Source organism: Marinobacter sp. MIT930201, from assembly GCF_047122665.1.
GTDB lineage: Bacteria > Pseudomonadota > Gammaproteobacteria > Pseudomonadales > Oleiphilaceae > Marinobacter > Marinobacter salarius.
Window position 1 is genome coordinate 1033547 of sequence record NZ_CP138916.1, and the last position, 230686, is coordinate 1264232.

Sequence of the window (230686 nt, forward strand, 5' to 3'; positions counted from 1 at the left end):
GCTCGCTGGTCAGAGCCAGTGCGATGGCACCCGTGCCGGTACCAAGATCCAGCACATTGGCATTTCTCGGTAGATCCAGCGCCAGCGCTGCCTCCACCAGGCATTCAGTATCCGGGCGGGGAATCAGTGTGGATGGATTGACCTTCAGCGGGAGTGACCAGAATTCCTGTTCACCCAGCAGGTGTGCAATCGGGTGGCCTTCACAGCGTCGTTCCACAAGGGTTCTGAAGCGGTCGACCAGGGCCACGTCCACCTCACGCTCGGGCCAGGCCCGGAAAGTGGTTCGGGACCAACCCGTCACATAACCCAGTAGTAGCTCAGCATCGAGGCGCGGAGAATCACCGCCAATAAGCCCGGCAGCTTCTGTCAGCAACGCCTCACAGGCCAGGGGTTTGTCAATCATCAGCCAGGGAGGCCAACAGATCGGCCTGGTGTTCCTGCTGCAAAGGCATGATGACGGCATCAAGATCACCGGAGATAACCTCATCCAGCTTGTACAGCGTCAGGTTGATGCGGTGGTCGGTCACCCGCCCCTGGGGGAAGTTATAGGTGCGGATTCGCTCTGAGCGATCGCCACTGCCCACCAGGCTCTTGCGGGTGGCCGCCATGGTTTTCTGCTGGCGTTCAATTTCCTCATTCTGGAGGCGCGATGCCAGGAAACTCATCGCTTTGGCCCGATTCTTGTGCTGGGAACGTTCTTCCTGACACTCCACAACAATGCCCGTGGGAATATGGGTAATACGAATCGCCGAATCAGTCTTGTTGACGTGCTGACCGCCGGCGCCAGAAGCTCGGAAGGTATCCACCCGCAGGTCGGACTTGTTGATTTCAACGGCCTCGGTTTCATCCGCCTCCGGCATCACCGCTACCGTGCAGGCGGAGGTGTGAATTCGGCCCTGGGATTCGGTCTCCGGCACCCGCTGTACCCGGTGGGCACCGGATTCAAACTTCAGTGCCCCATAGACCGCACTACCAGCAATGCGGGCAATGATTTCCTTGTAACCGCCGTGCTCACCATCGTTGGCGCTGATAACCTCAACCTGCCAGCGCTGGCGTTCGGCATAACGCATGTACATCTTGAACAGGTCACCGGCGAAAATCGCCGCCTCATCGCCCCCGGTGCCGGCACGAACCTCCAGGAATACGTTCTTGCCATCGTTGGGGTCCTTGGGCAGCATCAGGCGCTGGAGCTCTTCGTCCAGTTCCTCGCTCTTCTGTTCCGCCAGGCCCAACTCCTCTTCCGCCATGGCTCGCATGTCGGCGTCACCGTCGCGGGCCAGTTCAGTGGCTTCCTTAACATCGTCACGGGATTTCTGCCATGCCTGGAAGCAGTAAACGATGGGTTCAATCTCGGCAAATTCCCGGGACAGGTCGCGGAATTTATCCTGGTTGGCAATAGTACCCTGATCGCTCAGCAACGCGCTGACTTCCTCGAAGCGGTCAACAAGCTGCTCGAGGCGGGACTGAATCGATGACTTCATAGTTTTTCCGGGGTGATGGGCGCGTCGGCATCCAGCACATCAAGCTGATGCAGCTCTCTGAGCCATTGAGTGACTTCGGTTCTGCCCTCCGTGGTGGCCTTGCGGACCTGGATGGACGGCTCGTGCAGTAATTTGTTGGTCAACCCCCGGGCCATGCTTCGCATCACGGTTTCGGGGTCTGCGCCATTACGCAGGGCGCGAATGGCCTTTTCGGTCTCCCCGTCTCTCAGGGCTTCGGCCCGCTGACGGAACTGCTTGAGGGTGGAGACAGCATCCAGGGCCCGTAGCTGGCTCAAGAACTGCTGTACGCCATCAGCAACCATGTTCTCGGCTTCCCGCGCGGCGCCCTCTCGGGAACGAACGTTCTCCTCGATAACCTGCCGCAAGTCGTCAACGGTGTAGAGATAGACATCAGCCAGGGAACCCACCTCGGGTTCGATATCCCTGGGAACGGCGATATCCACCATGAAATAGGGGCGATGCTTGCGCTTTTTAAGCGCACGCTCCACGGCGCCCTTGCCAAGGATAGGCAACGGGCTGGCAGTGGAGGAAATGATGATGTCCACGTTTGCCAGGTGTTCTGGAATGTCGGAGAGCATAATGCCCTGCCCGCCACGGGAGTCCGCCAGCGCCTGGGCACGTTCCAGGGTACGATTGGCGACCAGGAAGTTTTTCACGCCAGCGTCGGCCAGATGCCTCGCGACCAGCTCAATGGTTTTGCCGGCGCCAATCAGCAAGGCTCGATTGCGGGACATATCCGCGAAGATGTGGTGCGCCATGCTGACCGCAGCGTAGGCCACCGACACCGGGTTTTCGCCAATAGCAGTCTGCGTGCGCACCCGCTTGGCGACGGAGAACGTATGTTCGAACAGACGGGACAGGAACGCACCGCTCGCCTCATGCTCGCGAGCGAGGGCATAGGCGTCCTTGAGCTGGCCGAGAATTTGCGGCTCTCCAAGCACCATGGAGTCCAGCCCCGACGCAACCCGCATGATGTGGCGCACGGCGTCTGAGTCCCGATGTACGTAGAGCACGTCTTCCAGGTCTGCCGCCTCCATGTCATGAAACCCCGCCAACCACCGCAATACCGCCGGGGCACAGTCGTCATCTCCGGCCAGATACAGTTCGGTGCGGTTGCAGGTAGACAGGATCGCCGCCTCGCTGGCGCCGGAAGTGGCACGCAGTTCGGCAAACGCCTCGGCCATACGCTCGGGCGTGAACGCGACGCGCTCACGCAACTCTACCGGTGCGGTGCGATGATTGATTCCGAGGGTGACCAGTGCCATATCGGGGTTAGACTGCCTTATCTTTGACGACGGTTCGATACCGCCATTTTAACGATCGGGAGCCAGTGTCGCCACCCATAACCATCGTGATATCGGCAACTGCTGACAGGTTGGGCAATATCAAGCGCTTGTGCCATCATAGAGCCTTGTCGCACTACGCCACATCTGAGACCGCCGCCAGACCCTTCTCCGGCCGATCAGGTGCATCGTACACAGATCATGGGATGTTGCATGCATAAGTCTGCATTACTGCTTGGTACCTGCCTGCTTGGGCTTTCCCTGTCCGGCTGCGCTTTTCTCCAGGACAACCAGGAATCGCAATCCACCTCGTCGCCTGATGACGCCACTGCATCATCCGCGGAACCGTCAGCGGACATCCGTTACGCCGATTTCGAACCGGAAGAACTGTACCTGCTGCTTTCCGGCGAGATAGCCGCCCAACGGGGCCGATTCGACGTCACCCTTGTCAATTACATGAAGGCGGCACAGCAATCCCGCGATCTGGGCGTGATTGAGCGGACCATGCGCATTGCCCAGTCACTGAACGCCGATAACGCGCAGCAGAAACTGGCGGCGCTGTGGCTGGAGGTAGCCCCGGACAACATGCAGGCACATCGCATCTCCGCCATCCAGGCCGTGAAGAAGAACGAACTGGAGACCGCCCTGGGCCACATGGAAAAGATCATGGATCTGGGCGGCGACGCGGATTTTGACAGCCTTGCCGCGATGGCCGGAAACCTGCCGCCGGAACAACAGCAGGAACTGCTCGACTTATACCAGCAACTGGAGCAGCGCCACCCTGACAACCCGGAACTGCAATACAGCATTGCCCTTCTACTGAAGGTGACGGGCGAGCCCCAGCAAGCCCTCGCCAAACTGGAACCCCTTCTGGACAGCAAGCCGGATTTCCAGCCAGCACTGATACTCAAGGGCGACCTGCTCTACCAGACCAACCAGAAACAGCAGGCCCTGGATCACCTGAGGGCGAATACACGACAATTCCCCGACAATCGCCAGATGGGAACCCTCTACGGCCGCATGCTGATCGGCGAAGGTGAGCTGCAAACCGCCCAGAACGAATTCCGCCGGCTGGTTAACCGCTTCCCCGACGTTCCCGGCCTGCGGCTCTCCTACGCCCTGGTCGCGCTTGAAAACGATCAGATCGCGCTGGCCGAGGAGGAACTGACACGCCTGATCGAACAAGGCCACCACAGTGATGAGGCTCACTACTACCTGGGCCGGATTGCCGACGAGGAAAACGAAAACGAGCAGGCCATCGGCTACTACAGGAATGTCGAGAAAGGTAATTACTTTTTCCCGGCCCTGGCCCGTGCCAGCGAACTGATGGCGGAACAGGGAGAGCTGGATGAGGCCCTGGCCGACATTCGCGAGATCCGCAAGAACAACCCCGACCAGGACGAGAATTTCCGCCTGCTGGAAATCAATCTCCTGCTGGATCGGGATCATGACGAGCGAGCCCTTCAGGCGGCCAATGAAGCCCTGGAATCCTTCCCTGGCAATGTCCGCATTCGCTACGCCCGTGCCATGCTGCTCGACTCCATGGATAAGCCAGAGCAGGCCGAAGCCGATCTGAGAACAATCATCGAGGAACAGCCCGACAACGCCGTGGCACTCAACGCGCTGGGTTATATCCTTACCACCCGCACGGACCGACTCGATGAAGCCAGGGACTATATTGAGAGAGCCCTGGCCATCGATCCGGAGAACCCTGCCATACTCGATAGCATGGGCTGGGTACTGTATCTGCAGGGCAACACCGACGAGTCACTGAGCTATCTGTCACGTGCCTGGGAGGCCTACGCTGACCCGGAAGTAGCCGCTCATTACGGCGAAGCGCTCTGGCAAACCGGCAATCAGGAACAGGCCCGCTCGATCTGGAGAGAAGGCTTCGAGCAGGACCCGGACCACCCGATACTGACTGAAACTGTTGAAAGGCTGACCGGGGAGCCGTCCCTGTGAAATTATCGGTTATCGCGCTGACGTTCGCCGCCCTGGTTCTGAGCGGCTGTAGCTCACTGACAGTTGAACCACTTCCTGAAGGCCTGACTGAACAGCCACCGGCCGACTGGAGCAAGACCAGTGCCCGACTTGACCAGCTTCAGCACTGGGAACTGACCGGCAAACTCGCCGTTCGCCAGCCCTCGGACAGCGGCACCGCCGTCATCAACTACTGGAAACAGGACCGGGAAACGTACGAACTGGCGCTGTCATCATCGTTCCTCGGTATGGGCCGCACTACCCTTGAAGGCGTTCCCGGGTTCATCGAACTCACACTTCCCAACGGCGAGCGCTACCAGTCCGGCGACCCGGAGTCCCTGGTCAACGCCGCCACCGGCTGGCTGCTCCCCGTTGACAGCCTGGCCTGGTGGATACGGGGCCTGCCCGGCCCTGACGGGGACTTCCGGCTGTTCTTCGACGACAAGGGTCAACTGGCCGTCATACGCCAACTGGGCTGGGAGATCCGCTACGACCGCTGGCAAGCATTCATAGAGGGCTACCCTCATCTGCCCGCCCGTATCACGGCGGTCAAGGGCGAGAAGCGCGTGAGGGTGGTGGTTACCAGCTGGAACCAGACCGATGGAGACAGCCAGTGAACAGCCTGGTTCTGCCCTCCCCGGCAAAACTGAACCTCTTCCTGCATATTCTCGGGCGTCGACCGGATGGCTACCATGAACTGCAAACCCTGTTTCAGTTTCTGAATTATGGCGACACCCTGACCCTGACCGCACGCACCGATGGCAGAATCGTCCTTGAGCAACCCCTGCCCGGGGTGCCCGACGAGGAAAACCTGATTGTCCGTGCTGCGCGACAACTGGCGGCAACCGCAGGTCATACGACTCCCGGTGTCAGTATTGCAGTCGACAAGCAGTTGCCCATGGGCGGTGGCCTGGGTGGTGGCAGCTCCAATGCCGCCACCACACTGGTGGGGCTGAACCGCCTGTGGGGCCTGAACCGCTCCCTGGACGAGTTGGCTGAACTGGGCCTGTCCCTGGGTGCCGATGTGCCCGTATTCGTTCGCGGACATGCAGCCTGGGGCGAAGGCGTGGGCGAACGACTCACCGACGCCAACCCACCAGAAGACTGGTTTCTGGTTATAAAACCACCTTGCGATATAAGCACCAAAGAGATTTTTTCCGAGCAAGGGTTGACAAGGGATACCCCCGGAATCAAAATAGCGCCCGCTTTTGAGGGAGACGCCTCGAGGTACCGAAACGACTGTGAGGATGTAGTTCGAAGACTGTATCCTGAGGTTCATCAAAGCCTGGAGTGGCTTGCACAATTCGGACCTGCAAGATTAACCGGAACCGGGGCTTGCATATTTGGACGTTTCCCGACAGAATCCGCAGCCCGGATTATCTGGGAAAGCAAACCCTCCGGCATCACGGGGTTCGTAGCTCAAGGGGTGAACATTTCACCACTTCACAAAAAGCTGACAGAGCTGAAATGATGCCAAAAAAGCACGATACTGGGGTGTCGCCAAGTGGTAAGGCAACGGGTTTTGATCCCGTCATGCGCAGGTTCGAATCCTGCCACCCCAGCCACCTTTCTCCCGCTTCTTCTGAATCAAACGCCGATACCGAGAAGGATGCCGTCGTGTCCAAACTGATGATTTTTACTGGCAACGCCAACCCGGAGCTTGCCAAGGCCATCGCCCAGAAACTTCACATTCCCATGGGCCAGGCCACCGTTGGAACCTTCAGCGATGGTGAAACCACCGTTGAAATCAACGAAAATGTTCGCGGGCATGATGTCTTCATCATTCAGCCCACCTGCAACCCCACCAACGATAACCTGATGGAACTGATCGTGATGGCCGACGCACTGCGCCGTGCATCCGCCACCCGGGTTACCGCGGTTATCCCCTACTATGGCTATGCCCGCCAGGATCGCCGTGTTCGCTCCACCCGTGTTGCCATTAGTGCCAAAGTGGTTGCAGATATGATTTCCAGCATCGGCGTTGACAGGGTCCTGACCGTTGACCTCCACGCCGACCAGATCCAGGGCTTCTTCGACATTCCGGTGGACAATATCTACGCCACCCCGGTCATGCTTGAGGATATCGAGAAGCAGCGCTTTGAGAACTTCGTAGTGGTATCTCCTGACGTTGGCGGCGTTGTTCGTGCCCGCGCCGTTGCCAAGCGACTGGACGATGCCGACCTCGCCATCATCGACAAGCGCCGTCCCAAGGCCAACGTGTCGCAGGTCATGCACATCATCGGTGATGTAAAGGACAAAACCTGTATCCTGGTGGACGACATCATCGACACCGCCGGCACGCTTTGCAAAGCCGCCAACGCTCTTAAGGAGCATGGTGCCGCCAGCGTGGTCGCCTACATCACCCACCCCGTCCTTTCAGGCCCGGCTGTTGACAACCTCAACGCCTCCGAATTGGACGAACTGGTTGTCTGCGACACCATCCCACTGGGTGACAAAGCGCGTAATTGTGATAAGATCCGCATCCTCACTATGGCTGGGCTGCTTGCGGAATCCATTCGTCGCGTCAGCAACGAAGAGTCCATCAGCGCGATGTTTGAGAACGCCTGATCAGCTAACCACCTGATTTAGTGAAAAGAATCCAGACCGGGAGCCCAGTGGGCTCCCGGTCTGTTTAGTCCGCCGGAAAACAGCCGGCATATCGAAAATATCACCGGTTCAGGACCTGGTCGCGGGCCGCTCTGGTGAAAATTGAGGTTATAACCATGTCTCAGGAATTTCTTATCGAAGCATTTCCTCGTGGCGATCAGGGGAGAGGTGCGAGCCGCCGCCTGCGTCGTGAGGAGCGTAAAATTCCGGCCATCATTTATGGCGGGAAGAAAGAAGCCGTTTCGATTTCCATCTGGCACAACGAGCTGAAAAAAGCTCTGGAAAACGAAGCCTTCTTCTCACACATTCTGACCATCGAACTGGAAGGCAAGAAAGAAAGCGTGATCCTGAAGGATCTGCAGCGTCACCCGTACAAGCCGCTGCTGACCCACGCTGACTTCCTGCGCGTTGACAAGGATCACGAAATCCACGTTAACGTACCGCTGCACTTCCTGAACGAAGAAACTGCACCGGCCATCAAGCTCCAGGGCGGCGTTGCCAACCACCAGATCAACGAAGTAGAAGTGATCTGTCTGCCGCAGAACCTGCCTGAGTTCCTCGAAGTCGACATGACTGCCGTGGAGATGGACCAGGTTGTTCACCTGAGCGACCTCAAACTGCCGAAAGGCGTTCGTATTGCGGCTCTGCTGCAGGGTGAAGACCACGACCTGCCAGTCGTTGCAATCCACAAGCCGCGCGCTGCCAAGACAGAAGATACTGACGAAGGCGAAGACGGCGAAGCGGGTGAAGAAGGCGAAGACAAGGAGTAATCGCTCCTGTACGAATGAGGGCAACGGCAGATGGCACAGGATATCCTCATGGTGGTGGGACTGGGTAACCCCGGCCCCGACTATGCGAATACCCGCCACAACGCCGGTGCCCTGTTCGTGGAAGCACTGGCCCGTGAAACGGGCCAGTCGCTCCGCCCCGAAAAGAAATACCACGGGCTCTACGCCCGAATTCAGCTTCAGGGTCTCGACCTGCACCTGCTGAACCCTTCCACGTATATGAACCGCAGTGGCCTCTCCATCAAGGCACTGGCGGACTTCTTCAAGATTCAGCCCCAACAGATTCTGGTTGCCCACGACGAGCTCGATCTGCCCCCGGGTACCGCCAAGCTAAAAAAAGGCGGCGGCCATGGCGGACACAACGGCCTGCGGGACACCATTGCTCACCTCGGCACCAACGACTTCCAGCGCCTGCGCATCGGCATCGGCCACCCCGGCGACAGCCGCCAGGTCACAGGCTATGTTCTCGGCCGCCTGGGCAAACGGGAAACCGAAGAACTCAACGCCCTGATCGACGAAATCATTCGCGTACTGCCGGACGCTGCCAGCGGCAAACTTCCCGCTGCGATGAATCGCTTGCACAGCTTCAAACCGGTATAATCCGCCCAAATTTTCCAGCACCAGCAGAGGCATTCCATGGGATTTAACTGCGGCATCGTCGGCCTTCCCAACGTCGGCAAATCCACCCTGTTCAACGCACTGACCAAATCCGGTATTGGCGCGGAAAACTTCCCCTTCTGCACCATTGAGCCTAACGCCGGCGTCGTGGCCATGCCCGACCCCCGCCTCAACAAGCTCGCTGACATCGTAAAGCCGGAAAAGGTGGTGGCAACCACAATGGAATTCGTGGATATCGCCGGCCTGGTAGAAGGTGCCTCGAAAGGCGAAGGCTTGGGCAACCAGTTCCTGGCCAACATCCGCCAGACCGACGCCATTGCCCATGTGGTGCGTTGCTTCGAGGACGACAACGTCATTCACGTCGCCAACAAGATTGACCCGGCGTCGGATATCGAAATCATCAACACAGAACTGGCCCTGGCCGATCTGGAAACCGTCGAGAAAGCCATCAAACGGGTTCAGCGAGTCGCAAAGAGCGGCGACAAAGAGGCCAAAGCTCAGCTTGAAGTCTTCGACACCCTGCTTCCCGTGCTGAACGAAGGCAAACCGGTTCGCAGCATGAATCTCGACAAAGAGAAGATGGCACTGATCCGCGAACTCTGCCTGCTCACCGTAAAGCCAACCATGTACATCGCCAACGTCAGCGAAGACGGGTTCGAGAATAACCCTCACCTGGACACCGTGAAAAAGATTGCGGAATCCGAGAACGCAGTTGTGGTGCCTATCTGCAACAAGATAGAAGCCGAAATCTCCGAACTGGAAGACGACGAAAAATCCATGTTCCTGGAAGAAATGGGCATGGACGAGCCTGGCCTGGACCGGGTCATTCGCGGCGGCTATGGCCTGCTGAACCTTCAGACCTACTTTACCGCCGGGGTGAAGGAAGTCCGCGCCTGGACGGTGAAAGTGGGCGCTACCGCACCACAGGCGGCAGGCGTGATCCATACCGACTTCGAACGCGGCTTCATCCGCGCCGAAGTGGTGAGCTACGATGACTTCGTCAAGTACAACGGCGAAGCCGGAGCCAAGGAAGCCGGCAAGTGGCGCCTTGAGGGCAAGGAATACATCGTCCAGGACGGTGACGTTGTCCACTTTCGGTTCAATGTCTGACCGCGCTGGAGCGTTCTGACGGTGAGCCTCGTGCCCGCATGCTGCAGTACCCCGGATGACCGGTGGCCCTGGCCGCAATCGTTGCCAGGGCTTGAGCTGATCAGCCTGGACTTTGACCCCGATAACCTCAAACCGGACGACTTTACGATCAGTGACATCGTCCCACCACCGTCGGTGGAAAGGGCTGTTGCCAAACGCCAGGCGGAATACCTGGCTGGCCGTTTCTGCGCCCGCGAAGGCTTACTGCGCGCCACGGGGCAACCGGTGGTGCCAGCCCTCGGCGATGACCGGGCGCCGGTATGGCCAACTGGGTGCGTGGGCTCGATCACCCACACCCAGGGTTGGGCTGCGGCGGTTATCGGCCAGCAACAGGACTACGCCGGAATTGGCCTGGACGCGGAAGTCATCATGCCCGATGAACGCGCCCTGCCGCTTTGCCGGCAAATCCTGATCCCTTCAGAGCAGACACGGTTTCGTTCGGAACTGGCCAATCATGCAGGGCATTTCATCACTCTGGTGTTCTGCCTCAAGGAAACGCTCTTCAAGGCGCTGTATCCGCTGGTTCAGAAGCGCTTCTACTTCGAGCACGCGGAAGTGCTGTCATGGGACCCGGATGGCACAGCACGATTGCGCCTGCTCACCCACCTTTCCGAACAGTGGCCTACGAATACGGAACTGGAAGCCCGGTTCGTGCAGGAGCACGACCGCCTGATCAGCCTGATCGTGGTTCCCGCCAACCACCACAATTGATAACCATTACCATTTGAGATAGGATCACGGTTTCTCTCAATCTCCCGCCAGAGGCACTATGTTTAAACTGGACGCCGTCAGTTGGCAGATCAATGGAAAGACCCTGCTCCATCCGATCGACCTGACCATTAAGCATGGTCAGGTGGTTGGGCTGATCGGGCACAACGGCTCCGGAAAATCCACGCTGGTAAAACTGCTCGCCCGCCAACTGACGCCGACATCAGGCCAGGTTTCCCTTGAGGGTAAACCGTTGGAATCGTGGGGCGACAAACCCCTGGCGAGGCAGATCGCTTACCTGCCGCAACAGCTGCCACCGACAGAAGGCCTGCGTGTTATCGATCTGATACGTTTCGGCCGCTACCCCTGGCATGGCGCACTCGGACGCTTTTCCGCCGAAGACCGGGCCCAGGTGAACCGAGCCATGGCACTGACGGATACGGAACAGTTTGCCCACCGCAACGTCGATGAACTGTCTGGGGGCGAGCGCCAGCGGGTCTGGCTGGCCATGCTGATCGCCCAGAACGCCCGGTATCTGCTGCTGGACGAACCCACTTCCGCACTTGATATTGCCCACCAGGTGGAAGTCCTGTCTCTGGTTCGCAACCTGGGCAGGGAGCTGGACATGGGTGTCGTTGTGGTTCTGCACGACATCAATATGGCCGCCACCTACTGTGACCACCTGGTCGCACTCCACAGCGGAAAGTTACTGACGCAGGGTGCGCCCAAAGAGCTGATGAACACCAGCACACTGGAATCCATCTACGGTATTTCCATGTCTGTCATGCCTCACCCTCATAATGATGGGGCACACATTGCCATCGCCTGAACCCCGCCGTTTGGTACCCTGACGCTTTTAAACCGATTGGTTGTTCTGCTCAGGCCTGCTCGACCAGGCTTTCCGGAAGCTGGGCCCCTTTAGGCGGTTTATCAATATGGGGACAATTCTCACACAGCGCCAGCTCCGGCAGCCGGTAACGGATACAACACTGACGCCGCTGACGCAGGGGCGAAGGCCCGGATGAGCGTTCCACATAGCGTACCGGGCTGAACATCGGGTTTTTGCCACCATCCGGGCGGCGCTCTGATTCAATCAGCCGTTTGCCGTCAGCAAGCATCTCCGCCGGCAATCCAAGGCCAGCCATGGCATGAACCAACCACTCAACATAATTGGCGGCATTGTTCCACAACACCTTCCTGGACAGCTTTACCTGCTGGTTCCAGCCCTCGATAAGTGGTTCGAAGTTGCCGTCCAGCAGCTCCTTAAAGCGTTCGAAAGGCCCTTCGGGCTTGCTCGCAAAGGGCTGTCCCTCATGGGGTAGCCGGAAGGCTTCCGGCAAGCCGTCATCCCCCAGAATCACCTCAAGCTTGTCGAGTGCCACTGGCAGCTCATGCCCCAGCACCATGTTCGCCGCCACAGTCGGCACGATCAGCTTCACGAAGTATGTGCGGGACCACTGGGAAACCAATGCCCGCCTGTCATCACCTGGCTGAAAGCGGCGATAATGTTCCAACAGCCACGCCAGGCCATCGGTGGTTATCAGTTCCCGGACAGGAATTGCTGGCCGCGGATCATCCGGCAGAACCAGTATGTCCCGGTAATGTTCGAAATCCCCGACGAACAGGGGGGCAAGCGCACGAATAGTCATGAATCAGGCTGCGTAAAGCTGTTTGAGAGGAAGGAACCTAACACATCGAAGACCGTTCAAAGAAGCGCTCCCGCGAAAGTGACATGAGCGCGGCTCGTTTGTGGGGGAAATCAAAATCCCGGACCCGATCAAAGCCGGTATTCTGAAGGTGGTGAATCATACGGTCGTTGTCGGACCGAGGTTCGGAGACGATACGCTGTGTCCGGGGTTCATCCAGAAACAGGTAGTGCACCAGGGACGGCAGCCAGCACGCCACTTTGTGGGGGCCACGGTGGTGATCCTCCCCGACCAGCATGTGGATGCCACGATCATGCAATCCGGCCTCACAATGGGGCCCGATACGATCTTCCTGGGCCCAATAGACATCGAAAAAACCAAACGGTTCGTCATCAAAACAGCCGATCAGTTGCAGGCAATGGGGGTCCTTCGCGAGGACCTCCAGATGCCTGCGATGCTCTTCCAGCGACCCGCTCTCCTCCCAGAAATACTCGACCCTGGGGGAGTTCTGCCAACGATTGAAGCGCGCCAGGTCTTCCCGGATATCCAACGTACGAAAAGAAATCCAACTGCACAACTGGGTATCATGGCGGCGGTACACCTCGCCAACGGGTTTTTGCGGTCGTATCGGAACACCCGGGTTTTCCAAAGTATCTGCTGTACTCACGTTACCTCCTCCCGAAGCGCCGGGTTCTGTGGATTGCTGGAAAGCCCATGCCCCTCGGCCATTGCAACGACGACTTTCCTGGGGCCGGCGAAGGGTTCCCGCGCATGGGCCATCAACATATTGTCCAGCATCAGGATGTCGCCACTGCGCCACGGGAAGACCACGCGACATTCATCCAGAACACCCCGGACTTCCTCCAGGGCGGAGGACTCAATGGCGCCGCCATCGCCGTAGTAAACGTTTCTGGGCAGATTGTCCTCGCCCACGGTTTCCAGCAGGATCGCCTGCATTTCCTCATCCAGCGCCGACAAGTGGAACAGGTGCGCCTGATTGAACCACACCTTGTCGCCGGTACGGGGATGACGGGCAACTGCCTGACAGCGCTGAGCCGTGCGCAGACAACCATCGTCTTTCCAGGTTACGTCAATACCCTGCCGTCGGCAGAAAACCTCAACCGCTTCGGCACTGTCGGTGTTGAACACCTGTTGCCAATCCACATCAAGGCCGTTGCCATAGTTGCGAACGTAAGTCAGCCCCCGCTCACTGAAACGCCGGCGCAGGGCCGGATCGATCCGGCGATAGACCTCTCGGCTGTCCGCGATGGGGGTCTCCCCGCCCTGCTCGGCCGCCCGAGCACAATAGAACCAGATCCGCATTGGCCACTCGGTGGTATAGGCCTGCTCGTTATGCAGTGGAATGCTTCTGTGAGCCGGATACTCCGTTGAGGTATAAACACCTTTTCCGGTCACCTGGCTGCGGGGCGTTGAACCAAACTCGTAACTGAGCAGCGGATGACCAAAAGAACCGGAAAACGACTGGAAGCCCTCAACGCCGGGCGCTGAAAAGCCGCGAAACAGGATGGCACCGTCTTTTTCCAGTCGGTGCTCGACCAGCTCCCGAATTGCTCCAGCAACCTGCTCCAGGCCGGTATCCGGCGTGAGCGGGCTGACCTTGAGCGGAACACCGTCCTCGATGGCCAACGCCTCAGGCGCTGTTCTGGCCGTGATGGAATTCATCGGCTTCAACCTCCGGCCATCGCATCCTGCAGGCTTTTGGGACGCATATCCGTCCACGCTTCACGGATGTGCGCGAGACACGAGGCCTTATCCCCCTCCACGCCTATCGCTTTCCAGCCTTCGGGAATGGGTTTGTAGCTCGGCCAGATGGAGTATTGCTCTTCGTGGTTAATGACAACCTGAAAAATGGTGCTCTCGCTATCGAAACTCATGACGTACCTCGCCTGACCTGTAACTCTAGGGGCAGACCGCCCCTCCCATACTCTCCAAGACGAACGGGACACCCGGAAATTTAGGGCGACGGCCTGTCTGAGCCCATCCCGTTCATCACATCAATCATCTGCTTCATGATGACGGTGGCGGTCAGCGGCCCACCAAACGACCAGTAGTTGGTTGCCAGGAAGCCGTAGCGATGCTTCCGCGCCGCCGGCAGAGCTCGCCAGAGCGGAGATTCAAACATCGGTGCTCCACTGAAATTGCCGATCATGAAGATATGGGCATCGGGTGCCTGGGCAAGCGCGTGGATTTCAATCCGCTGGTGGATGGTGTGGCTTTCCCGCAATGGCCAGGGATTGGTGCCGCCCAGCCGGTTCGCCAGGCTGACGACCAACGTCTGTTCATTCGAAACAATAAACAGCCCCTGCTCTGCCAATGGGTAAAGCACTGCGATGGGCTCTCCGGCCATCCCCCTTTTACGAGCCACCCGCCTTCCCTTATCCAGGACCTGTTCCAGCCGGGCAACAACCACCTCCGCCTCAGCCTCTCTCCCTGTCAGGGCCGCCAGGTGCCCCAGAATCGCCTTTCCAACGTCTACGGCATCCCGGGGTGACGTTTCCAGGGAGACCCGATACATCACTGTGGGCGCCAGCCGGTCAAGGCGGTCAAATAGGCTGACATGGAGGCTGGACACACCCAGAATCAGGTCCGGCTGCAGGCTGACCAAACGTTCCAGGTTGGGTTGTTGCGGCGTTCCCAGGGATTCCACGCCATCCAGACTGTCAGCCAGAGGCTTGCCCTGCCAGCGATAGCTGTCCGGGTTGGCAACACCCACCGGCTGTATACCCAGCGCCAGCAGAATCTCCGTGGTGAGATCATCCAGACTGACGATCCGCAGAGGCTCGTCGGGAATCGTCTCTGACTGCGCGGCCACGATAGGCTTCGGTGGTTCGGCGTTGGCGACCAGAGATACGAGGCAGAGTGCAATGGCTGCAATTAACGTCATTCCGGCTCTCATGCTTTACGAAAGTAGGTTCGGGTCAGGAGCACCAGGAAAATCGGCGCCCCTATGGTGGCGGTCATCACACCAAGTGGCACGTCCAGCGGTGACAACAATCGCTGCCCCCCCACATCCGCCAGGATCAGCAAAACCGCGCCCATCAATGGCGTCACGATCAGCCGATCCCGATAGCCATAGAAGCCCAGCAACCGCACAGCATGAGGCACCAGCAGCCCAACAAAAGCCACCGGCCCAAGCACACTGACAGCCGCAGCAATCATGAAACTGGCCAGCACAAGCAGTAGCAGGCGTTTACGGGCGGCGCCCACACCCAGACTGTCCGCGACCCCATCTCCCAGGGCCAGCAGGGCCAGCCACCGACGCGCCAACATCGCCAGCACCAGGCCGATGCACAACCAGGGCAACAACACCCATACATCACCCCAGGTAGTGGCGTAGCTGCTTCCAGCCATCCAGATCAGCGCGAGCGTTATGTTCAGGGAGTGAAAGCCAATCAACAGGCTGGTGAGCCCCGCAGCAACACCGGTCAGAGCGAAGCCTGCCAGAATCAGCCGCAAGGGCTCGAGACCATGACGAACGTTGAGCAGAATGACGACGGTCAGTGCCACGGTCGCCCCAAGCCAGGCGAAGGGCAGGCGCCAGCCCGGTGCGAGTTCGGGCAGTAGCATGATCCCGGCCAACACCGCCAGTGCGGACATCTGGCTGACCCCCAACACACTGGGACTCGCCAGTGGGTTGCGGGTTACTCCCTGTAGAATCAGACCACTGGAGGCAAACAAGGCGCCCCCGGCGGCATCCACCATCAGCCGGGGCAACCGCAGGTCCAGCAACTGCCAGGCCACTCCATCCCCCGCCAATAGCATGGTCAGGCTGATGGCGTCGCCACCTAGCACGCCATAACCCAGCCCACCGCCCAGCATCATCGTCAATATCACCACGATCGCGACGGCGGAGAGCTTTTTCCCGGTAGGCTCCCCTGACCCCAGGGCTGCCTGAACCGGAAACTGGCGGCTGCGGGTCAATCGCAACAACAGCATGACCGCGACGCCGCCAAGAACCGCCGACAAGGTCGCCAAAGGCAGTTCCATCACCTCCGCCACAGCAGCCACCACAACATCCGCGGACAACGTCAGGACCCCGCCCCAAAGCGCAGCCAGCGGCAGCAACCGTGATGGCCAGTGTACGCCAAATCCGTAGCGCACCAGGTTCGGCGCAACCAGACCAATGAACCCCAGCGGCCCGGCGATATGAATTGCCAGTGCGGTCAGCAGAGTGCCTATCAGGATAACCACCGTTTTAAGCATGCGGGGTGACAGCCCCAGCACCCGCATCTGGGCATCTCCCAACAGAGCCATGTTCAGCGGTCGCCGCAGCAACGCAAGAGCGAGCAGCAATGGCGGCACCATCGACAGTGCCAGTTGCACCCGGGCCCAACCGAACTGGCTGAGTGACCCGGTGTCCCAGATCGCCACCACAAAGGCCGCCCGTTCATTGAGGGTGAGCAACAGCGTCAACAGGGCGTAAAGGATCTGTGCCATGGCCATGCCGGCCAACACCAGGCGCAGCGGCGTCGTACGACTGCCGCCGGCGAAAAAGAACGTCAGCATCGCGGCCACAAGACCACCCAGGAAGACCAGCGGCAGGGCAAACGCCGCTGGCAGCATCATCCCCAGGATGACCCCAAACTGGGCGCCCGCCGTGATACCAAGTAGATCCGGCGACACCAGCGGATTGCGGGTAATCAACTGCATCAGGGCGCCGGCAATACCCAATCCCGCACCGACGATCAGGCCTGCAATAACTCGGGGTAACTGTGCCCACCAGAGCAGCAGGCCATCGAGGGACGGTGACGACTGCCATGGGGTCAACCAGGCACCGGCCTCCGGCATCGGATAACGGAAAAAGCCCTGCCATAACAGCAGGGCTATCAAGGCCAGGGTTCCCGCCCCGGTCGCCAGCCACAGTCGGCGGTTCGTCGCCTTGACCTGGCCACCTTCAATTTGCTGATTCACCGCAGTCACACCAACATCCATTCATCAGGGTGCAGAGAATCCGGCGATGGCATCGGCAGCCGCAGGAAGGCACGGCCGCCGTCAGCACATCGCCGGCTCAGGCACTACCAGTTATAGGAAACCGTGCCCTGAACGGTGCGCTCAGCGCCATAGTAGCAACGCGAAGCATTGTTACATTCGCCGACGTATTCCTCGTCAAACAGGTTGTGGACGTTCACGCGGGTCTCCCAACCGTTAAGGAATTGGTAGGCCAGAGCCAGGTCCACCAGAGTGACATCGTCGGTCTCCAGTCGTGACGGGTAGGCGAGATTATCTTGATCTGGGTAAGCATAGGACTCACCCACATAACGCACACCGACGCCAGCTTCCACGCCACGCAACAGGTCCTCGAAGAATTTGTAGTTGGCCCAGAGCGAAGCCTGGTTGCGCGGGACGCCCACGACCTGCCTACCCTCATAGCGAGGGAAGGGTTCATCTTCGACGATCTTTGCGTCGGTGTAGGTGTAGGTGGCCAGCAGGCTCAGGTTCTCGTTGATGTCGCTGTTGAGTTCAAACTCGACACCCTCGGACTCCGTACGGCCGACGTTCCGATAGGCACCAATGGAACCGTCATAATTGACGTCGTCCTTCTTGACAATATCAAACGCCGAAACGGTCACCAGCGTATCCAAGCCCGGCGGCTGGTACTTGAAGCCGGCTTCATACTGCCGACCTGTGATCGGTTCCAGGGCTTCATTATCCGTCGTAGTCTGGCGAGCTGGCACAAACGAAGTGGAATAGCTGAGGTAAGGCGAAAGGCCAAAATCAAACTCGTACATCAGGCCGGCCTGCCATGTGAACTCCTTGTCGTTGAAGTCGAAGTCCTCGCCTCCCGGCAGACGATTATCAAATTCAGTTTCGGCGTAATCAAAACGCCCTCCCAGTAGCCCGATCAGGTTACCGACCCGACTCTGCACCTGTGCATAAACACCAGCCAGGTTCTGAATTTCCTCACCGTCGCTGGAGGTGGTCGGGGTACCCGGGATCCGGGCCCAAACCGGGTCATAGATGTTGATAAATTGAATATCGCTGAAACCGACATCCTGGGTCTGATCAAAACTGGTGCGATCAAAGCTCACACCGGCAAGCCAGGTGTTTTCGGTAGCGCCGATCTGCAGATCTCCAACCAGTTGGTTGTCGATGGAATAGGTACGCGACTCATTAAACCGGTCACGGCCATACGCACCCACGAAATCATCAAACCCATCCCCAGGGAACCCCCACCAGACTTCCTTGCGCTCAACACGGGAACGCAGGTAACGGGCGTTCTGCCGGAAGGTCAGGTCAGAATTGAACTGGTGCTCGTATTCATAGCCCAGTGACCAGACCTCACGATCAAAGGTATCCCACTCCGGATGACCAAGATTGGTGGACGGGTCGATTTGACCGGCGGGGTGATCCAACACGGTTCCGCCTGCCGGTAGCCCCAACTGAATTTCGGTATCGTCTTTCTGATAGGAGACCAGCAGTGTCAGGGTGTCCTGATCGGTCAGTTTCAGGGTCATGGACGGTGCAAAGTAAAGCCGGTCGTCCGGCACGCTGTCGGTCTGGGTATCGGATCGCCGGCTCAGGAACACCATGCGCCCCAGCACCTTGCCATCATCGGTCATCGCACCGGAAATATCAGCGGATACCTGTTTGCGGTCATGGGTGCCGTAGCTCAGGTTTACCTGGCCCTGATCGGTCTCAGTGGGACGCTTGCTCACCAGGTTCACCAGTCCGCCCGGCACGTTCTCACCGTACAGTACGGAAGTGGGGCCCTTGAACACCTCAACCCGCTCAAGCCCGAAGGGCTCTGCCGAGGTGGAGTAGGCGTTGGGCTGAACCCTGAGGCCATCGCGGTAGGTACCGTAGCCGTAGTCGCGCTGGTTCATACCGCGAATATAGAAAATGTCACCGGCAAGACCATCACCGACCGGGAACTTGGTCGAGGAAACACCCGGCATGTAGTAGAGAATATCGGACAACGTCTGGGCATTCTGGTCTTCGATGCGCTCCCTGGTAGCAACGGAAACCGACCGCGGTGTTTCAGCCAGCGGCGTGTTCGTCTTGGTCGCCGTCAGGCTTCGTTCCGCCTCGTAGCCATAGTCAGGTCCCTGCGGCCCTTCCCTCTCAGCGGTGACCTGAATTTCCTCGAGTTCCGTTGCGTTATTCTCGTCCTGGGCAAAGGCGTGGCCAGAGGTGCCTACTGCAGCCGCAAGCAGACTGATTCGGAAGGCGGATAAGCCGTTTTCCTTAAACGTCATAACTGATTCCCTACTGAATGTGACAAAAGCGCCAAAACCCGGCGCCTTACCTGAAGCTGAAGCTATCTTAAGTATATTTAATTTTAAACTCAACGATAACAATTCCTATTTACATTAGAAAATGCGTTATATTCAATGCCTGTTAAGGCCTAACCCACTGGTTCGCCTGAACGCCCCACTTTCATACCATCGGCTCCGACCGTGGAATTGGAGTTCGCTTCCAACGAACGGGGCATCGATTCAAGAAATTCCGGATGGCGTACAATTCCCAGATGGTGAGTATCGATCCACACCGAGCTGGCAGGTTTGCAGCCGATAAAGGCGGTCAGTAGCGCTTCTGCATTGTCATTGCTCTCTGGTGACTGCTTTGCCCACCACGCATGCACTGGCGCCCGAAGTGGTTTGACCCGTTCATGGGCCCTTGCCAGCCGGCGCATATGCCTTTCCACATCCAGCAATTGCTGCCACTCATCCTGGGCGACGCCCTCAGGGGATGATTCGGGATTGTTTTCGACGGACCGGTGGCCAGCCCCGGGGATATAACCATCGATCAGGCCGACCCAGGCCACTTCCCTGCCCAGGCGCTCCAGCAGGCTCGCCATTTCCAGCACTAGCGCACCACCCATGGACCAACCAAGGAGGTAGTATGGCCCCTGGGGTTGTAGCGCCAGCATCTCCTTCACGTAGTCCCTTGCCATCGCGGCCAGTGACCGGTCGCGCCAGCTTGAATCAAGAATCTGTCGATTCTGAAAACCCCAGACCGACCAGTCGCCCGCCAATCGTGAGGCAAGCGGATAGTAGCCAACCACCGTGCCGCTGACCGGGTGCGGACAGAATAGTTGCGGTGCTGTCCCACGCGACTCTGAAAGACGAATCAGAGGATTCAGCTTACCCGCCGACGGCCGCTCGGCCTCCGCCGGTAATGCCTCCGATGTGCCGGCCACCAGGGTTTCCAGAGCCAGGCCAATCGCTCTCATCAGCCGCTGGACGTTGGAAGCCTGATATCGCTGACCACTGTAGCGACAACTGAGCGTCAACTGCCCCTGATAGACCTGGCCGTTTATTTCCACCTCCCGCCCGAGGGGCGCATCGGGGTCCACCAACTCACCCGCCGACTCCGGCGCCAATCTAAAACGACCGCTCGCAAGGGTGTCGTCAAACTGACCCAGGTAATTGAATGCCAGGTCCGGTTCCGGCAGGCGTTTCAGACGCGAACGGGTTTTAGGGTCGCCCAGGTATCGAAGGGCACCGTATCCGAGTCCCTTGCCCGGAATCCCGGCACGCAGATGGCGGGTCGCGTCTAGGGTTAATAACGGATTGCCTGTGGGTTCGAGCTGAACCGGATACAGGCTGGTAAACCAACCCAGTGTGCGGCTCAGATCGAGGGCTGCATCGTCGGTTTCCCGGCCATGACCCTCTACGGCGACGATGGGTCGCTGCAGACCACCCCATGCCCGCAGCCCCTCCGCCAGGGCAGCCAGCATGACATCGTCCATGCCCGCCTCAAACGCCGCCAGGGTTTGACGGAGCAACGTTCGGGTTTGACCGGCGGACAGGCTCCACTCGCAGAGTTCCTCATACCGTGTCGCCCGGCTGCCCGCCGGATTGTCCACCGGCCAGGGCTCAGGGGCAGTGGAAAAACGTTCCCAATACGCCAGTTCCTGCTGCCATGCTCCCTGATCGGCACGCTCGCGGAGGTGATTGGCCCAGGACTGGAAAGTAGCGCGCGGTAGCCGAGCATCAGTTGCCCTTCCCTCGGCAACCTGCCGGTAGGCTTCGCCGAGATCGTCCAGGAGAATCCGCCAGGAGACACCGTCAACAATCAAGTGATGGGCGCTGACCAACAGTCGCTGCCCACCGTCCGGAAGTGTCATCAGCACAATGGCTGCAAGGGGGCCGTTCTCGAGATCGAAACTGCGCTGTATTCGGTCACAAGTCGTCGTCACCAAACCCTCGTCTGGCAGCACCACGACACTGAAAAGCCGGTCCACGGACTCTGTAGCCCGGTAGTTTCCATACCAGACATCCCGTTCACGGTGGAAGCCCAGGCGGAGGACATCGTGGTGTTCGATCAGCGCCGCAACCGCTCGCCGCAGCAGTTCCTCGTCAAGCGGGTGAATGACCTCAAGCAATACCGACTGGTTCCAATGGGAATAATCAGGCAGAGGCTGCTCGAAAAAATGGGCCTGAATCGGTGTCAGTGGCACAAGGCCTTCGGCCCTTGCAGTTTCGGAGGCTGACGTCGTTATCGGCTCCAAAGCAGCGGCCAACTCCGAGAGTCGCGGTTTCAGGAACACGGTTTTCGGTGTCACTTGCCAGCGCAACTGACGCAAACGGGTGATCAGCTCCAGGGACTGGATGGAATCACCACCCAGCTCGAAGAAACTGTCATTCCTGCCGACCTCAGCCGCTCCCAGCATTGCGGCCCACAGTTCGGCCAGCAGGACCTCGCGCGCGCCTTCTGGCCTCTGATGCTGTTTCGTTCGCGAGACAGGCTCTGGCAACGCATTACGATCCAGCTTGCCATTGGGCAGCTTGGGCAGTTCCGCCAGGGTGACCACGTGCGACGGCACCATGTACTCCGGCAATTGCTCCCGTAGCTGTGTCTTGATGGCACGCTCATCCAACCCCTCACCAGACACATAACCTACCAGCCGCTGACCGGCCGCAGTATCTTTCACAACCGCCAGGGTGTCTTTCACCCCCTCGCAGCCCTTCAACGCCGACTCCACTTCCCCGATCTCGATCCGGAAGCCCCGCAGTTTCACCTGCTGGTCCATCCGCCCCAGGTATTCCAACTGACCCTCCTGGTTCAGTTTCACCCGGTCACCGGTACGGTAAAGACGCTCGCCGGCCCGGAAGGGGTTGGGTACAAAGCGTTCCGCGGTGATGTCCGGGCGGTCCAGGTAGCCCCGTGCCAGGGCGCCACCCAGGTAGAGTTCCCCGGCCACGCCCGGGGGCAGCAGGTTGAGGTCTGCGTCCAGCACATAGCCCTGACGGTCGCCCACCAGGTCCCCGATCGGAGCGTAGGCGCTGTCGAAGTCAGCCGTGTCAGCGGCAATGCGCCATAGCGTGGGCGTAACCACGGTTTCTGTGGGGCCGTAGCCGTTGATCACCCAGTCCGGCTGCAGGTGCTCGATGGCGTGGTGCATCATCTGTCGGCTGAAGGCTTCGCCGGCGAAGCAGTAAATACGCACGCCTGGCGGCTGCCCTTTCAGTTCCGCCCACTCCGCCAACTGGCGCAAATAGCTGGGCGGGAAGGCGGCCACGGTGATGCCTTCGTGGATCAGGCAGTCGTAGGTTTCCTGCACGCTCCACAGGGCCTGGTCCCGCAGGACAATGCGGGCGCCATGGCTGAGCGCGGTCAGCCAGCGCTCGTGGGCGCCGTCGAAGCTGATGGACAGGAAGTGAAGTTCCCGGTCCTCCGGGGTCAAGCCATAGCGGGCGCCGATGGTCTGGCAGTGCATGGACAGGCCGCCGTGGGGGATGGCCACGCCCTTGGGCTTACCGGTGGAGCCGGAGGTGTAGATCAGGTACGCGAGTTGTTCCGGATGAATCGATACCTCCGGTACTGACTCGGGCTGGCTGCTGACATCCAGGTGATCCAGGTTGACCGTCTCGACGCCCTCGGCCGAGGGCAGTCGGTCCAGAGCGGCGTCGTGAGTTAGCAACAACGCGGCGCCGGAGTCTTCCAGCATGTAACGCACCCGTTCGGCCGGATAGTCCGGATCCAGGGGCAGGTAGACGCCGCCGGCCTTGTGCACGGCGTACAGCGCCACCAGCATGTCGGTGCCCCGCTCCAGGGCCACACCCACGCGGCTTTCGGCACCGATGCCCTGCCCCATCAACCAATGGGCCAGGCGGTTGGCGCGGGTGTTAAACTCGGCGAAGGTCAGGCGGTCGTCGCCGTGGACAACGGCTATGGAGTCCGGGCGCTGGCGCGCCTGTTCGGCGATCAGGGTCGGGATCGGACGCGGGTCCACTGCCGGGTGCTCCACGCTGTTCCACTCGGACCAGACCTGTTGTTCGCGGTCCGTCAGCAGAGGCAGGTCCGACAAGTGGGCCATGGGCTCACAACTGATCACCTCCAGCAAGGCTTGCAGCTGTTCGGCCATTCGCGCCACCGACGCCGCGTCGAAGATATCCGTCGCGAAGTCCAGGTAACCGTCGATTCGACCGTCCGCGTGTTCGTGGGTGCCCAGTACCAGATCGAAATGCGCGTTCTCCGCCGGACAGGCGAGCGGCTCGCAGCTCAGCTCATGCAAGTCCGACAAGGGCTTCTGGTCAAAGACCTGATGGTTGTAGCTGGCCTGGAACAGCGGATTGTGGCTCAGACTTCGCTCCGGCTGCAGTGCTTCCACCAGTTGCTCAAATGGCAGATCCGCATGCGCCTGGGCTCCGTGCATTCGCTCTCGTACCTGGGCCAGAAGATCACTGACCCGGTCACCGGGATCAATCTCGGCACGCACCACCAGCGTATTGACGAAGAAGCCAATCAGTCCCTCGGTGCCCGGCTGATGCCGTCCCGAAACCGGAATACCCACGCGCAGATCCCGTTGACCACTGAGTCGGTACAGCAGCGCTTCAAAGCCGGCCAGAACGACCATAAACAGCGAAACTTCCTGATCACGGGCCGTGCGACGCAACCGCTCCGCCAGCGACGATGGCAAAGTGAAGGCGTGTCGGGCACCACGGCCATCCCGCTGCCCCGGACGCGGGCGGTCCGTGGGCAGCTCAAGAACCGGATGTTCATCACCCAACTGCCCTCGCCACCATTGCAATTGCCGATCCAGCTCAGCACCCGTCAGTTGCTCTCGTTGCCAAAGTGCGTAGTCCGCATACTGAACGTCCAGCGGTGCCAACCTATCGGGCTCACCTCTTGATGCACAGCGATAGAGCTCAACCAGTTCCTCCAACAGCAACTGCATTGACCAGCCGTCGGAAATGATATGGTGCATGCACAACAGCAGGCGCCAGCCCGATGTATCCATCTGCACCAGGGCAACGCGCCAGGGCGGTGCGGTCTCCAGGTCGAAGGGGCGGCGGCTGAACTCCCGGAATAGCTCTCCGAATACAGTCTCGGCATCGTCCTGGCCGCGAAGATCATAACGCTCCATGGGTACCGCCATGGCTTCCATCACCCACTGTTGGGGGCGACCATGTTCCCCATGTCGAAACGCCGTGCGCAGCGACTCATGCCGCTGAATGAGTCCGACGAAGGCCGCCGTCAACGCCTCTTCATTCAGTCGACCCTGCAAATCCAGGCCGCCCGGAAGATGGTAGGCACTGCTCTCAGGCTCCAGTTGGGCCAGGAACCAGAGCCGCTGCTGGGCAAAGGACTGCGGTGCCAACTGGCCCCGATCATGAACGCGTAACGGAGGCGCTTCATCGGCCGGTATGCTCTGAAGTACATCGGCCAGCCCAGCCAAAGAACCTGACTCGAACAACACGCTCAGCGGCAGCGTCCGGTGCAGGGCTTTGCGGATACGATGAACCAGGGTGACACCCAGCAGCGAGTGCCCTCCCAGGGCAAAGAAATTATCCTGTCGTCCAACCCGCTCAACACCCAGCACTTCCTGCCATAGGCGTGAGAGTGTTTGTTCGATGTCGGTTTGTGGCGCCTCGTAGCCAACCGTGTCCATCTCCGGAGCCGGCAATGCCTTGCGGTTCAGTTTGCCGTTGGCCGATAGCGGAAAGCGTTCCAGTACCATCAGGTGTGCCGGCACCATGTAATCCGGCAGGTGGTTTTTCAGCGACGCTTTCAGGGCGTCCGTTTCGATGCCGGTGCCCTGCACGTAACCGATCAACTGGTCATTGCGGGCGATGACCACGGCGTCCATGACGCCGGCAGATTCCCGCAGCACGGCCTCGATCTCACCCAACTCGATCCGCAAGCCCCGCAGCTTGATCTGGTGATCCAGCCGGCCCAGGTATTCCAGGGTGCCATCCCGACACCAGCGGGCCAGGTCGCCACTGCGGTAGAGCCGCTCACCCCGCTCAAAGGGACTGGGCACGAAGCGCTCCGCCGTCAAGTCCGGCTGGCCGTGGTAGCCCTGGGCCAGACCGGCGCCGCCGATATAAAGTTCGCCCGGCACGCCCACAGGCTGCGGGTTCAGGCGGTCATCCAGGACATGGATCTGCAGGTTGGCGATCGGCCGGCCGATGGGCACGGTTGTGCGAGTGCTGCGATCGTCCTGGCCACAGGTCCAGTGCGTGACATCGATGGCCGCCTCGGTGGGGCCATAGAGGTTATAAAGCGTTGCCCTGGGCAGGCGACGAAGGGTCTCATCCTGCAGGTCTTTGGGCAGGGCTTCGCCGCTGCAGATCACCCGGCGCAGAGTGTCACAGCCGGTCAGGTCGTCCTGGGTCATAAAGGCCGGCAGCATGGAGGGCACAAAGTGAACGGTGGTGACCGATTCGCGCTGAATTTGATCCACCAGCCTGGCTGGGTCCCGGTGGTCCCCCGGTTGGGCGACCACGAGGCGTGCGCCCACCATCAGCGGCCAGAAGAACTCCCATACGGACACATCAAAGCTGTAAGGGGTTTTCTGCAGGACGGTGTCGTCCTCGCCCAGTTCGTAGGCCGCCTGCATCCACTTCAGGCGGTTGAACAGCGCTGCGTGGGTGTTGGCCACGCCCTTGGGTTTGCCGGTGGAGCCGGAGGTATAGATCACATAGGCCCGCTGCTCCGGGTGGATCCCGACATCGGGGATCGATGCCGGCTGATCCGCCAGATCAAGCTGGTCGAGGTTGATCACCGACAGCCCGGCCGGGGCCGGTAGTGACTCAATCACCGCGTCGTGGGTCAGCAGCAGGTCCATACCGGCGTCGGTCAGCACCTGACTCTGACGCGCTTGTGGGTGTTCGGGGTCCACCGGCACATAGGCGGCGCCGGCTTTCTGGATGGCGTAGAGGGCGACCACCAAGGCCACCGAGCGCTCGGTGGCAACGCCTACGAGACTGTTGCGATCCACGCCCTGGCCGATCAGGTAATGGGCCAGGCGATTGGCTCGGGCATCCAGGTTGGTGTAGCTCAGGCGTTCAGCGCCGAACACCAGGGCTTCCCGATCCGGGTGCGCAGCCACCTGGCGCTCGAACAGACGATGCACCGGCTCGGGCCGGCCATAGTCCACGCCCGTCCGATTCCAGCTCGCCAGTTGCTCGTGGTCGGTGTCGTCCAGCAGGTCATAGTCGCCGATTGGCTGCTGCGGGCCTGCCACAATCTCATTGAGCAGCCATTCGAAACGGGCCCCAAAGCGCTCAACCGTTGCCGCGTCAAACAGGTCCGTGGCGTAGTTCCAGTTGCCGGAGAACGTACCATCGGCTTCTTCGATCAGGTTCAGTGCCATATCGAACTGGGTGCTGCCGCCTTCCAGTTCCATTACCTTCGCGGTCAATCCAGGCAACTCGCCCAAACCGCGCTGATCACGGTGCTGGTAGTCGAATGCCACCTGGAACAGCGGGTTATGGCTGAGGCTGCGTTCCGGTTGCAGGGCTTCCACCAACTGTTCGAACGGCAGGTCCTGATGGCTCTGGGCCTCAATCGATGCCTGGCGGACGGTCGCCAATACCTGTTCGAAAGTCTGGGATGAGGCCAATTCACAGCGTAGGACCTGGGTGTTCACAAAGAAGCCGACAAGACCCTCGGTTTCCCGGCGATTGCGGCCTGCCACCGGCACGCCAACCCGCAGATCATCCTGACCACTGAGCCGATGGAGCAGTAGGTTGTAAGCCGCCAACAACATCATGAAAGGTGTGACATCGCGGCTCGCCGCCGATCCGCGAAGACGGTTGCTCAGGGACTCGCCCAGTCGGAAGTGATGACGTGCACCCTGGAAACTCTGCCGGGCAGGTCGTGGTCGATCCGTCGGCAACTCCAGAACTGGCTGCCCGTCACCGAGCTGGGCACGCCAATAATTCAGTTGCCGCTCGCCTTCGCCGCTGGCCAGCCATTCCCGCTGCCACACCGAGAAATCCGCATACTGGATCGACAATTTCTCCAGTACCGCCGCTCTTTCACCGCAGGCAGCACGATACAGAGACGCGAAATCCCGCATCAGCACCGACACCGACCAGCCGTCGGAGATGGCATGGTGCAGGCAAATCAGCAGACGCGATTCCTTTGCGGCCATGGTGACCAACCCAACTCGCCAGAGCGGCTGCGTGCCCATGGAGAATGGTCGGCGCATAAAGGCTTCCGCATGATCGCGGAATGCACCCTCCGGATCATCCGAGTGGCTGACGTCTACCCGTTCCAACGGGACACCAATCGCCGGGTCAATCACCTGTCGAGGGATTGCCTCGCCATCCGGGGCAGCCACCAGTCGCGTGCGCAGCGTCTCATGACGTTGCGCCAACGCGTCGAGTGCCTGCTGCAAAGCACCTTCGTCAACGGTGCCTTTCAGGTCCAGAACGCCAGGCAAGTTGTAGGCGGTAGCTCCCGGTTCAAGCTGGTCCAGGAACCAAAGCCGCTGCTGGGCGAAAGACTGCGGCGCACCCTCCAGCCCCAGTGCGGGAATGGTCTCTTGCGCTGGGGTGCCTTCCAGTGCCTCCAGCAAAGCCGCCATATCCGTCAGCCTGGGCGCCTCGAAAACCATCCTTAACGGGAGTTCCACACGCCATTCGTGACGAAGGCGAGAAACCAGCTGCGTCGCCAGCAGGGAGTGACCGCCCAGTTCGAAGAAATGATCCTGCCGACCGACACGGGACTGTTGCAAAAGATCCTGCCAGATCCGGGCCAGACTCTGTTCGCAGTCCGTTACGGGAGGTTCGTAATCACTCTGACCCACCACGGGCTCAGGCAACGCATTGCGGTCCAGCTTGCCATTGGGCAGCTTGGGCAGTTCCGCCAGGGTGACCACGTGCGACGGCACCATGTACTCCGGCAACTGCTCCCGTAGCTGTGTCTTGATGGCACGCTCGTCCAACCCCTCACCAGACACATAACCTACCAGCCGCTGACCGGCGGCAGTGTCTTTCACAACCGCTAGGGTGTCCTTCACCCCCTCGCAGCCTTTCAGCGCCGACTCCACTTCCCCGATCTCGATTCGGAAGCCCCGCAGTTTTACCTGCTGGTCCATCCGACCCAGGTATTCCAACTGGCCGTCCCGGTTCAGTTTCACCCGATCACCGGTACGGTAAAGACGCTCGCCTGCGCGGAACGGGTTGGGGACAAAGCGTTCCGCCGTGGTGTCCGGGCGGTCCAGGTAGCCCCGCGCCAGGGCGCCACCCAGGTAGAGTTCCCCGGCCACGCCCGGGGGCAGCAGGTTGAGGTCTGCGTCCAGCACATAGCCCTGACGGTCGCCCACCAGGTCCCCGATCGGAGCGTAGGCGCTGTCGAAGTCAGCCGTGTCAGCGGCAATGCGCCATAGCGTGGGCGTAACCACGGTTTCTGTGGGGCCGTAGCCGTTGATCACCCAGTCCGGCTGCAGGTGCTCGATGGCGTGGTGCATCATCTGTCGGCTGAAGGCTTCGCCGGCGAAGCAGTAAATACGCACGCCTGGCGGCTGCCCTTTCAGTTCCGCCCACTCCGCCAACTGGCGCAAATAGCTGGGCGGGAAGGCGGCCACGGTGATGCCTTCGTGGATCAGGCAGTCGTAGGTTTCCTGCACGCTCCACAGGGCCTGGTCCCGCAGGACAATGCGGGCGCCATGGCTGAGCGCGGTCAGCCAGCGCTCGTGGGCGCCGTCGAAGCTGATGGACAGGAAGTGAAGTTCCCGGTCCTCCGGGGTCAAGCCATAGCGGGCGCCGATGGTCTGGCAGTGCATGGACAGGCCGCCGTGGGGGATGGCCACGCCCTTGGGCTTACCGGTGGAGCCGGAGGTGTAGATCAGGTACGCGAGTTGTTCCGGATGAATCGATACCTCCGGTACTGACTCGGGCTGGCTGCTGACATCCAGGTGATCCAGGTTGACCGTCTCGACGCCCTCGGCCGAGGGCAGTCGGTCCAGAGCGGCGTCGTGAGTTAGCAACAACGCGGCGCCGGAGTCTTCCAGCATGTAACGCACCCGTTCGGCCGGATAGTCCGGATCCAGGGGCAGGTAGACGCCGCCGGCCTTGTGCACGGCGTACAGCGCCACCAGCATGTCGGTGCCCCGCTCCAGGGCCACACCCACGCGGCTTTCGGCACCGATGCCCTGCCCCATCAACCAATGGGCCAGGCGGTTGGCGCGGGTATCGAACTCGGCGAAGGTCAGGCGGTCGTCGCCGTGGACAACGGCTATGGAGTCCGGGCGCTGGCGCGCCTGTTCGGCGATCAGGGTCGGGATCGGACGCGGGTCCACTGCCGGGTGAGCCACGGTGTTCCAGTCATTCCAGACCTGTTGTTCGAGGTCCGTCAGCAGGGGCAGATCCGACAGTCGCTGTTCGCCGCTCCGCGCCATGGCGTACAGGAGGTGTTCCAACTGGCCTGCAAGCGCTTCCGCGCGGGCCGGTGACACCTGATCGTTACGGTAATGCAGGTGCAGGACCAGCCCCTGCCCGGCCTCGACCGCCAGGCTCAGGGGGTAATGGGTCTGTTCGCTCACCTGAAGGTTGCTGGCTCGCACGCCGGAGGCATCGCTGCGCAGGGCATCGTCCACCGGGAAGTTCTCAAACACCAGCAGGGAATCAAACAGCTCTCGCCCCGATTGCCCGGCATACTGCTGAATCTGGTACAGCGGGGTATGCTCGTGCTCCCGCAACGCCAGGTTGTGAGCCTGTAGCTCTGCCAACCAGTCTCCCAGGCGCTGCTCTGGTGCCGGGGCCTCAACGACTGGCAGCGTGTTGATGAACAACCCGATCTGGCGATCCATACCGGACACCGCCGCCGGCCGACCAGACACCGTGGCGCCGAAGGCCACTTCGCGCTGGCCGGTGTAACGCTGAAGGATCAGGGTCCAGGCGGCTTGAATGAGGGTATTGAGGGTCACCTGTTGTTGCCGGGCAAATCCCGCCAGGGAGTCGTAATCCGGATGCATCACAATATCGGCGAGTGAAGCCTCGTCCCGGTCCAGGCAACGGCTGTCGGCCAGCAGTGGGGCCAGACGCGTGGGCTCGGGAAGCTGGCACAGTTGGTCGCGCCAGAAAGTCTCGGCGCTTTCAAGATCCCGCCCAACCAGCCAATTGAAATAGTCATGGTAACGGGCCGGGGTCTCCAGGCGCCCGCCCAGAGTCTCCAGCATGACTTCGCTGAGCAGCGCCGCACTGCTCCAGCCGTCCAGGAGGATGTGGTGAAGCGTCAGGACCATCTGCCAGCGCCGCTCCCCCAGCCGGATCAGCACCATCCGCATCAGCGGCGGCCGGGCCAGGTCGAAAGCGGCCGATTTTTCCTGTTGGCAGAGAGCATCCAGAGTCATGGAAGCATCAGTGCGCCAATCCAGTTCGCGGATCGACAGCACGGCTTTGTGGTGAATCAGCTGCACCGGCAACTGGGAACCGGGCGCATGAATAAACCCGGCCCTCAGAACTGGGTGACGGGCAACCGCCGACTGCCAGGCCGCCTTGAAGGGCTCCACAGGCAGATCGTTCAGGGTCACGGACACCTGATTGACGTAGGTATCGGAGACACCCCCCAGCTCACTATGGAACAGCAACCCCTGTTGCATCGGCGTCAGTGGCAGCAGATCGTCGATGTCGCCCTGCCCGACCGGCAAGGCATCCAGCGCGGTCTGGTCCAGGGCCACCAGCGGGAAATCTGAGGGTGTTACGCCACCGGTTTCCCGGCACGTCGCGACTACGTTTTCGAGGGCGCGACGGAAATTCTTCATCAGCTCGTCAATTGCTTCACGCTGATAACGCGCCGCACTGTAACTGCAGGAAAACGACAGCACGCCGTCACGCACCTGACCGTCCAGCGACAGTTCAAACCCCAGAGGAGCATCCATAGCCCGCATGGCACCCGGCGATTCTTCCGCCAGTACCAGGCCATCCTGGCTGCCTGCGTCCACCTGCCCCAGGTAATTGAAAAGCACCGCGCCAGAGAGATCCGGCAGGCCGTGCTCGCCTTTCAGGTAGCGCAGCACACCGTACCCCAGACCGCCCCGGGGCACCTGACGCAGGGCTTCTTTGGTGGCCTTCAGGTTCTCGACAAGGTTGCCACCACCGGACACACACACCGGGTACAGGCTGGTGAACCAGCCGACGGTCCGGCTCAGGTCCACCCCTTCCATCAACGGCTCACGACCGTGGCCCTCGAGGGCAATCGTTGACTGCGAACGACCACTCCAGTGAAACAGCGCTTCGCCCAGGGCGGTCAGCAGCAGGTCATTCACCTGTGCGCGCCAGGCCTTCGGAGCCTCGGTCAGCAACTCCCCGGTGACCTCGGCGGACAAGGCCATGGTCGACCGGGCCAGTTGATCCACGGTATTGGGCCCGCCCGCGTTCACGATCGGCAGCGGTGCCGGGGCGGGGATGGCCGACCAGTAGTCGATTTCCTCCGCCAACACGGCGTCATTCCAGGGTGTTGGCAGTTGCTCGGCCCAGGCCTGGAAAGGAGTGGCCTTCGCCCCCAGGTCAATGGTTTCTCCCCGAAGGATCTGCTGGTAGGCCTGCATCAGGTCGTCTAGCAGAATGCGCCAGGACACGCCGTCGATTCCCAGGTGATGCACCGCCAACAGCAACCTTTCGGAACCGTCGTCCAGCCGTGCATGCAGTGCTCGCATCAGGGGCCCTTCCGACAGATCCAGGCTGGCCTGGGCCCGGTCGCATTCGTTCACCAACTGTTCAGGGGTTGTGGTCACCGACCACAGCAGATCCGCCGGTTTGTCTGGTATACCGTAGGCTTGCAGCCATTCATCGTTTTTCCGGGCAAAGCGCAGCCGCAAGGCGTCGTGGTGTCGGTAAATCGCGTTGAGTGCCTCGGCCAGAGCTTCGCTATTCAATGCCGTGGCGGGTTTGAGCAACAGTGCCTGGTTCCAATGCTCCGGCCGGGGCATGGCCTGATCAAAGAACCACTGCTGGATCGGTGTCAGCGGGAAGTCCCGTTCCATATCGACGACGTAGTTTTGTACCGTCGCATGGGTTGCTACCAGAGCCAGAGCAGCAATGGTCTGGTGCTCGAACATCTGCCGGGGCGTCAGCTCAAGACCGACGCGTTTCGCCTTGGCGATGATCCGCAAGCTCTGGATGGAGTCGCCCCCCAGGGCAAAGAAATTATCCTGTCGTCCAACCCGCTCAACACCCAGCACTTCCTGCCATAGGCGTGAGAGTGTTTGCTCGATGTCGGTTTGTGGCGCCTTGTAGCCAACCGTGTCCATCTCCGGAGCCGGCAATGCCTTGCGGTTCAGTTTGCCGTTGGCCGATAGCGGAAAGCGTTCCAGTACCATCAGGTGTGCCGGCACCATGTAATCCGGCAGGTGGTTTTTCAGCGACGCTTTCAGGGCGTCCGTTTCGATGCCGGTGCCCTGCACGTAACCGATCAACTGGTCATTGCGGGCGATGACCACGGCGTCCATGACGCCGGCAGATTCCCGCAGCACGGCCTCGATCTCACCCAACTCGATCCGCAAGCCACGCAGCTTGATCTGGTGGTCCAGCCGCCCCAGGTATTCCAGGGTGCCATCCCGGCACCAGCGGGCCAGGTCGCCACTGCGGTAGAGCCGTTCGCCGTTAGCAAAGGGACTGGGCACGAAGCGCTCCGCCGTCAAGTCCGGCTGGCCGTGGTAGCCCTGGGCCAGACCGGCACCGCCGATATAAAGTTCGCCCGGCACGCCCACAGGCTGCGGATTGAGGCGATGGTCGAGGATATGGATCTGCAGGTTGGCGATCGGCCGGCCGATGGGCACGGTTGTGCGAGTGCTGCGATCGTCCTGGCCACAGGTCCAGTGCGTGACATCGATGGCCGCTTCGGTGGGGCCGTAGAGATTGTAGAGTTGCGCCTTGGGCAGGCGACTCAGGCTCTCATCCTGCAGGTCTTTGGCCAGGGCTTCGCCGCTGCAGATCACCCGGCGCAGGGTGTCACAGCCGGTCAGGTCGTCCTGGGTCATAAAGGCCGACAGCATGGAGGGCACAAAGTGAACGGTGGTGACCGATTCGCGCTGAATTTGATCCACCAGCCTGGCCGGGTCCCGGTGGTCCCCCGGTTGGGCGACCACGAGGCGCGCGCCCACCATCAGCGGCCAGAAGAACTCCCATACGGACACATCAAAGCTGTAGGGGGTTTTCTGCAGGACGGTGTCGTCCTCGCCCAGTTCGTAGGCCGCCTGCATCCACTTCAGGCGGTTGAACAGCGCTGCGTGGGTGTTGGCCACGCCCTTGGGTTTGCCGGTGGAGCCCGAAGTATAGATCACATAGGCCCGCTGCTCCGGGTGGATCCCGACATCGGGGATCGATGCCGGCTGATCCGCCAGATCAAGCTGGTCGAGGTTGATCACCGACAGCCCGGCCGGGGCCGGTAGTGACTCAATCACCGCGTCGTGGGTCAGCAGCAGATCCATACCGGCGTCGGTCAGCACCTGTTGCTGACGGGCTTGTGGGTGTTCGGGGTCCACCGGCACATAGGCTGCGCCAGCTTTCTGGATGGCGTAGAGGGCGACCACCAAGGCCACCGAGCGCTCGGTGGCAACGCCTACGAGACTGTTGCGATCCACGCCCTGGCCGATCAGGTAATGGGCCAGACGATTGGCTCGGGCATCCAGGTCGGCGTAGCTCAGGCGTTCAGCGCCGAACACCAGGGCTTCCCGATCCGGGTGCGCAGCCACCTGGCGCTCGAACAGACGATGCACCGGCTCGGGCCGGCCATAGTCCACGCCCGTCCGGTTCCAGCTCGCCAGTTGCTCGTGGTCGGTGTCGTCCAGCAGATCATAGTCGCCGACTGACTGCTGGGGGTCTGCCGCGATCTGCCGGAGCAGGCATTCAAATCGACGGTGTATCCGCTCAACCGTTTCCCCATCGAACAGATCCGCCGCGTAATTCCAGTTACCGCCCACGCGACCGTCCGGGAAGGCCCAGGTGTGCAGCGCCAGGTCAAACTGGGCGGCGCCGGCGTCCTGCGCCAGCAATTCAGCAGTCACACCGGGAGTCAGTTCAAAGCGCTCGCCATCGCGCTGCTGATGGTTATAGAGCACCTGGAACAACGGATTTTGGCTCAGGCTGCGTTCCGGCTGCAGCTGGTCGACAAGATGTTCGAATGGCAATGCCTGATGCGTCTGAGCCTGCCGGGCAATCTCATGCTCCCGGGACAGTATGGCTGTGAATCCATCGCCGCCGGCCACATCGCTGCGCAGCACCTGGGTATTCACGAAAAAGCCGATCAGGCCCTCCAGTTCCGCCTGTTCTCGTCCGGCAATGGGAACGCCCACGCTCAGGTCGGTCTGCCCGCTCAGCCGGTACAGCAGCACCTTGTAGGCCGCCAGCATGACCGTGAAGAAGGTTGTTCCCCGGGACCGCGCCAAGGCATTCAGCGCATTGGCCACGGTGTCGTCGAACGTGAAGTGATAACGCCCGCCCCGGAAAGACTGCTGCGCAGGCCTCGGCCGATCGGTCGGCAATTCCAGCACTGGCGGCTCATCGCCCAACTGCCGCGTCCAGTAGTCGAGGCCCACTTCCCCGGCGCCTGCCTCAAGGCCACGGCGTTGCCACAGGGCCACGTCCGCGTATTGCAGGGGCAACGAAGGCAAGTCGGCCACCTCACCGGCCAGAGCGGCGCGATAGCATTGGGCAAATTCGGTCAGCAGCACCTGGATCGACCAGCCATCGGCAATGATGTGATGCAGGCACAGCACCAGGCGATGGTCGTGTTCCGCCATCCGCACCAACGCCACCCGCCAGAGCGGGCCAGCGGCCAGATCGAAGGGTTGCTGCGCGATCTCCCTGGCCCAGGCCTGGAATGCCATTTCGCTGTCTGCACTCAGTTGCGGGATGTTGACCGGCGCCACCGGTCCCACCACCTGCAGCGGCTCCCCATTTTCGTCGGCACGGAAGGTAGTGCGCAGGCTGTGATGGCGAAGTGCCAGGGTGTCGAAAGCCGCCTGCACCGCCCCGACATCCAGCGGGCCGTTGAGACGAATGGCGCCAGGCAGATGATAGGCACTGTTACCCGGCTCCAACTGATCGATAAACCACAACCGCTGCTGGGCGAAAGAGGCAGGGCTGGCATCACCGGCCATACCCGAAGGGATCGGCAGGGACGACAGGTCCAGCCCCTGCTCCTGCAGTCTGCGAAGGAACACCTGGCGCTTGTCGGCGCTCAGCCCCAGGAAGCGGCGTGACAGGGCCATCGCATTGTCCTGCATTATTCAATCTCCTCCAGTTCATTCATCAATGCATCAAGGTTGTCCAGGCGGTCCTGATCCAGGGCCTGTCCCTTCAGGCGTTCAATCACGGCAGCCATGGCCGCCACCGTGGTGGCCTCAAAGGCTTCCGCCAGCGGCACGCTCACGCCCAGGCGCTCGCGAATCCGAGACAGCAGGCGAGTTGCCAGCAGCGAGTGGCCGCCCAGTTCAAAGAAGTGGTCGTGGCGCCCCACCTGCTCGACCTTCAGCAGGTCTCTCCAGAGTTCCACCAGGATTTCTTCCAGTTCGCCTTCCGGGGCGATGTAGCGGCGTACCTCAAGCTCCGGCTGCGGCAGGGACTTGCGGTCCAGCTTGCCGTTGGCGTTCAGCGGCAACCGGTCAAGCACGACCAGATGGGTAGGCACCATCACCGCCGGCAGCTCATGGGACAATCGATCCCGCAGGCTTTCGGTTTCCAGGTGTAGACCGTCGTCGGGCACCAGGTAGGCCACCAGTTGGGCCCCGTGAGGTGTTTGCTGGGCCGCCACCACCGCCTGACGAATGCCGTTGCAGGCCAGCAGGCAGGATTCGATCTCGCCCGGTTCAATGCGCTGGCCACGGATCTTCACCTGAAAGTCCGCGCGGCCGGCGTACTCGAGCAGGCCGTCGTCATTCCAGCGTGCCAGGTCACCGGTGCGGTAAAGGCGGCCACCGGGTTGACCGAAGGGGTCCGGGACGTAGCGCTCCGCGGTCAGCTCCGGACGGCCGGCATAACCACGGCCGACTCCAGTGCCACCGACATAGAGCTCACCAACCACACCGCTCGGTGCCAGCTCCAACTGAGTGTCGAGCACATAAAGCCGGTTGTTGTCGGTGGGTTTGCCGATGGGAATGCCCGCGCGTGTCTCCTCCAGGCCTGTCAGGGTATGAAGCGCCACATCGTCGGCACACTCCGCCGGCCCATAGGCGTTGACCAGTGGAATGCGCGGGTAACGCTCGAACCAGCGCCTGGCCAGCTCCCGGCCCAAGGCTTCGCCCGTGGGCAAAAGCCAGCGCAATCCCAGACGCCGCTCCGGCACCGCGAGAATGCCTTCAATCACCGCCGGCACGCTTTCCAGCACGGTAACGCCGCTGTCGGCCACGGCCTCAAGCAGCCGCTGGGGATCGTGGGTGATCTCATCGGGAATGATGTCCAGGCGGCCGCCAAACAGCGGCGCGGTCAGGAACTGCCACACGGAAATGTCGAAGCCGGTGGCCGCCGTCTGGGCGATCACGTCCCCGTCCCCCAGCTCCAGATAAGGCACCTTGGACAACTGGTTGTTGAGCATGCCCTGCTGGTTGACCATCACGCCCTTGGGCTCACCGGTGGAGCCGGAGGTGTAGATGACGTAGGCCAGTTGATCCATGGCCGGATACCGGCGTGGATTACCATCCCGATCCGTAGCCAACAGGGATTCCAGGGTGACCACCCGTGGACGTGCTTCGGTTTCTGCCAGGATGGCGCCGACCTGCTCCAGGCAGGCTTCCGGCGTGACCAGCACGGGCGCCTGACTGCTATGCAACATGCGGCCACTGCGCGCCGGCGGATGGCGTTCATCCAGTGCCAGGTAGGCGCCACCGGCCTTGAAGGCGCCCACGATCATAGTCATCAGGTCCAGGTTGCGGGGCGAATACAGCGCCACCACTTGATCCGGCTGCGTGCCTGCCTCAATCAGACCGTGACCGATGCGGTTGGCCCGTTGGTTAAGTTCGGCGTAGCTCATGCTGCTGCCCTGGCAGCGGGCGACTTCCCGGCCGGGATCCGCCAGCGCCCAGGCTTCGAACCGTTCGAGCCAGCTCAGACTCATCCAGTCTGGTTCCATCTGGCCCTGGCCAAGTCCGAGCAGCTCGCCCCGTTCCCCGGCGGAAACCAGCTGGATAGCGGCAAGCGGCTGCTCCGGCGCCTGCATCAACTGGCGCAGAACCTGGTGGTACTGGTCCAGCAACGCCTGCATATCCCGATCCCGGAAAACCCGCTGGTCGTAGCTGAACTGAAGTTGGTAGGTCTCGCCCGGCAGAATGACCACGGTCAACGGATAGTTGGTGTGGGTGCGGTTCGCCAGAGGCGTGATGCCGTAAGCTTCGGCGGCCTGCCGCACGTCCGTCCCCATGGGCACGTTCTCGAACACGAACAGGCTGTCGAACAGGGCGTCGCCACGCGGGGTGTCTGCCAGGTTCTGTACCTCTGCCAGGGACAGGTGTTCGTACTGGCGCAGGGCCGCATTGGCAGACTGCAGTGAACACAGGAACTCGAGCCCGGTCTGGGTGGTGCTTTCAGCGCCTATGCGCAGCGGCAGGGTGTTGATGAACAGGCCAAGGGTGTCTTCGATGCCATCCAGCTCTGCCGGGCGACCGGCGACGGTCACCCCGAACAGGGCTTCGTCCAGACCACCGTGGCGCATCAGCACCAGTGCCCAGGCTGCCTGCATGAAGGTGTTCACGGTCAGCTTTTCGTCACGTGCCCGTTCAACCAGTTGAGCCGTTTCCTCGGCTGTGAGCGCATGCGTCACATCCTGAATGGATGGCTCACCATTGGCGGTGCGCCGGTAGGGCAATGGCGTGACCTCGGTGAAACCGACCAGATTATCGCGCCAGAAGCGGTGCGCCTGTGTGGCATCCTGGCGTTGCAGCCAGGCGATGAAGTCGCGATAGGGGCGCGCCGGGGTTACCACCGGCTGCTTGCCATCCACCAAGGTACGGTAATGGTCGAAGAACTCCGCGAGCATCAGGCCACGACACCAGGCGTCAATCAACGCATGATGATGGCTCTGTACAATGCGGCAATCATCCTGACCGAAACGCACCAGGCGCAGACGCAGCAGCGGAGGTTTGGTGAAGTCGAAGCCCTGGCGGCGTTCTGCCGCCAGCAACGCCTCCAGCTCCGCTTCCGCATCGGCACGCTCCAGATGGCTCAGGTCGATCAGCTGCGCCGGCGACGGCACATCGCGATAGACAATCTGGTGTTGGGTGCCACCGTCCAGGCCGTGGAAAGCGGTCCGGAGCATGGGATGGCGCTGGACCACCGCGTGCCAGGCCGCCCTGAAGGCCTCGAAATCCACCTCGCTGCGCACTTCATACTGGTCCTGCATAAGGTAGATGCCGCTGCCCTGTTCCAGCAGACTGTGTAGCAGGATGCCTTCCTGCATCGGCGCCAGGGGCAGGATGTCCTCGATATTCGCGGGGTTTTCCAGAGCATCCAGTTGCGGCTGGTCCAGATCAGCCAGCGGTACATCCGACGGTGTCAGGCCACCGGCCCGGGACGCACAGTCTTCAATCAGCGTCATCAACGCTTCGCGGTACAGGTCGATCAGGCGGGTCACCCGCGACTTCTCGAACCTCGCACGACTGTAGGTCCAGTCCAACTGTAACTGACCATTGCGTACCTGCCCGTCCACCACCAGCGCGTTCGCCAGCAGGCCGGAGCCGTGGCGCGAATCGCCGACGGGCTTGCCCTCGAGGACAAACTGCGAACCTGGCTCTTCGTCGAAACGGCCGAGGTAGTTGAACGTCAGGCCGGCACCGGTCATTTCCGGCAGTTCCGCGCCCTGCAGTTCCTTCAGCACACCATACCCAAGCCCGTCGCCCGGAACCTGACGCAGCATTTCCTTGGTGCGTTTGAGTGTGCCAAGTGCCTCTTCGCCGGCTTCCAGCGCCACCGGATACAGCGTTGTGAACCAGCCCACCGTGCGACTTACGTCCGGCGCCCCATCCGGGGCATTGCGGCCATGACCTTCCAGCGTGATCACATGGCGGCTGCGGCCGGACCACTCTCCCAGTGCCTGGGCCAATGCCGCCAGCAGAAGATCGTTGATCCGGGTGCGGAAGGCCGTCGGCGCGTCGTTGAGCAGTCGCTGGGTCTGCCCTTCATCGAGCGTCATTCGCAAGTGATCGCCGTCGGCAACCCGCGCTGTGCCATCCGGGTTGTCGCAAGGCAGAGCCGCGTCTTCGGCAGAAAATGCCTGCCAATACGCCAGTTCCTCATCGAGGCGACCATGGGCCAGATCCCGGTGCAGGTAATGCACCCAGTCATGCAGGCCGTCAATGTCCCCTTCGAGCTCAATGGCCCTGCCGCCTGCGGCCTGCTCATAGGCAAGCTGCAGATCCTCAAGCAACACCCGCCAGGAAACACCGTCCACCGCCAGGTGATGGGCGGCGATCAGTAATTCCTGACGCTCGCCCGGCTGAGAGACCAATACACAGCGCAGCAGTGGTCCGTTCGACAGGTCGAGACTGCCCTGCGCGTCGTTGAAGGTCGCCAGTAGGGTCTGTTCATCGTCGGTTTCCAGGGTCCAGAGCAAATCAGCCTTTTCCTCGCGGCTGTAGGCCTGCGTGCGCTGGTCTGCGTCAAAACGTAACCGCAAGGCCGGATGGATATTGACCACGGCGGCCAGGGCCTTGCTCAGGGGCTCCGCCTCCAGCGGTGAACGGATACCCAGGCGCAGCGCCTGGTTCCATTGGTTGCGATCATCAACGGGCTGATTGAAAAAACGTTGCTGGATCGGGGTCAGCGGGAAGGCCTGCGGAACCGACTCCCGGGCCGCCGATTTCGGCGCGGCAGCGGCCTCCTGGAATTCGGCCACGTGAGCCAGTTCAGCAATGGTCTGCTTCTCGAACAACTGCTTTGGGGTGAGCTTCACGCCCTGCTTTCGCGCTCGGGCAATCACCTGGAGGCTGATGATGGAATCTCCGCCCAGGCTGAAGAAGTTGTCGTTACGGCCGACTCTCTCGACATGCAACAGCGACTGCCAGAGTTCTGCAAGCATGGTTTCCACACCCGCCAGCGGCGCAGCGAAATCCTCACCCTGACGCTCCGGTTGCGGCAACGCCTTGCGGTCGAGCTTGCCGTTCGGGGTCAGCGGAAATTCAGCCAGCGGCAGGATATGCGCCGGTAACATGTAGTCCGGCATTTGCAACGCCAACGCGGAAAGCATGGCTTCAGTGTCCAGTTCGGCCGCCAACGGATACGCCACGATCAGGCCATTATCGTCGACCTGGACATGGGCATCGCTGACGCCGTCGAACGCGCGGATGCGCTGAGCAATCTCTCCCAGTGAGACCCGGTAGCCGCGAACCTTCACCTGGTCGTCGTTGCGGCCGTGAAAGCTCAGCCGCCCATCTTCCAGCAGCCGTACCCGGTCACCGGTGGCATAAAGCCTTTCCCGCGACGACTGGGGATCATCCACAAATGCGGCGGCCGTCTGTTCCGGCTGACCAAGGTATCCCCGCGCCAGGCCGGCGCCGCTCAGATAGAGCTCGCCGATGGCACCCAGGGGCAAAGGTAAACGCTCTTCGCTCAGCACCTGCGCACGGATGTTCGGCAGTGGCGTGCCCAACGGAACGATTGAATCCTGCTCGTCGCCCGGTTCCGTGGTCAGCACGCCCACGGTGGACTCGGACGGCCCGTAATGGTTAAACACACGGCAGTCTGGGTTCAGTTCCCGAACCTGGCTCAGCAACGCTGATGGCAACGCTTCACCGCCCAGCACCAAAGCCTCACGGGGCAGCACCCGGGCCGGCTCGGCAGCCTGCAGTAATCCGGAAAGGTGGGGGGGCACGATCTTCAGGATGTCGACCTGATGCTCCGCCATGTAGCTGGCAAAGGCGTCCGCGTCCATAACCCGGTCGGCACTCAACAGGTGCAGCGTGCGACCACTGCATAGGGCCCCGAACAGCGTGGTATGGCCCAGGTCCGCCGCGACGGTGGATACCATCGCCATGGTGGCCTTCGGCGAGGGATCGATGACCTCCAGAACACCCTGTACATAGTTCGCAATGGCACCGTGGCTGACCACCACGCCCTTGGGAGTACCACTGGTGCCGGAGGTGTAAATCAAATAGGCTGCCTGGGCCGGCTCAATCAGCGTCCCCAACGGTTCAACGGGTTCGCTCCGCCAATCGGCCGCCGCGTTGAAACCTATCAAGGCGCCTTCGAAGCCGGGCACGGCTTCATGACCCAGCAGCCACCCGGCACCGCAATCCTTCAGTACAAATGCCTGGCGGTCGGAGGGCCATTTCGGGTCCAGGGGAACAAAAGCCCCGCCCGCCTTGAGCACCGCCAGAACGCCAACCACGAATTCCGGTGAACGGTCGAGGCAAAGCCCCACCGACGACTCCGCTGCCACGCCCTGCCTTTGCAGGTGCTGTGCCAGCCGGTTGGATTCCGCCTCCAGCCAGCCGTAGTCGAAAGACTGGTCCTCGTATTGCAGAGCCTGTTGCCCGATGGTGGACTGAATATGTCCATTCCAGAGCGACACCAAGTCCCCTACGGGAAAGTCCGCCTTCGGTCCTTCCAGCGCCGACGGTGTCGCCAGCAACTCCAGCTCGCCCAGCGGCCGCGAGGGATTCGCGGTGACCTGCTCCGCCAGGTTGACCAGTTCCTCGGCAAACTCCCGAATACGCGGCTCGTCGAACAGGTCACACGCGTAGGTGAGCACACCCTTAATACCTTCAATTCCCTCAGTGCCCTCAATACCCCCCGGCTGATCGGTGATATCGAAGCCCAGATCGAAGTGCGCGCTGTCGTCGTCCCGCTGGCGCATGGTGAGTGTCGCCCCGGGTAACCCGACATTCTCGGGCAACGGGAACTGCTGGGTGAACTTCACCTGGCACAGGGGGTTGTGGCGCAGGTTACGCTCCGGCTGCAGCGCGTCCACCAGTTGTTCGAACGGCAGATCCGCATGAGCCTGCGCCCCGAGGGTAGCGTCGCGGACCGAGGCCAGAAAATCAGTGAAGCCCTGCGTCGCGACGGGCTGGCTGCGCAACACCAGGGTGTTGACAAACAGACCGACGAGACCTTCGGTTTCCGGCCGTGACCGACCGGACACAGGCACACCTATCCGCAGGTCCCGCTGGCCGGAATAGCGATACAGCTGGGTTTTATAGAGCGCCAGCATGACCATAAAGAGCGTAACGCCCTGATCCCTGGCCAATTGCCGAAGCTTCTCACTGAGCGGTTCCGGGAAGGCAAAGGCCACCCTGGCGCCACGATGGCTCTGGGACTCGGGGCGCGGCCGGTCAGTTGGAAGTTCAAGCACCGGGTGCTCGTCGCCCAACTGCTGCTTCCACCAGCTCAACTGGCGTTCGGCTTCGCCAGCCTCCATGGTCTCCCGGTGCCAGTGGGCGTAGTCGGCATAACGGATGGGCAGGACCGGCAGATCCGGGTCATGTCCCTGTGCAAAGGCGGTGTAAAGCTGCCCGAACTCCTTCACCAGCACCTGCGCCGACCAGCCGTCGGCGATAATGTGATGAATCACCATCAACAGGCGATGGTCGCTGTCCCCGAGGCGTACCCGGTGCACCTGCCATAACGGACCCTGCTCGAGATCCATGGGCTGGCTGACCAGGGCTCGACTGAGGTTGTCCAGCGCGCTTGCGGGAGAATCCTCGCCGCTGAGGTCATGACTTTGCACAGTTACCGGTGCCGCTGGCTGTATCCGCTGCAGGCCACGGTTTTCATCCGTTTCGGCAAACACCGTGCGCAGGCTTTCATGACGCTCCGCCAGGGCGTCCAAACTGCGCTGGAGCGCGTCTTCATCAAGACTGCCCATGAACTGCCATTCGCCGCACAAGTGATAGGCGCTGGAGCCGCCTTCCAGTTGGCCCAGAAACCAGAGCCGCTGCTGGGCGAAGGATTGCAGGGGCTCCGCGTCGTCCGGAAGAAGTGTGATTGGGTGGACTTCCTGGCCATTGGCACTCTGCTTGGATACCCAGCGGGAGAAGTCACCAAGGCGGGGATGCTCGAACAGGACCGCCGGTTCAATGGTCAACCCCAGGTCACGCTCCACCCGGGACAACATCTGCATGGCGCCGACCGAATCGCCGCCCCAGGTGAAGAAGTGGGCGTTGCTGTCCAGGTCGTCGCGCTCAAGCGCCGCCTGCCAGGCCGCCACAACTTCCGGGAGCAGTGTCGGCCCTACTTGAGCCGATGTTTCAGCCGGGGCCGAGGCGCCCTCTTCCAGCATGCGACCGTCCTGCCAGCCGGCAAACACGGACAGCTCGCCGCGCTCCCATCCCTGGCGACAGGCCGCACGTTGCAGCTTGCCACTGGTAGTGCGCGGCAGGGTTTTGGGCTCCAGCAGCAGGATCACCTGGGGCGCAATGCCGAGGGTGTCGCTCATGGTTTCCGCGATGGTGGCGCAGATCATGGCCGGCTTGATCATTCTGCGGGTGGTCCGGCCCACTTCAAGGGCCAGCCCTATACCTTCCGCCTGCCGGGCTTCCGTGGTGGCAAAGGCGGCCAACCGACCGGGCATCAGGAGTTCTATCTCCCGCTCCAGGGTGCTCTCGATATCCTGGGGATACAGGTTCTGGCCATTTACGATGATGACGTCCTTCTGACGCCCCGCCACGTATAGGTGGCCGTCCTCGACGATGCCGAGGTCGCCGCTGCGCAACCATCGGCTATCCCGCCACTGCACAAAGGTTTCCGCCGTAGCCGTGGGTTTTTCCCAATAGCCCTGAGCAACACTGGGGCCGGATATCCAGATTTCGCCCACTCGACCGTCCTCGACGGGCTCCCTCGTCTGGGAATCAACGATGCAAAACGTGTCTTCCCCATATGCATCCCCACACCCCACCAGCCTGCTGGGCTGATGGGCACTGCTAAGGCCTGCCGTGGAAAGCTGCTCCGGCTCAAAGGTACGGGTCTGGACATCGCCGTTGAACCCATGGGTGGTTACGAACAGGGTGGCTTCTGCAAGACCATAGCTGGGCGCAAAGACATCACTGCGAAAACCATGGGGCGCCATACGATCGGCAAAGCGCTCCAGGGTTTCCGGGCGAATGGGTTCCGACCCGGTGAAGGCCAGGCGCCAACTGGACAGATCCAGGCCTTCCAGTTGTTCATCGGTCACCCGCCAGCCACAGAGCATATAGGCGAAATCCGGGCCGCCGGAGTATGTCACCCGGTACTGGCTGATAGCCTCCAACCAGCGTGCCGGGCGGGCCAGGAAGAACTGCGGTGCCATCATGTTGGCGCAGTGGCCATGCAGGATCGGCAACAGCAAACCCGACATCAGTCCCATGTCGTGAAACAGCGGCAACCAGGTCATCCAGACATCGTCATCAGTGGCCTGGAAGGCTTTGGCCATGGTGTATTCGTTGGCCATCAGGTTGGCGTGGGACACCATGACCCCCTTGGGTGCAGAGGTCGACCCTGAGGTGTACTGCAGGAACGCCAGATCCTGGCTTTGGGGTGGCACCACCTGCAACGCATTCTGCCAGTGCAGCCCGATGCGGTCCGCCGCCACCACTCGCCCACCGTCCGGCAACAGCGGCGCCAATCGAGACTGATAACGCCGGATGTCCTGCTCCAGGGCAAGGACGGCCATCGGTTTCGAGTCCCCGATCATACCGCCGAGGCGATCAATATAGGCCTGACGGTCGTGCTCCGGTGGGTACGCGGGTATGGCGATAATGCCGGCATAGAAACAGCCGAAGAAAGCGGCCGCGAAATCCGCGCCTCCTGGCAGCATCAACAAGCAACGTTCACCCGGTGCTAACGCCAGTTCGTTCTGTAGATATCCCGCTAGCGCCTGTGCCTTCTGGTAAAGCTCACTGTAGCTGGTTACCAGGGGTGGCGCGTCATCCGAGACCAGTTGCCGGATGGCAAGTGATTGGGGTTGCTGCTCTGCGTAAAAACGAAGGACATCGGCGAAATTCGGAAACCGTTCCGCGTGTAGGCTCATCTTGTCACCTGCATGATTTCAGAACACATTACCGCGAGGACTTGCTCCCCGCGGTTTCCCTCAGGCCATCACACCATGGGGGCGGCGTGGGCTTTGCGATCAGCAACGGCGGAGTGCCCGCGGTCCCGACCTTCGAGAATCGACTCGAGCACTTCCCGTGACCGAACAGCGAGCACGGACAACAGCGTGTCGCTCAGGCCGTGCGTGGTCTCGCAGCAGCCCTGGAGATAAATCCGGGCATCGCTGTCCCGCAGGTTGAGACAGTACTGACGGTCAGGCGTGAGGTTTTCCAGGTGGCCACCCAGCCCCGCCAGCAGTTCGTGGTGCTGATTCCGGCGGTAACCGGTGGCCAGGATGACAGCATCAAATCCCAGTTCCTGCTGGCTATCGGTAGCCAGGTCGTGCAGGGTCAGGCGCAGCTCACCGTCACCCACGTCAACCCGGGCAACATCCCGGCGGGTCAACATTTGGTGTCGCTCCTCTCCCCGCAGCTTCTGGAGATAGAACATCTGGAAGATGCGCTCGATCAGCTCAAGGTCGACCACCGCGTAGTTGGTGTTGCGGAACTCTTCAAGCAGTTGCAAGCGTCGCGACTCGGGTTGCTGATAGATCTGGTCGATAAACGACGGGTTAAAGATTTCATTGACGAACGGGCTATCATCCGAGGGCTTCAGAGCGGTTCCACGCAGAATCATGGACGCATCCACCTGGGGGAATCGCTGGGTAAGGTCTTCGAAGATCTCCGCCGCACTCTGGCCGCCCCCGACCACGGCAATCCGCGCCTTGCGACCCTGGTCGGCAAGCAGGGTGTCAATGCGCCCCCGATACTGCGACGAGTGCACGATGCGCGGGTCGGTTATTCCTTCAAACGCAGCAGGAACCTGAGGCGCACCGCCCATACCAAGTACCAGGTTACGGGCCCTGCGGCTTTCAAGCTCGCCCCCTGCGGTTCGGGAGAGCACGTCAAACCCGATCAACCGGCCGTCTTTCAGGAAAGGCTCAACACCCTCTACCTCGCGACCGTAGTGCACCTGATCGTCAAAGTGACTGGCAGCCCACTGCAGGTAATCGTTGTATTCCTCCCGCGCGGGGAAGAACGTCTGAATGTTGATGAAATCTTCGAGCCGCCCCTGCTCCTTCAGGTAGTTGATGAAGGTAAAGCGGCTTTGCGGGTTCCGCAGGGTGGCCAGATCCTTGAGAAACGAAATCTGCATGGTGGAGCCGTCAATCAGCATACCTTCATGCCAGTTGAATTCTGGCTTGCGCTCCAGAAAACAGGCATCGGGCGAAGACCCGCCCTCAGCGTACTCCTGTGTCGCTATTGCCAGCGCCAGATTCGACGGGCCAAAACCGACGCCAAGAAAATCATGCATGTGGCTCATCACCGTTCTCCCGTAATAATGGATTGCGAAAACATTGCCTGAAGGCCTGTCGATACCCGGCCAACAAAGCAAATAATTCTCATTTACATACAGACGAACTGGAACGCCGGATGTTTAGGCCTGGCCGGAAAAAGTCACTCTCCGATCATCTGCAAGGCGTCATGGCGTGACTGCTGGCGATCCTCGGCTGACAACTCGACCAGTCGGCCACTGTCCATCTTCAGCAGCCGGTCCGCGTGGTGGAAATAACGGTCGTCGTGGGTAATGGCGAAAATGGTTTTGCCCTGCGCTTTCATCTCCGGTAGCAGCTCCTGGTAAAACAACCGGCGGAAAACCGGGTCCTGGTCGGCGGCCCATTCATCCAGCAGCAGGATGTCCCGCTTTTCCAGCAAAGCCAGCAACAGCGCCAGCCGCTTTCGCTGCCCCTGTGAAAGCCGGGTATCCTGAAGACGGCTGCCGGCCACCTTCACCTTGTCCTCCATGCGGAGGCGTCCAAGCCAGTAATTCACGTCCGCCGGGTCTGCGTTCTGACCCTGCTGGGCGATGAGCTGGTCAAACAGAAAGAAGTCGGTAAACACGGAACCAAACAGGCGGCGATAGCTGCTCCAATCCTCCGGTCGCAGGGGCTGGCCGTCGATCTGGATCTCGCCCTGGTGCGGCAGATAAAGACCAGACAGCAAACGGGCCAGAGTGGACTTACCGCTGCCATTACCACCGACCAGGAAGAGGGTTTCGCCACGACGGATCGTCAGGGTGACCGGCCCCACGTCGAACCCCTGCTCACCATGCTGGGCCGGATAGCGATACCGCACCGCATGCAACTGCAGTTCCTGCCATTCACCCGTCGGATCACGGCTCATATCCTGGAAGCCGGGCTGATACTCCGCCAGCGCCAGGGTATCGAGCTTGTCGAGCGAGACCCGAGCCGACAGCAACGCGGGCAACGCCGCCACGGCAGAAACCAGAGGGGTACGCATGAAAAGAATGGTCAGGGCATAGGTAGGCGCCACGGAGGCCGCTGCCCACCCCAGGCCATTGACCAGATAGAACACCAGGCCAATGGTGCCGAGCACCATGATGTTGGCCCAGTTGCTGGCGATGCTGTGATAGCGGTCCGCCAGCGTGACATGGCTGCGATAGGTTTCTGCGCTCAGATCAAACTCGTCGTCGTAGTAACGGCGAGCACGGTCACGGTTGAGGCTCAGCTCTTTCCGCCCTTCAATAGCCGCCTCGTAGTCCTGATAAATGCGATCTTCAGATTCGCGAAGCTGCTGGAGATGGTGACTCAGGGCCCTGATCAGCACCCACCCCACACCAATGGTGAACGTCATCCAGAGCAACGTCATGACAAATAGCGGCAGTGACAGGTAGGCCAGGTACGCGAACGCTGCGACACTCAGGCCAAGGCCGTATATCAGCTGAGGCAGATTGACAAATGCCAGGGTGATATTACGGATATCGCTGGACAGACTGGCCAGAATATTCGCCCCGCCAATCTCTTCCAGGCGCTCAATTCCGGTATCAAGAACCCGCTTGACCATCGACCGCCGCAATCCGTAGACAAACCGATGACCAAGCGCCGTCAACAATATCTGGGCGTAGGAGGCGATGATCAGCAGTACCACCAGCAGGCCGGTAAACTGCCAAAGCAGACCTGCCCCGCCTTCTGTCGCAGACACCAGGCGCTCGTTAATAAACGCCACCACCCCGACACTCAAAAGCGCACTCACAACGCTCAGCAAAAGCGCAACGGTCAGCGCCCCCGGGTTGTGACTAAATACCAGACGGATCAGTCTCATGAACAACAGTCCCCAATTCGCGAATGAGAAAGGCTTGGATTAAAACGGATAGGATTGGTCCAGGCTGCCACGGCAATGAGCCAGCGCATCCTTCAGCATGAAGTTGATCAATGTGGGAGAGACCCCAATAGCGAGAGCCACCTCCCTCTGGGTCAGACCTTCAACCCGGGTAAGCATTAACACCTTCTGTACACGAGCAGGCAGCTCTGCGAGAGAAGACAGCGCATGGTGCAGTGCCCGGGTTCCAGCCAACTGCCGTTCTGGTGAAGCCGAAAGCACACCGGCTTCCTCCTCCACATCGACATCGCAGGCTGCGAAGCGGTTTTCCAGGGCCAACCGGCGAAGACGATCGATGGCGAGGTTACGCACCACCCGGTGAAGAAAGCGGCCCTCGTCCCTGACATTGTCGGCGAATCCCTGGTCCCACACTTTCAGGAACGCATCCTGTACCACATCCTCAGCCTTTGCCCTGCACCCAAGGAGATATTGAGCGGTGTCCACCAGGGGTTTTCGATGCTGCTGGTAGGCCGCTACAAGGCGCCTCTCCCAATTCGGCGCTCCGGTAACGTCAACGGATCTTAGGTCGGACAGGTTGCGAGCCTGTTGATCCAATTCGTGCCTGAAAGAACTCATAGCAAGCCGTCCCTGGGTAGTTTATAAATGACAATCATTTGCATTTAACCATCATTAACATTTGGGATTCAAGGCCTGAAAATGAACAACCGGCAACAATCACGGAATGAGTCGAAAACCCATGCTTTACAGCCGGCTCGTTTAGATCATTGTTTATATGGGTGTTTTCAGGCGAGAAATGCCAAAGACAGATAAAAAAAGAGTCGCGGCGCAGGCTAGGCTCTTGACAGCCCACACCCCCAACCATAAGATACGCGCCGCTTCCATTGGTGAAGTGACGGCAAGGTAGCTCAGTTGGTTAGAGCACGGCACTCATAATGCCGGGGTCGGCGGTTCGACTCCGCCCCTTGCTACCAGAATTTAAAAGGTCGCGACTCACGTCGTGACCTTTTTTCGTTTCGGGGACGCCCCCGCCCTTCCCGGGAATTGAACGCGGGACGACCCGCCTCCATTGTTCCTGAATTTCCATGAGAACCACTAAAGACAGAATCCGTCAGGCCGTCTCGTTCGAGATCATCGGCCTGCTTATCGCCATCCCATTAGCCGCACTTGTGTTTGGCTTCGAGCTCGACAAAACCAGCGTCCTGGCTGCCATAGGTGCAACCATGGCAACCGGCTGGAACTACCTCTTCAATCTCATGTTCGATCACGGCCTGAAACGGCTTACCGGCTCTACTCGTAAGTCACTGAAGATGCGGTTATTTCATGCGCTCAGCTTTGAACTTGGCCTGATGATAACCTTCCTTCCGGTCATCGCCTGGTGGATGGGCATTGGGCTGGTTGAGGCACTGATCGTCGACATCGCCTTCGTGGTCTTTTATCTGGTGTATGCGTTCGTTTTCACCTGGTGTTACGACACGGTGTTTCCTGATGACGACGCCAGCCTCAGTTGAGATCGTTTCGATACCGGCACCATCGAATGGCATTGCGCAGCTCTTCCGTCAACTGGCCATTCCCATGCTCATGGGAAACGTATAGGGAAAGGTCTACCCAGGCCGCCCTACGCACAAAATAATCGCCCTCATAATTGTCCATAAACTTGTCCACGAGCACCCAGGGAATGACCACAACATCTGCCCGGCCCAACTTGAGCAGGTAGACTGCCTGGCGCCATTCGGAGACGTGTAGAATCTTTGCGTTTTCGCCTTGAACCAGTTGATCCCCGACGAACTTCCTGACGAACGCGTAGGTGAGGCCAGCCGTCTGGTTGAGGGGAGGCATCTCTTCCAGAAACAGGTAAACGTACTCTGTCTGGAAGAGTCGCCCACCGAAATCAGCGTAGCGGTCCCGTTCAGAGGTCTGGACCAGGGGAAGGCCTACCGCAACACCGCCCTTTCGCAGTTGGTAAAGCAGCTGGGCCAAAGGCATTTCAACGAACTGAAAATCCCCGGGAACCCGTTCGAACACGCACCGATAGAAACCGGAAAAGCGCCCCTCCAACGCTCCCTCCGAAACCGTTATTTCCCGCTCTATCCCAGCAGCAATTCCGACGCGCACTGGTTCCTGCGCGTGCGAAAGATTCAAGGGCATAGCGATCGCGAGGAGGGCGATTAGTAGAGGCTGATAGCGCGCAGACTTCCTGTCCATAAGAGTGACTCGTCAACGGAGATCCATTCACACCGCAAGCTTAGTTCAATTTTTCATCGCGCTCCACGTAATGACAGGCCACCCAGTGCCCGGCCTGGTCTTGCCGTCAAGCACCGGCACTTCCCTGGCCTTCGTCATTGGCTCCGGGAATCGCTGTCGGGTCCATCCACATGGCTTCCCATACGTGCCCGTCCGGGTCGGCGAGATTTCTGTTATACATGAACCCCAGGTCCTGTAACGGGTTGATGTCTGCAACGCCGCCGTTGTCAGCGGCAGCGTTATTCATCGCGTCGACGGCTTCGCGGTTGCTGCAGGAGATGGCCAGCATCACCTCGCTGGAGGTGGTCGGCGGAATTGGGCGGTCAGTAAACGTGCGCCATTTGTCGTGGGTGAGCAACATGACGTGAATGGCCTCGCTCCAGACCATGCATGCGGCAGTATCGTCGGTGAACTGGGGGTTGTTCCTGAAACCAAGCGCCTCGTAGAAGGCCATGGAAGCATTGAGGTCTTTTACCGGCAGGTTTACAAAAATCATTGATGTCATGGTTCACGCTCTCCAGATTGTAGGTGGTAGAAACAGGTTGTTAGTGCCCTGTTACCTTCTTGTCGGTTCACCATTGCGAATTTCGACATCGTTTCCACACTTTATTACGACTCCTGTCGTTCTACGTAGTGACAGGCCACCCAATGCCCTGCCCCGGTTTTGTCTTCCAGTGCCGGCACTTCCCTACTGCAATAGTCCGTCGCCAGCGGGCATCGTGTACGAAACACGCAGCCGCTGGGGGGATTCATCGGCGACGGCAGGTCGCCTTCCAGTTCCGCCGGGGGCTTGGCCCGTTCCCTCTCCGGGTCAGGGATCGGCACCGCGGCCATCAGAGCCTGAGTGTAAGGGTGCCGGGGGTTGGCAAACAGTTCAGCACGGGGGGCGTTTTCGGCCACATTGCCCAGGTACAGCACCATCACCCGGTCACTGATGTGTTTGACCACGCTCAGGTCGTGAGCAATGAAGATCAATGACAGGCCCATGTCCCGCTGCAGGTTTTTGAGCAGATTAATCACCTGAGCCTGTACCGACACATCGAGGGCGGAGACGGGCTCGTCGCAGATGATCAGTTTCGGCTCCAGTATCAACGCCCGGGCAATGCCCACCCGCTGGCACTGGCCACCGGAGAATTCGTGGGGGTAACGGTTTTTCTGGTGAGGGTGCAGGCCAACGCGATCCATGATGGCATCCACTTTCTCCCTCAGCTCGGCGCCCTTGATATCCGGGTAGTGGGTACGCAGGGGCTCAGCAATGATGTCGCCGACGGTCATTCGTGGCGACAGAGAGGCAAGCGGATCCTGGAACACCATCTGCAGGCGTTGGCGACGCTTGCGCAGTTGTTTCAGGTTGAGCCCCCGCAGGTCCTCGCCCAACCACACCACCTTTCCCGCCTGGCTGGGCACCATGCCCATGATGGCCCTTGCCAGGGTGGACTTGCCGCAGCCGGACTCTCCCACGATGCCGAGGGTTTCGCCCTCGTTGAGGGTGAAGCTGACGTTGTTCACCGCTTTTAGTGGCTGCGGCCGGGTCCAGGGCCAGGCGTTGCGAGGCATGATGTCGAAGGTAACCCGCAGGTTTTCCACCGTCAGCAGGCGCTGTTGTTCGCTCATCGAATCGCCTCCCTTGGCAGATTGCATACACGAATCCGCTCTGCCCCGAATCGCTCCGGTGGGTCGAGTTCGTGATAGCAGCGCGGCTCCGCCACGGGGCAACGGTCGCAGAATGGACAGCCCGGCGGCAGGTTCATCAGGTTGGGCGGGTTGCCGGGGATGGTGACCAGTTCATCCATCTGCTCATCAATACGCGGAATGGCGCCCATCAGGCCTTTGGTATAGGGATGGGAGGGATCCCGGAACAGGTCCCGGGTGGCAGCGAATTCCATCATCTGGCCACCGTACATCACCAATGTCTGGTCGCAGCTTCCGGCCACTACGCCCAGGTCGTGGGTGATCAGGATAATCGCGGTATTGAATTCCTGTTGCAGCTCCTGCAACAAGTCCATCACCTGAGCCTGTACCGTAACATCCAGGGCGGTGGTGGGTTCGTCCGCAATCAGCAGGCGCGGCCGGCACAACAGGGACATGGCGATCATGACCCGTTGACGCATACCCCCGGAGAATTCATGGGGGTAACAATGAATTCGGTTGCGGGCCTCGGGGATACGAACCGCTTCCAGCATCTGCAGGGATTCCTGAAGAGCCTGTTTGCGGCTGATGCCTTTGTGTTGCACCAGCACTTCGATGAGCTGGTCGCTGACTTTCATGAACGGGTTCAGGGACGTCATCGGGTCCTGGAAAATCATACCGATGCGGGCCGCACGGATCTGATTCATCCGCTTTTCCGGCAAGTTAAGCAGTGGCTCGCCTTCAAAGATCACCTCGCCATTGACCCGGGCGTTGTCCGGGAGCAGGCCCATCAGCGCAAATACCCCCTGGCTTTTACCCGCGCCGGACTCACCCACGATGCCCAGAGTCTGCCCAGCCTCCAACTGGTAGCTGAGCCCCCTCACTGCCTGCAAGGTGCCATCCGGTGTATCGAAGGCCACTTCGAGATTATTGACTTCCAGCATTGCCATAGATCGAGTTCCTGCCGGCTCAGCGGTCTTTAGGGTCAAGGGCATCCCGCAGCCCGTCGCCGAGAAAATTGAAACAGAACAGGGTGAGCACCAGCATCAGCATCGGGAAAATCAGGGTCCATGGCGCGGTCCACATGGCATCCGCGCCTTCGGAAATCAGCGCACCCCATGACGTGTAGGGTTCCGACACCCCAAGCCCCAGGAACGAGATAAAGGATTCGAACAGGATCATCTCCGGCACCAGCAGGGTTGCATAAACAATCACCACGCCCAGCACATTGGGCACGATGTGGCGGAGCACGATCAGGAAGGGATGCACACCGACGGACATGGCGGCCTCAATGTACTCCTTGCGCTTCAGGCTCAGGGTCTGGCCCCGCACAATCCGGGCCATATTCAGCCAGCTCACCGCGCCGATGGCTACGAAAATGAGCAGTACATTGCGTCCGAACACCGCCATCAGAACGATCACCAGGAACATGAAGGGAAAGGCGCTGAGCACTTCGAGCGTCCGCATCATGATGGCGTCGGTACGGCCACCCACGTAACCGGAAATGGCCCCATAAAGCGTGCCGATGACCACCGCCGTCAGCGCTCCGAGAACGCCGACCATGAGGGAAATACGGCTGCCCTGCACAGTGCGTTGGTAGAGGTCCCGGCCGATGGGATCAAGACCGAAATAGTGCTGGCTCGCCAGGCTGGGCAAGCCATCTTCATCCAGGTTTGGCAAACTGGCCCAGTCGATGGACTCGTTATCCCAGGGTGACAGGTACTGGCCGAAGGCCGCGAACAACAGCAACAGTGCCAGCACGACCAGGCTAGCCACCGCCGCACGGTGGTTCATAAAACGCCGTCGCGCGTCACGCCACAGGCTGCGGCCTTCGGTGTAGGCGTCTTCCGCAAGGGTGTCCGCCAGTTCGCCCATGCCCGCATGTTTGTCGGAGAAAAACATCAGTAACGCACCCTCGGGTCCAGCCAGGTATAGAGAATATCCACCGCCGCGTTAAAGACGATGGTCAGTACGCCCACCAGAATGGTGACCCCGAGAATCAGTGAGTAGTCCCGGTTGATGGCACCGTTGACGAAGTGCTGGCCAATGCCGCCCGTGGAAAATACCTGATCAATGATCACCGAACCGGTGATGATGCCCACGAAAGCCGGCCCAAGGTACGACACCACCGGAATCAACGCGGGCTTGAGGGCATGACGCAATACGATCTTGTGGCGGGGAATGCCCTTGGCTCGGGCGGTGCGGATGAACGGACTGCGCAGGGTCTCTATCATGCTGCTACGGGTAATCCGCGCCACCTGCGCAATGTAGGACGTCGCCATGGCGATGATCGGCAGCACGATGTATTCCACCTGACCGCCTTCCCAGCCGCCGGCAGGCAACCAGCGCAACGTGACGGCAAACAGCAGCACCAGCAACGGCGCCATCACGAAATTGGGGAACACCACCCCGGTCATGGCGGCGGTCATCACCGTATAGTCCGGCCAACGGTTTTGTTTCAGGGCCGCAACCACACCCAGCCCCACCCCGAACACAACCACGAACAGGAAGGACCAGGCACCGATGTAGGCGGACCGGGGAAAGCTGGATTCGATCAGCTCATTGACCGTGAAGTCCTTATAACGAAACGAGGGCCCCAGGTCGCCCTGGGCGACGTTGCCCACGTAAATGAGGTACTGCTGCCACAGGGGCTTATCCAGGTTGTATTTGGCCTCGATGTTTTCCATCACCGCTTCCGGCACATTACGCTCGTTGGTAAACGGGCCGCCAGGTGCCGCGTGCATCAGCACGAACGAGACAGTGATCAACGCCAGAATGGTTGGTACCGCTACCGCCAGACGCCTGATGATAAAACTGAACATGGCTTCCCTCAGTCCGCAGTGATGTACATATCCTTGCTGTAAACAATGTTACGGGGATTCTTCTCCGGATAGCCCTTCAGGGACGGGCTCACCAGCGCCACCGTGGTGTTGAAGTACACCGGCACCACCGGAAACGCCTGCCACAGGATCTCCTCGGCCCTGACATAGTAGGGATTAGGGTCGTCGCTGGAACGGGCATCCAGCAGCAACTGGTCGTATGTTTCATTGCTCCAGCCGCCGTCGTTATTACCGCTGTCGCTGGTTAGCAGGGTCAGGAAGGTGGAGGCTTCGTTGTAATCCCCTTTCCAGCCAAACCGGGCGATACCATAGTTGCCAGCCTGCTTCTCGGAGAGGAAGGTTTTCCACTCCAGATTGCTGATGGTGACCTTTGCCCCCAGCTTCTCTTTCCACATCTGGCTGACCACGATGGCCAGCGCCTTGTGGCTCTCGTCGGTGTTGTAGAGCAGTTCGAATTCCAGTGGGTTGTCTTCATTGTAGCCGGCTTCCTCAAGGGCTTCGCGCGCCTCTTCGTCGCGGCGGGTCTGGGACCAGGTAGCGTACTCCGGCTGCCGGAAGTCGAAACCGCTGACGTAGGGCGGTGTCAGTGTGAATGCCGGCATCTGGTTGCCCCGGGTGATGTAGCTGACGATGATATTGCGGTCAATGGCGTAGGTCAGCGCCCGACGCACTCTCACGTCGTCAAAGGGCGGCCTGTTGACGTTGAACGCATACATGTACGTGGCCATGCTGGGTACCATCACCAACTCTTTGGGCCGCTCTTTTTTCAACCGGGCCATCTGGGACACCGGCACCGTGGAGGTCATGTGCAGCTCGCCACTGGCGTAGCGCTGAAGCTCGGCGGACGAAGATTCGATCGGCAGGTAAACCACCCGGTCGATGATGGTGCTGTCATCCCCCCAGTAGCGGGGATTGCGAGCCGCCACCAGCTTCTCGCCAATATGCCAGGCGTTCAACGTATAGGCTCCGTTGGAAACCATCTTGCCAGGCCTGGTCCAGTCCTCGCCGTGGGCCTCGATGGCCTGGCGGGGGGCAGGAAACATCGTGTAGTGGACGGTCATATCCGGCAGGTAGGTGATCGGCTCGTCCAGGGTCACCTCGAAGGTGAAGTCGTCGACAGCGCGCACACCCAGCGTATCCGGTGTCTTTTCCCCTGCGATGATCTCGCCGGCATTGGCCACCCCGGCAGACTCGATGTAATACGCATAGTTTGAGCCTACCTCCGGGTCGACCGCCCGGCGCCACCCATACACGAAATCCTGGGCGGTAACGCGACTGCCATCGCTCCAGCGGCCGTCTTCACGGAGCTGGAATGTCCAGGTCAGGTTATTGTTCGATGAGGCCCAGGACGTCGCCATCGCCGGTTCGGTATCCCCTCTAGGGCCGCTGCGGGTCAACCCTTCGAACAGGTCAACCACGATGGCGCCACCCACGCTGTCCTGGACCAGCTGGGGGTCCAGGGAAGCAGGTTCACTGGCATTGCCACGAACAAGCACCTGCCTTTCGGCCAGTCTCTCACCGGTTTCCGGATGTTCCAGCAGACGGCTTTTCGGAGCGTTTACATCAGCGCCGGCTGGGGCCCGCCCACCATCATCTTCCGGATAATCATCACTGCAAGCGATCAGAAACAGGGAAAGCAGGACGGCCCAAGCGGCCCTCGTCTTGGAGCCAAGGGGGGGCGTTGTTGTCTGGCGGATGATGCCTGTTGTTATTTGCAGGTTTGTGGCTGTCATATCTGTTCGAACCTAGCGCGGAAACACGGAAGTCACAAGCCGATGAGGGTCAACATGAAACAATGCTCACGTTCCTGTGCCTGTGGCATACTCAATCGGGATGTTCGACCTCAACAACAACGCTTGATAAAAGGGATGCTCAACCATGAAACCGGAAACTCTCGCCCTTCACGCTGGCTTCAACGGCGATCCGACAACCAACGCCGCGACCACGCCCATCTACCAGACCACCTCCTACACGTTCGACGACACCCAACACGGTGCGGACCTGTTTGACCTGAAGGTACAGGGCAACATCTACACGCGCATCATGAACCCCACCAACGCCGTACTGGAGGAACGTATGGCGCAGCTTGAAGGTGGTGTGGGTGCGCTCGCAGTAGCCTCGGGCATGGCGGCCATCCTTTACTCGCTCCAGACCATCTGCAAAGTGGGGAATAACATTGTCAGCACCGGCCAGCTCTATGGCGGCACCTACAATCTGTTCGCCCACTCGCTGCCGAACCAGGGCATCAACTGCCGCATGGTACGACACGATGATTTTGACGCGGTGGAGAAAGCCATTGATGACAATACCCGCGCCCTGTTCTGCGAATCCATTGGCAACCCGGCCGGTAATGTGGTTGATATCCAGCGCTGGGCGGACATTGCCCACAAACACGGCATTCCGCTGATCGTCGACAACACCGTGGCAACGCCTTTCCTGTGCCGGCCCTTCGAACACGGTGCAGACATCGTGGTGCACTCGCTGACCAAATACATCGGCGGCCACGGCACCACCGTAGCGGGTGTGGTGGTCGACTCCGGGAAGTTCGACTGGGCCGCCAACAAGGCGAAGTTCCCCATGCTCAACGAGCCGGACCCGTCCTACCACGGCGTGGTCTATACCGAAGCCCTTGGCGCAGCGGCTTTCATCGGGCGCTGCCGCGTGGTTCCCCTGCGCAATACCGGCGCCGCTCTGGCTCCGTTCAATGCCTTTTTGATCATGCAGGGCCTTGAAACACTCGGCCTGCGCATGGAAAGACACTGTGAAAACGCCGAAAAAGTGGCCAATTTCCTGCAAAACCATCCGTCGGTGGAATGGGTAAACTATGCCACCCTGGACGACAGCCCCTACAAAGCCACCTGCGACAAAATCTGCGGCGGCCGTGCGTCAGGCATTCTCAGTTTCGGCATCACCGGCGGGCTTGAGAATGGCGCGAAATTCATCGATGCCCTGCAACTGATCTACCGCCTGGTCAACATTGGTGATGCCAAATCCCTGGCCTGTCACCCCGCCACAACGACACACCGGCAGCTCAATCCGGAGGAACTGGCAAGTGCGGGTGTCAGTGAGGATCTGGTGCGCCTGTCCATTGGCATCGAACACGTGGATGACATCATTGCCGATATCAGCCAGGCGCTGGACAAAGCAACCGCCTGATGTGATTGCCGGGTACGACGAAAGTCGTGCCCGGAACCCCCGTGATTGTCCGTACCTGCCTTGTATCCTCCGCCGGCGCAGATTACCCTTTAGGGTCAGCCAAGCCCTTTATCCGCCGCCGAGAAGAGAGTCCCCCAGTAATGAGCGACAGTGCCAAATCACGCGTCACCAGTGGTTCAAAGTTCCGCAACGAACATGGATTCTCAGCGATCAAGGATGGCATCAAGCGCTCGGGCTCGGGCATCATCGACACCAAAACCCAGCGTAAACCGTCCTGGCTGCGTGCACGCATGCCCGGCGGCGAGCGCTATGAAGCGGTGCGCAAGAACGTCAGCGAACACCGGCTGAGCACGGTCTGCCAGGAATCCCATTGCCCGAACATCGGCGAATGCTGGGCCAACGGTACCGCCACCATTATGGTGATGGGCTCCGTGTGCACCCGCGCCTGCCGCTTCTGCGCCGTTGATACCGGCAACCCCAAAGGCTGGCTGGACCATGAGGAACCGGAAAATACCGCGAAATCCGTTGAACTCATGGGCCTGCGCTATATCGTACTAACCTCCGTAGACCGGGACGATCTGGACGACGGCGGCGCCGCTCACTACGCAGCCTGCGTGTCCGCCATCAAGCAGCGCACTCCCCATGTCGCAGTGGAAGCCCTGACACCTGACTTTGACGCCGTCATGGCGCACGTTGAGAAGGTCGTGGACTCGGGCCTGGACGTTTTCGCACAGAACGTGGAAACCGTGAAGCGCCTGACCACTCGCGTGCGGGACCCCCGCGCCGGCTACGAGAAAACCCTCAGCGTACTGGCGCACGCCAAGCAATACCGTCCGGACGTGCTCACCAAGACCAGCCTGATGCTGGGCCTCGGTGAAACCGAAGAGGAAATCCTCGAAACCATGGACGACCTGCGGGCTATCGGCGTCGACATACTGACCCTGGGCCAGTATCTGCGCCCCACTCAGAACCACTTGCCGGTGGAAAAGTACGTAACCCCGGACGACTTCAATCGCTACCGCGAGATTGGCCTGGAAAAAGGTTTCATGGAAGTGCCGTCGGGCCCCATGGTGCGCTCCAGCTACCGTGCCGATCGCGTGTTCGAAAAGAACAACCTGGGCCTTGCGGTGCCAGACGTACCTGCTTCCTCCAACGCCCAGCAGATTCCGGTCAAAGCGGTAGACTGAACCACTGATCAATTCCCTGGAATAGACCTCAAACAGGGGCACCGTCGACGGACAGTTTGTGGCACACTCTGCACTCGCTTTCACTGTGTAGGGTAATTCTTACGATGTCCTGGCTTCGATCTTTCTATGACCGGCTGATTTTCCCCCGTCCTGTTCTGGTACTTCTGCTGTTTGGCGCCCTGCTGTTGATCGCCAGCCTGCGGCTGGACCAGTTCCGCCTGGATGCCTCGGCCGAGTCGCTGGTTCTTGAGGATGATCGCTCCCTGGAGCAGTACCGGGAAGTGAATCGCCGCTTCACCACCTCTGACGATTTTCTCGTTGTCACCTACACGCCGGACCAGGAATTGTTCAGCAACGAGGGCCTGGCGTTGCTGGCGTCGTTGCGAGATGAGCTCGCAGCCCTGGAGAATGTCAGCTCCACCAACAGCATCCTCAACGTCCCCCTGCTCCACAGCCCGGACCTGACCCTGGACACCGTCGACTCAGAAATCCAGACCATTGACGAGGATGACGTTGCGCCGGACACCGCCAAAAAAGCGCTACTCAACAATCCGCTCTACCCGAACCTGCTGATCAGCGAAGACGCGCGCACCACTGCGATACAGGTGAACCTGCCCACTCCCGAGCGCTATTTTGAACTGCTCCGGGAGCGCAACGAGCTGCGGGATAAAGTGCAGAGCGGCCAAGCCTCGGCAGAAGAACAGCAAAGACTGGAAACCGTCAGCCAGGCATTCATCGAGTTCACCGAGGCCCAGGGCGAGGAAAGGGACCGCACCATCAAACGGGTCAGGGACATCCTCGACAGCTACCGTGACCGCGCCGAGATCTACCTGGGCGGCGTACCCATGATCGTTGCCGACATGATCCGTTTCATCCAGAACGACCTGTCCACCTTCGGTGTTGGTGTGCTGATCTTCCTGCTGTTGACCCTGGCAATCATTTTCCGCCAGTGGCGCTGGGTGCTGGTACCACTGTTGTGCTGCAGCTTTACGGTGTGGCTGGTGATCGGCTATCTGAGCTGGGCGCAATGGCCAGTCACGGTGATCTCATCCAATTTCGTGTCGTTGCTGCTGATCATGACCCTCTCGCTGACCATCCACCTGATCGTTCGCTATCGGGAGTTCCAGCACGACGACCCTGAAGCCGAATCACGGGATACGCTGCGGCACACCTTGCTGGCGATGATCAAACCCTGCTTCTACATGGCCATCACCACCATTGTTGCTTTCGGCTCGCTTACGTTCAGCGGTATCCGCCCGGTGATCGATTTTGGCTGGATGATGACCATCGGCCTGACCGTGGCCTTCCTCATCACATTTATCATCTTCCCGGCCCTGCTGGCACTGCTGCCACCGCCGGTGGACGACCGGGTTCGCTCCAACCGAATTCCCTTTACCGATTGGTTTGCGCGGTTTACCGAGCACTACGGCAAAACCGTACTAGTCGGCTCCGCCATCCTCGCGGTGCTCTGCGTCATCGGCCTAAACCGCCTGACGGTGGAAAACAGCTTCATCGACTACTTCAAGTCCAGCACCGAAATCCACCAGGGCATGATCACCATTGATGACCGTCTGGGAGGCACGACCCCACTGGATGTGGTAATCACAGACGAGAAACCACCCGAAAGCGAAGCCGGCGGCGACCCCTTTGCCAGTGATTGCGATCCGTTTGTGGAGGACTGCGAGGGTGCCGAGGAATACCGGGACACCTGGTTCACCTATCAGAAGATGGACCGCCTGGGTAAGGTTCACGACTACCTGGACAGCCTGCCAGAGACCGGCAAGGTCATGTCCATCGACACCACCCTGGACATCCTTGCCCAGGTTAACGGTGGCGAGGCCCTGAATGCCCTGGAACTGGCGTTCGTCCCCTCGGCGGTGCCGGACGGTCTGAAGGACATTCTTCTGACCCCCTACATCAGCGAAGAGCATGACCAGGCCCGCTTCAGTATCCGCATTCTGGAGACTTCCCCTGACCTGCGCCGGCAGGCATTGCTGGACCGCATACGCACTCACCTCACCGAAGAAATGGGCTTTGAGGACGATCAGGTGAAGCTTACGGGCATGACGGTGATGTACAACAACATGCTGCAAAGCCTGTTCGATTCGCAGATCAAGACCATCGGCATTGTCTTCCTGGCCATCATGGTGATGTTCCTGATCCTGTTCCGGTCGATAAAGCTGGCGCTGATCGGCATGGCCCCGAACCTGATCGCGGCGGGTTCGGTGCTGGGCCTGATGGGCTGGCTGGGGATTCCGCTGGATATGATGACGATCACGGTGGCGGCCATCACGGTGGGGATCGCAGTGGACGATACCATTCACTACATCCACCGTTTCAAGACGGAATTCGAGAAAGACGGCGACTACCTCGCCACCATGCACCGCTGCCACCGCAGTATCGGACAGGCGATGTTCTTTACCTCGCTGACGATTATTACCGGCTTTTCGATCCTGGTGCTGTCGAACTTTATTCCGACCATCTACTTCGGGTTGTTTACCGGCTTTGCCATGTTCATGGCACTGGTGGGGGCGCTTACGTTGTTGCCTCGGCTTATTGTGCTGGTTAAGCCGTTCGGGGCTGAATTGTGAGTAACACTCTCCTAGCCTTCACAATTTGGTGATTGTCGCACCGATGTAGGCCCTTCCCGCCGCGACCTGACTCCCAACCAGCAGGCTACAGTCACAAAAAAACCGCCCAAGCCAGAGGCAAAGGCGGTTCTTTCAGGCCCCGGGCGTTAACCCGGAAGGCAGCAGTACGAGCTATTGGTGCTTACTGCATGCCCTGCTGCATCTGACGCTGCTGTTGCATCTGCTGCTGCATTTGCTGCATACGCTTGTTCAGTTCATCACGCTGCTCCTGGGTGAACACCGCATCAACCTTCGCCTGCATCAGGGTAGACATGGCCGTCATCTCGCCAGTTACATCACCCAGCTTCTCGGCGTTGTCACGAATCGCGTCTTCGTCGTAATCCGGCTTGATCTGAGCCTGGATCTGCTGCTGCAGTTGCTGGGCTTCGCCCTGAAGCTCCTGAATCTCAGCCTGCATCTCTTCAATGATGCCGCGAATTTCTTTCTGCTGGTCTTCACTCAAGCCAACCATCTGAGCCAGCTGATCAACCTGGTCCGGCTGCCCGCCAGATTGCTGCGCCATCGCCGGAGAAGACAGCCCGATAGCAATCAGGGCAATTCCGAACAGTTTCACGAGCTTCATAGAAATCTCCACTAATCGATTATTTAAGTCGCTTTGGGTTTTCGAGCCCTACACCCTAAATCAAAACAACCGGGTATTTCACCCCGAACCCCCTTCTTTTTGTACATACTTCACACCCTCACATGCCTCAGCTCCCACCATGGGCGGGTTGAGAGAAATGTGAAAATTTAGTCATTCCCGTCCATAATGGCGCCGTTCAGCCACTTCAGGAGTATCAACCATGGCCATTAACTGGTTTCCAGGGCACATGCACAAGGCCCGCAAGGAAATCAAAAAGGTAATGCCCCAGATGGATCTCATTATCGAGGTCGTGGACGCGCGCCTGCCGTTCAGCAGCGAAAATCCGCTGGTCCCTGCCCTGCGCGGCGATACGCCCGTCATCAAGGTGCTTAACAAGCGAGACCTGGCTGACCCGGCCATTACCGAACAATGGCTCGGCTGGCTGGAAAAGGAACGTGGCGTTCGGGCCATCACCATGACCCACAACCAGCGCGCGGAAGCCCTCGACATCCTGCGACTGGCCGGTGAAATGACGCCGGATCATGATCGCCAGAAACGGGCGCTGCGGGTGATGATCCTGGGCATCCCCAATGTCGGGAAGTCCACGCTGATCAATACCATGGCGGGCCGGCCGGCGGCCAAGACTGGAAATGAGCCCGCAGTGACCCGGGCGCAGCAGGCCATCAAACTGCCAGACAACGTTCTGCTCTATGACACACCGGGGTTTCTCTGGCCCAAGCTGTCTCCGGAAGCCTGCGGATACCGCCTGGCTATTAGTGGCGCCATTCGCAGTGCGGTGATTGAGTTTGAGGACGTGGCGTTATTCGAGGCGGATTACCTGCTGGACGCGTATCCCGAACTGGCAATGGCGCGCTACGGGTTTGAAGAAAGGCCCCGGGACGGCCTGGCACTGATGGACGGCATCGCGGAAAAACGACGGTTCCTGGGGAGAGGTGGGGTTCCGGACCTGCACAAGGTGTCGGAAATACTGCTTAACGAATTCCGCTCCGGGAAGCTCGGGCGAATTTCGCTGGAGACGCCCGCCATGGTCGAGCAGGAAGCCCGGGAAGAGGCTGAACGTCAACGCGAGAAATCCGACAAAGCCTGATCATCGAGACCACAACGGCATACGTTGAACCATCCCGCCGCCACATAGGCGGACGGCAGTGCGTCGAACATATCACGTGCCGTGCGAACCAGATGGGGCTGGTCGTAGAACCCGGCCTCTGTCGCCAACCGGGAGACGGATATACCCGGTTTCCAGAACGCCAATGCCCGGTTGATCTTCAGGTGCAGGAGAAAGCGGCGCAGCGGCACGCCCGTTTCCTGGCGAAACAGATGCGTCAGCCGTGACGAGGACAGCCCGACACTTTGAGCCAGAGAGTTCAGTTCCAGGCGTTCCGGCAGTTCTGCCCTCAGCTTCCCGCAAATGGCCGCTATACGGTCGTCCAGCGCAACGGGCGCGTGCCCGCTCCGGGAGATTACTTTTGCCAGCGCGCCGGCCATGGCCTCGCAGCCTGTCTCCCCGGGGTCAGGCAGATCCACACCGGTCAACGAAAGATCCGTGGAGGCCATGCCTGCCGTAACAGATTTCAGGGACCGCCAGTAAACGCTGTCGGGGTCGAGCTGGACGCTCCAGATTCTGGCCTCCCCAGGCTCCAGTGCCTGGGGAACGTCAGGGGCGACGATGGCGGCGCGGGTTTCCCGCCATTCACCGTCCACAGCCAGCCGAAAGGGACGGTCGAGCCCCACCAGCAAAGAAGCGCTTATGTGGCGGTGGGAGCGGTTGGGCATCAATTGCCCGAGTACCTGCCAGTGATCCTGCCACAAAAACACGGTGCCCTTGTGGCTCTGATCGCTGGTTGGTGTTTTGAAGGGCGGTGCCTGCATGGTGTCACTCAACTCTGCATTTCCCTGCAAGCATACCTCAAGCAGCCTTGTTTCAGTGACTCTGAGGCTGGCGCCCACCGTTATGGCCACCTTGGGCATGAGGCACCGGTATTCCCAGCTTCGCCGCAAGCTCGATGCTAACGAAGATCGGCCCGATCAGCAGGAACACAAGGTCTTCCACGAACGACGGCTTCTTGCCTTCAATTTTATGGCCGACCACCTGGACCGCCCAGGCAACGATCCAGACCACAAGACTGGTCCAGAACAGGGACAGACCACTGGCCAGCACACTCTGTATGGCCCACAAAGACAGTACAAACCAGCCCGCCATCAATACGAACACCCAAAGCGACAAGCGCAGATAAACGATACCCGACAAGCCCGCGAGAATCGTGGCGCCGTTGACCCAATAGGCCCCAGAGCCAGAAAGGCCAAGCCAACTGCCTACCGGTATCAGCCAGAACAATCCCAGTGTTGATATCAGGATTGCCGGAACGCAGGCAATATGGACCCACTGGTTGACGGTGTTCTGATGGCTATCGCCGTAGTCATGCAGAAATTGAGACAGTGAACGCACGGTGAATCTCCCTCGGGTTATTGTTGATAAACGCCATCTTACCAACGTCCATGATCGCCGCCTTGTACGTAACGGCTATGCCGGCTCGCCTGGCCTCTTCTTGCACCTTACCAAGGTCAAATATCGCCGCAGCGCCAAAGCGCCTAGACTGATGGTTATAGTCAGAGACAGAGGGGACCGGCCCGGTTCGCGGTGCAGGCCCTGCTAAGGAGGAAAGTATGAGACGGGTTGTAGTTACCGGAATGGGCATTGTTTCCTGCCTCGGCAACTCCACGGATGCGGTGCTGGAAAGCCTCAAGGCCGGCAAATCGGGCATCCGGTTCAATGAAACCTATCGTGACATGGGCTTCCGCAGCCAGGTGGCAGGTTCTGTTGATGTGGATACGTCGGTCATCGACCGTAAAACCCGACGCTTCATGGGCCAGTCGGCGATGTACAGCTACCTTGCCATGGAGCAGGCCATTGCGTCCTCACGATTGACAGACGATCTGGTCTCCAATGACCGTACCGGCCTGATTGCCGGCTCCGGCGGCGCGTCCAGTGCCAGCCAAGTGGAGGCCGTCGACATCATGCGTGAAAAAGGTGTCAAACGCATCGGGCCCTACATGGTGCCACGGATCATGACCAGTACCGTGTCGGCCTGCCTGGCCACCGCGTTCAAAATTCGCGGTGTGAACTACTCCATGTCGTCTGCCTGCGCCACCAGCGCCCACTGTATTGGCCACGCCGCGGAGCAGATCCAGTCCGGCAAGCAGGACATCGTATTCGCCGGCGGTGGTGAGGAAGAAGACTGGAGCCTGACCATGTTGTTCGACGCCATGGGCGCCTTGTCCACCAAGTATAACGATGCCCCGGAAACCGCATCCAGGCCCTTCGACGCCGGTCGTGACGGATTCGTTATCGCAGGCGGTGGCGGCATGGTGGTAATGGAAGAGCTTGAGCATGCCCTCAAGCGCGGTGCCCCCATTATTGCCGAGCTGACCGGTTATGGCGCCACGTCCGACGGACACGACATGGTCGCCCCCTCTGGCGAGGGCGCCATGCGTTGCATGCAACAGGCGCTGTCCACGGTTGAAACACCGGTGGACTACATCAATGCGCATGGCACCAGCACGCCGGTAGGCGATGTGGCGGAGATGAAGGCGGTACGGAACGTCTTCGGTGATAAAGTGCCGCAGATTTCGTCCACAAAGTCGCTATCCGGCCACTCTTTAGGCGCATCGGGTGTTCATGAAGCGATCTATTCCCTGATCATGCTGCAGAACGGATTTATTGCGGGCACTAAAAACCTGACAAACCTGGATGACACCATTGCCGGAATGCCGGTTGTGGGGCCTGATTCCAAAGCGGCGCCACTGAATACAGTGATGTCCAACAGCTTCGGGTTCGGCGGCACCAATGCCTCGCTGGTATTCGGAAAAGCCTGACTTCCTGACGAGCCTAGCTTGTGGGCTCGTCCGTGAGTTCCTTGCCGCCGTTCAGGGACAGTAGCTCCAGCTCCTCGGCCAACCCCGAACGCCACGGGAGCTGCTTGACGCCAAAGGTGTTGCGGATCTTGGTGCAGATCATGGTGGCGTTCGCGGGCTCCAGGGTTGCCCATGCGGGCGTTTCATCCACCACCCGGATACCATCGGGAATACCCCTCAAACCGGTGATTGCAAGCCCCAGCTCATAGAGAGAGATATCTTCCGCACCGGCATACTGATAGGTGCCCCACACCTCCGCACCACAGTCTATCTGCTGCACAATCGCGGTAATCACCCGGGCAAGATCACTGACAGTCACAGGTTGGCCACGGCATTTACCGGGTAACTTGATGGTGTCGGACCCTGCGGCAACGGACTGCACCTTGCGGACAAAGCGCCCCAGGCTCCAGCCCGTCCTCAGAATGATATGCCGCGGCAACAACGTTCTCAGCGCCTGTTCGCATTCCCACTGCCAGTTACCCAGCTCGTTACAGGGCTGACCGGGATTGGAGGCAATATAGGCACTCTGCTTTCGGCCGTCGAACACGTAGGAAGACGACAACTGCAACAACGCGATATTGTGCTCACAGGCGTGCTCAGCCAGTGCCACAGGCAACGAAAACGACGCCTTGTGGGCCAACTCGGGGTTCTTTTCCGCACTTTCAGGGTCCGCAAGCCAAAGCGCGTTCACGATCAGATCAGTGTCGTCGGGAACCCAGCCTTCCAGCGCCGAAAGATCCGCGGTTTCAAGCTCGCTGATCAGCAACGGGCTGACATGGAGCGAGGTATTCCTTAAACGCTCCAGCAATACCCGCCCCAATGGGCCATAATCATGAACAACAAGAACGTGCACGAGCGCTCATCGCCTCCGGTTTCTATCTTCGCAACGGGTAACAATACCGTTGCCACTTTATCGGTATGCTGCTGTAAGTCTTTACCACACTGTAATCGTTCCCACAGCTTGTTGGAACGCGTGCACGGGATATCACTGATATGACGGGCACCCGATACCGTTCGAGCCAATGGCACGCGGTGTACACCCCATAGAATACGTGTCGGAGTACTGAGCAGACCTGACGAGCATACAACAACAGGATCCTACATGCTGAAACAACAAAGCCATATCGTTGCCCCCATTCCGGATGAGCTCCGCACCCGCGCACTTTATACCGTCAATGAGCTCCGGGAGCGGGGAAAGGCGGACAAGATAGCCATCGACAAACTGTTCGAACTGATTGTCGAGATGACCGACAACGGTCTGGATTTCTTTTTCCTGGAACCCCTGCGCCGGCTGAATGCCAGCAGCATGCTGATGGGTATGGCCAGAATGGGCATCGGCAGCATGCTCAAAGGCAGCAAGATGGTCGTCCACAAAGTCCTGAAGAAACTGGACGACCGCAGCCTGGCCGCGATTCTCGACTTCATCGAGGAAATCATCCACGAGCCGGAACCCGCTTCCTGATCACCTACCCTGCTGCGGTGTTGCCCGAATCCTCGTACAGCCTGGGCACCCGGGCTGTAATACCCGTTAGCAGTTCGTAGCCAATGGTACCGGCGTGTTGCGCCACTTCATCCACACTGACATGCCGCCCCCAGAGCTCCACAGAGTCGCCAGGACAGGCGTCAGGGGCGCCCTTCAGGTCCACGGCCAGCATGTCCATGGACACCCTGCCAATCAGGCGTATGCGGTTACCGCCGACCCACGCCGGAGTGCCCGTGCCGGCATGGCGAGGATAGCCATCACCATAGCCAATGGCCACAATCCCCATTCGTGTTTCCTGAGTCGCGGTCCAGCTGTAGCCATAGCCCACGGACTCTCCCGGTTGTAGCGTTCGCACGGCGGTTAAAGGGGCTTCCAGTGTCATTACCGCTTCCAGTCCCAGCTCCGGGCCAGTCTTGCCCAAGGTCGGGGAGGCGCCGTAAAGCATGATGCCGGGACGGGTCCAGTCGAACGACGGCTGGGCAGGAAGAAAATGGGCGGCGGAATTGGACGCGCTTTTCTCAAGTTTTGGCCAGTCCACCACGGCTTCACTGAATATTCGCGTCTGCTGGTCCGTGTCATCGCTGGAGATATCGTCCGCACAGGCAAAGTGCGTTACGAAACCCGCCACCTTCTCCGCCGCGGCAATGGTACCCAGTCGTGCCATAACATCGGCCAGTGCGCTCGGCGCGAAACCAAGCCGATTCATGCCGGTATTCACTTTTACCCAGACCGTCGGCGTCCCACCAGCCTGCTCCAGCCAGTCCAACTGATAATGACTGTGGACCACCACTTCAAAACCTTCGCGAACACACATCGCGACGTCCTCGGCACTGTGCATGCCCTGCAACAACACCACAGGATGGTCAACACCGGCCTCACGGATCGCCAGGGCTTCTTCCAGACAGGCAACGGCAAATTTGGGTGCATCGCTCGCCAGGGCCCGTGCGACTTCACGGATGCCATGGCCATAGCCATCGGCCTTGATAACGGCCATCGCCCGGGCCGGGCTGGCCAGCCGACAGGCGAGGCGATAGTTGTGGCGGAGTGCACGGGTATCAATACGGGCAAGGGTCTTCCGTGGCATTAATAATCCCCGCCGTAATCGCCGTGGGCCAGATCCTCGAACTTGGTGTACTTGCCGATGAAGGCCAGTCGCACAGTGCCAATGGGGCCGTTACGTTGCTTACCGATGATGATTTCGGCAATGCCCTTGTCGGAGGTGTCTTCGTTGTAGACCTCATCCCGATAGACAAACATGATGACGTCCGCGTCTTGCTCGATCGCACCGGATTCCCGCAGGTCCGAGTTGACCGGGCGCTTGTTCGGCCGCTGCTCCAGGCTCCGGTTCAGCTGCGAAAGCGCCACGACCGGGCAGCTGAGCTCCTTGGCGATCCCTTTCAGGGACCGGGAGATCTCGGAAATCTCGGCGGTCCGGCCCTCGGTGTTGCCGGGCACCCGCATCAACTGGAGGTAATCGACCATGATCAGGCCAAGCTTGCCTTCGTTCTCCCGGGCAATACGACGAGCCCGGGAACGCATTTCGGTTGGGCTCAGACCAGGCGTGTCGTCGATATAAAGCGGCTTGTCTTTCAGCAGACTCACCGCGGATGTCAGCCTGGGCCAGTCGTCCTCTTCAAGCTTACCGCTACGAATCCGGCTCTGATCAATACGCCCTAGTGACGACAACATACGCATGACCAGCGCATCCGCCGGCATTTCCATACTGAACACCAGAATCGGCGCGCCGGTGCTTATCAAGGCGTTCTCGACGATATTCATGGCAAAGGTGGTTTTACCCATGGACGGTCGCCCCGCCACGATCAACAGATCCGAGGGCTGCATCCCCGACGTCCACTCGTCCAGGTCCTTGAAGCCCGTGGTCAGACCCGTTGTAGTCTCGCCGGACTCGAACAGCTCCTCAATGCGACTGAGGGCCTTGGTGAGAATCGGGTTGATGGCCTGGGGGCCAGAGCCTTCCTTGACCCGCGATTCGGCGATCTGGAAGACGTTACGCTCGGCTTCATCCAGGATCTCGTTGCTGTTCCGGCCCTGGGGGTTAAACGCCGAATCGGATATCTCGCCGGACACCTGCACCAGTTGTCGCAGAATAGAGCGCTCCCGCACAATCTCGGCATAGGCGCGGATATTGGCGGCACCGGGTGTCTTCTCGGCCAGCTCTGCCAGGTAGGAAAGCCCACCCGCGTCTTCGATATCACCGGCACGCTCCAGGAATTCGGTCAGCGTGACAACATCAAGCGGTTCGCTTTCGCCCGCCAGTCGCTCGGCAGCACCAAAAATGAGGCGGTGATCCTGGCGATAAAAGTCGCCAGCGGAAATGATCTCCGAGATTTCATCAAATCGGCGGTTGTCCAGCATCAGGCCACCAAGCACCGCCTGTTCGGCCTCCACGGAATGAGGTGGAACCTTGATTCGGCTGGTCTCAGGGTCGCTGTTTACCGGTTTGAAATTCGGGTTGGCCATGGAAACGTCTTCGTCTGGGCATCACATCCGTGACAGTTTACGGGGATTGTCGATGCGATGGGAGAGCTACGGAAAACACAAATCATACACCAGAAAGCAACAGGCCCGGAATCCACCTGAGTGGATTCCGGGCCTGTATGGCTGCACCGGGTAGTAACCCGATGTTCAGACTAAACCGTCAATTTACTCGGCCACAACAGCCAGGTTAATGTGAACGGTTACGTCAGAGTGCAGCTGAAGCTCGATTTCGTACTCGCCAACCACGCGGAGCGGGCCTTCGGGCAGACGAACTTCACTTTTCTCAACGTCGGTACCGGTGGCGGTAATCGCATCTGCGATGTCACGCACACCGATGGAGCCGAACAGCTTGCCTTCTTCACCAGCCTTGGAGGTAATGGTGACTGAGGCGCCTTCCAGAGCTTCGCCACGAGCCTGGGCCGCAGCCAGCTTCTCAGCTGCCGCTTTCTCCAGCTCTGCACGGCGCTCTTCGAACGCTTTCAGGTTGTCAGCGGTTGCCGCAACAGCTTTGCCATAAGGCAGAAGAAAATTACGACCGTAACCGGCCTTTACCTTGACCTTGTCACCCAGTGAACCAAGGTTTGCTACTTTTTCGAGCAGAATAACATCCATCTCGTTAACCTCTTCGTGCTTTATTCAGCCGGGCCGGAGGGCTTCATTCGCCTCCGGATGTCCAGCCAGCTATCCACAAAAGCCAGAACTACCAACAGAATCATCAGGCTTGGACCAAGCAGTACCAGTGCCAGGTAGAACAGCACCAACCACTGACCACTCAGGTTTTTACGACCGACAACACCATGAACCAGGGCCAGGCCCGCAACAAACAGCGGCAAACCTCCAACCCAGCCCAGCAGCATGGAATTCAACCCGAGAACGGGCCCTGCCACCATGGTAATCACACAGATAACCGCGATTGCCGGTGACAGCCGGAGCGAGTGAAACTCGGTCCGGAATCCGCCGGGGTTGTACAACCCGGCCTGCCAGGATCTTGCCAGCATGGTCATGCACACCCCGATTACCAGGTAGGTGCCCGCCATGCTCGCATTCATGGTTTGCCGAATGACTGTTTCCAGCTCACTGCCAAGACTACTGGCAATTTCGGCGTTGTACTCTTCGTAAAATCTCACCCCGGCCTGCACCAGATCGTTCAACAGATCCGGGTACACCAAGGGCAACATCAAGCCTGTCACAATCCCCAGGAAACTGCCTGCGAGCAGCGCTTTCTCCCACGACAGGGTTATTCTCAGGATGGACGCCATCAACATTGCCTGAAGCAACACCACCAGGGCCGTCGGGTCCTGCCCGAACCAGCTCCAGCCGAGTGCCGGAAGCAATGCCCAGAGGCCGATACTAAGCCCCTGGCTGATACCCAGTCTGAGAATGACCAGGCCAATAACCGCCGCACCTATCCAGAACAACAAGGGTATTGCAGTGGTAACTGCTGCCACCCCGCCTGCCTGCAGAGGACCGCGCATTACAAACTGTGCCAGTGCACGCATGGTCCCGGGTCCTGTTTATTCTGTTACTTAGTTGTCGTGGCTGTCCGAATACGGCAGCAGTGCCAGGTAGCGGGCACGCTTGATAGCGGTAGCCAGCTGACGCTGATAGCGTGCCTTGGTGCCGGTAATACGGCTGGGCACGATCTTGCCGGTTTCAGTGATGTAACCTTTCAGGGTGTCCAGATCCTTGTAATCGATCTCTTTAACACCTTCTGCCGTGAAGCGGCAGAATTTACGACGTCTGAAAAAACGAGCCATAACTTAACTCCTCAACTCCGGTGATGGTTTTACTCTTCTTCGTCCTGGGTTTCAGCCTGCTGACGTGGCTCGTCAGATTCAGCTGAACGACGCGGACGATCATCGCCGCCACGACGGTCTTCACGGGACTCGGAAGCTTTCATCGGGGACAGTTCGATGTCGGCACCATCGCGGCGCAGGATCATGTCGCGGATGATGGCATCGTTGAAACGGAAGTTGTGAGTCAGCTCGTCCATCGCTGCCTGTGAACATTCAATGTTCATCAGAACGTAGTGAGCCTTGTGAATCTTGTTGATCGGGTAAGCCAGGTGACGACGGCCCCAATCTTCCAGGCGATGTACCTTGCCGCCATCTTCATTGATGACGCCGGTATAGCGCTCGATCATCGCGGGCACCTGCTCGCTCTGATCCGGGTGTACCATAAATACGATTTCGTAGTGACGCATGAGTTCTCCCTACGGTTTAAACAGCCTCCAGCACAGGCACCGGTTTCAACAAACAGGGCAAATGCAGAAAGCAAGGAGGTGGCAGGCAAAGCTGCCGGCTTCTTTTTGCTTTTATCAACAAGACATTACGTATAAAGCCTGCTCAAAAAGCCGATATTGATCACCAGGATTTCAGGCAATACAACATCGCCCCCTGAAAAGGGGGTCACGTATTCTAGGCGTGTGGCTGATACTATGCAAGCCGTTGACGCAAGGCTTCGTAAAGGCAGACACCGGTAGCCACCGACACATTGAGACTGTCCACGTGGCCAAGCATGGGGATATTGATCAACAGATCACAGTGTTCCCGGGTCAGGCGCCGCATACCTTTGCCCTCGGCACCCATTACCAGAGCGACCGGGCCGGTAAAATCCGCTTGATACAGGGTATTGTCCGCCTCGCCGGCGGTGCCAATGAGCCAGACGCCATCATCCCTGATCGTACGCATAAACCGCGCAAGATTGGTGACACGTACCAGAGGTACGGTTTCAGCCGCGCCACAGGCCACTTTCCTGACGGTCGGCGACAACGACGCAGACTTATCCTTGGGCACGACCACAGCCTGGACACCCACGGCATCAGCGGTTCGCAGGCAGGCGCCCAGGTTATGGGGATCGGTAACCCCATCCAGGATCAACAGAAACGGCGGCTTGTCAGACCCTGACAGCATGGCCAGGAGATCGTCCTCACTCCATTCACGGCTTTCGGAAACCGCGGCCACAACACCCTGATGCACGCCGGCTACGCGCTGATCCAGTTCCTTGCGATGAACCACCTGCCAACGGACTCCAAGCTCATTCAGAGTTTCCGTTACCGTTTTGACACGGCGATCTTCGCGGCCAGTCTGGATCCACACCTGCTGCAAACGCTCCGGCTCACGTTTGAGGACGGCCTCAACCGCATGCCAGCCAAAAATGTACTCTTCAGACACGGCCTATTTTCCTGACTTGCGGGGCTTTCGTTTCTTGTCAGCGCCGGCGGTTTTAGCCGGCGACTTCTTGCTCTTGCCCTTACCCAGTGCAAGCTTGGCCGCTTCCGCCACCAGCTTGTCACGGGCCGACATTTCGCCATCATCATCGAACGTTGGCGTGACCGCGTCGGACGCCCCCGATTTGCCAGAGGGCTTTGAACCAGTCGCTTTCCTGCGGCGAGGTTTAGCGGCCGCATCACCAGCCGTGTCCCGGTCAGCCCTTGGAGCACGGCCAGCGGTGGATTTGCCACCCTTACCTCGTCCCTTACCTTTGCCCTTGCCCTTATCCCGCGGCTCTCGCTTGGTGACCTCCAGTGCATCCCGGTCGGCTTGGCGATGCTGTGGCTCGCTTACCAGCTCCAGGTCCACCTTGCGGTCTTCCATGCCTACACGCATCACCTTCACGCGGACCTCATCGCCCAACCGGAAGCTCATAGCGGTACGCTCGCCGATCAGGCGATGTTTGGCAGCGTCGTGATGGAAGTAGTCACCACTGAGGGTAGACACATGCACCAGGCCCTCAATGTAAACTCCGGAAAGCTCCACAAAGAACCCGAAAGGCACAACGGCTGCAATCACGCCGTCGTACTCCTCGCCTACGTGATCCTTGAGGTATTCGCATTTGAGCCAGGCCATGACGTCCCGCGTTGCGTCGTCGGCGCGGCGCTCCGTCATCGAGCAGTGCTCACCCAGTTGATGCATTCTGGGAAGATCATAAGGGTAATCCGCCAGTTCCGGGTCACGCTTGGGCGGCACCGATACGTCTTTGCTACCGTCCTCGCCGTGAATCACGGACTTGATACCGCGATGCACGATCAGGTCCGGATAACGGCGAATCGGCGAGGTGAAGTGGGCATAACTGGCAAACCCCAGGCCGAAATGGCCACCCTCATCCGGGCTGTAGACGGCCTGACTGAGAGAGCGCAGCATCACCGTCTGAATGACATTCGCGTCGGAACGGTCTGCAATACTGGACAACAGCGCCTGATAATCAGCGGAGGTTGGCTTGTCTCCACCCCCCAGCTGCAGCCCCAGCTCACCCAGGAAAAGCCGCACCGCATTGAGACGCTCCTCGGATGGGCCATCGTGCACCCGGTACAGTGATGGCACCTTGTGCTTCTTGAGGAATCGCGCCGTCGCCACGTTGGCGGCGAGCATACACTCCTCAACGATCTTGTGGGCGTCGTTGCGCTTGACCGGAACGATTTCCTCGATTTTGCGACTGGCGTCGAATATGACCCGGGTTTCCGTGGTTTCAAAATCGATGGCACCACGCTCAGTCCGGGCTTTGCGCAGCAATTTGTAGAGGTTGTAGAGGTTATGCAGGTGCGGCAGCACATGCGCGTACTGCTCCGACAGCCTGTAACCCGGCTCGGAATCCGGCCGCTCAAGCATGTCACTGACCTTGTTGTAGGTCAGTCGCGCGTGGCTGTGCATCACCGCCTGATAGAAGGTATAGCCACTGACGCTACCGTTGGCACTGATGGTCATGTCCGCCACCATGCACAGCCGATCCACACCCGGGTTCAGTGAACACAACCCGTTGGACAGCTTTTCCGGCAGCATCGGCACCACGTGATCCGGAAAGTAGACGGAGTTGCCACGGTTAATCGCTTCTTCATCCAGCGGTGAGCCGGGACGCACGTAATGGGACACATCTGCGATCGCTACCAGCAGACGGTAGCCACCACGCGGGCGCGGCTCACAATAGATCGCGTCGTCAAAGTCCCGGGCGGTTTCGTCGTCGATGGTCACCAGGCGCAGGTTGCGGATATCCACCCGATTCTGCTTGTCCTTTTCGGTCACCTCATCGGCAATGCCGGCAATCTGCTCACCGACGGCCGGCGGCCAACTGTGAGGGATATCGTAGGAACGGATGGCCACGTCGATTTCCATACCCGGTGCCATGTGCTCACCAAGTACTTCTACCACCTTGCCCGTTGGCTGGGTACGCACCGTAGGCTGGCGCAGGATGTCGACCACGACGTATTGGCCGTGCCGTGCATCATTAATGTGCTCTGCCGGAATCAATACTTCGTGGTTGATGCGAGCGTTCTCCGGAACCACAAAGGAGATGCCGCTTTCCTGAAACAGACGACCAACGGTTTGATGGGTACGATACTCCAGCACCTCTACAATCACCCCTTCGCGACGACCACGATCGTCCACCCGGTCCACCCGGGCGGCAACGCGGTCACCGTGGAAAACCTGGCGCATCTGGCGGGCTGTAAGGAACAGATCCGACCCTCCATCATCCGGGATCAGAAAACCGAACCCGTCTTTGTGCCCCGTGACACGGCCTGTAACAAGATCCGCTTCTTCAATGGGCAGGTAGGCTCCCCGGCGATTACAGATCAGTTGTCCGTCCCGGCACATGGCAATCAGCCGGCGCCGAAGGGCTTCGATGCCCTCCTCGGACTGCTGCCCCAACTCGCCACACAGAGTCTCGTGAGTGGCCGGCGCGCCCCGTTCCTTCAGATGGTCGAGTATGAACTCCCGGCTCTGAATCGGGTTGTCGTATTTGCTGGCCTCACGCTGCGCATGTGGGTCTTTGTCCGTCTTTTTTCTGGAAACCATTCGTATCCTTAGTCTGACTTCCCTGTTGGAAATCATTCGTTATATTGCGTTTGCCAAGGAGTATAACGCCGCCAGCACCCGCCTGCCTAACCGACCACCTAAAATAGACGTAAAAACCGGCCCCGGCGGGACAAAAAATATTTGACAGGCTTTTTCCGAATGATTAAAGTACGCGCCATCGGTTGACGGCAATGCCCGTAGCTGCGGCAGAAAGCCCGGAAATTCAACGAAGTAAAACGTTTGAATGCCCACCGGGAAGACTGCAAATCACCTGCCGAGGTGGTGAAATTGGTAGACACGCTAGCTTCAGGTGCTAGTGGGGGCAACCCCGTGGAGGTTCAAGTCCTCTCCTCGGCACCACTTCCTCCCTCAGGAAGTGTTAAGAATCCAACACCTTTATAAGCACATGTCGCAACAGATCTGCGCTCGAAAACGCGTGACTCTCCGCACTTTCGCGAAGAGCCTGACCGCAGCCCTGGCTTACTCCACCAGCCCCGACAAATACTCCGAGAGCCGTTGATAGGTGTAATTCACCCGGGCATAGGCCGCAGAAGGCGCTCTTTCGAACTCCCGCCCACAGGCCCGGCTGCCGCCATGACGATTCAGGTAGGCGATGTTGATCAGGTTGGGCTGGTCTGCCACGAACTCGCTGGAATTGTCGAACGGGTAGTAGAACGCCCAGTCAAACCCTTCTGTATTGCTGACCCCAGGCGTGGAACTCATTTCTTCATCCAGGAAGCCAAACCTTAGCGGCCTGAAACGGTCATTGCGAGTATCGAACTCCAGCGCCGGCGAGGTGAACTCGTCCGGTAGCGTGATACTGCCGGTGACCGTGAAAGGCTGCTGAGCAGACACCACCTGCGCCGCATCAACGTCCTCCGGATCAATATCCCCTTCGCAGGATTGGACGCTACTCGTGAGCGCCACAATCTCCTCGTTCAGGCCATCGACGGAACGCGTGAAACCGAAAAAGGCATCGTTGGCGAACTGATAGTCGGGGCGCAAAATTTCCGTCTTGCTATCGGAAGTTGCTGTCAGGGACTCGACCCGGGCATCCGCCATGGTCCACTCGTAACGGATCGCCGGCGGGCCACCCAATGCCGAGGACGACGCCAGTCCAGGATGGCAGGTGGTGGTGGTTTCGAACGTCGCGGTACGGTCCTGCCAGTTGAATGTCAGCCGCTCATCGGCCCCTTCAACCTCATGGTAGCTGGCACTCTCCTGGGACAATGATATCGAAGGCATCCACTGCACATCGGTATCGGCGATTCTGCCACGGGCATTGATCAAGCGGGCCATCTCTCTCATTGACGGCATCATGCACCCGTTTGCCGTCACAGCCGTTAACCGGCCATCTTCCGAGTAGTCGAACTCCAGTTCAGCGGACACGCTGAGGTTAGACATTGTGGCCGGCAACTCGCTCCCCTCCCCCCGGGCGAGAACTGTCTGGCGCTCAAGGATAACCGGATCGTCCAGCTCAACCGGCACTTCCGGCAATTCCAGTTCATCAATGTTGATGTTCTCGTAATTGCCTTGGGAGGCAGCGGCATCAACCACCTGAACCACCTCGAGGGCATTGCGGGCAAAGGATATACCCAGAAGATACACCGCCTCTTCACTCAGGTAGCGTTCACGTCCGTCACCATTGCGCAGGAGATTGGCGTACTCCGGCGGGAACTGGCTGGCCATGAAGCGGGCGAAGGCGCGGGCGTAGGCGTGAGCACGGTGATCACCGGACCGGATATAGTTACTGACCAGGTTCACGTTGCCGAGAGCATCAGACAGATCGGTACTGATGACCGAAAGATCCTGCAACCCAATCAGGCGGCGCTGCCGCACCAGGTGGCTCAATGGCGTGACATTGCGCACGCCAGGTGGCGCACTAAGCAGGTAGGCGTCTTCCAGCACCACTTCCCCGATGCGGGTCTGCTCCATGGTCTGGCCAGGCAGCACCACGGCAAACAGCGGAAAGTCCCTGGGATCGATATCCGGGGATATGGACGGGTCCTGCACCAGTTCCGCAGTATCCAGCGAGAAGACGCCACCTTCTCCCGTTAACGCGGTAGGCTCTCCGTCCCGCAGGGTTATTTCCGTGCCGGCGCTGTTTTCAAAGGTCATCGGGCCCGGCGTGTATTGGCTGTCACCGTCCATGTCCAGCCACACCCTGGCATTGCGCAGGTAGCCGTCAATCACCCGGCCTGTATAGGGCTCGGGCTCGCTGTAATCCTCGGCGTCAAAGTCACGGCCATCGACCGGTGACTTGTCGGATTCCTCGCCGCAACCGGCAAGGGCCAGCGTGAACAGGGCAACTGTAAAGGAGAGCAGACGTTTCATCGCGGCAACCATTGTCCTTGTTAGAGGTTGTGCCGCTACTGTAGGGGATGTTGCCGGGGGGAACCTTGATAGGTTTGGCAATTTGTAAACTTAGGTAACGAAAACGCGCCGCGGGAGCTGTCCCTGCGGCGCGCTAACGGGCACAAGCGCCTACTAGAACGAGCGCGCAACAATCTCTTTCATGATCTCATTGGTGCCGGCGTAGATACGCTGTACCCGCGAGTCCGCCCAGGCGCGGGCGATGGGATACTCCCACATGTAGCCGTAGCCGCCGTGAAGCTGCACGCACTCGTCCATGACTTTGCACTGCAGGTCGGTGGTATGCTGTTTCAGCATGGCTGCCGTTGGAATATCCAGCTTCTTTTCCAGGTGCAGTTCCAGACAACGGTCACAGAAGACGCGGGCAGCGGTGATTTCCGCCTTCATCTCCGCCATTTTGAAGCGGGTATTCTGGAACGCTATCACCGGTTTGCCGAACGCCTTGCGCTCCTTCACGTAATCCAGCGTCCACTCCCACGCGGCTTCCGCAGCAGCGACGGCGGTCAGGCCCACCTGCAGGCGCTCCGCCGGCAACTCCGCCATCAGTTGGAAGAAGCCCTGGCCTTCCATTGATCCCAAAAGCTTATCCGCAGGCACCTGAACGTCCTGGAAGAACAGCTCGGAGGTGTCCTGCGCTTTCATCCCCACCTTATTCAGGTTCTGCCCTTTCTCGAACCCTTCCCAGGCGGTTTCCACCAACAACAGGCTGGTGCCCTTGGCGCCTTCTTTCGGATCGGTTTTGGCCACCACGATCACCAGGTCCGCCAGCTGGCCGTTGGTAATAAAGGTCTTGGAGCCATTGAGTACGTAATGGTCGCCAGAAGCGTTTTTCACCGCCGTGGTTTTCACCCCCTGCAAGTCGGAACCTGCGCCCGGCTCGGTCATGGCGATGGCACCGATCATTTCGCCGGTTGCCAGTTTCGGCAAGTAATACTGTTTCTGTTCTTCGGAGCCGTAATTGAGGATATAGGGGGCAACGATGTCGGAATGCAATGTCCAGCCGATGCCGGACAGGCCCGCCCTGGACACCTCCTCCATGATGACAGCGCTGTAGCGGAAGTCCGCGCCTACGCCGCCGTATTCTTCCGGCATGGTCGGGCAGAGGAAACCAAGTTCGCCGGCCTTCTTCCAGAGCTCCCGGCTGACCTGGCCATCTTTCTCCCACTGTTCATGGTAGGGCGCCGCTTCCTGTTGCAGAAACTTGCGGACGGAATCCCGGAAGCCGTCAAGGTCGGCGTCAAAGACTGTGCGTGGAATCATGGTGTACCTCGGTGAATGACTGTGTTGTGGTTGTCGTTCACCAAGTCTCGGGGGCGCGGCGTTTTCGCTCAATGATGAAAAGCATCAATCGGGCTGACCAAAACCATCGCCCATCGGTTCAGTCGGGCTGTTTCGCCTTCGCCCTCTCCTCGCCCCAGCGCGGCATCAGATCCTGGGGCAGGCCCAGGTGATCCAGAAGTCGGGCAACGATGAAATCCACCAGGTCACTCACGGAATTCGGCCTATGATAGAACCCCGGACTGGCCGGCATGATGACCGCCCCCATGCGGGTCAGGCGCAGCATGTTTTCCAGGTGCACTTCCGAAAAGGGCGCTTCCCGGGGCACCAGGATCAATTGCCGCCGCTCTTTAAGGGCGACATCTCCGGCGCGCTCGATCAGGTTGTTACTGGCGCCGGTGGCCAGGGCAGACAGGGTGCCGGTACTGCAGGGACAAATCACCAACGGGGCTTTTTCACCCGAACCAGAAGCCGGCGGGGCGAACCAGTCTTCACGGCCGAACACCAGCACCTGCCCCGGACGGGCGCTGGCATAGCTGGCAAGCGCTTCCTGCATGGCGGCGGTGTTGCCCGGTAATTTCAGATCGGTTTCCGTGGCGATCACTACCTGTGCCGCCTTGCTGACCATCACATGCACCCGGCAGCTCGCCGCCACCAGGCACTGCAACAAACGCAAGCCGTACTGGGCGCCAGAGGCACCGGTAAAGGCCAGATTGATCACCCGCTGTTTTTCGGACGCTGCCGTCATAACTGAAGTTTCCTGATTGGATAGCGGAGGCAGGATGCCCCGTCAGCCGGATTCGCGTTCCAGTTCGGCAATCAGCTTCTGGTGAATACCGCCAAAACCGCCGTTACTCATAATGACAATATGGCAGGGACCGGATACCTGATCCAGAACCTGGCCGATCAGTTCCTCAACGCTGGCCCCGACACGATGGCGATCCGGTGTTGCCGACTCGGGACTACGGCCCTCAACTAATGCTGGCAACCAGTCCATGCCATTGAGATTGGCCCAGAATACCTGATTCGCCGCTGCAGCACTGGGCAGCAGGCTCTCCTGGTGAAAACCTTGCTGCATGGTGTTGGAGCGTGGCTCGATCAGCGCAAGGATGGTCTCATCGCCCACCTTGTGGCGTAGGCCCTCCAGCGTGGTAGCGATGGCCGTCGGATGATGGGCAAAGTCGTCGTAGACACAGACACCACCAACATCCGCAAGCAGCTCCATCCTGCGTTTGACGCCCGAAAAGCGGCACAGCGCCGCCACGGCATGGTCCGGGGTAACACCCACATGGCGGGCTGCTGCGATGGCCGCGAGGGCGTTGCGCACGTTGTGCAGGCCGGTTTGAGACCAACTGACTGAAGCCACCGGCTGTTCGTGGTGCACCACCATGAATCGACTGCCATCCTCAGCCAACAGCTCCGCCCGCCAGTCGGCCATATAGGGCACTTCGCTGCCCACAGAGGTAGCCTGCACGCTGCTCCAGCAGCCAAGTTCCAACGCCCGATCAAGATGGGCATCCAGGGCCGGGCGCACAATCAACCCACGGGACGGCACCGTTCTGACCAGATGATGGAACTGACGCTCGATGGCTTCAACGTTGTCAAAAATATCCGCGTGATCAAACTCGAGATTGTTGAGGATTAGGGTATGGGGACGATAGTGGACAAACTTGGAGCGCTTATCGAAGAAGGCGCTGTCGTATTCATCGGCCTCAATAACGAAAAAGTCGCTACTCCCCAACCGTGCCGAAACCGGGAAATCATTGGGGACCCCACCTATCAGATAGCCCGGTTCCAACCCGGCCTGCTCCAGGATCCACAACAACATGGCGGTTGTGGTGGTTTTGCCGTGGGTCCCGGCAACCGCCAGCACCCAGCGGTGACGCAGAACCTCTCGCGCCAGCCATTCCGGGCCGGACATGTAATCAATATTCTGGTTAAGAACCGCTTCCACCTCCGGGTTGCCCCGGGACATGGCGTTACCAACCAGAACCAGGTCCGGCTGAGGCTTGAGGTTGTCAGGATCGTAACCTTCCATTAACCCGATTCCCTGGGCCTCCAACTGGGTACTCATGGGCGGGTAAACCCCCTGATCGGAGCCCGTCACGGTGTGCCCGAGCTCCCTCGCCAGTACGGCCAGACTGCCCATGAAGGTGCCACAGATTCCCAGGATATGGATGTGCATTCGGTTATCGACCTCTTAAATGAAACCTGCAAAGCGTCCCGTATAGAATGCGGGTCGTCAAGCGTTCCTTATGACGTTTGATGTCATGAAAAAAAAAAGCGATTGGCGTATCATCTGCCGCACTTGATGAAACTGCAGGAGGCACCAGCCGGAAATGGCCACCAGAAACGCATTCTATGCCCAATCAGGCGGTGTGACCGCCGTCATTAACGCCAGTGCCTGCGGGGTTATCCAGACCGCCCGCAAGCACCCCGATCAGATCGGTAAGTTGTACGCCGGGCGTAACGGAATCATCGGCGCGCTCAAAGAGGAACTGATTGATACCAGCCTCGAAAGCGATGAGGATATCCAGGCGCTGATCCACACTCCGGGCGGTGCGTTCGGGTCATGCCGCCATAAACTGAAGAACTTTTCCGAGAATAAACGCGAGTACGAGCGCCTGATCGAGGTGTTCCGCGCTCACGACATTGGCTATTTCTTCTACAACGGTGGCGGCGATTCCCAGGATACCGCGTACAAGGTGTCCCAACTTGCTGAAAAAATGGGCTACCCGATTACCTGCATCGGCGTACCCAAAACGGTGGATAACGACCTGCCCTTCACCGACTGCTGCCCCGGTTTCGGCTCGGTGGCCAAGTACATCGCCACCTCTACCCTGGAAGCCAGCCTGGACATTCGCTCCATGTGCGACACCTCCACCAAGGTATTCATCCTGGAAGTGATGGGGCGCCACGCTGGCTGGATCGCGGCGTCTGGTGGCCTTGCCGGGAAAGGCGAAGGCGAGCCGCCTCACGTTATCCTGTTCCCGGAAGTGCCCTTCGAGCGTGAGCGCTTCCTTGAACGTGTGGATTTCTGCGTCAAGGAGTACGGCTACTGCGTGGTCGTCGCCTCGGAAGGCGCCCAGTATGAAGACGGCCGCTTCCTGGCCGACGCTGGCGCCAAGGATGCCTTCGGTCATACCCAGCTCGGCGGCGTCGCGCCAGCGCTGGCCAATATGGTGCGCCAGGCCCTGGGCCACAAGTACCATTGGGCCGTAGCCGATTACCTGCAGCGCAGCGCCCGCCACATTGCGTCCGCTACGGACGTGGAGCAGGCCTACTCCGTAGGCAAGGTGGCCGTGGAAATGGCGCTGGCAGGTAAACAGGCGCTGATGCCAACGATTGTGCGCGAACAGTCACGCCCCTATCGCTGGCACATTGGTGAGGCGCCGTTGAGCGAGGTCGCCAACCAGGAGAAGAAAATGCCGATCCATTACATCACGGATGACGGCTACGGCATCACGCAAGATTGCCGCGACTACCTGGAGCCACTGATTCACGGCGAGAGCTTCCCGCCGTTCGATGATGGTCTTCCGAGGGTCGCAAAGCTTAAGAATCAGCTGGTCGAGAAAAAACTGAAAGCCGACTTCCAGTTCTAAGCCGCTGACCTACAAAAAAGGCGCCACCGAATCATCGGCTGGCGCCTTTTTTTGCAGAACCGTTTATCCACCGGCAGCTTCAAACCTCTGCACGTACTGCGAGAAATGGTCGAACCCGCCAACGTGTTCTTCGCCCACAAAGATCTGGGGCACCGTATGTACGGGCTTACCAATGGTTTTTTCCAGATCCGCCTTGCTGATGCCTTCCTCGATCATGTCCACGTAGCGGTAGGGAATATCCCTGATCTCGCAAAGTTGCCGGGCGCGCATACAAAAACCGCAGGATGCACGACCGTAGATGGTGACATGATCCATAAACTCACTCCTGTTCGAAACAATGGGCGACCCTGCGTATCGTGTTGCAGTCGTCGACAAGCTGTACCGTATGGTGGCACGCCCAATGAAAAAATAAAATTAATGAACTGAATGGCGCCGATAGCCTGGACTGATGTATCCAGCGCTACCGGTGTTTCTCGGTGCAGCCTTACCCAACCGTGTGTTCAGGTTTTCAGGCGGCTCAACTCCGTCTCCAGCACTTTCACTTGCTCATCCAGTGTCTGCCCGCTGCCACTGACCCGTTGCGCCAATGCCCGAAGATCGTTGGCGGCGTCACCGATACGGGTGAGGTTGCGGTTGATCTCTTCACTGACAGAACTTTGCTCTTCCGCTGCCGTGGCCACATGGGTGACGTGTTCCACAATGGTTGCTATGCGCTCAACTACTGAGGCCAGAGAATGGTCCGCTTCACGGGTTCCCTCCACCGCTCTGGTGGCGCGATCAACGCCACCCTTGATCACGGTAACGGCTCCGCCCACGTCGCTTTGAAGGCCATCAATCATCTGACTGATCTCATCGGTGGACTCACGGGTACGGGACGCCAGTGTTCTGACCTCGTCTGCCACAACCGCAAAGCCACGCCCCTGCTCCCCCGCTCGCGCCGCTTCAATGGCGGCGTTCAGCGCCAGCAGGTTGGTCTGTTCCGCGATTCCCCGGATCACTTCGATAATACGGTTAATGTCCTCACTGCGAGTGGCAACCTGCCCTATCGCAGTGCTGGCCTCATCCATATCGCCCGCCAATGCACCCACGCCGTCGAGGGCAGACGTCAGCGTATCCTGGGTAAAACGGATGCCATCCTGGGCCATCTGCGCGTTTTCAGCTGCCTCACCCGCGAAACCTGCCACTTCACTGGCAGCGGCGGACATTTCGTTCATGGCGGTAACCACGCTTTCGATGTCCTGATGCTGGCTTTCGGTTTGCTCATCCGTTTCCTTGGCGATCACATCCACGTCTGCCGCCTGCTGGCTGACCTTGGCGTTGACATCTTTCAGGTCGTTGATCATTTCCCGTAACCGGCCCAGGAACTGGTTGAACCCGCCGGCCAGCTCGATCAGCTCCGAGTGGGTATCAATGTTCAACTCACTGGTCAGATCCCCTTCAGCACTGGCCAGGTTCTTCATCCGGTCACGGATTTCGTTCAAGGGTTTGGTTACCGAGCGAACCAGCACCACCAGAATCAGGATCGCCACTACCGACACCAGTACACCCACCATGGTCTGACGCCCGGCGGTGGTATCCACCTCGCTGGACAGCAGGCCGGTGATTTCGGCGACATCAGCCAGCGCGGTCTGACGTGGTAATTCGATCAACAGTGACCACTGGGCATCCGGCAGGTCAATCTCGATGGGGTAAGACACCGCCAGCGTGTCGCCATCGTCGTAGGTACCGCCGTCATTGTGCAGGGAAGCGTATGTTTCAGCCTGCTCAGGCAATGCTTCTGACAGTGGCCTGCCTAGATGTTCACTGTAGTGGCTGGATGCAGCAATCAGCCCCTTACTGCTCAGCAGGGTCACCCTTGATGCGCCGTCATAGAGGTTATCGCTGACATTCTGGATCGCTTTCTGGAGCGTTGACAGGTTGAGGTCAACGCCGGCCACGCCCGCAAACTCGCTCCCGCTCATAATGGGCACGACCAGGCTGGTCATCAGTTCGGTATAGCCCTCTTCAATTTCGTATTCGTAAGGCTCCATGATGCAAGGGGACAGGGTATCCTTGGAACACAGGTACCATTCCGCCTCGCGAATACCGAACTCATTCCGGTTATCCAGATACTTGGTAGCCGGATCCTCAGTGCGACTAAAGACCACATCGCCCTCGGGAGAGCGGTAATAATAGATTTCCAGGGTGCCTTCATCGCTGCTGTGCTCTTCAACGCCACCGGTGAAGTAGCGGTCCTGGCCGTCGTAGGCGTCCGGTTCGAACTGGGCATAGATCGAGCTCAGCCCATCCTGCTCTTTCAGTACTGCACCCACCGTTTCCTGAAGGGCAACGCGGCTGATGCGGCCGGAGCTGTCCGTCTGTATATTCCGGCTGATGACGTTGCGGACGACTTCCGGTGTCCGATACGCTGTGGCAAACATGCCGCTGACAACCTCACCGTATTTCCCGGCGGTTGCGCTCAACCGGTCGACGGCAAGGCTGCGCACCGTGTCACGGGTTTCGGAGGTGATTCGCTGCTCCATCTGTCCCAGGGAAAGCTGGGCAGTCACCACAATACTGATTCCCATAACCAGCAGCAGCGTAATAACCAGGGCATAGAGTTTGAAACGCAGTGACAGTTTTTTCATTGGTACAGCAACCTGTCTCAGATAGGGATTCATTATCAGCTTAGTGCCCTGAAGGCACGGCTGCCATTAGAGCCTGATCGGCATTCATCTCACCAGGAGCGTCCATTGGCCTATCTCACTTTGTTCATGACCGCACTGGCCGCAGCAACAATACTGCCGGCCTATTCGGAAATTCTCCTTGGCGGCATGGTGACTCAAGGCTATTCGCTCTGGTGGATATGGTTCTGGGCAACGGCGGGCAACACCGCAGGTTCGGTTATTAATGGGGTTATCGGCCGGCAGGTGGATCGCTTTAAGCACAAACGCTGGTTTCCGATCTCCGAATCCCAGCTCGAAAAGGCCCGCACCCGCTTCAACCGTTACGGGCAATGGTCACTGCTTCTGGGCTGGCTGCCACTGGGAGGCGACGCACTGACCCTGGTTGGCGGGATCATGCGCGTGCCATGGCTCAACTTTGTGATCCTGGTGGCCATTGGCAAGGGATTGCGCTACGGCTTGGTCATCTGGTTGGTGCTGGAAGCATCGGGGGTGCCGGGATCACCGTAGAGGTATTCCCGGAGCAGATCCTCACCGTTGAATTCCGCATTCAGCACCGCGATGAACGTATAGACACCAATCAACTTTCGGTTCAGGAATACAAATTCTTTCGGCGGCACCTTGAAATAGCGGCTGATGGCTGATCGCGCGGCCTGGCGCGCCACCCGCGACGGCAAGTCACTCTGCTTCCAGCGGTACTGGCCGCGGTCGTTCACTGCCTCATCGGGCCAGTTGCTGCGATCCCTGGAGAGAGGTTCCAATACCGACATGCAAACCTTGCCGAACGTGTCCAGAACGTCCTCGGGCCAATCCTGGCTCATGAAACGTAACCGGATACCGCCATCAACCACCCCCGGCAGGTCGCCCTCGTAGGAGGAGCGGATCATCTGGATGACCGGGTCCAGGAAGCTCGCGGAGTAGGCCTGTACCGCCCCGAAATCCAGTAGCACTATCTGGTCAGTTTCGCTGTTCGCGCCTTCCTCGCCAGCGATGCGGATCCGATAATTGCCGAAATTGGGATCGGTCTGGATTTCACCCCAGATGAACAGCTCACGGAAGAACAATTCCAGTGCGGCGCGGCCCAACTCGCTGCGACGATCAAGAGCAAGCTCCCTTACCGCCACTGAACTCACTGAGTGGCCCGGCTCGTAGGTGGAGGCGATGACATGGGCCGTGCAGTACTCGTCCAGAACACGGGGCACCACAAAACGAGGATCGTCCAGCAGCATCTGGCGGAACTTTTCGGTGGTACGGGCTTCAAGGCGGTAATCCACCTCCCGGTGCATCATGTCCCGCACTTCTTCCAGCCAGTCGTTGAACTCGGGGCCGAAGGAGACCAGGCGGGCTATCTTGAGCAGATGTGCCACTGCGTTTAGGTCACTGTCGACTGCTTCGTCAACGCCGGGGTACTGGACCTTGAGCACCAGTTCCAACCCGTCGCTACGCCGGCGCGCTCGATGAACCTGCCCCAGCGAAGCCGCACCAATCGGGTCCGGATCCACGTCCAGTTCCGCCAAACGGTCAGCACCCAGTTCAGCCTTAAGCACACGCTCGATCGACGGCCATTCCAGCCAGGTGGTCTGGTCTTCCAGGGTATGCAGTGCTTCGGTTACTTCCTCAGGCAGGAAGTGCTCGCCATAGAGAGCCATCACCTGCCCGATCTTGACGACACTGCCCTTAAGCTTGCCCAACTCGTCCACCAGGAATTCCGCCTGGCTGGATAGCATGGCCCGGTGCCGAGCCTCCCGCTTGTCCTTGCTGCTGAACCAGTTGGTGGCCATATGGGAGGCCATCCGGGTGCCTGCGAAAAGCCCCGCCCTGGTGAGGGTAAGCCGACGCTCAAAGCTGCCGGTCTTGATACGTGCAACAGATGTGCTTTTGGGTCTGGATGCCATCAAAAACCTGCTCGGTTCTGTAAGTGTTGGCGCTATCAGCCTTTATAACCATTATACGGATACCCGGGCCCGCAAACCTAACCGGCGTGCCGTCGATTCATTGCCCTTGGGGCCAATGCAAACCGCCTCTTCTGTGTTTACTTCTGTGGTTGGCGAAAGGTTTTACGTTTTTACACAGACCCCACGTCCAAAGCGGTTTAGTATAAAAATGTGGTCGATGACCTGGCCACTGATGCCCAAAAACAACAAGACAGCAACAATGACTCAGACCACCAGCAGACCCTCCGACACCAAACTGTCACAGTTCCGGGTGAAGGGTGAAATTCCGGTTCCGATGTTGATCGGCTGGCTTACTCTGGCAGCGGTCCCCATCCTGCTGTTTTTCGCATGGCGATCCCTGGATCGCGGAATTCCCGGCTCCGCCACAGCCCTGATCGTCTTTGCCGTGCTGCTCAGTGTCAATGGTATTGTTTATCTGCTCAGTCGCAACAGTACTCTGCAACGCCGCGGCTTTATTACCGCGATCACGATCCTCTTCACCTATCTGGCAGTCAATGCGGTGGAGGACGGCTCTGCCATTATCTGGCTGTTTGCCTATCCACCCATCATCTTCTACATCAGCGAAGCGAAAGTGGGCGTGCTTGCCTGTTCCGGCGGACTTGCGGGGGTTGCCTTGCTATTCAGCCCACTCGGGGACCTGGTATTCGATTCGCCGTACAGCACCAGCTTCCGACTCACCATGCTTGCGGTACTGGGGTTTGAGATGTCCACCTGCTACGTCCTGGACCAGAGCCGGCGGCGCAGCAAACTGGGGCTGCTGAAACTGGCTGCCGAGTTTGAATATGCGGCTAAACACGATGCGTTAACGGGGCTCGCCAATCGACGTGAAGCCCACGAGCAACTGGAAGCTGAGTATCAGCGTTACTTACGCAATTCGCGCGGTTTCTCAGTGTTGTTGATGGACATTGATCTGTTCAAGTCTGTCAACGACAACCATGGTCATCAGGTGGGGGATGAAACCATTGTGATGGTAGCCAGGACCTTGCGGGAACACAGCCGGAAGGTCGATACGCTGGCGCGCTGGGGAGGAGAAGAATACCTGGTATTGCTGCCTGAGACCGATACCGTTGAGGCCGTCCAGACGGCCAATCGCATACGCCAGACCATTGCATCAACGCCGATAGAGACCCAGGGCGGGAGCATCAACACCACTATCAGTGTCGGAGTCGCCACTATCCACGGCGCAGAGTCTGTGGACCGACTGCTACAGCGCGCCGACGAAGCACTTTATCGAGCCAAGACCCTGGGGCGTAACAAGGTGTGTGATTTCGAGGGTATACACGGCTAGCAAGGCAACCGCCTCAATCGGTACTTGGGCTTCGCGTTACCAGCCCGTTACCCGTCGAACAGCGCCACCCGCCAGGCCATTAACCAACTCATCCGACAGAGCAGGAGCAAGACCGGCAACGGTTGCCCCGGGGACGAAGTCGCTGACCTGACACATCGCCATGCCAGCATAGCCACAGGGGTTGATCCGGCGAAACGGCTCCATGTCCATGGCCACGTTCAGGGCCAGGCCGTGGAACGAACATCCTCGCCTTACACGCAGCCCCAGCGACGCAATCTTCGCTTGTTCCACATAGACACCCGGCGCATCCGGACGCGGCGCTGCCGCCACACCCATCCCCGCAAGGGTCCGGACAATGGCCTGCTCAATGACATCAACCAGGGAGCGAATTCCCAGGCGGTGGCGAGTCAGGTCTATCATCAGGTAAACCACAAGCTGGCCAGGGCCGTGATACGTTACCTGGCCACCGCGATCCACCAGTATCACCGGGATATCACCGGGGGCCAGTATGTGCTCGGCTTTGCCGGCCTGCCCCTGGGTGTAGACCCTTGGGTGTTCCAGCAGCCAGAGTTCATCGGGCGTGGAGGCGTCTCGCGAGGCCGTGAACGATTTCATCGCCTCCCAGGTTTCCAGGTAGGGCTGTTCACCCAGGTCACGAACGATCAGCTCGGCCATCAGGTTACAGCACCATATGAACCCGGCCGCTGGCCTTGAGTTCCTCGAACAGAGCTTTCAACTGCGGCTCGCCCGTGGCAACGATCTTGAGGTTTACCGAGGCAAACCGACCGCCGCGACTGTCTTTCACCGTAACGTCATCGTTCGAAATGCCAGGTGCATGCTGCTCCACGACGCCCACCACAAACTCCACAAAGTCTGGCGCGGCGTCCCCGATAACCTTGATCACGTAGTCACAGGGAAACTCGATTTTGGGTGCCTTTGGTTCGCTCATCCCGGTTTATCTCCTACAGGCCACTCGCGCCCTTACTCAAAGAGCTGAACAAAGAATAGTTTGATGGCGTCCCAGATCCGCTTGAAGAAACCACCTTCCGGGATATCGCTGAGTGCCAGCACCGGCTGATCCACGACCACATCATCGCCGAGCTTGACGGTCACCCGGCCCAATTCGTCGCCCATGGAAATGGGCGCCTTGATCACTGAGTCGAGTTCAACGGTGGATTCCAGGGAATCCCTTGAGCCTCGGGGAATGGTGACGTAAACATCTTCTGTCAGCCCTACGGACAGGCTATCGCTTGCCCCGCCCCATACGCGCGCTTCCAGCAGTTCCTGGCCAGTGCGGAACAGGCGCTCGCTCTGGTAATAGCGGAAGCCGTAGTTCAGCATTTTCTGGACTTCCTGGGCGCGGGACGAGGTGCTGTCTGTTCCCATCACCACAGCAATCAGGCGAGTGTCGTTGCGCTTGGCTGACGCCACCAGGCAGTAACCGGCTTCCTCGGTATGGCCGGTCTTCAGCCCATCAACACTGTCGTCACGCCACAAAAGGCTGTTCCGGTTTGGCTGACGGATATTGTTGTAAGTGAAGTGTTTCTGGGCATACAGCGGGTAGTTTTCCGGATAGTCGTTGATAATCGCCTTTGCCAAAAGGGCCAGATCGTAGGCAGTGGAGAAATGATCCGGGGCAGGCAAGCCGGTAGCATTGGCAAAACTGGACTCGTTCATCCCCAGTATCTGCGCCTGCTGGTTCATGATGTCGACGAACGCCCCTTCACTGCCGGCAATATACTCGGCCAGCGCCACTGAGGCATCGTTCCCAGACTGAATGATGACGCCCTTTAGCAGGTTCTCGACCGACACTTCCGTCCCTTCTTTAACGAAGGTCCGTGAACCCTCGGTTCGCCAGGCGTTCACGCTGATGGGCACCATGTCGGACAGGGAAATCCGACCCTCGTCCAGCTCCCGTTCCACGATATAGGCCGTCATCATTTTGGTCAGGCTGGCCGGGGGCAGACGCTCATGGCTGTTCTCTTCCATGATAATCCGTCCGGAAAGCGGGTCCATCAGGATATAGGAACTCGCCGCGATCTGCGGTGATGACGGAATCAGAACAGCCTGGGCCGCAACCGGCATAGCCGGAAGCAGAATCAGGAGCAGAACAGCAGAGAAGGCTCGGAACGCTTTATTTAGTGCCATGGGTCCATTCAGTTTCAAGTAAGTGACTGGTTCAATGAGTGTCGGTCAGAAGTATTGACTGACCAAATCCGTGATTTTCAAGCAGGCTCTGGGCTCTCAGGGCTTCATCCTCGTCCCTGAACGGCCCGACCTGAACGCGGTGAAAGCGGCCGGAAGCCGTTTCCACTTCCCTCACCCGCATTGGGTTTGCGACTGCACGCCGCGCCCTGTCCAGAAGGGCCTCGGCCGGGTTACGCTGGCTGAACGACCCCAGTTGCACAAACAGGGCCTCGCTGCCCGGCCCGGGATCCTTCAGGCGTTCGGCATCCACCGGAGCTCCAGATTCCGGGAACGGCTTGCCGGCAAGCGTCATCGAGCCGTCACGATTCACCGTGATGGCGGCCACCTCTACCCTGGCCGTACCCCTGCCCTGATAACCCAGCTTTTTGGCCGCGGCATAGGAGAGGTCAATCAGGCGATCCCCGTGGAAGGGGCCACGGTCGTTGACCCTAACCACCACCGAGCGACCGTTATCGAGGTTGGTCACCCGGGCGTATCCTGGAATTCTCAGGCTCTTGTGCGCCGCGGACATCTCGTACATGTCAAAAACCTCTCCATTCGAGGTTTTGTGTCCATGGAACTTCTCACCATACCAGCTCGCGGTGCCGCGCTGAACATAGCCATCGTTACTGCCCAGAACGTGATACTCCTTACCCCAGACCTGGTAGGGTGATTTGTTTCCAGCGCGGCGCGGCTCCTCAAATCGAGGCGTGGCATCGGCAAGCCCCGATGCATCGAAATTGCCTGAGGGCGCACGATCCTGGCTCAGGGTGTAGCGGGAGGAGTGGTCAGGCTCGGGCGATGATGCGCACCCGGCCAGCACCAGTACCCCTAAAACCAGTAGTAGAACATGGCGTTTCATCACGAGTTGTTACTATCTCCATTGTTTTCGTTTGCCAGCGGCCGCATCCGCTCTTCGAGCGCACCTGCCAACTGGTGCACCGCCATGGCGTATAGATGACTGTGATTGTAGCGGGTTATCACGTAAAAGTTATGGTAGGTCAGCCATAGTTCAGAGCCCTCGTCACCAACGAGACGGACCGCTCTGGCTTTGGCGTCGCCGGGCACATCCATTTTCGGGATGATACCCGCCTGCTGATAGTCGGTGACCGTCAACGTCGGTCTCAGCTCCCCGGTCAGCAATGGTGAGCTCTTTGGCAGACTGCCACTCACCCGTTCTGCCACAGGCTCACCGGTTTGCCAACGATGGGCGTGGAAATAATTGGCGACACTGCCGATGGCATCCACGGGATTGGTCAGGATGTCGGCAACGTCATCACCGTCAAAATCAAGCGCGTAATGCCGGTAGCTGCTGGAGATAAACTGACCGTACCCCATCGCCCCCGCATAGGAACCCGTCAACACCATAGGGTCGAAGCCCTGCTCACGGGTCATCAGCAAATACTGGACAAGCTCGCTGCGAAAAAAACGACTCCGGGGCGGATAGTCGAATGCCAGAGTGGCGAGGGCATCGAGCACCCGATACTTTCCTTTGTAGGTGCCATACCAGGTTTCGACGCCGATAATCGCCGCAACGATTGACGCCGGCACACCGTACTCACGTTCGGCGCGTTCAAAGGCTTCCTGATGTTTCCTGAGGAAACTGACGCCCTGCTCTATGCGTTCCTCACGCATAAAGATCCGACGGTATTCGTACCACTCAAGGGTTTTCTCAGCCGGTCGGCTGATGGCTTCCAATATCGAATCACGGCGCTGCGCATTGGCCAGTATTGCAGACACACGTTCGGCCCCAAATCCGTAGCGTTCCGACATTTCACGAACAAAGTCACGGCTTTCAGGTGTCTCATTGTAGGGGCCGGCCTGTAAAGGGGAAGCAAAGCACGCCATCACCCATCCGACACCTAACCAATAGCTGACAGCTTTCATGAATCCCCTTGACTGGCTTCGACTCGAGAACCTTTTCAATGCAACGTCACCACAACTGCGGCCTGTCACCGCGGCCAAGATTACCATGGCAGCGGACCCGGCAACCATTACTCCCTGTCCATGGTCCATGGTCGGTGCCCAGTCATCACGCACTGATCATCCGTCTATGAGTATGAACCGACATCAACACCCCAAACGCCGCCATCAGCGTTACCCCTGACGTTCCACCATAGCTGACCAGCGGCAGGGGCACGCCCACCACTGGCAGAAGACCACTGACCATCCCCACATTGACGAAGACATAGATAAAAAACGTCATCGTCAGCGCCCCCGCCAACAGCCGGCTGAAGGAATCCTGTGCCGTCGACGCAATGTACAGGCACCGCAGAACAATCAGGAGATAGAGCACCAGAAGAACCAGCATGCCCACAAAGCCAAATTCTTCCGCCAGCACCGCAACGATGAAGTCGGTATGGCTCTCAGGAAGAAACTCAAGATGGGACTGTGTGCCCTGGAGCCACCCCTTGCCATCCATGCCCCCCGAGCCAATAGCGGTCTTGGACTGGATAATGTTCCAGCCGGCGCCAAGCGGATCGCTCTGAGGATCCAGCAAGGTCAGTACGCGCTGCTTCTGATACTCGCGCATCACGAAGAACCACATCAGTGGTGCCGCCACTGACACCATGGCAAGAAAGGCGCCGATCAGGCGCCAGCCCATACCGGCAAAGAACACCACGAATATCCCGGCGGCGCCAACCAGTAACGAGGTCCCCAGGTCCGGCTGCAAGATGATCATTGCCATGGGAGCCAACACAATGAGCAACGCCACCGCCACATGGCGGAGTCTTGGAGGCAGGTAATGGCGCGAAAGGTACCAGGCGGCCATCATCGGCACCACCAGCTTCATCAGCTCCGAAGGCTGGAAACGGGGCAACCCGGGAATGGCCAGCCAACGCTGCGCACCCTTGGCACCAACGCCAACCAGCAACACCGCCGCTAGTCCTATCAGGCCGGCAACAAACAGCCAGGGCGACCAACGCCGGAACACCGCCGGGTCGAGTTGGGCGAACACAAACATCACCACCAGAGCCACGCCCATCCGGATGCCCTGGGCCTTCACGACCTCCAGGTTGCGGTCGGCCCCGCTGTACAAAACGAACAGCCCCCCCGCAATAAGGGTCAGCAACAGGAACAGTAGAATCGGGTCAATATGCAACGCCGACCAGATCCCCCTCGGGCTAGACAGGGGGTGACGTGCTGACTGATTTAACAGGCTACCGGCGGGCATCAGTTACTCCCTTCCCCGGGCGAGCCAGCCACGAGTTCACTGCCTGCCCCGGAGAGATCCAGCAACCAGGCATCAAACATGGCCCGTGCAACCGGCGCGGCGGTTCCGCTACCGCTACCACCGTTCTCAACGATAACGGCGACGGCGATCTTTGGGTCTTCCACGGGTGCAAAGCCGACAAACAGGGCGTGATCCCGCAGTCGCTCACGTATTTCCTCTTCGTCGTACTCTTCGTCCTCGGCCAGACTGAACACCTGCGCGGTACCGGTTTTGCCGGCCATCCGATAGGGCGCCCCCCTTGCTGCTCCCCGGGCCGTGCCTTTACTTCCGTGCATTACTTCGGCCATGGACTCCACAACAAACTCCCAGTCATCCGGATTTTCAAGTTCGATAGACTGGTGCGTCCCCGTCGGTAGCACCTCATCAATCGATTGATCCCCCTTGATGTCTTTCAGCAGCCGTGGCTCTGCCCAATGACCACGGTTGGCAATCACCGAGGTAGCGGTCGCCAATTGTAACGGCGTCGCCAACATGAACCCCTGCCCAATACCCAGGTTTACCGAGTCCCCGGGATACCAAGGCTCGCTATGAATAGCGCGTTTCCAGTCACTGGAGGGCAGCAGGCCGCTGAGGGCTCCGGCAACGTCCAGAGTGGCATCTTCTCCGAACCCGAAGTCGGAAAGGTATTTGTGCATGGTATCAACGCCCATGGTCACAGCCGCTTCGTAAAAATAGATATCACAGGACTGTGCCACCGCTGACTTCAGGTCTACCCATCCGTGGCCGCCCCGCTTCCAGTCGCGCCAGCGGCGGCCGCCGGAATTCAGCTGATAGTAGCCAGGATCCCAGATGGTCTTGTCCCGGGTAACGGCATTGCTGTCGAGCGCGGCGATAGCGAGCATAGGTTTGAGAGTTGAGCCTGGCGGGTATTGGCCCCGCAGGGCACGATTAAAGAGGGGCTTGTCCACGCTACTGCTAAGTGACCGATAGGCTTCGACACCTATGCCGGTGACGAACAGATTGGCGTCAAAGCCGGGCACACTGGCAAGAGCAAGGATGCCCCCGGTGGACGGCTCAATCGCAATAATGGCGCCACGCCGGCCATCGAGCAGGTCATGGGCCAGCCGCTGCAACCGCAAATCCATGTGCAACTGGACATCTTCCCCGGGCACCGGATTTTCTCGCTCCAGTACGCGCAGGGTTCGGCCTCGCGCATTGGTTTCCACGTGCTGGTAGCCGACCTGGCCGTGCAGGAGTTCTTCGTAGAAACGTTCCACCCCGGACTTGCCAATGTAGTTGGTGCCCGCGTAGTTCACCGGATCAATTCTCTGCAATTCCTGACGGTTGATACGCCCCACGTAGCCAAGGGCGTGGGCAGTCAGTGTACTGTGTGGGTAATACCGAACCAGTTCCGCAGATACCTCGACACCAGGCAATTCATGGCGGTGAACCGCCAGACGTGCGATTTCCTGTTCGTTCAGATCGTAACGCAGGGGCAATTCCTGGAACGGACGACGAGGCTCAAGCAGCCGACGCTGGAAGCGCTCCATATCCTCCTCGGAAATGCTCAGCATGCCCTGGAGCTTTGCGAGGGTTTGCTCCATATCACCAACTCGCTCGGGTACCAGCGTCACACTGAAAACCGGGCGGTTCTCCGCCAGCAAGACATCGTTGCGGTCATAAACCAGCCCGCGGGGAGGCGCTACGGACTGTACCTGAACACGGTTTTTGTCGGAAAGCGTGGTGTAGATGTCGTGTTCTACAACCTGCAGCTGATACATCCGGGCAATCAACACGCCCAGCAATACAAAGACCAGTAACAGCATGACGAATGCACGACGCTGGAACAGGCGCCGTTCGGCTGCGATGTCTTTGAACTCTCCCCAGGGCATATTGGCTTGGCTTCCTAGGCCCGGTGATAAGGATGGTTGCGAGTGACGGACCAGGCGCGGTAGAGCTGCTCGGCTAGAAGGATCCGCACCAATGGATGCGGCAGAGTCAAGGCAGACAGCGACCACAGCTGATCAGCCCTGTCCCGGCAGATGTCGGCGAGACCATCCGGCCCGCCGACAAGAAAGCTGACGTCGCGACCATCCAACTGCCAGTTCTCAAGCTGACCGGCCAATTTTTCAGTGGACCAGTTGCGGCCGCCAACTTCCAGGGCAATCACCCGGTCACGAGGGCCCAACGCCGACAGGATTGCGTCCCCCTCACGCTGCATCAGCCTGGGAATATCCGGATTCTTGCCACGATGGGCCAAGGGAATTTCCACCAGATCAAGGGACAACTCCGACGGCATCCGGCGGGCATACTCATTATACCCCTGGCTGACCCACTCGGGCATTTTCTGCCCTACACAGACCAGGCGTAACCGCATGATTATTCGCTACCCGCAACACCCAGATCGGGAGCATCACGCCAGAGGCGTTCGAGGTCATAGAACTCTCGGGTTGCCGGCATCATGACGTGAACCACCACGTCGCCGAGATCAACCAGAATCCAGTCACTCGCATTGGCGCCTTCCACATTGCTGGCACGAACCCCCTGCTCCTTCGCTTCGGACAACACCGAATCCGCCAGGGATTTCACATGCCGATTGGAGGTCCCACACGCAAGGACCATGTAGTCCGTTACGCTGGTTCTCCCCCTGACATCAATGATGCTTACGTCCTGCGCTTTGACGTCCTCAAGCGCACCCACGACCAGTTCTTTCAGTTGCTCTGCCTGCATAATCACCCTGTTGGACGGGCAGCGGCGAAGGCAGCCACCCGAAAAGTCATATTCAGACGGGATTGTAGCACTAAAAGTTCCCGTCCGGTCATGCGCCGTATAGTCTCTGGCGTTGAATTTCCCGCCACACCGGGTCGGGCAGCAGGTAACGGGGAGAATGGCCGGAAAGAATCCGATCGCGAATACCGGTCGCAGAGATATCAAGCAACGGTGGGTCGAGTTGCAAAATATGGCCACAAGGCGCGCGAAACAAGGCCTCTACCCGCTCGACTGACCGCTGGCTCAATAATTTCGCCGGCACACCTTCCGGTGCCAGACCTGGCCCCGGACGTTGCACGACGACAATGTGAGCCAGTTCGGGAATCCGCTCCCACTCCTGCCAGCGGTCGAAACCGGCGAAGGAATCCGTACCCAAAACCATGGCGAGCGGCTTGTCGGGGCCGATCTCCGCCCTCAGTTGCGTCAACGTCTCCGCGGTGTAAGACGCGCCTTCCCGCCCCAACTCGCGGTCATCCAGAGTCAGCCCGGGCTCGCCGGCAATGGCCAGCTCCAGCAAAGCCAGACGCTGCGCACTCGTGGCACCCGGCACGTCACGGTGAGGAGGCACGTGGCAAGGCATCAAAGCCACTTCCGACACCCCCAACCGCTCCCTTAGTTCGACCGCGAGCCGCAGGTGGCCATGATGTATCGGGTCGAAGGTGCCGCCATAGATCACATGCATGCGCAATCAGGTCCGGATGTGGCCGTCGCCAAACACCACGTATTTCTGTGATGTCAGACCTTCAAGGCCAACCGGCCCACGGGCGTGAATCTTGTCGGTGGAGATGCCGATTTCCGCACCGAGACCATACTCAAAACCATCCGCAAAACGGGTCGACGCATTGACCATGACGGAGCTGGAATCCACTTCCGTCAGGAATCGACGGGCCCGGGTATAGTTTTCCGTGACGATGCTGTCTGTATGCTGAGAGCTATAACGATTGATATGCTCAATGGCGCCATCAAGCCCGTCGATCACTTTTACCGCAAGCACCGGGGCCAGGTATTCCGTACCCCAGTCGTCCTCGGTGGCGCGAACAACATCGGGGAGAATATCCATTGTCTGCGGGCAGCCCCTGAGCTCCACGCCTTTGTCCCGGAAGGCGTCCGCCAGCAAGGGCAGAATATCGGCCGCAATTTCCTGGTCCACCAGCAGTGTTTCCATGGTATTGCAGGTGCCGTACCGCTGGGTCTTGGAGTTCACCGCGATGTTTAGGGCTTTTTCGGGATCAGCATGACTGTCGATGTACACGTGACAGATACCATCAAGATGCTTGATTACAGGTACGCGCGCATCACGACTGATCCGCTCAATCAGTCCCTTACCACCTCTGGGGACTATCACATCCACAAACCGGGGCATGGTAATCAGTTCGCCGACAGCCGCCCTGTCGGTGGTTTTCACGACCTGTACGGCACTTTCTGGCAGTCCTGATTCCTTCAACCCCTTGGCCAGGCAGGCTGCGATGGCCTGATTGGAATGAATGGCCTCGGAGCCCCCGCGCAAAATGGTGGCGTTGCCGGACTTCAGGCACAGACTGGCAGCCTCTACAGTCACGTTGGGCCGGGATTCGTAGATAATACCGATAACACCCAACGGCACACGCATGCGACCAACCTGTATTCCGGAGGGTCGATACGTCATATCGGTAATTTCACCAATCGGATCCGGCAACGAGGCCACCTGGCGCAGCCCTTCAATCATTGCATCGATGCGCGCCGGGGTCAGCTCCAGCCGATCCAGCATCGCTGCTTCAAGACCGTTGGCACGGCCACCCTCCAGATCCCTGGCATTGGCTGTGGCAAGCTCATCGCGCGCAGCGTCCAGAGCCTCGGCTGTTGCCAGCAACGCCTGGTTGCGAACAGCCGTTGTGGAGCGGGCCACAGCCCTCGCGGCCTGCCGTGCCTGCTGTCCTACCTCCGCCATATAAGCTGCAATATCCATCCGATTACCTTTCAATGTTAATACCGATTGTGCGAATCAGGGCCTAACTTTACCTTTCCCGTTTCAAGTACGCATCCCAAGCGATTATTATACCGGCCTGAGACACTTTATTCCGCGGGTCATTGAACAAAACCTGCTGTATGCTTTAAACCACGGACGCCCGGGAGAGGACGGATACCATGGCCCAGATGGCCGAAAAATTCCTGTTAAGCCGCCTGTCGAGAACTGGATTCCTGATCCTGATCGCCATTGCCGCATTTTCAGTGATCCAACGGGAGACACTGACAGCAATCACCGCTATTGTCGCCGCAGCACTGGTCTTCAGCGGCAACACCTTCCACCCCGGACGCTCTCGACAACCCTGGCCGGCGATTCACCGACTCCTGTTTGTGGCGCTGTTGTCGCTTTTGGCCACCAGCCTATGGACAGGGCCCTGGAGCCTGACCCACTGGCTCTACGTCGCACCACTGGTCGGCTTTGCACTGCTGCCCGTCACCTGGGCAGCGGCGATTACCGCACTCTGCGCCGTTCTTGCGATGTCTGCCACCCATTGGTCTGCCGGCCTGCCCGAACGCCACCAGATGCTTAGCGCACTGCTGCTGACCGTTATGCTCTCAGGCCTGCTGGTTTTCCTGCGTGAGTACAAGTCGCGACAACTTGCGCCCCTGCGCCGGACCGACGAACTGACCCAGGCCGCAAGCCGCGAATACCTGACGGCTGATCTCCACAAGGAGATCCAGCGCAGTGAACGGGAAGGCACCGATATGTCGGTGATCATGATCGGCCTGGACACCCACCTGAGCGACAGCGACCCGGATGCCGACATACGCTCCATACTGCCACGGATCGGCCGTTATCTGCACTCCCAGCTACGGGATTTCGACACCTACTATCGGGTAGCAGATCTGCAATTCCTGGTCATCCTGCCAGGCATCCCCACGGCAGAAGCGGCATCACAGGCCGAGACGATCCGAAAGGGATTACGCACCCTGCTTGCCTCACACCAACTGCATCTGACGGTCAGTGCGGGAATCGCCGGCCTGAATATCGGCGATGACGCAGACAGTTTGCAGCAATCCGCTGCCAATGCGTTGCGGCGCGCCCAGCAACAAGGGGGCGACCGCGCCCAGTCCTACAGTACCTGGACACACACATCGCCCCCACCCAGAACGGAGGGGCCGGCGTTATGACTGAAACCCGCTTGAGAAGTTTTACCCATCTGGCCGGTTATGCGTTTGCCAGTCTTTTCATTGCAAGCCTGGCATTCCAGAACCTTCGCTACGGATTCTATGACCTGTTCTTCCTGGCTGCCGGAATGGCGTTGCTGACGGTCGCAGGCGCTGGCTATACCTTCATATGTCGCCGCCGCCAGTTGTCGGCACCGGGGCATCTCCTTATTCTTACAGCGCTGAACAGTGGGTTGGTGGCGGCCATGTTTGCCCTTGACCCTCCCGGCATCAGTCATTGGGTTATGCCCCTGGTTGTACTGAATCTGCTGATCCTTCCGCTACGACAGGGGCTGATCCTTTCCCTGTTATTGCTGGTCGCACTGGCACTCTTTCTACTCCTGTCATCGCCCCTGATGTACGCCATAACCATCAGTGCCGGGGTGTTTGCTCTGGTCGCGGTGGCCGCGCTGTATATCTGGCACTACGACCACATGGCACAATCGGCAGAGGATCTGGCCATTACCGACCCGGTGACCGGCGCCCACAATGCACGCTTCCTGGACGAAACCCTGCAAAAGGAAATTTCCCGGGCCATTGTCATGTCACACTCCCTGTCGGTGATTTCCCTGGCCATTGATTACGCCGAGGAAGCCGAAGATCTGCACGGCCAGGCCGGCATGCAGCGACTGCTCAGGGACCTCACCCAGCACCTGTTTGACGTTATCCGTGCTGGCGACACCCTTTACACGCTTGAAGACGGCGAGTTTTTCCTGATCCTGCCCTTCACACCGGAAGAAGGCGTACGCGTCATCGCCGAACGAATTCGGCGGACCATCGCGGAACAGAACTGGCCTCTGGCCGGAAAAGTGACTGTCAGCCTTGGCTGCACCACTCGCGCCAGTACCGACATCCGCACGGCGGACCTGCGAAAACGGGTTAGGCATGCATTGGAGGAAGCCCGTAAACGTGGTGCCGATTCGGTCTGGTACAGCCAGGGAGATGTTCGCCCATCATGATGCCGGAGTGGCTACAGTCACTGACCGACTGGCTGGCAACCAACCCGGGCTGGCTGTCAGCGGCGCTGTTCCTCACAGCATTCCTCGAGTCCCTAGCCTTTGCGGGCATCCTGATCCCCGGGGTTGCCATCCTGTTCGCCGTGGCGGTGCTGGCTGGCCAGGTGGCCATACCGGTGGCCGAAGTCCTGCTGTGGGCCGGCGCCGGAGCCGTTGCTGGCGACGGCATCAGCTTCGCCCTCGGCAGACTGTTTCAGGGACGCCTGGACAGGCTTTGGCCACTGAATCGTTTCCCGGGATTTATCGGCAAAGGCGAGGCTTTCTTCCATCGTCACGGCGGTAAAAGCGTCGTTATCGGACGCTTTGTGGGCCCGATTCGACCAATCATTCCGCTCATCGCCGGCGCATTTCTGATGCCGTGGCGACGGTTCCTGGCCTTCAACCTGTCATCGGCAGTGGCCTGGGCACCAGTCTATGTATTGCCGGGGTATCTGGTTGGTAGCGCCCTGGCCAGCGAATTCGAACCACCCGCTCACTTTTACCCTGTGATCGCAATCAGTGCCGCAATACTGCTGGTGATTTACCTGTTGCTTTTCCGCTTCCAGTTAGGTCTTGGGCATGGCAGCCAGCTCTACCTGTGGTTGTCGCGCCTCACGGCCCGCTACGATTCGACCCACCGCTTCTGGCGCCTGTATACCAGCCAGCGACCCGCGCAGGCCGGCGAGTTCCCGCTACCCTCATTGTCGTTGGCACTGGGAGCCGGGGCTCTGTTTATGATTTGGGGCCAACTGGCCATCGCCACCCAACTGCTGGCGCCGTTTGATGAGCTGACCCTTCAGTGGTTTTCTCAGTTGCGGACCCCGCTTCTGGACCCGGTAATGATCCTGCTGACGCTTCTCGGGGACCCACCGGTACTGCTGGCAGCAGCGGCGTTGAGCGCTCTGGCCCTTTACTTTCGTGGTTACTACGCCGCCGCCATCCATGTGGCGGGAGCAGCACTGCTCACGACTGTGTTGGTCTGGGGCTTCAAATACCTGACCGCCATACCTCGGCCGGACGTTGTCTTCGGACCTCCGGATTCGGGCGCTTTCCCCAGCGGCCACGCCACCGGCGTCACCGTTCTTTCTACCCTGGCAGCAAGCTTTATCGCCAGGGAAAGCCGGAATATCAGACGCTGGCGCTACTACCTGCTTTTCAGTATTCCCATTATCCTTGGGGCGCTAAGCAGACTTTATCTGGGCGTTCACTGGTTTACCGATGTGGTGGCGGGGGTGTTTCTCGGGCTCTCGATCTGCGGGTTCGTAAGGGCCAGCTATAGCCGCTACGACAACGTCCCACTGGCAAGGGATGGAACGCTATTGATTGCGGGGTGGGGATGGCTCGCCTTCGTGGCCTGGTATGTAACGACACAATGGTCAAACGCGGTTGTGCTCTACAGTGTCACCGCTCCGTAGCAACCATTATTCAGCTTTCTTCCAGTGCTTCCAGCAACCCCAGCAGACGCTCCAGGCGCTCCAGGGGCGCCTGGAGCTCCACCAGCCGCTGCTTTTCCTGCTTGTCCAGCGGCAGTAATTCGGTCAACCGCCACCCCACATCCCTGGCGTCGTCGTAGTCTACGTCCATATCCAGTTCCCGGACGACAGGATGGCGAAACAACGCTTTCAACACCGAGGGGAGTTCCGCGAAACGCTCAGGAACAGGCGTTTGCTCCTCCGCCAGCAGGCATTCCACATCCCCGACATTCAGTCCGTCCGGCTGCTGCCAGGAACGTACCACCGTTACCTTATCCTTGCCTTCAACGGTAATACCCAGCAAACCGTTATCCATCTGCTGGAAATCAATAATGCGAACATAGGTGCCGATATCGTAGAAAGCCACCGACTTGCCCGTTTCCAGACCTTCCCGAAGCAGCACGACTACAAATCCCCGATCCTCCTTGAGGCAACGGGTGAGCATATCGATGTATCTGGGCTCGAACAGCTGCAGGGGAATCCGTCCACCGGGCAGCACTACAGAGTTCAGCGGGAAAAGAGGTACATTCATTGTTGGTATTGTCACCAGTAAACTAGCTCCGGAGGAATGACGACCCTGTCATATCCTCAATGAATTGAAAGCAGGCGATGGACTTCGTCCACCCTTGCACGGGCTTCCGTCAATAGCTGCAGGCTTCGGGACGCGTTCAGCTCAAGCTCACCAAGACGGCGATAGGCAGGCACCTCGTCAAACGGTGGCAGAGACCCGTTCTGACTGGACCCAATCATCGCATGCAACTGGGCGACAATCACGATATCCACCAGCTGAGGTGAGGATTCCCGGCACTCATACCCCCAGTCCTCCGCATGCCTTGTCGCCTCCAGAAAGCCATTAGGGAACGACCAGCTTTCCAGGATTGCGGTTCCCACATCGGCCCTGAGCTCGCCAATGGCATGCTCAAGATTGGCCTGATCGGCAAACAGATTGACGTGATGCTCCGCCTGCACCAGCACCGGCACGACTCCGATATCGTGCAACAGCCCTGCGAGCAACGCCTCTTCCGGGTTGATGGAGGTAGCACTATCCGCAAGCACCCAACACAGGGCGGCCATCTCACGGGAATGGCGCCAGAGTTTGTCCATTTCCTTTTGCAGCGATGCCTGTTTGGTTTTGAACACCTCGCGCATCGAAAACACCGTAACCAATTGGCGCGTGGTACGCATGCCCAACCGGATAACCGCCTCGCGAACGTTGCGAACATCACTGAATCCACGGTACAGGGGACTGTTGCAGGCTCGAACCAGTTTCGCAGCCATCGACGGGTCCGCCGAGATTGCACTGGCAACCTGATCCGCCGTGGAATCTTCTCGGTCTACGGTTCTGCGCACTTTCCAGGCCACATCCGGCACGCTTGGCAGGGTCAATTGATTGGAGCGCAGCTCGGCATAAAACTCCATCAGCAGATGGTGTTCTTCGCTGCCCTCGTCGCCAGCCCCGTCACCGGAATCCATTTCCACCTGGGGCACGGGTGCGGCCCGCAATAGCTGGTTGAGGATGTCCTGCTGAATAACGAGGAACTCGCTCGCCTTGATGGCGGTCACGTTGTACATCCGGGGTTGCAGCCGGGCAATGGGGTTAATGGCCTTGTCGGTATCGGCCTCGATGGTGGACTTGCGGCCGTCAATCGACTCCAGCTCTACACTGCCGTGGATCAGGAATATGTCCAGGCCATCCCGCACGCCGCGCTCTACCACTCGCTGGCCCGGGCCGTGGGTTCTTCTTTCCGCCCGACTTGCGAGCAAAACCAACTGGTCATCCGTCAACCGGTTCAAGGGTTGAAACTGCTTGAGACGACGCAGAGGCAGGCTTTCCTGGCCAGCCATAGGACTACTCCTCGATCAGTTATTCGTTCGTTCTGTTACACATTGTAAGCGCGGAATCCCAAAACAACCATGCGATCAAGGGGTAATCTGGTATCCTCTTGCGTTCCATTTTCCGACCCAGTTAAAGAAGAGAGACCAGACAACCATGCCCCAGTATCGTTCGCGGACATCTACCGCAGGCCGCAATATGGCTGGCGCACGTGCTCTTTGGCGCGCCACCGGCATGAAGAATGAAGACTTTGGCAAACCCATCATCGCCGTTGCCAATTCCTTTACTCAGTTCGTTCCCGGCCATGTACACCTCAAGGATCTGGGGCAGTTGGTCTGCCGGGAAATCGAGCAAGCCGGCGGCGTTGCCAAGGAATTCAACACCATTGCCGTGGACGACGGCATTGCGATGGGGCATGACGGGATGCTGTACTCCCTACCTTCCCGCGAGATCATCGCTGACTCCGTGGAATACATGGTCAACGCCCACTGCGCTGATGCCCTGGTCTGCATCTCCAACTGCGACAAGATCACCCCGGGCATGCTGATGGCCGCCATGCGCCTGAACATTCCCGCCATTTTCGTCTCCGGTGGCCCCATGGAAGCCGGCAAGACCAAACTCTCGGAGCACAAACTCGACCTGGTGGATGCCATGGTCATCGCTGCCGACCCGAATGCGGATGACGAAACCGTCGCAGAGTACGAACGCAGCGCCTGCCCCACCTGCGGCTCCTGTTCCGGCATGTTTACAGCCAACTCCATGAACTGCCTCACCGAAGCCATTGGCCTGGCTTTGCCCGGGAACGGCTCAATGCTCGCTACCCACTCGGACCGCGAAGCCCTGTTCCTGAAAGCCGGAAGACAGATTGTGGAGAATGCCCGCCGCTATTACGAGGATGACGACGCCAGTGTGTTGCCTCTGAGCATTGCCTCCATGGAAGCGTTCGAGAACGCCATGGTGATGGACATCGCCATGGGCGGCTCCACCAACACCATCCTGCATTTGCTGGCTGCGGCCCAGGAGGGCGGCGTGCCGTTCACCCTCAACGAAATTGACCAGTTGTCCCGCCGGGTACCCCAACTTTGCAAGGTGGCGCCGAATTCCCCCAAGTATCATATGGAGGACGTTCATCGCGCTGGCGGCATCATGGGCATCCTTGGCGAACTGGAACGGGGCGGACTGATCAACACCGACCTGCCAACCGTACACAGCAAAACCATGCGCGAGGCCCTGAAAACCTGGGACATCATGCAGGAGCCCACCCCTGAAGTGGTCGAATTCTACAAGGCCGGTCCTGCCGGCATTCCCACTCAGACAGCCTTCAGCCAAAGCACCCGCTGGCCCTCCCTTGATGGCGACCGCGAGGCAGGCTGTATTCGTTCCGTTGAAAATGCCTACTCATCTGAAGGCGGCCTGGCGGTTCTCTTCGGCAATATTGCCCTGGACGGCTGCGTGGTCAAGACGGCCGGCGTGGACGAAAGCATCTACGTCTTCGAAGGCAAGGCACGAGTATTCGAAAGCCAGGATACCGCGGTCGAAGGCATCCTCAACGACGAGGTCCAGCCTGGAGAGGTGGTCATTATCCGCTACGAAGGCCCTCAGGGCGGCCCCGGTATGCAGGAAATGCTCTATCCCACCAGTTACCTGAAGTCCAAGGGGCTGGGTAAAGAGTGTGCCCTGCTGACTGACGGCCGCTTCTCCGGTGGCACCTCAGGCCTTTCCATTGGCCATGCCTCCCCTGAAGCGGCTGCAGGTGGCGCCATTGGGTTGATCGAGAACGGTGACCTGATCCGTATCGACATTCCCAACCGGTCCATCAACGTGGAGATAGACCAGAACGAACTCGATCGGCGACGTGAGGAGCGGGATGAGAAAGGCTGGAAGCCCGAATTGTCGCGGCCGCGCAAAGTCTCGGCAGCGCTGAAGGCTTATGCGTTGCTGGCAACCAGCGCCGACAAGGGCGCGGTCAGAAACCTGGAAAAATTAGGCTAAACGCACGCGGGCCCGGGGTAGCGACTACCCCGGGCCCGAATTCAGGCAGGAAAAACGGTTATCAGGGCCTAGAAGAAGGACCAGCCACCGTCGTCATCTTCCTCTATATCATCTTCTTGCGCCTGCTCTGCCGACTCGTCAGCTTCCGGCTCCGCGGCCGCACTGGAAGTGCCTGCATCCTGTGACGCTCCGGCGTTGCCGGACGACCCAGCAGCCGCGACCTGAACGTGAACCATACCCAGCGCTTTCTTGGTGGCGTCATCAAGCACACCAGAGGCGTTCAACCCTTGATCCTTTTGAAACGCGGTCAACGCCGAGCGAGTGGTGTCATCCATTTGCGGACTGACATTGTTGATGTCATAACCCGCCGCATAAAGGGCATTCTTAAGCGCCACGGTATCGTTTGCTGACGCAACGGGCGCCGCCGCCAGGGCCATTGCCCCCGCGAGGATAGCAGCCAATATACGGGTGTGAGTGAATATCTGCCTAGCCATGATCTACTCCAGTTACCTGTCGCTTTTTATTGTGTTGCCAGCCCCTACAGGATGGACATTACGACGAAAGACTAACATATTTTAAGCACTGCCGGACCGATCCGATTGTTGTGATTCTGTAGCGGGGGCAGACACATTTACTGACGGGGCTTCATTCGATTCCCCAAACTCGCGTATGAAAATACCCCAGAACGCCATGAACAGAGCCGCGACCAATGGGCCCATCACAAATCCATTAATGCCGAACATCACTATCCCACCCAAGGTGGAGAGCAAAACGATGTAGTCTGGCAGTTTGGTATCCCGGCCAACGAAAACAGGCCGGAGCAGATTGTCCGCGAGCCCGATCACGACCACCCCGAACGCCGTTAGCACAATTGCCGACACCATCTCCCCTGTCGCGGCCAGGTAGAGAGCCGCAGGAACCCAGACCAACGCCGCGCCAACGGCGGGAAGCAGGGACACAATCGCCATCACCACCCCCCAGAGCAGCGCACCCTGAATACCCAGAAGCCAGAAAATACCGCCCCCAAGCGCGCCCTGGATAACCGCGATCAACAAGTTGCCCTTGACCGTGGCCCGCGTGACCTCTGCGAACTTGGCAAACAACAGACGCTCACGCTCGTCTCCCAGCGGCAGCGCACGAATCAACAGATCCACCAGTTTGCTGCCATCACGGAGAAGGAAAAACGCCAGGTAGATCATCAGCGCCAGCCCCAGAAAGAACTGAAACGTATTCTGCCCAAAACCGAGCGCCTGTTTCGCCAGAAACTGACTGCCCCCCACGAAGCCGCTGACCACGCGATCCCTCACCTCTGCGAAGTCCAAACCAAACTGGGCGAAAAACGACTCAATGGCCGGAAACGACTGGATAACCCTGTCGATGTAGTCGCCGGGGCGTAGTTGCCCTTCCTGGATTCGCTGATAGAGGGACAACCCCTCTGCCACCAGCGACGTCACCAACGCCAGCACCGGTATGACCACGATCACCATGCAGATCAGTAGCGTTAGCAGGGCAATGGTATTGGGACGGTCGCCCAACCGCCGGGCCAGGTACTCTCGAACCGGATGAAAGATCAGCGCAATGGCCACGGCCCAGAAAATAGGGCCAAAAAAAGGCTTCATCAGCAGAATGAACGCCAGGGAAACCCCAACCAGCATGGCCAGAAAGGTCCGTGTCTCGAGTTTTCCGTACATAGTGAAATTCCCTGAACCTGGGTGTCGTCGTCTCACAGTAGGTGGGCTGCGGATCTGAATGGGCCTAGACTACCACGCCATCGTGGCCAGTCTAGCGACTTTCAGGTTATAGTGGACGGTTATTGGTCATTCGTTAAACAGGTCGCGACGTTGGATAACGAAGAGTTTGATGTTGAAACGGCGCTGGATGCGGTCGCTGCTCTCAATCGTGTGCTGGCAGCCAGAACGCACCGCCGCAAAGTGATGGGCCAGGAAGTACTGATACCGGGCCAGTTGGGCGAAGCCCTGCAGTTGCCGCAGATCCTGCGGCGTTTGCAGAGTAAACAGGCACGCCAACGGGAGCAGGGACTGGAAGACTTTCAGGAGCTGTGGCCAACGCTGTCGCCTGCCACACGGGAAAAGGTCCTCGACAGAATCGGCTGGTACGACCCGAAATCCCTGGACTGGGAGGACAAACGCTCGAACCGTCGCCCGGTTGCCGACCCGGATCATTGAAACCGTCCTGATAATGAAGTCGTCCTGACAAATGAGCCCTTTCGGGCATTCTTTCGTAGTTCTTGTCCTATTTCTCGTTGAACTGACTTTGAATTGTCACAGTTCGCCCTTACGTTGGAGCTAATGGAGGTTTATTTATGCAACAAACAGAACATTACAACGCCATCGCTTCAGAGAGCAGTGCCGTACCCACTTTACTGTGCGGGCATTGTCGCTCCACCCTGTCCCGTAGCCGAATTTTCCGCAACGAAGAAATGCGGCCCCATAACGACCACTGTCAGACACTTGCCTTATGCTCGGCAGACGACTGTGGTGCTCTGAATTGCTGCGACGCAGCGTTGGCGCGGCTTGACGACCCAGACGAACTCTTCAGCAAAGCATCCTGATTCAAACAGTCAACGCACTGTTACGTAAACCAAACACACAAAATTCCCATCTGATTTATCCTGATTCCTGAAGGCTGCGGTAACACCAGCCACGCAACCACTCAGTCAGGACAGTCGATGGCATGCGTATTCTGAGAACCGATGAAGCCCGCTTCGCAGGTCTTCCGGATTACCCTTTTTCCCCTCATTATCTGGACGTAGAGCCAGGCCTGAGAATGCACTATGTAGACGAAGGCCCGAGGGACGCATCGCCCGTGCTGATGCTGCACGGCGAGCCATCGTGGTCGTACCTTTATCGTCACATGATCCCACTGGTGGCAGAAGCGGGGCATCGGGTACTGGCTCCCGACCTGATCGGGTTCGGTAAATCCGATAAGCCAGCCAATGTAAGCGACTACAGTTACGAACGCCACATGGCGTGGCTGTCCGAGTGGCTTAAGGCCCAGGGCCTGAATAACATCACTCTGGTCTGCCAGAACTGGGGGTCACTCCTGGGCCTGCGACTGGCGGCCGAACACCCTCAACTCTTCCGCCGGATCATTGTCGGCAACGGCATGCTGCCGACGGGGGACACCCCAGTGCCTGCCGTATTCACGCTGTGGAAAACCTTTGCCACCCACAGCCCGTGGTTTCCAGTCGGGCGAATTGTTCAGCTTGGAACGGAAAGGGCCTTGAGCAAGGCCGAAATCGCAGCCTATGAAGCACCTTTCCCATCTGCAGAATTCAAGGCAGGTGCCCGTGCATTCCCGAAACTGGTCCCCGTTTCCGCCGAAGACCCCTCAAGCGATGCCAACAAGGCGGCCTGGCGCATTCTGGAAACCTGGAAAAAGCCGTTTATTACCTGCTTCAGTAGCGGCGACCCCATTACCCGGGGCGGAGACCGATACATGCAACGCCGCATCCCCGGCGCCCATGGCCAACCGCACATCACCTTACGCGGTGGCCACTTCCTGCAGGAAGACTCCCCGGACGACTTCGCCCGCATCATCATCGACGCCTGCAAGTCTGAAATGGCGGCCTGAAGCCGCCATGTCCTGATTGCTACCCGAACACCGTCACCGTCTGGCGGCTAGTCGCCACCAGCTCACCACGGCTTGTCCAGATACCGGCCTGAGTATGGCCGTACCCGGCACCGGCCTGATCAATGGTCGCGCGATACAGCAACCAGTCATCCGGCCCGATTTTTGGCCGCGGATGCATGATATCCAACGCCCAACTCAGGGAACTGGCTGGCGCCGGCGATTTCAGGTGTGGCAGCACGGCAGGCGGCCAGGCGTCAACGAGCGCCACAATATGAGCATCGGTAATGGCTTCTGGCGCCTCCCTGAACTGCATCCACCCGCCCATCTCGCGACCGCCGATACCGCTGAAAGGCATGCCTCCGAACGCCCAGCGCATTTCAATGTGCTGGGTAAACTCCGGGGTCACGCCCTTGATGTAGGGCAATGCCTGGCAATCCCCAACGGCCCTCGCCTCTGGAGCAACGAGTGGCTCAACCGCCACTGCCGACTCCCGATCGCCACCAAAGCTCGCCAGCGCCACCAACTTCGGCTCTCCGCCCTGGACAATGCGCCCCATAACCTGGCTGACGGCCTTGCCTTCCCGCAGAATTTCAGCCTCGACTGTCGCCGGTTCATCCGGCGTTACCGGGCCCACAAAGGACACCTGCATTGAACGCATGGGGCGTCCCGGGGCTACCACCTGGGCCATCCGGTCAAACACCAGGGCGGCAATCAGGCCGCCAAAAGAAGCGCGCCCCTGAGCCCAGGTCGTCGGGATAGTAACGCTCCCACCGCTGGCGGTCTTTTCCATCAATTCGTCAAAATTCATCAGCCTGCCTCATTAGCATCCTATCCGAAACAACCCGGAGATTGCCGAAGATCCACCCGCAACGCAACCGTCATCGCCGGCAACTACCTACTGCACTAACAGCATTAGCCGTGTTAAAGACACAACAAACCAGTTATAATCCCCGCCATAACACGCATTGCATTGCAATGCCCTACCCTCCGAATTCTGAGTAAATTAATGTCTGAATTGTCTTTTGCCGACCTCGGCCTGGATCCCGCTGTCCTCGAAGCAGTTGCCGCCGTTGGCTATGAAAAGCCCTCTCCCATACAGGCCCAGACGATCCCTGCGCTGTTGGCTGGTAAGCACTTACTGGGCGTTGCCCAAACGGGTACCGGTAAAACCGCCGCCTTTGCGTTGCCGTTGCTGAGCCGGATAGACGCGTCTGTTATGGAACCACAGATCCTGGTTCTGGCACCCACGCGGGAACTGGCCATCCAGGTGGCCGAAGCGTTTACCACCTATGCCAGCAAGTTCCGCAACTTCCACGTTCTGCCTATCTATGGCGGCCAGGACTTTTTCCCTCAGATCAAGGGCCTGCGCCGCGGTGCCCAGGTGATCGTGGGCACCCCTGGCCGAATGCTGGATCACCTCCGCAAGGGCACACTGAAGCTGGACAGCCTCAAGGCGCTGGTACTGGACGAAGCCGACGAAATGCTGCGCATGGGCTTCATCGACGACGTGGAAGCGATCCTGGCAAAGACCCCGGACAACTGCCAACGCGCATTGTTCTCCGCGACCATGCCGCCGCAGATCAAGAAGGTCGCCCAGACCTATCTGCGCGACGCCACGGAAGTGAAAATCGAGAGCGAGACCCGCACGGTTGAACGCATTTCGCAGTTTGTGCTGCCGGTCTATGCCGAACGCAAACTGGATGCCCTGACCCGCATCCTGGAAGTGGAACCGCTCGACGCCGCCATTATTTTTGTGCGGACGAAAGCGGAAACCACGTTGCTGGCTGAGAAACTATCCGCACGCGGCCATGCCGTAGCACCGCTGAACGGTGACCTGAACCAGCGTCAGCGCGAGCAGACAGTGGAAGACCTCAAGCGCGGCAAGAAAGACATCATCGTGGCAACCGATGTTGCGGCCCGCGGCCTTGATGTCCCCCGCATTACTCACGTAATCAACTACGACGTGCCTTACGACACCGAAGCCTACATTCACCGGGTTGGCCGCACCGGCCGTGCCGGTCGTGAGGGCAAGGCGATTCTGCTGGTCACGCCTCGTGAACGCAGCTGGCTGCGCACGCTTGAGCGCGCCACCAATTCGCCGATGGAATCCTATGAGCTGCCCTCGCCCAACGCTCTGAAGAAGATGCGCGAAGAGCAGTTTGAGTCACAGCTTCTGGGCTTTGCCGAGGATGGCAAGCTGGGCAAGGCGATGGCGTTGCTCGATGAAATTGCCGAACGCAACGACATGGACATTGCGATGGTTGCTGGTGCGCTGGCTTGCTATCTGGAGGCATCCCAGCCGGGCTCACTGCCCCTGGAACAGCCGGAAGCACTGCCGGTGGTTTCTGCCACCGCTCCGCCACGTCGTGACCGTAAAGGTGGCCGTCCGGGCGGTAAGCCAGGCGGGTTCAAGCCAGGATTCAAGAAGGGCCCCAAGGGCCGCGGTGGCCCAGGCCCGAAGGGCAAGCCTCCCGGCAAGGGTGGCAAGCCTTCTGGTAAACGCCCACCCCGTCAGGGCTGATCTGCTGACTTAGGCGCTCAAGGCTGACTTGGGCGCTGGTAGACGACGAAGCTGTAGTCATAAGGGTTATTATCGGACGCGGAGAAATCCTCCCGTCCGAGCTCTTCCCACTCATCCCAGTTTACTTCCGGAAAGAAGGCGTCTCCCTCCACCTCGGCGTGCACCTGGGTGACGTAGATCCGATCCACCATCGGCAGCGCTTCCGCGTAGATCTGCCCACCGCCGATGATCATGACTTCATCTCCGCCTTCAATCTCGGCCTGTGCTTCGGCTTTGACCAATGCGTCTTCCAACGATTCTGCCGCAACCGTTCCGGCGGGTGCCTCCCATTCCGGATTCCGTGAAATAACCACGTTCATTCGCCCGGGCAAGGGTCTACCAATGGAATCCCAGGTTTTCCGGCCCATGATGATGGGTTTTCCCATGGTGGCCTGTTTGAAGTACCTGAGATCGCCCGGCAAGTACCACGGCAGCTTGTTGTTACGGCCGATGACCCGGTTGCGGGACATGGCTACTATTAGAGCTTTTCTCATTGTTTGTTTATCCTCTTGATTGGGAGCTCCGGATCCCGGGCCCTCGGGACTTGGGGGCTGCAATAGGGCGAGATAATCTGTCCAAAAAACGCCTCAAGGCATCCATGCGCGGCTTGGGCTCCGCCATCCATGGCTCCGCACATTTTTGGACAGATTATCCCGCCCTATTGCGATTCGGCCATACAGATGGTCGATCCACAATTACTTCAATGCAGAGCAGTAGCAAATCTCGAATCATCGCGAACACTCAACCTGACCAACCCTTTCAGATAATCGAACTCTGCTATTCGGTCGCAGGGCAGCGTGTGGGGACTTTCGAAAATGTGCGGAGCCATGGAAGGCGGAGCCCAAGCCGCACACGGACGTCTCGAGGCGTTTTTCGAAAGTCCCCACACGCTGTTCTGCAGGCACCAAAATAAAAGGGCCAGGCCCAGCTAGAGATCAAATAGCAATGGGTGCCTTAATCCCAGGATGCGGCTCATACCCGTCAAACTCGAAATCCTCCAGCTCGTACTCGAAGATCGATGAAGGCTTCCGCTTGATCACCAGTTGGGGCAACGCCCGTGGCTCCCGCTTCAACTGCTCGAACACGATGTCGTCGGTCAGGTGGTTCTGGTACAGGTGACAATCGCCAAAGGTATGGACGAACTCCCCCACACCCAGATCGCACTGCTGGGCAATCATGTGAGTCAGCAACGCATACGAGGCAATATTGAACGGCACCCCCAGGAACAGATCCGCACTGCGCTGATAGAGCTGACAGGAGAGCTTGCCGTCGGCGACGTAGAATTGGAACAGGCAGTGGCACGGAGCCAAGGCCATGCGACCCTTGCGGACGTTGTCCTGGGGGCCAATGGATTCATCCGGGAGCTCAGCCGGGTTCCACGCCGAGACAATCAACCGGCGTGAATTGGGCTTGTTGCGAATCTGGTCAATCACTTCGCTGATCTGGTCGACGGTGCTGCCATCCGGGCAGTGCCAGCTTCGCCACTGCTTGCCGTAAATAGGACCGAGGTCTCCGCTCTCCAGGGCCCATTCATTCCAGATAGAAACGTTGCGCTCTTTCAGCCAGTTGTTGTCGGTGGACCCCTGCAGGAACCACAACAGCTCCTGGATAATGCTGCGCAGGTGGACTTTCTTGGTGGTCACCAGCGGGAAGCCGTCCTGCAGGTCAAAGCGAATCTGGCGGCCGAAGACCGAGCGGGTGCCGACGCCGGTGCGGTCACCGCGGTCCATACCGTTGTTCACCACGTCTTTCATCAGGTCGAGATAGGCTTTCATTCAGCGTTTCTCCGGTAAGCAATAACGATCAGAACGGCGCCCGCCAGGATCATCGGGAACGACAACACCTGCCCCATGGTCAGCCAGTCGAAGGCCAGGTAACCCAGCTGGGGGTCGGGCTGGCGAACAAACTCCACCAGGAAGCGGAAGATGCCGTAACACGCCAGGAACAGGCCTGAGACCGCCATGCGAGGTCTCGGTTTGGACGAAAACCACCACAGTACGATGAACAGCAGGACGCCCTCCAGGGCGAACTGGTAAAGCTGGGACGGGTGCCGGGCCAGACTGTCCGGCGCGGTACGGAAGACCATACCCCAGGCAACATCCGTGGGTTTGCCCCAGAGTTCGCCGTTGATGAAGTTGCCGATGCGACCAGCACCCAGGCCAACCGGCACCAGTGGTGCAACGAAATCCGCAATCTGCCAGAAGGTGCGATCCACCTTGCGACCGAACCACCACATGGCGAAGATCACACCAAGCAGGCCACCGTGGAAGGACATTCCCCCTTCCCACACGCGTAGCAACATCAACGGGTCAGCCGCGAAGGCACTGAAATTGTAGAAGATCACATAGCCAAAGCGGCCGCCCAATATCACGCCAAGGGCAATGTAGAACAGCATGTCCCCCATCTGCACTTCGGTAATGGGCGACCAGGGCTTGCGGGCGCGAAGGCGGCCCAGCCACCAGCCCACAAGAAATCCGACCAGGTAGGTCAAGCCATACCAGTGTATTTTCAAAGGCCCGATGGCAATGGCCACCGGATCGATTTGCGGATGCTGGAGCATCAATAACCCCTCAGGTCAGAACAGAAAACGGATACCTACGACAATCAGGAAGATGGCGAAGATTTTTTTCAACAGGACTGCGTCCAGGCGATGAGCCAGGTTGGCTCCAACCCGGGCGAACAACACACTGGTCAGAACGATACCCACAAACGCAGGCAGATAGATAAACCCGACACTGAGCTCCGGCAGATCTGGGTTCTGCCATCCGGTGCCAATGTTTGCCAGCGCACCGGCCACAGCGATGGGCAATCCACAGGCAGCGGAGGTGCCTACCGCTTGCTGCATCCGCACGTTGCACCAGCTCAGGAACGGAACAGTCAGCGTCCCCCCGCCAATACCAAAAATAGCGGATGCCCAGCCAATACCGGCCCCGGCACCGCCCAGCCCGACGGAACCGGGCACATCGCGGCCAGGTTTGGGGTTGGCACCGAAAAGCATTTTCAAAGCCACCAGAATGACAAACACACCAATGACCAGCTCCAGGACCTCACCACTGAGCATGGATGCGGTCCAGGCACCCAACACCGCACCGAGCACAATGCCCGCCGTCATGGGGCGGAATATCTCCCAGCGGACGGCGCCGTGGAGGTGGTGGGACCGTATTGAACTGATGGAAGTGAAGACAATAGTGGCCAAAGAGGTGCCCACGGCAAGGTGCGCCGCAATGTCGCTACTCACACCCTGCAGGTCAAAACTGAAAATAAGCACCGGAACAATAACCAGCCCGCCACCAATGCCAAACAGGCCGGCCATGGTGCCCGCCAGGGCGCCCAGCACAAGGTACAGGCCAACAACAGCAAAAAGGGTCATACTCAGCCACACGCAGACAGCAAATCAGGCTGGTATGATACACACCGAATCCCTTTTGTTCACTCGCGACTGATGAGCCCGCCACCATGTGCCTGATTGTTTTTAGCGTAAAACAGCATCCTGCCTTTCCATTGGTCGTGGCAGCAAATCGTGATGAGTTCTTTCGCCGGCCCACGGCGGCCATGGACTGGTGGCACAGCGAAACCGCCGGGCGCGATGTTCTGGCGGGACGTGATTTGCAGTCAGGGGGCACCTGGCTCGCAGTCGATGAGGATGGAGCTGTTGCCGCCGTGACCAATGTGCGGGAAGGCTCGCAGGTGACCGGCGCCCACTCCCGTGGCGAACTGCCACTGATGGCGCTGGCAGACAACAGTGATACGCTCGCAGCCCGGCTGCAGACACGAAAAAGCGATTACTCGGGATTCAATCTGGTCAGGCTGAGTGGCCACTCGGGATGGTACTACAGCAACCGTGACGCTCACCCCGGGCGCCATGTTCATCGCGGCACCTACGGCTTGAGCAACCACCTTCTGCAGACCCCATGGCCAAAACTGCTGAGATTGAGAAACTCGGTGACCGATTTGCTTGAAGGCGCGTCGGCGGACCGCACTGATGACCTCCATCACGATCTTATCGAACGCCTGCAGGACACCACGCCGGCGCCCGACCATGAACTACCGGATACCGGTATTGGCAAGGACACCGAGCGCTTTCTGTCTTCGCCGTTCATTATCGGCAGTGACTACGGTACCCGCGCCACGACAGTGGTCACGGTCAGCGCCGTCGGTGAAGTCCGGGTAACGGAACAGTGCTGGGGACCGGAGGGAAAAAAGGAAGGCACAAGGCATTTCTGCTGGCAGCGGTCGGCCTGAAGCTTTGGTATAATCCGCCAAATTCCGCGAAGCAACCGGAGGCCCTTTATGGCCGGTGAGAAAAGCGCGGCGTCCATCGCCGACTTCGAAAAATCCCTGGATGAGCTGGAAAAACTGGTCCATGACCTGGAGCAGGGCGAACTCTCCCTGGAGCAGTCTCTTACTGCATTCGAGCGCGGCGTAAAGCTGACTCGCGAGTGCCAGCAAGCGCTCAAGACGGCGGAACAGCGGGTAGAACAACTGGTGGAAAACAGCGATGGCACACTGGAAACACGCCCTTTTAGCCCGGACGAACCTGCCTGATGTCAACTCCGAACACCCGCCTGGCGGCTTTCCTGGAGCAATGCCGCAATCAGATTGACGCCGAACTTGAGCGCCAGCTTTGTGCATCCGGCCACGGCTCTGAACGCCTGCAACAGGCCATGCGATACGGTGTTCTGGGCGGTGGCAAGCGCATCCGGCCGGCGCTTTGCCTGGCGGCAGCCACGGCGCTTGGCCAGCCTCAGGAAAGTGCGATCGTTCCCGCCTGTTCGCTGGAACTGATCCATGCCTACTCGCTGATTCACGATGACCTGCCCGCCATGGACAACGATGACCTGCGCCGGGGCCGCCCCACCGCACACATCGCCTTTGACGAAGCCACCGCCATATTGGCAGGCGATGCGCTGCAGACCCTTGCGTTCGGCTGGCTGGCCGAAGCACCGGGACTGGATGATCAGGTGCGCCTTGCAATGATACGTGAATTGGCGACCGCCAGCGGCCACCAGGGCATGGCAGGTGGACAGGCGATAGACCTTGAGTCCGTGGGCAAGCAGCTGACCGTTGAGCAGCTGGAAAATATGCACCGCCACAAAACCGGTGCACTCATTGCGGCCAGTGTCCGGATGGGTGCCCTCACCGCAACCGAGGTGAACAAAGACCAGTTGGCGGCCCTCACGGTTTATTCGCAAACCCTCGGCCTCGCCTTCCAGGTGCAGGATGACTTGCTGGATATCGAGGGCGATACGACTGTGATCGGCAAACCCCAGGGCTCGGATCTGGCCCGATCCAAGCCAACCTATCCCTCGCTGATGGGCGCTGCCGGCGCCCGAAACTACCTGTCACAGCTGCTTGAGTCGGCACTGGCCAGCATCGAGATGTTTGGCGAGGAAGGCGACCTGCTCCGGGACATGGCCGGTTACGTAGTGGCACGCACCCATTGATCATCAACGGCTCAGGCATGCACACTGACTTATGAAGGACTGGAGGGGCCCGGCTGGCCCAATCAGTATGAAACCGGGTGCCTTCATCCCCTATAATAGAACCCACATTTTGAATCACCCGGAAAAGACCCGAGCAGATGCAGGATACATATACTTTTAAGGAAATCCCGTCCCAACGGCCCAACACGCCGCTGCTGGACAGGATTGACACTCCCGGGCAACTGCGCGAACTGGCAGCAGAGCAACTGACCCAGCTCGCCAGGGAGCTACGTGCATTCCTGCTATGGTCGGTGGGACAAACAGGCGGCCACTTCGGCGCCGGCCTGGGTGTCCTGGAACTGACCGTTGCCCTGCATTACGTCTTCAATACCCCGGAAGACCGCCTGGTCTGGGACGTCGGCCACCAGGCCTATCCCCACAAAATCCTGACCGGGCGCCGGGAACGCATGAACAGCATCCGTCGAAAGGATGGCCTGGCCGGCTTCCCGAAACGGGCGGAGAGCGAATACGATACCTTCGGCGTTGGTCACTCCAGCACTTCCATCAGCGCTGCCCTGGGTATGGCCATCGCCTCTCGCATGCAGGGCACTGGTCGCAAGAGCATTGCCGTCATCGGGGATGGTGCCATGACGGCCGGAATGGCGTTCGAAGCCCTGAACCACGCCGGGCATCTGGACGCCAACATGCTGGTGATTCTCAACGACAATGACATGTCTATTTCCCGCAATGTGGGCGGGTTGTCGAACTATTTTGCCAAGCTGTTGGCAAGCCGGACCTACAATCAGGTCCGCGACAGCGGAAAACGGGTGCTTCAGGGCACGCCACAGTTGATGGCGCTGGCCCGCAAGACCGAGGAACACTTCAAGGGCATGATTTCGCCGGGCACTCTGTTTGAAGAGCTGGGGTTCAACTACATCGGCCCCATCGACGGCCACGACCTGCCTCTGCTGCTGGAGACTCTGGAGAACATCCGCGAACTGGACGGACCGCAATTCCTCCACGTGGTCACCACCAAGGGCAAGGGTTTCGCCCCGGCCGAAGCCGATCCAATCGGCTACCATGCCATCAACAAGATCGAACCGGTGCCGCCCAGCAAGCCAGAACCGGTTGCTCCGAAGCCGTCGAAGCTGAAATACGCCAACGTGTTTGGCCAATGGCTCTGCGACGCCGCAGAAGCCGACGACCGCATTGTGGGTATCACCCCCGCCATGTGTGAAGGCTCCGATCTTCTGGCGTTCTCCCAACGCTTCCCGGACCGGTATTTCGACGTCGCCATTGCCGAACAGCATTCCGTCACCCTGGCGGCGGGCCTTGCCTGTGATGGCGCCAAACCAGTGGTGGCGATCTATTCGACGTTCCTGCAGCGCGCCTACGATCAGCTGATCCATGACGTGGCCATACAGAACCTGGACGTCCTGTTCGCGATTGACCGCGCCGGGCTGGTCGGCGAAGACGGCCCCACTCACGCAGGCGCGTTTGACATCAGCTATTTGCGCTGTGTCCCGAACATGATCGTGATGACTCCCTCTGACGAAAACGAAACCCGGCAACTGCTGCACACAGGTATGCTTTTTGAGGGGCCGGCGGCAGTGCGCTACCCGCGGGGCACAGGCCCGGGTGCAGAGATGGTCCGCGAACTGGCTCCCCTACCGATCGGCAAAGGCCAGCTTGTGAAAGAAGGCTCAGGGGTTGCCATACTCAACTTCGGCACCCTGCTTACGCCTGCACTGGAGGCTGCCAAGTCTCTGGGCGCCACTGTCGCCGACATGCGCTTTGTAAAACCGTTGGATGAAGAGCTCATCCTGGCATTGGCGGAAAAGCATGACCTACTGGTTACGATTGAAGAGAACGCCATTGCCGGCGGAGCGGGCAGCGCGGTGACGGAATTCCTGAACAGCCGGGATGTCAGCCAGCCGGTGCTTCAGATCGGCCTGCCAGACACCTTCATAGATCACGGTAAGCACGGCGAGTTGCTGTCTTCCTGTGGACTGGATGCCGAAGGTATCAGGCACACTATTGAAACCCGCCTGGAGCGAATGAAGTACAACCAGTCGCTAAAGGCGGTTCAATAAACACGCGAAGAGATCACATCAGACGGCGGGATCGTCGTCCTGGTGGGTCTCGAACCAGTGTCCGAGCTTGCTCTGCTTGGTATTGAGGTAATGCTCATTGTGGGGGTTGCGCCCCACGTGCAGAGGGACGCGCTCCGCTATTTCTATACCCAGATCGGTCAAAGCATCTACCTTACGGGGGTTATTGGTCATCAGCCTCAGGCTACGAATGCCCAGGTGCGCCAACATATCCCGGCACATGCTGTAGTCCCGCAAGTCAGCCGCAAAGCCGAGTTGTTCGTTGGCTTCCACCGTATCCGCACCCTGATCCTGCAGGTTGTAGGCACGAATCTTGTTCAGCAGCCCAATACCCCGGCCTTCCTGGCGCAGGTACATAAGAATGCCCCGACCTTCGCGGGCAATACTGCGCAAGGCTTCTTCCAACTGATAACCACAGTCACAGCGCATGCTGTACAGGGCATCACCGGTCAGGCACTCGGAGTGGGTCCGCGCCAGCATCGGCTCCGGACTGTTGAGGTCACCCAGCGTAAGCGCCACGTGCTCCTTTCCGGTGTCCGGCTCTTCAAAGCCGTGCATGTCGAAAACGCCGAAAGGGGTTGGCAGCCGGCAAGTCTGGATGTAACGAACAGCCACAGTGTTTCCTCGTGGTTCAGTCAATCGAGCGGCGCATTCTATCACGAGGCCAGCGCCCTGGCGTAATCTCTGTATGATGGATCCTACGAACCGGAGTCAGAAGCAGACCAGTGGCCACTACGCCCACCCTTCTTCTCCAACAGGCGGACATTGTCCACGACCATCCCGCGATCAACAGCCTTGCACATATCGTAGAGGGTCAGTGCCGCCACGCTGGCGGCCGTCAGAGCCTCCATCTCAACACCGGTCTGGCCGGAGAGCTTGCAGCGAGTGGCTATGTGAATCGAAGCGCCGTCCTTGCCCGGCGTCAGCTCTACCTTTACCGAGGTCAGGTTCAGCGCGTGGCAAAGCGGAATCAGCTCGTGGGTTTTCTTGGCCGCCATGATACCGGCAACCCGCGCCACCGCCAGCACATCTCCCTTGGGATGCTGCCCTTCCACAATCATTGCCAGGGTGTCCGGCGCCATCCGAATCAGCGCCTCGGCCCTGGCCTCACGCTCGGTAACAGCCTTGGACGTAACGTCTACCATGCGCGCGGCGCCAGTATCGTCAAGATGCGTCAGTTTGCTCACGGTGTCTCCCAAAATCGTTGATAAAAGCGGCCTTCACGGATCTATCATACCAGAGCGTACAGAACTGGAGGCGGGATCAGTATCCGTTCCCTGACCACCAGAAACCAATACCCGCAATGCCCTGAGCGCCAGCCTGCCGTGCTGCGAGGATATCATCAGGGACAAGCCCGCCAAGGGCATAAACAGGAATCGCGGCGCCTGCAACCAGCTCCTGGAAACGCTCCCACCCAATTCCCGGCGCGCCAGGATGGGAAGAGGTAGGCTTTACCGGTCCCAGGGTAATGAAGTCTGCCTGGAGCTGTTCTGCATGGGCAATTTCCTCTTCATCGTGACAGGAGATTGCCAGCAGGTAGCCCTCGGGTATCGGCCGGGAGGAAAACTGCCGGGCCTCCCGCCACGGCAGGTGCAAACCGGTGGCCTGGGGCAGGCACTCAAGCAGCGGCGGGGCACCGTGAAGCATCAACAGCGAATCGCTGGCGCGACACGCCTCCAGTGACCAGCCCGCCAACCGCTCGTAGACCTCATCGCTTAGTCCCGGTGCCCTGAACAGGCACATCTGTGGGCGCGTTTCGAGCAAGCGCTGACGAAGTTGTTCAGGGAATGCCGAGGGATCGCCAGCAGAACCGGTAATGGCATAGCGACAAGGCAGCTTCAGGGCGCGGATAATCGGACGGTTTGCAGCGGGGAAATCAACATCCGCCAGGTCCAGGACATCGAGCCATTGTATCGCTTGCCCTTCACGGCCCTCGGGATCGCCTTCAGAGGAAGAGGTTTCCCAGACATCAAGAAACACCCGCTTGTCCCCATAATCGTGGCGAACTCCAATCACCGGCTCAAGCAGGTTCGGATTTATCCGCAACCCGGTCTCTTCCCAAATCTCCCTGACCAGGGCCTGTTGGACCGTTTCACCGGCCTCAACCTTGCCACCCGGAAACTCAAGCAAACCACCCTGATGAACATGGTCCGGCCGACGGGCGATCAATACCTTCCCATCACGAAAGACAACACCCACCGCAACGTGTATTTCCCGAACTGGCGTCATAATCAGGTGCGATACTCAGCATTGATGGTGACGTAGTCATGGGAAAAGTCGCAGGTCCACACCCGTTCACTGACATTCCCCCGCCCGAGATCAATGTGGATGGTAATTTCCTCACCGTCCATCACGGCCTGCCCGCGGGACTCGCTGTAATCCGCAGCACGGCCGCCATTGCGAACCAGGCACACATCTCCCAGCCAGATCTCGAGGGCGTTCAGGTCCAGACCGGCGACACCAGCACGCCCCACGGCAGCCAGTATCCGCCCCCAGTTGGGATCGGATGCAAACAGTGCGGTTTTGACCAGCGGTGAGTGAGCGACCGTATAGGCAACGTCCAGCGCCTCCTGTACCGATGTCGCGCGGCTCACATCAATGGTGACAAACTTGGTGGCACCTTCGCCGTCGCGAACAATCGCGTGCGCCAGCTCGAGGAACACCTCGCGCAGCGCTTCCCTGAGCTTTGGCAGGGACGGGCTATCGGCCGCGATTTCAGGGCCGCCGGACTGACCGCTGGCAATGAGCATGCAGGCATCGTTGGTGGACGTGTCACCGTCGATGGTAATCCGATTGAACGACGCCTCTCCTAATTCTGACGCAAGGCTCGCCAACACATCGGGCGCGATATTCGCATCGGTGGCAATAAAGCCCAGCATGGTAGCCATGTTGGGGCGGATCATGCCCGCCCCCTTACTGATACCGGATATGGATACCGCTTGGCCATCCAGATCAATCTGGCGCGAGGCACCCTTGGGACGAGTGTCGGTGGTCATGATCCCAGACGCTGCTTCAGCCCAGTGGGACTCCGAGACATCCGCCAGTGCTTGCGGCAACGCGCTGACAATTTTACCAACCGGCAGTGGCTCCCCGATAACCCCTGTCGAAAACGGCAGCACGCTACCAGCGGGGACACCGGCGTGATCCGCCAAAGCCTGACAACAGGCCTGGGCATCCTTCATGCCTTGTTCGCCGGTGCCGGCATTGGCATTGCCGGTGTTGATCAGCAGGTAGCGCGGTGCATCGCTTGCCAGATGGCTTCGCGTGACGTGAACAGGGGCCGCGCAAAACTGATTACGGGTGAAAATACCGGCCACTCGGCTACCCGGCGCCAACTCTATAACCACCAGATCCTTCTTGCCGGGTTTCTTGATACCGGCAGTGCCGATACCCAGCCTGACACCGGCCACCGGGAAAAACGTCGGCAAGGTTCCTGGACCAACTGCCATTTTCACTCTCCTTTCGTCATGATCGGCTTCTACCCGGCGATCCGGCCGGAACACCGGTTACCAAACGAAAAACCCGCAACCTGTCGATCAGGGTGCGGGCCTTAGTTCGCTCACTCAGCGGCGGAAATCAGTTTACCTTTCCACAACACTGCTTGTACTTCTTGCCAGACCCGCATGGACAAGGCTCGTTTCGCCCTACCTTTCGGTCCTGTCGCACAAAGGTCTCCGGCGTTCCCTGAGGCTGCTGGGTAGCAGCTCCATCTGCGCTGTCATCCTGCCTGTGCTGTGCGGTGGCGCTGGTTTCATCGTGGCGCAGTCGCGCCTGGGCAAGCTCCCGCTCCAGCTCTTCCTTGCGGCGGCGTTCCACCTCTTCCATTTCTTCACGGCTCTGAACACGGACATGAGACAACACCCGGACCACATCACGCTTCATGGTTTCCAGCATGCTTTCAAACAGGTTAAAGGCCTCGCGCTTGTACTCCTGCTTGGGGTTCTTCTGGGCATAACCACGCAGGTGGATTCCACGGCGCAGGTGATCCATGTTTGATAGATGCTCTTTCCAGAGCGTGTCGAGCACTTGCAGGAACACCTGCTTCTCGAACTTGCGCATGGGCTCGGAGCCCGCCAGTTCCTCTTTGGCGTCGTAGGCCGCGACAATCTCTTCCAGAATACGCTGACGCAGATTCTCTTCGTAGAGCTTGCTGTCCTCGTCCAGCCATTTCTGAACAGGCAGATTGATGGCCATCTCCGATTGCAGCTGGCTCTCCAGGCCGGCAACATCCCATTGCTCCGGCATGCTCTGCGGCGGGATGAACTCACTGACCAGAGAGTCCACCACATCCTCGCGAATGGTTTTAATCATCTCGGAAACGTCTTCCGAGGACATGACCTCGTTACGCTGATCATAGATCACCGTACGCTGGTCGTTGGCAACATCATCGTATTCCAGCAGGGTTTTCCGCATATCGAAGTTGCGGCCTTCCACCTTGCGCTGGGATTTTTCAATGGCGTTGGTGACCATTCGATGCTCGATGGCCTCGCCTTTTTTCATCCCCATGGCCTGCATCAGGCTCTTCACCCGATCCGGCGCGAATATCCGCATCAGGTTATCTTCCAGCGACAGGAAGAACCGTGATGAACCAGGATCGCCCTGACGACCGGCACGGCCTCGAAGCTGATTGTCGATACGGCGGGATTCGTGACGCTCGGTACCAATGATGTGCAGACCACCAGCCTCAAGCACCTGGTTGTGGCGCTCGGTCCATTCGGCCTTGGTGCGGGCAATTTCCTCTTCGGTGGGGCTTTCCATACCCGCCACTTCAAATTCCCAGTTACCACCCAGCACAATATCCGTACCACGGCCGGCCATGTTGGTGGCAATGGTGACTGCACCCGGGCGACCGGCCTGGGCAATGATCTGGGCCTCACTCTCATGCTGTTTGGCGTTCAGGATCTTGTGGTCAATCCGCGCCTTCTTGAGCAGCATGGACAGAAGCTCAGAGGCCTCAATTGAGGCCGTGCCCACCAGGATTGGTCGTCCCTCAGCCGTCACGTCCTTGATCTCATCAATGATGGCGTGGAACTTCTCTTCCTGAGTCAGGTAAATCAGATCGTTGTAATCGATTCGCAGGATGGGCTTGTTGGGCGGAATAACAACCACGTCCAGACCGTAGATCTGGCGAAATTCAAATGCCTCGGTGTCCGCGGTACCGGTCATGCCGGCGAGCTTGTCGTAAAGACGGAAATAATTCTGGAAAGTGGTGGATGCCAGGGTCTGACTCTCTGCCTGAATGCGAACACCTTCCTTGGCTTCAATCGACTGGTGCAGACCTTCACTCCAGCGACGGCCCGGCATGGTACGACCTGTGTGCTCGTCAACGATCACCACCTGATCGCCCTGGACAATGTAATCCACGTCCTTCTGGAACAGATGATGAGCTCGGAGGGCCGAGTGGACGTGATGCAACAGGCTAAGGTTGGCTGCGGAGTACAGGCTCTCACCTTCCTTCAGCAAGCCCCTTTCCAACAACAGCTCTTCCACTTTTTCATGGCCGGTTTCGGTCAATTCCACCTGACGGGACTTCTCATCGATGGTGAAATCGCCACTGGGCTCACCCTCTTCACTGACTTCACCCATCTCAAGGCTTGGCACAAGCTCGTTGATCGCCAGGTAAAGTTTTGAACTGTCCTCCGCCGCGCCCGAGATGATCAGCGGGGTACGGGCTTCGTCAATCAGGATCGAGTCCACTTCGTCCACGATGGCAAAGTGGAGGCCGCGCTGCACCTTGTCTTCCGTGCTGAAGGCCATGTTGTCGCGAAGATAGTCAAAGCCGAACTCGTTGTTCGTGCCGTAGGTAATATCCGCCTGATAGGCAGCCCGCTTCTCTTCAGGCGGCTGGCCGGCTACGACAACACCTACCTGTAGCCCCAGGAAGCGATACAGCTTCCCCATCCATTCGGCATCGCGGCGAGCCAGGTAGTCGTTCACAGTGACCAGATGCACGCCCTTGCCAGTCAGAGCATTCAGATACACGGCCAGCGTCGCTACCAGCGTTTTACCTTCGCCGGTTTTCATCTCGGAAATACGGCCTTCGTGAAGCGTGATACCGCCGATCATCTGCACGTCGTAGTGGCGCATCCCCATGACTCGACGACTTGCCTCACGGGTGGTGGCAAACGCTTCGGGAAGCAATGCGTCAAGGCTTTCACCTTCGTCATAGCGACGGCGAAACTCCGCAGTTTTGCCTTGCAACTCGGTGTCGGACAAATTGCCATACTGCTCTTCAAGCTCATTAATACGCGATACGGTTTTGCGCATTCGCTTGATTTCTCTGGCGTTCTTACTGCCGAACATCTTGGTTGCAAGCTTTGTGAACATAGACCACTGCTTCTTTGATTAAACGGAGGAAGCCGGCATTCTAACCTTATTTCGCAGCAGTACAAAAGTCAGGCCTCACAGAAGCCTGTCACAACGCTGAAAAGATTGAAAAAAGAGTGCCGGACGGGGACAACGGGAAGAGATCAGGCGCCCTCACAGGCGCCTCTACAAGCGGCTAGCGGCTAGCTCGTTTGATGTAGGTTTCCGGATTCTCGGATTTGCCGTTGCGGATTACTTCAAAATGCACGTGAGGCCCGGTGGAACGGCCTGTACTGCCCATCAGAGCCAGCACCTGCCCCTTCTGGACAACGTCGCCCACTTTGACCTTGATGGTCTTGGCATGGGCGTAGCGGGTTACCAGGCCATCGCCGTGGTCCACCTCAACGAGGTTGCCGTAGCCATAGCGCTCGTCGGCATAAGTGACCACGCCACCCGCCACGGAGATAATGTCGCTACCTTCCTTGCCAGCCAGGTCCACACCGGCGTGCCAGGTACGCTTACCGGTGAACGGATCGGAACGATAGCCGTATTTCGAGGACAGCCAACCCCAGGTAATAGGACGACCCTCCACGAAGAGCTCTTTCTCGAGCTTCTGGCGGGAAGTAACCATATCCAGCATGCGCAATTGTTGCTCCCGATCTTCAATGCGGCGGGCAAGCTGATCAATCATGCTGGTCAGTTCTGGCGCGGTGAAAGAGTCGCCATCAAGACTTTCCTCGGGGCCACCGACGGCAGCTGGCTGATCAAAGTCGAATTCGTCGCTGGCCACCAGGCCCGATTCCAGAAAGCGCTGCCCGAGAGCATCAAGCCTGAGCAGACGCCCCTGCATTTCACCCAGCCGCAGCGTTAAGGCATCAACCTGCTGCTGGACGTTCCGCTCGATCCGTGCAAGCTCTACCTTCTGTTCGCCCAGCCGGGATTGCCACTGAGCGACCAATTCTGATTCTGCAGGCTCCGCCGGTTCAATCTGGCTCACCGCCACCTTATAGCCGGACCAGCCCGCCAGTACCAACAGTGCAGTCACGAATAACACCGCGCCTGCCAGGACAGGGGCGTTTACCGAAACCGTGCGGGATTTCCCATGGCGTTTGCCAACGAGGATAATGTTCATATCGTCTTCTGGTTTCATGTGGACGCAACCTGATCCTGTAGTGTTGCATCCAGAGTGTTCTGACTGGGCCTGCCGGGGCATCCTTTGCCAGATTGCGGATTTCCTATCCGACTACTCAATCCTGGGCAGCATAAATCGCGTCTGAAAACGCACGTGCTATCCATTGCAACGACTACGTTTAATAAAATAGCAGCCGCCCGTGGACATACACACACCAGACAATGTAAAACGAGTGTAATACAGGCTCTGCCTATTAACCGTGCCGAAGTGTAACCAATCGTTACCGTTGTCGTCGAGAATTACTGATTGCCATGAAAAAGAAAACCGACCTCGAATTGACTCCGGACAGCTTCTCCAGGGCTTCAACCCTGCGTGAACTGATGGCAAAAGCCCAGCATCATACTCAGGCGGAACAACTCGTTCTCGCTGCGCTTCCGGAAAGTCTTGCCAAAGGCACACGGTTTGTCAGTTGCCGTGACGGGGAGCTGGTCCTGTCGGCTACGGCAGCCACCACCGCCAGCCAGATTCGTTTCCGCCAGCATGAAATCATGGAAGAACTTCGCAAACAGGAGCTGTTCCGTTTCGTCTGGAAACTCAAGGTCAAGGTCGCTCCGCCGCGATTCAGTGAGCGTCCGAAAGCAAAAATGACACCCCTAAGTAACGAAAATGCCCGGCTCCTCAAAGAGGAAGCCGGGCACACGAAGGACAAACAATTACGCGAGGTTCTCGAAAAACTCGCAAGCCACGTCCGGGATTAAGGCGTCCTGCCTCAGCCCGCCGCCAGCACAGGTTTCATGTAGGAAATCGGGGCAGCGGCCTCGTCGTCGAAGGTCACCACTTCCCACGCATCCTCTTCTGCCCTGAGCTTGCGCAGCAGCTTGTTGTTCAGGTCGTGGCCGGATTTAATACCACGGAACTCGCCAATCAGGCTGTTGCCCAACTGGTAGAGGTCACCGATGGCATCCAGCAGCTTGTGCTTGACGAATTCGTCGTCGTAACGCAGACCGTCTTCGTTGAGGATTTTGTAATCGTCAACGACGATGGCATTGTCAACGCTTCCGCCCAACGCCAGGTTCATCGCACGCAACTTTTCAATATCACGCATGAAACCAAACGTCCGTGCGCGGCTGACTTCCTTCACAAACGACGTGCTGGAAAAGTCAACGGTTGCGGTCTGGGCGCGCCCCTTGAAGACAGGGTGGTCAAAGTCGATACCGAAGCTGACCTTGAAGCCTTCGAAAGGCAGCAGAGTCGCCTTCTTGTCACCTTCTTCAACCGTTACTTCGCGCTTGATGCGGATGAAACGCTTGGCGGCGTCCTGCTCGGCAATACCGGCGGACTGCAGAAGAAACACAAACGGACCGGCAGAGCCGTCCATAATGGGCACTTCCGCGGCGCTGAGCTCGACGAAACAGTTATCAATCCCGAGACCAGCCATGGCTGACAACAAATGCTCCACTGTTGCAACCCGGACACCGTCTTTCAGCAGTGTCGTGGAAAGCATGGTCTCACCAACGTTTTCCGCGCAGGCACGGATTTCAACCACAGGGTCAAGATCGGTACGGCGAAAAACGATCCCCGAGTCCACCGGAGCGGGCTTCAGGGTCAGATACACTTTCTCCCCCGAGTGCAAGCCAACGCCGGTGGCGCGGATGGTGTTCTTAAGTGTCCGTTGTCTGATCATCGGTACATATTTCCGTCACATAAAAGCGATATAGTCTGGGCAAAATTCTGCCCGGAGAATACCAGAAAGTAAGACTGAATACCATTTAACCAATCGTTAACCTTTGATTGGCCTCCCGGCACAAGTCCGGACTGATAGTCAGCACACGTAATTCGGTCGCAAAGGTTCCATTACCGAATACATTTGCAACAGATTATCAGTCAGCCTGACGGCGAAGGAATGCGGGAATATCGAGATAGTCGACTCCCTGCTCCTCGCTGTCCTTGCTCTGATCAATCGCCACATTGCCGTGAGCCACGGCGCGACGACGCAGAACGGCCGGACGGTCAAGCTGGTTGTAATCCGTTGTGCCATCCAGGCTACGGGTGTTGTCCACCACCTTGGTCGGCTTCTCGCGGTCACCGCCCAGGCCGGTCGCAACCACCGTCACCTTGAGTTCGTCAGTCATTTCCGGATCAATCACGGTACCCACGACCACCGTGGCGGAATCCGAAGCGAATTCACGAACAATGTCGCCAACCTCAGAGAATTCTCCCAGGTTGAGATCCATACCTGCGGTGATGTTGACCAGGATACCCTTGGCACCCTGCAGGTTGATGTCTTCCAGAAGCGGGCTTCGAACAGCGGCTTCTGCAGCTTCGCGGGCGCGGTTCTCGCCAGTGGCACGCGCCGTACCCATCATGGCGTTGCCCATCTCCGACATAACGGTTTTTACGTCGGCGAAGTCCACGTTGATCATACCGTTGCGGGTAATCAGGTCAGCAATACCCTGAACCGCCCCCAACAGCACATCGTTTGCTGAACCAAACGCGTCCAGCAGGCTGGTTTTCTTACCCATCACCGCCAACAACTTTTCGTTGGGGATGGTGATCAGCGAGTCAACGGTTTCCTCCAGCTCCTTGAGGCCGGCTTCCGCCACACTCATGCGCTTGCCACCTTCAAACATGAATGGCTTGGTGACAACGGCAACGGTCAGGATACCCATTTCCCGGGCCACTTCAGCCACAACCGGAGCAGCACCGGTTCCGGTTCCGCCGCCCATGCCGGCGGTAATGAACACCATGTCGGCGCCTTTCAGCGACTCGGCGATGCGATCACGGTCTTCCAGAGCTGATTGACGCCCTACTTCCGGGTTGGCACCGGCACCCAGCCCTTTGGTGATATTGCCACCAAGCTGAATAATCTGACGTGCATCCAGGTCCGTCAGGGCCTGAGCGTCGGTGTTGGCGCAAATAAACTCCACGCCTTCGATATCACTGTTGAGCATGTGGCGAACGGCATTGCCGCCACCACCGCCAACGCCTACTACTTTAATGACAGCGTTTTGCTGGACATTATCGACGAGTTCAAACATTTCCCCTACTCCTTCGTGCTGTTTATCAGCCTTTTCCAGACTGATTTTTCGAGATTATGATTTTCGAGATACCTTCGTGTATGTCTTCTCCCGGCTCGCCGTCAGAAGTGACCGGTAAACCAGGCTTTCATGCGCTCAAACAGCGTGGGTGCATCTTCACCCTTAAGCGCCGGCGCCCGCCCCAGATCCATCTGGCGGAAGCCATGGATCAACAACCCAACGCCCGTGGCGTAGATGGGGTTGTTGACTACCTCCGTCATACCGGAGACCGCCTGCGGACAGGCCAGCCTTACCGGCATGTGGAAGATTTCTTCGGCCAGTTCCACCACGCCTTCCATGGTGGAGGAACCGCCGGTAATCACGATGCCGGCCGGGATCAGGTCTTCGAATCCCGAACGACGAAGTTCAGACTGCACCAGGGTGAACAGCTCTTCGTAGCGCGGCTCCACCACCTCGGCGAGCGCCTGACGGGACAAATCCCGTGGCGCCCGGTCACCCACACTGGGCACCTTGATGGTTTCATCCGCGCCGGCCAGCTGAGTCAAGGCGCAGGCGTATTTGATCTTGATTTCCTCGGCATTCTGCGTGGGTGTCCGCAGGGCCATGGCGATGTCGTTGGTGACCTGATCACCAGCGATAGGAATGACCGCCGTGTGCCGAATGGCACCACCGGTGAACACCGCGATATCGGTGGTACCACCGCCAATATCCACCACGCAGACACCCAGTTCCTTTTCATCCTCGGTGAGGATGGCGTGACTGGAGGCCAACTGCTCCAGGATGATGTCATCCACTTCCAGGCCGCAGCGTTTCACGCATTTTTCGATGTTCTGGGCGGCGTTCACCGCACAGGTGACGAGGTGAACCTTGGCCTCCAGGCGAACGCCGGACATTCCCATGGGCTCCTTGATGCCCTCCTGGCTGTCGATCACGAACTCCTGCGGCAGTATGTGAAGGATCTTCTGGTCCGCCGGAATCGCCACCGCCTGGGCGGCGTCAATCACCCGATCAATGTCAGCCTGGGTCACCTCCCGGTCACGGATCGCTACAATGCCGTGGGAGTTGAGGCTCTTGATATGGCTGCCGGCAATACCCGCGTAGACCGAGTGAATCCGGCAACCCGCCATCAGTTCGGCTTCTTCCACCGCACGCTGTATCGCCTGGACCGTGGTTTCGATATTGACCACCACGCCACGTTTGAGCCCGCGGGAGGGATGGGAACCGATACCCACCACCTCAATGGTCCCGTCCATTTTGCGCTTGCCGACGATCGCAACCACTTTCGAGGTTCCGATATCGAGGCCGACAATCATGTTTTCCGTTTCAACCGATGACATGTGTTTCACCAAACCGTAGGTCTGAATTTAGCGTTGCTATGATTTTGTCCGCGAGGCCGTTTCTGACGGCTTCCACTGAACCGCCACCCCATTGCTGTAGCGGGCATCCACCCGTCTGACTTCGTCTGAACGCGACGCCAGCCGTTCCTGATAAACCGTGACAAAGCGTTCAAAACGCGCCTCAACCTGATCCCTGCCCAGAACCACTTCGATGCCGTTGGCAAGGGTCAGCGTCCAGGCACCGCGCTGTTCAAGACTCAACCCGGCAAACCCGAGATTATGACCGGTGAGCGTATCCGACATGGTCCTTGCCATATCAATCACTTCCTTCACACGCTCATCCGGGCCAGCCAGCCGAGGCAGTCGCCCGGCCACTTCGGGGTTAGGCGGCGCAAACAGTTCTCCGTTGCGGCTCACCAGCCGGTTGCTGTTCCAGTACGCCAGTGGCTTTTTCTCACGAACGTCGATCTGCAGCCGGTCCGGCCATACGCGCTTGACCGCTGCAGACTCCACCCATGGGCGCTGCTCCAGGCTCTCCTTGATGTCAGAGAGATCGGTGGCAAAGAAACTCCGCCCTATCCACTTGCCCGCACTGCGCTCCAGCGCTGTACGGTTTTCACCCACCAGTTCGCCCTTCACGTCGATGGCCATGACCTGACGATCCATGGCGCTCAGCACCTCGCTGGTTCCCCAGGGAACCAATGCCGCCAGCAGGACAATACCCGCTCCCATGAGCGCCTGCCCCCAGGGCACGGCGGACAATACAGCTCTCAGCAAACCACACCGGTCCCGCTCAGGCCCAAGAGAGGTAGCTCCCCTGCGCTTCGGTGGGTCGGACGGTACCGCCCGGCTCCGGATCAGCAGCTTTTCAAGCATCGCCTGCCTCCAAGGTGTCCATGAGGATCCTCACCACCAGTTCCTCGAAACTGATACCGGCCGCCCTAGCCGACATGGGCACCAGACTGTGGTCAGTCATTCCAGGGACTGTGTTCACTTCCAGAATCCAGAACTCACCCTGGCGGTCCTGCATTATGTCTACCCGGCCCCAGGTTCGGCAGCCGAGCACCCTGAACGCATCCAATGCCAGATGCTGGAGCTTCAGCTCGCTGTCCGGGTCCAGCCCGCAGGGGATCTGGTAGCGGGTGTCGTCGGCCAGGTACTTGGCGTCGTAGTCATAGAAAACGTGGTCTGTACTCAAGCCAATGGCCGGCAGCGCCTGATCCTGCAGAAGGCTGACGGTAAATTCGGGGCCTTCAATCCATTCTTCGACGAGAACCAGAGGGTCCAGCGCGGCCGCCTGCGTATATGCTTCAACCAGCTCCTGTTCACTGTTCACCTTGCGAATGCCAATGCTGGAGCCTTCCCGCGAGGGTTTTACGCTCAGCGGCAACGACAGCGACTGTACTAGGCTGCCGGCTTCCTCCACGGACCCCATGGCACGGAATTTCGGAGTTGGCAGTCCGCAGCCTTCAAACACGTATTTGCTGCGCAGCTTGTCCATGGCCAGCGCAGAGGCCAGAACGTCACTTCCCGTAAAGGGAATACCAGCCTGGGACAGGATGGCCTGAATCGTGCCGTCTTCCCCGCCGCGCCCGTGCAGGGCAATGAAAACCCGATCAAACTCGGGCTCTTCGACGGTTTTCAGCAAACAACCGCGTACATCCACGGCATAGGCGTCAACTCCGGCGGATACCAGTGCCGACAGTACTGCCTGTCCGCTTTTCAGTGACACTTCACGCTCGGCGGAATCACCGCCCATAAAGACAGCCACCCGTCCCAGTGCCTTCAGCGTCTCCGGATCGGCCTGATAACCTTGTGAATCTACAGTCCTGGCCATCTCACTCATCCGCAATCACTCCTGCAGCTGCCAGTCGCGCAGCCACTCCGCCTATATCACCCGCGCCCTGTGTAATCAGCAGATCGCCGTCCTGTAACGTGTTGGCAAGCAGGGCTTCGATCTCTCCGTTTTCTTCCACAAAAAGCGGCTCCACGCTGCCTCGCTGCCGCAGGCTGCGACACAATGCACGACCATCCGCACCCGGTATCGCCGGCTCACCCGCTGAATACACGTCCATCAGTAACAGCCCGTCCACTTCCGAGAGTACCCTGACGAAATCCTCATAGAGATCCCGGGTACGGGTGTAGCGGTGAGGCTGATAAAGCATGACCAGCCTGCGATCCGGCCAGGCATCACGGGCCGCCCGGATAACGGCCTCCACTTCCGTGGGATGGTGCCCATAGTCATCAATCAAGGTGACAGTGCCTTTGCGGGTGTTGTAATCACCGTAGACCTGGAACCGGCGTCCAACCCCGGCAAAACCTGCAAGGCCCCGACAGATGGCGGCATCATCCACGCCCTCATCAGTGGCCACGGCAATAGCCGCCAGGGCATTCAGTACGTTGTGGCGACCGGGCATTTTCAGTTCAACGTCCAAATCACTACGGCCACCCGGGCGGCGAACGACAAACCGAGTCCGAAGGCCATCGGATTCAATGTTTTCCGCCCGGTAGTCGGCATCCGGATTATCGATGCCATAGGTAATGATGGCGCGGGAAATCCTGGGGATGATTTCCTGCACAAAGCCGTCATCCACACACATCACCGCAACGCCGTAAAACGGCAGGTTGTGGAGGAAATCCACGAATGTCTGTTTCAGGCGCCCAACGTCTCCGCCATAGGTGTCCATATGGTCGGCTTCAATGTTGGTCACCACCGAGATCACCGGCGTCAAGTGAAGGAATGAGGCATCGCTTTCATCGGCCTCAGCCACCAGATAGCGGGAGCCGCCAAGCTGCGCGTTGGTTCCGGCGCTATTGAGCTTGCCACCAATCACAAAGGTGGGATCCAGGCCAGCCTCTCCCAGAACCGATGCAATCAGACTGGTGGTGGTGGTTTTGCCGTGAGTGCCAGCCACGGCAATGCCATGGCGATAGCGCATGATCTCCGCCAGCATTTCTGCACGGGGCACGATCGGCACCCGTCGGCTGCGAGCCGCCGATACTTCCGGGTTATCACCCGTTACCGCAGACGACACCACAACCACGTCTGCACTGGCACTGTTCTCCTCACGATGCCCGATGAACACCTCAACGCCCATGCCGGACAGCCGGTCTGTCACGGCACTCTCACGAATGTCAGAGCCGGACACATCGTAGCCCTGGTTCTTCAGGACCTCGGCAATACCGCTCATGCCAGCACCGCCAATCCCCACAAAATGAATATTGCGGATACGGCGCATCTCGGGCACCTGATAGACCAGCGGGGGATTTGTGGATTCAGCCATTTGCGGCCTCCAAACAGTAATTCACGACTCTCTCCGTTGCATCGGGGCGAGCCAGCGTCTTTGCGGCCTTCGCCATGTCCAGAATCCGGCGGCGGTCCTTGCCGAGATCGGTCAGGGTTTCCGCCAGCAGATCGGCCGACAGCTTTGGCTGCGGGATCAGGATGGCGCCTTTCGCATTAACCATTTGCTGTGCGTTCCGGGTCTGGTGGTCGTCCACGGCATGGGGGAACGGCACCAGCACGGCGCCCACACCGGCAACACACAACTCAGAAACGGTGAGCGCACCAGACCGGCAGAGCACAATGTCGGCCCAGCCGTAGGCCTCTGCCATGTCTTTGATAAACGGCTCCACCGATGCATCCACGCCGTGGTCACGGTAGGCATCACCGGCTTCCTCGATATTTTTCTCGCCACACTGATGGCGCACCGTTGGCCGTTCAGCTTCCGGCAGCTGAGCCAGTGCCTCCGGCAACGTGCGATTGAACACCTGGGCACCAAGGCTGCCGCCCACCACCAGTAACCGCAGCGCACCCGCCCGGCCGGACATCCGCTGATCGGGTTCGGCGAGCTCGGCCAGGTCCTGCCTGACCGGGTTGCCGGTACAGCGGGTTACCACAGTCGTGCCGAAGCTCCCGGGAAAGGCCTCCAACACGGTATGAGCGAAGCGCACCAGAATGCGGTTGGTCATTCCGGCAATGGCATTCTGCTCGTGAATTACCAGCGGCACCCGATTCAGCCAGGCGGAGAGACCGCCAGGACCGGTCACAAAGCCACCCATGCCGATGACGCAATGTGGGCGGATGGTGCGAACGATCGTAAAGGCCTGGCCAAGAGCGCGCATCAGCCGGAACGGCGCCATCAACAAAGCCAGGCGACCCTTGCCCCTCAGCCCAGAGACCTGGATCAGCGACAGTGGTATGTCGGTTTCGCCGATCAGTCGCTCTTCCATACCACCACGAGAACCCAACCAGAAAACCTCATGCCCCTTGTCCTGCAGCTGTCTCGCCGTTGCCAGGGCAGGGAAAACATGGCCACCGGTGCCACCGGCCATCATCAGAAAGCGCCGTTTATCAGTCATAAACCGCACCTCCCCTGGCCGCTGGTTTACGGGTCTTTTCGCTGGCCAGTTTTTCGCGGTCCAGCCTCTCCATCTCCACCCGTGCCAGCACACCAATGCAGACAGCGGTAATCATCAGGCTGGAACCGCCATAGCTCACAAGCGGCAAGGTCAGGCCTTTGGTAGGCAGCAGGCCCGTACTGACCGCCATATTGATACCGGCCTGCAAGCCAATCAGCAAAGTAATGCCATAGGAGAAGCACGCGGCGAATGGCATGCCCGCTTTCTCGGCCCTTCTCGCAATCACAAATCCGGTCACCACCAATACGGTGAACAGGCCCAGGACCATCAGCGACCCCAACAACCCGAATTCTTCCGCAATGATCGCGAAGATAAAGTCGGTGTGGGCCTCCGGCAGATAGAACAGTTTCTGTACCGAATTCCCCAACCCGGTACCCGCCCAGTCGCCACGACCGAACGCAATCAGCGACTGGGTTAGCTGGTAGCCGGTATCAAACTGGTCTTTCCAGGGGTCGAGGTAACTCACAACCCGCTTCAACCGGTAGGGCTGGGTGAATACCAGCACGGAGCCCATCACCACCAACACGCCAATCAGCGGCATAAACCGGCTAAGCCGGACGCCACTCAGGAAAATCATGCCGGCTGATGCAGCAACCAGTACCACCGTGGCACCGAAGTCCGGCTCGATAACCAGCAGCACCGAGGCAATACCCAGCACGCCCAACGGCTTGAGGAACCCAGGCCAGGTGTTTAGCAACTCATCCCGACGACGCACGACGTAGCCGGCCAGATAGGCAATCAGGCAAAGCTTGGCAATTTCCGACACCTGAACATTGAACAGCCCGAACGAGATCCAGCGGGTGGAGCCATTCACCGTACGCCCGAGGGGCGTCAGCACCAGAAGCAGTGACAGCAAACCGACCCCGAGCAACAGCCACCCGCTGCGCTCCCACCAGGAGATCGGCACGTTGACGGCAATCAGCGCAAGTACGCAGCCGATGCCGGCAAAAATGAGCTGACGGATCACATAGTGGTAACTGTTACCCATGGTTTCCGCCGCCATGTCCATGGAGGCGGAAGAAATCATCACAATGCCCATGACCAGCAACGCAGCGGAACTGATGATCAGTAGGGGCAGCGGGCGCAGATCACGGAACAAACCGTGATGACTGGTGAGGGACAGGTCAGCGTGCATCACAGCCCCTCCACCTGTTGACGGAAACGATCGCCACGATCCCCGTAGTCGCGGAACATGTCGAAACTGGCGCAGGCAGGTGACAACAGCACCCGGTCACCCGGTTGGGCCAGCTTTTTTGCCGTATGGACAGCGCCTGCGATGTCAGCGGCGTTGACCGTCTCCACCCTATTACCCAAGGCGGTGGCGATGGTCTCAGCATCAGCGCCGATCAGTACAACCGCGCGACAATGAGTTGCCACGGGTTCAGCGAGCAATGAGAAATCAGCGCCCTTGCCTTCACCACCGGCAATCAGCACGATCTTTCCACCCGCTGGCACCAGGCTTTCAATGGCGGCGGCCGTCGCTCCCACATTGGTGCCCTTGGAGTCATTGATGTAGTCGACATCACTCACCCGCCGAACGAATTCGCACCGATGCGGAAGCCCCTTGAAACGCTTGGCAGTGTCCAGCATCACGTCCATCGGTAATCCGGCAGCTTGTCCAAGTGCCAGTGCCGCCATCACATTGCTGATATTGTGCTGGCCCATCAGGCCCAATTCCTCGGCCAACAGCAGATTGTCAAAGCCGAAGGTAATCCAGGTACCTTCATCGTCATCGCGGGTACTGAACGTATCCGGGTTAACACGGTGAAAACCGAAACACAGGAACCGGAGGTTGTCCCTGGCCATGGGCGTGCTGAGGGCATCGTCCAGATTGACCACGGCGTTCTGGCAGCCGTTGAAAATTCGTTGTTTGGCCTGGAAATAGGCCATCTTGTCAGGGTAGCGATCCATGTGATCATCGCTGACGTTCAGCACCGTGGCCGCCAGGGCATTCAGTTCCCGGGTGGTTTCGAGCTGGAAGCTCGATAACTCCAGGACATAGAGGTCGGCACCGCGACCAAGCAGCTCCAGCGCCGGAGTGCCGATATTGCCGCCGACTTCCACGCGGCGGCCAGCGGCCCTCGCCATCTCTCCGACCAGCGTGGTCACCGTGGTTTTACCATTGGACCCCGTAATGGCGATGATCGGCGCGTCCGCTACTTCCGAGAACAGGTCAATGTCACCGCGAATGACAGCCCCTTTATCGGCTGCCACCCGAATGGCCGGTTCGGCAACACTGATCCCGGGACTGACCACCAGTTCGTTAAAGCCGGCAAACAGGTCGGCATCGAACTCCCCCAGGTACACGGGCAGGTCCGGCCATTCAGCCCTGAGCTCATCCAGGCCGGGCGGCGACAGGCGGCTATCAGCCACGGCAACATCGCGGCCTTTTTCGCACAGATAGCGCACGCAGGAGAGCCCGGTTTTACCGAGCCCCACAACCAGCGTTCGACGATCTGAAACGATGACACCCATGGTGCTTTGCTTCCCTATCTCAGTTTCAGGCTGGCCAGGCCAACCAGTACCAACACGACGGTGACAACCCAGAAGCGCACGATAACGCGCGGCTCCGGCCAGCCCTTCAGTTCAAAATGATGATGCAGCGGCGCCATGCGGAATATCCGCCGGCCGGTAAGCCGGAAGGACGCCACCTGCAGAATCACGGAGACGGTTTCCATAACGAACACGCCGCCCATGATGAACAATACGATTTCCTGCCGTACGATCACGGCCACGACACCCAGCGCCGCGCCAAGCGCCAACGCTCCCACATCCCCCATGAACACCTGGGCCGGATAGGTGTTGAACCACAGAAATCCCAGGCCGGCACCCACGAGCGCGCCACAAAATACAATCAACTCACCGGTGCCCGGCAAATGAGGAATCAGCAAATAATCGGCGAACTGAGCATGGCCAGACACGTATGCGAAGATGCCCAGCGCCGCCGCCACCATCACCGTCGGCATAATGGCCAGCCCGTCCAGGCCATCGGTCAGGTTCACCGCGTTGCTGCTACCCACAATCACGAAATAGCTCAACAGGATGAACAGCACCGGCCCCAGGGTCAGCGATACGTTCTTGAAAAATGGCACGTAGAGCGACGTTTCCTGGGGCAGTGCGGAACTCATGAACAACACGACCGCCGCCGTCGCCCCGATCACTGACTGCCAGAAATATTTCCAGCGAGCAGGCAGTCCTCTCGGATTGCGCTCCACCACTTTGCGGTAGTCGTCCACCCAGCCAATCGCACCGAACAAAAGCGTGACCAGAATCGCCACCCAGACATACCGATTGCTCAGGTCCGCCCACAGCAATGAGCTGACCCCGACGGCTACCAGAATCAGCGCACCACCCATGGTCGGCGTGCCGGCTTTACTCAGATGCGTTTGTGGGCCGTCGTCACGAACCGCCTGCCCGATCTGGTACTGGCTGAGTTTGCGAATCATCACCGGGCCGATCAGCAGGGAAATCAAAAGGGCCGTCAACACCCCGAAGATCCCCCTGACGGTCAGGTACTGGAAAACCGTCAGCGCGGAAAAGTACTGTGAAAGAGCCTCTGTCAGCCAGAGCAGCATGCGTTACCCACCTTTTCTTGTATTCCCTCCACCACGCGATCCATGGCGGAACTGCGAGAACCCTTGACCAGTACCGTCTGTGACTCGGCAGGCCCCTCAAACAGACGACGCACGGCGTCGTCATGGCTCGCACACACCTCAGCGGCGTCTCCGAAACCCTCAACATATCCTTCACAGCCAGGACCCACAGCGATCAGCCTTTCGATGCCCCTCGCCCTGGCGAACTCACCAACCTCCCTGTGCAGAACTAAGCTGTCCTGCCCTAACTCAGCCATCGCCCCCAACACAGCCACACGGCCGGCCGGTCGCGCAGCCAACACATCCAAAGCGGCTTTCATGGAGGCAGGGTTGGCATTGTAGCTGTCGTCGATGACGGTCAGTTTCGGTGTCAGCGCCATCATTTGCAGGCGCCCCTTTACCGGCTTCAAAGCCGCCAGCCCCGTCTTTATCGCCTCATCGCCTGCACCCAACTCGCGTGCAGCGGCAATCGCCAACAATGCGTTGGTGATATTGTGCTCGCCCTGCAGGGAAAGGCGGATGTCACAGGACCAGCCGTCCGGCCCCTGTGCACGAAACTGCCGGACATCGCCATCGCTGCGGATATCTTCGGGGACGTAATCAGCCCCTTCACTTGCCCGGCCACTGACACCTGCGACCCGACGCTGGCCCGCCCGCTGACGCCATAGATCGAAGGCCGGGTCATCATTGTTCAGGACCACAAGACCGGATGCTGGCGCGCCATCAATGATTTCACCCTTTGCGCGCACCACGTTGTCATAACCGCCAAACCCTTCCAGATGCGCCTGCCCGGCGTTGGTGAGGATGACCACCTCCGGCCGAACAATATTGACGGTGTGGGCTATTTCCCCCAGGCCGCTGGCTCCGAGTTCTATCGCGCCCAACTGGTGTTCCGGTGACAACCTGAACAGCGTCAGGGGAACGCCAATGTGGTTATTGAGGTTGCCCTCGGTGGCGAGGGTATTACCCACCTGCGAAAGAATCGCGGCCACCATTTCGCGTACCGTGGTCTTACCACTGCTACCGGTGATCGCCACAAAGCGTGCGGTGCTGGCATTGCGATTGGCCAGGGCCAGTTGTGCCAATGCGTCTACCGTGTCCGAAACCCGGATCTGCGGAAGCCCCAGGCTCGGGTCTGCCTTGTCTACAACAGCAGCCACGGCTCCAGCCTTCTCGGCCACAGCCAGATAATCGTGCCCGTCGAAGTTCTCACCCCGAAGCGCCACGAACACGTCTCCGCTGGCGATTCGACGCGTGTCGGTCGAGACACCGTCAAACTTCAAGCCTTCCAGATTGCCCACTGCCACAGTACCGCCAAGCCAGTTGACGGCATCGGCCAGCGCGAATGACTGCATCATGCGACACCTCCATTCAGCGACAGCGCATGTCGCACCTGCTCAGCGTCGCTGAACGGAAATCTCTGGCCTGCCACTTCCTGCCATGCTTCGTGGCCCTTTCCGGCAATCAGTACAATGTCTCCTGCCACAGCAGAATGAATGGCCTGGCGAATCGCCTCAGCACGATCATGGATAACCGCGACCTGGTCAGGATTCTCAAACCCAGCGACGATGTCGGAAGTAATGGCTTCCGGGTCTTCACTGCGCGGATTGTCGTCCGTCACGATCACGACATCGGCCCCTTTTTCCGCTTCCCGGGCCATCTCTGGCCGCTTACCGGTGTCGCGGTCGCCGCCACAGCCGAATACACAGAAAAGCCGCCCGGCAACATGCGGGCGCAAGGCGGCAAGGGCACTGTTCAGGGCGTCCGGGGTATGGGCGTAATCCACGACAACACGCACATCGTTACCGCCCGCGAAGGGCTCCAGCCGTCCCGGTGGGGGCGACAACCGCTCAACCGCTTGCTGAACCCGCTCTACCGGCACACCCAGGCTGAGCACGGCTGCCATGGCCGCCAGAATATTGCTGACGTTAAAGCTTCCCAGTACCCGGGCGGACACATTAAACCGGCCCCAAAGCCCGTCTACGCTGGCGCTGAAACCGTCAATGGACGGTACGAATTCCGTCAGCCAGAGCTCGGTCTGGGCTTCGTGCAAGCTGTAACGGACACGGTCACATTTGCCATCAAGCTTCTCATAGAGCTGCCTTCCAAACGGATCATCGAAGTTGATGACCGCGAAATGCAGCTCTTCGCGATGAAAAAGACGGGCCTTCGCCGCTCCGTATGCATCCATGGAACCGTGGTAGTCCAGGTGGTCCCGGGTAAGATTGGTAAACACCGCGCCAGTCATGGTCAGGTTGTCGACCCGCCCCTGTTCGAGTGCGTGTGAAGAGACTTCCATCGCCGCCGCGCGTCCACCCTGGGCGATGATTTTCGACAGTACGCGGTTTACCTGCACGACCTCCGGCGTGGTGTGTGTACCTTCCTGCAGCGCACCGGGCATACCATAGCCGAGGGTGCCGATAACGCCGCATGGTGTGCCGGTTTCCTGTAGCAATGTCGCTATGTAATGGCTTACCGACGTTTTGCCATTCGTTCCGGTCACGCCGATCAGGCGCAATCGTTGGGAGGGATGCTCGAAAAATCGATCCGCGAGCTTCCCGAGGTGAGCGCGCAACATCGTCACCGGAACAATAAGAACACCTTCATGCTCGTAGCATTCACCCGGCTGCGCTGACTCCAACAGGATTACGGTGGCACCCGCACCGATCGCCTGTTCGATGTAGTGGTCGGCGGGCGTTCGGGCACCGGCCAGGGCAACGAACGCGTCGCCCGACCTGACGTCACGGCTGTCGGTCTTCAGGCCGTGGATTGTGACATCAAACACCGACGGTACCGGTGCGATTCCCTGCAACAATGTGCTGAGTGATGTAATACACATAACCCTAACCCCGCTCCCCGGATGCCAGACGCGGCGCCTTTGCGTCGCCCAGCTCCAGTTCCGGCTTTACGTTCAGCAGCCGCAATGCATCTCCCATCACCCGGGCGAATACGGGTGCAGCCACTTCGCCACCGTAGTATTCGCCGGACTGGGGTGCATCGACAGCCACGACGGTGACAATCCGCGGATTGTCGATGGGAGCCATACCGGCAAATATCGCCTTGTACTGGCTATCCTCATACCCATTCTTACCCACCAGGTGTACCGTGCCGGTTTTACCACCGGCGGAATAGAATCCCGGTTGAGCGCGCTTTCCGGTACCGTTCTCGACCACCTCTCGCAACATTTCCCTTATCTGGAATGAGACTTCTTCGGAAAGAACCCGTTCCCCAACGGGTTTTTCATCGGCCTTCAACAGACTCAACGGGTAGCGAATTCCGCCATTGGCCAAAACCATGTATGCCTGCGCCAGCTGAAGCGCATTGACGCTCATGCCATACCCATAAGACAGGGTTGCCTCTTCGACGGGGCGCCACTTTGGTGGTGCCGGCAACACGCCAACAGCCTCACCGGGGAACCCGATACCGGTAGGCTGGCCCAGCCCCAGACGGGCATAAAGATCGCGGATAGTGTCACCACCCAACTCGGTGGCGATCTTGCTGATGCCGACGTTGCTGGATTTCGCAATCACGTCAGTCAGGTTGATGACCCCATAGTTCCGGTGATCACGAATCGTGAAACGGCCAAAGCGCCGGTACCCCGGCGCTGTGTCTATGGTGCTGGAAGCCTTGAACTTCCCCGATTCCAGTGCTGCAGCCATGGAAACAGGCTTCATCGTGGACCCCGGCTCAAACAGATCGGTAATGGCCTTGTTGCGTAAACGGTCGGGGCTCAGCTGGCTGCGGTCGTTGGGGTTGTAGGAGCCCTGATTCACCATGGCCAATACCTCGCCGGTGTCCACGTCCAGCATCACCAGAGTGCCTCCCCTGGCGTCGTGCGCGCCGACAACGGCTTTCAGCTCCCGATAAGCCAGATACTGGAGCCGCAAATCAATGCTGAGTTCGAGGTTGCGACCAGGCTTCGCGTCGCGGATCAACGTCAGATCCTTGATCACACGGCCACGGTTGTCCTTGAGAACCCGCTTGCGACCACTTTCACCACTCAGCCACTGGTTGTAGGCCAGCTCGATACCTTCCTGACCGCTTTCATCGATATTCGTAAACCCGACCACATGAGCCGTCACCTCTCCAGCGGGATAGTAACGACGGTACTCCTGGCGGCTGTACACACCCGGAATACCCATTGCCAGCACCTGCCGAGCAATTTCTGGCTGAAGCTTACGGCGCAGGTAAATAAACTCGCGGCCCGAATACTTACGCAGCCGCTCGCGCAGCCTGGCCTCCTGAAGGCCCAACAGGCGCGCGACATTGGTCAGTCGCGGCTCATCCGCGTCGATCTCGGACGGATTCGCCCAGATGGTCTGGACTGGAGTGCTCACCGCCAGTGATTCGCCGTGCCGGTCCGTCACTACACCACGATGGGCATCGATGCTCTCCACCCGAATGGTGCGCACATCGCCCTGCTTACGCAGGAACTCGTTGTCCACCACATGCAGATCCACCAACCGCCAGGCAAGGGCACCGACAACCAACAGAAAAACGCCCAACACGGTGCCGTACCGCCAGGCCCCAAGCCCGGCAGCCAGTCGCTGGCCCCATGTTGCTGTTTTTCCCTGGTCCGACACTGTCTTCACCTTACGGTTTGTTGTTTTCGCTTAACGCGACCCGACGAGCGGCGCCATCAACGGCACCAGAACGATATCCTGTTTGCCTGGCACGACCATTCCGAAACGCTCGGAGGCCAGTTGCTCTACCCGTCCGTGGGCACTCAAAGCACTCTGCTCCAGCAACAACTGACTCCACTCACGCTGGTAGTTGTCACGCTGTTCCTGCAGCTGAGATAAGGAGTTGAACAATTCACGGTTCTCGTGGGCACTGACAACAACGCCCAGCGAGGACACAATCAACAGCATCACCAAACCCACGGTGATCAACACGCGCTTCTGCTGAAGTGCGGTAAAGACCTGGTTCGACAACCTGACCGCAGTGGCAACGCCGTCCCTGACACGCTTCCTGTTCAGTCGCGCTGTTTTTGTTGGCTGTTCAATCGCTACCGCGCCCATGATTACGCGCTCCCTAACTTGTGTTGTTCCGGTATCCGTTCAAGTACACGCATAACCGCGCTCCTCGCCCGCACGTTGTCGCTCACTTCTTCTGTATCCGCCTTGTTCGCCTTGCCGATCAACCGAAACGCCGATGCTTCCTGCTCCGCCGTCACCGGCACGCCTTTTGGCAATCTCGGCCCGCGCGCCAAGTCCCGCATAAAGCGTTTGACCAGCCGGTCCTCCAACGAATGGAAGCTGATAACCACCAGCCTTCCACCGGGCATCAGCTTTTCAACAGCGGCATTGAGCCCAAGCTCCAGATCTTCCAGTTCCCGGTTGATAAAAATCCGGATTGCCTGGAACGTCCGGGTGGCCGGGTGCTTGTGCTTTTCTTTTTTCGGCACCGCCTCACTGACCAACGACGCCAGTTGACGCGTGGTTTCCAGCGGCGCCTCCTTACGCCGCTCCACAACAAGACGAGCGATACGGCGGGAGAATTTCTCCTCGCCGTATCGCCAGATCACGTTCGCGATGTCTTTTTCGTCCGCCTCGGCCAACCATTGCGCCGCACTTGGCGCCTGCCCGGGGTCCATTCTCATATCCAGTGGCCCATCGCGCATAAAGCTGAACCCCCTGGCGGCATCGTCCAGCTGCGGGGATGAAACACCAAGATCCAGCAAAACACCATTAACCTTCATCCACCCCTGGGCTTCAGCGGCAGCGCCCAGTTCCGCAAACGAGCCGTGAAATGGCTGAAACCGAGCATCGCTCGCCGACAGGTCTCGGGCCACCTGAATTGCGTCCGGATCCTTGTCGATACCCAACACCTTTCCGCCCTGCCCGAGCCGCCCCAGAATCAGCCGGCTGTGACCTCCGCGACCAAAGGTGCCATCGATATAAACGCCATCCGGATCGTTGACCAGCAAGTCCACCGCCGAGTCCAGGAGCACGGAACGGTGCCGGTACTGACCGGCAGGCTCCTGCCCGCGGCCGGCTGTCATAGCGACAACGCCTCCATTTCCGGCGGCATCTCGTCTTCATCCGATGACTCGTCAAGCCAAGCGAACCAACGCTCTTCGCTCCAAAGTTCCAACTTCTTGCCCTGACCAATCAGCATTAATTTCTTCTCCAGGCGCGCATAACTGCGCAACGTGGGCGGCACCAGAATGCGCCCCGCCGAGTCCAGCTCCAAAGGCGTGGCATGGCCCAGCAGCAGTCGCTGCAGCCTGCGGGCAGCTTTATTCATATTGGGAAGTGCTTCAATTTGTGGCCTTAATGCCTCCCACTGCGGTTCCGGATACATCAGCAAACAGCGCTCTTCATCGGCATTGGCCGTCAATACAATGCGACCACTGCAGGCATGCGCGAGCTCTTCGCGCACCCTGGCGGGGATCGCCAAGCGACCCTTCGCATCCATATTGATGGCATGACTGCCAAGAAAATTGCTCATTAGCACCAATTCCGGGGTTCAGAAACCACAAATAACCACTAGAAACCACTTTTTCCCACTTGTGCACACTATAGAAACACGCAATACACAATGCAAGCGCCGCGAACAGCGCCACACCCGGAAAAGTTCCTTTCACGACAAGAGGTTACAGAACAAGACTGGTCAAAAGCTGGAGATTACGGAAAAGAAAAACCTAAAAATCAATCACCTGCAGTCAGTTCTGAAGATGGCAAGTGAACTCTAAGATTTTTTGGCTATAAAAGCTTGCTGGTGAGAATGACAAATGTCACATCAAGCGGAGAAATAAAAATGAGCTCGCCGGTAAGCCGGGTTCTGTCTGGGACAGTCATTCATCTAGGGCCTGCGTCACCGCATGCCTCAAGCGACCTACCCGAATCCAGCGCGGGCCGCGCCATAGGATTCCTATTTGGTCTTGCTCCAGGTGGGGTTTACCATCGCCGTGAACTGTTGCCAGTCACGCGGTGCGCTCTTACCGCACCGTTTCACCCTTACCGGTGCCCGCGAACATGTCACGGCCACTTAGGCGGTATACTTTCTGTTGCACTTTCCGTCGGCTCGCGCCGCCCAGGCGTTACCTGGCACCTTGCCCTGTGGAGCCCGGACTTTCCTCCCCCGGTAAAACCGGCGGCGACTGTCTGGCGAGCTCGGGCGAGACCATACTCCAGCCTGCAGCGGCAGGCAAGAAAAACCGCGAACCAGTGACTTCCTGAGATCAGGCCTTCAGAGACAACGCTCGCTGATACAGCTCATTCTTGGAGATTCCGGTTAACTCCGATGCCAGCTTCGCCGCCTTTTTGACCGGCAACTCTGTCAGCAGCAACGCCAACACCCGGTCCGCCTCTGCCGCCCCCACCGACAACTCCTCTGCGCTCGCGCCACGCACCATCACCACGAATTCGCCACGACTGCCATGGGGGTCCGCCTCCAGAGTTTGCCTGACATGGGCCGCCGCCCCTGCATAGAAAGTCTCGAACGTTTTGGTCAGCTCCCGGGCCAGCACGAGCTCTCGCTCTGCTCCCATCACCTCCGCAATATCACCCACCGTATCGACAATACGGTGGGGCGACTCGTAAAACACCAATGTGGCGGATTCCCTCGCAAGGCGGTCCAGGGCAGCCTTGCGCGCTCCGGACTTGGAGGGCAGAAAACCCTCGAACAAAAACCGATCCGTCGGCAGCCCTGCCGCGCTCAGCGCCGAAATGAGCGCACAGGCACCAGGCACCGGAGTAACCCGATAACCCCGAGCCCGAGCCTCCCTTACCAGCACAAAGCCCGGATCAGAGATCAACGGCGTCCCCGCATCGGAAATCAGAGCCACATCCTGGCAAGCCGCAAGTTTATCCAGAACCTGGCCAGCCCTGTCCCTCTCATTGTGTTCGTGCAAGGCCATCATTGGCTTGCTGATACCCAGGTGCTGCAATAGCCGGCCACTATGCCGTGTATCCTCGGCGGCAATCACCGCCACCCGCGACAAAACTGCCGCGGCCCTGGGAGACAGATCGTCCAGGTTGCCAATTGGTGTGGCAACGATATACAGGGTGCCAGCCTGTTCCGGCAGCTCGCTTTCTGAGTTCACACATCCCTCTCTTTGCCCCCTGCGCATGACACCAACGTCATGTGAATTCACGCGGGAGCTGTTAAACTTGCGGCCTGATAAATCAAACCATTAATGGGAAGCCCGGCGGGCACCAGGGCTCCCGGCATGATGCCGCCGATTACCCGGCGCCACAAGCGTAATAACCCGGAGTATTGTGAGCCAGCCATGACCAAATACCGCCAGAACCTGAAAACCATCACCATTCTCCTGGCCACGACGGTGCTGTTTGCGGGTTGCGCAAGCGTGAACCTGGAATCGTACATTGCCAAAACCGCCGGAGAAGCTCTTGAAGTCGCTGCCAGCGAAACCGACCGACAAAGCGCACAGGCTTACCTGTTGAGAGCAGCGGACAGGTTCCAGGGTCAAAACGAACACCGGGCCGCCAGGAAGCTGCTTCAAAGCAAGCAATTCTCGCCGACCACTGAGGCCACAGAAAACCAACGGCTTCTGCTAGCCATGGCCAGCGCCACTGCGCTTGAGGATGGCGATTGGGCGAAAAGCATTGTATCTGGCATAGAGCCAGATCATTTCCTTAATTATGAAAGAAACCTGATTAACCGCGCCGCAAGACTGCAAGAGCAAACCTATCGGCTTGCCGGAGACAACCTTGCGGCGGCCATTACCCTGATCTTGCTGTCCGGAGCGGACACAGACGCCAATACGCAATCTATCCATGACGACATCTGGAAGAACCTGAAACAGACCTCAGACACCCAGCTCGCCGACAGAAAAGGCCGAGCGATTGGCTACGAAGCCCAGGGCTGGCTTGAACTGGCAGGCATTCTCCGGCAGCCGGGCATCAATCTGGACGAACAGGGAAGAATGATCCGCAACTGGCAGAACAACTGGCCCGACCACCCCGCCGCCGGGGCCTTACCGGCTGAACTGCAACTGATTGCAAGCCTTGCAGAGAGCCAGCCCGAAAGAATCACCCTGGCATTGCCGCTCAGCGGCCCACTGTCGAGTGCGGGCGCTGCCATCCGCGATGGTTTTTTCGCCGCCTACTACGAGGACGACTCAGCAGAGCGCGGAAAAATCAGCATTCGAGTCGTCGACACCTCGGATCAGAACTTTCGTTCGCTTTATGACGAACTGACCAAAGAGGAACAGGACCTGATTGTCGGCCCCCTGGAAAAAGAGTCCCTGGCAGCACTCGGCGACATGTCGACTCTGCCCGTGCCGGTTCTTGGCCTGAACTATCTGCCACGGGAGGTTACAGCTCCTGATGGACTCTACCAGTTCGGGCTGTCAGCAGAAGACGAAGCCAGACAGATTGCCAACCGTCTTGATGCAGAGGGTATCGATCAGATTCTTGTGCTGATCCCAACGGGGAATTGGGGGGACCGACTGGAAACTGCCCTGCTGGACCAGCTGGCAGAGAATGGAGGCATCGCCCTGGATATTGAGCGCTATTTCCGCGAGGACAATCTCCGTGCCGTCACTGCCGACCTGCTTGGCATCACAGTATCCCGCGATCGGGCCATAGACGTTGAACGCACTGCCGGCATTGACGTTGAATTCGAGCCCCGGCGGCGCCAGGATGCCGACGGCATCGTTATGGTGGCGGAGCCAACCGTCGCACGGCAGTTCAAACCATTATTCGCCTTCTATTTTGGCGGCGACCTGCCCGTTTACTCACCCTCCATGGTCTACGAAGGTAATCCGGACCCATCGAGGGACCGGGACCTGAACGGCGTCACCTTTACCGACACGCCTTGGGTTCTTGAAAAGAAAAACCGCTTTCGCGACATCGTCAAGGAAGCCATGCCTGATGTCCGAGGCCAGCTTGGCCGCCTGTTCGCCATGGGGGCGGATGCCTGGAATCTGAGCAAACGACTGCCATTACTGAGGCAGGTCGATGGCGCCACGATAGACGGCCAGACCGGGGTACTGACCATGACGCCACAAGGCAGCATTCACCGGGAACAGCTCTGGGCTCGATTCAGCGAAGGAACTCCAGAACAACTGCCACCACTGGAACCTGAAGAAACAGAATCGGACGCCCCCACTATGGAAGGCGCCTCCAATCCAAATTAACAACCAGGACACCTTATGCCATGGATGGCAGCACAGGAACTCGAAAAGCCACCGGGAACCATGCCGAGGGCGTTGCCGCGCGCTACCTTCAAACGCGAGGCGTCACTATTCTGGCACGCAATGTGTTCAGTCGCGGGGGCGAAATTGACCTCATCGGCCGGGACAGTGATGCACTGGTTTTCTTCGAAGTGCGATACCGCGGAAGCGGTAGCCTGACCGGTGCAGCCGAATCCATCACTCCCACGAAGCAAAAGCGCCTTATCCGCGCCGCTTCGTTTTACCTCCACAGGCATGGGCTGTGGAATGCGAACGCAAGAATTGACGTAATCGCAATCGCACCGGGCGATCGCAAAAAATACCGGATACAATGGATAAAAAACGCCATTCAGGTCTGACTATGACGGATACCGAACAACAGATAAACCAGTGGTTTGCCAACCACATGGAACACACGGCCCACGCCGCCAGCCTGACGGCACCGGCCATTGAGAGCGCCGCAGACGCACTGGTTAACACGCTACTGAATGATGGCAAGATCATTACCTGCGCCAACGGCAATGCCAACGTACTCACACAGTACTTCTGCACTGCGCTGCTCAACCGCTTTGAGCACGACCGACCGGCACTGCCCGCCATCAACCTGGGAGCGGATGCGACAACCTATTCCGCAATCTGTCGCGACAATCGCTTCAATGACACCTTCTCAAGACAGGTTCGCGCTATTGGCAAAGCCAACGATCTGCTCCTGGTTATTGTGGACGACGGCCACAAGGCCAACCTGATCCAGGCCATACAGGCCGCGCACGACAGAGAAATGAATGTGGTAGTACTGAGTGCCAAGGAGAAAACCGACATCACCTCCCTGCTTCACCCGGAGGACCACGAAATCGCCCTGGATAACCTTTCCCCGACGGCTGCAACGCCTATCCTGTTAGTGATTATCAACGCCTTGTGCGGACTGATCGACGAAAAACTGTTCGGCGGATAATCGAGTAGGAGGGGGAGTTATCTCCCCCGTCCTCTCACACCACCGGGCATACGGTTCCGTACCACGGCGGTTCATGGTCGGCTCTGAAGCCGAGTCATCGTATCCAGCAAGCTTACCAGAGACAGACGGTCGAATACCCTCTTAGGCAGGGCCGCGTTCATATGAGACGCACCGCTGTTCCACCAGGGTCCACGACCATTGGTCGCGCTCCTCCAAGCCCTTATCTCAGTCAAGCCTAGCCGTACCAGGTTGCGGGCCCGCGTGCGGGTCCGCTTCCACTGCTGCCACAGGATCAGGCGAAGCCGCCGTCTTATCCAGCCATCCAGGGCTTCGACCGAACGCTTCGAGGCGGTCAGGCGATAGTAATTTGCCCAGCCTCTCAGCACCGGGTTCAGGTTCCGGATGGTGGTCGTCAACGACTGTCCCCGTGACCGTTTCAGCAGGGGGCGAAGCTTGGCCATGAAGGCCTTCAGGCTTTTGGGCGCGACTCTCAACCGGACCTGACGTTTATGCCAGCTCACGCTGTAACCCAGAAAGCTCCGGCGCCAGGGGCGATCCACGGCACTCTTCGCCGTATTCACCGTCAGGCGCAGGTGCGTTTCCAGGTAGTGGGTAATGCTGGTCATGGTCCGTTCACCGGCTCGTCGGCTGCGAACGTAGAGGTTGCAATCATCCGCATAACGACAGAACCGGTGCCCCCGGCGTTCCAACTCCCGATCCAGTTCGGTCAGAAGCACATTGGACAGCAGAGGAGATAAGGGACCGCCTTGTGGCGTCCCTTCCCCCCTCGGGCTGACCAGCCCGCCTGACAGCATGCCTGCTCGCAGGTAACGCCGGATCAGGGTGAGTATCCGCCGGTCAGTGATGTGACGAGCCAGCAGGCTCATCAGCACATCGTGATTGACCCGGTCGAAGAACTGGGCCAGATCCAGATCGACCACCCAGCGGTGGCCGTCGTTGATATGCCGTTGCATCGCCTTGACCGCCTGATGGGCACTTCGACCAGGACGGAACCCGTAGCTGTGATCCGAGAAGGTCGGCTCCAGCATCGGGCTCAGTGTTTGGTGAAGTGCTTGCTGGATCAGGCGATCCTGCACCGTCGGAATACCCAGTATCCGTTCCCCGCCTTGCGGCTTGGGGATGCTGACCCGGCGTACCGGTTGAGGATGGTAGTCTCCGGCCAACAGCCGCTCGCGCAGTGTTGGCCAATGCTGTTGCAGGTGGCCCTTCAGGGCTGTTACCGGCATCTGATCGACGCCAGCCGCCCCTTTGTTGGACACCACCCGCTGATACGCACGCATCAGGTTCGGGCGCTCAAGCACCTGCTCCATCAGCGCGTTCGGCTCCGCGTTCGTCCACGGGTGAGCCCCCGCGCCTGCCTCGACACGGGCCTCAGTACCTGCCGGGTTCCGCCCAACCCCTTCCTGAATGCCCTGACCCATCCGGGTCGCTTCTGTCTTCATAAGCACATCACGAGAACTCACCGTCTACTAACGGCCAACCATGTTCGGTCCTTCAGTACGCGGTAACGCACCTACTATGACCTCGGCTGAGTTCTGGCTCCCCATCCCCACCTCTCGCGAAGTGAGTAGCACAGCGGCAGAGAACCAGACTTCCCAGGGTAAGACGCGTGACCTTCACACTTATGCCCGCCGCATTTACGTCCACACCTTCCGTGCAAGTACAGGGCTTTGACGATAGTTGACGCCTTACCCGGTGTGACCGCCTCATATGCGATTTCTGTTCGTCAGGCCAGTGCTTTGCCTGCGGCTTCCTTCAGATTCCATCTCACGATGGACACCCTTGCCGTCCGGCTAGTGGTTCCCCTTGCCGGGTCCACAGGGGACTTGCACCCCCAAGTCATCCGGCCAGCACCACCTGAACCGGAACAGCGCCCGTCAAGGCGCTACGCGCCATGCCTGGCGCACAACAAAAAAGCCAGCTGTTAAAAACAGCTGGCTTTTAGGCATCCTGAGGCTTTCCTTTCAAGACGGAGCTATTTCACGACCTTAAGCGTTGGCCGACCGCTGGGCCGATCTCCACCTTGACCGCTATCGCTACTGCCATTCTCGGAATCCTTTCCGCCGGGGCCTTCCGGATCAGGAGAGCCTGGTTCGCTACCGAAGACCATACCCTCACCGTTCTCCTTTGCGTATACAGCCATGACAGCCTGCAGGGGGATGAAGACCTGCATCGGCACACCGCCAAAACGCGCGCTGAATTCCAGGGCGCCATTACCAATCACCAGACCACGCACGGCTCCAGGACTGATATTGAGCACGATCTGCCCATTGGCCACATGCTCAGTCGGAACCTGAACGCCCTGCACTCCCGCATCCACAACAATGTAGGGCGTGCAGTCATTGTCGAGGATCCACTCGTTGAATGCCCGAACGAGGTAGGGACGGCTTGATGTCATCGTTATCTTACTATCAGGCACTGCCTTTCTCCTGAACCGGTTTCAGGCGCTGCATATCAGTTACGGATATCTTCTTCCAGGTCTGACAGGCTCGCCTTGAAACCTTCACGACTGAATATGCTATCCATGTACTTTTGAAGCGGCTTCGCCTGCTTTTCATTCAGCTCAATACCCAGCGACGGTAAGCGCCACAGAATCGGAGCAATACAGCAATCCACGATCGTGAACTCTTCCGACAGGAAAAAAGGCATCTCACCGAACAGCGGCGCCGTGGCCAGCAAACTTTCGCGAAGCTCTTTTCGGGCTGCATCCGACGCCTTTGCGTTGGGCTGAGCCAGAATCTGATCCACCAACCCACACCAGTCTTTCTGGATGCGATGGATCATCAGGCGACTGTTCGCACGCGCAACAGGATAAACCGGCAGCAATGGAGGATGCGGGAAACGCTCGTCCAGATACTCCATCATGATGTTTGGCTCGTAGAGCACAAGGTCACGATCCACCAGCGTCGGCAGGGCATTGTACGGATTCAGGTCAGCCAACTCTCCAGGCGGGTTATCCGGATCAACGTTCACGACGTCAACCGTTACCCCCTTCTCTGCCAGCACAATGCGGACTCTGTGGCTGTAATGACTGGCCGGGTCCGAGAAAAACGTCATTGATGACCGCTTGGTCACAACGCCCATAGAACTACCTCACGATTTGACTAACCGAATTGATCCTGAAAAACGCAAAAATCCAGCGGGCCGGCTATTGCCCGCTGGAACTCAGGGACAGGAATTATACCTGAAATCTCAGTGTACGTCCTTCCAGTACTCGCGATTAAGCAGGTAGGCAAAGATAAAGAAGATCGCCACAAAGATCAGTACGAACATACCCAGCCTTTCACGCTCAACCTTTATCGGGTCACCCATGTAAGACATGAAATTGGTCAGGTCGTACATAGCCCGGTTGAATTCCTCCGGCTCCATGGAGCCTTCTGTTTCCCATTCCGGGCAAATGTCTGCATTACGAACATCGCCGCTGAGAGGATCAACACTCGCACCCTCACCAATTCTCGGCTCAACCGCACACAGCCCCTGCAAACCGATCAACACATGGGGCATACCAACGTTTTCGAAGACCACGTTGTTCACACCCAGCGGACGACTTTCATCCTTGTAAAAGCCACGAAGATAGGAATAGATCCAGTCTTCACCGCGAAGACGAGATTCCAGGGTCAGGTCAGGTGGCGGAGCACCGAACCAGCTCGCAGCCATTTCCTTGCTCATGGAGTTCTTCATGAGTTCACCGATCTTTGCACCAGTGAAAATCAGATTCTCCTCGTAAAGCTCGGCGGGAATTCCCAGATCATCCGATACACGCTTATACCGCGCATACTCCATGGAGTGACACCCCATGCAGTAGTTGGTGAAAAGGGCCGCACCGCGCTGAAGCGACGCTTTGTTGGTATGGTCCGGCTCCATGGTATCAAGCGGCACGGACGCCCCCGCTGCCAGCCCGAGAGCTGGCAGGATCGCTATGAAAAGACCAACTATCAGCTTTCTCATCATCCTGTCACCCTCTCTGGAACTGGCTTTGTTTTCTCCATCCGTGTGTAGAACGGCATGAGAATAAAATAGAGGAAGTAAAGCGTTGTCAGGATCTGAGCAACCGTTGTGCGACCCTCAGTGGCCGGAACAATACCCAGGTACCCCAGGACAATGAAGCTGATGGCGAAGATCGTCAGAGCGATCTTGCTCAACCAGCCTTTGTAGCGCATTGAGCGTACCGGACTTCTGTCCAGCCAGGGCAAAACAAACAGGATGGCGATAGCAGCCCCCATCACGACAACACCCCAGAACTTCGCATCCAGGCCGAAGAGGTCAATAGTCACCGCCCGCAACATGGCGTAGAACGGTGTGAAATACCATACCGGCGCTATGTGGTCGGGCGTCTTGAGGGCATTGGCAGGCTCGAAATTCGGCTTTTCAATGAACAACCCGCCCATCTCGGGGAAGAAGAAGACCACGATAAAGAAGATGAAGAAGAAAACACCCACGCCCAACAGGTCATGCACCGTGTAATAGGGATGGAACGGTATACCATCTTTGGGAATGCCGTTTTCGTCCTTGTTCTTCTTGATATCAATACCGTCAGGGTTGTTGGAGCCAACTTCGTGCAGCGCAAGAATGTGCAGCACCACCAAACCAAGCAGAACGATTGGTAATGCGACAACATGCAATGCAAAGAATCGGTTCAGGGTAATACCAGAGATCAGGTAGTCACCGCGGATCCACAGCGACAGATCATCGCCAATGACCGGAATGGCGCCAAACAGGTTTACGATCACCTGCGCACCCCAGTAGGACATCTGGCCCCAGGGCAGCAGATAACCCATGAATGCTTCGGCCATCAGAACCAGGTAAATCAGCATACCGAAGATCCAGATCAGCTCGCGCGGCTTTTGATAAGAGCCGTACATCAAGCCACGGAACATGTGGAGATAAACCACCACGAAGAACGCGGAAGCGCCGGTGGAGTGCAGGTATCGAAGCAACCAACCCCACTCAACATCACGCATGATGTATTCAACTGACGCGAACGCACCTTCCGCTGTGGGGTTATAGCTCATGGTCAGCCAGATACCGGTCACGAGCTGATTCACCAGCACCAACATCGCCAGCGAACCAAAGAAGTACCACATGTTGAAGTTCTTGGGCGCGTAATACTTGCCAACGTGCTTGTTCCACGCATCGACAATTGGAAGACGTTCGTCTACCCAGTTCACTAACTTGTTCATTATGCGGCCCCCTCAGGATCCAGACCGACGGTCAGAGTGTTCTCGTCGTCAAAGCGATAGGGAGGCACCTGAAGATTCGAGGGTGCCGGCATATTCGGATAGACACGCCCGGCAAGGTCGTAACGGGAGCCGTGACACGCACAATAGAAGCCGCCAAGCCAGTTTTCCCCGAGATCGGCTGGAGCGACTTCTGGCCTGAATTGGGGAGAGCAGCCCAGATGGGTACAGATACCGACGAGAACAGCGTACTCGTCCTTGAGTGCCCGGAGCTCGCCTTCGATGTAGGCAGGTTGGTCCGCTTCCTTGGAAAGAGGATCCTTCACCTGGTCATTCAGCTCGAGAATGTTTTCGTTCATCTCTTCGGTGCGGCGAATAACCCACACCGGCTTACCGCGCCATTTGACGGTCATTTGCTGACCTGGCTCCAGTTTACTGACATTGACGGTGACCGGTGCACCGGCTGCTTCCGCTTTGGCACTGGGATTCCAGGATGCTACGAAAGGCACGGCCGCACCGACGACGCCGACACCACCCACCACAGACGTGGCACCGATCAAAAATCGGCGCCTGCCTTGGCTCACGTCGCCATTACTCATTATGGTTATCTCCCATCAGGCGACATACAGCCCTGCTTACAGGGAAACTGCACATCGAAAAGGACTTCTCTCAACCTAAAATTATAAGCGCTCAAATGGTAATGAAATTACCCTGCCCTTACAAGTCGGAAAGGCTTTGAGCCGGGCCATTACCTGTCTCAAGCCTGTTCGAAACTGACTTCCCAGACAACAAAAAACCCGGCCAATAGACCGGGTTTTTTCGGATCTGCTCCAGCGATTATTAACGCTTGGAGAACTGAGGACGCTTACGCGCCTTCCGCAGACCAACTTTCTTACGCTCCACTTCACGAGCGTCACGGGTAACGTAACCCGCTTTACGCAGCGCAGGGCGCAGCGTTTCATCGTAATCCATCAGGGCGCGAGTCAGGCCGTGACGAATAGCGCCCGCCTGACCACTGATACCACCACCTTTAACAGTGATGTTGATATCGAAACGATCCGTGGATTCAGCAACCACCAGGGGCTGACGAACAATCATCCGCAGAGTTTCGCGACCGAAAAACTGCTCAATGGAACGACCGTTGATAGAGATGTTACCGCTTCCCGGCTTGATGAAAACCCGAGCCGTGGATGTCTTGCGGCGACCAGTACCGTAATTTTGTGCTACAGACATATCCGCCTTCCGTTAAATGTCGAGTTCTTTGGGCTGCTGGGCTGCATGAGGATGCTCAGCGCCGGCATAAATTTTCAGCTTCTTGAACATGGCACGGCCAAGCGGGCCATTCGGAAGCATGCCTTTAACAGACTTCTGGATGATTTGCTCAGGAGCCTTGTCGACCAGCTTCTCGAAGTTGATGGACTTGATTCCACCCGGAAAGCCGGTGTGACTGTAGTACATCTTGTCAAATGCTTTTTTGCCGGTAACCCGTACCTGACTGGCATTGATAACCACAATGTAATCACCAGTGTCGACGTGAGGGGTGTACTCAGGCTTATGCTTGCCCCGCAGACGACGGGCGATTTCAGTTGACAGACGACCCAGCGTCTTGCCGGCTGCGTCTACAACGTACCAGTCACGTGTTACTGTTTCTGGTTTCGCACTCAGAGTCTTCATTGATTCCGCCTTGAACGCTATATAAGAAACGTTAAAAACCACCACCGGTAAATGCTCGGCATCCGGAGGAGGTTCTTTACCTGTATGTTATGCGGCAGTGACATCATTCGGGGCTGAGATGATGGCATCGCCTTGAAAAGCCAGGGCGCGAAGTATATCCGAACCCAAAAAGAAAGCCAACCCTGAAAGGGACTGTTTCGTTATTCACGTATCCTCATTGCTACCGCGGAACGGAGCCACCAACCAAAGGGCACCGAAACAACCCGTGGTCGTCATTTCCACGACTCTAGCGCTCGGAAGCGCCGACTTCGTTCCAACCATACAGCCGTTGCACGTTGCAGAGCAGCGACTGGGCCAGGTCTTCGAGCCCCGAATTCCGCAACCGTGCCAGGGTGGCTAGTATCGACGGCAGGTACGCAGGCGAATTATGCCCCGCCTCGACGCCCGCTGGCGCCATATCAGGCGCGTCCGTCTCGAGGATCAGCGCATCAACGGGCAACCGGGCGATGGTATCCCGGGTCTTTCGCGCTCGCTGATGGGTAATGACACCACCAACACCGATGAAGCAACCGAGGTCAATCAGCTTGGTAGCCTGCTCATAGCTGCCCGAAAACCCGTGCACCAACACCCGCCCTGAAAAGCGCTTGCGCCGCAGCACCTCATAGACCTCGTCGTGGGTCTTAACGGAGTGAATAACCAACGGTAAATGTACAAGCGCAGCAATATCAACCTGCCCTTCAAACCAGGCGTACTGATCCCGCATGTCCCCGTGGAGCCGATCCAGGCCGCACTCCCCCAAGGCTACACAATGACCTGGACGGTCTTCGAGCAAGCCTTGCAATGCGCATAGGTCATCGGCGGTATGCTCAGCCACATACCAGGGATGGATTCCGAGACAGTAGTAGAGCCCATCGTATTCCGATGCAATGCGACTCACCCTGCTCCAGTCGGGCCGCCGAACGCCGGGAATAACGAGATTCGACAGACCACTGCTGCGAGCGTCCTCAAGCACTGCCTTGCGACGCCCATCAAACTCAGGGAAGTCAAAATGGCAATGAGCATCAATGAGTCGCATTCACTCACTCCAGCCTGCTAGTGCTCCCGTGTTTTATGGAAGCTGATCTCTGGATAGCGCTCCTGGGCCAACTGCAGGTTGACCATCGTTGGCGCAATGTAGGCCAGTCGGTCGCTGCCATCCAGAGCCAGGAAATCGTTAGCCTTACGCTCGAACTCATCCAGTTTACGCTCATCAGAGGCCGTTACCCAGCGTGCCGTTGCAACATTTATCGGCTCATACACCGCCTCAACCTTATATTCGCTCTTGAGCCGACTAACCACCACATCAAACTGCAGGACACCCACCGCTCCCACGATCAGGTCGTTGTTTCGAAGCGGGCGAAAAACCTGTACCGCGCCTTCTTCCGCAAGCTGGATCAAACCCTTTTGCAGCTGCTTGGACTTGAGCGGGTCCTTCAGGCGAATACGACGGAACAATTCCGGTGCAAAATTGGGGATGCCGGTAAATTTCATATCCTCACCGGCAGTGAAGGTATCTCCCAGCTGGATGGTGCCGTGGTTGTGAAGGCCGATAATATCGCCTGCGAACGCCTCCCCCGCATGCTCCCGATCACCTGCCATGAAGGTTAGCGCATCGGAAAAGCGAACTTCCTTGCCGATTCTCACGTGACGCGCTTTCATGCCCTGATTGTAGCGCCCCGACACGATCCTCAGAAAAGCCACACGATCCCGGTGCTGGGGGTCCATATTCGCCTGAATCTTGAACACGAAGCCCGAGAAGACATCCTCTTCTGGTTTCACTAATCGCTGATCGGTTTCACGCGGTTGCGGTGTTGGGGCCCACTCCACCAACCCATCAAGCATGTGATCCACACCAAAATTGCCCAGCGCCGTACCGAAGAACACCGGCGTGAGCTCGCCCGCAAGGAAGGCGTCCAGATCGAACTCATGGGACGCTCCTTTGACCAGCTCAATCTCGTCTCGGAGATCACCAGCATAGCCTCCCAGAACCTCGTCCAGCTCAGGATTCTCAAGCCCCTGGATCACTCGTTTTTCCTGGATGGCATGGCCCTGACCAGATTTGTACAGGATCACTTCGTCCCGGGTCAGGTGATAGACACCTTTAAAATTCTTCCCCATACCGATGGGCCAGGTAATCGGTGCGCAGGCGATTTTGAGGACATCCTCAACCTCATCCATCAACTCAACGGGATCACGCGTATCACGGTCCAGCTTGTTCATGAAGGTCAGTATTGGCGTATCCCGCAAGCGGGTTACTTCCATCAGCTTGATCGTGCGTTCCTCAACACCCTTGGCGCTGTCGATCACCATCAGGCACGAATCCACCGCCGTTAACGTGCGGTAGGTATCTTCCGAGAAATCTTCGTGGCCAGGCGTATCCAGGAGGTTGACCAGGCGCCCGCCATATGGGAATTGCATCACCGAGGTGGTGACGGAAATACCACGCTCCTTTTCCATCTCCATCCAGTCGGATTTTGCGTGCTGCCCCGACTTCTTTCCCTTGACCGTGCCGGCTTTCTGGATGGCCTGCCCAAACAGCAGAACCTTCTCTGTAATGGTGGTTTTACCCGCATCCGGATGCGAGATAATCGCAAACGTGCGGCGCTGGGATACTTCGCTGGCAAGGCTGGTCATAATTGGTAACAACCTGGTTCGGAGAGACTGAAAAAACGGACGTCATTATAGGGATATTAAGGCACTGACGCGAACCCGCATCCGTTGAGAGCGTGCCCGATCTAACCGCGGAGTTTCGAGGGACTATCCGCCCAAGGGTAAGGCCATGACCAGTGCGTCTTCCCGCTCGCGGCCTGCAGGGTAGTAGCCCTTCCTGCGACCAATCACGTCAAAACCTTCCGCCGCGTACAGATCAATTGCTGCACGGTTGCTGGCGCGCACCTCCAGTAAAACCTGGCTCATGCCATCCCGCGCCGCCTCCAGCACAAGGTGCCGAAGCAAACGGCGTCCTCCGCCATTGCCCTGTTTAGCCGGTGCCACGCACAGATTCAGCAAATGGGCTTCACCCACCATATAAGCGACGACGGCGTATCCACTGAGCCGCTGCCCCCACTCGAGTGCCCAGAGCCGATAGTCAGGCCGAAAGCACCCCAAAAAAACGGACTCGCTCCAGGGGAAGGAGTAGCCCTGGGCTTCGATATTGAGGACGTCAGGCAGATCCTCCTGGCGTAAGGCCCGGATCATGAGGTCGGCACTCTCTATCTCGCGGTATAGATCCTGCCCCACGAGTCAGCCCCCGACGGCGGTCTTCAACTGCTGCCAGAGCTCACGTTTGTAAGCGGGCACCGCAGCCAATTCGGCAAGAGTATGGGAGAAGTCGACAGCAGCATCACCCAGCGCATCGTCAAGCAATACAGCTCTTTCTGAGGGAGAATCGTTGGTTAAAACTCCGAGCAAGACCACCTTGCGGGCACCGAAGTCATTGGCCAGGAAATGAAGAGTATCGCGAAAACAGTCTGCGCTGTTTCCTGGAACCCTCAGATTTCCAAACACCGGCCAGCGAAGCTCTCGCCCTTTCTCGATCCGGGTTTCACCGACCGCTGCCAGGATGTTTTGTGCCAGTGTGTCTTGAAGCCGTGTGCTGGCCTCGTCGGATACACCACTGATCAGCACAAGCCGCTCTGAGAACCAGAACCCAAGGTGGGCGTGAATCTGGCGGGGCAACTCCCCAGCAGCGTCCACTGTTTTTTCAGGCGACTCGTCGGCCGGTGCCTTCGACTCAACGACAACTGGCGTTTCCGGAGCCTTTTCGGGCACCGGTACGCCAGCAGGTTCCGGCGTGTCATCGGCCATCAGCGCCTGGATGCCGGCGATTCTGTCCTTGCCGACACCATCAACCTTACGCTGGGGAACAGTTGGCCGCGCCGGAACCGGAGGCGATACAATCGCAGCAGCTTCCAGCTCCGGCTCATCCTGCTCGGGAAAGGCGAATTCAGGGCTCGGTGCGGCGCCGGGTAACGCCTTCCTGGCGTACCAGAGATGGATTCCCGCCTTGCCCAGATAAAATTGACGTTCTGCCTCTGGCATCATCATTGTACTAGCCCCCTTCGCCTACCCTGCTCAGACATCAGCGCCCTGCGGGTGCTGCCGAACACCGCCCCGGCTGATCAGGTTCAGGGCCTCAATGTAGGCCTTTGCGGAGGCGATAATGATATCGGTATCGGCGCCGATGCCGTTCACAATTCGACCACCGCGCTCCAGGCGTACCGTTACTTCCCCCTGGGCATCCGTACCGCTGGTAATGTTGTTCACGGAATAGAGCTGCAGGTTACAGCCGGAGTCTACCAGGGACTCAATGGCCTTGAAGGTGGCGTCAACCGGCCCGCTGCCTTCTGCCTCTACCTTGTGCTCCCTGCCATCCACCAGAAGGGTCAAGCGAGCCCGGGGAATAACACCGGTCTCAGAGCACACCTGCATAGTAACGAGCCCATAGCGGCCGTCTTCTTCCTTCTGCCGGGTATCGCTGGCAATCGCCTGAAGGTCTTCATCGAAAATCTCATGTTTGAGATCAGCCAGTGCCTTGAACCGGGTAAAGGCTTCATTAAGCTCTGTTTCTGTCTCAAACTGGATGCCGAGTTCCAACAGGCGGGAACGGAAAGCATTACGGCCAGAATGTTTGCCCAGCACCAGGCTGTTGGTGTGCCAGCCCACGTCCTGTGCCCGCATGATTTCGTAGGTTTCCCGGTGCTTCAGGACGCCATCCTGATGAATACCTGATTCGTGGGCAAAGGCGTTTGCACCAACGATCGCCTTGTTAGGCTGTACCGGAAAGCCGGTGATGGTCGATACCAGTCGAGAGGCAGGCACAATGTGCTGAGCATCTACCCGGGTGTCGATAGTGTACAGATCCTGACGGGTACGAACCGCCATCACAAGCTCTTCAAGAGAAGCGTTCCCTGCCCGCTCACCGAGCCCGTTGATGGTGCATTCCACCTGGCGGGCGCCGCTGCTAACGGCTGCAAGGGAGTTTGCAACCGCAAGCCCGAGGTCGTTGTGACAGTGAACGGAGAACACGGCTTTGTCGGCGTTCGGAACACGGTTCAGCAACTGACGGATGGTCTCCCCAAACTGCTCCGGAATGGCATAGCCCACTGTATCCGGAATGTTGATGGTTGTTGCGCCGGCCTTGATTGCCGCTTCGATAATACGGCACAGAAAATCCAGTTCTGACCGACCGGCGTCTTCGCAGGAAAATTCAACGTCGTCAACATGACTGCGGGCACGCCTAACGGATCTGACGGCCTGCTCAACCACGTCATCCGGCTGCATCTGCAGCTTGTACTGCATGTGAATCGGAGACGTCGCAATGAAGGTATGGATACGTCCGCGCTCGGCCGGCCTTATGGCCTCCGCGGCGCGGTCAATGTCCTTATCCAGCGCCCTGGCAAGGCTGCAAACGGTAGATTCCTTGATAGACTCTGCAATCGACTTTACCGCCTCGAAGTCACCCTGGCTGGCGATCGCAAAACCCGCCTCTACGACGTCAACCCTCAGCTTCTCGAGAATCCGGGCTATCCGCAGTTTCTCCGCTTTTGTCATCGTTGCGCCGGGGCTTTGCTCACCGTCACGCAATGTTGTGTCAAAAATAACCAGGTGATCGTTCGCAGGCATGGCGCTCTCCATCAGGGCAACTGAAGACCAGTTTCTCGGGAGTATATCATCGATTGCGATGCCCACGGGGCGTGCATAGTGTTTAGTCGACGCCGTTCATCCAGACCAGCCAAATCAGCAAACCGTTAAGCACCAGAGAGACAACCGCGATGAAACGCCAGTTTTCCGGTGGCACACGGTCCGCGAGCGGGCGCCATACGGTGGGTGTCAGCGCCGGGTTGGGATGTCCGAGATCCCTCAGGAATTCCGACAGCGAAGGGTATCGGGACTCCGGCCTCAAGGAAACGGAGCGTTGCAGGCAGGCATCCAGCCACACCGGTAGGTCCGGGTTGAATTCGCGTATGCTGCGGTAGCGCAAACGTCGACGGACGGAAGGCCTGGGAGGTTTCGCATAGGGAAGCTGACCGGTCAACAGCTCATAGGCAATCACCGCCAGGGAATAGCGGTCAGAGGCGGGTGTTGCCCGATCACCCTCAAGACACTCCGGCGCAGCGTAGCTCTCAGTCCCCAGGCAGCCATCCTGCCCCCACGGCACATCAATCTCCTCAACTCCTCGAATTCGTACCGCGCCCAGGTCAATGATTTTAACTGTCCCGTCTCTGGCAATCAGTACGTTTTCTGGCTTGAGATCCTGGTGCACCATTTCAAGACGGTGCAGAGCCCGTAAACCAATGGCAATCTGCTGAATGAGGTTCCTCACGTCGGCAGGCGTTGGCAGGGGGTTGTCGTTCATCCACTCGCGTAGCGTCGGTCCCTGAACATATTCGGTGACACAATAGAGGCAGCGTCGGCTCTGGGGCGGCTCAATAAACCGGACAATATGAGGACTGTTTACACGGCGCCCCACCCAGCACTCATTGAGAAAACGGTCGATATAGGCCGGATCATCCACAAAGTTCGGCGACGGCGTTTTGATAATCACCGGCTCACCGCCGGCATCGGGGCTGGCAAGGTAAACCTGGGTGCGGCGGCTGGCGTGGATTTCCCGGACGATCCGATAACCGTCAAGCCTTTGCCCAGATTCCAATGGCGGCGGGAATGCCAGCGACGTCAGCCGTTCATAATGAGCCTCAACGTCTTCCACTGGCAGATGCTCAATATTAAGTACCTGAGCACTCAGGTTGTCGGGGCTTCCAGCGGAGTAGGCTGCGTCCACCAGCGCCCTGGCGACCTCATCCGCATCACCCTCCGCTGCAAGTCCGGCCATAACGACTGGGTCGAGATACCCGTGCACACCATCAGTGGTCAATAGCAAACAATCACCGGGCAGAAGGTTTGCCCGGAATACATCGATTTCGACATTCAGCTCAGCCCCCATGGCCTTTGTCAGCGCGCCCCTATCGGCGCCTACAACTGCATGATGGTCCCTGGTCAGGCACTCCAATTCGCCGTTGCGAACAAGACAAACCCGACTATCCCCCACATGAAATACATAGGCTCGATTGTTCTTGATGACGACACCGCTAAAAGTACACACCATCGCATGGGCATCTGCATGGCCGGCGTGACCACGACCGTGCAACCATCGATTCAAGGCCCCAAGGACACGACCGGCCGCAGTTTCAACGGCCCAGGAGTCCGGCGTACTGTAGTAGTCGTGCAGAAACCCTTTTACGCAGGTCTCAGCCGCCTCACGGCCTGCGGCTGAAGCACTCACCCCATCGGCAATAACAGCAGCAACTCCCTTGAGAACGAGGGCCTCGCCTTCTGGATACCGAATACCCAGGCTGTCCTGATTCTCGGCCTTCCGGCCGGCGATGCTGTATTGGCCGGCCTGTAATTGGAGGCGACCACTCACGTTACGTCAATCATTCTGACGGAACCATCCGGCATAACCTCGCTTGTTTGCGGATCAGGTTCATCCATGAAGATCATCACCAGGGACATGATTGCCAGAGCAATTGCTCCCAACACCAGGAAGAACTGATCTGAGGGCACCAGGGCCAATACAACCAGGAAGACAACACCTCCTACATTGCCGTAGGCACCTGCCATCCCCGCAACCTGGCCGGTAAGACGACGCTTCACCAACGGAACCGACGCATAGACTGCGCCACATCCGCCTTGCACAAAGATCGAGCAGAGCACAACCAGAGTGACCGCCAATGGCAGAGGCCAGCTGCTATCAATCCTTGCCATGAAGAAGTATCCAACTGCGATACCGGCCAGCATCAGTATCGTAATCAGCTTTCGCCCATAGCGGTCCGCAAGATAGCCGCCGCCGGGGCGCCCAAACAGGTTCATCAGAGCAAAACTCCCGCCGAGCATCCCCGCCAACATGGGAGAGATATCAAACGTATCCAGGAAATACAGCGGCAACATGGAGACCACCGCAAGTTCCGATCCGAAGCTCGCCATATATACGAGATTTAAAAGTGCTACCTGCTTGAACGGGTAACGATCAAATGCCGGTACAGGCCTTTGAAAGACGTGACCGTTTATCTGCCAAATCCGCAAGAACTGGACAGCTGCCATCACCCCTATCGCACTATAAAGAAGATAGGTTGTCGGAGCCCCCAGCATACCGAGCTTATAGGGCCCCAGTTGCCAAACGATCAACGCCAAAGCAAAGAACAGCGGCAAGTTCATTACCACGTAAAGGACGAAATCGCCCTTGCTGGTGACTTCCATCGCACCGCCCCGCTTTGGCTTGAAGTAAGTCGAACCTTTTGGGGTATCGCGAACCAGGATGAAGAAAACCGCCGCGTAGATAATCGCGATAACACCGGTCGTGCCTACCGCCCAGCGCCATCCGTTATCGCCACCGAACCACAGCGCGAGTGCCGGCAATGAAAGCCCGGCAAACGCAGCTCCAAAGTTACCCCAACCGCCATAGATACCCTCAGCCAGTCCCAGTTCCTTCGCCGGGAACCATTCACTTATCAGACGGATACCCACAACAAATCCCGCACCAACAAAGCCCAACAAGAATCGGGTCACTGCGAGCTGTTCAAAGGTTGTGGAGAGTGAAAATGCGATACAGAGAAGCCCTGACACAACAAGGACCAGGCTATACACACGGCGAGGGCCGAGTGCATCCACTAACATACCGATAAGAATTCGAGCTGGTATCGTCAATGCCACGTTGAGCAGCAACAAGGTATTTACTTCCGAGGCTGACAACCCGAACTGATCTCGAATAGAAGACATTAGGGGCGCGTGATTAAACCAGACCAGGAAGCTTATAAAAAACGCTACCCAACTCAGGTGAAGAACTTTGATCCTTCCTACGAAAGAAAAGAATCGAAAAGAGGTGTCGCTCATACGTTGGCCTGTAAACATGCGGAATTTGCCAACAGATCGTGAGGAAGTTTCTAAAGAAGGGGGGCCAAATGTGGCGAGCTATCAAAGCAAAACAGGAATGGCCGACACCTTCACTTCCTTCTGACGGCGTCGTTGCCGGTACCTGTTGGAGCCTAACTCTAGACCCGATACTTCAGCAAAATATATTCCAGAATATTTTTAATTTTTAAAAACAATGCATTGCGAATATTTCCAAGGGCAACAAATCCCCAGCAACGCACCAATGCTGGGCAACCCGAGCGGCACCGCACCACTATAGGTTATTGGTCGTTACTTTTTTACAGGCAATAAAAAACCCCCGTCGGCGAAGCCGCGGGGGTTTTGGTATTAAGAGCCTGACGATGACCTACTCTCACATGGGCAGAAGCCACACTACCATCGGCGCTGGTCTGTTTCACGGCTGAGTTCGGGATGGGATCAGGTGGTTCCAGACCGCTATGGTCGTCAGGCAAAACGGTTGATCACTGGGTGGACGAGGTAGAACGATGTGATGTTGATTTCGATTGAGCGCGATGGCTCTTGCGTTATCCGCAATTGTCTTGGGTGTTATATAGTCAAGCCTCACGAGCAATTAGTATCGGTTAGCTCAACGCCTCGCAGCGCTTACACACCCGACCTATCAACGTCCTGGTCTTGAACGGCTCTTCAGGGACCTCAAGGGTCCAGGGAGATCTCATCTTGGAAGGGGCTTCCCGCTTAGATGCTTTCAGCGGTTATCCTATCCGAACATAGCTACCGGGCAATGCGTCTGGCGACACAACCCGAACACCAGCGGTTCGTCCACTCCGGTCCTCTCGTACTAGGAGCAGCTTTCCTCAAATCTCCAACGTCCACGGCAGATAGGGACCGAACTGTCTCACGACGTTCTAAACCCAGCTCGCGTACCACTTTAAATGGCGAACAGCCATACCCTTGGGACCGGCTTCAGCCCCAGGATGTGATGAGCCGACATCGAGGTGCCAAACACCGCCGTCGATGTGAACTCTTGGGCGGTATCAGCCTGTTATCCCCGGAGTACCTTTTATCCGTTGAGCGATGGCCCTTCCATACAGAACCACCGGATCACTATGACCTACTTTCGTACCTGCTCGACGTGTCTGTCTCGCAGTTAAGCGGGCTTGTGCCATTACACTAACCGCATGATGTCCGACCATGCTTAGCCCACCTTTGTGCTCCTCCGTTACGCTTTGGGAGGAGACCGCCCCAGTCAAACTACCCACCACACAGTGTCCTTAACCCCGATAAGGGGTCGAAGTTAGAACCTCAAACAGGTCAGGCTGGTATTTCAAGGTTGGCTCCACCAGAACTGGCGTCCTGGTTTCAAAGCCTCCCAGCTATCCTACACAAACATGCTCAAAGTTCACTGTGAAGCTATAGTAAAGGTTCACGGGGTCTTTCCGTCTAGCCGCGGATACACCGCATCTTCACGGCGATTTCAATTTCACTGAGTCTCGGGTAGAGACAGCGCCCCCATCGTTACGCCATTCGTGCAGGTCGGAACTTACCCGACAAGGAATTTCGCTACCTTAGGACCGTTATAGTTACGGCCGCCGTTTACCGGGGCTTCGATCAAGAGCTTCGCGCAAGCGCTAACCCCATCAATTAACCTTCCGGCACCGGGCAGGCGTCACACCGTATACGTCCACTTTCGTGTTTGCACAGTGCTGTGTTTTTAATAAACAGTCGCAGGGGCCTGGTATCTTCGACCGGCTTCTGCTCAACCCGCGAAGGGCGTCACATACCACCGGCGTGCCTTCTCCCGAAGTTACGGCACCATTTTGCCTAGTTCCTTTACCCGAGTTCTCTCAAGCGCCTTGGTATTCTCTACCTGACCACCTGTGTCGGTTTGGGGTACGGTCTCGAATAGCCTGAAGCTTAGAAGATTTTCCTGGAAGCAGGGCATCAATGACTTCCCGCCCTAAAAGGGCAGTCGTCGTCGCGTCTCGGCATTGTGGGACCGGATTTGCCTAATCCCACTGCCTACATGCTTAAACCGGGACAACCGTCGCCCGGCTCACCTAGCCTTCTCCGTCTCTCCATCGCAGCTATCCAAGGTACGGAAATATTAATCCGTTTCCCATCGACTACACCTTTCGGTCTCGCCTTAGGGGCCGACTCACCCTGCGCCGATTAGCGTTGCGCAGGAACCCTTGGTCTTCCGGCGTGGGGGTTTTTCACCCCCATTGTCGTTACTCATGTCAGCATTCGCACTTCTGATACCTCCAGCATGCCTCTCGACACACCTTCGCAGGCTTACAGAACGCTCCCCTACCCCGTGCACTTGCGTGCACAGCCGCAGCTTCGGTAACCAGTTTGAGCCCCGTTACATCTTCCGCGCAGGCCGACTCGACTAGTGAGCTATTACGCTTTCTTTAAAGGATGGCTGCTTCTAAGCCAACCTCCTAGCTGTCTGAGCCTTCCCACATCGTTTCCCACTTAACTGGTATTTGGGGACCTTAGCTGGCGGTCTGGGTTGTTTCCCTCTTCACGATGGACGTTAGCACCCACCGTGTGTCTCCCGGATAGTACTCACAGGTATTCGGAGTTTGCATCGGGTTGGTAAGTCGGGATGACCCCCTAGCCGAAACAGTGCTCTACCCCCTGTGGTATTCGTCCGAGGCGCTACCTAAATAGCTTTCGGGGAGAACCAGCTATCTCCGGGCTTGATTAGCCTTTCACTCCGATCCACAAGTCATCCCCTGGCTTTTCAACGACAGTGGGTTCGGTCCTCCAGTTGATGTTACTCAACCTTCAACCTGCTCATGGATAGATCGCCCGGTTTCGGGTCTATGCCCAGCGACTAAATCGCCCTATTCAGACTCGGTTTCCCTACGGCTCCCCTAAACGGTTAACCTCGCCACTGAACATAAGTCGCTGACCCATTATACAAAAGGTACGCCGTCACGGAACAAGTCCGCTCCGACTGCTTGTACGCATACGGTTTCAGGATCTATTTCACTCCCCTCACAGGGGTTCTTTTCGCCTTTCCCTCACGGTACTGGTTCACTATCGGTCAGTCAGGAGTATTTAGCCTTGGAGGATGGTCCCCCCATGTTCAGACAGGATGTCTCGTGTCCCGTCCTACTCGATTTCACTGGACTCAGGTTTCGGATACGGGGCTATCACCCACTATGGCGGCTCTTTCCAGGGCCTTCTCCTACCAGTTGTCCAGCTTAAGGGCTGGTCCCCGTTCGCTCGCCGCTACTGAGGGAATCTCGGTTGATTTCTTTTCCTTCGGGTACTTAGATGTTTCAGTTCCCCGAGTTCGCCCCGTACGGCTATGTATTCACCGTACGGTACCGGCCCGAAGACCGGTGGGTTTCCCCATTCAGAGATGCCCGGATCACAGCTTGTTTGCCAGCTCCCCGAGCCTTATCGCAGGCTTCCACGTCTTTCATCGCCTCTGACTGCCAAGGCATCCACCGTATGCGCTTAGTTGCTTGACTATATAACCCCAAGACAACTGATCCGTTTCTCACACCCAACCAGAACATCGCACCCACCGAAGTGAACACAACCTTCTCATTCAGAGATGAGATTCAGAGACAGTCACTCGAAGTCATATACAACCACTTCAACGACAACACCGGATAACGCTTGAAATCGCTATCACATTGAACACTTTCTCTCGGAGATAATGAGAAAAAGTATTCGTGTTCTATCTCGTCCAATTTGTTAAAGAGCAAATCTGACCCAGTGATCAGAAAGAAGAACTTCCGCTTAACAACTCTTGTCATTAAACCGAAACGCTTGTTTCTGCACACTGACCGAAGCCAGGCATTCATCGATCTGTCCAGGTATTGGTGGAGCTGAGCGGGATCGAACCGCTGACCTCCTGCGTGCAAGGCAGGCGCTCTCCCAACTGAGCTACAGCCCCTAAAAGCTATTTACAAGAATTGTGTAGATCTAGGCGTGTTCGGGCGCCGCATAGCCTGCTATGCAAGTCCGGACACAACGACGAGCTACGCAATTCTGGTGGGTCTGGGTGGACTTGAACCACCGACCTCACCCTTATCAGGGGTGCGCTCTAACCACCTGAGCTACAGACCCGGTTTTGCTTGTCCTGAAACAAGCCAAGTCGGGCCTGCATAGACCCTTTGCTCTCTTCTTAAGCTAACCAAGTAATTCGTGTGGACTCTGACCGAAGCATTCGGCTTCGTTTAAGGAGGTGATCCAGCCGCAGGTTCCCCTACGGCTACCTTGTTACGACTTCACCCCAGTCATGAACCACACCGTGGTGATCGTCCTCCCGAAGGTTAGACTAACCACTTCTGGTGCAATCCACTCCCATGGTGTGACGGGCGGTGTGTACAAGGCCCGGGAACGTATTCACCGCGACATTCTGATTCGCGATTACTAGCGATTCCGACTTCACGGAGTCGAGTTGCAGACTCCGATCCGGACTACGATGCGTTTTGTGAGATTAGCTCCCCCTCGCGGGTTTGCAGCCCTCTGTACGCACCATTGTAGCACGTGTGTAGCCCTGGCCGTAAGGGCCATGATGACCTGACGTCATCCCCACCTTCCTCCGGTTTGTCACCGGCAGTCTCCCTAGAGTTCTCAGCCGAACTGCTAGCAACTAGGGATAGGGGTTGCGCTCGTTACGGGACTTAACCCAACATCTCACGACACGAGCTGACGACGGCCATGCAGCACCTGTGTCAGAGTTCCCGAAGGCACCAATCCATCTCTGGAAAGTTCTCTGCATGTCAAGGCCAGGTAAGGTTCTTCGCGTTGCGTCGAATTAAACCACATGCTCCACCGCTTGTGCGGGCCCCCGTCAATTCATTTGAGTTTTAACCTTGCGGCCGTACTCCCCAGGCGGTCAACTTAGTGCGTTAGCTGCGCCACTAAGACTTCAAGAGTCCCAACGGCTAGTTGACATCGTTTACAGCGTGGACTACCAGGGTATCTAATCCTGTTTGCTCCCCACGCTTTCGCACCTCAGTGTCAGTATTGGTCCAGAGTGCCGCCTTCGCCACTGGTGTTCCTTCCTATATCTACGCATTTCACCGCTACACAGGAAATTCCACACTCCTCTACCATACTCTAGCCTGACAGTTCGAAATGCCGTTCCCAGGTTGAGCCCGGGGCTTTCACATCTCGCTTATCAAACCACCTACGCGCGCTTTACGCCCAGTAATTCCGATTAACGCTTGCACCCTCCGTATTACCGCGGCTGCTGGCACGGAGTTAGCCGGTGCTTCTTCTGTGAGTAACGTCAAGCCTCACGAGTATTAGTCGTAAGGTTTTCCTCCTCACTGAAAGTGCTTTACAACCCGAAAGCCTTCTTCACACACGCGGCATGGCTGGATCAGGGTTGCCCCCATTGTCCAATATTCCCCACTGCTGCCTCCCGTAGGAGTTCGGGCCGTGTCTCAGTCCCGATGTGGCTGATCATCCTCTCAGACCAGCTACGGATCGTCGCCTTGGTAGGCTCTTACCCCACCAACTAGCTAATCCGACATAGGCACATCCAATAGCGCAAGGTCCGAAGATCCCCTGCTTTCCCCCAAAGGGCGTATGCGGTATTAATCCGGGTTTCCCCGGGCTATCCCCCACTACTGGGCAGTTTCCTATGCATTACTCACCCGTCCGCCGCTCGTCAGCGGGGAGCAAGCTCCCCCTGTTACCGCTCGACTTGCATGTGTTAAGCCTGCCGCCAGCGTTCAATCTGAGCCATGATCAAACTCTTCAGTTTAAATCATACAAGAATCCGAAGATTCTCTATTCTTGCTCAAGACAAAACTCAATTTCGACGAGTCACTGTCCTGATATTTCGTATCCGAAATACCTCGGCCAGCGCCCACACGAATTACTTGGTTAACTTTTTAAAGAGCGTTCGGGGCTTGCCCGATCAAGGTGGCGTATTCTACATCGAATCGCTGCCTTGTCAACCGTTTATTTTGACTTCGGTTTTAAACCGAAAAACTGCCAATAAATTCAAATGGTTGCCTTTCAATTCCTGGTCCGCCTCGGTGGCGTTCCCCTCGAAAGAGATGCGCATTCTACAGAGCCCTGAGAATGTGTCAACGAGGTTAATCAATTAATTTTACTCTGTTTCGGTTACCCCCTATAACGCTGATCAAACCGCAATCAGAACGTTCATTTTTCAGGCCGAAATTACGCCGACTCGCCTGCCGAGCGGCGCGATTTTCTAAACAGTGCAAAAACCGGCCCCGACAACGCATAGATAAGGAACCCGCTAAACAGGACTGTTGCCGGATCAAGCGCGACAACCACAAACATCAGCACCACCAGGAGTATTGCAGCGAACGGCACCCGCCCCCGCATATCCAAGTCCTTGAAACTCTTATAGAGAATGTTGCTGACCATCAACACACCACAACCGCCAACGACGATGATCGTCATGAGGGTTAGCCAACTGGCCGGCTCCATCGCATGAAAACACCACACTAACCCGGCAACACACGCTGCAGCCGCAGGACTGGGCAGCCCCACGAAAAACTTCTTGTCCATGGAGCCGATCTGGGTGTTGAATCGTGCCAACCGCAAAGCAGCTCCCGCCACATAGATAAAGGTAATAGCCCAACCAACCTGACCAAGACTGTTCAGCGACCAGAAGAACGCCACCATACCCGGAGCCACACCAAAGGCGACCATATCCGCGAGACTGTCGTATTCCTCGCCGAACTTACTCTGAGTATTGGTCAACCTGGCAACCCGACCGTCAAGCCCATCCAGGATCATGGATACAAAGATCGCAATCGCGGCATTGTCGAATACGCCGTTTGCGGCGGAAACGATCGCGTAGAAGCCAGAGAACAGGGAAGCCGTTGTCAGCGCATTAGGCAGCAGGTATATCCCCTTGCGACGAACCGGCGCCCCCTCTACCAACTCTTCCTCGACAACTTCGCCGGACTCAATATCATGTTCATGACCAGAGGCGTCTGACCGTCCCCGAACATCTTTCTTTTCAGCCTGTGTTTCGGCCTGCTTCTTTTCATCAGTCATTCCAATCACTCCGGAAAGCATTTAGGCGGAGTATATACGAAAAACGCGGCCACCCGGGCCGCGTTTTCCAAACCAGTCCGAGGTACCGGATCAGTTTTTGTCTTTGTCCACGATCTTGTTCGCGGAGATCCAGGGCATCATGGAGCGCAGTTTTTCGCCAACGGTCTCAATCTGATGCTCGGCATTAATGCGGCGACGGGCCGTCATGGACGGGTAGTTGCTGCTGCCTTCCTGAATAAACATCTTGGCGTATTCACCGGTCTGGATGCGCTTCAAGGCATTGCGCATAGCTTCGCGGGATTGCTCGTTGATGATCTCCGGACCAGTCACGTACTCACCATACTCCGCGTTGTTGGAGATGGAGTAGTTCATGTTGGCAATACCGCCCTCGTACATCAGGTCAACAATCAGCTTCAGCTCGTGCAGACACTCGAAGTACGCCATTTCAGGCTCGTAACCGGCATCCACGAGTGTTTCGAAGGCCGCCTTTACCAGCTCAACGGTACCACCACAGAGAACAGCCTGCTCACCAAACAGATCGGTTTCAGTCTCATCCTTGAAGGTGGTTTCGATGATGCCGGTGCGGCCGCCACCGATACCGCTGGCGTACGAGAGCGCCAGGTTCTTGGCGTTGCCGGAAGCATCCTGGAAGATGGCAATCAGATCAGGGATACCGCCGCCACGGGTAAATTCGGTGCGCACAGTGTGGCCCGGCGCTTTCGGGGCAATCATGATCACATCCAGATCTTTGCGCGGCACGATCTGGTTGTAGTGGATCGCAAAACCGTGGGCAAACGCCAGAGTGGCGCCCTGCTTCAGATTCGGCTCGATCTCTGCGTTATACAGTTGGGCCTGGAACTCGTCCGGCGTCAGAACCATAACGACATCCGCTGCGGCAACTGCTGCGGGAACGTCACTGGTTTTGAGGCCATAGGCTTCCGCCTTGGCAATGGAAGAAGAACCTGGGCGCAGACCAACCGTTACATCCACACCGGACTCTTTCAGGTTGCATGCATGCGCGTGCCCCTGTGAGCCAAAACCGATGATGGCAACTTTCTTGCCCTGAATGATGGAAAGATCACAATCCTTATCGTAATAAACCTGCATGGAAAACCTCTATAATATTGTATTGGCCTTTTGGGGGCCGTCATTGTACAGAATGATGTCAGTGCCTGTTACAGGCTTAATACCTTTTCACCACGGGCGATGCCCGAAACCCCGCTGCGAACAACCTCAAGCACGCCCGAGGTACCCACCGCCTGAATAAAGCCGTCCAGTTTTTCACTGGCACCGGCCAACTGAACGGTATAGACCGAGCTGGTAACATCCACGATCTGGCCACGGAAGATATCAACCGTACGCTTGATCTCGGCACGCTGGGACCCAGTGGCCTTGAGCTTGACCAGCATCAGCTCACGCTCGATGTGGGAGCCTTCCGTCAGATCCACCAGCTTGACCACTTCAATCAGCTTGTTGAGCTGCTTGGTGATCTGCTCGATGACTTTGTCCGAGCCTGTGGTTGTTACCGTCAGGCGCGACAGGGTTTCGTCCTCGGTCGGCGCCACCGTCAACGTTTCAATGTTGTAGTTACGCTGCGAGAACAGACCAACAACACGGGACAGTGCACCGGGCTCGTTTTCAAGCAAAACAGAAATGATTCGACGCATGATCAGACCCTCTCCGTCTTGCTGAGCCACATGTCCTTCATTGAACCACGGGCCACCTGCATCGGGTAGACGTGTTCAAAACGGTCCACGTAGATATCAACGAAAACCAGCCGGTCTTTCATCGCCAGCACTTCTTTGAGCTTTGGCACCAGATCTTCCTTTCGGTCGATTCGGACACCAACGTGACCATAGGCCTCTGCCAGTTTGATGAAGTCCGGCAGGGACTCCATGTAGGACTGGGAGTGACGGGACTCGTAGTTCATGTCCTGCCACTGCTTGACCATACCAAGGGCCTGGTTATTCAGATTGATGATCTTTACTGGAATATCGTACTGACTACAGGTCGACAGCTCCTGGATATTCATCTGGATACTGCCTTCACCGGTAATGCAAAGCACCTCGTCATCGGGGAAGTTCAACTTGACCCCCATAGCCGCTGGCAGGCCGAAGCCCATGGTGCCAAGGCCGCCGGAGTTGATCCAGCGATTGGGTTTATCAAACTTGTAGTACTGGGCTGCAAACATCTGGTGCTGACCCACATCGGAGGTCACAAAGGCTTCACCATTGGTAAGCTTCCAGAGCGCCTCCACCACTTCCTGAGGCTTGATGACATCCGGGCTGGTCTCGTAACGCATGCCATGGAATGCCCGCCACTCTTCAATCTGCTTCCACCAGGCAGCAATTGCATCGGCGTCAGGCTTTTCCTTGCTCTCTTTGACGAGAGTGATCATTTCCTTAAGCACCGCATCCACCGGGCCAACAATGGGAACATCCGCATCAATGGTTTTGGAGATGGAGGCCGGGTCGATATCGATATGGACAATGCGGGCACCGGGACAGAATTTTTCTGTCGCGTTGGTCACCCGGTCATCGAATCGCGCCCCCACACAGAGGATAAGATCCGAATGATGCATGGCCATGTTGGATTCGTAGGTGCCATGCATACCCAGCCAGCCGATGTGCTGAGTATCGGAGGCCGGATAACACCCAATGCCCATCAGAGTGTTGGTAATCGGATAACCCAACATCCTGACCAACTCGGTCAGCTGATCCGTGGCTTTGCCGAGGATGACACCGCCGCCCGCATAAATAATGGGACGCTTGGCTGCCATGAGCATATCGACGGCTTTCTTGATCTGCCCAGCGTGGCCACGAATGGCCGGATTGTACGAACGGAGCTTGACCTTCTTGGGAAAGACATACTCGTAGCGCTCGTTTGGCGTTGTCATATCTTTCGGGATATCAACAACAACCGGTCCGGGACGACCTGTCGAGGCAATGTAATAGGCCTTGCGAACGATCTCGGGGATCTCTTCCGGATGACGGACACTCAGGTTGTGTTTCACGACAGGACGGGAGACACCGATCATATCGGTCTCCTGGAATGCATCTTCACCAATCAGAGTCGATGCAACCTGACCGCACAGGACCACCATCGGGATGGAATCCATGAAGGCAGTGGCAATGCCAGTGATGGTGTTGGTGGCTCCAGGACCCGAGGTTACCAGAACGGTGCCCGGTAATCCGGTAGCACGGGCATAACCGTCGGCCATGTGGACCGCAGCCTGCTCGTGACGCACCAGAATGTGCTTGACTTTGTCCTGCCTGAACAGCGCGTCATAAATATGCAACGCTGCACCACCCGGATAGCCATATATGTATTCGACCCCCTCATCTTGCAGGGACCGGATCAGCATATCGGCGCCAGACAATAACTCCACGATGTTCTACCCTCTTCTACGAGTGAATGAGCCGGGAAACGTCCCGGTTGCCTGGATGTCCGGACATCATGCTTCTTGTGAAAGCTGAACCGGATACTCCGCCACACCAGCTATTAAGAGGTTGTCTCCTGGCCAGCCGCCCTCCTGAGGGTTGCGGAGAACGGCCAATCAACGGGTTGCACGTAAGCAACAACCAGTCCGCGACCTGCGCGGGGCATTCAGTGTGGTAATTAACGGGGGATACTCGCTCGGGATTGCCTGCCGTATTGACCCCAGTCTTCAGGCAATCGGTAATTTTGACAGCGCTAAACTCCCTGTCAATAGCGGCGGCTGTTTTCTCTGCCCGTACCCACCGAAGGTCTGCCATACTTTGTGCAACTATTTGAACCAGATTGAAGAAACTTGCCTTTACAAATGGCATGATAAACATAGGCTAACATAGAGACGGGGCCGCTACGGGCGGAACTTCGACAAGGCTAACGCGGAATGAGCAACGGCATGAACAGAAAAACCCTCACCCTGGCAGTACTTCTGGCTGCGACACCATCAATGGCTTTCGCGGCTTCCGTGTATAAATGGACCGACGAAGACGGGGTTACGCACTTTGGCGATCGGCAGCCAACCGGACAGCAGGCGGAGTCCGTCAATATTCGCACCGGCAAATCCTCCGGAGGCAACCGGATGAGCCCGCAGGAACAATTGGAACAGCTCGAAACCCAGAAAGCCAAAGAAAGCGAGAAGCGCCAGGAAAGCGCCGTAGAGGAAGCGCGGCGCAAACAACGGGAAGCCAACTGCGAAACCGCACGCACCAATCTTAAGCTAATTCAGCAGAACAGCAGGATCCGTATAGAAGAGGAAGGGGAACTGCGGTATCTGACCCCCGAAGAAATCGAGGAGCAGAAACAGCAGTTTGAGAAAATCGCAGAGGAAAACTGCGGCGAACCTGCCGAAGGTTAATGCAAGAGACACTCTGGTTGGATCCGGACGAGGGAGAGCACAATGCTCCGCCTCGTCGCTCCTGACATTACGCTTTCAAGAACTCCAAACCATGATCTTTGACCGACCCACGAATGGTATCACCGGGCAGGAAGTCCCCTTGCAATAACCTCTGGGCCAGCGGATTCTCAATCATCCGCTGAATGGCCCGCTTCAATGGACGAGCACCGTAAACGGGGTCGTAGCCAACTTCCGCCAGCAACTCCATCGCTGCGTCGTCCAGCATCAACGACATATCCTGCTCTTTCAGGCGCTTGCCCAGAGCATTAATCTGAATCCGGGCAATGCCCTGAATCTGGCTTTCAGCCAGCGGATGAAACACCACCACCTCATCCACCCGGTTAATGAACTCTGGCCTGAAGTGAGTACCCACTACGTCCATAACGTCCTTCTTCATGGACTCGTAGTTTTCCTCACCCGCTTTCTGCTGAATGATGTCCGACCCCAGGTTTGAGGTCATCACGATGACGGTATTGCGAAAATCCACCGTTCTACCCTGACCATCTGTCAGGCGCCCATCCTCAAGAACCTGCAACAGAATATTAAATACGTCCGGGTGCGCCTTCTCAACTTCATCCAACAACAACACTGAGTAGGGCCGGCGGCGGACGGCCTCGGTCAGGTAGCCACCCTCTTCATAACCAACGTATCCCGGAGGGGCACCGATCAGCCGAGCGACGGAATGCTTCTCCATGAACTCAGACATGTCGATTCGAACCATGGCCTCCTCGGTATCAAAGAGGAACGACGCCAGGGCTTTGCAGAGCTCAGTCTTACCCACACCGGTCGGCCCCAGGAACAGGAAAGAACCATTAGGGCGGTGAGGGTCTGACAGTCCTGCACGGGACCGACGAACCGCGTTGGACACGGCCTCAACGGCTTCGTCCTGACCGATGACACGCCCATGGAGGGCTTCCTCCATTCGCATCAGCTTGTCGCGTTCGCCCTCGAGCATCTTCGAAACCGGAATACCCGTCCACTTGGACACCACTTCGGCGATTTCCTCATCGGTCACGCGGTTACGCAGCAGCTTCATCTCCATCATTTCCGCCTGGCTCGCCATATCCAGTTGGCGCTCCAGCTCCGGAATCCTGCCGTATTGCAACTCCGACATGCGCCCGAGATCGCCGGCACGGCGGGCATTTTCCAGGTCGATCCGGGCTTGTTCCAGTTGGCTCTTGATCTTCTGGGAACCATGCAGTGCCGCTTTTTCGGTATTCCAGACCTCTTCCAGGTCCGCGTACTCACGCTCGATACCGGAGATGACATCCGAGAGCTCAGAAAGCCGCTTCTTGGAGGCGGCATCGGTTTCCTTTTTCAACGCCTCCCGCTCTATTTTCAATTGGATCAAACGCCGCTCAAGGCGATCCAGCGCTTCTGGCTTGGAGTCCATCTCCATGCGGATCTGGCTTGCAGCCTCATCCACCAGATCAATGGCCTTGTCCGGCAACTGACGGTCAGCGATGTAACGATGAGACAACTTGGCCGCTGCGATGATGGCACCGTCTGTGACTTCCACGCCGTGATGAACTTCGTAGCGCTCCTTCAGGCCGCGGAGGATCGCTATGGTGTCCTCCTCGGTAGGCTCGGAGACCAATACCTTCTGGAACCGACGCTCAAGGGCCGCGTCTTTCTCAATATTCTCGCGATACTCGTCAAGGGTGGTGGCGCCCACGCAATGTAACTCCCCGCGCGACAGGGCGGGCTTGAGCATATTGCCGGCGTCCATGGAACCTTCCGCTTTACCGGCGCCGACCATGGTGTGAATTTCGTCGATGAACAGGATGATCTGCCCTTCCTGCTTGGACAACTCATTCAGCACAGATTTGAGGCGCTCTTCAAACTCACCCCGGAACTTGGCGCCCGCAATCAGCGAGCCCATATCCAAAGACAGCACGCGCTTGTTCTTGAGCCCTTCTGGCACCTCGCCGTTGACAATGCGCTGGGCAAGTCCTTCTACAATTGCGGTTTTACCCACACCGGGCTCACCAATGAGCACCGGATTGTTCTTGCGACGACGCTGCAGTACCTGAATGGTCCGACGGATTTCATCATCGCGACCAATCACCGGGTCCAATTTGCCAGCCTCGGCACGTTCGGTCAGATCAATGGTGTATTTGGAAAGCGCCTGTCGATGCTCTTCTGCAGACGCATCGTCAACCGACTCACCGCCTCTGACCTCATCGATGGCACGCTCCAATGCGGATTTGTCGACACCCTGCTCCCGCAGAACCCGCCCAAGGCTGCCCCGATCCTCTAGTGCGGCCAGCAGCAGCAATTCGCTGGAAATGAACTGGTCACCACGTTTCTGCGCCAGCTTGTCGGCAATATTGAAGAGCCGGCCCATATCGTTTGACATAGAGACATCGCCGGCAGAGCCCTGCACTTCCGGCAGGTTTTCAATCTCCCGGGCCACAGCCTGGCGTATCCGGGAAGGCTCAGCGCCCGATTGTTTCAACAGCGGCTTGATGGAGCTGCCTTCCTGGTCCATCAGCGCCTGCATCAGGTGCACGGGTTCTATAAAGTTGTGATCCCTGCCTACCGCTAGCGACTGGGCGTCGGCCAGTGCTGTCTGGAGTTTGCTGGTCAGTTTGTCGATTCTCATAATTCGGTCTTCCCAAATCTCTGTCACTGAACCGATGGGAGAATTCCATCGGCGACATTGCGTCTGCTTTGACAGTTAATGTAGGGGCGATTGGTGGGAGTTCAAGCAGACCGGACGGGAAAGTGTCAGAAAATTGACGAATGTCATGAGATGAATATCAGGCTTGCCATTCTCCCGGTTTGCCCGTCTCGACGATAGGAGAAAAAACGCTCACGATCGGTCACCGTGCAGAATTCACCACCGTAGACCTGAAGCACACCTGCCATTGCCAGCCTCTGCCGGGCAAGCTCATAGATATCCGCAAGATAATGGGTAGGATTTCGAGGGCTGGAAATGAATGCATCACCCGATTGGGAATCGCTCATCAGGAAAGCCTCCCTGACCTCGGGGCCAACCTCAAACTGCTCAGGACCAATGGCCGGCCCCAACCACGCCAGGACGGCAGCAGGATTACCCAGATACTCAACCGTTCGCTCCAGAACACCACCACACAAGCCGCGCCAGCCAGCATGGGCAGCGGCCACCTGGCCACTGGCGGGGTTACAGAAAAGCACCGGAAGACAGTCCGCTGTCATCACCACACATGCCACCCCAGGCTGGGAGGTCACACTGGCATCCGCGGTGACCGCACCCGACTGCGGCAACTCAACAACGTCAGTACCATGAACCTGGTTAAGCCAACCGAACGACTGAGCGCCGGGCTCAGCCCACTGCCCAAGCAGGGACCGATTTTTCGCAACATCATCGGGATGATCTCCCACATGCGTGCCGAGGTTCAGGGATTGCCACGGCGCCTGGCTGACCCCGCCCATTCTCGTCGTGCATGCGGCATGCACCCAAGACGGAGCGGGCCAGTCAGGGACAATCACCGGCAGTTCAGACGTCATGGTTCTCCAACTCCTTAACGTGCTTTCGAAGTGCGGCCAGCAGACCCTCGATGTCATCGGGCAGTGGTACCTCCCAAGTCAGTATCTCACCGGTTTGCGGGTGTTCCAATGTCAACTGGCGTGCATGGAGCGCCTGCCGCTGGAAACTGGCAAGCACGTCCCTCAGTTCGTCTGTTGTGCCTTTCGGCAGACGTAGCCGACCGCCATACTGAGGGTCGCCCACCAATGGATGTTTCACGTGGGCCATATGCACCCGTATCTGGTGGGTACGGCCGCTCTCCAGCTTACAGCGAACGTGGGTGTGCGCTGCGAAGCGCTCCACCAGGCGATAATGCGTTACCGCCGGCTTACCGGTGGGCACAACCGCCATTTTCTTGCGTTCACGGGGATGACGACCAATCGGTGCATCCACCGTCGAGCCTCCAGTAAGGGTGCCAACCACAATGGCTTCGTATTCCCGCCCCATGGTCCGGGTCTGCAACTGGTCGACCAGCGATGTATGAGCAATCAGGCTGCGCGCTACCACCATGATGCCGGACGTATCTTTGTCGAGACGATGCACAATCCCTGCTCTGGGCAGGTTCTCCACTTCCGGGGCATGGTTGAGCAGGGCATTGACCAGGGTGCCGTCAGCGTGGCCTGCCGCCGGGTGGACCACGAGGCCCGCAGGCTTGTTAATGACCAACAGGTGCTCGTCTTCATACACAATATCCAGGTCTATCGATTCCGCTTCCCAACTGACTTGCGCTTCCGGCTCCGCGTCCAGATCGAGCCGGTCGCCCAGCATTACCTTGTCCCGGGGCTTACAGGTTTTTCCATTGACCGTCAGTGCGCCGCTTTTGATCCAGCCCTGCAGTCGGGAGCGCGAGTGCTCCGGCATCAGTTCGGCCGCAGCCTGATCCAGGCGGCGGTCGCTGTGCTCCGGTGGAATGGAGAAGCTGGCGATAATACGGTTTTCAGATGACATTGAGCCCCCGGGGCCGGTATGAGTGTTACGTTTGAGTCAGAATTTCTGAATCCACGGCGCGTGCCACTGCACATGTGAACGGATCCCCGTTACAATGGCCGACGTTTCGAATTTTGCCATTATACGGGATTCCGGCATGAGATCAGTTGTCCGATTACTGCTAGTCACCACCGCAGCGCTATTCATCAGTGCCTGCGCATCGAACGATAAGCAGGAAGAAGTGCTGCCGGAACAAACCTATTACGAAAATGCCCGCGATGCGATGAACTCGGGCAACTTCAACGAAGCCGAGCAGAACCTCGACTATCTGGAAACCTACTACCCATTTGGCCGCTATGCGGAACAGGCCCAATTGGACCTCATTTATGCCCGCTACCAGAATCTTGACCTGGAAGGGGCCCGCGCGGCGGCAGACCGTTTTCTCAGACTGAATCCACAGAGCGATCACGCCGACTATGCGCTCTATATGCGAGGACTGGCATCCTATAATCTGGATATTGGCCTGGCTGCCCGCTACTTCCCGGTGGACGTTTCGGCAAGAGACCCCGGCGAACAGCGCCAGGCGTTCCGGGACTTTTCCGAGCTGCTGAACCGCTACCCCTCCAGCGAATACGCTCCAGATGCCCGCCAGCGCATGATTGCGATCCGCAACCGTCTGGCTGAACTGGAACTTTACGCGGCACGATATTACATCAGCCGTGAAGCTTACATCGCGGCGAACAACCGAGCTCGATACATTATCGAAAATTATTCAACGACGCCGTCCGTCGAAGAAGCCTTGATCATCCTGGCGGAAACGTTCCGTTTCATGGATCTGAAAAAAGGAGCAACGGATGCCGTGGCAATGCTGAAAGAGAACTTCCCGGACAGCGCCGCCTTCAATGAGAACGGAGAGTTCCAGCCAGACATACTCAAACGCGAGGACCGCTCCCTGTCTAGCGTGGTCACCTTCGGCCTGATGGGCGACGAATAACATTTGGCAGGGCTGCCCGAGCAATCAGGCAGCCCTACCGCAATCTACTTTCCACTTTTCCAGCCATTGGTAATCGGGTAACGCCGATCCTTACCAAACCCCCTTTCGGTAATTCTCACGCCTATCGGCGCCTGCCTGCGCTTATATTCGTTAATATCCACCAGCCGCACCACGCGATCGACATCCACCCTGTCGAACCCCTGAGCGACAATGGCATCGGCACTGAGATCCCGCTCCACGTAGAGATTGAGGATCTGATCAAGAACGTCGTATCCCGGCAGGCTATCCTCGTCTTTCTGATCCGGTGCCAGCTCTGCCGACGGCGGACGGGTAATGACCCGTTCCGGAATCACCTGCGAAACACTGTTGCGATACCAGGCGAGGCGAAAAACCAGGGTTTTGGGAACGTCCTTGAGCACATCAAAGCCGCCGGCCATATCCCCGTACAGGGTCGAGTAGCCCACCGCCATTTCACTTTTGTTGCCAGTCGTCAGCACCAGCGAACCGAACTTGTTGGACAGAGACATCAACAGAACGCCCCGCAGCCGGGCCTGCAGATTCTCCTCGGTGGTGTCAGGTTGCGTGCCCTCAAACGGGGCCGCCAATGTTTTCATAAAGGCATCGTACATCGGCTCAATGGAGAACACGTCGTATTGAACGCCCAGGGCCACGGCCTCGGCTTCCGCGTCTTCAATACTCATACCCGAGGTATAGCGAAAAGGCATCATCACCGCGCGTACCCGGTCGGCCCCCAGGGCATCCGCCGCAACAGCCAGAGTCACCGCTGAATCGATACCGCCGGAGAGCCCCAGAACAACGGATTTAAAACCATTCTTGTTGACGTAGTCCCGCACTCCCAGGACCAGGGCCTTGTAGACATTTTCCTCCAGCGACGGTTCGGCAACGGCAGGCTGCGGGATTGGCTGGCAATGATGCTCACAGACGAAGTCCACCGGATAGAGCCCTTCGCTGAACTGTGGTGCTTCGGCTGCAAGCACCCCGGAATGGTCGTAAACCACAGAGCCACCATCAAAGACCAGTTCGTCCTGCCCGCCAATCAGATTGACGTAGACAATACTCACCCGATTCTCAAAAGCCTTGCGTTCTACCAGAGCCTTTCGCCGCACCTGCTTGTCAATATCGTAGGGTGATGCATTGAGGTTGACGACCAGTCTGGCGCCTGCCGCGGCAGCGTCTTCCACCGGCCCCTCGCTCCAAATGTCCTCACAGATGGTAATGCCCACTGGCACCCCTTTGATATCCATGACCAGAGTATCCACGCCATTGGCAAAATAGCGCTTCTCGTCGAAAACCTGATAATTGGGAGGAAACCGCTTGAAGTAGCGACCGGTTATATTTCCCAGCTCAATGGCGACCGCAGCGTTGTAAAGTAGAGCGCCCTCCCGTATCGGAGCCCCCACGATGATGGCGGGGCCCAGATGCTCCCCGCGCAAGGTTTCCAGCGCGTCTGCAACGCGCACATCCATACTGGGTCTTAATAAAAGGTCTTCCGGTGGGTAACCGGTAAGACACAACTCCGGGAACACAACCAGATCCGCCTGATGCTCCTGTTCCGCGCGTCGGGTCGCCTCAATCACCTTTTGGGTATTGCCAGGGATATCGCCCACCAGAAAATCGAGTTGGGCCATCACTACCCGAAGTTTTCCGGGCCCCTGACCATCCTTTTGCACGGACATAACGCAGCTCCTGTAACTCATTGCCATTAAAAGGCTATTATAACCCCGCAAGACATCAGAATTCTCGCGGGATATCCACTGGACGATGGCGCAACCAACCACTCCTGATCAGCAGCCCATTACCGATACACCACCCTCAAACCAGAGGGGCCGGCTGTTTCGGGTCTATAACCACTACCGTGTAGTCGTCAGCGTTATACTGGTGGCGTTGCTGTTTGTGGACCCTATAAACTTCGACTCCCGCTTCCGGGCAATGGATTATTACCAGGCCGGGGTGGTCTGCTATCTCGCCATCAATGGCTTCATTGCCCTGACAATGCTGGCAGGGTTTCAGCCCAGAAGCCGCCATATCACAGTATCCATATTGATGGACATCCTGCTCCTGCATGGACTCCTGATTGCCAGCACCGGCATTACCAATGGCCTGGCGAATCTGGTTATCGTTTCCGTGGCTGCAGGCAACATACTTACCCCTACCAGGATCGGCACCTTCTACGCGGCGTTGGGTGCTATCTGTTCTCTGGGCATCTCGGCCTGGTCCGTGCTGGTGTTTGATGACTCCGCCGATGAAATTGTTCGCGCTGGCTCCCTGGGCATTCTCTATTTTGCCGCAGCGTTCATCCTCCAATACATATCCCGGCGCATGCTGCGAAGCGAAGCGCTTGCCAGTTCCCGAGCCCGCAGCATTGCCGAACTGGAGCAGATCAATCGCCAGATTATCCAGCGCATGAGAACCGGCATACTTGTTCTCGACCGGTTCGGGCGAATCCGCCTGGCTAATGCTGCTGCGGAAGAATTGCTGTTTGGCACTGCCACCGAGGACTCGAAATTACCCAGCCGGGGACGAAATCTGCCACGGCCGCTCCGAAGAGGCCTCGATGCCTGGCTGAAAGACCCTGCCCGCAGAACAGAACCTTTCCAGGCTACACAAACCTCGCCCGTGGTACAGGCCAATTTCACTCAGCTCGATCAGCAGCGCGGCGACCAGATCCTGGTATTTATCGATGACATGAGCAGGGTGACGCAACAGGCCCAGCAAATGAAGCTGGCGTCCCTGGGGCGGCTGACCGCAGGTATTGCCCATGAAATTCGGAACCCGCTGGGGGCCATCAGCCACGCGTCCCAATTGATGAACGAATCCCCCAACCTGGATGAGGGGGATCGCAAAATGCTGGACATCATCGAACGGCATTCCCGACGGGTTAACGGCATCATCGAAAATGTGCTTGACCTGTCGAGACGACGCGCTGCCGACACCGACCTCATTGACGTCGACAAATGGTTATCCGCGTTCCGCGACGATTACCTGCAAACCCAGAGTAACGAACACCAGAAATCCGACGAGATTCTGCTTCGCACCGAACGCAACCTACCCCTGGCGCGCTTTGATGTCAGCCAGATTGAACAAGTGATGGTCAACCTCTGTGACAATGGCCTCCGGTATAGTAAACAGACGACCGGCGAACGGCGCATAGAACTGTATGCAGGTGTGGCCGCCGATGGCGAGCGCGCCTACGTGGATGTTCGCGATTTCGGCCCGGGCATCGCTCCGGAGCACCGCGTGTCTGTTTTTGAACCTTTTTTCACAACCGACAAGAGTGGGACGGGACTCGGCCTTTATCTGGCTCGAGAACTGTGCGAGGCTAATCAGGCTCACCTGTCCCTGGTAGAGGACAACCAGCCCGGCTGTTGTTTCCGCATTACATTCGCCCACCATGGACGGATGATCTAACAAATCCGGAAGCCCGGTAGTCTGAATAACGACATGGAACCGATAACAATCCAATGACCACTCATACCGCCCTGATCGTAGACGACGAACCCGATATCCGGGACCTTCTGGAAATCACACTCAGCCGTATGGGAATAACAACCCTGACCGCGCCAGACATCACCTGCGCGAAGAAGCTTCTGGGTGAACACAAACCACAACTCTGCCTGACAGACATGAACCTGCCCGATGGCAACGGCATCGAGCTTGTGCAGTGGATACAGCAGAATACGCCCTGTACCCCTGTGGCTGTAATCACGGCCTACGGCAACATGGATACGGCCATTGAATCCCTGAAGGCCGGTGCCTTCGATTTTGTGTCCAAGCCGGTTGAGCTTCCGCGGCTTCGGGAGTTGGTCAACAGTGCTCTCCGGTTGTCGGAGGCCGAAGCCAACACTCAGGACACTGACGATGAACCGGGTCTGTTACTCGGCAAATCAACAGAAATTCAAAAACTCCGAAGCCAAACTCGGAAACTGGCCAGAAGCCAAGCACCCGTTTTCATCAGCGGGGAATCGGGTAGCGGTAAAGAACTGGTCGCAAGAATGATTCATTTGCAGGGTCCTCGCCGCGACGGTCCCTTTATAGCTGTCAACTGTGGAGCCATCCCCTCTGAACTGATGGAGAGTGAATTTTTTGGGCACAAAAAGGGCAGCTTTACCGGGGCCGTTGAAAACAAAGACGGCCTGTTTCGATCTGCCAACGGTGGCACTTTGTTTCTGGACGAAGTTGCTGACCTGCCTCTGGCAATGCAGGTAAAACTCCTGAGGGCAATTCAGGAAAAGGCTGTCCGCCCGGTTGGCGATACCAAGGAAGTTCCGGTGGATATCCGGGTACTCAGCGCGACCCATAAGAACCTTCCAGATCTGGTTCAGGAAGGCATTTTTCGGCAAGACCTTTTCTACCGGATCAACGTCATTGAACTGGCTGTGCCTCCTTTGCGGGAACGACCAGACGACATTTCCTTGCTTGCTCGCCACATTCTCGAAAGAATCGGTAAAGAATATGAATGCGAACCCGCCTCGCTAACCCAGGGCGCCATCGGGCGGCTCAAACAGTACGATTTCCCGGGCAACGTAAGGGAACTCGAAAATGTTCTGGAGCGCGCCTTTACGCTTTGCGATGCCGATCAAATTGATGCCGGCGATCTGCACCTGGGAAATGGTGTACAGACGGCGTCGTCCCCCACCCAGGTTATCGCGGAAGGCGAGGCCAACGATGACGAGACTGCCCCGGTGCCCGATGGCGAGATTGACCTGGAAAACTACCTGGAGAACATAGAGAGACAAGCCATCGAGAAGGCTCTGGAAGCCACCCGATGGAATAAAACGGCGGCCGCTAAGCGTCTGGGAATCAGCTTTCGAGCGCTTCGGTACCGCCTCAAGAAGCTGGGAATGGAGTGAACGGTATCTCAGAATTCTCTCGTCGGTAACCACCGTTCATTGATATACGGTAGAATTCATGTCGCTTTTCTACAGGATGTAAAAAAGCGCCCAGACCAAACCACCAACATGGATGTTGACTATGCGATACCTTGCCCGAACCAGGGGCTTCACCCTGGTTGAACTTATTCTCACGCTCGCGCTGGTCGCAATGCTCGCCGGAATTGCCAGCACCTCCTGGACTCGGCTTATCTCCTCAACGCGCCACACCGATGTGATCAACGACACTCGCCGGATGTTTGCCGTCGCACGATCCTACGCCGTCCACCAGAAAACCCTGACCACCGTGTGCCCGCTGTCTCCCGCGCTGAGGTGTACCGATGACTGGAATAACGCCGTCTCCGTCTTTCCAGACAGAAACAACGACAAGCGACCGGATGCGGGAAAAGTCCACCGGGTGTTCACGCTCACGAGGGGGCAGTCCAGCCTCTATTCCCGAACAGCCGGAAGAGGCTACTTCCAGCTATCTGCCAAAGGTATGAGTCACGGCACCATGGGAAGCCTTGTCGCGTGTTCTGCATCAACCAACGGAAGATTTGACATGAGTTACCTGGCCCTCAATATTGGCGGCCGCATTCGGACACTCCATGACGAAGACGGGGATGGGGAAATCAGACTTCCCTGGGGAACGATCATCACCTGCCCTGGCCCATGAACAAAGGCCCGATGGTTGCCCCCAGAGTGTGACCGAAACCTCATCTTCAGCCGCCGAATACCGCCCATACCGGATGTTCGACCGTTCATCGAATAGGCGATGCATATCTATGGCGCCTTTGGTTTACTAACCTGAGGCTTACCAACGGAATTTGGCATGTTGAAGAGAACCGCAGGTTTCACGCTCATAGAACTACTCATCACGATGGTCATTCTCGCGATCATTGCGACTGTTGCGCTCCCCGGCTTTGGCAGGCTGATAGAAAGCAATCGGCTGGTAACCGGCACGAACTTGCTGGTGTCATCCATTAAACTTGCAAGAACAGAAGCCATCAAACGCGGCACAAACGTCACGTTCAGTACCGATGGTGGCCTGGGGGGCGGTTGGTGTGTGCACGAAGGCGATGACGCCGGGGACTGCGCCAATGACCAGATTCGCGGGTTCGAGTCACCTGGTAATCTTACCTTTACTGAAAGCGTAGGCGATCTGGTGTTTGACCGGCGCGGGTTTCTTGTTCCACAAGCTGCTCAAACCTTTACCGTCGCTCCGGTCGGCTGTGCCAGTGGTGACATATCCTTCCGAAGGATCCGGGTAAGCCCGGTTGGACGAACCGAAGTAGATGACGGAGAAGTATGCCCGTGACTCCAACTATGACTCAGACATCTAAGCACCGCTCCGGCCTGGCTTCCCCGAGACACCAGTCCGGTCTTGGAATGATCGAGATCCTCATTACTGTCTTGGTCCTTGCCATCGGCATACTGGGCGTTGCTTCAACACAGGTCGTTTCCCTGCAAATGAACTCTCAGTCCCAGAGCCGGAGCCAGGCGGTCCTGCTCGCGGAAGACCTGCTGGACCGAATTCGTGCGAATTCCGACAATCCCGGTGACTATGCCCTGGCTCAGGACGACGCGCAGGGCGCTGATGGTGGTGGTTGCGCCACATCTTTCGTACCGGCAAATGCAACCGTTGCAGCCAACGACATTGCCGCCTGGGAAAACAGCCTCGCCTGCCTTCTTCCAGAGGCTGAGCGTACCGTTGCAGTCGATCCCTTAACCAACGTGGTTACAGTCACCATAGACTGGAACCAGAACGACCAGGCCATGAACCCTGTAGTAGTGAGGACTCAGATTTGATCATGTCAAAGTTCCGCGCTCCCTCTGCCCCCGATACTCGTCCTGGGGCCAGCCAATCAGGCCTGTCGCTGGTTGAGCTGCTGATTGCAACAGCTCTCGGCCTCATTCTTACGCTTGGAGTAATCCAAATTTATCTGAGCGGGAATGAGACCTATCGTCAGACGCAGGGCCTTGCCCACGCGCAGGAAAGCACCCGATTTGTTTCCGCCGTCCTGACACCGGATCTCCGTTCTGCCGGCAGTTTTGGCTGCCTTGCAGAAATGGGCAGACCACTTGACCAGGTTGTCGACAACCGCCTGAATGGCGGCCTGGCGGTACCACTGGATCAGGCACTCCAGGGCTGGGAGTACACGGGAACCGGCCCGGGAGATAGCGTCACGCTGGCAAACGCCATGGCAACGCCCGGCGCCGGTAACTGGGCCTCAGGAACCGCTGGTGCGAACCTGCCCGCCGATCTTGCGGGTTCCGTGATCACCAATTCCGATGTCATTATTGTCAATGCCCTGACTTCTATTGGTGTGCCGTTAAACCCCGCCGTTCCCCAGAATGGTAACAGTATTAACCTTGCTGACGACTCAGGAGTGGAGGCCGGATCCGTCGTTCTGGCCACCCGTGGCGATTGCTCTGAAGGCGAAATGTTTCAGAAGAGCAACAATGCCAATTCCAATTCCATCGTAATGGCTGGCGGCAATGTCAATCCGGGCAATAACGGTAATAACTTCAATCTGAATTACGACCCTCAAACCAGGGTCTATCAGTTTACGTCAATGGCCTATTACATCGGCCAGGGCACCAACGGAGAGCCTGCCTTATTCCGGCGCATGATGACACCGCTCCAGAACCCCCAGGAGCTGGTCTCCGGCGTTGAAACATTGCAGATCCTCTATGGCGAAGATACCGGTGGAACCAGCGCCGCGGATGATTATGTCCCCGCCGACGAGGTAGTCGACTGGAACACCATCGTGAGTGTTCGATTCTCGGTCATGACCCGCAGCCAGGACGAAGTGCTGGAAGAAGAAAATAATCGCAACTTTGACATGCTTGGCAGTGAAGTCTCCCAGGCAAACAACGGGGACCGACGTGTTCGGCTTATCTCCGTCAGCACCACTGCACTCAGGGGGAGAATGTAATGAAAGCGACCCGGAATCGAGTGAAGCCGCCTATGGTAGACGTTAGCCCTCATACTAAACGCCAGCGCGGAGCGACCTTGATCGTGGCCCTTGTCATGCTGCTGATCATTTCTCTGCTAGCCATCGGCGGCATGCAGGGATCCGTGATGCAGGAACGCATGGCGAGCAACGCTCACGACAGTGCGATTTCGTTTCAGGCTTCAGAAGCGACGTTACGACAGAGTGAAAACGATATTCTGAACACCCCAGGTACCCGTGTGACAGCCTTCAGCGAGGCAATGCTCGACAGCCCGTGGGATTGGGATGGCAACAACCCTGCCCGATCTGGCACCGGGGTCGCTGGTCCGGATGTAAGCGCACAACCTGCCTACCATCTCGCGCGTCTTGCGGATGTGTGCCCGATCGAACCCGGACAGCCCTGCTTCGAGCGCTACCTGGCAACGTCTCGGGCCCAAGGGGGAAGCGATGAAGCAGTCACAGTACTCCAATCTACGGTTTTGTTACCACCAGAGTAAATGACGGCGTGTGTTAAAAACCGTCGCCAGACAAACATCACAATGAATTGCTGACTCCAACTGGAGAGTTTGCCATGAAAACGTTCAAGACAGCATCACACAAGCGCTCGCGCTACTCGAAACTAAGCGTCTTCAGCACCAGCCTTGTGTTTTCAATCTGCACAATGCAATCCGCCATGGCACAGGTCAACCTGGCTCAGGTGCCACTGTTTCTGAAAGAATCTGTCGATTCAAACCTGGTGTTTGTCTATGACGATTCCGGATCCATGGCGTGGCGTTACATGCCCGATGACCTTGATGGGCATGGCGGCAACCGGTATTACTACTCCAGCCGTGTGAACAAGATCTACTACGACCCAACAATAACGTATCAGCCGCCATTCAAGCCAGACGGCAGTAGTCGTTATCCTGACTCGGATTATAACAACGCGTGGGTAAACGGGTTTGATCAATCCGATGGAAGGGATGATCTTCGTGACGATATACGTTTCGATAGTATCGGGAGCATCGAAGAAGGTTTCTACATGCAGTTCAACTCCTCCACGAGTTGCGACAGCAACCCCCGACAAAATGATTGTTACACCCCCGTTCTTCTCAATAATGCATCCGCCGAGATCAAGCAGAACTATGCGAACTGGTTTTCCTATTACAGCACGCGGACCCTGGCGGCCAAATCGGGGATCACGGAAGCCTTCTTTGATCTTCCAGACAATATCCGGGTTGGCTATGGCGCCATTAACGTCAACAACAACACCATTGATGGCGTAAACGACACAGATACCCTTGTCAGTGGAGTGCGCCCATACACAGCTGCTCGACGCCAGCAATTTCTAACCTGGCTTCACAACAAGAGTGTAAACGGCGGCACCCCACTGAGAACGGCACTCAGGGATGTCGGCAAGTACTATTCCCGTACTGACAATCGGGGCCCGTGGGGAGAAATTCCTGGCACCAATGACAGTACCGCACATATTGAATGCCGCCAAAGTTTCTCCCTTATTATGACCGATGGTATCTGGAACGGAAGCAGCCCCTCTGTCGGAAATGTCGACAATACGCCGGGACCGTCCTACACCAATCCGGACCCCGATGGCTCCGATTTCAACTACACAGCCGTGTCGCCATTTACCGACGGGCATTCCAACACTCTGGCGGATGTTGCGATGCAGTACTGGAAAAACGATCTGCGCACAGACCTCGGTAACAAGGTCCCCGTCACATCGACCGACCCGGCATTCTGGCAGCACATGACAACCTTCACGATCGGGCTAGGCGTCACAGGCGACATCAAGGAAGCCGATGCACTTGCTGCACTCGACCCGGACAACAACATCACCATCAACTGGCCCGAACCTGGCTCGAACCGAAGCCCTGCCAACATTGATGACCTGCTCCATGCGGCGATCAACGGTCGCGGTGGCTATGCCAGCGCGCAGAACCCGAAGGAGTTCGCCGACGAAATCAAGAGTTTCCTTGGTGATGTAATTGCTCGCTCACAGACATCTGCCTCATCCGCAGCTGTCAGTTCGGCAGTCTTGCGCGCTGACTCCCTGGGTTTCTTTGCGGGCTTCCGCAGTGAAGACTGGTCCGGCACTTTGTCAGGGTTCAGCTTCGACCAGGGCAAACAGCTCTGGGATGCCGAAGAAATTCTGCGACAGACGCTCCCGACAGACCGGAAATTGATCACCCACAATGGAAGTAGCGGCATTGATCTGGAATTCGCATCGGCCAGCTCTCTTTCTAACCTCTCGGCTGCTCAACGCGATGCGCTGAATGCCGACCCAACACTGAACGCCACTCAAGATAACCTTGGCCATAATCGACTGGCCTGGCTTCATGGCGACAATGACGCTCACGCAACTCTCCGAAGCAGGCAGGGCACTGACGCTGGAGGTAATACCGTCCTCCGGCTTCTGGGTGATGTCATCAACGCGAACCCGCAGTTCGTCGGTAAAACCAACTATGGGTTTGCACGCCTGGGTGGTACCGAAGGGAGCGAATACGGTTCATTCCGATCTACTAATACTTACCAAACCCGGATCGATGCACTGTATGTGCCTGCCAACGACGGCATACTGCACGCCTTCGATGGCGAAACCGGCAAAGAGCTCTTTGGCTACATTCCATCAGAACTGCTGCTCCCCTCGGGCTCAAATACATATGCCCGCATTTCAGAGCTGATGAAGCCCAACTACACCCACCGATACTTCATGGATGGCACACCACGAGTACAGGATGCCTATATTGATAAGGACGGAAACGGTTCCGAGTGGCGAACTGTGCTTCTGGGAACTATGGGCAAAGGTGGCAAAACAGTATTTGCGCTTGATATAACCGAGCCAGGCTCATTCTCTCCAGCAGATGATGTGCTGTGGGAGTTCCAACATCCGAATCTCGGATACGGAGTGACCGATCCGCAGATTTCCCGCCTCGACGATGGAACCTGGGTAGCCATTTTTGGAAATGGCTACAACGGGGCCAGCGGTCAATCCAGTCTGTTTGTTGTTGACCTGGAAACCGGCAATCTCGTCAAAGAACTCCAAACCGGAGCCGGTAGCGCTGCGAACTCAAACGGCCTTGCCTCCGCTACCATCACCAGTTTTCCGGAAACAGATGCCATCACCCGTTATGCCTACGCTGGCGATCTGTTAGGCAATTTTTGGCGATTCGACCTTACTGGAAACACTAACAAGTGGGACGCAACCAAAGTATTCACCGCCGAAAGCCCTGACGGTAATAGTCAACCGATCACTGTGGCTCCCCGGGTCGCGCTCAACCCCAATAACAGTGACGAACTCGTAGCAGCGTTCGGTACCGGTAGCTTCCTGCGAAACGGCGACGAAGGTGACTACGATGTCCAGACACTGTACGCCGTAAAAGACGATCTGACCGCGTCAGGGCTGGAACGAGATGACCTGGTGCAACAGACCATCACCAGACAGGAAGATGTCGTTGTGAATAGGGCGTCAGGGAACGGTACCAACAGCTTTACGGTCCGGGAAACCTCCAGCAACCAGTCGACAAATCAGCAAGGCTGGTACCTGGACCTTGCCTACAACTCAAACAAACAGGGAGAGCGAGTTATCAGCCGGGCAACCTTCCCGTTTGGTGTAAACCCGGATCGGGTTCGATTCACTACCGTCATCCCTGATGATGACCCCTGCGGAAGCGGGCGTACCGGGTTTATTATGGATCTTAAACTGACAACCGGCGTTCCTTCTGAGACCCCCGTGTTCGACCTTAACAGCGATGGCACCTTCAACGCGGGTGATATCGTAGGCGGCTATGCGCCAAGCGGCATCCAGGTGGGTTACGGCGGTGAAAACCGTACGATTGCGACCGAAGACGGCGACGCAGAAGTAGTGATACCGGGCCTGGATCCCAACCAGTTGTCACCGGGAGATCCATGCGAGGATGGACTCTGTGCCCGTTCCCTGGACTCAAGCATCGGCCGACAAACGTGGGAGCAGCTTCGCTAAGAAGCTGCCTTGGCCGATCACGAGCTAACTATCTTTTATTTGAGTAGCAGGAAAATACTATGATTACTCGCTTACTACTGAATCAACCACGCAGAGCTCTTGCCGTAGCCCTAATCGCATTGGCGGCAACAATGACAAGCGGCATGGCATTCGCCCAGGCGGACGATGAAGTCATGGAGGGCAATCCGATATCCCTCGAGAACGTTGTTTTTGAGGGAACCGTGAACTTTGTCCACCCCGATTCGTTCATGCTGGTCATTGACGACTATTCTTTCGTACTTGAGCGCGTCATCACGTTCAACGGTGGCACCTGGTCACGGGAACAGGTCGTCCAACGGCTCGCACAGGGTGATCGTCTTAAGCTGGAACTCGGAGGGATAGCGGACCAGAGATCTGGCGCTCGACTGGTGCAAAAAATTGAAGTTCTGAACTGACCATGCGGGAATGGCGACCACTAGTAAACTAAGAGGGATAACGATTTTGAAGACTCACTCGAACTCAGGTTTTACGTTGATCGAGATGATGATTGCGGTCGCGATCATTGCCATCATCGCAGCAATAGCGCTTCCTCTTTATCAGAGCCAGATGGAGCAAACCCGACGAACAACTGCGCAGGCAGACCTGCTAGAACTCACCCAATGGATGGAGCGTCGATACTCCAACGGTTTTGATTATCGCGATGGGGGTAATAATCCTGTTTTGCCATTCGATCAGTCGCCGCAGAACGGAGACGCGTTCTACGATATCAGCTTTGTGGGGAACGTAGCCCGGAATGCGTTTACCTTGCAGGCAGTTCCAACCGGACCTCAGACAGACGATGATTGTGGAACTCTTACGCTGGATGAACAGGGTAATCGCGGCGCAGACCAGGCAGCAGGGTGCTGGTAAACGAATATGACACGAACGATGCCATCACAATCAGACTTCGATGGCATCGATTCGCAATTCTTTAGGCATCGAGAAAACGATATTCTCCTCCCTGCCCTCAATCTCTTCGGGCACCTCGCCGCCAAGTTCCCTTAAACGCGCAATTACCTCATTGACCAGTATTTCCGGGGCAGACGCGCCAGCAGTCACGCCAATGGATTGCTTGCCCTCGAGCCACGTCGGATCTATTTGATTTGATTGGTCTATAAGATAGGCAGGCGTTCCCATGCGCTCTGCCAACTCCCGCAATCGATTGGAATTGGAACTGTTCGGCGAACCCACTACCAGCATTAGGTCACAGTCACCGGCCAACTGCTTCACAGCATCCTGACGGTTCTGCGTGGCGTAGCAGATATCGTTTTTGCGAGGGCCCTGAATGTCCGGGAACTTTTCACGCAAGGCATCGATGACTCGGGCGGTGTCGTCCATGGAAAGCGTGGTTTGAGTTACATAAGACAGCCTGGACGGATCTTTCACGACCAGTTCGGCAACGTCTTTCTCGTCTTCCACAAGATAGATATCGCCACCGTTGCCATGGTCATACTGCCCCATGGTGCCTTCCACCTCTGGATGACCATGGTGGCCAATGAGGATGCATTCACGCCCATCGCGACTGTACTTCATCACCTCGAGGTGAACCTTGGTTACCAGAGGACAGGTTGCGTCGAACACCTTCAACCCCCTGCGCGCGGCTTCATTCTGCACCGCCTGGGACACACCGTGGGCACTGAAGATCACCAGCTTGTCGTCCGGCACCTCTTCCAGCTCATCCACAAAGATAGCGCCGCGGTTGCGCAGGTTGTCCACCACAAATTTGTTATGCACCACTTCATGGCGCACGTAAATGGGCGCACCAAAGACATCCAGGGCACGGTTCACTATTTCGATAGCGCGGTCGACACCGGCACAGAAACCACGAGGATTAGCGAGTCGGATTTGCATAGAATTGCCCTGAGATATCAAACAAGTTTGCAGAAGCCTGCGGGAGGACCAAAATGCGTTTAGTGGGCCCGACCAACAGGCTCCACATCAATAATTTCCACTTCAAATGTCAGTGTACGCCCCGCCAGAGGGTGATTAAAGTCCACCTCGACCTGATCTCCTTCCACACGACTAACGACGCCCGGCAACTCACTCTGACGCGCATCCGCGAATGAGATCATAACCCCCTTTTCAAGCACCATGTCCGCGCTGAACTCACTCCGCTTGAACGTTTGCACGTTACTCGGATTATGCTGCCCAAAGGCCTTTTCAGGAGGTACTTCGAAGCTATTGCGGTCGCCCGCCGTCATACCCATCAGGTAGGCCTCAAAATTTTCCGGCAGGCTCTCGTCACCAATCTCCAGTGTTGCCGGTTCTTTCTCGAAAGTGGAATCAATGATCTCACCGTCACTGAACTTCAACGCAAAATGAAGCGTAACGCGAGTGCCCTGATCTACGGGAAGTTCTTTCATCAGCGATTGTCGCTCCTGTTGTCCGCATCCGGTTCCCGGGGCTTGCGGAATATATCCAGAATCATCATACCGGCACCAATGGTGATGGCCGTATCGGCGATGTTAAAAGCGGGGAAATGGTAGCCGTTCCAGTAAAAATGCAGGAAGTCGACCACGTAGCCATGAACAACACGGTCGTAAACGTTACCCAGAGCGCCGCCAAGGATTAATACGATGGCAATCGCCGACCAGGTTTCATGGCGCCGCAGGGATTTCAGCCATACAACCAGAACTACACTGACCACCAGTGCCAGGGAGACAAAAAACCAGCGTTGCCAACCTGCGGCACCGGCCAGAAAGCTAAACGCCGCACCGGTGTTGTGCAGCAAGGTCAGATTGAACAGTGGCATTACCGGTACCGGGTTGCCATAGGTCAGCATGGCCGTAGCCATGGCCTTGCTCCCAAGGTCCAGCACGATAACGAGCACCGCCAGCCAGAGCCAGCGGAGCTTGGAGCCGGTTTCTTCCGTATTGGTCATTACGCTTTCCACAAGGTGACGTCCATCAGGCGAACGAGCGGGACTCGCCCTGCCCTTCCACGTTGGTCACACAACGACCACACAGGTCGCCATACTGCTCACTCTGACCGACATCGGCCCGATGATGCCAGCAGCGTTCACACTTGGCGTGTCCGGCGGGGTTTACTTTTACAAGCAATCCCTCGTGGGACGTCGGCTCCGCGTCGCCGGCGTCAGACACCGGTGCTACCGTGGCTTCCGAAGTAATCAGCACAAAGCGTAACTCTTCACCAAGGTACTGCAGATCCTTGGCAAGGTCGCCTTCGCAGTAGAGAGTCACTTCCGCACTGAGGGAACCTTTGATTTCTCCCCTGCCACGAACCTCTTCCAGGCACTTATTCACCGCTTCTTTAACGCTGTAAATACGGCTCCAGTAATCACGGCCCAGTTCGGCGTCGTCCGGCAGTGCTGTCAGGCCTTCATACCAGGTTTCGTAGAACACGGTATCGCCACGCTTCCCGGGCAGGTGCTGCCAGATTTCATCGGCCGTGAAACTCAGGATCGGCGCAATCCAACGCACCAGCGCTTCTGCCACATGGAACAGGGCCGTCTGACAGGAGCGACGCTCGCGGCTGTCGGCCTGAGTGGTGTATTGCCGGTCCTTGATAATATCCAGATAGAACCCGCCCAGGGTGGCCTCGCAGAAGTTGTACACCTTCTGGTAGATGCGCAGGAACGCGTAATTCTGGTAATCCTCATGCAGCTCCGTCTGCAGCTGCAGGGCCTTGTCGACCATCCAGCGGTCCAGCGCGATCATATCCTCTGGCGCAACGGCATGCTGCTCCGGATCGAAACCCGTGAGGTTGCTGAGCAGGAAACGGGCGGTATTCCGGATACGACGATAACCGTCCGCAGTCTGTTTGAGGATGTCCTTGGAAACCGTCATTTCACCGCTGTAGTCGGTCGCGGACACCCATAGACGCAGGATATCGGCACCCAGCTCGTTCATCACTTCCTGGGGCGCGATCACGTTGCCCAGGGACTTGGACATCTTGCGGCCCTTACCATCGACAGTGAAGCCATGGGTCAGCACCTGCTTATACGGCGCCACGCCGTTCATCGCGATGGAGGTTTTCAGGGACGACTGGAACCAGCCACGGTGCTGGTCTGAACCTTCCAGATACATATCTGCCGGGAACTGACCCAGTTCGGTGCGGGGACGCAGCACGGATTCGTGGGTTACTCCGGAATCAAACCATACGTCCAGGGTATCCAACACCTTTTCATACTGGTCGGCATCACTGCCCAGCAGCTCAGTGGTATCGATGTCGTACCAGGCGTCAATACCGCCCTTTTCGATTTCCTTCGCTGCCGCCTCAATCAGATTCTGGGTATCCGGATGCAGTTCCTGCGTTTCCTTGTGGATAAACAATGTGATCGGCACGCCCCAGGTACGCTGGCGCGAGATACACCAGTCCGGGGATTGCCTGAACATGGCCTCGATGCGGTTCTGCCCCCAGGCAGGCACCCAGCGCACACCCTTGATGGCTTCCAGGGCGTCGTCACGGAGGTTTTCCTTCTCCATGCTGATAAACCACTGAGGGGTGGCTCGGTAGATCAACGGTGTCTTGGTACGCCAGCAATGGGGGTAGCTGTGGCTGAACTTCTCCGCCCGGACCAACTTGCCCTCGCGTTCCAGAGCTGAACACACCGGGTCATCCGCCTTGTAGACGTGAACGCCAGCAAACTCACCGGCGGCCTGGGTATAGGTGCCATCGGCCTTGACCAGGCTGATGGTATCAATGCCGTAGGCCTTCCCCACTTCAAAGTCTTCCATGCCATGATCGGGGGCCGTGTGGACGGCGCCGGTACCAGCGTCGGTGGACACATGGTCGCCCAGGACCAGCGGCACCTGCTTGTCATACACCGGATGATGCAGATCCAGTTTTTCCAGCGTGGCGCCTGGCACAGTCGCCAGTACCTCATAGTTCTCAACACCCCAACGCGACATGATGCCATCCACCATGTCCGCGGCGAGGATCATACGCTCCCGTCCATGTCCGGCATCGGTCTGTACCAGGGCATATTCCAGCTCAGCGTGCAGTGAAACAGCTTGGTTGGCGGGAATGGTCCAGGGTGTCGTCGTCCAGATAACAACCGACACATCACCCTCGCCCTTGTCGGTACCAAACAGGTCGAGCACGCGCGCCTGGTCTACGACCGTGAACCGCACATCGATCTGTACTGACGTCTTGTCCTGGTACTCAACTTCGGCTTCCGCCAGTGCAGACTGACCGACCACGCTCCAGTACACCGGCTTGAACCCGCGCACCAGATGGCCTTTGGCGACTATTTTGCCCAAAGCACGCACAATGCCCGCCTCGACCTTCGGGTCCATGGTCAGGTACGGCTTTTCCCATTCACCCATCACCCCAAGGCGGATGAAATCGGCCTTCTGGCCGGCGATCTGTTTGGTAGCGTAATCACGACAGGCCTGACGGAAGGTCTTGTAATCCACCTTCACACCCGCCTTGCCAATCTCCTGCTCCACCTTGTGCTCAATTGGTAAGCCATGGCAGTCCCAGCCCGGCACATAAGGCGCGTCGTAACCCATGAAGCTGCGGGATTTGACGATCATATCCTTGAGGATTTTATTGACCGCATGACCGATATGAATGCTGCCATTGGCGTAGGGAGGGCCATCATGGAGGATGAACTTATCCCGCCCCTCACGCTGCTTGCGCAGGTTGCCGTATACGTCCAGGTCCTGCCAGCGCTGGAGCATGTCCGGCTCGCGCTTGGCCAGGTTACCGCGCATGGGAAAGGCGGTTTCAGGCAGATTCAGAGTGTGCTTGTAGTCGCTCATGGTAATGGTGCGTAGCTCAGGTTGTTAAATGTCGGTCAACGTTCGGTGGCTGAGGAGCCATGGCCTGCAATCCAAGCCCGCGCATCGTCAAAGTCACGGGCAATCTGCTCCTTGAGGTCATCCACCGAGTCGAATTTCACCTCGTCCCGCAGGGCATGGCGGAAAACCACATCAAGACGCTGGCCATAAAGTGTGCCAGCAAAGTCAAACAGGTGCACTTCCAGGGACGGCTGCTTACCATCCACTGTGGGGCGCAGACCAATGTTGGCTACGCCGTCCAGAACACGGCCATCCTCAAGGGTTGCGCTTACCACATAGACCCCTTTCAGCGCCGGCATATGAGGTAACAGAATGTTCGCCGTGGGCGCGCCAATCTGCCGCCCCAACTGGCGGCCATAAACGATTCGCCCTCGGATGCGGTAAGGATGGCCCAGTAAATCCTCGGCGTCGTTGATCCGGTTCTCTGAAAGCACACCTCGAATTCGGGTACTGCTGACACGCTCGCCGTGCACCGTCACGGTACGGGTATTCTCCACCGTGAAGCCGCGTTGCTCACCCACTGCCCGCAACAGCGAAAAATCGCCGGCCCTGTCGCAACCGAAACGGAAATCGTCCCCTACCACGAGATGGCGAACTCCGAGGCCATCTATCAAAACGTCTTCAATAAAGCCCATACCAGAGTAACTCCGGAACCGCTCGTTAAAACGCAGGCACAGGACAACGTCGATGCCAGACGCCAGCAGCAATTCAAATTTCTGCCGGAACGGCATCAACCGTGGGGGTGCGTCACGGCCCTGGAAGAACTCACGGGGTTGGGGCTCAAACACCATCACCACGGAAGGCACGCCGAGCTCCAGTGCTTTTTCATGAACCTGGTCGATGATGGTCTGGTGCCCAAGATGCACCCCATCGAAATTCCCGATGGTGGCAACGCACCCGTTCGCGAGCGGAGCTTCGTCCTGCTGCGAAAGGCTTTTCAGGTTGGTCAGGCCCCGGATCAGACGCATGTAAAGCGAACCCTTGTTTGCCAGCGGTGTATGGTTTCACTGGTGAGAAAACGCGCGATTATAACCTACCTGTGGCGAAAATGTCTTACCCGAACCCCAGCCAATGCCAACACAATAAAGTACACCGCGACGCCCGAGACTACGAGAATACCCATATCCGTGGCCCGCTGGAGACCGCCTGCCATCAGCCACTGACCCACTGGCGGCTGTAGCCAGAGGATGACCGCAGCCAGGGCCGCATTGGCTAGTCCGATCTGAACCAGGAAGCGGGCCCACCCCGGCTGCCATTTCCAGGCGCCTTCACGGATAAGGCCACGCCACAGGAGCGCCGTGTTCAACCACGCAGACAGCGAAGTTGCCAACGCCAGCCCCGCATGCGCCAAGGGGAAAATCAGCGCCAGGTTAAATACCATATTGGCCACCATCGCGATAATGCCGATTTTAACCGGCGTTTTGGTGTCTTGCCGTGCGAAATACCCCGGCGCCAGCACCTTGATCAACATGAAGGCCAGCAATCCGGCGGAGTATGCTCGCAGGCTTTGGGCCGCCATGGTGACGTCGCGATCGGTAACTTCTCCGTAGTGGAACAGAGTCGCAATCAGTGGCTCAGCCAGAAGAGCGAGGGCCAACGCGGCAGGCAAACCTATAAGCAGCACCGCCCGCACAGCCCAGTCCAGCGTTGCGGCAAACTGGTCTGCCGATTCCGCTGCGTGTTTGCGAGACAGACTGGGAAGAATCACCGTGGCAATAGCGATACCGAATACACCCAGGGGCAACTCCGACAGGCGATCCGAGTAGTAAAGCCAGGACACACTGCCGGTCTGCAGAAACGACGCAAGAACCGTGTCCAGAAGCAGATTGATCTGGCTGACAGAAACCCCGAACAACGCCGGCACCATCAGCTTCATGATGCGACTGACCCCTTCGTGCCTGTAATCCACTTTTGGCCGCGGCATCAACCCTAACTGCATCAGGAAGGGTAACTGAAAGAACAGCTGCAACGCCCCGGCGATAAATACCCCCCAAGCCAAAGCGATGACAGGCGTTTCCATCAGGGGCGAGAGAAATATGGCCGCGCTGATCATCGCCAGATTGAGCAACACTGGCGTAAACGCGGGAACGGCAAAACGGTCGTAGCTATTGAGAATACTACCCGCAAACGCCGTCAGGGAGACCAGCAGCAAATACGGGAAGGTAATCCGCAGCATATCGCTGGCCAGGCCGAACTTGAGGTCGTCATCCAGAAAACCTGGCGCAAACACTGCGGTCAGAAGCGGCGCCCCCAGCATGGCAACTGCCGTCACGCCCAACAGAACCAACCCAAGGACGCCTGCGACCGCGTTAACCAAACGCCGGACTTCGGTGATGGACTCCTGCTGCCGATACGAGGAAAGCACCGGCACGAAGGCCTGAGCGAACGCACCCTCGGCAAACAGGCGGCGGAGAAAATTAGGGATTTTGAAGGCGACGAAAAACGCGTCGGCGCCCGCCCCGGCACCAAAATAACGCGCAATCACCATATCCCTTACCAAACCGAGGACCCGTGACAGCATCGTCATTGAGCCAACGACTCCAGATGACCTCAACAGCCCTGGTGGTTTGGGCAACGCCTTTGGTGTTTCTGTCTGCTCAGGTTCGGACGACATTCTAGGCCTGGACAATGGTTCGGTAGTTTCTGGATGTACCCGGGATGTAGCAGGCCATATTTCGGTAATTCCTTAGGGCCTTAACGGGACTCTCCGGCGATGAGCGGCGAGTTTACCACAGGGGCCGGAGATACCGGGATGAAATAGCGTTGAGCCTTGACATTTTGGGGCTTTGGCGGCATAGTTCCGCGTCATTTATTTCGACGCGCTGGTTTTGGCGCGCCCGCGATTTTTACGAATCGATTCACAACGAATTTCGGATTTCACAGATCTCAGGAGTTATACGGTGGCAAATACCCCGCAAGCCAAGAAGCGCGCACGTCAGAACGAGAAGAACCGCAAGCACAATGCCAGCCTGCGTTCCATGGCGCGCACTTACATCAAGAAGGTCCAGGCCAGCATTGAGGCCGGCAAGCCAGAAGAAGCACAAGCTGCTCTCCAGAAGGCTCAGCCGATTATGGACAGCATGGTCAACAAAGGCGTGTTCGCCAAGAACAAGATTGCTCGCCAGAAGAGCCGTCTGAGCGCCCGCATCAAGGCTCTGAAGAGCGCGTAACGCTTCTTCGGAACCTGAATGAAAAAACCGGCCTGATGGGCCGGTTTTTTTGTGCCTGCCGATTATCTTACCCGCCTACACAATCACCATGTTGTCGCGATGGACCATTTCTTCGTCAGAGATGTAACCCAGAACCTCTGTTATACGGTTGCTGGAGCGGCCAGCGATGGCTCTGGCTTCGTCAGCATCGTAATTGACCAGGCCGCGGGCGATTTCTTTGCCGCTTTCGTCGACGCAGGAGACCATTTCACCCCGACGGAACTGACCGGAAACGCTTTTTACGCCAACCGGTAAAAGACTGCGACCACCGCGGCAGAGGACGTTGACCGCGCCCTGATCAAGGGTGAGCTTGCCGCGGGTCTGGAGATGGCTGGCGAGCCACTGCTTGCGGGCGGCGATTCGACCCTGTTCGGGGAGCAGCAGGGTGCCGATGCTGTCGCCGTCGCGCAGGCGAGAGATGGCTTTTTCGATTCTGCCGCCGACGATGACGGTGAAGGCGCCGGATCGGGCAGCCAGGCGGGCGGCACGGACCTTTGTTTGCATTCCGCCGCGGCCCAGCACGCCAGCACCACCACCCGCCATGGCATCGAGCTCGGTGTCGCTGGCGCGCCGTTCGTCGACCAGCTGGGCATCGGGATTTTTGCGGGGGTCTTTGTCGAACAGGCCGAGCTGGTCGGTGAGGATGATCAATCCGTCGGCTTCGATCAGGTTGGCCACCAGCGCGCCCAAGGTGTCGTTGTCGCCAAAACGGATTTCGTCGGTGACAACGGTGTCGTTTTCGTTAACGATGGGCACCACGCCGAAATCGAGCAGCGCTCTCAAGGTGCTACGGGCATTGAGGTAGCGCTTGCGATCAGAAAGGTCATCGTGGGTCAGCAGGACTTGTGCGGTGTGCAAATCATGTCGTTTGAACTGGGCTTCCCAGGTCTGCACCAGCCCCATCTGACCAACGGCGGCTGCAGCCTGAAGTTCATGCAGTTGCTCAGGGCGAACTGTCCAACCCAGCCGGCTCATGCCTTCAGCCACAGAACCCGACGACACCACCACCACTTCAACGCCAGCAGTGACCAGCTCTGCAATCTGGTCCACCCACAACCCGAGAGCAGCAACATCCAGACCTCTGCCATCGTTGGTTAGCAAGGCGCTTCCGATTTTTATTACCAGGCGACGGGCATGACGTAATTGGGTGCGTGTACTCATTACATTCCAGCTCAGGGAGCGGACAGGCGGGGGCCTTGCTGGCGGATACGCGGTGAATACGTCCATGTACGCTCGACAAAAACATCCATGTTTTTGTCGATCCACCAGCAAGGCCCCCGCCTGTCCGACAATACTTTGGCAGTTAACTCTGACGACATAACCCGCTACTCAGGCGCGTAGACCACTTCTACATCGTAATCATCGTCATCGAAGTCGTCGTCATCCTGACGGGCTTCGCGGCGGATCTGCCGCTCGGCTTCAATTCTCGCTCGCGCCTCTTCGTCCATTTTCCGGCGGCGCGCAGCTTCGCGCTCGGCAAACTCGGGGTTCTCCGCTTCTTCCTGGGCCTGATCTTCTATCCAGCGCATGACAGCTTGAGTCAACGGCTTGGTGCCTTCGCCGCTGAGTGCGGAGATGCTGAATACAGGACCTTTCCAGTCAAGTTCATCGATGATGGCCCGACAGTGCGCCTCACGGTCTTCTTCAGAGACCATATCTACTTTGTTCAGAACCAGCCAACGCTCGCGACTGGCGAGGGTTTCGCTGAATTTTTCCAGCTCGTGCTCAATCGCACGTACGCTTTCTACTGGCGAAGACCCGTCGTAAGGCGCCACGTCCACGAGATGCAGCAGCAAGCGTGTGCGCACCAGGTGCTTGAGGAAACGGATTCCCAGCCCTGCGCCTTCCGCCGCACCTTCAATCAAGCCCGGAATATCAGCAATAACGAAACTCTGATGAGCCTGCACGCTGACCACACCAAGATTGGGCACCAGGGTGGTGAACGGATAGTCCGCCACCTTGGGGCGGGCAGCTGACACGGAACGGATAAAGGTAGACTTACCGGCATTGGGCATACCCAGAAGACCGACATCCGCCAGTACCTTCAGCTCCAGCCTCAGGTTGCGAAGCTCACCCTCGGAGCCTTTTGTAGTCTGACGCGGGGCGCGGTTGACCGAGGACTTGAAGCGAGTGTTACCCAGCCCGTGAAAACCGGCCTGGGCCACCTTCAGGCGCTCCCCGGCACGAGTCAGATCCCCCAGCACTTCGTGGGTATCCATATCCACAACCGTAGTGCCTACCGGCACCGGCAACACCAAGTCGTCGCCCTTGATGCCAGTGCAGTTGCGGCCTGAGCCCGGCTGGCCATTCTCGGCTTTGTGTTTACGCTGGAACCGGTAATCGATCAGTGTATTGAGCGCACTGTCGGCCTCCAGATACACAGAGCCACCGTCGCCACCGTCACCACCATCGGGTCCGCCTTTGGGCACGTATTTTTCACGACGGAAACTCAGGCAACCATGGCCGCCCTTGCCCGCTTCTACAATGATGGTGGCTTCGTCTACGAACTTCATCAATCAACCCTTTGCGCCCTGCGCATAAACTAAAAAGCCCCGCAGCCTCATGGAAGCTATGCGGGGCTCCAGGTGGCTCTGATATCAAATCATATCAGGGCCACCGAAGGTTCGACAGAACCCGAGATCGCCGCTGCTTACGCAGCCGGAACGATGCTCACGAACTTACGGTTCTCCGGACCCTTTACCTCAAACACGACCTGTCCGTTTGCAGTTGCAAACAGCGTGTGGTCCTTGCCAAGGCCAACGTTGTGACCCGGGTGGAAACGGGTGCCGCGCTGACGAACGATGATGCTGCCCGCGGATACAGTCTCGCCGCCGAAGCGCTTCACACCAAGTCGTTTCGACTCGGAATCGCGACCGTTACGGGTACTACCTGCTGCCTTTTTATGAGCCATTACAAGCCTCCTTATCTAAGGGGTTACTCGAGGGTCTTAGCCCTGGATACCCGTGATCTTGACTTCAGTAAACCACTGACGGTGGCCCTGACGCTTCATGGAATGCTTCCGACGACGGAACTTGATGATCTGGATCTTGTCGTGACGGCCGTGGCTAACCACTTCCGCAGTCACTTTGGCACCATCAACAACCGGTGCACCAACTTGAACCTTCTCACCATCAGCGATCAGCAGGACGCGGTCAAACTCGACGTTGCCGCCTGTTTCCACTTCCAGCTTTTCCAGCTTCAGAGTTTCGCCTTCTTTTACACGGTGCTGTTTACCACCGCTAACAATAACTGCGTACATTAACGTTCTCCGCGATTGACCCATCCCTGCTCTTATCCACCTGGTTCTAAGGGAAGCGCTTCGGCAACCCTATAGCAGGGAGCGCAGGTTGGGATGAGTTGGGCGCGTGATTGTACGAAAACCGCCGCCGCTTTACAAGCCAAGTTGACACCGATCACAGCAATACCTAGCATTGCGGCACCCGCCTATTTTTCCAACGAAAACACCAGACAAGGGATCGGACCAGCCGCATGACAGCCCAGCGTATTTACGACACCGTCGCGGACGACTTCAGCCGCGTCAACGACCTGATCATCAAACGGCTGTCATCCGACGTTCCCCTGGTGGAGAAAATCGCCCAATACATTATTGAAAGTGGTGGTAAGCGCCTGAGGCCATTACTGGTTTTACTCTCAAGCCGAGCCCTGGGCTATGAAAGGGACGATCACCTGAAACTCGCTGCGGTCATCGAGTTCCTGCACACCGCGACGCTCCTGCACGATGATGTGGTGGACACCTCGGACATGCGTCGCGGCCGCAGTACCGCCAATGCGCGCTGGGGGAACGCACCCAGCGTACTGGTAGGTGATTTCCTCTACGCCCGGGCCTTCGAGATGATGGTGGAGCTCCAGAATCTGAAAATCATGGATGTGCTGTCTCACGCCACGGCTGTAATTGCCGAAGGGGAAGTCCTTCAATTGATGAACGTTAAAAACCCGGACGTTAGCGAAGACAAGTACATGGAAGTGATTCACAACAAGACCGCCATGCTGTTCGAAGCAGCCTCCCACACCGGCGCGCTGCTCGCCGGTGCAAATGACGATCAGGAGCGGGCTATGAGCGCCTATGGCAAACACCTCGGCCTGGCGTTCCAACTGGTGGATGATGTACTGGATTACCGCGGCGATGCGGAAGCCATGGGCAAGAATGTTGGCGACGACCTGGCCGAGGGCAAACCCACCCTGCCACTGATTTACGCTATGGCCAACGGCAGTAATGATGAGAAGCAGCTCATACGCCAGGCTGTCCGCAAAGGTGGACTGGAGGACCTACCCAGTATCCTCGATATCGTGAACCGTTCGGGCGCACTGGAATACACCATGGAACGCGCGAAAGCAGAAGCCCAGGCAGCCCTCGACTGCCTGAGAGGCATTCCAGAATCTGACCACCGGGATGCGCTTACGCTACTGACCGAAGTTGCGGTCGCACGGGTCAGTTGATCATCCCCAAACAAACCTAGCCCTCAAAATCAGGCCCCAACGCTTCCCGGTTGTGGGCCGATGTAAAATCCAACCTTGGCCCCTCCGGCACAATCTGTGTCGGATTGATCGTACGCTGACTCACGTAGTAGTGCCGTTTGATCTGCCGTATATCCACCGTATCTGCCACACCGGGTACTCGATAAAGATCCCGGACATAACCGGAAAGTGCCGGAAAGTCCGCAATTCTCTGACGATTGCACTTGAAGTGACTGAAATACACAGCATCGAATCGAACCAACGTGGTAAACAACCGCCAATCCGCTTCCGTTAAGCGGTTGCCAGCCAGATAACGCTGCCCCGAGAGGCGCTCCTCCAGCCAGTCGAGAGACTCAAACAACGCCCCGTATGCCTCCTCGTATTTATCCTGGGCGGTCGCAAATCCAGCCTTATAAACACCGTTGTTCACCGTGTGATAAACCCGCTCGTTCACCCCATCGATCTCATCGTGAAGTTCTTCCGGGTGAAAGTCCAAGTCACTCCGGACACCATCCAGCCCATCGAATGCCGAGTTAAACATGCGGATAATATCCGCCGATTCATTACTGACAATCGTCTGCCTTTCCTTGTCCCACAGCGTCGGCACCGTCACCCGCCCGGAATAATCGGGCGCCGCCTTCAGATATACTTCGTACATGAAGCGCTTACCATTGGCCGAGTCCCGATGCGCCTCTTCATCCGGCCGGAACTCCCAGCCACTCTCAAGCATATCCGGATGCACAACCGACACCGAGATATGCTTCTCCAGCCCCTTCAGTGCCCGGAAAATCAACGTTCGATGGGCCCAGGGACACGCCATCGACACATACAGGTGATACCGGCCCGACTCCGCCGGAAAACCGCCCTCCCCGGCGGGCCCCGGCGAGCCATCCGCCGTGACCCAGTTCCGGAACCGGGCGGCCTCACGCTCAAACTTGCCGCCGGTTTTCGAGGTGTCGTACCACTGATCATGCCATTTGCCGTCGACGAGAAGTCCCATAACCCTATACTCCTGAACCTTATGTTTTGAGAAGGCGGCTGCGATAGTTTGTGATCGCGTCAGGGATGGGTTGTAAAAACCGTGCATTGCCAAGGATGGCAATGCCGATCCCCCAGGGATGGGTTTACGGCGTGTTTTTACGACGCATCCCTGGCGTGATCTGACTCCGAGCCTTCAAATTTCTGAATAAGCCTTACATCTTTAACAGGAAGAATACCGGCCACCCTGCTACGCTCTCAAACAATCAATTCTGGCCAACACATTCAGATAATTCGAACATGCACACAGCCATCACCATAGACGCCCTCAAAGTCCTCGATGCCATCGACCGCAAAGGCAGCTTTGCCGGCGCCGCCAACGAACTCTTCCGCGTCCCTTCGGCAATCAGCTACACCGTCCAGAAACTCGAAGAAGACCTCAACGTCGCCATCTTCGACCGCACCGGCCACCGAGCAGCCCTCACCCCAGCCGGGCGCTATTTGCTGGAAGAGGGCCGCACCCTGCTGGAAGCTGCTGAAAACCTGGCCCACACCACCCGCCAGGTGGCCCAGGGCTGGGAAACCCGACTGCGAATCGGATTCAACTCCCTGCTACCGGCCGAGTGCCTGTTTCCCGCCGTAAAAGAGTTTTACGAACTCGGCGTGCCGGTGGAAGTGCAACTGGTGGAAGAAGTCTTCGCCGGCTCCTGGGATGCGCTGCAAAGCCGACGAATTGATCTGGTTGTTGGCGCCGATCAGGTGAGCAAACCTGCAGGCTCTTTCACCACAAAACCATTGGGAAACATGACGTTCGTCTACGCAGTAGCACCGGACCACCCTCTGACAAGGGCCTCTCAGCCATTAAAGGAGGAGGATATTGCTCGCTTCCCCGCAGCAGTAGCTGCAGATACTTCCCGCTCCTTGCCCCCCGGCCACGCCGGCATATTCCGCCGCCAGCGAACCGTGACCGTTGCCAATATCGACCAGAAGATCGCCGTACAAGAAACCGGCCTTGCCGTCGGTTGGCTCCCGGAAGCACGGGTGCGAGATCAACTGGCGAATGGCCGTTTGATAGCACTCAAAGTCCACGAACCCAGGCAGGCTATCCAGCTTCACCTGGCCCGCCACGCCGAGGACCAGGGCAAGGCTCTGATGTGGTTCTGGGAAAAGCTGGGAGACTCTCCAGACATTGCTGCCTGGCTGCAGCCCTGAATGATCGCCCAAAATAGTCCTGACTTCACAACACAGGCCTCCGGGGCAAAACGGCCAACAGAATAGTGGCGCAGTCGTTTATACTGCCCCCACGCAAGAACCTGTGAACGGAGCTCAAACCATGCGGCAGCTGTCGGAGCTGGATGCCTCATTCCTGTATCTGGAGTCGGAAACCGCCCCCATGCACATTGGCGGCATCTATCTTTTTGATGCCCGAGAACGCGACAAACCCCTGGCCTTCAGCACCTTCGTCGCCTATCTGCGAAGCCGGCTCCACGTGGTCCCCCTCTTCCGCCAGCGCCTGAAGGAAATACCCTTGCGGCTGGGGCGCCCCTACTGGATTGACGATCCAGACTTCAGTATTGAGCGGCACCTGGCTTATGTGAACCTCGGCAACCACGGCAAAGTCGACAGCCTGATGGGGCTGGCCTCGCGAATTCTGGAAGAACCGCTCAAACGGGATCGCCCGTTATGGCACATCACGTTCGTCGACGGATTCCAACTCGACGACGATGTAGACAGCAAGAGTTTCGCGCTCATCGTAAAACTGCATCATGCCGCCATTGATGCGTTCAGTGGCGAGGAAATCATTGGCAAACTTCTGGAATATTCACCGAAGGCGAGAGCGATAGAAACACCGCGACCCTGGTACCCACAGCCGGAACCGTCCGAAGAAAGGGTCATTCTCCAGACCGGTGCAAATCTGCTACGCAAACCCTTGCAAATGACGTCCCTCGCCATAAGTGCGGCCGAAGCCACTGCTCGCGGGCTTATACAAAAGCAGATGCGAAAGCTGCCGTTGCCGTTCCCCCTGTTTTCCGCACCTCACAGCCCGTTTAACCGCCAGATTACCGCCAACCGCAAGATCGTTTCCGCCAGCCTGGACCTGTCCAGGCTCAAGGCCATCAAGGCAACACTCGGTGATGTAACCCTGAACGACGTCGTCCTCGGCCTATGCGCTGAAACCTTAAGTCGATACCTGGACAAGAGCAATGCCACAACGGAACGCTCTCTGGTAGCGATGACACCCATTTCCGTGCGTTCAAGCAGCCTTCGCAAGGCCACCGGCAACCAGATGTCCGCCATGTTACTGGACCTGGCCACCACCGAGCCCAATCCCGCTGAGCGAATTCGGCGGATACACTGGAATGCGGTGGAATCCGAACCCTACCGTGAAGCCATTGCGGCAGACAGGCTGACAGAGCTCCTGCCCTCCACCATGCTGGCACTCTCCGCAAGACTGTATTCCGAACTGCAGATTGCGCAACGATACCAGCCGGTATTCAACCTCCCGATCACCAACGTACCCGGGCCACAAGTGCCGCTGTACTTACAAGGTTCACGGTTGGTGCGGCAGTTCAACTCCGCCCCCCTGTTCGACAGCATGGGATTGGTGATTGTTGCAGTGAGCTATCAGGGCAGTCTGACGATCAATTTCACCCTGTGCCCCGACGTAGTGGCTGACGGCGACTCACTGCCGGAACTGCTTGAAAACAGCCTGAAATCAATCGAATCGGCGGCTGAGACTTTGCCGCCGTATGAAGAAGACACGCGCGAATACCCCGACAGTCACCCGACTCTGACTGACGAGGCACTGAACGCCATGGAAGGTGCTCTGCGGAAAACGTTCAGGCGATTTCGCAACTGAACGGCAATGGCGAGCGGCAGGCGGAGCCGCCGCCCGTCAGGATTGCGGGTTACTCGAAGGCCCAACGCAGGAACGCCCGTCGCTCTTCCTCATTGGCCTGACCCCAAAGCGACTTGAGCTCACCCAGAGTACCCATCGAGTCGGCGCTCGCGCCTCCGACACTTTCTCCTTCGCCACCAGAGCCGACCGGCGCCCTTGCAGCAGTTCGAGTGCCGGCAGGTTGGCCATCCCAGGCGCTGGCGGTGGCTACAACATTACCGGACCCATCAACCACATCAGCAGTGAAATTATTGGCGAAAGCCTCGGCATCGCTTTTGTTGGCGGGAGGCTCGAAACTGAAACGGTAGGTATCACCCGCTTGCGCATTGATCATCACTGCCTGAGGCGCTGTTTCAACAACGTGCACTTTGGATTCGCCATTGCGGACCACGCCGCTCTTGGCCCAGATGGTCTTATAGGTAAACACAACCTGATTTTCGCCCGGTAAAAGCTCGTAATTCAGGGCCAGGTCATCCATTAGAAAGTTACCGAGTTTGCGACCATTCACCTGCTGCACCCGGATTTCACCCGGGGACTCAAGGACGGCGGCCTGCGAGGAATCCACGGCGTCCCCCTCCCAGGTTTGGACGTTGCTCATGGTAGAGCTGCATCCCGCCAGCAAAACCATGGCAACAAGGGCCATTGCACTGAATCGTACTTTCTTGAAAAAGACTAAAACGTGATAGATACTCATGCTATATCCTTGTGCTGTTCGCCAGCTTTCACCGGCGGATAATCACTTGTGGTTGAAAGGCATTTTGAAGAGCGGCCGAGCCAAGGGCAAGACATGCAGCCTGTTTACAGTAACCCGATGACACTCCGGTTACGGGGAAGGCATCAAGTCTACCCAAAAAATGTAAAAAAATGTTGAATTCGGCAGGAATTGATTTAATTTTAAACAGTCAGAGAATTGAAATAACGCCCACCCGTGTCACAAATACACTGAAGGGCTCAGGAGACAACATGGATACCCAACGTCGGTCCGGAGAAAACGGCCCCGCACCGTTCCGAAGCAGTCGGTTCTTCTGCGTCGGGAGCAAGTGGTATTTCACCACCCGGGAGGGCTTCGACAGCGGTCCCTTTGCCTCCCGGCAACGCGCAGAAACCGGCCTCAGGCGTTTCCTGCATGTTGTGCGACTTCTTCCGGAAGAGCAACAGGTCCACTGATCGGGACCGTCCTCCAGTCTCATAACGATGTTCAGACAATGATCGGCATCAACCACCGGTCAATGGCGAGCAGGCACAGTAACGCCATGAAACCCGCCACGACATCGTCCACCATGATACCCAGCCCGCCCGGCAAGTACTCATCCAACCAACTAATCGGCCAGGGTTTGAGCACATCGAAAAGCCGAAACAACGTGAAAGCCATCAGAATGCCGTAAATGTTGTCCGGGATGAGTCCCAGCGCGATCCACATGCCCACAAATTCGTCCCAAACGATCCCCCCATGATCGTGGACCTTGAGATCGGCTGCCGTCTTGCCACACAACCAGATCCCAATCACGAAGGCCAGCAGGACAATTCCCCAGTAAGCCACGGGTGGCAACCAGGCAAAACAGAACCAGGCGGGAATCGCCGCAAGACTGCCCCAGGTGCCAGGCGCCCTGGCCGCTGTACCGCTGCCAAACCCAAACGCCAACAGGTGGACCGGATTACGGAGAAACCCTGGCGGCAGCAGTGCTTCAGTGAGCTCGGGTTCCTGGAGGTTGTCGTCGCTGCTCATGAATCAGTTCCTGAAATGGTCGTATCCTCCCGCTGACAGGTTCTCAATATGATCACCCCAGTCAATGGTTACACCCTCCCCGGCAACGACCTCGCCAATAACGGTCAACTCCCGCCGGACACCCTCGGGGAGACTAGCCCAAACCTGCGGAGGCAGGGTAACGCATAACTCGTAATCGTCCCCGGCGTTCAACGCCAGGCCGGCAGCATTCTGACCCACAAGGCGCTTCAGGTGTTGCGACAGTGGCAACCGACTCGCATCGATACTGCCTGCAACTCCAGAGGCCTCGAGAATATGTCCCAGGTCTGCCACCAGACCGTCAGATACATCCACCGCTGCAGTGGCGTATCCCCGAAGAGCCCTGCCAAGCACAAGCCTGGGCTCTGGAAAATGGTACCTTCGCAGGACCGCCTGCACGTCCGGCCCGGGATCATTATTCTCAAGGTGATCCAATGCCGCTCCTGCCTCTCCCAGCATACCGGAAACACAAATGTAATCTCCCACCTGGGCTCCAGACCTCAAGATGGCCCCACCTTTCGGTACCGTCCCGTGAACCTGCATGCTCAGGGTCAATGGGCCACGCGTGGTGTCGCCGCCAGCCAGCGACAGCCCAAAGCGTCTCGCCGCACTTGCCAGTCCGTGCGCATAGGCGCTCAGCCAGTCTGGATCAGCATCGGGAAGGGTCAACGCGAGGGTAAAACACACCGGATCGGCCCCCATGGCGGCGAGATCACTCGCGGCCACGGCAAGGCTTCGCCAGCCCAGCTTTTCAGGATCGTAGTGGTGGGGAAAGTGCACGCCCTCGACCAGGGCGTCCACCGAAAAGACCAGGTCCAGGCCTGGCCCAATACGCTGAATGGCACAGTCGTCACCGGGGCCCAGCAGAACCGAGGAGGCATTTCCGACCTCGGCGATGGGGAAGAAATAACGGCGGATCAGCTCGAATTCACCCATCACTCAGCGGGGACGGGTCTCAGCCAGTCGCAGTCGGTGACTGAGCTTGTCCAGAAGGCTGTTGACGAACTTATGACCTTCGGTGCCACCAAACCTCTTGGCCATCTCGATGCCTTCGTTGATCACCACTTTGTATGGAACGTCCAGGCGATGTTTGAGCTCGTACGCGCCCAGGCGCACGATCGCCAGCTCAATGGCATCCACCTCATGGATCGGGCGATCGAGGAATGGCTCCAGTAGCCGGTCTAACTCAGCCTGCTCCCGGTGAACGCCCCGAAGGAGATCGCGGAAATAGGCCGCATCTACCTTCGACATGTCGTTGTCGACGATGAATTCGGATTCGATATCGGTGATCGAGCTCTTGCTGAAGTGGCGCTGGTAAAGGCCTTGCATCGCAAGAGCCCGGGCTCTGCGTCTATCGCCTGCCTTAGGTTGGCCCGCGGGGGCCGGTTGCGCGGCACTGTCTTCCGATGCGCTCATTATTCACCCAGCTTTTTGAAGAGGCTGACCATTTCCAGGGCCGTAATCGCCGCTTCGGCGCCTTTGTTACCGGCTTTGGTACCGGCCCGCTCGATTGCCTGCTCGATGGAATCGACCGTTAACACGCCGAACGTCACCGGCACATCCGTTTCGAGGCTAACCGCACCCAGACCGCTGGAGGCTTCGCCTGCCACATAGTCGAAATGTGGTGTACCACCCCGAATAACCGCACCCAGCGCAACAATCGCATCGTGGTTGCCGGTTTCCGCCACACGCTTGACCGCAAGCGGCATCTCATAGGCGCCGGGAACCCGTACAATCGTGATATCGGAATCGGCGATACCGTGACGACGCAGGGTATCAACCGCACCCTCCACCAGGCTCTCAACCACAAAACCGTTGAAACGACCGACAACCAGTGCATATTTACCGCTGCAGTGAGTGAAATCGCCTTCTATTACTTTAATGTCTGCCATGCATGGCTCCTTCTTGGCAGCCCCGCCGTTACGATACGGGCCTGCCGGGGTTCATTATTCGGGTGTGTAGGGCACGTATTCCACAACTTCCAGCTCGAATCCGGAAATGGCAGAAAACTTGATGGGCGGGCTCAGCAGGCGCATTTTGCCAACACCGAGATCCCTCAGAATCTGTGAGCCGGTACCAACGGTAAAATAGACACCGGAGCTGCCCTTACCCGCGGACTTTTTATCCTGCTCGAAAAATTCGTGGATACGATCTTCAAGATTGTAGCTGTCTTCGGCGCTATTGAGCAGGACAACGACGCCGCGACCTTCACTCGCCACCTTCTCCAGAGCATGATGCAATGGCCAGCTACGGGAATCGGCGCGGCGGGCGCCGAGCAGGTCACGCAGAGTATCGGTGATGTGCACACGCACCAGCACCGGGTCCTCGGCCGCAATATCCCCCATCACCATGGCCAGATGGGTGGAACCCTGGATATTGTCGCGATAGGTGCGCAAGTTGAATACACCGTACTCGGTATCCAGGTCGTACTGCTCAACGCACTCAATGGTGCGCTCGTTCAATGTCCGATAGTGGATCAGATCCGCAATCGTGCCGATCTTCAGGTCGTGAGTTTCGGCAAATTTTTCCAGATCTTCACGGCGGGCCATGGACCCATCGTCGTTCATGATTTCGCAGATCACGCCGGCAGGCTCGCAGCCGGCGAGGGCTGCCAGATCACAGGATGCTTCGGTATGGCCGGCTCGGCTGAGCACCCCGCCCGGGTCCGACATCAGTGGGAAAATATGGCCTGGCTGAACCAGGTCAGACGCTTTTGCATCGCGGGCAACAGCAGCCTGGACAGTTCGCGCACGGTCGGCGGCAGAGATACCCGTCGTTACGCCTTCAGTCGCTTCAATGGACAGGGTGAACTTGGTGCCAAAACCCGATGCATTCTGCTGCACCATCAACGGCAGGCCAAGCTGTTCGCAACGATGGCGCGTCATCGGCATGCAAATCAGCCCACGACCGAAGCGGGCCATGAAGTTGATAGCCTCTGGCGTACAATGCTCTGCGGCCATCACCAGGTCACCTTCGTTTTCCCGGTCCTCATCGTCCATCAGGATAACCATCTTGCCCTGACGGATATCGTCGATAATGTCTTTAATGCTGTTCAGTGCCATACCGTATTTGCATCCTGTTGGTCTGTCCGCCCGAGTGTCGGTGCCGGCAGCCATGAATTTAGTAACCGTTACCCCGGCGCGAGGATCAATCGCTGGTCCTCGCCCAGCTGACGGCGATCCAGCACTTTCCATTGCACCTTGTCCGCCATGGATTCCAGTGGCAGATTGGCCGTTGGCCGGCCAGTGCTGCCCAGGAACACCGGCGCCTGGTAGAGCCATAGCTCATCTACCAGACGCTCGCTGATAAATGTACCGGCCAGCGTTGGGCCAGCTTCCACCAACAGTTCGTTGATGCCCAACTCCCCCAGTGAGTCGAGCAACTCGCGAACATCAATTCCATTATCCTTCCAGGCCACACCCGTCAGGCCCACGCCCAACGCGGCAAGGTCCTGTGCCGGTGCGGTTGCCAGTGTTGGGGAGGCGCAATACACCTGGACATTGCCACCCTGCAGGATCGTAGCGCCCGGGGGCGTACGCGCGTCCCGGTCCGCGATCACGCGCAGGGGCTGGCGGGACGGCTCCGTGGCGTCACCAATGTCACCCAATTCAGTCCGACGAACGGTCAGTGAAGGATTGTCAGCGAGAACCGTCCCCACCCCTGTCAGAATGGCATCGCTGATGGCCCTGAGACGCTGGACATCGCGGCGGGACTCCGAGCCGGTAATCCACTGACTTTCGCCGGAGGCCATGGCCGTCCTGCCGTCAAGGCTCGCAGCCATTTTAAGCCGAACATAGGGCCTGCCAACGTTCATTCGCTTCATGAACCCGGGATTCAATCGCACGGCCTCTTCCGCCAGTAGGCCTTCCGTTACACGAATGCCTGCCTCTCGGAGCATATCCAGGCCGCGACCGGATACCGAGGGATTGGGATCCTTGGTCGCCGCAAACACATGGGCGATGCCCGCTTCTATCAGCGCTTTGGCACAAGGCGGTGTACGGCCAAAATGACTGCAGGGCTCCAGCGTGACATAGGCCGTTGCGCCACGGGCATCCGGCCCAGCCAGGCTGAGCGCGCGCGCTTCTGCGTGAGCCTCGCCTGCTCGCTCATGCCAGCCTTCGCCCAAAATCTTGCTGCCTCGGGCGATGACGCACCCCACCCGCGGGTTGGGATGCGTCGAATAGCGACCACGCCAGGCAAGCTGCACCGCCCGTGCCATAAACGCCGTGTCCTGAGCGTCGATCATGCCTGCCCTTCGGAAGAATGGTTATCCGCCAGGGCCTTGGCTACATCCACCGGGTCTTCGCCCGAGGTCGCTGAAAGGCGCTCGATCTCTTCCTTGAACTCGTTGACGTCCTGAAAGCTGCGGTACACAGACGCGAAGCGCACGTAGGCCACTTTGTCCAATTGACGCAACTCCGTCATCACTTCTTCACCGAGTTGCATGGACTTGACTTCACGCTCGCCGGTCGCCCGCAACCGGAATCGAATGCGATTCAGTGCCGCCTCAATTTCCTCGATGCTCACCGGACGCTTCTCCAGGGCTTTCATCAGACCGGCCCGGAGCTTTTCCTCATCGAAAGGCTGACGGGTGCCGTCCTGCTTGACCACTCGAGGCATCACAAGCTCAGCCGACTCGAACGTTGTAAAACGCTCACGGCAGGACAGACACTCCCTGCGGCGACGCACCTGATCACCCTCGGCCACCAGCCGGGAGTCGATTACCTTGGTATCCGCTTCACCACAGAAAGGACAATGCATACTCAGAAGCTCCTGCAAACCATCGGGCCAGGCAACAAGGCCTGCCCGAGGGCGCAATCAGGCTATTTAGCCGGCGTAAACCGGGAACCGCGAACACAGGCCTTCAACCTGCTCACGAACCCGGTCATTAACGGATTCATCTTCCAGGCTATCCAGGATATCGCACATCCAGCCAGCCAGATCACGACACTCGGACTCCCCGAAACCACGAGTGGTCACCGCGGGCGTACCGATGCGCAGGCCGGAGGTTACGAACGGCGAACGCGGATCGTTAGGTACTGCGTTCTTGTTCACGGTGATGTGCGCTCGGCCCAGGGCTGCGTCTGCATCCTTACCGGTGATGTCCTGCTTGATCAGGCTGACCAGGAACAGGTGATTCTCTGTACCACCGGAAATCACATCGAATCCGCGGGAGACAAACACCTCAGCCATGGCCTTGGCATTCTTGATCACCTGTTTCTGATACACCTTGAACTCGTCGCTCATGGCTTCCTTGAAACAAATCGCCTTGGCAGCAATAACGTGCATCAAGGGGCCGCCCTGGCCGCCAGGGAATACAGCGGAGTTAAGTTTCTTCTGCAAGTCGGCATCGTCACAGGCCAGGATCAAACCACCACGGGGGCCACGCAGGGTCTTATGGGTAGTCGTCGCAACCACGTGGGCATGAGGTATCGGGTCTGGATAAACACCAGCAGCCACGAGACCTGCCACGTGGGCCATGTCCACAAACAGGTAGGCGCCAACCTTATCGGCAATCGCGCGGAATCGGGCAAAGTCCAGCTCCTGGGAGTAGGCTGAGAAACCGGCGATGATCATCTTGGGTTTGTGCTCAACGGCAAGGCTTTCCACCTCATCGTAATCGATCAGCCCCGTGTCCGGGTTCAGGCCATACTGGACGGCGTTGTAGATCTTGCCGGAGAAGTTGACGCTGGCACCATGGGTCAGGTGCCCACCATGGGCCAGGCTCATGCCCAGAACCGTATCACCCGGCTTGAGCAGCGCCATGAATACGGCAGAGTTGGCCTGTGAGCCGGAATGCGGCTGCACATTGGCGTAGGCAGCACCAAACAGTTCTTTGGCCCGGCTGATGGCCAGGTCCTCGGCGATGTCGACAAACTCACAGCCGCCGTAATAACGTTTGCCGGGATAGCCTTCGGCATACTTGTTGGTCAGCGCACTACCCTGGGCTTCCATCACCCGGGGACTGGTATAGTTCTCAGACGCGATCAGCTCGATATGAGCCTCCTGGCGTTTCTCTTCCGCCTGAATGGCGTTCCAGAGCTCGTCGTCAAAACCGGCGATTTTCATATCACGATTAAACATGGATGCGCTGCCCCTATGTGCTTAGCTGCCCGAAAAAATGGGCCGCTATTCTATCTTACAAATGGGTAAAAAATCACCCTTTATGCCGTCCGCAGATACCGACACGCCGCCGCCTGCGCTTTTTGCTCAATTGCTATCCCCGGTTGGTTTCGATACCTTACTCGGTCAATATTCATTGGTTGCGGCTACTAGCTATTGGCGTTACGGCCATCGGTCAGGGCGATCCGGGATACGCTGTGAATACGTCCCTGTACGCTCGACAAAGTCATCCTTGATTTTGACGATCCCGGACCGCCCTGACCGACGGCCTTAGTCAGACACCATCAGTAATTCCAACACTTACACTCGCAAGAAGGATTCCGACACATGGCGCAATACGTATACACCATGAACCGCGTGGGCAAGGTGGTTCCGCCCAAGCGTGAAATCCTCAAAGACATTTCCCTGAGCTTTTTCCCAGGCGCGAAAATCGGCGTACTGGGCCTGAACGGCGCTGGTAAATCTACGTTGCTACGTATTATGGCCGGTATCGACCAGGATTACATTGGTGAGGCCCGCCCCCAACCCGGCATCAACGTCGGCTACCTGCCCCAGGAACCGGAACTGGACGACGCCAAGACCGTCAAGGAAATTGTCGATGAGGCGGTCTCGGGCGTCCATGACGCACTGGCGGAGCTGGATCAGGTCTATGCCGCCTATGCCGAGCCGGATGCCGACTTTGATGCCCTCGCCAAGAAACAGGGCGAACTGGAAGCCTTTATACAGGCTTCCGACGGCCACGATATTGAGCGCAAGATGGAAGTGGCTGCCGATGCCCTTCGCCTGCCGGCCTGGGACGCCATGGTGAAAAACCTCTCCGGCGGTGAGCGCCGCCGCGTGGCGCTGTGCCGTCTGCTGCTGTCCAGCCCGGACATGCTATTGCTGGACGAGCCCACCAACCACCTGGATGCCGAATCTGTAGCCTGGCTGGAACGCTTCCTGCACGACTACACCGGCACAGTGGTTGCCATCACCCACGACCGCTACTTCCTGGACAACGTGGCCGGCTGGATTCTGGAACTGGACCGCGGCCAGGGCATTCCGTTTGAAGGCAATTACAGCCAGTGGCTGGAAAACAAGGAAAAGCGCCTGGAAGTTGAAGCCAAACAGGAAGCGTCTCGCCAGAAGACCATCAAGCACGAGCTGGAATGGGTGCGCAGCAACGCCAAAGGCCGTCAGTCCAAGAGCAAGGCCCGCCTGGCCCGCTTCGAGGAAATGAGCTCCCAGGAATTCCAGAAGCGCAACGAAACCAACGAACTATACATCCCACCAGGCCCTCGCCTGGGTGACAAGGTGATTGAGATCGATGGCATCAGCAAGTCCTTCGATGACCGCCTGCTCTACGAAGACGTCTCGCTCAGCGTTCCTCCGGGAGCGATCGTTGGCATCATCGGCGGCAACGGCGCGGGCAAGTCCACGCTGTTCCGGATGATCGGCGACTACGACAAGCCCGATTCCGGCACCATTACCGTCGGTGAAACCGTAAAACTGGCCTACGTGGACCAGATGCGGGACCTGAACGGCGACAACACCGTCTGGGAGGAGCTCAGCGACGGCAACGATATTATCAAGATCGGTAACTACGAAACCCCGTCGCGAGCCTATGTAGGTCGTTTCAACTTCAAGGGCTCCGACCAGCAGAAGCGTGTGGCCGACTTGTCGGGCGGTGAACGCAACCGCCTGCACCTGGCGAAACTGCTCAAGGAAGGTGGCAACGTGCTGCTGTTGGACGAACCGACCAACGATCTCGACGTGGAAACCCTGCGTGCCCTGGAGGAAGCCCTGCTCAACTTCCCAGGCTCCGCTTTGGTGATCTCGCACGACCGCTGGTTCCTGGACCGTGTGGCCACTCACATCCTGGCGTTTGAGGACGATGGTGAAGTGGTCTACTTCGAAGGCAACTTCAGCGAATACGATGAGGATCACAAGAAGCGGAAGGGTGACTCTGCCATGGTGCCCCAGCGCATGAAGTATAAGAAGCTGGCCTGATGGCAAAAGCAAAAACCGCCTATGTCTGCTCCGAATGCGGTGCGGATTATTCAAAGTGGCAGGGGCAATGCACCGCCTGCCAGGCCTGGAATACGATCAGCGAGGTCCGCGGCATCAGTGGCGGCAACGCCAAGGGTGCCCGCGGCGCCCGCTTTGAGGGCTTTGCGGGCAGTCTCTCAGAGGTAAAAAGCCTGGACGACGTCAGCCTTGCCGAACAGCCGCGCATCAGCTCCGGCATGCAGGAGTTTGACCGCGTTCTGGGCGGCGGGCTTGTGGAAGGTTCCGCCATCCTGATGGGCGGCCATCCTGGCGCTGGTAAGAGCACCCTCTTGCTTCAGGCGGTCTGCCACCTGGCGTCCAGCGTTCCAGCCCTGTACGTCACAGGCGAGGAATCGCTGCAACAGGTCGCCATGCGCGCCAAGCGCCTGGGGCTGCCCACCAAAGACCTGAAGATGCTCTCGGAAACGAGTGTCGAGCGGGTCATGCAGGTTGCCGAGGCTGAAAAGCCGCGCATTCTGGTGGTGGACAGTATCCAGGTTATGCATGTCGCCGAGTCGGAATCCGCTCCGGGCAGTGTCTCCCAAGTTCGCGAAAGCGCAGCTTACCTGACCCGCTTTGCCAAGCAGACCGGCACCATTCTATTCCTGGTGGGCCACGTTACCAAGGATGGCAGCCTGGCTGGGCCGAAAGTACTGGAGCATATGATCGACTGCTCCATCCTGCTGGAAGGCTCCAGCGATAGCCGTTACCGCACCCTGAGGGGCATCAAGAACCGCTTTGGCGCGGTTAACGAACTGGGCGTGTTTGCGATGCTGGAACAGGGCCTGAAGGAAGTGAAGAACCCCAGTGCCATCTTCCTGAACCGCGGCGAGGAGGCAGCTCCCGGCAGCGTGGTGATGGTGGTCTGGGAAGGCACTCGGCCTATGCTGGTGGAGATTCAGGCGCTGGTGGATATGGCCCAGGGGGGATATCCGAGACGCGTTGCTGTGGGCCTGGATCAGAACCGGCTGGCGATGCTGCTGGCGGTGCTGCATCGCCATGGTGGCATGCATGTGTCGGATCAGGATGTGTTTGTGAATGTGGTGGGCGGCGTGAAGGTTAACGAGACCAGTGCGGATTTGGCGCTGCTTGCGGCCATCGTGTCGTCCTTCCGCGACCGTGCCCTGCCCCAGGATCTGGTGATCTTCGGTGAGGTTGGCCTTTCTGGTGAGATTCGGCCGGTGCCCAGTGGCCAGGAACGCATTTACGAAGCTGCCAAGCACGGGTTTACCCGCGCTTTGGTGCCTAAGTCTAATGCGCCTCGTAAGGCTATTGAGGGGATGAAGGTTATTCCCGTGACCAAGCTTAGTGATGCGTTGTCGGCTTTGGAGGAGCTTTGAGACTTGGTTTCTAGCCTGGTTTTTTGGTGCCGGGCAGGATTGGAAGGGCCTTTCCAAAAAACGCTTCAAGCACATCCATGTGCGCTTGGGCTCCGCCATCCATGGCTCCGCACATTTTTGGAAAGGCCCTTCCAATCCTGCCTACCAGCTTCGCAGTTACCTCCGGAAATCCCTAGCCTCAATCAATCAGGTGTGCAAACTCCCTCTCCAATAACGCTTGGTCCCCCAGATTCAGTTCCACCAGGCGTTTTAGGTGGGTCGCACTTTCAAGATCGATATATTGGCATTTGAACCCCAACCGCTCTTCCTCAATGTGCCGTAACTCCACCGCCATCACGATCCCGGTTTCGTGATCGTCGAGATGGATGATCACTTCGCAAGGCTGCTTCAGCGGAACCCTCCACTCCAACGGCCGCTTTACCAGTACGCCCTTCAGTGAAATATCCAACACCTCACTCACCCACACTTCGTCCTGCCAATGCAGTTCGCATTCGGCATCGAAGGAGATTCTGTGGAAGCGGCGTTTTTCGGGGGCTTTGGTTGGCAAGGGTTACTCCTGTTAACCGGTCTCGTCTGTTATGACTATAGACCGCACAGAAGCTTCTATCTAGCGCTAACACCAAACAGAGGCTCTGCGGAGCGTTAACGCAGAAGTCGGACAGAGGGCGGTTGTTGGGGCTTTCCAAAACCGTGGAGCGCCAGGGATGGCGCGACCGAGCCCTACATGGACGTATTTACGGGCGTGTTTTGGAAAGCCCCAATAACCGCCCGCTACTCCCAACCATCAGTCTTGCAGGTGATACTCCGGACTCAGCTCAGTCACCGCACGGATAAACGCCCCGGCGTGCTCCGGATCAACGTCCGGGGTAATGCCGTGCCCGAGGTTGAAGATATGGCCCGGGCCGGTGCCGTAGCGGGACAGGATATCGGCCACTTCCTGGCGAATCCGCTCCGGCGGCGCGTAAAGCATGGCCGGATCCATGTTGCCCTGCAGGGCAACCTGATCGCCAATGCGAGCACGGGCTTTGCCGATATCCGTTGTCCAATCCAGACCGACCGCGTCAGCACCGGATTCCGCTATCGACTCCAGCCACTGGCCGCCATTCTTTGTGAACAGGATAACGGGTACGCGACGCCCGTCGTTCTCTCGAATCAGGCCGGCGACGATTTTTTTCATGTAGTTGAGGGAAAACTCCTGATACGCCCAACTACTCAGCACGCCGCCCCAGGTATCGAAGATCTGGACCGCCTGGGCGCCGGCTCGAATCTGTCCGTTCAGGTAATCAATCACCGAGTCCGCCAAATGGTCCAGCAACTGATGCATTACCTCCGGCTGGCCGTACATCAGCTTCTTGGCCTCGCGGAAGTCCTTGGAGGAGCCCCCTTCAATCATGTAGGTGGCGAGCGTCCAAGGGCTACCAGAGAAGCCGATCAGCGGAACGCTGCCATTAAGTGCGCCACGTATGGTGGACACGGCATTCATCACGTAATCCAGGTCTACTTCCGCATTGAGTTTGGGCAACGCGGCTACGTCGGCAGCGGAGCGGACAGTGTTACGGAATTTCGGGCCCTCCCCAGTTTCGAAGTACAGGCCAAGCCCCAGCGCATCAGGAATGGTGAGGATGTCTGAAAACAGGATGGCAGCGTCCAGCGGGAACCGCTCCAACGGCTGTAACGTCACTTCACAGGCCAGCGGTGTGTTTTTGCACAGACTGAGAAAGTCTCCGGCTTTGGCCCGAGTCGCTCGGTATTCCGGCAGGTATCGACCTGCCTGGCGCATCATCCACACTGGCGTGCGATCAACGGGCTGACGCATCAGCGCACGCAGGAAACGGTCATTTTTCAGCTCGGTCATAGCATTCCCAGTCTGCTGTCTGTCAAAGTTTAGGAGGGCAATGATACCCGGTTTGTGGCAATAAAAAAGGGCGGCCCGCCGTCTGCAAGCCGCCCTTCCAACCCGGATGAAACCGGGGGCTGTCAGATATCCAGGTAATCCATGATACCTTCCGCCGCCTGGCGACCCTCCCAGATAGCCGTTACGACCAGATCCGAACCACGGACCATATCGCCACCGGCAAATATCTTGGGATTGCTGGTCTGGAAGCCGAACTCCACTTCCTCCGGAGCGCTGACACGGCCAGAGTCGTCGGTGTTTACCTTCAACTCGTCAAACCAGTCGGCCGGGCTCGGACGGAATCCGAAGGCCACCAGAACTGCATCGGCCGGAATCACTTCCTCACTGCCAGCGACCACTTCCGGACGACGGCGGCCGTTTTCGTCGGGCTCGCCGAGGCGAGTCTGAACCACCTTGACTCCCTCAACCCGGTCTTCGCCAATAATGGCGATCGGTTGACGGTTGAACATGAACTTAACGCCTTCTTCCTTGGCGTTGGACACTTCCCGGCGCGAGCCCGGCATGTTCTGTTCGTCACGACGGTAGGCACAGGTAACACTCGCTGCCTGTTGACGAATCGAGGTGCGGTTACAGTCCATGGCGGTATCGCCGCCGCCGAGCACAACCACTCGCTTGCCTTTCATATCGATAAAATCGTCGGCGTCTTTCTCAAACCCAAGACGACGATTCACATTCGAGACCAGGAAGGGCAGTGCATCATGAACGCCTGGCAGATCTTCGCCCGGGAAACCGCCTTTCATGTAGGTGTAGGTTCCCATCCCCATAAAGACAGCGTCGTACTCCTCGAGGATGTCGGCCATCATCACGTCCTTGCCCACCTCCGTGGACAGACGGAACTCCACTCCCATTTCCTCGAACACTTTGCGGCGACGGGTCATGACCGACTTCTCAAGCTTAAACTCGGGGATCCCGAAGGTCAGAAGGCCGCCAATTTCCGGGTAAATATCAAACACCACCGGCTTTACACCGTTGCGCACCAGGACGTCAGCACAGCCAAGGCCGGCCGGACCAGCACCGATCACTGCCACTTTTTTGTCGGTCCATTTGACGGCGGACATATCCGGCTTCCAGCCCAGAGCAAAGGCTGTATCGGTAATGTATTTTTCCACCGACCCGATGGTTACTGCGCCATAGCCGTCGTTCAGGGTACAGGCCCCTTCACACAGACGATCTTGGGGGCAAACGCGGCCACAGACTTCCGGCAGGGAGTTGGTCTGGTGACAGAGCTCAACTGCCCTCATGATGTTGCCTTCCGACACCAGCTTCAGCCAGTTCGGGATGTAGTTGTGTACCGGGCACTTCCACTCACAATACGGATTGCCGCATTCCAGGCAACGGTGCGATTGCGACGCGGCATTATCCTGGGTGAATGGATGGTAAATTTCACCAAACTCTTTTTTGCGCTTCTTTGCCGGTACTTTTTTCGGGTCGACACGCCCTACTTCGACAAACTGGAAGTCGTTACTCAGTCGTTCTTTCATTGTGACGCTCTCATCAGACTCAATTTCGACGCGGGCACTGCAGCAATGCCCTCTACCTGTTTCAACCGCCTTTACTCGGGACGCGCCCGGGTGCTGGCCAGCAGGCTGCGAAGGTTCGCCGCCTTGGGTTTGACCAGCCAGAAGCGGCCAATGTAGTCATCGAAATTGTCAAGAATATGCTCTGCCCACTCGCTCGCGGTTTCAGAAATATGCTCGCGGACCACACCGCGCAGGTGATTACGGTAGGACTCCATTTCCTCGCTGGATATCCGCTGAATCTCGACCAACTCATGGTTGTACTTGTCCACGAAGGTGTTGTTCAAGTCCAGCACGTAGGCAAAACCACCCGTCATGCCAGCACCGAAGTTGTGACCGGTGCTGCCAAGAACTGTGACCAAACCACCCGTCATGTATTCGCAGCAGTGATCGCCCACACCTTCTATCACCGCATGGGCGCCGGAGTTACGAACACCGAAGCGTTCACCGGCGGTGCCAGCGGCAAACAGTTTGCCACCGGTTGCACCATAGAGGCAGGTGTTACCTACGATCGAGGTATCCTGGGTTTTAAAGTCGCTTCCGGACGGTGGCCGAATCACCAACTTGCCACCGGTCATGCCTTTGCCGACATAGTCGTTGGCATCGCCTTCCAGAAGCAGGTTGAGACCGCCCACGTTCCAGACACCGAAGCTCTGGCCGGCGGTGCCAGTCAGATCCAGAGTGATGGGCGCCGAGACCATGCCCTGGTTGCCGTGCAACTGGGCAATCTCTCCGGACAGGCGAGCACCAATCGACCGGTCACAGTTGGTAACCCTGTAGGACCAGGTACCACCAGCCTTGCTGGCTATCGCATCCGCTGTGTCTTTCACCATCTGCTCGGCAAGCTTGCCTTCATCAAACGGATGATTGCGCTCCACCTGACAGGTGTTGGGCTTGTCCGCCGGAATGTGGTCGTTAGACAACAGACGCGTCAGATCCAGCTTCTTCTGGCGCGGGGTGTCGCCGGGCAGACGCTCCAGCAGATCAACACGCCCTACTAGTTCTTCCAGGTTGCGAACGCCCAGCTTGGCCATCCACTCTCGGGTCTCGGTCGCAACGAACCGGAAGAAGTTCATCGCCATTTCAACGGTGCCTTTGAAGTGTTCTTCCCGCAGGTGCTCGTTTTGGGTCGCGACGCCGGTGGCACAGTTGTTCAGGTGACAGATACGCAGATACTTACAACCCAGAGCCACCATTGGCGTGGTGCCGAAACCGAAGCTTTCAGCGCCCAGAATAGCGCCCTTGACCACATCCAGACCGGTCTTGATACCGCCGTCCGTCTGCAAGCGGATCTTGCCCCTCAGGTCGTTAGCGCGCAGCGCTTGCTGGGTTTCACTCAGGCCCAGTTCCCAGGGCGAGCCGGCGTAACGGATGGAGGTTAGCGGGCTGGCCGCTGTACCACCGTCGTAGCCCGAAACCGTGATCAGATCGGCATAGGCTTTGGCCACACCAGCAGCGATGGTGCCTACACCAGGCTCCGACACCAGTTTTACAGACACCAGTGCGCTCGGGTTAACTTGCTTGAGATCGAAAATCAGCTGCGCCAGATCCTCGATCGAATAAATATCGTGGTGCGGTGGTGGCGAAATCAGCGTCACACCGGGCACTGAGTAGCGCAGGCGGGCAATCAGGTCATTGACCTTGCCACCGGGTAGCTGACCGCCCTCACCGGGCTTGGCACCCTGGGCCACCTTGATCTGCATGACATCGGCACTGCGCAGGTACTCAGCGGTGACGCCGAAGCGGCCAGACGCCACCTGTTTGATCTTGGAACGTTTCTCCGTGCCATAACGGGCCGGATCTTCCCCGCCTTCACCGGAGTTGGAGCGACCACCCAAGGTGTTCATTGCTACCGCCAGGGCTTCGTGAGCCTCCGGAGACAACGCACCCAAGGACATGGCCGCCGAGTCGAAGCGCGGGAAGATATTCTCCACTGGCTCCACCTCGGACAGATCAATCGCCTTGATATCCTTGCGGAACCCAAGAAGGTCCCTAAGCGTGGACACCGGGCGCTCGTTTACCAGCCCGGCGTACTCCATGTACTGCCCGTAATCACCACTGGTCACGGCTTCCTGGAGCTTACCCACTACATCCGGGTTGAAAGCGTGGTACTCCTGACCGTGGACATACTTCAACAGGCCACCCTGGGTGATGGGCTTGCGATGCTTCCAGGCCACCGCCGCCAGCTGTTCCTGATCCTGCTGGAAATCAAAGAAACCGGCGCCCTGGATACGGCTGGGAACACCTTTGAAACACAGGTCCACCACATCATCT

At 58.2% G+C, this 230686-nt stretch carries 184 protein-coding genes, 5 tRNA genes, 3 rRNA genes, 1 other RNA gene and 1 pseudogene (2 of these 194 cut by a window edge); 57 read left to right on the forward strand and 137 right to left on the reverse strand.

Annotation, left to right across the window (positions count from 1 at the left end):
• The 3 genes in view from prmC to hemA are tightly spaced (each overlapping or abutting the next) and all read right to left on the reverse strand, a layout consistent with a single transcriptional unit that may run on beyond the window.
• A protein-coding gene (gene prmC, locus SIC19_RS04930) for a peptide chain release factor N(5)-glutamine methyltransferase (RefSeq protein WP_075196004.1) crosses the window boundary here: on the reverse strand, window positions 1–403 show its beginning. Its footprint begins 449 nt before the window's first position; 403 of the gene's 852 nt are visible here — the first part of the coding sequence; the start codon lies at window positions 401–403; its stop codon lies off the left edge, out of view.
• Window positions 396–1481 (reverse strand): peptide chain release factor 1, encoded by a 1086-nt coding sequence (prfA, locus tag SIC19_RS04935; protein ID WP_075196005.1) that lies wholly within the window; start codon window positions 1479–1481, stop codon window positions 396–398. Before prfA ends, prmC begins: the two co-directional genes overlap by 8 nt.
• Complete coding sequence (hemA, locus tag SIC19_RS04940) at window positions 1478–2767, reverse strand: glutamyl-tRNA reductase (RefSeq protein WP_007155284.1); 1290 nt, start codon at window positions 2765–2767, stop codon at window positions 1478–1480. The genes prfA and hemA overlap by 4 nt, the downstream gene beginning before the upstream one ends.
• A gap of 231 nt (window positions 2768–2998) precedes the next feature.
• Here hemA and SIC19_RS04945 point away from each other — a divergent pair, with 231 nt between their 5' ends.
• From SIC19_RS04945 to SIC19_RS04990, 10 genes are all read left to right on the forward strand, one after another.
• The gene (locus SIC19_RS04945; RefSeq protein WP_075196006.1) at window positions 2999–4747 is read left to right on the forward strand and encodes a tetratricopeptide repeat protein; all 1749 of its coding nucleotides are present in this window, start codon (window positions 2999–3001) and stop codon (window positions 4745–4747) included.
• Window positions 4744–5382 (forward strand): lipoprotein insertase outer membrane protein LolB, encoded by a 639-nt coding sequence (gene lolB / locus SIC19_RS04950; RefSeq protein WP_075196007.1) that lies wholly within the window; start codon window positions 4744–4746, stop codon window positions 5380–5382. Before SIC19_RS04945 ends, lolB begins: the two co-directional genes overlap by 4 nt.
• Complete coding sequence (ispE, locus tag SIC19_RS04955) at window positions 5379–6236, forward strand: 4-(cytidine 5'-diphospho)-2-C-methyl-D-erythritol kinase (protein WP_075196008.1); 858 nt, start codon at window positions 5379–5381, stop codon at window positions 6234–6236. The genes lolB and ispE overlap by 4 nt, the downstream gene beginning before the upstream one ends.
• 19 nt (window positions 6237–6255) lie before the next feature.
• Window positions 6256–6330 (forward strand) — tRNA-Gln (locus tag SIC19_RS04960).
• Between the two features lie 52 nt (window positions 6331–6382).
• The gene (locus SIC19_RS04965) at window positions 6383–7333 is read left to right on the forward strand and encodes a ribose-phosphate diphosphokinase (protein WP_036205696.1); all 951 of its coding nucleotides are present in this window, start codon (window positions 6383–6385) and stop codon (window positions 7331–7333) included.
• A 155-nt stretch (window positions 7334–7488) separates the two neighbouring features.
• Window positions 7489–8142 (forward strand): 50S ribosomal protein L25/general stress protein Ctc, encoded by a 654-nt coding sequence (locus tag SIC19_RS04970; RefSeq protein ID WP_036205694.1) that lies wholly within the window; start codon window positions 7489–7491, stop codon window positions 8140–8142.
• A 30-nt stretch (window positions 8143–8172) separates the two neighbouring features.
• On the forward strand, window positions 8173–8760 hold the full coding sequence (gene pth, locus SIC19_RS04975) for an aminoacyl-tRNA hydrolase (RefSeq protein ID WP_041333474.1): 588 nt from the start codon (window positions 8173–8175) through the stop codon (window positions 8758–8760).
• Window positions 8761–8796: 36 nt separating this feature from the next.
• Window positions 8797–9888 carry a redox-regulated ATPase YchF gene (gene ychF, locus SIC19_RS04980; RefSeq protein WP_075196009.1) on the forward strand — a complete coding sequence of 364 codons (1092 nt, stop codon included), beginning with the start codon at window positions 8797–8799 and terminating at the stop codon, window positions 9886–9888.
• Between the two features lie 21 nt (window positions 9889–9909).
• Window positions 9910–10638 (forward strand): 4'-phosphopantetheinyl transferase family protein, encoded by a 729-nt coding sequence (locus SIC19_RS04985; RefSeq protein ID WP_075196010.1) that lies wholly within the window; start codon window positions 9910–9912, stop codon window positions 10636–10638.
• 58 nt (window positions 10639–10696) lie between these two features.
• Window positions 10697–11464, forward strand: a complete 768-nt coding sequence (locus SIC19_RS04990; RefSeq protein WP_075196011.1) for an ATP-binding cassette domain-containing protein — start codon at window positions 10697–10699, stop codon at window positions 11462–11464.
• 49 nt (window positions 11465–11513) lie between these two features.
• Here SIC19_RS04990 and fhuF read toward each other — a convergent pair whose 3' ends face one another.
• From fhuF to SIC19_RS05050, 12 genes and pseudogenes are all read right to left on the reverse strand, one after another.
• Complete coding sequence (fhuF, locus tag SIC19_RS04995) at window positions 11514–12284, reverse strand: siderophore-iron reductase FhuF (RefSeq protein WP_075196012.1); 771 nt, start codon at window positions 12282–12284, stop codon at window positions 11514–11516.
• Window positions 12285–12321: 37 nt separating this feature from the next.
• A pseudogene (locus SIC19_RS05000) lies at window positions 12322–12912 on the reverse strand (GNAT family N-acetyltransferase); the annotation flags it as partial.
• Window positions 12913–12944: 32 nt separating this feature from the next.
• A complete protein-coding gene (locus tag SIC19_RS05005) occupies window positions 12945–13964 on the reverse strand; it encodes a TauD/TfdA family dioxygenase (RefSeq protein ID WP_075196013.1) in 1020 nt (339 codons plus the stop codon).
• Window positions 13965–13969: 5 nt separating this feature from the next.
• Complete coding sequence (locus SIC19_RS05010) at window positions 13970–14176, reverse strand: MbtH family protein (RefSeq protein ID WP_075196014.1); 207 nt, start codon at window positions 14174–14176, stop codon at window positions 13970–13972.
• A gap of 80 nt (window positions 14177–14256) precedes the next feature.
• The gene (locus SIC19_RS05015) at window positions 14257–15186 is read right to left on the reverse strand and encodes an iron-siderophore ABC transporter substrate-binding protein (protein WP_075196015.1); all 930 of its coding nucleotides are present in this window, start codon (window positions 15184–15186) and stop codon (window positions 14257–14259) included.
• An 8-nt stretch (window positions 15187–15194) separates the two neighbouring features.
• Window positions 15195–17090 (reverse strand): iron ABC transporter permease, encoded by a 1896-nt coding sequence (locus SIC19_RS05020; protein ID WP_412535605.1) that lies wholly within the window; start codon window positions 17088–17090, stop codon window positions 15195–15197.
• A 227-nt stretch (window positions 17091–17317) separates the two neighbouring features.
• On the reverse strand, window positions 17318–19498 hold the full coding sequence (locus SIC19_RS05025) for a TonB-dependent siderophore receptor (RefSeq protein WP_075196016.1): 2181 nt from the start codon (window positions 19496–19498) through the stop codon (window positions 17318–17320).
• 149 nt (window positions 19499–19647) lie between these two features.
• Window positions 19648–35709, reverse strand: coding sequence for a non-ribosomal peptide synthase/polyketide synthase (locus SIC19_RS05030; RefSeq protein ID WP_412535584.1), 16062 nt, complete (start codon window positions 35707–35709; stop codon window positions 19648–19650).
• Entirely contained in the window at window positions 35709–45413 is a 9705-nt protein-coding gene (locus tag SIC19_RS05035) for a non-ribosomal peptide synthetase (protein ID WP_075194963.1), read from the reverse strand. The genes SIC19_RS05030 and SIC19_RS05035 overlap by 1 nt, the downstream gene beginning before the upstream one ends.
• 68 nt (window positions 45414–45481) lie before the next feature.
• Window positions 45482–46795, reverse strand: coding sequence for a lysine N(6)-hydroxylase/L-ornithine N(5)-oxygenase family protein (locus SIC19_RS05040; RefSeq protein ID WP_075194962.1), 1314 nt, complete (start codon window positions 46793–46795; stop codon window positions 45482–45484).
• Between the two features lie 134 nt (window positions 46796–46929).
• Entirely contained in the window at window positions 46930–48594 is a 1665-nt protein-coding gene (locus SIC19_RS05045) for a multidrug ABC transporter permease/ATP-binding protein (RefSeq protein WP_075194961.1), read from the reverse strand.
• A 39-nt stretch (window positions 48595–48633) separates the two neighbouring features.
• On the reverse strand, window positions 48634–49227 hold the full coding sequence (locus SIC19_RS05050) for a sigma-70 family RNA polymerase sigma factor (RefSeq protein ID WP_126810535.1): 594 nt from the start codon (window positions 49225–49227) through the stop codon (window positions 48634–48636).
• Between the two features lie 279 nt (window positions 49228–49506).
• Between SIC19_RS05050 and SIC19_RS05055 the strand changes: the two genes are divergently transcribed.
• Together SIC19_RS05055 and SIC19_RS05060 are read left to right on the forward strand one after the other, a co-directional pair.
• Window positions 49507–49583 (forward strand) — tRNA-Met (locus tag SIC19_RS05055).
• A 111-nt stretch (window positions 49584–49694) separates the two neighbouring features.
• A complete protein-coding gene (locus SIC19_RS05060; protein ID WP_075194959.1) occupies window positions 49695–50120 on the forward strand; it encodes a PACE efflux transporter in 426 nt (141 codons plus the stop codon).
• On the opposite strand, the gene SIC19_RS05065 is transcribed toward SIC19_RS05060, so the two are convergent.
• From SIC19_RS05065 to SIC19_RS05095, 7 genes are all read right to left on the reverse strand, one after another.
• Window positions 50113–50724, reverse strand: coding sequence for a transporter substrate-binding domain-containing protein (locus tag SIC19_RS05065; RefSeq protein ID WP_226909953.1), 612 nt, complete (start codon window positions 50722–50724; stop codon window positions 50113–50115). The genes SIC19_RS05060 and SIC19_RS05065 overlap by 8 nt on opposite strands.
• 196 nt (window positions 50725–50920) lie before the next feature.
• Window positions 50921–51358, reverse strand: a complete 438-nt coding sequence (locus SIC19_RS05070) for a VOC family protein (RefSeq protein ID WP_075194957.1) — start codon at window positions 51356–51358, stop codon at window positions 50921–50923.
• Window positions 51359–51462: 104 nt separating this feature from the next.
• Window positions 51463–52467: an oligopeptide/dipeptide ABC transporter ATP-binding protein gene (locus SIC19_RS05075; protein WP_075194956.1), complete on the reverse strand. Its 1005-nt coding sequence runs from the start codon at window positions 52465–52467 to the stop codon at window positions 51463–51465.
• Window positions 52464–53432, reverse strand: coding sequence for an oligopeptide/dipeptide ABC transporter ATP-binding protein (locus SIC19_RS05080; RefSeq protein ID WP_036203948.1), 969 nt, complete (start codon window positions 53430–53432; stop codon window positions 52464–52466). The genes SIC19_RS05075 and SIC19_RS05080 overlap by 4 nt, the downstream gene beginning before the upstream one ends.
• Before the next feature lie 19 nt (window positions 53433–53451).
• The gene (gene oppC / locus SIC19_RS05085; protein ID WP_087148987.1) at window positions 53452–54384 is read right to left on the reverse strand and encodes an oligopeptide ABC transporter permease OppC; all 933 of its coding nucleotides are present in this window, start codon (window positions 54382–54384) and stop codon (window positions 53452–53454) included.
• Window positions 54384–55304 (reverse strand): oligopeptide ABC transporter permease OppB, encoded by a 921-nt coding sequence (oppB, locus tag SIC19_RS05090; protein ID WP_036203943.1) that lies wholly within the window; start codon window positions 55302–55304, stop codon window positions 54384–54386. The genes oppC and oppB overlap by 1 nt, the downstream gene beginning before the upstream one ends.
• Window positions 55305–55312: 8 nt before the next feature.
• Window positions 55313–57055, reverse strand: a complete 1743-nt coding sequence (locus tag SIC19_RS05095) for a peptide ABC transporter substrate-binding protein (RefSeq protein WP_075194955.1) — start codon at window positions 57053–57055, stop codon at window positions 55313–55315.
• Between the two features lie 145 nt (window positions 57056–57200).
• On the opposite strand from SIC19_RS05095, the gene SIC19_RS05100 reads away from it, so the two are divergent.
• From SIC19_RS05100 to SIC19_RS05110, 3 genes are all read left to right on the forward strand, one after another.
• Window positions 57201–58478 (forward strand): O-acetylhomoserine aminocarboxypropyltransferase/cysteine synthase family protein, encoded by a 1278-nt coding sequence (locus SIC19_RS05100; protein WP_036203937.1) that lies wholly within the window; start codon window positions 57201–57203, stop codon window positions 58476–58478.
• A gap of 140 nt (window positions 58479–58618) precedes the next feature.
• Window positions 58619–59665: a lipoyl synthase gene (gene lipA / locus SIC19_RS05105; protein ID WP_075194954.1), complete on the forward strand. Its 1047-nt coding sequence runs from the start codon at window positions 58619–58621 to the stop codon at window positions 59663–59665.
• 104 nt (window positions 59666–59769) lie between these two features.
• A complete protein-coding gene (locus tag SIC19_RS05110) occupies window positions 59770–62256 on the forward strand; it encodes an efflux RND transporter permease subunit (RefSeq protein WP_075194953.1) in 2487 nt (828 codons plus the stop codon).
• A gap of 181 nt (window positions 62257–62437) precedes the next feature.
• Here SIC19_RS05110 and SIC19_RS05115 read toward each other — a convergent pair whose 3' ends face one another.
• Complete coding sequence (locus tag SIC19_RS05115; RefSeq protein ID WP_036203929.1) at window positions 62438–62878, reverse strand: Spy/CpxP family protein refolding chaperone; 441 nt, start codon at window positions 62876–62878, stop codon at window positions 62438–62440.
• Between the two features lie 220 nt (window positions 62879–63098).
• On the opposite strand from SIC19_RS05115, the gene ylqF reads away from it, so the two are divergent.
• On the forward strand, window positions 63099–63986 hold the full coding sequence (ylqF, locus tag SIC19_RS05120; protein ID WP_041333456.1) for a ribosome biogenesis GTPase YlqF: 888 nt from the start codon (window positions 63099–63101) through the stop codon (window positions 63984–63986).
• Here ylqF and SIC19_RS05125 read toward each other — a convergent pair.
• On the reverse strand, window positions 63959–64780 hold the full coding sequence (locus SIC19_RS05125) for a helix-turn-helix transcriptional regulator (RefSeq protein ID WP_226909954.1): 822 nt from the start codon (window positions 64778–64780) through the stop codon (window positions 63959–63961). The genes ylqF and SIC19_RS05125 overlap by 28 nt on opposite strands.
• A gap of 40 nt (window positions 64781–64820) precedes the next feature.
• Window positions 64821–65345, reverse strand: a complete 525-nt coding sequence (locus SIC19_RS05130; RefSeq protein WP_075194952.1) for a DUF962 domain-containing protein — start codon at window positions 65343–65345, stop codon at window positions 64821–64823.
• Between the two features lie 218 nt (window positions 65346–65563).
• Here SIC19_RS05130 and fabB point away from each other — a divergent pair, with 218 nt between their 5' ends.
• Entirely contained in the window at window positions 65564–66772 is a 1209-nt protein-coding gene (gene fabB / locus SIC19_RS05135; protein ID WP_075194951.1) for a beta-ketoacyl-ACP synthase I, read from the forward strand.
• A gap of 13 nt (window positions 66773–66785) precedes the next feature.
• Here fabB and SIC19_RS05140 read toward each other — a convergent pair whose 3' ends face one another.
• Window positions 66786–67664: a sugar nucleotide-binding protein gene (locus tag SIC19_RS05140; RefSeq protein ID WP_075194950.1), complete on the reverse strand. Its 879-nt coding sequence runs from the start codon at window positions 67662–67664 to the stop codon at window positions 66786–66788.
• Window positions 67665–67913: 249 nt separating this feature from the next.
• Between SIC19_RS05140 and SIC19_RS05145 the strand changes: the two genes are divergently transcribed.
• A complete protein-coding gene (locus SIC19_RS05145) occupies window positions 67914–68273 on the forward strand; it encodes a hypothetical protein (protein WP_075194949.1) in 360 nt (119 codons plus the stop codon).
• Window positions 68274–68277: 4 nt separating this feature from the next.
• Here SIC19_RS05145 and alr read toward each other — a convergent pair whose 3' ends face one another.
• From alr to rnr, 8 genes are all read right to left on the reverse strand, one after another.
• A complete protein-coding gene (gene alr / locus SIC19_RS05150; protein WP_075194948.1) occupies window positions 68278–69378 on the reverse strand; it encodes an alanine racemase in 1101 nt (366 codons plus the stop codon).
• A complete protein-coding gene (gene dnaB, locus SIC19_RS05155; RefSeq protein WP_036203907.1) occupies window positions 69378–70775 on the reverse strand; it encodes a replicative DNA helicase in 1398 nt (465 codons plus the stop codon). The genes alr and dnaB overlap by 1 nt, the downstream gene beginning before the upstream one ends.
• A gap of 183 nt (window positions 70776–70958) precedes the next feature.
• On the reverse strand, window positions 70959–71405 hold the full coding sequence (rplI, locus tag SIC19_RS05160) for a 50S ribosomal protein L9 (protein ID WP_036203904.1): 447 nt from the start codon (window positions 71403–71405) through the stop codon (window positions 70959–70961).
• Between the two features lie 20 nt (window positions 71406–71425).
• Window positions 71426–72292: a hypothetical protein gene (locus tag SIC19_RS05165; protein ID WP_036203901.1), complete on the reverse strand. Its 867-nt coding sequence runs from the start codon at window positions 72290–72292 to the stop codon at window positions 71426–71428.
• Window positions 72293–72319: 27 nt separating this feature from the next.
• The gene (gene rpsR / locus SIC19_RS05170) at window positions 72320–72550 is read right to left on the reverse strand and encodes a 30S ribosomal protein S18 (RefSeq protein ID WP_007154918.1); all 231 of its coding nucleotides are present in this window, start codon (window positions 72548–72550) and stop codon (window positions 72320–72322) included.
• A gap of 29 nt (window positions 72551–72579) precedes the next feature.
• Window positions 72580–72996, reverse strand: a complete 417-nt coding sequence (rpsF, locus tag SIC19_RS05175; protein ID WP_036203898.1) for a 30S ribosomal protein S6 — start codon at window positions 72994–72996, stop codon at window positions 72580–72582.
• Window positions 72997–73228: 232 nt separating this feature from the next.
• Window positions 73229–73966 (reverse strand): 23S rRNA (guanosine(2251)-2'-O)-methyltransferase RlmB, encoded by a 738-nt coding sequence (gene rlmB / locus SIC19_RS05180; RefSeq protein ID WP_036203896.1) that lies wholly within the window; start codon window positions 73964–73966, stop codon window positions 73229–73231.
• Window positions 73967–73969: 3 nt separating this feature from the next.
• Window positions 73970–76582 carry a ribonuclease R gene (rnr, locus tag SIC19_RS05185; protein ID WP_127400800.1) on the reverse strand — a complete coding sequence of 871 codons (2613 nt, stop codon included), beginning with the start codon at window positions 76580–76582 and terminating at the stop codon, window positions 73970–73972.
• 273 nt (window positions 76583–76855) lie between these two features.
• Here rnr and SIC19_RS05190 point away from each other — a divergent pair.
• Window positions 76856–76942: transfer RNA gene (locus SIC19_RS05190), tRNA-Leu, on the forward strand.
• A 120-nt stretch (window positions 76943–77062) separates the two neighbouring features.
• On the opposite strand, the gene SIC19_RS05195 is transcribed toward SIC19_RS05190, so the two are convergent.
• The 4 genes from SIC19_RS05195 to mpl all read right to left on the reverse strand — a co-directional run bounded on the left by SIC19_RS05195 (window position 77063) and on the right by mpl (window position 82418).
• The gene (locus tag SIC19_RS05195; RefSeq protein WP_075194966.1) at window positions 77063–78916 is read right to left on the reverse strand and encodes a hypothetical protein; all 1854 of its coding nucleotides are present in this window, start codon (window positions 78914–78916) and stop codon (window positions 77063–77065) included.
• Between the two features lie 153 nt (window positions 78917–79069).
• Entirely contained in the window at window positions 79070–80215 is a 1146-nt protein-coding gene (locus SIC19_RS05200) for an acyl-CoA dehydrogenase family protein (protein ID WP_036203889.1), read from the reverse strand.
• A gap of 118 nt (window positions 80216–80333) precedes the next feature.
• Window positions 80334–80981 carry a flavin prenyltransferase UbiX gene (locus SIC19_RS05205; protein ID WP_127400799.1) on the reverse strand — a complete coding sequence of 216 codons (648 nt, stop codon included), beginning with the start codon at window positions 80979–80981 and terminating at the stop codon, window positions 80334–80336.
• Between the two features lie 42 nt (window positions 80982–81023).
• Entirely contained in the window at window positions 81024–82418 is a 1395-nt protein-coding gene (mpl, locus tag SIC19_RS05210) for a UDP-N-acetylmuramate:L-alanyl-gamma-D-glutamyl-meso-diaminopimelate ligase (protein ID WP_075194946.1), read from the reverse strand.
• 154 nt (window positions 82419–82572) lie between these two features.
• On the opposite strand from mpl, the gene SIC19_RS05215 reads away from it, so the two are divergent.
• Window positions 82573–83835, forward strand: coding sequence for a 6-phosphofructokinase (locus SIC19_RS05215; protein WP_036203882.1), 1263 nt, complete (start codon window positions 82573–82575; stop codon window positions 83833–83835).
• A gap of 63 nt (window positions 83836–83898) precedes the next feature.
• On the opposite strand, the gene SIC19_RS05220 is transcribed toward SIC19_RS05215, so the two are convergent.
• The gene (locus tag SIC19_RS05220) at window positions 83899–84150 is read right to left on the reverse strand and encodes a GrxA family glutaredoxin (protein ID WP_036203869.1); all 252 of its coding nucleotides are present in this window, start codon (window positions 84148–84150) and stop codon (window positions 83899–83901) included.
• Window positions 84151–84335: 185 nt separating this feature from the next.
• Window positions 84336–86462 (reverse strand): methyl-accepting chemotaxis protein, encoded by a 2127-nt coding sequence (locus tag SIC19_RS05225; protein WP_075194945.1) that lies wholly within the window; start codon window positions 86460–86462, stop codon window positions 84336–84338.
• 105 nt (window positions 86463–86567) lie between these two features.
• Between SIC19_RS05225 and SIC19_RS05230 the strand changes: the two genes are divergently transcribed.
• Window positions 86568–87008, forward strand: a complete 441-nt coding sequence (locus tag SIC19_RS05230) for a YqaA family protein (RefSeq protein WP_036203863.1) — start codon at window positions 86568–86570, stop codon at window positions 87006–87008.
• On the opposite strand, the gene SIC19_RS05235 is transcribed toward SIC19_RS05230, so the two are convergent.
• Complete coding sequence (locus SIC19_RS05235) at window positions 86951–88393, reverse strand: ABC1 kinase family protein (RefSeq protein ID WP_075194944.1); 1443 nt, start codon at window positions 88391–88393, stop codon at window positions 86951–86953. The genes SIC19_RS05230 and SIC19_RS05235 overlap by 58 nt on opposite strands.
• 259 nt (window positions 88394–88652) lie before the next feature.
• Between SIC19_RS05235 and SIC19_RS05240 the strand changes: the two genes are divergently transcribed.
• Entirely contained in the window at window positions 88653–89741 is a 1089-nt protein-coding gene (locus SIC19_RS05240) for a GGDEF domain-containing protein (protein WP_075194965.1), read from the forward strand.
• 36 nt (window positions 89742–89777) lie between these two features.
• Here SIC19_RS05240 and lipB read toward each other — a convergent pair whose 3' ends face one another.
• The 11 genes from lipB to SIC19_RS05295 form a co-directional block, all read right to left on the reverse strand.
• Window positions 89778–90416 carry a lipoyl(octanoyl) transferase LipB gene (lipB, locus tag SIC19_RS05245; protein WP_036203857.1) on the reverse strand — a complete coding sequence of 213 codons (639 nt, stop codon included), beginning with the start codon at window positions 90414–90416 and terminating at the stop codon, window positions 89778–89780.
• A 4-nt stretch (window positions 90417–90420) separates the two neighbouring features.
• The gene (locus tag SIC19_RS05250) at window positions 90421–90690 is read right to left on the reverse strand and encodes a YbeD family protein (protein ID WP_036203854.1); all 270 of its coding nucleotides are present in this window, start codon (window positions 90688–90690) and stop codon (window positions 90421–90423) included.
• Window positions 90691–90722: 32 nt separating this feature from the next.
• Window positions 90723–91889, reverse strand: coding sequence for a D-alanyl-D-alanine carboxypeptidase family protein (locus SIC19_RS05255; RefSeq protein WP_075194943.1), 1167 nt, complete (start codon window positions 91887–91889; stop codon window positions 90723–90725).
• Window positions 91890–91920: 31 nt separating this feature from the next.
• Complete coding sequence (locus SIC19_RS05260; protein WP_286847835.1) at window positions 91921–92790, reverse strand: septal ring lytic transglycosylase RlpA family protein; 870 nt, start codon at window positions 92788–92790, stop codon at window positions 91921–91923.
• Window positions 92790–93815, reverse strand: coding sequence for a lytic murein transglycosylase B (gene mltB / locus SIC19_RS05265; RefSeq protein WP_286810061.1), 1026 nt, complete (start codon window positions 93813–93815; stop codon window positions 92790–92792). Before mltB ends, SIC19_RS05260 begins: the two co-directional genes overlap by 1 nt.
• A 145-nt stretch (window positions 93816–93960) precedes the next feature.
• Window positions 93961–95103, reverse strand: a complete 1143-nt coding sequence (gene rodA / locus SIC19_RS05270; RefSeq protein WP_036203842.1) for a rod shape-determining protein RodA — start codon at window positions 95101–95103, stop codon at window positions 93961–93963.
• Window positions 95103–96995: a penicillin-binding protein 2 gene (gene mrdA, locus SIC19_RS05275; RefSeq protein ID WP_286810060.1), complete on the reverse strand. Its 1893-nt coding sequence runs from the start codon at window positions 96993–96995 to the stop codon at window positions 95103–95105. The genes rodA and mrdA overlap by 1 nt, the downstream gene beginning before the upstream one ends.
• A 14-nt stretch (window positions 96996–97009) precedes the next feature.
• Window positions 97010–97480, reverse strand: a complete 471-nt coding sequence (gene rlmH / locus SIC19_RS05280; protein ID WP_036203836.1) for a 23S rRNA (pseudouridine(1915)-N(3))-methyltransferase RlmH — start codon at window positions 97478–97480, stop codon at window positions 97010–97012.
• 2 nt (window positions 97481–97482) lie between these two features.
• Complete coding sequence (gene rsfS / locus SIC19_RS05285; protein WP_036203834.1) at window positions 97483–97833, reverse strand: ribosome silencing factor; 351 nt, start codon at window positions 97831–97833, stop codon at window positions 97483–97485.
• An 88-nt stretch (window positions 97834–97921) separates the two neighbouring features.
• Window positions 97922–98554 (reverse strand): nicotinate-nucleotide adenylyltransferase, encoded by a 633-nt coding sequence (gene nadD / locus SIC19_RS05290; protein ID WP_412535586.1) that lies wholly within the window; start codon window positions 98552–98554, stop codon window positions 97922–97924.
• A gap of 6 nt (window positions 98555–98560) precedes the next feature.
• Complete coding sequence (locus SIC19_RS05295; protein ID WP_036203825.1) at window positions 98561–99817, reverse strand: glutamate-5-semialdehyde dehydrogenase; 1257 nt, start codon at window positions 99815–99817, stop codon at window positions 98561–98563.
• 179 nt (window positions 99818–99996) lie between these two features.
• Between SIC19_RS05295 and SIC19_RS05300 the strand changes: the two genes are divergently transcribed.
• From SIC19_RS05300 to SIC19_RS05310, 3 genes are read left to right on the forward strand one after another with little or no spacing between them, the layout of a single operon-like run.
• Window positions 99997–101007 carry a GGDEF domain-containing protein gene (locus SIC19_RS05300; RefSeq protein WP_036203822.1) on the forward strand — a complete coding sequence of 337 codons (1011 nt, stop codon included), beginning with the start codon at window positions 99997–99999 and terminating at the stop codon, window positions 101005–101007.
• On the forward strand, window positions 101004–102002 hold the full coding sequence (locus SIC19_RS05305) for a GGDEF domain-containing protein (RefSeq protein WP_075194936.1): 999 nt from the start codon (window positions 101004–101006) through the stop codon (window positions 102000–102002). Before SIC19_RS05300 ends, SIC19_RS05305 begins: the two co-directional genes overlap by 4 nt.
• Entirely contained in the window at window positions 101999–103453 is a 1455-nt protein-coding gene (locus tag SIC19_RS05310; RefSeq protein WP_036203815.1) for a bifunctional DedA family/phosphatase PAP2 family protein, read from the forward strand. Before SIC19_RS05305 ends, SIC19_RS05310 begins: the two co-directional genes overlap by 4 nt.
• 10 nt (window positions 103454–103463) lie before the next feature.
• On the opposite strand, the gene SIC19_RS05315 is transcribed toward SIC19_RS05310, so the two are convergent.
• Both SIC19_RS05315 and SIC19_RS05320 read right to left on the reverse strand, forming a co-directional pair.
• Window positions 103464–104042: an LON peptidase substrate-binding domain-containing protein gene (locus SIC19_RS05315; RefSeq protein WP_075194935.1), complete on the reverse strand. Its 579-nt coding sequence runs from the start codon at window positions 104040–104042 to the stop codon at window positions 103464–103466.
• A gap of 56 nt (window positions 104043–104098) precedes the next feature.
• On the reverse strand, window positions 104099–105355 hold the full coding sequence (locus SIC19_RS05320) for an HDOD domain-containing protein (RefSeq protein WP_036203812.1): 1257 nt from the start codon (window positions 105353–105355) through the stop codon (window positions 104099–104101).
• Window positions 105356–105500: 145 nt separating this feature from the next.
• Between SIC19_RS05320 and ilvD the strand changes: the two genes are divergently transcribed.
• Window positions 105501–107336 (forward strand): dihydroxy-acid dehydratase, encoded by a 1836-nt coding sequence (gene ilvD / locus SIC19_RS05325; protein ID WP_075194934.1) that lies wholly within the window; start codon window positions 105501–105503, stop codon window positions 107334–107336.
• Window positions 107337–107404: 68 nt separating this feature from the next.
• On the opposite strand, the gene SIC19_RS05330 is transcribed toward ilvD, so the two are convergent.
• Together SIC19_RS05330 and SIC19_RS05335 are read right to left on the reverse strand one after the other, a co-directional pair.
• Window positions 107405–107830 (reverse strand): peptidoglycan-binding domain-containing protein, encoded by a 426-nt coding sequence (locus SIC19_RS05330; protein WP_036203807.1) that lies wholly within the window; start codon window positions 107828–107830, stop codon window positions 107405–107407.
• An 81-nt stretch (window positions 107831–107911) separates the two neighbouring features.
• Window positions 107912–109027: an AI-2E family transporter gene (locus tag SIC19_RS05335; protein ID WP_036203804.1), complete on the reverse strand. Its 1116-nt coding sequence runs from the start codon at window positions 109025–109027 to the stop codon at window positions 107912–107914.
• Between the two features lie 150 nt (window positions 109028–109177).
• Here SIC19_RS05335 and SIC19_RS05340 point away from each other — a divergent pair, with 150 nt between their 5' ends.
• From SIC19_RS05340 to SIC19_RS05350, 3 genes are all read left to right on the forward strand, one after another.
• Window positions 109178–109522, forward strand: coding sequence for a hypothetical protein (locus tag SIC19_RS05340; RefSeq protein ID WP_036203801.1), 345 nt, complete (start codon window positions 109178–109180; stop codon window positions 109520–109522).
• 137 nt (window positions 109523–109659) lie between these two features.
• Window positions 109660–109908: a hypothetical protein gene (locus SIC19_RS05345; RefSeq protein WP_075194933.1), complete on the forward strand. Its 249-nt coding sequence runs from the start codon at window positions 109660–109662 to the stop codon at window positions 109906–109908.
• A 122-nt stretch (window positions 109909–110030) separates the two neighbouring features.
• Window positions 110031–110930 carry a haloalkane dehalogenase gene (locus tag SIC19_RS05350; protein WP_036203799.1) on the forward strand — a complete coding sequence of 300 codons (900 nt, stop codon included), beginning with the start codon at window positions 110031–110033 and terminating at the stop codon, window positions 110928–110930.
• Window positions 110931–110949: 19 nt separating this feature from the next.
• Here the strand turns inward: SIC19_RS05350 and SIC19_RS05355 are convergent, their stop codons facing one another.
• A complete protein-coding gene (locus tag SIC19_RS05355; RefSeq protein ID WP_036203796.1) occupies window positions 110950–111738 on the reverse strand; it encodes an acyl-CoA thioesterase in 789 nt (262 codons plus the stop codon).
• Window positions 111739–111936: 198 nt separating this feature from the next.
• Here SIC19_RS05355 and SIC19_RS05360 point away from each other — a divergent pair, with 198 nt between their 5' ends.
• Complete coding sequence (locus SIC19_RS05360) at window positions 111937–113451, forward strand: DEAD/DEAH box helicase (protein ID WP_036205678.1); 1515 nt, start codon at window positions 111937–111939, stop codon at window positions 113449–113451.
• A 17-nt stretch (window positions 113452–113468) separates the two neighbouring features.
• On the opposite strand, the gene SIC19_RS05365 is transcribed toward SIC19_RS05360, so the two are convergent.
• The 4 genes from SIC19_RS05365 to SIC19_RS05380 form a co-directional block, all read right to left on the reverse strand.
• A complete protein-coding gene (locus tag SIC19_RS05365; RefSeq protein ID WP_036203793.1) occupies window positions 113469–113984 on the reverse strand; it encodes a dihydrofolate reductase in 516 nt (171 codons plus the stop codon).
• 441 nt (window positions 113985–114425) lie between these two features.
• Complete coding sequence (locus SIC19_RS05370) at window positions 114426–115265, reverse strand: thymidylate synthase (protein ID WP_075194910.1); 840 nt, start codon at window positions 115263–115265, stop codon at window positions 114426–114428.
• Window positions 115262–116050, reverse strand: a complete 789-nt coding sequence (gene lgt, locus SIC19_RS05375; protein ID WP_036203787.1) for a prolipoprotein diacylglyceryl transferase — start codon at window positions 116048–116050, stop codon at window positions 115262–115264. Before lgt ends, SIC19_RS05370 begins: the two co-directional genes overlap by 4 nt.
• A 15-nt stretch (window positions 116051–116065) precedes the next feature.
• Complete coding sequence (locus SIC19_RS05380) at window positions 116066–116860, reverse strand: sulfite exporter TauE/SafE family protein (RefSeq protein ID WP_075194909.1); 795 nt, start codon at window positions 116858–116860, stop codon at window positions 116066–116068.
• Window positions 116861–116946: 86 nt separating this feature from the next.
• On the opposite strand from SIC19_RS05380, the gene SIC19_RS05385 reads away from it, so the two are divergent.
• The 4 genes from SIC19_RS05385 to dxs all read left to right on the forward strand — a co-directional run bounded on the left by SIC19_RS05385 (window position 116947) and on the right by dxs (window position 121006).
• Window positions 116947–117732, forward strand: coding sequence for an NRDE family protein (locus tag SIC19_RS05385; RefSeq protein WP_075194908.1), 786 nt, complete (start codon window positions 116947–116949; stop codon window positions 117730–117732).
• A 48-nt stretch (window positions 117733–117780) separates the two neighbouring features.
• Entirely contained in the window at window positions 117781–118035 is a 255-nt protein-coding gene (locus tag SIC19_RS05390; protein ID WP_036203780.1) for an exodeoxyribonuclease VII small subunit, read from the forward strand.
• On the forward strand, window positions 118035–118934 hold the full coding sequence (locus tag SIC19_RS05395) for a polyprenyl synthetase family protein (protein ID WP_075194907.1): 900 nt from the start codon (window positions 118035–118037) through the stop codon (window positions 118932–118934). The genes SIC19_RS05390 and SIC19_RS05395 overlap by 1 nt, the downstream gene beginning before the upstream one ends.
• A 137-nt stretch (window positions 118935–119071) precedes the next feature.
• Window positions 119072–121006 carry a 1-deoxy-D-xylulose-5-phosphate synthase gene (dxs, locus tag SIC19_RS05400; protein WP_075194906.1) on the forward strand — a complete coding sequence of 645 codons (1935 nt, stop codon included), beginning with the start codon at window positions 119072–119074 and terminating at the stop codon, window positions 121004–121006.
• An 18-nt stretch (window positions 121007–121024) separates the two neighbouring features.
• Here dxs and ribA read toward each other — a convergent pair whose 3' ends face one another.
• From ribA to SIC19_RS05430, 6 genes are all read right to left on the reverse strand, one after another.
• Window positions 121025–121639, reverse strand: a complete 615-nt coding sequence (gene ribA, locus SIC19_RS05405; protein WP_007154564.1) for a GTP cyclohydrolase II — start codon at window positions 121637–121639, stop codon at window positions 121025–121027.
• 83 nt (window positions 121640–121722) lie between these two features.
• Entirely contained in the window at window positions 121723–122211 is a 489-nt protein-coding gene (moaC, locus tag SIC19_RS05410; RefSeq protein WP_007154565.1) for a cyclic pyranopterin monophosphate synthase MoaC, read from the reverse strand.
• 76 nt (window positions 122212–122287) lie between these two features.
• Complete coding sequence (locus SIC19_RS05415; RefSeq protein ID WP_127400798.1) at window positions 122288–123253, reverse strand: Nudix family hydrolase; 966 nt, start codon at window positions 123251–123253, stop codon at window positions 122288–122290.
• Window positions 123254–123255: 2 nt separating this feature from the next.
• Window positions 123256–124473 carry a bifunctional glutamate N-acetyltransferase/amino-acid acetyltransferase ArgJ gene (gene argJ, locus SIC19_RS05420; RefSeq protein WP_127400797.1) on the reverse strand — a complete coding sequence of 406 codons (1218 nt, stop codon included), beginning with the start codon at window positions 124471–124473 and terminating at the stop codon, window positions 123256–123258.
• 127 nt (window positions 124474–124600) lie between these two features.
• The gene (gene secA / locus SIC19_RS05425) at window positions 124601–127351 is read right to left on the reverse strand and encodes a preprotein translocase subunit SecA (protein ID WP_075194902.1); all 2751 of its coding nucleotides are present in this window, start codon (window positions 127349–127351) and stop codon (window positions 124601–124603) included.
• A gap of 175 nt (window positions 127352–127526) precedes the next feature.
• Window positions 127527–128480, reverse strand: a complete 954-nt coding sequence (locus SIC19_RS05430; protein WP_075194901.1) for a M23 family metallopeptidase — start codon at window positions 128478–128480, stop codon at window positions 127527–127529.
• A gap of 293 nt (window positions 128481–128773) precedes the next feature.
• On the opposite strand from SIC19_RS05430, the gene SIC19_RS05435 reads away from it, so the two are divergent.
• Window positions 128774–129220 (forward strand): DUF721 domain-containing protein, encoded by a 447-nt coding sequence (locus SIC19_RS05435; RefSeq protein WP_036203758.1) that lies wholly within the window; start codon window positions 128774–128776, stop codon window positions 129218–129220.
• An 11-nt stretch (window positions 129221–129231) separates the two neighbouring features.
• Here SIC19_RS05435 and lpxC read toward each other — a convergent pair whose 3' ends face one another.
• The 18 genes from lpxC to rsmI all read right to left on the reverse strand — a co-directional run bounded on the left by lpxC (window position 129232) and on the right by rsmI (window position 148902).
• Window positions 129232–130146 carry a UDP-3-O-acyl-N-acetylglucosamine deacetylase gene (gene lpxC, locus SIC19_RS05440; RefSeq protein WP_007154571.1) on the reverse strand — a complete coding sequence of 305 codons (915 nt, stop codon included), beginning with the start codon at window positions 130144–130146 and terminating at the stop codon, window positions 129232–129234.
• Window positions 130147–130342: 196 nt separating this feature from the next.
• On the reverse strand, window positions 130343–131500 hold the full coding sequence (gene ftsZ, locus SIC19_RS05445) for a cell division protein FtsZ (protein WP_007154572.1): 1158 nt from the start codon (window positions 131498–131500) through the stop codon (window positions 130343–130345).
• Between the two features lie 101 nt (window positions 131501–131601).
• Window positions 131602–132837: a cell division protein FtsA gene (ftsA, locus tag SIC19_RS05450; protein WP_007154574.1), complete on the reverse strand. Its 1236-nt coding sequence runs from the start codon at window positions 132835–132837 to the stop codon at window positions 131602–131604.
• A 36-nt stretch (window positions 132838–132873) separates the two neighbouring features.
• Complete coding sequence (locus tag SIC19_RS05455; RefSeq protein ID WP_075194900.1) at window positions 132874–133713, reverse strand: cell division protein FtsQ/DivIB; 840 nt, start codon at window positions 133711–133713, stop codon at window positions 132874–132876.
• Window positions 133706–134683 (reverse strand): D-alanine--D-alanine ligase, encoded by a 978-nt coding sequence (locus tag SIC19_RS05460; RefSeq protein ID WP_075194899.1) that lies wholly within the window; start codon window positions 134681–134683, stop codon window positions 133706–133708. The genes SIC19_RS05455 and SIC19_RS05460 overlap by 8 nt, the downstream gene beginning before the upstream one ends.
• Window positions 134676–136121, reverse strand: a complete 1446-nt coding sequence (gene murC, locus SIC19_RS05465) for a UDP-N-acetylmuramate--L-alanine ligase (protein WP_075194898.1) — start codon at window positions 136119–136121, stop codon at window positions 134676–134678. The genes SIC19_RS05460 and murC overlap by 8 nt, the downstream gene beginning before the upstream one ends.
• Window positions 136114–137199: an undecaprenyldiphospho-muramoylpentapeptide beta-N-acetylglucosaminyltransferase gene (gene murG / locus SIC19_RS05470; RefSeq protein WP_075194897.1), complete on the reverse strand. Its 1086-nt coding sequence runs from the start codon at window positions 137197–137199 to the stop codon at window positions 136114–136116. Before murG ends, murC begins: the two co-directional genes overlap by 8 nt.
• A complete protein-coding gene (gene ftsW, locus SIC19_RS05475) occupies window positions 137192–138394 on the reverse strand; it encodes a putative lipid II flippase FtsW (RefSeq protein ID WP_036203744.1) in 1203 nt (400 codons plus the stop codon). The genes murG and ftsW overlap by 8 nt, the downstream gene beginning before the upstream one ends.
• The gene (gene murD, locus SIC19_RS05480; RefSeq protein WP_075194896.1) at window positions 138394–139734 is read right to left on the reverse strand and encodes a UDP-N-acetylmuramoyl-L-alanine--D-glutamate ligase; all 1341 of its coding nucleotides are present in this window, start codon (window positions 139732–139734) and stop codon (window positions 138394–138396) included. Before murD ends, ftsW begins: the two co-directional genes overlap by 1 nt.
• Before the next feature lie 14 nt (window positions 139735–139748).
• On the reverse strand, window positions 139749–140834 hold the full coding sequence (gene mraY, locus SIC19_RS05485) for a phospho-N-acetylmuramoyl-pentapeptide-transferase (RefSeq protein ID WP_007154581.1): 1086 nt from the start codon (window positions 140832–140834) through the stop codon (window positions 139749–139751).
• Window positions 140819–142210: a UDP-N-acetylmuramoyl-tripeptide--D-alanyl-D-alanine ligase gene (locus tag SIC19_RS05490; RefSeq protein ID WP_075194895.1), complete on the reverse strand. Its 1392-nt coding sequence runs from the start codon at window positions 142208–142210 to the stop codon at window positions 140819–140821. The genes mraY and SIC19_RS05490 overlap by 16 nt, the downstream gene beginning before the upstream one ends.
• On the reverse strand, window positions 142207–143691 hold the full coding sequence (locus SIC19_RS05495) for a UDP-N-acetylmuramoyl-L-alanyl-D-glutamate--2,6-diaminopimelate ligase (protein WP_075194894.1): 1485 nt from the start codon (window positions 143689–143691) through the stop codon (window positions 142207–142209). Before SIC19_RS05495 ends, SIC19_RS05490 begins: the two co-directional genes overlap by 4 nt.
• Before the next feature lie 4 nt (window positions 143692–143695).
• Window positions 143696–145435, reverse strand: a complete 1740-nt coding sequence (locus SIC19_RS05500) for a peptidoglycan D,D-transpeptidase FtsI family protein (protein WP_075194893.1) — start codon at window positions 145433–145435, stop codon at window positions 143696–143698.
• Window positions 145436–145465: 30 nt separating this feature from the next.
• Window positions 145466–145873: a cell division protein FtsL gene (gene ftsL, locus SIC19_RS05505; protein WP_007154585.1), complete on the reverse strand. Its 408-nt coding sequence runs from the start codon at window positions 145871–145873 to the stop codon at window positions 145466–145468.
• A 2-nt stretch (window positions 145874–145875) separates the two neighbouring features.
• A complete protein-coding gene (gene rsmH, locus SIC19_RS05510) occupies window positions 145876–146856 on the reverse strand; it encodes a 16S rRNA (cytosine(1402)-N(4))-methyltransferase RsmH (protein ID WP_036203728.1) in 981 nt (326 codons plus the stop codon).
• Entirely contained in the window at window positions 146853–147305 is a 453-nt protein-coding gene (mraZ, locus tag SIC19_RS05515; protein ID WP_007154587.1) for a division/cell wall cluster transcriptional repressor MraZ, read from the reverse strand. Before mraZ ends, rsmH begins: the two co-directional genes overlap by 4 nt.
• Before the next feature lie 306 nt (window positions 147306–147611).
• Window positions 147612–147973: RNase P RNA component class A (gene rnpB / locus SIC19_RS05520), an RNA gene on the reverse strand.
• Window positions 147974–148038: 65 nt separating this feature from the next.
• Complete coding sequence (rsmI, locus tag SIC19_RS05525; RefSeq protein WP_228210412.1) at window positions 148039–148902, reverse strand: 16S rRNA (cytidine(1402)-2'-O)-methyltransferase; 864 nt, start codon at window positions 148900–148902, stop codon at window positions 148039–148041.
• A gap of 126 nt (window positions 148903–149028) precedes the next feature.
• On the opposite strand from rsmI, the gene SIC19_RS05530 reads away from it, so the two are divergent.
• The 3 genes from SIC19_RS05530 to SIC19_RS05540 are packed head-to-tail and all read left to right on the forward strand — an operon-like array spanning window position 149029 to window position 151948.
• On the forward strand, window positions 149029–150960 hold the full coding sequence (locus SIC19_RS05530) for a penicillin-binding protein activator (protein ID WP_228210410.1): 1932 nt from the start codon (window positions 149029–149031) through the stop codon (window positions 150958–150960).
• Window positions 150961–150980: 20 nt separating this feature from the next.
• Window positions 150981–151355, forward strand: coding sequence for a YraN family protein (locus tag SIC19_RS05535; RefSeq protein WP_036203722.1), 375 nt, complete (start codon window positions 150981–150983; stop codon window positions 151353–151355).
• Between the two features lie 2 nt (window positions 151356–151357).
• Window positions 151358–151948, forward strand: coding sequence for an SIS domain-containing protein (locus SIC19_RS05540; RefSeq protein WP_036203719.1), 591 nt, complete (start codon window positions 151358–151360; stop codon window positions 151946–151948).
• Window positions 151949–152019: 71 nt separating this feature from the next.
• Here SIC19_RS05540 and ltrA read toward each other — a convergent pair whose 3' ends face one another.
• From ltrA to SIC19_RS05660, 24 genes are all read right to left on the reverse strand, one after another.
• On the reverse strand, window positions 152020–153411 hold the full coding sequence (gene ltrA / locus SIC19_RS05545; RefSeq protein WP_412535514.1) for a group II intron reverse transcriptase/maturase: 1392 nt from the start codon (window positions 153409–153411) through the stop codon (window positions 152020–152022).
• Window positions 153412–153944: 533 nt separating this feature from the next.
• Entirely contained in the window at window positions 153945–154367 is a 423-nt protein-coding gene (locus tag SIC19_RS05550; RefSeq protein ID WP_178380796.1) for a ClpXP protease specificity-enhancing factor, read from the reverse strand.
• A gap of 56 nt (window positions 154368–154423) precedes the next feature.
• Window positions 154424–155053, reverse strand: coding sequence for a glutathione S-transferase N-terminal domain-containing protein (locus SIC19_RS05555; RefSeq protein ID WP_036203714.1), 630 nt, complete (start codon window positions 155051–155053; stop codon window positions 154424–154426).
• Between the two features lie 108 nt (window positions 155054–155161).
• Entirely contained in the window at window positions 155162–155917 is a 756-nt protein-coding gene (locus tag SIC19_RS05560; RefSeq protein ID WP_036205673.1) for a cytochrome c1, read from the reverse strand.
• A complete protein-coding gene (locus SIC19_RS05565; protein ID WP_007154595.1) occupies window positions 155917–157149 on the reverse strand; it encodes a cytochrome b in 1233 nt (410 codons plus the stop codon). The genes SIC19_RS05560 and SIC19_RS05565 overlap by 1 nt, the downstream gene beginning before the upstream one ends.
• The gene (gene petA, locus SIC19_RS05570; protein WP_036203711.1) at window positions 157149–157745 is read right to left on the reverse strand and encodes a ubiquinol-cytochrome c reductase iron-sulfur subunit; all 597 of its coding nucleotides are present in this window, start codon (window positions 157743–157745) and stop codon (window positions 157149–157151) included. Before petA ends, SIC19_RS05565 begins: the two co-directional genes overlap by 1 nt.
• 241 nt (window positions 157746–157986) lie before the next feature.
• Window positions 157987–158379, reverse strand: coding sequence for a 30S ribosomal protein S9 (gene rpsI / locus SIC19_RS05575; RefSeq protein ID WP_007154597.1), 393 nt, complete (start codon window positions 158377–158379; stop codon window positions 157987–157989).
• 12 nt (window positions 158380–158391) lie between these two features.
• Complete coding sequence (gene rplM / locus SIC19_RS05580) at window positions 158392–158820, reverse strand: 50S ribosomal protein L13 (protein WP_007154598.1); 429 nt, start codon at window positions 158818–158820, stop codon at window positions 158392–158394.
• Between the two features lie 286 nt (window positions 158821–159106).
• Window positions 159107–159895, reverse strand: a complete 789-nt coding sequence (locus SIC19_RS05585; RefSeq protein WP_036203708.1) for a TatD family hydrolase — start codon at window positions 159893–159895, stop codon at window positions 159107–159109.
• A gap of 17 nt (window positions 159896–159912) precedes the next feature.
• Window positions 159913–161493: a peptide chain release factor 3 gene (gene prfC / locus SIC19_RS05590; protein ID WP_036203705.1), complete on the reverse strand. Its 1581-nt coding sequence runs from the start codon at window positions 161491–161493 to the stop codon at window positions 159913–159915.
• 123 nt (window positions 161494–161616) lie between these two features.
• The gene (rimI, locus tag SIC19_RS05595; RefSeq protein ID WP_227544273.1) at window positions 161617–162099 is read right to left on the reverse strand and encodes a ribosomal protein S18-alanine N-acetyltransferase; all 483 of its coding nucleotides are present in this window, start codon (window positions 162097–162099) and stop codon (window positions 161617–161619) included.
• Window positions 162100–162102: 3 nt separating this feature from the next.
• Window positions 162103–162906 (reverse strand): hypothetical protein, encoded by an 804-nt coding sequence (locus SIC19_RS05600; RefSeq protein WP_075196055.1) that lies wholly within the window; start codon window positions 162904–162906, stop codon window positions 162103–162105.
• A 27-nt stretch (window positions 162907–162933) separates the two neighbouring features.
• Window positions 162934–164484, reverse strand: coding sequence for a 2-isopropylmalate synthase (locus SIC19_RS05605; RefSeq protein ID WP_075196056.1), 1551 nt, complete (start codon window positions 164482–164484; stop codon window positions 162934–162936).
• 82 nt (window positions 164485–164566) lie between these two features.
• Entirely contained in the window at window positions 164567–166282 is a 1716-nt protein-coding gene (locus tag SIC19_RS05610; protein WP_075196057.1) for a bifunctional protein-serine/threonine kinase/phosphatase, read from the reverse strand.
• The gene (locus SIC19_RS05615) at window positions 166279–167748 is read right to left on the reverse strand and encodes an MFS transporter (protein ID WP_075196058.1); all 1470 of its coding nucleotides are present in this window, start codon (window positions 167746–167748) and stop codon (window positions 166279–166281) included. Before SIC19_RS05615 ends, SIC19_RS05610 begins: the two co-directional genes overlap by 4 nt.
• A 372-nt stretch (window positions 167749–168120) precedes the next feature.
• Window positions 168121–168236, reverse strand: a 5S ribosomal RNA gene (gene rrf, locus SIC19_RS05620).
• A gap of 101 nt (window positions 168237–168337) precedes the next feature.
• Window positions 168338–171233 (reverse strand): 23S ribosomal RNA (locus SIC19_RS05625).
• Between the two features lie 355 nt (window positions 171234–171588).
• A tRNA-Ala gene (locus SIC19_RS05630) sits at window positions 171589–171664 on the reverse strand.
• A 96-nt stretch (window positions 171665–171760) separates the two neighbouring features.
• Window positions 171761–171837, reverse strand: a tRNA-Ile gene (locus SIC19_RS05635).
• 111 nt (window positions 171838–171948) lie between these two features.
• A 16S ribosomal RNA gene (locus tag SIC19_RS05640) occupies window positions 171949–173488 on the reverse strand.
• Together the 16S, 23S and 5S rRNA genes with 2 tRNA genes alongside form the textbook arrangement of a ribosomal RNA operon.
• 422 nt (window positions 173489–173910) lie before the next feature.
• Window positions 173911–174762: a CDP-diacylglycerol--serine O-phosphatidyltransferase gene (gene pssA, locus SIC19_RS05645; protein ID WP_036203693.1), complete on the reverse strand. Its 852-nt coding sequence runs from the start codon at window positions 174760–174762 to the stop codon at window positions 173911–173913.
• Window positions 174763–174852: 90 nt separating this feature from the next.
• Window positions 174853–175869, reverse strand: coding sequence for a ketol-acid reductoisomerase (gene ilvC / locus SIC19_RS05650; protein ID WP_007155057.1), 1017 nt, complete (start codon window positions 175867–175869; stop codon window positions 174853–174855).
• A gap of 68 nt (window positions 175870–175937) precedes the next feature.
• Window positions 175938–176429: an acetolactate synthase small subunit gene (gene ilvN / locus SIC19_RS05655; protein ID WP_007155058.1), complete on the reverse strand. Its 492-nt coding sequence runs from the start codon at window positions 176427–176429 to the stop codon at window positions 175938–175940.
• 2 nt (window positions 176430–176431) lie between these two features.
• Complete coding sequence (locus SIC19_RS05660; protein WP_075195695.1) at window positions 176432–178150, reverse strand: acetolactate synthase 3 large subunit; 1719 nt, start codon at window positions 178148–178150, stop codon at window positions 176432–176434.
• 498 nt (window positions 178151–178648) lie between these two features.
• Here SIC19_RS05660 and SIC19_RS05665 point away from each other — a divergent pair, with 498 nt between their 5' ends.
• Complete coding sequence (locus tag SIC19_RS05665; RefSeq protein ID WP_036205671.1) at window positions 178649–179107, forward strand: DUF4124 domain-containing protein; 459 nt, start codon at window positions 178649–178651, stop codon at window positions 179105–179107.
• Between the two features lie 67 nt (window positions 179108–179174).
• On the opposite strand, the gene clpB is transcribed toward SIC19_RS05665, so the two are convergent.
• The 3 genes from clpB to rluD all read right to left on the reverse strand — a co-directional run bounded on the left by clpB (window position 179175) and on the right by rluD (window position 183605).
• A complete protein-coding gene (gene clpB / locus SIC19_RS05670; RefSeq protein ID WP_036203689.1) occupies window positions 179175–181751 on the reverse strand; it encodes an ATP-dependent chaperone ClpB in 2577 nt (858 codons plus the stop codon).
• A gap of 143 nt (window positions 181752–181894) precedes the next feature.
• A complete protein-coding gene (gene pgeF, locus SIC19_RS05675; RefSeq protein WP_075195694.1) occupies window positions 181895–182638 on the reverse strand; it encodes a peptidoglycan editing factor PgeF in 744 nt (247 codons plus the stop codon).
• The gene (gene rluD, locus SIC19_RS05680) at window positions 182628–183605 is read right to left on the reverse strand and encodes a 23S rRNA pseudouridine(1911/1915/1917) synthase RluD (protein WP_036203682.1); all 978 of its coding nucleotides are present in this window, start codon (window positions 183603–183605) and stop codon (window positions 182628–182630) included. Before rluD ends, pgeF begins: the two co-directional genes overlap by 11 nt.
• Before the next feature lie 136 nt (window positions 183606–183741).
• Here rluD and SIC19_RS05685 point away from each other — a divergent pair, with 136 nt between their 5' ends.
• Window positions 183742–184578, forward strand: coding sequence for an outer membrane protein assembly factor BamD (locus tag SIC19_RS05685; RefSeq protein ID WP_041336829.1), 837 nt, complete (start codon window positions 183742–183744; stop codon window positions 184576–184578).
• A gap of 44 nt (window positions 184579–184622) precedes the next feature.
• Here SIC19_RS05685 and SIC19_RS05690 read toward each other — a convergent pair whose 3' ends face one another.
• Window positions 184623–186275 carry an NAD+ synthase gene (locus SIC19_RS05690; protein WP_075195693.1) on the reverse strand — a complete coding sequence of 551 codons (1653 nt, stop codon included), beginning with the start codon at window positions 186273–186275 and terminating at the stop codon, window positions 184623–184625.
• Between the two features lie 85 nt (window positions 186276–186360).
• Here SIC19_RS05690 and SIC19_RS05695 point away from each other — a divergent pair, with 85 nt between their 5' ends.
• The 10 genes from SIC19_RS05695 (at window position 186361) to SIC19_RS05740 (ending at window position 197288) form a co-directional block, all read left to right on the forward strand.
• Window positions 186361–188007, forward strand: a complete 1647-nt coding sequence (locus SIC19_RS05695) for a sensor histidine kinase (RefSeq protein ID WP_075195692.1) — start codon at window positions 186361–186363, stop codon at window positions 188005–188007.
• 53 nt (window positions 188008–188060) lie between these two features.
• Window positions 188061–189449 (forward strand): sigma-54-dependent transcriptional regulator, encoded by a 1389-nt coding sequence (locus tag SIC19_RS05700; RefSeq protein ID WP_075195691.1) that lies wholly within the window; start codon window positions 188061–188063, stop codon window positions 189447–189449.
• A 121-nt stretch (window positions 189450–189570) separates the two neighbouring features.
• Complete coding sequence (locus SIC19_RS05705; protein ID WP_169052462.1) at window positions 189571–190143, forward strand: GspH/FimT family pseudopilin; 573 nt, start codon at window positions 189571–189573, stop codon at window positions 190141–190143.
• Between the two features lie 156 nt (window positions 190144–190299).
• The gene (locus SIC19_RS05710; RefSeq protein ID WP_083637211.1) at window positions 190300–190785 is read left to right on the forward strand and encodes a GspH/FimT family pseudopilin; all 486 of its coding nucleotides are present in this window, start codon (window positions 190300–190302) and stop codon (window positions 190783–190785) included.
• 8 nt (window positions 190786–190793) lie between these two features.
• A complete protein-coding gene (gene pilV, locus SIC19_RS05715; RefSeq protein WP_178380785.1) occupies window positions 190794–191276 on the forward strand; it encodes a type IV pilus modification protein PilV in 483 nt (160 codons plus the stop codon).
• A gap of 2 nt (window positions 191277–191278) precedes the next feature.
• Window positions 191279–192406, forward strand: a complete 1128-nt coding sequence (locus SIC19_RS05720; protein WP_075195688.1) for a PilW family protein — start codon at window positions 191279–191281, stop codon at window positions 192404–192406.
• Window positions 192406–192921, forward strand: coding sequence for a PilX N-terminal domain-containing pilus assembly protein (locus tag SIC19_RS05725; protein ID WP_075195687.1), 516 nt, complete (start codon window positions 192406–192408; stop codon window positions 192919–192921). The genes SIC19_RS05720 and SIC19_RS05725 overlap by 1 nt, the downstream gene beginning before the upstream one ends.
• Window positions 192922–192995: 74 nt before the next feature.
• Window positions 192996–196400: a pilus assembly protein gene (locus SIC19_RS05730; protein ID WP_075195686.1), complete on the forward strand. Its 3405-nt coding sequence runs from the start codon at window positions 192996–192998 to the stop codon at window positions 196398–196400.
• Between the two features lie 59 nt (window positions 196401–196459).
• Window positions 196460–196834, forward strand: a complete 375-nt coding sequence (locus SIC19_RS05735) for a hypothetical protein (protein WP_075195685.1) — start codon at window positions 196460–196462, stop codon at window positions 196832–196834.
• Window positions 196835–196880: 46 nt separating this feature from the next.
• Window positions 196881–197288, forward strand: a complete 408-nt coding sequence (locus SIC19_RS05740) for a type IV pilin protein (protein ID WP_083637212.1) — start codon at window positions 196881–196883, stop codon at window positions 197286–197288.
• 30 nt (window positions 197289–197318) lie between these two features.
• On the opposite strand, the gene ispH is transcribed toward SIC19_RS05740, so the two are convergent.
• From ispH to murJ, 6 genes are all read right to left on the reverse strand, one after another.
• On the reverse strand, window positions 197319–198269 hold the full coding sequence (gene ispH, locus SIC19_RS05745) for a 4-hydroxy-3-methylbut-2-enyl diphosphate reductase (RefSeq protein WP_041335403.1): 951 nt from the start codon (window positions 198267–198269) through the stop codon (window positions 197319–197321).
• A 59-nt stretch (window positions 198270–198328) separates the two neighbouring features.
• Complete coding sequence (fkpB, locus tag SIC19_RS05750; protein ID WP_075195683.1) at window positions 198329–198781, reverse strand: FKBP-type peptidyl-prolyl cis-trans isomerase; 453 nt, start codon at window positions 198779–198781, stop codon at window positions 198329–198331.
• Entirely contained in the window at window positions 198781–199299 is a 519-nt protein-coding gene (gene lspA, locus SIC19_RS05755) for a signal peptidase II (protein ID WP_087148989.1), read from the reverse strand. The genes fkpB and lspA overlap by 1 nt, the downstream gene beginning before the upstream one ends.
• A 25-nt stretch (window positions 199300–199324) precedes the next feature.
• Window positions 199325–202144, reverse strand: a complete 2820-nt coding sequence (ileS, locus tag SIC19_RS05760) for an isoleucine--tRNA ligase (RefSeq protein ID WP_075195682.1) — start codon at window positions 202142–202144, stop codon at window positions 199325–199327.
• A gap of 35 nt (window positions 202145–202179) precedes the next feature.
• Window positions 202180–203151 (reverse strand): bifunctional riboflavin kinase/FAD synthetase, encoded by a 972-nt coding sequence (gene ribF / locus SIC19_RS05765; protein WP_075195681.1) that lies wholly within the window; start codon window positions 203149–203151, stop codon window positions 202180–202182.
• Between the two features lie 65 nt (window positions 203152–203216).
• On the reverse strand, window positions 203217–204797 hold the full coding sequence (gene murJ / locus SIC19_RS05770; protein ID WP_075195680.1) for a murein biosynthesis integral membrane protein MurJ: 1581 nt from the start codon (window positions 204795–204797) through the stop codon (window positions 203217–203219).
• 286 nt (window positions 204798–205083) lie between these two features.
• Here murJ and rpsT point away from each other — a divergent pair, with 286 nt between their 5' ends.
• Window positions 205084–205353, forward strand: a complete 270-nt coding sequence (gene rpsT, locus SIC19_RS05775) for a 30S ribosomal protein S20 (RefSeq protein WP_075195679.1) — start codon at window positions 205084–205086, stop codon at window positions 205351–205353.
• Between the two features lie 75 nt (window positions 205354–205428).
• On the opposite strand, the gene proB is transcribed toward rpsT, so the two are convergent.
• From proB to rplU, 4 genes are all read right to left on the reverse strand, one after another.
• Window positions 205429–206553: a glutamate 5-kinase gene (gene proB / locus SIC19_RS05780; protein WP_075195678.1), complete on the reverse strand. Its 1125-nt coding sequence runs from the start codon at window positions 206551–206553 to the stop codon at window positions 205429–205431.
• A 164-nt stretch (window positions 206554–206717) separates the two neighbouring features.
• Window positions 206718–207905, reverse strand: coding sequence for an Obg family GTPase CgtA (cgtA, locus tag SIC19_RS05785; RefSeq protein WP_075195677.1), 1188 nt, complete (start codon window positions 207903–207905; stop codon window positions 206718–206720).
• 137 nt (window positions 207906–208042) lie between these two features.
• Window positions 208043–208303 carry a 50S ribosomal protein L27 gene (rpmA, locus tag SIC19_RS05790; RefSeq protein ID WP_007155544.1) on the reverse strand — a complete coding sequence of 87 codons (261 nt, stop codon included), beginning with the start codon at window positions 208301–208303 and terminating at the stop codon, window positions 208043–208045.
• A gap of 36 nt (window positions 208304–208339) precedes the next feature.
• Window positions 208340–208651 carry a 50S ribosomal protein L21 gene (gene rplU / locus SIC19_RS05795; protein ID WP_036203642.1) on the reverse strand — a complete coding sequence of 104 codons (312 nt, stop codon included), beginning with the start codon at window positions 208649–208651 and terminating at the stop codon, window positions 208340–208342.
• Between the two features lie 230 nt (window positions 208652–208881).
• On the opposite strand from rplU, the gene ispB reads away from it, so the two are divergent.
• Window positions 208882–209850 carry an octaprenyl diphosphate synthase gene (gene ispB, locus SIC19_RS05800; protein ID WP_075195676.1) on the forward strand — a complete coding sequence of 323 codons (969 nt, stop codon included), beginning with the start codon at window positions 208882–208884 and terminating at the stop codon, window positions 209848–209850.
• Between the two features lie 16 nt (window positions 209851–209866).
• Here the strand turns inward: ispB and SIC19_RS05805 are convergent, their stop codons facing one another.
• The gene (locus SIC19_RS05805) at window positions 209867–210868 is read right to left on the reverse strand and encodes a glutathione S-transferase family protein (protein ID WP_075195675.1); all 1002 of its coding nucleotides are present in this window, start codon (window positions 210866–210868) and stop codon (window positions 209867–209869) included.
• A 278-nt stretch (window positions 210869–211146) separates the two neighbouring features.
• Between SIC19_RS05805 and SIC19_RS05810 the strand changes: the two genes are divergently transcribed.
• Both SIC19_RS05810 and SIC19_RS05815 read left to right on the forward strand, forming a co-directional pair.
• Window positions 211147–212058 carry a LysR substrate-binding domain-containing protein gene (locus tag SIC19_RS05810; RefSeq protein ID WP_075195674.1) on the forward strand — a complete coding sequence of 304 codons (912 nt, stop codon included), beginning with the start codon at window positions 211147–211149 and terminating at the stop codon, window positions 212056–212058.
• A 121-nt stretch (window positions 212059–212179) separates the two neighbouring features.
• The gene (locus tag SIC19_RS05815) at window positions 212180–213706 is read left to right on the forward strand and encodes a WS/DGAT/MGAT family O-acyltransferase (protein ID WP_075195673.1); all 1527 of its coding nucleotides are present in this window, start codon (window positions 212180–212182) and stop codon (window positions 213704–213706) included.
• 49 nt (window positions 213707–213755) lie between these two features.
• Here SIC19_RS05815 and SIC19_RS05820 read toward each other — a convergent pair whose 3' ends face one another.
• The gene (locus SIC19_RS05820; RefSeq protein ID WP_075195672.1) at window positions 213756–214439 is read right to left on the reverse strand and encodes a DUF2057 family protein; all 684 of its coding nucleotides are present in this window, start codon (window positions 214437–214439) and stop codon (window positions 213756–213758) included.
• A gap of 269 nt (window positions 214440–214708) precedes the next feature.
• Here SIC19_RS05820 and SIC19_RS05825 point away from each other — a divergent pair, with 269 nt between their 5' ends.
• Window positions 214709–214912, forward strand: coding sequence for a DUF6316 family protein (locus tag SIC19_RS05825; protein ID WP_027830997.1), 204 nt, complete (start codon window positions 214709–214711; stop codon window positions 214910–214912).
• A 31-nt stretch (window positions 214913–214943) separates the two neighbouring features.
• Here SIC19_RS05825 and SIC19_RS05830 read toward each other — a convergent pair whose 3' ends face one another.
• From SIC19_RS05830 to glyA, 8 genes are all read right to left on the reverse strand, one after another.
• The gene (locus tag SIC19_RS05830) at window positions 214944–215471 is read right to left on the reverse strand and encodes a phosphatidylglycerophosphatase A (RefSeq protein WP_036203625.1); all 528 of its coding nucleotides are present in this window, start codon (window positions 215469–215471) and stop codon (window positions 214944–214946) included.
• A 3-nt stretch (window positions 215472–215474) separates the two neighbouring features.
• Window positions 215475–216425, reverse strand: a complete 951-nt coding sequence (thiL, locus tag SIC19_RS05835) for a thiamine-phosphate kinase (RefSeq protein ID WP_075195671.1) — start codon at window positions 216423–216425, stop codon at window positions 215475–215477.
• Between the two features lie 3 nt (window positions 216426–216428).
• Window positions 216429–216905: a transcription antitermination factor NusB gene (gene nusB / locus SIC19_RS05840; protein WP_036203620.1), complete on the reverse strand. Its 477-nt coding sequence runs from the start codon at window positions 216903–216905 to the stop codon at window positions 216429–216431.
• A complete protein-coding gene (gene ribE, locus SIC19_RS05845; RefSeq protein ID WP_007155554.1) occupies window positions 216905–217381 on the reverse strand; it encodes a 6,7-dimethyl-8-ribityllumazine synthase in 477 nt (158 codons plus the stop codon). The genes nusB and ribE overlap by 1 nt, the downstream gene beginning before the upstream one ends.
• A 54-nt stretch (window positions 217382–217435) precedes the next feature.
• Entirely contained in the window at window positions 217436–218551 is a 1116-nt protein-coding gene (gene ribBA, locus SIC19_RS05850; protein WP_007155555.1) for a bifunctional 3,4-dihydroxy-2-butanone-4-phosphate synthase/GTP cyclohydrolase II, read from the reverse strand.
• Between the two features lie 68 nt (window positions 218552–218619).
• Window positions 218620–219735 carry a bifunctional diaminohydroxyphosphoribosylaminopyrimidine deaminase/5-amino-6-(5-phosphoribosylamino)uracil reductase RibD gene (gene ribD / locus SIC19_RS05855; protein WP_036203617.1) on the reverse strand — a complete coding sequence of 372 codons (1116 nt, stop codon included), beginning with the start codon at window positions 219733–219735 and terminating at the stop codon, window positions 218620–218622.
• A complete protein-coding gene (nrdR, locus tag SIC19_RS05860; protein WP_007155557.1) occupies window positions 219732–220250 on the reverse strand; it encodes a transcriptional regulator NrdR in 519 nt (172 codons plus the stop codon). The genes ribD and nrdR overlap by 4 nt, the downstream gene beginning before the upstream one ends.
• 66 nt (window positions 220251–220316) lie before the next feature.
• Window positions 220317–221573, reverse strand: coding sequence for a serine hydroxymethyltransferase (gene glyA / locus SIC19_RS05865; RefSeq protein ID WP_036203614.1), 1257 nt, complete (start codon window positions 221571–221573; stop codon window positions 220317–220319).
• 366 nt (window positions 221574–221939) lie between these two features.
• Here glyA and ettA point away from each other — a divergent pair, with 366 nt between their 5' ends.
• On the forward strand, window positions 221940–223601 hold the full coding sequence (gene ettA / locus SIC19_RS05870) for an energy-dependent translational throttle protein EttA (protein ID WP_036203610.1): 1662 nt from the start codon (window positions 221940–221942) through the stop codon (window positions 223599–223601).
• Window positions 223601–224980, forward strand: coding sequence for a DNA repair protein RadA (gene radA / locus SIC19_RS05875; protein WP_036203607.1), 1380 nt, complete (start codon window positions 223601–223603; stop codon window positions 224978–224980). The genes ettA and radA overlap by 1 nt, the downstream gene beginning before the upstream one ends.
• Before the next feature lie 178 nt (window positions 224981–225158).
• Here radA and SIC19_RS05880 read toward each other — a convergent pair whose 3' ends face one another.
• The 4 genes from SIC19_RS05880 to gltB all read right to left on the reverse strand — a co-directional run.
• Complete coding sequence (locus SIC19_RS05880) at window positions 225159–225527, reverse strand: PilZ domain-containing protein (RefSeq protein ID WP_036203604.1); 369 nt, start codon at window positions 225525–225527, stop codon at window positions 225159–225161.
• 237 nt (window positions 225528–225764) lie between these two features.
• On the reverse strand, window positions 225765–226835 hold the full coding sequence (gene hemE / locus SIC19_RS05885; RefSeq protein ID WP_075195670.1) for a uroporphyrinogen decarboxylase: 1071 nt from the start codon (window positions 226833–226835) through the stop codon (window positions 225765–225767).
• A 122-nt stretch (window positions 226836–226957) separates the two neighbouring features.
• Window positions 226958–228376, reverse strand: a complete 1419-nt coding sequence (locus tag SIC19_RS05890) for a glutamate synthase subunit beta (RefSeq protein ID WP_007154607.1) — start codon at window positions 228374–228376, stop codon at window positions 226958–226960.
• A 71-nt stretch (window positions 228377–228447) separates the two neighbouring features.
• Window positions 228448–230686 carry the 3' portion of a glutamate synthase large subunit gene (gltB, locus tag SIC19_RS05895; protein WP_036203599.1) on the reverse strand. It continues 2210 nt past the right edge of the window, so 2239 of the gene's 4449 nt are visible here — the last part of the coding sequence; its start codon lies off the right edge, out of view; it ends in the stop codon at window positions 228448–228450.

Excerpts from the sequence above, each read along its gene's own strand:
- ribE (WP_007155554.1), bottom strand. The coding sequence starts at position 217,381 with ATGGCAGACATTAAAGTAATAGAAGGCGATTTCACTCACTGCAGCGGT.
- rsmH (WP_036203728.1), bottom strand. The coding sequence starts at position 146,856 with ATGACAGCCGGCCGCGGGCAGGAGCCTGCCGGTCAGTACCGGCACCGT.
- ftsW (WP_036203744.1), bottom strand. The coding sequence starts at position 138,394 with ATGCACGCTGACCTGTCCCTCACCAGTCATCACGGTTTGTTCCGTGAT.
- SIC19_RS05020 (WP_412535605.1), bottom strand. The coding sequence starts at position 17,090 with ATGCCGGAGGCCGGTGCCTGGTTGACCCCATGGCAGTCGTCACCGTCC.
- rpsF (WP_036203898.1), bottom strand. The coding sequence starts at position 72,996 with ATGCGTCACTACGAAATCGTATTTATGGTACACCCGGATCAGAGCGAG.
- ettA (WP_036203610.1), top strand. The coding sequence starts at position 221,940 with ATGGCGCAATACGTATACACCATGAACCGCGTGGGCAAGGTGGTTCCG.
- petA (WP_036203711.1), bottom strand. The coding sequence starts at position 157,745 with ATGAGTAATGGCGACGTGAGCCAAGGCAGGCGCCGATTTTTGATCGGT.
- SIC19_RS05100 (WP_036203937.1), top strand. The coding sequence starts at position 57,201 with ATGAAACCGGAAACTCTCGCCCTTCACGCTGGCTTCAACGGCGATCCG.
- dxs (WP_075194906.1), top strand. The coding sequence starts at position 119,072 with ATGCAGGATACATATACTTTTAAGGAAATCCCGTCCCAACGGCCCAAC.
- SIC19_RS05380 (WP_075194909.1), bottom strand. The coding sequence starts at position 116,860 with ATGACCCTTTTTGCTGTTGTTGGCCTGTACCTTGTGCTGGGCGCCCTG.
- SIC19_RS05725 (WP_075195687.1), top strand. The coding sequence starts at position 192,406 with ATGAAAGCGACCCGGAATCGAGTGAAGCCGCCTATGGTAGACGTTAGC.
- rsfS (WP_036203834.1), bottom strand. The coding sequence starts at position 97,833 with ATGCAGGCAGAGCAACTGAAAGAACTGGTCGTGGGTGCGCTTGAGGAC.
- SIC19_RS05075 (WP_075194956.1), bottom strand. The coding sequence starts at position 52,467 with ATGAGCGAACAACAGCGCCTGCTGACGGTGGAAAACCTGCGGGTTACC.
- rluD (WP_036203682.1), bottom strand. The coding sequence starts at position 183,605 with ATGTCATCTGAAAACCGTATTATCGCCAGCTTCTCCATTCCACCGGAG.
- SIC19_RS05720 (WP_075195688.1), top strand. The coding sequence starts at position 191,279 with ATGTCAAAGTTCCGCGCTCCCTCTGCCCCCGATACTCGTCCTGGGGCC.
- SIC19_RS05535 (WP_036203722.1), top strand. The coding sequence starts at position 150,981 with ATGGATGGCAGCACAGGAACTCGAAAAGCCACCGGGAACCATGCCGAG.
- SIC19_RS05365 (WP_036203793.1), bottom strand. The coding sequence starts at position 113,984 with ATGAGAAAAGCTCTAATAGTAGCCATGTCCCGCAACCGGGTCATCGGC.
- SIC19_RS05320 (WP_036203812.1), bottom strand. The coding sequence starts at position 105,355 with ATGGCTGGCCAGGAAAGCCTGCCTCTGCGTCGTCTCAAGCAGTTTCAA.
- SIC19_RS05070 (WP_075194957.1), bottom strand. The coding sequence starts at position 51,358 with ATGACATCAATGATTTTTGTAAACCTGCCGGTAAAAGACCTCAATGCT.
- SIC19_RS05315 (WP_075194935.1), bottom strand. The coding sequence starts at position 104,042 with ATGAATGTACCTCTTTTCCCGCTGAACTCTGTAGTGCTGCCCGGTGGA.
- SIC19_RS05730 (WP_075195686.1), top strand. The coding sequence starts at position 192,996 with ATGAAAACGTTCAAGACAGCATCACACAAGCGCTCGCGCTACTCGAAA.
- lipA (WP_075194954.1), top strand. The coding sequence starts at position 58,619 with ATGAGCGACAGTGCCAAATCACGCGTCACCAGTGGTTCAAAGTTCCGC.
- rpmA (WP_007155544.1), bottom strand. The coding sequence starts at position 208,303 with ATGGCTCATAAAAAGGCAGCAGGTAGTACCCGTAACGGTCGCGATTCC.
- SIC19_RS05690 (WP_075195693.1), bottom strand. The coding sequence starts at position 186,275 with ATGTCCGTGCAAAAGGATGGTCAGGGGCCCGGAAAACTTCGGGTAGTG.
- SIC19_RS04990 (WP_075196011.1), top strand. The coding sequence starts at position 10,697 with ATGTTTAAACTGGACGCCGTCAGTTGGCAGATCAATGGAAAGACCCTG.
- SIC19_RS05415 (WP_127400798.1), bottom strand. The coding sequence starts at position 123,253 with ATGACGCCAGTTCGGGAAATACACGTTGCGGTGGGTGTTGTCTTTCGT.
- SIC19_RS05370 (WP_075194910.1), bottom strand. The coding sequence starts at position 115,265 with ATGAAAGCCTATCTCGACCTGATGAAAGACGTGGTGAACAACGGTATG.
- SIC19_RS05050 (WP_126810535.1), bottom strand. The coding sequence starts at position 49,227 with ATGAGTTCTTTCAGGCACGAATTGGATCAACAGGCTCGCAACCTGTCC.
- mpl (WP_075194946.1), bottom strand. The coding sequence starts at position 82,418 with ATGCACATCCATATCCTGGGAATCTGTGGCACCTTCATGGGCAGTCTG.
- ispB (WP_075195676.1), top strand. The coding sequence starts at position 208,882 with ATGACAGCCCAGCGTATTTACGACACCGTCGCGGACGACTTCAGCCGC.
- SIC19_RS05040 (WP_075194962.1), bottom strand. The coding sequence starts at position 46,795 with ATGAGCCACATGCATGATTTTCTTGGCGTCGGTTTTGGCCCGTCGAAT.
- SIC19_RS05195 (WP_075194966.1), bottom strand. The coding sequence starts at position 78,916 with ATGAAACGTCTGCTCTCCTTTACAGTTGCCCTGTTCACGCTGGCCCTT.
- ilvN (WP_007155058.1), bottom strand. The coding sequence starts at position 176,429 with ATGCGTCGAATCATTTCTGTTTTGCTTGAAAACGAGCCCGGTGCACTG.
- secA (WP_075194902.1), bottom strand. The coding sequence starts at position 127,351 with ATGTTCACAAAGCTTGCAACCAAGATGTTCGGCAGTAAGAACGCCAGA.
- lpxC (WP_007154571.1), bottom strand. The coding sequence starts at position 130,146 with ATGATCAGACAACGGACACTTAAGAACACCATCCGCGCCACCGGCGTT.
- rplI (WP_036203904.1), bottom strand. The coding sequence starts at position 71,405 with ATGGATGTTATTCTGCTCGAAAAAGTAGCAAACCTTGGTTCACTGGGT.
- SIC19_RS05550 (WP_178380796.1), bottom strand. The coding sequence starts at position 154,367 with ATGACATCAAGCCGTCCCTACCTCGTTCGGGCATTCAACGAGTGGATC.
- SIC19_RS04945 (WP_075196006.1), top strand. The coding sequence starts at position 2,999 with ATGCATAAGTCTGCATTACTGCTTGGTACCTGCCTGCTTGGGCTTTCC.
- lspA (WP_087148989.1), bottom strand. The coding sequence starts at position 199,299 with ATGACCAATACGGAAGAAACCGGCTCCAAGCTCCGCTGGCTCTGGCTG.
- rlmH (WP_036203836.1), bottom strand. The coding sequence starts at position 97,480 with ATGCGGTTACGCCTGGTCTGTGTAGGGCAGAAAATGCCCGAGTGGGTC.
- rplM (WP_007154598.1), bottom strand. The coding sequence starts at position 158,820 with ATGAAGACTCTGAGTGCGAAACCAGAAACAGTAACACGTGACTGGTAC.
- hemA (WP_007155284.1), bottom strand. The coding sequence starts at position 2,767 with ATGGCACTGGTCACCCTCGGAATCAATCATCGCACCGCACCGGTAGAG.
- oppC (WP_087148987.1), bottom strand. The coding sequence starts at position 54,384 with ATGTTTTTCTCCGACAAACATGCGGGCATGGGCGAACTGGCGGACACC.
- SIC19_RS05605 (WP_075196056.1), bottom strand. The coding sequence starts at position 164,484 with ATGCCTGCGAACGATCACCTGGTTATTTTTGACACAACATTGCGTGAC.
- SIC19_RS05435 (WP_036203758.1), top strand. The coding sequence starts at position 128,774 with ATGAAAAAGAAAACCGACCTCGAATTGACTCCGGACAGCTTCTCCAGG.
- fkpB (WP_075195683.1), bottom strand. The coding sequence starts at position 198,781 with ATGAAAGAACTTCCCGTAGATCAGGGCACTCGCGTTACGCTTCATTTT.
- SIC19_RS05395 (WP_075194907.1), top strand. The coding sequence starts at position 118,035 with ATGTCAACTCCGAACACCCGCCTGGCGGCTTTCCTGGAGCAATGCCGC.
- alr (WP_075194948.1), bottom strand. The coding sequence starts at position 69,378 with ATGCCACGGAAGACCCTTGCCCGTATTGATACCCGTGCACTCCGCCAC.
- fabB (WP_075194951.1), top strand. The coding sequence starts at position 65,564 with ATGAGACGGGTTGTAGTTACCGGAATGGGCATTGTTTCCTGCCTCGGC.
- glyA (WP_036203614.1), bottom strand. The coding sequence starts at position 221,573 with ATGTTTAATCGTGATATGAAAATCGCCGGTTTTGACGACGAGCTCTGG.
- rpsR (WP_007154918.1), bottom strand. The coding sequence starts at position 72,550 with ATGGCTCGTTTTTTCAGACGTCGTAAATTCTGCCGCTTCACGGCAGAA.
- ftsL (WP_007154585.1), bottom strand. The coding sequence starts at position 145,873 with ATGGGCGCGGTAGCGATTGAACAGCCAACAAAAACAGCGCGACTGAAC.
- murG (WP_075194897.1), bottom strand. The coding sequence starts at position 137,199 with ATGACTGATAAACGGCGCTTTCTGATGATGGCCGGTGGCACCGGTGGC.
- SIC19_RS05430 (WP_075194901.1), bottom strand. The coding sequence starts at position 128,480 with ATGAAACCAGAAGACGATATGAACATTATCCTCGTTGGCAAACGCCAT.
- SIC19_RS05010 (WP_075196014.1), bottom strand. The coding sequence starts at position 14,176 with ATGAGTTTCGATAGCGAGAGCACCATTTTTCAGGTTGTCATTAACCAC.
- SIC19_RS05585 (WP_036203708.1), bottom strand. The coding sequence starts at position 159,895 with ATGCGACTCATTGATGCTCATTGCCATTTTGACTTCCCTGAGTTTGAT.
- SIC19_RS05600 (WP_075196055.1), bottom strand. The coding sequence starts at position 162,906 with ATGATGATGCCAGAGGCAGAACGTCAATTTTATCTGGGCAAGGCGGGA.
- SIC19_RS05035 (WP_075194963.1), bottom strand. The coding sequence starts at position 45,413 with ATGAGCCTACACGCGGAACGGTTTCCGAATTTCGCCGATGTCCTTCGT.
- SIC19_RS05110 (WP_075194953.1), top strand. The coding sequence starts at position 59,770 with ATGTCCTGGCTTCGATCTTTCTATGACCGGCTGATTTTCCCCCGTCCT.
- SIC19_RS05335 (WP_036203804.1), bottom strand. The coding sequence starts at position 109,027 with ATGTACGGAAAACTCGAGACACGGACCTTTCTGGCCATGCTGGTTGGG.
- pssA (WP_036203693.1), bottom strand. The coding sequence starts at position 174,762 with ATGACTGATGAAAAGAAGCAGGCCGAAACACAGGCTGAAAAGAAAGAT.
- SIC19_RS05455 (WP_075194900.1), bottom strand. The coding sequence starts at position 133,713 with ATGCTTGAAAAGCTGCTGATCCGGAGCCGGGCGGTACCGTCCGACCCA.
- rplU (WP_036203642.1), bottom strand. The coding sequence starts at position 208,651 with ATGTACGCAGTTATTGTTAGCGGTGGTAAACAGCACCGTGTAAAAGAA.
- SIC19_RS05390 (WP_036203780.1), top strand. The coding sequence starts at position 117,781 with ATGGCCGGTGAGAAAAGCGCGGCGTCCATCGCCGACTTCGAAAAATCC.
- SIC19_RS05695 (WP_075195692.1), top strand. The coding sequence starts at position 186,361 with ATGGCGCAACCAACCACTCCTGATCAGCAGCCCATTACCGATACACCA.
- SIC19_RS05240 (WP_075194965.1), top strand. The coding sequence starts at position 88,653 with ATGACTCAGACCACCAGCAGACCCTCCGACACCAAACTGTCACAGTTC.
- ribD (WP_036203617.1), bottom strand. The coding sequence starts at position 219,735 with ATGATCGACGCTCAGGACACGGCGTTTATGGCACGGGCGGTGCAGCTT.
- SIC19_RS05145 (WP_075194949.1), top strand. The coding sequence starts at position 67,914 with ATGCTGAAACAACAAAGCCATATCGTTGCCCCCATTCCGGATGAGCTC.
- ltrA (WP_412535514.1), bottom strand. The coding sequence starts at position 153,411 with ATGAAGACAGAAGCGACCCGGATGGGTCAGGGCATTCAGGAAGGGGTT.
- mraZ (WP_007154587.1), bottom strand. The coding sequence starts at position 147,305 with ATGAGCAATTTTCTTGGCAGTCATGCCATCAATATGGATGCGAAGGGT.
- SIC19_RS05005 (WP_075196013.1), bottom strand. The coding sequence starts at position 13,964 with ATGAATTCCATCACGGCCAGAACAGCGCCTGAGGCGTTGGCCATCGAG.
- SIC19_RS05530 (WP_228210410.1), top strand. The coding sequence starts at position 149,029 with ATGATGCCGCCGATTACCCGGCGCCACAAGCGTAATAACCCGGAGTAT.
- radA (WP_036203607.1), top strand. The coding sequence starts at position 223,601 with ATGGCAAAAGCAAAAACCGCCTATGTCTGCTCCGAATGCGGTGCGGAT.
- SIC19_RS05295 (WP_036203825.1), bottom strand. The coding sequence starts at position 99,817 with ATGGATATTGCAGCTTATATGGCGGAGGTAGGACAGCAGGCACGGCAG.
- SIC19_RS05460 (WP_075194899.1), bottom strand. The coding sequence starts at position 134,683 with ATGAGTGAGATGGCCAGGACTGTAGATTCACAAGGTTATCAGGCCGAT.
- SIC19_RS05820 (WP_075195672.1), bottom strand. The coding sequence starts at position 214,439 with ATGAGTATCTATCACGTTTTAGTCTTTTTCAAGAAAGTACGATTCAGT.
- SIC19_RS05345 (WP_075194933.1), top strand. The coding sequence starts at position 109,660 with ATGCAACAAACAGAACATTACAACGCCATCGCTTCAGAGAGCAGTGCC.
- ychF (WP_075196009.1), top strand. The coding sequence starts at position 8,797 with ATGGGATTTAACTGCGGCATCGTCGGCCTTCCCAACGTCGGCAAATCC.
- SIC19_RS05810 (WP_075195674.1), top strand. The coding sequence starts at position 211,147 with ATGCACACAGCCATCACCATAGACGCCCTCAAAGTCCTCGATGCCATC.
- SIC19_RS05360 (WP_036205678.1), top strand. The coding sequence starts at position 111,937 with ATGTCTGAATTGTCTTTTGCCGACCTCGGCCTGGATCCCGCTGTCCTC.
- SIC19_RS05540 (WP_036203719.1), top strand. The coding sequence starts at position 151,358 with ATGACGGATACCGAACAACAGATAAACCAGTGGTTTGCCAACCACATG.
- SIC19_RS05060 (WP_075194959.1), top strand. The coding sequence starts at position 49,695 with ATGAGAACCACTAAAGACAGAATCCGTCAGGCCGTCTCGTTCGAGATC.
- SIC19_RS05225 (WP_075194945.1), bottom strand. The coding sequence starts at position 86,462 with ATGAAAAAACTGTCACTGCGTTTCAAACTCTATGCCCTGGTTATTACG.
- SIC19_RS05830 (WP_036203625.1), bottom strand. The coding sequence starts at position 215,471 with ATGAGCAGCGACGACAACCTCCAGGAACCCGAGCTCACTGAAGCACTG.
- nadD (WP_412535586.1), bottom strand. The coding sequence starts at position 98,554 with ATGCATGTGATCTATGGCGGCACCTTCGACCCGATACATCATGGCCAC.
- rpsI (WP_007154597.1), bottom strand. The coding sequence starts at position 158,379 with ATGTCTGTAGCACAAAATTACGGTACTGGTCGCCGCAAGACATCCACG.
- SIC19_RS05200 (WP_036203889.1), bottom strand. The coding sequence starts at position 80,215 with ATGATTCCACGCACAGTCTTTGACGCCGACCTTGACGGCTTCCGGGAT.
- SIC19_RS05095 (WP_075194955.1), bottom strand. The coding sequence starts at position 57,055 with ATGACAGCCACAAACCTGCAAATAACAACAGGCATCATCCGCCAGACA.
- murD (WP_075194896.1), bottom strand. The coding sequence starts at position 139,734 with ATGGGTGTCATCGTTTCAGATCGTCGAACGCTGGTTGTGGGGCTCGGT.
- argJ (WP_127400797.1), bottom strand. The coding sequence starts at position 124,473 with ATGGCAGTTGGTCCAGGAACCTTGCCGACGTTTTTCCCGGTGGCCGGT.
- SIC19_RS05735 (WP_075195685.1), top strand. The coding sequence starts at position 196,460 with ATGATTACTCGCTTACTACTGAATCAACCACGCAGAGCTCTTGCCGTA.
- SIC19_RS05565 (WP_007154595.1), bottom strand. The coding sequence starts at position 157,149 with ATGAACAAGTTAGTGAACTGGGTAGACGAACGTCTTCCAATTGTCGAT.
- ribBA (WP_007155555.1), bottom strand. The coding sequence starts at position 218,551 with ATGGCACTGAACAGCATTAAAGACATTATCGACGATATCCGTCAGGGC.
- SIC19_RS05495 (WP_075194894.1), bottom strand. The coding sequence starts at position 143,691 with ATGTGTATTACATCACTCAGCACATTGTTGCAGGGAATCGCACCGGTA.
- SIC19_RS05310 (WP_036203815.1), top strand. The coding sequence starts at position 101,999 with ATGATGCCGGAGTGGCTACAGTCACTGACCGACTGGCTGGCAACCAAC.
- ilvC (WP_007155057.1), bottom strand. The coding sequence starts at position 175,869 with ATGCAGGTTTATTACGATAAGGATTGTGATCTTTCCATCATTCAGGGC.
- mraY (WP_007154581.1), bottom strand. The coding sequence starts at position 140,834 with ATGCTGCTCTGGCTGACAGAGGCTCTTTCACAGTACTTTTCCGCGCTG.
- fhuF (WP_075196012.1), bottom strand. The coding sequence starts at position 12,284 with ATGACTATTCGTGCGCTTGCCCCCCTGTTCGTCGGGGATTTCGAACAT.
- murC (WP_075194898.1), bottom strand. The coding sequence starts at position 136,121 with ATGGCTGAATCCACAAATCCCCCGCTGGTCTATCAGGTGCCCGAGATG.
- nusB (WP_036203620.1), bottom strand. The coding sequence starts at position 216,905 with ATGAGCGCATCGGAAGACAGTGCCGCGCAACCGGCCCCCGCGGGCCAA.
- SIC19_RS05350 (WP_036203799.1), top strand. The coding sequence starts at position 110,031 with ATGCGTATTCTGAGAACCGATGAAGCCCGCTTCGCAGGTCTTCCGGAT.
- ribF (WP_075195681.1), bottom strand. The coding sequence starts at position 203,151 with ATGCGTCTGATCCGGGGCCTGACCAACCTGAAAAGCCTTTCGCAGCAG.
- cgtA (WP_075195677.1), bottom strand. The coding sequence starts at position 207,905 with ATGAAGTTCGTAGACGAAGCCACCATCATTGTAGAAGCGGGCAAGGGC.
- SIC19_RS05305 (WP_075194936.1), top strand. The coding sequence starts at position 101,004 with ATGACTGAAACCCGCTTGAGAAGTTTTACCCATCTGGCCGGTTATGCG.
- SIC19_RS05205 (WP_127400799.1), bottom strand. The coding sequence starts at position 80,981 with ATGACGGCAGCGTCCGAAAAACAGCGGGTGATCAATCTGGCCTTTACC.
- ispH (WP_041335403.1), bottom strand. The coding sequence starts at position 198,269 with ATGCAAATCCGACTCGCTAATCCTCGTGGTTTCTGTGCCGGTGTCGAC.
- mrdA (WP_286810060.1), bottom strand. The coding sequence starts at position 96,995 with ATGCCCTGGGGAGAGTTCAAAGACATCGCAGCCGAACGGCGCCTGTTC.
- SIC19_RS05615 (WP_075196058.1), bottom strand. The coding sequence starts at position 167,748 with ATGAGCGACACCTCTTTTCGATTCTTTTCTTTCGTAGGAAGGATCAAA.
- SIC19_RS05165 (WP_036203901.1), bottom strand. The coding sequence starts at position 72,292 with ATGCGTGCACTGGCACAGTTTGTAATGCGCGGTCCTCTGCAGGCAGGC.
- SIC19_RS05385 (WP_075194908.1), top strand. The coding sequence starts at position 116,947 with ATGTGCCTGATTGTTTTTAGCGTAAAACAGCATCCTGCCTTTCCATTG.
- SIC19_RS05330 (WP_036203807.1), bottom strand. The coding sequence starts at position 107,830 with ATGGCTAGGCAGATATTCACTCACACCCGTATATTGGCTGCTATCCTC.
- SIC19_RS05710 (WP_083637211.1), top strand. The coding sequence starts at position 190,300 with ATGTTGAAGAGAACCGCAGGTTTCACGCTCATAGAACTACTCATCACG.
- SIC19_RS05250 (WP_036203854.1), bottom strand. The coding sequence starts at position 90,690 with ATGAGCGAACCAAAGGCACCCAAAATCGAGTTTCCCTGTGACTACGTG.
- SIC19_RS05235 (WP_075194944.1), bottom strand. The coding sequence starts at position 88,393 with ATGGCATCCAGACCCAAAAGCACATCTGTTGCACGTATCAAGACCGGC.
- SIC19_RS05700 (WP_075195691.1), top strand. The coding sequence starts at position 188,061 with ATGACCACTCATACCGCCCTGATCGTAGACGACGAACCCGATATCCGG.
- SIC19_RS05490 (WP_075194895.1), bottom strand. The coding sequence starts at position 142,210 with ATGATGCAGTCATTCGCGCTGGCCGATGCCGTCAACTGGCTTGGCGGT.
- SIC19_RS05705 (WP_169052462.1), top strand. The coding sequence starts at position 189,571 with ATGCGATACCTTGCCCGAACCAGGGGCTTCACCCTGGTTGAACTTATT.
- SIC19_RS05260 (WP_286847835.1), bottom strand. The coding sequence starts at position 92,790 with ATGAAACGCCATGTTCTACTACTGGTTTTAGGGGTACTGGTGCTGGCC.
- prfC (WP_036203705.1), bottom strand. The coding sequence starts at position 161,493 with ATGACCAGCCTTGCCAGCGAAGTATCCCAGCGCCGCACGTTTGCGATT.
- ileS (WP_075195682.1), bottom strand. The coding sequence starts at position 202,144 with ATGAGCGACTACAAGCACACTCTGAATCTGCCTGAAACCGCCTTTCCC.
- ftsZ (WP_007154572.1), bottom strand. The coding sequence starts at position 131,500 with ATGTTTGAACTCGTCGATAATGTCCAGCAAAACGCTGTCATTAAAGTA.
- dnaB (WP_036203907.1), bottom strand. The coding sequence starts at position 70,775 with ATGGCCAACCCGAATTTCAAACCGGTAAACAGCGACCCTGAGACCAGC.
- SIC19_RS05030 (WP_412535584.1), bottom strand. The coding sequence starts at position 35,709 with ATGCAGGACAATGCGATGGCCCTGTCACGCCGCTTCCTGGGGCTGAGC.
- hemE (WP_075195670.1), bottom strand. The coding sequence starts at position 226,835 with ATGACCGAGCTGAAAAATGACCGTTTCCTGCGTGCGCTGATGCGTCAG.
- SIC19_RS05685 (WP_041336829.1), top strand. The coding sequence starts at position 183,742 with ATGAGATCAGTTGTCCGATTACTGCTAGTCACCACCGCAGCGCTATTC.
- SIC19_RS05825 (WP_027830997.1), top strand. The coding sequence starts at position 214,709 with ATGGATACCCAACGTCGGTCCGGAGAAAACGGCCCCGCACCGTTCCGA.
- SIC19_RS05220 (WP_036203869.1), bottom strand. The coding sequence starts at position 84,150 with ATGGATCATGTCACCATCTACGGTCGTGCATCCTGCGGTTTTTGTATG.
- SIC19_RS05015 (WP_075196015.1), bottom strand. The coding sequence starts at position 15,186 with ATGACGTTAATTGCAGCCATTGCACTCTGCCTCGTATCTCTGGTCGCC.
- SIC19_RS05555 (WP_036203714.1), bottom strand. The coding sequence starts at position 155,053 with ATGGGCGTTGTGACCAAGCGGTCATCAATGACGTTTTTCTCGGACCCG.
- SIC19_RS05025 (WP_075196016.1), bottom strand. The coding sequence starts at position 19,498 with ATGACGTTTAAGGAAAACGGCTTATCCGCCTTCCGAATCAGTCTGCTT.
- prfA (WP_075196005.1), bottom strand. The coding sequence starts at position 1,481 with ATGAAGTCATCGATTCAGTCCCGCCTCGAGCAGCTTGTTGACCGCTTC.
- nrdR (WP_007155557.1), bottom strand. The coding sequence starts at position 220,250 with ATGCATTGTCCTTTCTGTGGTGAAGCGGATACCAAGGTAATCGACTCC.
- thiL (WP_075195671.1), bottom strand. The coding sequence starts at position 216,425 with ATGGGTGAATTCGAGCTGATCCGCCGTTATTTCTTCCCCATCGCCGAG.
- rnr (WP_127400800.1), bottom strand. The coding sequence starts at position 76,582 with ATGGTTTCCAGAAAAAAGACGGACAAAGACCCACATGCGCAGCGTGAG.
- SIC19_RS05355 (WP_036203796.1), bottom strand. The coding sequence starts at position 111,738 with ATGAATTTTGACGAATTGATGGAAAAGACCGCCAGCGGTGGGAGCGTT.
- proB (WP_075195678.1), bottom strand. The coding sequence starts at position 206,553 with ATGAGTACACGCACCCAATTACGTCATGCCCGTCGCCTGGTAATAAAA.
- SIC19_RS05300 (WP_036203822.1), top strand. The coding sequence starts at position 99,997 with ATGGCCCAGATGGCCGAAAAATTCCTGTTAAGCCGCCTGTCGAGAACT.
- clpB (WP_036203689.1), bottom strand. The coding sequence starts at position 181,751 with ATGAGAATCGACAAACTGACCAGCAAACTCCAGACAGCACTGGCCGAC.
- murJ (WP_075195680.1), bottom strand. The coding sequence starts at position 204,797 with ATGTCGTCCGAACCTGAGCAGACAGAAACACCAAAGGCGTTGCCCAAA.
- SIC19_RS05665 (WP_036205671.1), top strand. The coding sequence starts at position 178,649 with ATGAACAGAAAAACCCTCACCCTGGCAGTACTTCTGGCTGCGACACCA.
- SIC19_RS05115 (WP_036203929.1), bottom strand. The coding sequence starts at position 62,878 with ATGAAGCTCGTGAAACTGTTCGGAATTGCCCTGATTGCTATCGGGCTG.
- SIC19_RS05890 (WP_007154607.1), bottom strand. The coding sequence starts at position 228,376 with ATGAAAGAACGACTGAGTAACGACTTCCAGTTTGTCGAAGTAGGGCGT.
- oppB (WP_036203943.1), bottom strand. The coding sequence starts at position 55,304 with ATGTTCAGTTTTATCATCAGGCGTCTGGCGGTAGCGGTACCAACCATT.
- ylqF (WP_041333456.1), top strand. The coding sequence starts at position 63,099 with ATGGCCATTAACTGGTTTCCAGGGCACATGCACAAGGCCCGCAAGGAA.
- SIC19_RS05045 (WP_075194961.1), bottom strand. The coding sequence starts at position 48,594 with ATGAGACTGATCCGTCTGGTATTTAGTCACAACCCGGGGGCGCTGACC.
- ftsA (WP_007154574.1), bottom strand. The coding sequence starts at position 132,837 with ATGTCATCGGTTGAAACGGAAAACATGATTGTCGGCCTCGATATCGGA.
- pth (WP_041333474.1), top strand. The coding sequence starts at position 8,173 with ATGGCACAGGATATCCTCATGGTGGTGGGACTGGGTAACCCCGGCCCC.
- SIC19_RS05215 (WP_036203882.1), top strand. The coding sequence starts at position 82,573 with ATGGCCACCAGAAACGCATTCTATGCCCAATCAGGCGGTGTGACCGCC.
- SIC19_RS04970 (WP_036205694.1), top strand. The coding sequence starts at position 7,489 with ATGTCTCAGGAATTTCTTATCGAAGCATTTCCTCGTGGCGATCAGGGG.
- SIC19_RS05080 (WP_036203948.1), bottom strand. The coding sequence starts at position 53,432 with ATGGCAATGCTGGAAGTCAATAATCTCGAAGTGGCCTTCGATACACCG.
- pilV (WP_178380785.1), top strand. The coding sequence starts at position 190,794 with ATGACTCAGACATCTAAGCACCGCTCCGGCCTGGCTTCCCCGAGACAC.
- lgt (WP_036203787.1), bottom strand. The coding sequence starts at position 116,050 with ATGCTCCAGCATCCGCAAATCGATCCGGTGGCCATTGCCATCGGGCCT.
- lipB (WP_036203857.1), bottom strand. The coding sequence starts at position 90,416 with ATGGCCGAGCTGATCGTTCGTGACCTGGGTGAACAGCCCTACCTGGAA.
- rodA (WP_036203842.1), bottom strand. The coding sequence starts at position 95,103 with ATGCCCGCCGGTAGCCTGTTAAATCAGTCAGCACGTCACCCCCTGTCT.
- SIC19_RS05815 (WP_075195673.1), top strand. The coding sequence starts at position 212,180 with ATGCGGCAGCTGTCGGAGCTGGATGCCTCATTCCTGTATCTGGAGTCG.
- SIC19_RS05255 (WP_075194943.1), bottom strand. The coding sequence starts at position 91,889 with ATGGCACTAAATAAAGCGTTCCGAGCCTTCTCTGCTGTTCTGCTCCTG.
- SIC19_RS05560 (WP_036205673.1), bottom strand. The coding sequence starts at position 155,917 with ATGAGAAAGCTGATAGTTGGTCTTTTCATAGCGATCCTGCCAGCTCTC.
- SIC19_RS05805 (WP_075195675.1), bottom strand. The coding sequence starts at position 210,868 with ATGGGACTTCTCGTCGACGGCAAATGGCATGATCAGTGGTACGACACC.
- mltB (WP_286810061.1), bottom strand. The coding sequence starts at position 93,815 with ATGAAAGCTGTCAGCTATTGGTTAGGTGTCGGATGGGTGATGGCGTGC.
- pgeF (WP_075195694.1), bottom strand. The coding sequence starts at position 182,638 with ATGACGTCTGAACTGCCGGTGATTGTCCCTGACTGGCCCGCTCCGTCT.
- ilvD (WP_075194934.1), top strand. The coding sequence starts at position 105,501 with ATGCCCCAGTATCGTTCGCGGACATCTACCGCAGGCCGCAATATGGCT.